Raw genomic sequence first — 230,686 nt, forward strand, 5'->3', positions numbered from 1 at the left:
AAGTATGAGCGTTCTGGCTAGTCAAAGTTCTTAAAGTTTACCGGCTCCTTCAACAAGTTCACCAAAGGTAAGAATAGAGGTTCTGGCAGTTCATCTAAATCGAACCATTGCCACTGCTTACACTGATGAGGCTCCATGACTTGAGGCTCACCACGAGAACTGGTCGCGACAACATACAAGGTGACGTAGTGCTTGCCTTCTTTTTCGAAGATATCGTTGGTAAAGCCGAGCTTCTTAAACGAGCCGACCTCTAAACCTGTCTCTTCAAGGGTTTCTCGCTGCGCGCACTCTTCAATGCTTTCACCCAGTTCAAGGTGCCCGCCAGGCGTCGCCCACGTATTCGCACCATGTGAGCCTATGCGCTCTCCAAGTAGAATGCGTCCTTCCCGGAAAATGACCGCTGCCACACCTACACGTACTTGATTATTCACTCTTTACTCCTTTAAAACACATTACTCGCTACTTGGTGAGGTATACCCTGTGGTTGTCGCGATCACTTCAAAACCACGTTTGGAAACAATGGGTTTACTCATATCAGAAGCATCGATAGTAAGGTATTTAACCCCTCTCGACTTGGCTTCCTCAATACGCTTGTTCAGTAGCAAACTGTAATAGCCATTACCTCGAAATGCTTCGATGGTGCTTCCGCCCCAAATACCTGCAAACGGGCTATTACCATTAAATATGATCCACGCTGAGGTCACAGGCTGGTCGTCGACATACACGACATAGATAGACACTGAATCGGGAGCGTGCTGTTTAAGGCTGACTAAATGGTTGTAATGCCATTCGAAATCGCCACCCCAAACTTGCTCTTGGACTTTGATTGCATCGCGAATGCCTTTGCTGCTCGTCACCTCGGTGATCTTACCTTCATCAAAGGGCTTGCAGGTGGCCTTAGACAAGTCCAACACCATGAATGACTCGCGCTCGTCCTGCTCAAAACCATTCTCGAGCAATACAGCACTGATGTTTGTTGGTGTGTCGGTACTGTACATCTTCCATTCAAAACATAGGTTACGCTGCTTAAAGTACGCGAGTTGCTCTTTGACGATAGAGTCTGTGAGGCTTTCATCGAAGTCGAAAAAGGAGATATAGCTACCATGACGATCGTTAGATACGAACTTAGTCAGGTTGTTCTCTGTTACCTTAATACCATTGAATGAGTTAAAACGTTTCCGCTCGAACTCGTTGTACTCTTGCATTACATCCGTTGTATTCATAATTTTCTCTTGTAGATAGCCCTATCTCTAATCTTTACACCATACACTTCGTACGCCAACCGAGCGAAAACCGATCGCTTTACAATTTTTGCTACTGGTGCTGTTTGGCATTACGTCGGTTAAAAGTACCTTTGCCCCTAAGGCGATGGCATCTTCGATTCGAGATCTTAACAGCGCCGTTTGGCATCCCTTTGAACGATAGCGCTCTTGTGTATACGCATTGGCAAGTATTGCGTGTTCGTTGTTGATGAAACTCGTCGCCCAAGCGCACGGTTTACCCTCTATTTTCGCAACGTAACAACGGAAAGTATCCGTGCAATAGAGCGCGCGTTTCTGCTGCCAAATTTGGTCTGAACACTCTAAACCGGATGTTTTGAGCAAAGCCAAAAACTCATCGGCATTATCTTGCGTCCATCGCTCAATCGTGACTTTACCTACATCGCTCAACGGTTCTACGCTGGATGTTTCTGCAATCAATGTTTCTGCACTTAGTTTTTCAGTACTCGGCTTTTCTACATAGCCTTCTGCGGGTAACTCAAGAAACTCATGCTCAAAAGCAGGCACAAACTGACGTTTCGATAACCATGATTTCAGCTCTGTCGTTAAAGCGTTAGGCGCAATAGAAATCTCAGGTGAGATACCATCTTTAAATAGTTTGAGGTCTGCCTCTAAGCTCGCGGAATTGCAAACGCCATCAATGAGGATCTGGTTGTCGTACTTACGTGTTTTATCGATAAAGACAGAGAAGCCATCATCTTCAATTGAAATCAGTTCACTGGCTAAATCGGTTGAAAGGGTTCGCTCATTATTAAAATAAAAGTATGCGTTATATGCGTCTTTAACTGCTTTAACTTGCATTGTTTTCCTTAACTTGATGGAAACAAAAAGCTCTGTAGAGCCAAAACAACACACGATTAAGTGCTGCTTGCTTTGAATGGTACAGAGCCGATAGGAATACTGCGATTGTTACAGGTTTACTTTTAGCGCACCTGATGAATCCGCGACTAACTTTATTGTTCTAATCACGGCTTGCTTAGAAAGTGGACTATATAAATGTGGGTAAAGTGCCCCATCATCTTTAGTCCCTACAGGAGGCTCATCTCTCAAATCTCTAGCAACCGCGCTTTTGTCGATTTCTAGAAGATATGCTTGCGTCACTCCCACAAAGAAACAATCAACAATTTTTTGCAGTTGCTCTTCATAAGCAAGGTGGATAAAGCCTTCGTCCTTCAAGGATGCGGGTTCATAGGTTTCTGTGCTTTGGTATTCTTTGTAATCACTTTCGGTCAGTAAGTGGTATAGCATTTTTATTTATCCTACTTTCTAAGACTTTGAGTCTACTTAAGAAGTTTAGCGACCACCAAAGTACCTTCAAAGATCGAACTCAGAGTTATAGATTTTGAAAACATTGACTAAAGGTTCCTCCCAGCCGAGGGACTCTCTAAGCTGATCAACAATTGGTTTCACTTGGCTCTTTGCCACGTTGATTTCAACTTTTAATAGCGGGTAATTTTCGACTTTTCCTTTGCTCCCAAACACAGGCGTAGATCCATCAAGCGCTCGGTGAGACCCGGTAACTGACCCGATAGCCCAACAGTGGTCATAGTTTCCAATCCTGTCGACACCGGACTCATGTAAAGTGCTAAGAACTCGCTCTTGTTGTTCAGGCGTACAGAAAATCTCAAGTTTGTACATCTAATTCAAACTCCTAAATGCCAAGTATTACGAATCATTTTAATTGCTTGTTATTGCGCTTATCCGTAGTTTTTCTTACACCAATTTTCCCAACTCTTTTCACCCAATTTTTTTCGTGCCTTGACGATTCTGAACACATTAACAAGTCCCATAAAGAAACCGAAAATAGCAGATGAAATAAGGTAAGTTTTCCAATGTTCGGGCTCTGAGTGCCAAGTAAACATCCACATCAAAGACCCCCAAATTACGGCCATCGATAATCCATAAATCAAGAATACTTTTTGAAGCGATTGAAACACCATAGGCGTTTGAGACACGTTAGTGTATTTTGACCAAATAAAGGCATTTGGCCTCGTTAAGTCTGCAGGGACGCCCTTTTCAATAAGGTGCTGCTGAATGAATTTCGCCTTGTCCATCTTTACCTCACTATGCCTATGTCACTTGAATTCTATGACTATGCGACGATTTACCGAGAAGTGTTACCCACTAAAGGACTAACCTGGTTCAATGTGTGTGAGCTGATTGATACACATTGTTTTCTATTAACGCTCCAGAAAACTCAAAAGTCAGTAAACCTATTCGACTAAAACCTAAATGTTCATAAAAGCCATTCGATTCATTTTCTACCCACGTGTACAGCCAGTATTTATTACCAAACTGATTCTCGATTCCATTCAAAAGCTTTCGGCCTATCCCTTTACCTTTGAAAATGTTATCTACATAAAGTTTTTCTACTTCAAAGCCATTGCCAGGCGTTTGGTAGTGCGATTCAAGGTTAACCATTACGTAGCCTTGAATAACCTCATTTTCTTCACTTACAAACACACGATATTTAGTAGTATTCAATATTTCAAAGAAGTAGGCTGCCGTGAAAGTAGACAAGACATACTCAGCGTATTCAGTTTTGACCCCTTCTCTCGCATATGTGTCTAGCCAGACTTTAATGGACAATGCCGCTAATTTTACACAATCGTCTTTTGTCGCTTCCCTGACCATTTCCTCTCCAAACACAGCAGTTAATAAACTGAATAATTATTAGTTTTATCATTAGAGCATTTCTGTCTAGTAATTAAACCATCTCATACTTAGTTAAATAACTCATTTAATAACAGTACCTTACCAAGATAATCGCATCATACATGACGAAAAGCAGAAGTATTCCGTATAGCTAAAATTGAATGCAGAAATTATGTGAATGTGTGTATTACTTATCATTTTATCCATACACCTCCTTGTTCAGACGGGATAGTTGATTTTAAGTTTGTTTGTGACGCGATGATGGATAGACGATGTGAGGTTCGATAGATGAAAGCTAGCGTTGCCGTGACGAATGGAAAAACGCCAACAGAGCTGTCGGCGTTTGATGATCGATCTGACTAGTCTTAAAAACAATGAATGAACTCACTCCAAGTTCTTCGGTTTTTCTCCGAGGTGTTGAGTGAACCTTAACAAATAACCATCCGGATCTTGGAGAAGAAGCTCACGCTCTCCAGACAACTTTTCACCAATGTCATACCAAGTTTCTTTCAGCTCACGAAACAGAGGCACTTTGTGGGCTTGGAGACGTTTTACTAGAGGTTCTAAGTCACTTAATTCAATCTGAAAGTTCACACCTCGCCCCAAGGGAGCCTCAAGCTCACCAGTAATCCATCCTTCATCATTGATTTGCTCTAACATCATCTGCACATGCTCTTGTTCGAGATACACAAAATCAGGATTTTCACGCTTTATGCGAATAGAAAAACCAAGTACATCAACGTAGAAGGCAAGCGACCGCTCAAAGTTGCTAACGGATAGTTCAGGAACCATCGGATTCCAATAGTTTTCCATACTTAATTCCTTATATTAGGGCTATTGCTGGCTGAGTTTTTTCAGAAAGCCTTGCTTAACTTCTGGCCACTCCGAGTCAATAATTGAATACACTACCGTATCTCTTACCGAGCCATCCTTTAAGATCTGATGATTACGCAAGATACCGTCGAGGTTTGCTCCAAGTCCTTCAATTGCTTTTCGAGAGACGGTATTCCCAGTATGAGTGCGAAACTCGACTGCAATAGCTTCATTGTGTTCAAACAGTTGCCTTAACAAAAGGTATTTACACTCTTTATTTATCAATGTTCCTCTAGCCGCATTTGAATACTTTGATATTATTATTTTTAGACGATAGCTCGAAGAAATTTAGTTAAGGCGGGGAGTCTACCTCACCTTTCTTGATTTATTTTTAAACCTAAAAACCTATATGGGTAATTAAAAATCAAACTTTTAAATTTAGGTTTAAGATTATCTCAAAAACCTAATTATTTAGGCTGTTTACCACCCTTGTTATGCCTCATTTCCTAGTGGAATTTCAGCAGCATCAACATTCGTAATGTAAACTCTAAAGTAGACAATAGAGCCGAATATCAATAAAACAGGGGATAAAATTGATGTTAGTATCCCTGTCGCTACTTGTAACGTCGGGTAAACCTCTCCAATATACCCAATCACGAAATTAAGGATAAAATTAAGCCCCCCAACAACAGAGATATTTTAATCAACTTCATAGTGATACCTTTGGTATCCCGCCAACTTTTTTCCAACGCAACCAGTGGAGATTTATTATTTAGTACAGCTTCGAACTCTACGAAACTGTATCGCGCAGCTAGATACAACCCCGGGATAACCAGTGCTATCGTTCCAACTAAAACAATTAAAGAATAAATAATATAAACGATCATTAATCTGGACCAAACTCTCCAAGATACGGAGCGTTCAATATCAAACCCATTAGTAGACGAAGCCATAAAATTGATAAAAATAGCGATTAGATAAGTGTAAATAGAAGAATATACACATAGGTACACCGCGTAGGCCCAGAGGTTTTCTGATACATAAAATGAATGTTCAAGCCACACGCCTAAACATGACATCGTGATGATGAAACCGCCGAAAATTTTAAATATGCTTTTAAAATTTGAGCAAGTGAAATGTAAGCATTCAGATAGAAGAGTTCTCATAAACTGGTCTTTATTTAATGTAATTTGAACAGGATTCATCACCCAATAAGCATTGGGTAGTTCCGAGGCACTTCGCAAAGCAATCTCACCACCGATTAAATTGACAAATAAATCATTTAATAACAGTACCTTACGAAAACCCTGACATCATACACCACTAATAAATAGAAATATTGTATATATTCACGAAAAAATAAAGAAACAGCATGAATATGTGTGTTACTTGTCATTTTTTATATGACTCTTCTGGCGAACCGAGGTATTCGTTCAGTTTTTCATTTGGCACGATGATTGGTAAATATGTTCAGAAATGTTCATCAGAAAACAAAACGCCGACGTAATTGTCGGCGCTTAACTCTATGTATTAATAGGTTAGAGGTAGTCAGCTACTTTGCCATAGTACTCAAAAACTCAGCTTCAAACTCTTCATCGGCTTCTCGGGTTAGACATTCTACCAGCCATTCGATGCTTTGATGGTCTAGCTTACTGTTCACCACAAAGGCTTGCTTTACACCAGACTGACCCAGCTTTGCAGAACCATAGTTCTTGAATGATTTGTTGCCGTGGTAATGGAGTGATTTGATCGCCTCCGCGTTGGGTTCTGGTAAAGCATCGAGTGTGTTGGCAAGCTGAATCACCAGCTCCATTGGGTTCTTAGATGATGAGATGCGATACAGAAAACCGCCCTCCACTCTTTGGCGAACCCAATAATCAAAGCCGCTGCAATCCATCACCTTATCACTGACCAGTGCGGCTTCACTGCGATAACCACACGGCTCTACCACAACAGGTGTGTGTTTGAATTCTGGCTGACCAGAGGCTGCATCGGTATGAGGCAAGATCAAGTCACACGGTTTGCTGTCTTTGGCGGTTGGGGCATTCCAATGAATAGGCATAAACACCTGTTCACGGCGCATCTCTTTGGTTACCACTAAGCGCGCTTGGCACTCGCCTTGTGCGCTGCGCACTTTCACTACAGGATTAATAGTGGCGTGGTTGAAGGCGTCTAGCCCGAACTCTTCTAAGCCAAGCTCTGCAACCGTATCTGGATGCATGGCGACAAAGGGTTCTGGTGTGTGTTCGCCTAAACCTGCGGCCAAGCCTGTGCGGCTCATGGTGTGCCATTGGTCTCGGATTCGCCCTGTGTTCATGATAAGTGGGAATTCAAGGCTGGTATCGGCAATCGGCTTGTCGTGCTCAACTGCAATAAACTGCGCTTTGCCAGATTCGGTAAAGAACTCGCCAGTGGTAAACATGCGCTGCTCAATGATCTCTGGTTGGTACTCTAGCACTGGCCATTGTTGCGGAGTAAGTTCGCCGTAGCCCTTCTCATCCAGTTGCGTGAGTCCAATTAAGCATAAGTCACGCGCTTTGCCTGTCTCATTGCCGAGCGCTGTCATCTCGCAATACTCTTTGAAGATCTCGCCTTCGTGACGGTAATCAAACTGGTCATTGAATCCCATTTTTTGCGCGACTTCTTTTAAGATCCACCAATCTGGTTTAGCTTCTCCTGGGCTTGGTAATATACGGCGCTGACGTGAAATTCGACGCTCCGAGTTGGTTACTGTGCCGGACTTTTCACTCCATCCTTGTGCGGGCAGCACCACATCAGCCAAGCGTGTGGTTTCCGTATCGGCAATACAGTCCGACACCACCACAAACGGGCACTTCTCTAATGCCGCTTTGATTTTTTCGCTGTCAGGCAGGCTCACGACTGGGTTAGTTGCCATGATCCACACCGCTTTTATTTTGCTGTCGTTCATGGCATCAAATAAGTCTATAGCTTTCAAGCCAGCGTGAGTCGCTAAGCTATCGGCTTGCCAAAACTCGCTCACCGTTTGGTGTGATTGCGGATCACAAAATTCAAAGTGCGCAGCTAAGGTATTGGCTAAACCTCCCACTTCTCGCCCACCCATCGCGTTTGGTTGGCCCGTTACAGAGAATGGCCCCATGCCCGGCTTACCTATTTTCCCAGCGGCTAAATGGCAGTTAATAATGGCATTCACCTTGTCACACCCTTGTGTAGATTGGTTCACGCCTTGGGAGTAAATGGTCAGCACCTTCTCGTTCGATGCAAACAAACTGTAGAATTGTTTTAACTGCTGCTCTGTTAATCCTGTTAGCTCAGGAACGCTTTTGTCGCCCCAGCCAGATTCGGTATAGTGATATTGAGTTGCAGATCGAATCGATTCGGTAAAGCCTTGGGTGTGATTTTCTATGTAGTCGGAATCAAGCTTATCGTTATCATCGAGGTAGCCTAATAAACCATTGAACAGCGCCACATCTGAGCCGGATTCCAATGCCAAGTGAATGTCTGCAATTTCACATGTGTCGGTATAACGCGGATCTATGACAATAACTTTCAATGCAGGGTTGGTTTGTTTCGCGGATCTTAATCTTTGGAAAAGTACCGGGTGACACCAAGCGAGGTTTGAGCCAGTGATAACGACGACTTCTGCTTGTTCTAAATCTTCATAACAGACAGGAACGGTATCGGTGCCGAACGCGCGTTTATGCCCAACCACACTCGATGCCATGCAAAGGCGAGAGTTACTGTCGATATTGCCACTGCCGATGAAGCCTTTCATCAGTTTATTGGCAACGTAATAGTCTTCGGTAAGCAGCTGACCAGATACATAGAAAGCAACCGAATCGGCCCCAAATTCTTCGATCGTTTGATTGAATTTATCTGCGACTAACTGCGTGGCACTGTTCCAATCCAGTGATTGTTTTTGCTCATTCTGAATATGAGCAGGTTGTGTAAGACGACCTAAAGGCGTGACGGTGTCACCGAGCGCAATCCCTTTAGTACACAGCTTTCCGTAATTAGATGGATGATCTTGATCACCACGTACTTCTAGTTTTCCTAGCGATGTCGGTCTCGCTTCTATTCCACATCCTACACCACAATAAGCACAGGTTGATTTTATCCAGCCGCTGTTTGAATCGGTCATCCGTTTCTCGCTCAATTATCCATAATTGTAATAATCCAAACCAAGCAAATAACACGCCACTTCATAGCAATCAACAAGCAAGAAATATTCACCAATAAAAACAAAAGCTTAACAAAGGCAAGCCTATCAAAAATGATCAAAATAGAAATTAACCAAGACAGAAACTTAATTTTTGCACCATCTTGCAGAAAGTTGCACCACAAATGCTCATTTATATAAATCTAACAAAAATTTTACATACCACTTTAGGGGTAATTGCGTGCCACTCGCATTTTTTAAGACATTGAAAAAAATGAATTAATTTTTATTTAAATGAACAAACCGTAATCTGGCACCCTCCTTGCTCAACTAAAAACCAAGAGTTAGAAAAAACATTTTTTGTTTTTCTTGATGATTATGAATTGAGTGGAATCTCAACCCGGTATTCATTTACTAACTACTAGAAATTAGATGCTAGTGATGATAACGCCGAGAATAAGGAATGGATTATGAGCAAGAAGAAAATCGTCGTTGTTGGTAACGGCATGGTTGGACACAAATTTATCGACAACATCCTGCAATCAGACAGTGATGAATTTGATGTGATTACTTTTAGTGAAGAGCCAAGGTTAGCGTACGACCGTGTTCAACTGACGGCTTACTTTAATGGTAAAAGTGCTGATGACCTGTCATTGACCAGTGAAGAGTATTACCAAAGTAACGGCGTGAACTACTTGTTGAACCAGAAGGTTGCCAAGCTAGACACTGCCAATCAACAAGTCATCACTGAAAGTGGCCACGTTGAAAGTTACGACAAGCTAATCTTGGCGACGGGCTCTTTCCCTTTTGTTCCCCCTATTCCCGGTAACGACCAAGAACACTGTCACGTTTATCGTACTATTGAAGACTTAGACGCAATTGAACTATCAAGCAAAGGTAGCAAGTCTGGCGTGGTGATTGGTGGTGGTCTGCTTGGCTTAGAGGCCGCAAACGCAGTCAAAAACCTTGGCTTAGAAACCCATGTGGTTGAATTTGCGCCTCGCCTGATGGCGGTTCAATTAGATGACGGTGGCGGTGCCCTATTACGCAGAAAAATTGAAGACCTTGGTGTGCAAGTTCATACCGAGAAAGCGACCTCTGAAATAGTCGATGGCGAAAATGCTCGCTACCGCATGAACTTCGCCGATGGCACCCATTTAGAAACCGATATGATCGTGTTCTCTGCGGGTATTCGCCCTCAAGATGCGCTAGCAAGAAGCTCTGATGTCGAAATTGGCGAGCGCGGCGGTATTGTCATCAACAACCACTGTCAAACCAATATAGAAAACGTCTACGCCATTGGCGAATGTGCCCTTTGGGATAACAAGATCTTTGGCCTAGTCGCCCCTGGCTATTCAATGGCGAAAATCGCGGCTTCGCATATTGTCTCCGGCGGTACTGACGATGCTGCATTCACTGGCGCAGACATGAGCACTAAACTCAAACTGCTTGGCGTCGATGTTGCCAGTATTGGTGAAGTACACGGCAAGACGGAAGGCGCTCAATCGTATACCTATAACGATGAAATCGAACAAGTGTATAAGCGCCTAATCATCTCAGCTGACGGCACAAAGATTGTCGGTGCGGTATTGGTCGGTGATGCAGAAGCTTATGGCTCGCTACTGCAAATCAAGCAAAACGATATGCCCCTTCCTGAAAACCCATCAGTGTTGATTTTGCCTAATGTGGCCGATGATTCAGGCTCTGCAATGGGTGTTGAAGCTCTGCCTGATAGCGCTGTTATTTGTTCATGTTTTGATGTGACTAAAGGCGACATTAAAGACGCGGTATCTGCTGGCTGCACCACTATGGCTGCACTGAAAGAAACCACCAATGCTTCAACAGGTTGTGGCGGCTGTTCTGCTCTTGCGAAACAAGTTCTCGATAGCGAACTGAGTAACTTGGGTGTTGAAGTCTCTAACGATATCTGTGAGCACTTTGCTTACTCTCGCCAAGAGCTGACTGACATCATCCGCGTCAACAAAATCAAGACCTTTGATGAGCTGTTAGATTCTCACGGAAACGGATTAGGCTGTACCGTGTGTAAACCAGCTGTCGGTTCGATTCTGGCTTCGTACTGGAACGATTACATCCTTGAAGATCAACACATCGAACTGCAAGACACCAACGACATCTACCTTGGCAACATGCAAAAAGACGGTACCTACTCAGTGGTTCCGCGTATTGCTGGCGGTGAAATCACACCGGATAAATTGATCGTACTTGGTGAAGTCGCTAAAGAGTTCGACCTGTACACCAAAATCACCGGTGGTCAGCGTGTCGACTTGTTTGGCGCACAACTTAACGAACTGCCTATCATCTGGAAAAAGCTGATTGATGCAGGTTTCGAAACGGGTCACGCCTACGGAAAATCGGTTCGTACCGTGAAATCGTGTGTGGGTAGCACTTGGTGTCGATACGGTGTCGACGACAGTGTTGGCTTAGCGATTCGACTAGAGAACCGCTACAAAGGTTTGCGCTCGCCACACAAGATCAAGTTTGCGGTTTCTGGCTGTACTCGTGAATGTGCAGAAGCACAATCGAAAGACATTGGTGTTATCGCAACAGACAAAGGTTGGAACCTCTACATCTGTGGTAACGGCGGCATGCGCCCTCGCCATGCAGACCTATTCGCCACTGATTTGGACGAAACCACACTCCTTAAATACATCGACCGCGTTTTGATGTTCTACACACGTACCGCAGACCGCCTACAACGCACATCGGTATGGATGGAGAACCTTGAAGGCGGCATTGAATACCTCAAGCAAGTCGTGATTGAAGACAAGCTCAACGTTGCTGAAGAACTCGAAGCGGACATCGCACTCAACATCGAGAAGTACCAGTGTGAATGGAAAACCACCATTGAAAGCCCTGAGAAGATGAAGCGCTTCCAGCACTACATCAACAGTGAAGAAATGGACACTAGCCTCTCCTTCATCAAAGAGCGAGAGCAACGCTTTCCTATGCCGAGCTTGAGTGATTCTTCGAATTCACAACGCGATGAAAAGCTTACTAAAGCCGACCAAATCGAAGTTACGGAAGTTTCGTAAACCGAATGAATGGTGAGTGAATCAGTAACAACTAAACCAATATCGATAGTCGACAGTGGCGCAGCCCAAGAAAACTGCTGTCGGCTATCACCCTAATTAAATTGATTATTAGCTTTATGTTTAGACTAGGAGAAAGTCATGAAAAATTGGACAACCGTATGCAGCACCCGCGACCTAACCCCAAACGGGGGAATTTGCGCCAAAGTAGACGATAACCAAGTGGCTATTTTTTACTGCAAGCGTAGCGACACACTTTATGGGCTCTCTAATTACGACCCCATCGGCAAGGCGAATGTGATATCACGTGGTATAATTGGTTCATTAAACGGTGAGCCTTACGTGGCCTCACCTTTATACAAGCAGCATTACCACTTAGAAACTGGCGAATGTCTTGAACAGCCTGATCTCAAGCTCGTGAAATTTGAAGTTCGCAAGCAAGGAGAACAAGTTCAAGTTCTCGCACCTCTTGCTATCGCCAGTTAACTCAAACGCCGACACCATCATGCAAACGCTTATCGGCGTGCGCAATTTCGGCACAGGGTTTATGCACATAAAAAGCGTTCGAAGTTCGGAAGTAACGCAGGTGCTAAAACCGGGTAATTTTCCAGATTTAAAGGATTTAAACCATGGATAACACAAAATTTTCGCTGCTTTCATTTACGGGTAAGATGAAGGTCTTACACCTAAGTTGGATGGCCTTTTTCATTACCTTTGTTGTGTGGTTCAACTTTGCCCCACTACTGCAAATGGTGAAAACCACACTTGGTCTTTCTACTGAAGAGATCAAAACACTCCTGATCCTCAACGTTGCATTGACCATTCCAGCGCGTGTCGCGATAGGTATGTTAACGGATAGATATGGCCCGAGGTTGGTCTACTCTTCACTTCTCGCTGTCTGTTCTATCCCTTGTTTCATGTTTGCTATGGCAGACTCTTTCATTCAAGCGGCAATCGCTCGTTTCCTACTCGGTTTCATTGGTGCAGGATTCGTTGTCGGTATTCGTCTTGTGTCTGAGTGGTTCCCACACAACGAACTGGGTACGGCAGAAGGTATTTACGGCGGCTGGGGTAACTTCGGCTCTGCAGCAGCAGCGTTTACACTTCCAACTCTTGCGTTAGCGTTTGGCGGCGAAGATGGCTGGCGTTATGCGGTCGGTATTACTGGCGTAATGAGCTTAGCGTTCTCGTTTATCTTCTACAAAAACGTGTCAGATACACCAAAAGGTTCAACTTACTTCAAGCCAGCTCAAGTAACGGCAATGGAAGTGACATCAAAGGGTGACTTTTTCTTCCTACTTATTATGAAGATCCCGATGTATGCCGCACTGGCGCTACTGACATGGAAGCTATCACCAAGCAACATCAACATGCTTTCTGACATGGCCGTCTACTCTGTATATGCAGGTTTAGCTGCACTTTACGTGTACGAAGTGTCGCAAGTTTGGAAAGTAAACAAGAACGTATTTAAAGAAGAAGTGCCAGAGATTCACCAGTACAAGTTCAAGCAAGTAGCGGTACTTAACGTATTGTACTTCGCGACATTTGGTTCTGAATTGGCTGTTGTTTCTATGCTGCCATTGTTCTTCTCTGAAACCTTTGAATTAACCCCAGTTCTTGCAGGTATGGTTGCATCGGCTTATGCCTTTATGAACCTAATGTCTCGCCCAGGTGGCGGTTGGATTTCAGATAAATTTGGTCGTAAACCAACACTGCTTATTCTAACGATTGGTCTTGCTGTGGGTTACTTCGCAATGGGTCAAGTAGATAGCACATGGCCTGTATGGCTAGCGGTTGTCGCGGCGATGGCGTGTTCTTTCTTCGTGCAAGCGGGTGAAGGTGCGGTATTTGCGACGGTTCCTCTAATTAAACGACGCATGACAGGTCAAATTGCTGGTATGACGGGCGCTTACGGTAACGTGGGTGCGGTAGTTTACCTAACTGTGTTGTCATTCGTGAGCTACCAAACATTCTTCTTAGTGATTGCTGCAACAGCGGTACTTGGCTTTGTAACTCTACTGTTCATGGAAGAGCCTAACGGTCAAATCGCCGAAGTAAACGACGATGGCAGTGTCACGCTGATTAATGTTTCAAGCTAGGAAGCATTGATATTATTGAATCGGGAGAAGCACCTTAGCGGATACATCAATGCTAGGTGCTTCGTTCAAAGGCTCTAAGTTCACTAGGGCTTTTGTTCTTCCTAGGATGTTCTGTCAAGGAAGCGGGAAGAAGAGCAGTTAAGAAGAAGACCAGTTATGACAATTTCATTCAGCCAAGGGCAAGTCATCACGCCAGAATCCAACAACCAGTTAACGCTTAAGTTTGGTGGTTATTCGAATCAAGGCATACGTGATGAAAACCAAGACGCCATCATCGTAAAACACCCCAAGACTCGTGCTGAGCAAGAGCTAAAAGGCAGTGTTGCATGTATAGCCGACGGCGCAAGTTGCAGTGAACACGGCCAGAAAGCCAGTCACACCAGTGTGATGCAATTCATTGATGACTACTACGCCACTCCAAAAAGCTGGAGCATTCAGCGTTCGGCGCAAAAAGTCCTAACGTCACTCAACTCTTGGCTGTTCAACACGTCTGTTTCGAATATTCATCCAGCGCAGCAAGTTAACCATAACGCGCTCGTATCCACCTTTAGCAGTGTGATTCTCAAGTCGAATACCGCACATATATTCCATGTGGGTGACAGTCGAATTTACCTATTAAGAAATGGTGAACTACGCCAACTGACACGCGACCACACCCGTAAAAATATGGGCCAGAAGCATTATCTAACACGCGCCTTAGGCATGGATAACCAACTCAACGTTGACTATCAAACGCTTCCTATTAAAAAAAACGACTGTTTTATCCTGACATCTGATGGTGTACACGAGTTTGTGTCTCCCAATACCTTTAAAGAACACATCGATAAGCCCGGAGTAGATTTCGAATACGCCGCTCAAACCATATGTAACACAGCGTTAAGCCACAATAGTTCGGACAACGTAAGCTGCTTGATTGTTCAAGTAAGCCATCTACCTAAACCTTCGCTCATTGAATTCCATGAGAAGCTGGCTAAACGTGCCATCCCACCCGCTTTAAAGCTTGGACAAAGTATCGACAACTTTATGGTGCTTGAGGTGCTGTATGCTGGATCTAGAAGTCACGTATACCGAGTCATGCAAAAAGAGACACAAACAGAGTTCGTACTCAAAGTACCGTCGGTTCAATATCATGACGACCCAGCACAGCTGAGAGCTTTCTTTAACGAGCAATGGGCAGGTATCTTGTTGAATAACAAGAAAGTAATGAAGGTTTACCCAACGCCTGAACACTCTCAATTCCTATATCAAATTTGTGAATGGGTTGAAGGAGTGACGCTAAGGCAATGGATGTACGACAACCCTAAGCCTTCGCTCGAACAGGTTCGCGAGATCCTAGAAAAAATCACACAAGGTATTCGTGTATTACAACGTGCCGACATGGTTCACAGAGACTTAAAGCCCGAGAACATCATGATCCAACGCGATGGCAACATCAAAATCATCGACCTTGGTGCGGTGTTAGTCAGGGGAATTGAGGAGGGAGAACAAGCAGACAAAGATCCCACGCCACTCGGCGCAGTGAATTACATCGCTCCAGAAAGTATTAAATACAACACGGCCACGACAAGCTCAGACTTGTTCTCTATCGCTGTGATTGGTTATGAGATGCTAACAGGCGAGTTGCCCTACTCTGAGATGAGCGCTCAATCTCTAAAACAAACTCGCCACCATCAATGGGAATACCAGCCGCTGACACAAAAGCGAACAGATTTACCAGCTTGGATTGATTTGGTGTTACAAAAGGCGTGTGCTGAATCACCTAACGAGCGATACCCGATTTTGGGTGATTTTGTCGCCGATCTCTACACCCCCAATCAAAACCTAATGAAACACAAAGCCAAGCAGCCATTGATAAACCGAAATCCAATCCAGTTTTGGAAGGTGTTGGCCCTGTTACTCGGCGTGGTCGCTATTGTAGAGTTAGGCTTATTGCTTAGTCCTAGTTAAAAACTTAGTCCTAGTTAACCGCTTTAGTTCTAGTTAGCTGTTTAGTCCTAGCTAACCGCTGAGCTCAAGCTAACCTCGCTTCACTAAGCTTCTCGGCACAAGTTCGATGCCCGACTGGTAACGTTTTGCTGAAGCGTTCAATGCCAAAGCAAACGCGCTGTCTGCGATGACTTCGAATTGCTGCGGCAGTGAGTGAACCTTAAAGGGTAAGAAATCCAATAATCGGTTATCACCAAAAGTCGCCAACTTTACTTGATTGATCAGCTCTGGCTTTTCAACCATCACATCCAGCACACCTTCTAACAAGGTGTAAGACATAGTCACAATCGCATCAGGGACTGTACCTTTAGCAATCCACTCTTCAAACACTTCTCGTCCAGATTCACGGTCAAAGTGCTCACCGTAACCAACAACCGTTGGCTTGTTATCTTTTAGCCCTGTTTGCAACGTATGCGCTTTGTTCGCGGCTTCAAAACCCAACTGACGTTCACGTGAAATGTTCAGGTCTGGCAATGCGCCTATCAAGCCGACACTGTGAATACTGTCATCAAGGATTGAATGCGTCAGTTCAAACGCGGCTTCAAAGTCCTCACTGATCACGCAAGCAAAATGTTCATCGTCTAACGGACGGTCAATCGCGATTACGGGTGTGCCAGAGTTTTGCAGCTTCAAGTAAAACTCGTTAGCGTCTGGCATAGAGCTCGCCACCAGCAAAGCATCAATACGACGGCTCACCAACGCTTCCGCTACTTTGCGTTCAGTTTCGGCGTCATCATCAGAACAACCAATCAGGATTTGATAGCCCACTTTACGTGAGTTCTGCTCTATCAATTTTGCTAAACGCGCGTAACTGCTGTTTTCCAGGTCAGGAATAATCAAACCAAATGAACGGCTATTCCCAGCACGCAGCGACGAAGCAGCATGGTCTGGACGGTAGTTATACTGGTCGACAACCGCCATTACTTTCTGCTGAGTCTTCTCACTGATTCTGTATTTCTGCGCCTTGCCATTAATCACATAGCTGGCCGTGGTTTTCGACACACCGGCTAGTTTGGCAATCTCATCTAGTGTCATATGGGTGACCTGTATTTTGTGCGTAGGATCATATAACCAATCTTCTGATCCTTGGATTAGTTGAATTATATGCTGAATCGATTCAGTATAAAAGCTGAAAGGATTCAGTAAAATCTGAAAAGTGACTTCAATCATCCTTTTGTATGGATTAAGCGTCATTTGTCGTGATTCAACTTCTCGTTATTAACGAAACTGAAATTACGACACGCAGCAAAACTATTTTGAAAACCAAAATCGGCTTTGCTGAATTTTTTCACACTGAATGCTGAACCGATTCAGCAAGCATAAAGCAAAGAGCAAGCAAAGAATTAAGCTCCATGAATCTTGCTCTAGACTGAATCGTAGCGATACACAAATTCTCAAGCGATACGCTAAAGAGGCACCATGCTTAAATTATCAAAATCTGACATCACTCTTGGTCAAACGGCCGATGACAAATTCAAAGCTATCCAGAACATTGCTGGCGACCTAACCGCGAAGGGCTTAGTGGACTCTGGCTACGTTGAAGGAATGCTGAACCGTGAAAACCAGAACTCTACTTTCCTAGGCAACGGCATCGCGATTCCTCACGGCACCACTGACACGCGTAGCCTAGTAAAAGAGACAGGCGTTGCAGTACACCACTTCCCTGAAGGTATTGATTGGGCAGACGGCAACCGTGTTTACGTAGCAATTGGTATTGCAGCGAAATCTGACGAGCACTTAGGCATTCTTAAGCAGCTAACTAAAGTTCTAGCGGCAGACGGTGTTGAAGAGAAACTAAAGCAAGCGAAATCAGAAGACGAAATCATCGCCCTACTTAATGGCGAAGTTCAGCTAGAAGCCGACCTAGACGCTTCTTTAGTTCAGCTCCTATTCCCTGCAAGCGACATGATTCAAATGTCTGCAGTTGCGGGCGGCCTGCTTAAGAACACAGGTTGCACAGACAACGCATTCGTTGCTGACCTAGTAACGAAAACACCGACTCACCTAGGCCAAGGCTTATGGTTGTTGGGCAGCGACAAGGGCGTAACTCGCACTGGCGTATCGTTTGTTTCAACGGCCAACCATTGTGAGTTTGAAGGCACACCAGTGAAAGCCTTAGTGGCATTCGCGGCTTGTAACAGCGCGCACCAATCAATTCTGGCAAACCTAAGCAAGATGGTTTTCGAAGGTAAACAGCAACAACTGTTAACCGCTGATGCAGCACAAGTGATTGGCCTTCTAAAAGGTGAAGCGGTTTCTACAGCTTCTCAAGACGATGACAACTGCGCAGTATTCAAAATCAAAAACGCACACGGCCTACACGCTCGTCCGGGCGCAATGCTGGTTGCTGAAGCGAAGAAATTCGAATCAACAATCCGCGTTTCAAACCTAGATGGTGACGGAAAAGAAGTGAACGCGAAGAGCTTGATGAAAGTGATCGCTCTTGGCGTTAAACACGGCCACCAGCTTCAGTTTGTTGCTGAAGGTGATGACGCAGCACAAGCACTTGAATCGATCGGCAAAGCTATCGCTTCAGGCCTTGGCGAAGGTTAAGGAATCGATATGTCTGATAAACAAATCAAAGCCGTTACCGTAACGCTAAACCCTGCTTTGGATCTAACAGGTGCTATCGACGCACTGAATGTTGGCTCGGTTAGCCTAGTAAACAAAGGCTCTCTGCATGCAGCAGGCAAAGGCGTAAACGTAGCAAAAGTGCTTTCAGAGCTTGGCGCTAAAGTGACCGTAACAGGTTTCCTTGGTCGCAATAACGAAGAAGCGTTCTGCCAACTGTTCGAACAGATGGGCGCAACTGACCGCTTTATCCGTGTTGATGGCGCAACTCGTATCAACGTGAAATTGGTAGAAAACTCAGGCCAAGTTAGCGACATCAACTTCCCAGGTGTTCCTGTTGACGCTGAAGCGATTAAAGCGTTTGAAGAAACCTTGCTAGAGCTGGCTGAAGACCACGAATACTTCGTGATTGCAGGCAGCTTGCCACAAGGCGTATCACCAGAGCTTTGCGCTTCTTGGGTTCAACGTTTACGCGATTTAGGTAAGAAGGTGCTATTTGATAGCAGCCGTGACGCACTTAAAGCCGGTATCAATGCACAACCTTGGTTAATTAAGCCAAACGATGAAGAGCTGTCTCAGCTGTTCAACGCAGAACTGACAACACGTGACCAATGCCAACACGCAGGCCAAGCCCTAAGTGAAAAAGGCATCGATAACATCGTGGTATCACTTGGCGCTGAAGGCGTGATGTGGCTTAACCAAGGTGAATGGCTACATGCTCAACCGCCACGTATGCAAGTGGTGAGCACAGTAGGCGCAGGCGACACCTTAGTTGCTGGCCTATGTTGGGGTCACATGCAACAGATGCCAAAACCAGAACTTATTAAATTCGCAACCGCCCTATCTGCTCTAGCAGTTTCGCAAGTAGGCGTGGGCATCACCAGCCAACAAGAGCTGGATTCAGTACTACAAAATATCCAATTACAGGCGCTTAGTGCTCCAACTAGCCAGTTAGACACAAGCAAATAGGACAAAAGGTTTATTATGAATATTACCATTATCACAGCTTGCCCAAGTGGCGTAGCAAACAGCATCATCGCCGCAGGCTTGTTAGAGCAAGCGACAAAAGCACTGGGTTGGAACGCTGCTATTGAATGTCAATCAAGCGTACTACCTGAATCTCCGGTATCACAAGACGCTATCGACAGCAGCGACGTTGTTGTTATCGCAGCTAACACAAACGTTGATAAAGCGCGCTTTGTTGGCAAGAAAGTGTACCAAGCGGCTATCTCTGAATGCACTGCAGATGCAAAAGCATTTCTAGAGAAAGCGGTAGCAGAAGCAACGGTGTTAGACGCTTCTCAAGTTGAAAGCACTGTTGAAGTGACGGGCACGTCAGTAAACTCTTCTACAACAGCAAGCACAGGCAGCAAAAAGATCGTTGCGATTACCGCTTGCCCAACGGGTGTTGCACACACCTTTATGGCAGCTGAAGCACTTGAAGCAGAAGGCAAACGCCTAGGTCACCAAATCAAAGTGGAAACTCGCGGCTCTGTAGGTGCTAAGAACCAACTGACAGACCAAGAAATCGCAGACGCTGATCTTGTTATCATCGCAGCCGACATCGACGTTCCACTGGATCGTTTTAACGGCAAAGCGCTATACAAAACGACAACGGGTCCTGCACTTAAGAAGACGAAGCAAGAAGTTGAAAAAGCCTTTGCTGAAGCTAAGCCATACCAGCACACAGCTTCTTCAAATTCAGCGCCTGCTGACGAGAAGAAAGGCGTGTATAAGCACCTTATGACAGGTGTATCTCACATGCTTCCTGTGGTTGTTGCGGGTGGTTTGATCATCGCTCTTTCTTTCGTATTCGGTATCGAAGCGTTTAAAGAAGAAGGCACACTGGCAGCAGCACTGATGACTATCGGTGGTGGTTCTGCATTCGCACTGATGATTCCTGTTCTTGCTGGTTTCATCGCATTCTCGATTGCTGACCGTCCGGGTCTGGCTCCAGGTCTAATCGGCGGTATGCTGGCTAGCTCAACGGGCGCAGGTTTCCTAGGTGGTATCGCGGCTGGTTTCATTGCGGGTTACTCTGCGAAGTTCATTGCTGACAAAGTTCAGCTTCCACAATCAATGGAAGCGCTTAAGCCTATCCTGATCATTCCTTTTATTGCGAGTTTGTTCACTGGCCTTGTGATGGTTTACATCGTAGGTGGTCCTGTTTCTGGCGTAATGAGCGCAATGACAGACTTCCTAAACAACATGGGTACGTCTAACGCGATTCTTCTGGGTGTGATTCTAGGCGCAATGATGTGTTTCGACCTTGGTGGTCCGGTAAACAAAGCCGCTTACACATTCGGTGTTGGTCTACTGGCTTCGCAAACTTACGCACCAATGGCGGCTATCATGGCAGCAGGTATGGTTCCTGCTCTAGGTATGGGTCTTGCGACTTTCCTAGTGAAAGACAAGTTTGAAGCAGGCGAGCGTGAAGCAGGTAAAGCATCATTCGTTCTTGGCCTATGTTTCATCTCTGAAGGTGCGATTCCATTCGCAGCGAAAGACCCAATGCGTGTTATCCCAGCATGTATGGCGGGTGGTGCACTAACGGGTGCTCTATCAATGATGTTTGGTGCACAGCTAATGGCTCCACACGGTGGTCTATTTGTACTATTGATTCCTGGCGCTATTTCTCCAGTTCTTATGTACCTAGTGGCGATTGCAGCAGGTACAGCAGTAACAGGCTTTGGTTACGCTGCTCTTAAAAAGATGAGCAGCGATAAAGTGACAGCAGAGGCTTAATCCCCCAACTCTGTTTAACGGCTAAGCCCGATGAACAGAGGCTCTTGATGACCGTTTTCTTAGTAAAACGGCTCCTTGAAACAGAACAAAGGCTCCTCAAATGAGGAGCCTTTTTATTGTTCACCGTATTACGGGATTAAAACGGGTAGCTGAAAAGAGAAGGTCACCCCTTCCACTTCGTCATCATCAATGTGGCGAATCATTTCTACCAAATACCCTTGTACATCCAGCTTTAAGCCTTGTTGTTCAACAGCCTTAAACAGCGCTTCTAACGCGGTGCTGTACGCCACATCCGAAACCAGGTAAACATCGCTGCAAAGGTAATACCCTTCAGGAATCACCTTATCGTAACGATCTTTAGCGACTTGCCAATTTCCGATTTCAGCGTCGATGTCATCCCACTTATTTTTCATCTGCTTAATCGGAGTGGTGCTCATCAACTTAATCGACTTTTGACCATACATCTCAAACACCGTATCCCAATCAGGATCGTCCAGTTTTAGCTTCTGCATACCGCGTTCTGGATACCAAACCAACTCGGTCGGCATCGACTTAACCAGTTCTTTTTCCATCGAAGACTGCACACCCGGATGCGCCAATCTCTGAATGAAATCCGCCGTCTCCTTTGGGGTCGCGTTGTAGCCCATTTCTCGAATGTGCTTTGCGGTAACACCTAATTCGCGTTTAAGCGCCTTACCTAAAGACTGCGACGATGAGAAGCCACAATACTGAGCTATTTCAATCACGCTCCACGGCTCATCATTGATCAGCAAGCCCACTGCGATTTGTAATCGAACGCGACTCAGATACTGACCCGGTGTTTCATTGAACTGCTCAGTAAATTGACGATGAAAGTGATAAGGAGAAATTGCACTTTCGGTTGCTATCTCTTCCCATGTACGACGCTCACCCCACTCTTCATGCATTAAAGTAAGCGCATGACTAAAGCGTTTTTGAAGATGCTCTGGCAAAGATTCAATCAATGCAATCTCAGGCACCAGTTTAAAACCGGGCACAAATTGATAATCAGGTTTGCTCTGTTGCGTCATACGGTCTTTGTTCTCAGGCATAGAAGCTCTTGTATCTGTCGACTTGATTGAATTCGATCGCTTGGCTTCACTATCGTCTTTGTCCTTTATAAAATCAATCACGAGCGCTCCAAACTGAGTTCTTCTAATGCATCTTGTTCACGTGGTGCTTGTGCAATTAGATTTTCAACCTGAGGCGGCTTGCAGCAAAACAGGCCAAGCAGCACGGGGATCAAAATCAGCGTTACTGCAGTGGCAAACAATTCTCCAAACACCAGTGAGACCGCAGCAGGCTTCAAGTATTGTGCTTGTTCCGCAGTTTCACTTAGTAATGGCAACAACCCACACACAGTGGTTATCGTGGTTAAGAAGATAGCTCTCAAACGGCTAGTACCGGCAATCACTAACGCTTGCTGTAATGGCACGCCTTGGCGATATTCAGCATTAAAGCGAGTGATCAGCACCAACGAGTCGTTGATCACGATCCCCGTCATGGCCATCATGCCGAACATTGAGAGAATGCTGATGGGCAAGTCCATCAAGTAATGACCAAAAATCGCACCTGCGAATCCAAACGGGATGACAGCCATAATGATCATTGGTTGCCAGTAGGATTTCAAAGGCACGGCCAACAAGATGTAGATCATCAGCAGCGTCAGAATCATTGCCGATTCAAAGCCATCCGACACCTCCCCTATCTCTTCAAACTCACCGCCCGCTTTAATGGTTACGCTTGGATATTGTAAGTGTAGAGACTCAATCGTATCTTCTAGCTGTTCTCGCGTTTTCTCTGGTGATTGTAGGTCACGATTCTGCTTCCAATACAGGTTAATCACTTGCTCTCGGTCACGGCGGTAAATCACTTGCGGTTCTTGCTCATGACGAAACTCAGCAATATCCCCCATCATCACACTTCCACCATTAGGTAACATGATAAGTGCCTGTTGTAGCTGAGCTAAGGTTCTGCGCTCATCTTTTGGGTATTGCAGCAGCACCTTGGTCTCTTGCTCGTTTTCTAGCAGGCGATGGACTTCTCTTTCGCCAAACGCCTCTCCGGCAAGTTGAGCCAGCGTGGCTTGAGTTAACCCTAGTTGCTGACCGTATGGATTCAACACCAAACGAACTTGCGGTAAACCGTCCTGACCATCATCGTAAACATCCGAAACACCTTTCAACGAAGCCAAACTATCCGCTAACTGTTCACTCACTCTTGATGCAAGCTCACGATCATTAGAAGAGATCGTTAAGAATGTGCCACCAGCAAGCTCTTCTGCCGCGCTGAATTTCACCGAGTAAGCGCCTTCGATTTGCCCAGCACTCTCTCGCCATCGCTTCAGTAGTAAGTTACCCGGCAATAAGCTTAAAGATTCATTGGTGAGCTCGGCGGTCACTTCAATTTCGCCGTAGCCATCAGACCACGCAAGCAGGTTCACGACGGGCTTTTCTTGTAATGGGTAATCTTCCATTAAGCCTTTTTCTACCTGTGTCATTGCTTGCTCTACTTGCAACAAAGCTTGGCGCTGGAGTGGTAACGGCGCGCCATCTTCCAGTTCAATGACCGCGGTGATGTAACGCCCCGGAATTTCAGGGAACAACGCACTGCGAATCGCACCATTCGACCACATGCCATAAGCCAGTGAGATAACCGCCACAAACCCAAGCAAAGACGCCACTTTATAGCCAAGCGCAAACTCCAATACTGGCTTATAGATGTTGAGATTGAACCACTGCAACCCGCTTTGAGCCGCATTCTGAACCTTGGCAAAAATACTTGTGGATGGCTTTTTCACAGAGAGCTGAGCCAAGTGCGACGGCAGAATAAATTTGCTTTCAATCAGAGAGAAGATCAAAGCGAAGATCACCACTGCCGAAAACCCAGCAAGCACCTTAGCTAATTCATTATTAATCCAAAGCATTGGAGAAAATGCAGCAATGGTCGTTAGCACACCAAATACAGTCGCCACCGACACGGAATGCACGCCCTGCCAAGCGGCTGTTTTGCCGTTTATATTAGAAGAATAGCCGGCGCTACGCGTCCGTTTTTCATGTATCGCTTCACCAACAACCACTGCGTCATCCACCAGCACACCGAGCACCAAGATAAAACCAAACAAGGTGATGTCGTTGATGCTGTAATTAAAAAGCTGCATTGCGGCGAGCGTACCTGTCAGCGCAATCGGAATCCCCATCGCGACCCAAAAGGCGAGCCTAATCTCAAGGAAGATCCCAAGCAAAATAAGCACGATTAACAAGCCTTGCCATGCATTTTCGCTCAAACGAAACAACTGCTCTTCAATGTAAGGCGCCATATCAGCCATGGTATTCAGCTCAATATCCGAAGGCAGAATCGCACGTTGGGCATCCAGAGTTTCACTAATCGCTTCACTGACTTTAAGCAGGTTGTCGGTTTGGCTCGTACTGACCAGTAAGGCGATGGCGTTAGAGCCGTTGTTACGCACGATAGAACCACTGTATTGGTAACCACGACTTAACTTGGCGATGTCACCCAGCAGTATTTTTCCGTTGCTTCCTGAAATCACAACAAGCTGGTTCAACTTCTGTAGATCATCGGCGTATCCGTCACCACGAATGACCATTCGACCTTTGTCACTGATCAGTTCACCGCTACGAGTCTCAAGCGAACGCTGCTCAACGAGCTCTGCGAGATCTTCTAAGCTCAACCCCAACGCTTTCAGTTGGTCAGGATCGGGCTCGATAACTAATTGAGATGTGCGAGTTCCCCAATTTGATACCTTCGATATACGCGGATTCTTCTTCAGTGCTTGTTCAAGTTGCTTGGCGATAGGTTGCAGTTCGTCATCGGTTCTTGGCCCGGATACCAACACAAACGCGGCTAAGTTAGTAAACTCGTTGCGCACAACTTGCGGCCGTTCTGCTTGCACGGGAAAGCCGTTAATAGCGTTAACTTGGTTACGAATATCATCCAACAACTTGTCTAAGTCTGTGCTGCTGGTTTTACGAACCACAACTCTAGACACGCCTGCACTCGACTGGCTGGTGATCTGTTTGATGCCAGCAATTCCGCTGATCGACTCTTCGATTCGTTGCGTCACGCTCTCATCAATCTGTTGTGCGGTACCGCCAGGATAAGCCACAGTAATACTGATTGATGATGGTGCAATTTGTGGGAACGACTCAACACGCAGTTGTCCAAATGCTAATACGCCACTGATCACAATCGCCATCATCAGCAGATTGGCAGCGACTGGGTTATTAATGAACCATTTTGTCATCCAACTCATTGGTTTGATTCCTTAATCTGAGCTGCATCAGATTTACCCGCGAGCATGGCTTCAGAATGGACTCCATTGAACCTAGGCGCGACTTGTTTACCGTTAAGCATGGAAGAAAGCGGATATTGCACCACACGGCGAGCCTCATCACTTCGATCATTGAAGCGAATATCAAGCTCTCGGCTGCCTTGCCCAATAAGCGTTACCGACTCTTTTCGTAAGCGATCTTCTGTATCCAATGTCCACACATACCCGTCTCGCGTCATCGCACTCAAAGGTACGCTTATGACGTCATCTTGTAGACCGAGGTTAACCACAGCTTGAACCTGCTGATTAGGGAATAGTCTAAGCTTGTCTTGGTAAGGGTTTTCAACCGATAGCACTACTTGCCTTTGACGAGTCACCGAATCGACTTCTGGCGACACATAGCGCACCTTCGCCGGCCATTGGTTCCCTGAACGACTCACGACACGAATACTCGGCTTAACCAAAGCCGCTTGCACTTGCTGCCAATGCAGTTCAGAGATTGGAAGCTCGACATCAATCGAGTCACTGGCGGCTAACTCAAAGGTCACTTGCCCCGCCTCTACCCACTCTCTTGGGCTAATGTGACGCTTCATGACCACCGCATCAAAAGGCGCGATGATCGCCGACTCTTCCACTAGCTTCTTCGCACTGACATAAGCTTGATTGGCTTGTTGTAAATTGGCTTTTGCGGCAAGCACGTGAGGCTCTCTGCGCGCAAAAGACGAGCTTGTTTTTGGGTTGAGCATTTTGAGCGCGACGGTCTGTTCATGCTGAGCTTGCTTCAATTCGAGCTCCGCTTGTTTTAACGCACCCAACGCTTGCGCCAAGTTCGCATCGACAGCGCTAGTATCTAGCCTTGCTAACACATCACCTTTTTTGACTAAATTTCCCGGTTCGATGTTTTCATTCAGCCATTTTAGTTGCGCACTACTCGACGCTTTAAGTTGAATTGGCCAACGAGCAGCGGTTAAGCCTAGTACCGTTAACGTCGATTCGTGTTGCGAAGGGGTCACCTCCAACACAGAAACGGATGCTAATATTGCTTGCTTCTTCACAGGTTCCGCTGCTTCGGGTTCCAATTCATCGACAACAATCAAGGCAACAAAGATAGCCGCACAACCGACTAATACCGAAAGTGGCTTTTTAAATTTCATAAGGCATCTCCTTGGTAGCCTGTTGGACGGAGGTATGATTGAGTCGCTGACTGATTTCAGTAAGGCGAGAAAGGGTTTGCAGCGTTATTGGTAGCATCACTGCGGTTTCAACAAACTCCAGCGAATAAGTAACGATTGAGAACACTTGCCCTGCAGTCGGCTCGATAAGCTGACTCACCATCCACAAATTGCCTACGACAGCGCCAAATAACACAGTAAAGATCAGTCCGTAGACAATCGCCTCAGTATCTGAAAGCTTGATTTCACACTGTTTTAAGCGTTCAAAGTGCCAACGAAGCGCTGATAAGCGAACGCCGCTCAGCAATTGAACCTGCTGTTCAACTTGGTCGTTAAATTGGCCATTGAGTCGGGCAAAGGTTCGGTGGAACACGCCATAAATCGCAAGCATCGACAGCCCAGCAAACAACATGCATAGCGCCAATGAGAAGTGGAATGTAGAGAGAATCACCACAGTCGCAACAAGCTGCACCACGGCCGTCATCAAAGCAGGTAAGTCGTCTTCTAAGAAATCAACCAGCTCACGCGACATGGTGAGCCGAGCGTCTTTGGTTGATACAGATAAACCACGCAGGTTGCGCTCCACGATATTCGCCAGTTTTACACGAATCGCGCCATATACACGGGTATCGTAAAAACGACGAACGACACTGATGATCACCAGTACAAAAAGGATCGCGGCCAGCATCATCAAAGGCTGAAAGCTTTGGTTTAACACGCCGTCGATGGCGTAACCAATAAACAGTGGCAACATAATAAGCATCACGTTTTCAGCAAGGACCATTAGCCAAGTCGCAGCGACCTTTAATGGACTAAGCCGAATAATCGTCAGCAGTGAGATGGGATATTTGAATAGCATTATTGAGCCCATAAATGAATATGGTGCCAGTATTACCAATCCCACATGGAAAAAAGTGTCCCAAATTGCTGTATTAGAAATAACACGCAACCCAAAGGGAAATGGCTCCAGTAAATGGAGTGTTTGATGTATTAGCTAACTGAGGAATCGCAGAGCGTAATTGAGGATCAGCAGGAAATATTTATAATTGAAGGAGGATATTTTATTTGGAGAAGAATCTGAGAGCTCCGCCCGACAGCAGTTACTTTTATTAGATACGTACTATCGGGCGCGAATTAAATTAGCTACTTAGTGTATCTTCAAATACACCGAGCTCGCGACCAAGCCAAGTCGCACGTACTGTGTGGTCTAGAGTTTCTTCGCCACCGGTTACTGGGTGAATAAGCACCGACATATCACCGCGCTCTTGCTCCAACCACTCAACAATGCCCGACTCTTTGTTCGAAAAGTGAATCTCAAACATCGGCATCTTATGTGGGCCAACCAAACGCTGTATTAATGGGAAAGTTTCTAACACATCTTTACGTTCTGAGAGGATTTTCTGACGCAGTGTTTCTGCTTGCTCTGCAAAGCGAAGAGGGAAATAGATATGACCGTGGTACATGGCACCATCCTTTAGAATTATGATGCGACCAGTTTAACCTGCTTTCTCTAGCAAGGACAGCCAACCAATGGCAGCCGAAGTATTAAACATCATGTAGAAGACTGATCTGACTGATAATTTCTAAAACATTGCTACAAAAACGCCACACGTAATTTATGTGTGGCGTTTGTATTTAGGCTATAAAATGCCTTAGCAAGAATTAGCGTTGGTAAATTGAATCAACATTCAAAGGGCTGTTCTTTGGTTTCTCTAATTTTAACTGTTCAACCGCGCTAAGACCTTTAGAGCTAATTCCGCCACTATAGGACTTAGAGCCATCAGCATTAGTCATTGAGGTTTCGCCCACGTTCCAAGCAACAAAGAAATCACTTAAGTCATAGCTCGAAACATAAGAAGCGCACACCATCATTAGGTCTCCACCAGAAAGCCCAGTCTCGCTAGCGCTACAATAGTTCGTATTCGAGTCACCCTCTCTATCGCCTCGCGCTTTACGATGCATAAGCTTGAACATATTCCAGCCTTCATCATCACCGTAAACCAAAGATTGGCTTGCTCCACGACCATACCAATCATCAATAGCAAAGTTTGATTTTGCCCAGATTTTCAGTTGCCCAAACATAACTAGACGCAAACCAGCATCACCATGCGACCAAGCATGTTTGTCGTTTTGCTCTAGCCATTTTGGTGCTTTCTTAATATCCGATTTAATACGATCCATTTCTGGATTTTCGTTACGCCCCTCAAGCTCCTGCATATAAAGTGCAAGCAGGTTGTTCGTTACCTCAGTACTACCCGCTGCTGAGAAAGGTGCTGATGCTAAGTTATGACCAACTTCATGCCACAATAGCCAATCATTTACAGGATTAGTTGGAATGTAGGTGCGGTTTGCATTGAAACTCGAATTCATCACTGGGTAGCCAGAGTGAGCAGCACCGATCGATATCTGTACATCATTTACAAAACGATGGCGGAACGCCTTCAGTTCTGGATAAGTGAACCTACGGTGTAAACCATCATTTTGTGTCTCATCACGTCCGTAGAAGTCACTTGCAGCGTCAGCGAATCGATTCATATCTGTTGCGAATTGGTTCAAATCAGTGGATTCTAGATTCCTGATTGGGGTCGTATAAATAAATGAACCCGTATCGATTTCCGCAATAGGCGCCTCTGCCGATTGAACTGGGTTAATCCACTCTCCCTCTTTCCACCAAGCCGCTTTTAAGGCGCCATCAATAGTGAATGAGACTTCACCAGCCTCTTTTACTTTCGGTTGAATGTAGATAAGGCCGCCATATGGAACCTTGAAGGTTAAGTTCGAACCGCCGTACGCATAGTTAGTTTGCATACGCGGAGGGCGCTTCAAACTGGTTTCATGATTCGGCTTACCTGTAAGGTCATCCGCCATCATCACAGTGATCGTTGCAGCTACACCATCACGAATAGTCACATCTTGAAGCTGAGGAGCCCATAAACCTGTCGATTGATTGTTCCCAGCCGAATACGTGACACCCTTGCCATCTGTTTGGATAAGAACCGAACTTGACGAAGATGCACCTGAAGTTCGACCCGGATACATTGTAGTATCAACAACGATTTCATGATCCCAGAAAGAGCGCCCCAACATGATGCGAGTCAGAGGTTTCTCCATGTAATTTAATGGATAGCTCGGATTCAACTGTCCCGATAACTCACCTTCGCCATAAATCATTCCATTAGCGACTAACGACGCTTTTAGGTCAACAGGACACTGTGCATCAATTGTGTCTGTTTGATGTAAGTCTTCGGTATAACAGTTTAGGAACTGAACAGCCTGCTTGAACCCCAACTCATCTTGTATGTCTGTTTCAAAACGGTATGCGTTGTCATTCCACATCCAAACAGACAGGTTATCAAACGCTTGATTCAATTCGCTGTTAGACAGACGCTTACCTTGAGTGCCCTTCGTGCGATAGTAAATCTCGTGCTCGTAAAGCGCTGTAAAGTTAGAACCCAAGTTCGCTGCTTTCACCATACTGTCGACAACGGTTTTACTCACTTCATAGCGGTCGAAATCGGCTCGATGATAAGCACCACGAACAGTGATGCCGTCTCCAGAACGAGTCTCTATACAGTTAAATTCGTATTCATACTCGTTCTTACAAAGCTGAGTGCCAACGAATGCCGACTGCAGTTCTTTGATCGCCGCTTCACGCTCTTCTGCCGATTCAACAAAAATACGTGCGGATTTGGTCTCCATGACTGGTACGCCAGACTCATCAAGCACTGGTTTCCCTTCAGGGCCTAACTTAGTAACCTCATAAGTCGGGATTTCAAACTTGATTTTGGACTCATCTTTGATCCACTCAACCGTACCATCTTGATTTACCGTGAATGGAGGCTCTCCTTGGTTATCTTGAAAACGCTCAAGAACCACCATTTCCTTTTCGCTCTTCACGTGAAGATTTGGATACGGCGCTTGGCAATAATAAGAGCTACCGCAGAAAGCTTGGTTTGTCGGCGTAACGTTTTCACCACCTAGTGAAACACCAGCGGCATCCGCCAAGCGTCCAATAGGTTCAGGGTTTGTCGTTTGAATCGCATCCATAAATAAGATATTGCCACCGTTATTAACATAGTTGATAAGAGCGGTAATATCGTCTTGGCTTAAGTTTGGGTTATCCAAGTCAGCAACAAACTGGTTCGTCATGCCATCTTGAACCAACTTAGGAGGATATGCCTGAAGGATCAAAATCGGCGTAGTACTCGCATCTAAACCATCAAAGTCACCTGAACCACGCTTTTCTACTGATGCAAAACCATACTGAGGACTAACAAAAAACGTGTACTGCTTACCCATTGTGGAGTGGTGATAAGCCGAATAAGCTTGGTCAATATTGGTGACTGCATTCATCCCAGCAATAGGCAGACCATTATTGAACCACTCAAACAAGTTCGAGAAAAACAACCTCATGCTGCCTTGGTCATCATGCAGTAGGTTTTCGAACGTCGAAACAGTGCACTGTTGTTTGTTGCTATCGATATGCAATGTTCGATTGGCCCAATAATTTTCTGGGCATGACAGAATACTTGGGTATAAGCCATTACCCATGAACACGACTTTACCTTTGCCTATCTCGCCTGCTGTAACGAATGGAAAACCATAAGTCGCGTTGTCTTCAGAGACTAAAGGAATCGGAGGCATCGAGATGCTTGGGTGTTGTGCGATGTAAGGTTTGCCTTCACGAGTCCAAGCCTGTTTCTCACCAAAATAAAGCTGACGGTTTGTATCAGTTCTTGGCATCATCACAGGGAATGCTCGATTCGATATGTTCAGAGCTCGCATACCACGGGTATACCCCGTCGCACCATAAAAACTACCATTGTCATTGAAAACATGGAATGTGGTGACGTTGTGGAAGATTTGCTGCAGAGACTCCGTAACATACTGACCAGAATTCATAGATAAAACGGCAGGTTGACGAACATAATCCATAAACTGAGGCGTTTGGCGCAGCTGCTCATCGATTACTGCCGTTAACCCTTGGCTAAACTGACCAACAAACTCATTAGGAAGTTCAAAGCCTGTACCCTCTATTAATCCCCCATTTGGCAGAGTTAGGTTGATCAGTTCATTTATAACGTTAGGATACTTTGAAAAGGTATCTTGAACTTCTTCAGATATCTCATAATGACTTAGATGATCAACCGCGTAGCGCTCTAGTAATGACTGGATATTCGCTTTCTCAACCACATTATTGGTCACATCAGACAATTTATAAACAATCTGATTACCCGTAATAGAACCAAACTCAAACGTATCAATACCAAAAACGATTCTGTCGCCCCACAGGTACTCAAAAATTCCCTCTTCATCCGTCACGCCCGTCGCGTTTGCCGAAAAGAAACTGATCCCAGAAATCGCTTTACCATTAGCGTCTGTAAGCTTACTGCGAGTTAACACCTTACCTTCAACACTTGGCTTATAAGCATAGGTAGACTCTGCGTCTGCAGAAACAAAACCAGCGTTAAGGTTATTGTCAGCATTAGGGTCAACCGCAGGAACAACAGTTGTGTCTACATGTGAACTAGGAGCCTTACCGACTTCATCTGTAGACTCTTCTTCTTTCGATGAAAAATACGCATCAACAGCATCTTGATCATCAAGTTGCGAAAACACATCCTCAATATCAAAAGCATCCAGTTCTTTTAAACAGATAGCACTTTCAGTCTCACAAACATCAATGGATTCGAGTACCTTAGTAACGTTGTCTCCATGTAATTCTGTCAACTCAAATGCCGCGTGAAGCGCATCATTTGAAATCGTGCTTTCTGTAATTTCAGGGAAAGGAGCAGTGAAATCACCTAAAGTGAGATGGCCCAGTGTACAACTAAAACTTACTCCTTGATTCACACTGAACGAGCCAGTTTCAAGGCGGATACCATCACAATACACATCGCCTGATACGATATTTCCACTCGACAGTAACGTACCTATATAAGTCGTTGGAGGAATAATATCCGTCGGTGGGATAATGTCAGTCGGAGGAAGAATATCCGTTGGTGGAACAATGTCTGTAGGCGGAAGGATATCTGTTGGTGGAATAATGTCTGTTGGAGGAACCGTATCAGGGCCACCACTATAGCTTAGTGAGTCGTGATTACACCCTGAAAGAGCCGTGGATATGATAGCCAACGCAATTAAGTTTTTTTTCATTGAGCGAAGTTAGTCGTAATTTAAAGTGGACCGTTATCTTATAGATTTACTCCACCTCGATGACTATTGTTTTTTGTCTTAACCACAAAGGTCATTGCTCATAAGAGGTTGAATAAGATAAATAAAATGATAATTGAGACTCTCATTCCAATAGCAATACCTCTCCCTACCTTAAACGAAAAGTGCCATACATCGATTGAGGCATGGCGTTTCTACTCAATAGTTCTTTGCCAATTTAGTATCACGTAAGTATCGACGGAGTTGCATCACAATATTAAACATCACACCCACCCAAAACAGCGTGATGACAATGCTGGCGCCACTCGGTAAATCATAATAAGCCGACACCGCTAAGCCCGATAAAATACCGACAGTGCCAATCCCAATACTCGCAATAAAGAAGAGAACGCCTTTATACGCAGCTGCACATAACGCAGGAATCACCAGTAACGCAAACTCCAAATATATCCCAGTCAGCTTTACGGTGATCGGCATCAATATAGCGAAGATAAGGTAAAAGCCACTACCCTGCATAAATTCAGGCTTTACACTAATTAACACCAACATCGCGGTCGTGATTATTGCCAATGGCCAGACATCATCCCAGGTAGACCACAACAGCTGCCCGTTGAGAATGCCTTGAATAAAATCGGCGCCATGAGGATCTTTGCTGACCAATAGAATCGCTAGTGAAGCCGATACCACAAACAAACTTCCTATCATTGGTTCTAAGTGTTGTTTGTAACGCTTTTCCATGAGTGCAATTAATCCACAAAGCAGTAATGACATAACCCACGGGCCAATCATCTCTGCAAACCAAGAGCCGCTAAACAGTGCATATCGGCTCAACCAATACTGACTCAAGGCAGCGCCAAGGGCAGCCACTTGCGCGACAGCTAGATCAATAAAGATGATCTGGCGCTTGAGGACTTGCTCCCCAAGCACGATGTTGCCAGCTAATGCAATCAATCCACACAATACCGCAGGTACCAGCCAGCCATATTCAATCAACATTACGATCTCGTTGATGTGTCTGGGTTAACGAGCGTTCTCAGCAACTCATCAATCACCTGATCGTACATTTGATCAAGGCTCTGACCTTCTGCAACCGTCAATGGTAGCTGTATAGTAGGCTTGTTGATTTGGTGGTTAAGCCAATTAGCAGGCCGCTGGTCTTGGTGTGATGAATACACAATCGCATCAAACGAAGCTGGATCCAATTTGGTCAATGACTGTAAATGTGAGGTAGTCGGTGATATCCCAGGCTTAGGTTCTAAATCAGCAATTTGCGCCATATCTAACCAGTCAAAGAGGTAACGATATGTAGCATGATACCCGACCACTTTTTTACCTTGTAACGGCTCTGCTTTCGTTTCCCACTCTGCCAATTTATTACGCCAGTTGGCACGAAACTTCATACCATTCCGCATGTAGATATGTGCATTGTCAGGATCAACCAGTTGTAAACGCTTGGTGACTTCTCTCGAGATAGGAATCATATACTCAGCAGCAAACTGAACATGTGGGTTTCCGTGAGCGTGGATATCTCCCATGCTTCGATCGACATGGTCATGGGTATCAAGCATACCTACCATATCGCTCGCGTATAACATGGTTGACGCACTATCTTGCACTGCAGGGTTACCGCTGCGTGCTTGCAGCATTGGCAGCCACCCTACTTCTAGTTCTGAGCCAGAACACATCGCCATATCAGCCTGTCGCATTTTGGCAATCAGTGAAGGTCGAGCTTGCACATAGTGAGGATCTTGCTTAGCCGTAGTCGCCGAGTAGATCTTAGCGTCAGGAGCATGGCTATGGATAAGTGCTTGCCACTCAGGCTCACACACGAAGATGTTCAACGCCATCGCAGGCGAAGATACAATTATCGATGAGGATACAATGGCAACACCCGTTGCCATTGTAAGTCGGAGTTTCCTAGAATGCATGAGCACCGTGCGCCCCAAAGGTCATCACATACTGAAGGGTAAATACGTTATCTGTCTCTTTACTTTGGTTTTCAACGCGAGAGTATTGCGCTCTAACTGTACCAAAATGAGATGAATCCCAAGCGATCATTGCATCTGCTTCTTTGTCGTTCATTGCAGTAAAGTGCATGTGGTCACCATGTGCGTGTCCATCATAGCTTTCCGCTTCACCATAGCGCAGGCCAGCAGACCAGCTTGGGCTGAATCGGTAAACACCCGATACATAATAGCCTGCTAGCGTATCTGGTGATTCCGCATCATTTTTGTACTTATCATCAACGATGCCATCCAACAGCATGTACTCAGCTGCAAGCGTGAAGTTTTGGTATTTGTAGTTACCGTTTGGAGCCCACTTCCATACAAAATCAGCACCGTATAAGTTTGAGCCCGTTACCGCTGCGCCGTGGCTATGATCGTGGTCATGGTCGTGCCCGTGATCATGGTCTCCAAACTCACGTACTTTACCGTTTTCATTTCGTAAGTAGCTCAAACCAAACTGCCAGCTTGATGACTCTGAAAAGTCGTCACCCAGCTTAAGAGTTGTAGTGTAAACACCAACATCAGAGCCATCATCAACAGACGACATCTTGCTACCACTTAGCGCTTCAATACCGAACTTCACATATAGGTCTGTAGGTAGAACGATGTTCGCACGAACACCATCATCGTAATAATGAGAGCCTAAGAATGTGCGGTAAGCAGCAGGACGCTCAACAAAACTATCAGTATGCATATGTTGGTTATTCAGGTAACCAAAGTCTGATAGGAAACGACCACCTCGAATACTTAAACCGTAAGGCATCGTCAGTGTTTCAATGAAAGCTTCTTCGAGCAGTAATTCAGTCTCATCATCGTGAGTTTCAATAACCGTAGTCAAAGAGCCATAAAACTTGTCATCGATATTCGCAGACATGTTGAGTTCGGTATGGCCAAGACCAAAGCCTTCATCACGCTCCGAGTTATTACGTTGACCGTCTTGATAATAACCATCAAGAACAACGCCAATTTGAGGGTTTGACAACGTGTCGGCAAAAACAGGGGAAACGAGAATGCTACCAACCGCTAGAGAAACCAATTTTTTATTCACAACTTTTTCCTTTTTAAAATACATCATCAATCAACTTATTGTTATGTTATAACATTTCAATAAATAATTAATCGTTGAGATGTAACAAAATATGAAATCACTTTAGTAACAAGGCATAAAGATGAATAAAAACCCCTAGTAATCAAAGATATAAGAAAAATTAGCAGTGCGAATGATAGTATGAAGGAGAGTCGTAACGGTATTTATCGAAAGGCTGATATAGAAAGGAAAGAAAAGGTTGATTAGATGAAACAAGAAATAGAGTTTGATTTAACGTTGACCGCTAAAACAAACTCTATGAATGTGGTGTCGACTATCGCTTTAAAGTACTACGGGCGTAGCTTCAAAACTCGGTCAATGTCTTCCGCAGAATGGCGCTCTGGTACTTGCTCCCACTCTTCACCAAATGAACGGTTTACCACTCGGCCTCGTTGGAAACCTTCGCGCGCTTCTAGTTGCTTCGCCCAGCGCACAACATTGGTGTAAGACTCAACCTGTAGGAACTCAGCAGCATCGTATATTTTGCCCAGCACAAGGTTGCCATACCAAGGCCAAATCGCTATATCAGCGATGCTTAGCTCCTCACCCGCCACAAATGTGTTATTTGCGAGTTGTTTGTCTAACACGTCTAGTTGACGCTTAGCTTCCATCGCAAAGCGGTTAATTGGGTACTCTTGCTTTTCATCAGCGTAAGCATAGAAATGGCCAAAGCCTCCGCCTAGGAATGGGGCAGAACCTTGTGCCCAAAACAACCAGTTAATAGTTTGTGTTCTTGAAGCCCCTTCTTTTGGTAAGAAGTGACCAAATTTTTCAGCTAAGTGCATCAAGATAGATGCCGATTCGAAAACATTGACGTCTTCATCACCAGACTTATCGACAAGTGCTGGTATTTTGGAATTTGGATTCACTCCAACAAAGCCAGAGGAGAACTGATCGGCCTCACCGATGTTGATCAAGTACGCATCATATTCAGCTTCTTTAACACCCGCCGCTAACAACTCTTCCAGCAAGATAGTGACTTTTTGACCGTTAGGTGTGCCAAGAGAATACAATTGAAAGGCATGGTCACCAACAGGCAGCTCTTTATCAAAGCGAGCTCCAGATTCAGGACTATTGATGTTTGCCCACTTGTTACCACCAGCAGTATCGTTAACCCAAACTTTTGGCGGAGTGTATTGTTCTGACATGATATTTCCTTATTAATATAGGGTCTCACAAACTGATATTAGGTCACATGCCTGTGGTTAAAACCCCTGAATACGATTTATTTTCAAACTGTTAAGCATGGCTTATTCCAGAAAGGCATAACCTGCTTTATGACGTAGCACACGTAAAAGATAAGTGCCCAATCAAACCTAAGCCACATAACGGTTAGTACGAAATATGATTTAGTCACGACATGCCTACAGGTTAAAGAAAGCTGTGATAAAATCGGGAGATTACAATTGATAAGGATTTGGCAATGTCTTCTGATTTCACAGGCTCGAGTGCAGCGTATGCTCGCCAAGAGAAAGGCTACCGCGAAAAAGCACTAAAACTGTACCCTTGGGTATGTGGTAAATGTGCGCGTGAATTTGTTTACTCAAACCTCCGAGAGCTTACCGTTCACCACGTGGATCACGACCATACAAACAACCCTGAAGATGGCAGTAACTGGGAGCTATTGTGCCTATACTGTCACGATCATGAGCATTCAAAATACACTGACCATGAACGTTATGGTGTGGATGCAAAAGCGAGTTTAGATGATCATCAGTCAGCGACACACAACCCGTTCGCCGATCTCGCTAAGATGATGAAGAAGTAACACGCCTTCAGAGTTGTCTTCGGTAGATGGTAACTGTTAGATAATAGATAAATAACAAGAAACCCCAGTATGTCACCATACTGGGGTTTCTTTTATCTGCCGTCACAACCAAATAATAGAGTTCAGTTAAGTAGGAGCAAAAAAGCCTTCCGAAGAAGGCTTTATAAGAATCAAATCGAATTATGCTGCCGCTTGTTTGCGAGACTCTTCTACCTGTTTAGCGCGCTTTTTCATCGTCAGTTTATCGCGGTATGCAAACCAAACATAAGACACAACCACTAAGAAGAACAGGTATGACAATGAGAAAATGAACGGCGATTGGATGATATCGTTCGAGATCCCCCAAGAAACACCAATAACAGTCACAGCGATCTTCGCAAAAAAGCCACACATCAATAGCACTAATGCCAACTGTGGGAAACGCGTGCTGCGGAATGCAAGCCAGTAACAACTGCCTACAGCCAATGCCGCGATGTAGAAGCCGAACAAGAAAGAATGAATATGATCAGCAGCTGCTACACCACCAGTAATCGACATCAATAGAATTAAAAATAGTTTCATAATACTCGCCTCGTAATAGACTAGAAACGCATCCTTTCATTTTTGGAATCTCAGTTTGCGTACTATTTTCCCACTTTTTCCCAACAACACAACCCCTCATATCGAACAAAATGCAAGCAAAACCACCTGAAAAAACCACCATTAACAATTGGTTAACACATTGTTTCTAATAGAACTCCGTTACTCCTTGTCTCATATGAAAAAAGCACTACTTCGATTTATTTTGTTACACAAATTTAACCTTGGAAATTAATTAAAATTTTTTGCAACTCTGTGATATCCGCACGGAATACGAGTCTACTAAAAATTTATCACCTCGAAATCCCAGGAATAATTGGGTAACAGGGCGAAAAAGAACAAAATAGAAAGGTGTTAAAAACATTTTGAAAACCAATGAAAAACAACCCATTAACAAACTGAAGTTAATTTACCAAAAATGGAAAAAGAGATTCCAATCACATTTTTATTGGTTATAATCCGCGCTCTTTTGCGCTATCTGTTGATAAACGCAAACTAATTTTGAAGAAACAATCACAATAACCCGTCTTTAGTTAAGTGGCTCTCCACTAACCGATGACAAAACTGAGAATAAAAATGAGCAAGATTGATAAAGCAACACGTATCCTGCTAGCAGGCTTCTGTATCAACCTTTGTCTTGGCATCCTGTATGCTTGGAGTGTATTTAACAAAGCGCTAGTAACTGAAGCTGGTTGGAGTGCTGCTGAAGCATCTTCACCTTACGCTATTGCAACTATCACATTCTCTGTTTGTCTTCTTGTTGCGGGCATCCTACAAGACCGTATGGGTCCACGTAAGATCCTTATCCTAGGTACAGCGCTTACTGGCCTAGGTATGATTGCTTCTGGTTTCGCAACAACACCTATGATGCTAAACCTAACGTTTGGCGTGATGACAGGTGCTGGTATCGGCTTCGGTTACGCATGTCTTTCTCCATCAGCAATGAAGTGGTTCCATTCTTCTAAGAAAGGTATGGTTAACGGTCTAATCGCTGCTGGCTTCGGTCTTGCTGCTATTTACCTAGCACCACTAACTTCTGCGCTAATCGATAGCATGGGTATCCAAACAAGCTTTATGATTCTTGGTGTTGGTGTACTTGCAATCGCAGTACCTCTAGCGGCAACGATCAACAACCCACCAGCGGATTACACGCCAGCTGAGCCTAAAGTAAAAGAAGGCCAAGCACCTAAAGCGGTTAAGAAGACTGAAGACCTAACGTGGAAAGTAATGCTGAAGACTCCTCAGTTCTACTCTCTATGGATCATGTACGCATTTGCTGCTTCTGTTGGTCTTATGATCATCGGTAACATCACTACGATTGCTAGCGTTCAAGCGAACCTACCAAACGCGGTTTACCTAGCGTCTATCCTTGCTGTATTCAACTCAGGCGGCCGTGTTGCTGCGGGTATGCTTGCAGATAAAATCGGTGGCGTACGTACTCTACTTCTAGCGTTCATCCTTCAAGGCGCGAACATGGCTCTATTCGCTACGTTCAACTCTGAATTCACGCTAATCATTGGTACAGCAATCGCAGCTGTTGGTTACGGTACGCTTCTAGCAGTATTCCCAACACTAACTGCTGAGTTCTACGGCCTGAAAAACTACGGTACTAACTACGGCGTGCTTTACACGGCATGGGGTATCGGCGGCGCTATCGGTGCAGCAGTTGTTGGTTTCTCAATGTCAAACGGCGAAGGTTACGGCCTAGCTTACACAATCTCTGCAGTTATGATGGCAGTGTGTATTGTTCTAGCAATCATCACTAAGCCAATCTCTGAAGCTAAAGTTGCTGAACTAAAAGCATCACAAGCTTAATCAACAGAAAAGATTGAATTTGTTACTGAAGAGCTTAACCTTAGGGTTAGGCTCTTTTTGTATCAAGCGACTTCTCCATTGACGACCGAAACTACTCCCCAACTCTCCCCTACTTATTATCTCGACAACTTCAATCGATTGGTTGAACACGCACAAACGCTCTACCCTGATCTTCTGAGTGACGATGAGTGCCGTTGGTTGTCTGAATACAAACGTCTCTCTGTTTCAAGCCAATGTTTAATGGTTCGTTTACTTTCTCGTAAAGGCTGTTGGTTTCGCAGCGATAAACTCAACTATCCAGAAATTCCTGACTTAAATAGCACACTACAAGAGCTGAGCAACTCAGGCTTTATTATGTTAAGTCATCCCACAAAGCAACATAACCTCGTAATTAATGAGGTCGAACTCGGATTGCACTTACTCACTAAACCAGAGCTGTTGAATGTATTCCCCGCCCTTAAGAGCAACAGATCTGCCAAGAAAGATAAGCTGTTGTTACTGCTTGATCAGCAGCCTTTCGACCAATTTCGAAACCTAACCTTCGACTGTATTTATGTCGTCCAATCTCAAGTGATTGATGTATTACTGTTGCTATTCTTTGCCAACACCTATCAAGACTTAAGCCAATTCGTGTTAAGCGACCTTGGGTTCAATACCTTTGAGAACTATCCATTAAGCAAACAGCGCCGCTTCTTCACTTCTAGAGATCAACTCAATCAATTGCTCCAGATACGCGATATTCAACGCTTGTATTCAGAAGGTGACCGCAAAGACGGTGAGTTTCTGGAGCTGCTTTTAAACTCGATTTCTGAAGAGTCAGAACACAAAAGCATTGCTAGAAAACGATCGCGATTGATCAATGACCTCGCACGTGACCTAGAAAGGCTTAACCAAAATGACCAAGCTACCTTTTGGTTCAGGCAATCTACACTTCCTCCGAGCAGAGAACGACTTGCGCGCATCTATGACAAACAAGGAGAGTTAGACTTAATGCATGACACTGTCACGCAAATGCAAGCTACACCATCGGATGTGTCAGAGCTAGAGGTCGCGGTCAAGCTTGAACAGAGGTTATTACGGAAGCAGGGCCACAAGGTCCCTCGCCCTTCAAAGCCAAGTTGCGCGCAGATAAAACTGGAATTGGATCTCAGTCAAACGCGAGTCGAGCTTGCGGTAAAGCAACATTTTGAAAGCCAAGGCTGGGATGTCTACTTTTCTGAAAACAGTTTTCTGTGTGGCTTGTTTGGTTTGGCTTTCTGGGATGTCATTTTCTCTGATGTCGAAGGTGCTTTTATCAATCATTACCAACATCGGCCACTGGACTTGTACCACTCAGACTTTATAGACAAACGAGCCGAGCAAATTGAAGCTGTGTTCCAAACCCTATCCGAACACGGGCTGAACCACTTACTTGAGAGCTACGATGAAAAGCAAGGCATGGCTAATCCCTTTGTTCATTGGAATCATTTCCCTAAAGCACTCATCGAACACAGCATGGAAGCTATTCCTAACGCCTTGATTATCGACCTCTTCAAAGTGTTATTGAGTGACTTAAAGCTATTTAGAACCGGGATGCCCGATTTGATTGCGTTCAAAGACGAACGGTTTCATTGGATTGAAGTCAAAGGCCCAGGAGATAAGCTGCAAGACAACCAGTGGCGCTGGCTCAAAGAGTTTGAGCGATTGTCTGTCCCTTTCTCTGTTTGTTACGTCAATCAATGAGTCTTACTCTTAGCTCATGGCTGTTAGCTCTTAGTGCTTAATCTGGCTAGGTCTAAGCCCTAATTTATGAGCAAAAGCGAGTGACTTGCATCGACAAGTTACTCGGTTCCATCAAGATCTTATCTATAAGATTGTTAGAACATGAGCATTTTCAATCATTTTCGATATAATTAGAGAAAATGCTTAATATATAAATACGTATGAATTTGAAAAAACTCTTCATTTTAGCTTTTGTTAGCGTCTTCTCAGGTTGTGCCGTCTACGCGGGTTTAAACTTCGACGAGTTGTTTGGTGAGCAACAAGTACGCGATCGCCAAGCCCCTATTCTTTCGGCTCAAGCACAGCACTTCATTAACGAAGTAAAACCCATCATTGATAACCGATGCGTGGTTTGTCACGCTTGTTATGATGCGCCCTGCCAGTTAAAGATGTCTTCAGTAGAAGGTATAGACCGAGGTGCAAGCAAAGCACTCGTTTATCAAGGTACCCGTTTAACTGCTTCTGCCCCTACTCGCTTGTTTGAAGATGCTATAACCACACAAGAGTGGCGTGATGCGGATTTTCATCCTGTCCTCAATGAGCGTATGCAGAACTCAACCGCTAACCTCGATGCAGGTCTTGTTTCTCGTATGTTGATCCAGAAAGAGAATCACCCTCTACCCGATCAAACCCAGCTAGAAGGTTTCGACTTCTCAACCGACCGAGACCAACAGTGCCCAACGATTGAAGAGTATGCCCAATATGAGAGAGATTACCCAACTTGGGGAATGCCGTATGGGATGCCGAATTTAGATAAAACAGAATACGCAACTTTAATGAGTTGGTTAGAAAATGGCGCGTTGATGAACGACCATATCCCGCTGAATGATGCGGAACAAGAGCTCGTTAATGTCTACGAAAGCTTTTTAAATAAAAGTGACAATAAGAGCCAACTTTCAGCTCGTTACATCTATGAGCACCTGTTTTTATCTCACGTCTATTTTTCTGATTTAGCTCAACCCACACGTTTCTTCACTGTTGTTCGCTCTGCAACACCACCAGGTGAAGCGGTAAAACGCATCACGACTCGTCGCCCTTATGACGATCCAAAAGTAGACCGTGTTTACTACCGCCTGATTCCAGAGCAAGGCAGCATCGTCGACAAAACGCACATGCCTTTCGCACTTAATAAAGAACGTCTACAAAAGTGGAATAACTGGTTTGTCGATGCGAATTACTCAGTAAAACAACTTCCTAGTTACAACATTGATGTTTCTGCTAACCCAATGACTTCGTTTGAAGCGCTGCCAGTAAACTCGCGATTCCACTTCATGTTGGACAATGCTCAAAACACCATCATGGCCTTTATCAAAGGGCCAGTGTGTCGAGGTCAACTTGCTCTAAACGTGATTAACGATCGTTTTTGGATTTTCTTCATTGACCCCGAGAAAGCCGACTTACCAGAAATAAACGCCTTCTACGCGAGCCAAAAGAAAAACTTAAAGCTACCTAGTGAGCTAGACAGCAATACGGTTCCTGTCACTAATTGGGTAAGATACGCGAAGCAACAAGCACGATACCTAAATGCCAAATCAGACTTCACCAACCAATGGTTTGAAAGTGGCGTAAACCTGGACACTGACATCATTTGGGATGGCGATGGCGTCAACCCAAATGCAGCCCTCACCATCTTTAGACATTTTGATAGCGCATCTGTTGTGCAAGGGTTAGTTGGCACGCAACCTAAGACGGCATGGATTCTTGATTATGCTCTTTTAGAACGCATTCATTATCTTCTCGTCGCAGGCTTCGATGTCTACGGTAACTTTGGCCACCAACTGATTACACGCATGTTCATGGACTTCTTACGCCTTGAAGGTGAGAGTAATTTCTTAACCCTTCTTCCTAAAGACGTGCGACATATTGAACACTCAAGTTGGTATAAAAACCAAAGCACACAATTGAGCGACTACTTGCAGCGTAATATTGCACCTTTTGAACAACCAACCAGTGTGGTTTACAAAACGGCCGATCCTAAGCGTGAACTGCTTAACATGATCAAAGATAAGCTCGCACCTGTCCTCGATAATCGCTTTGATATTGTTGAAACAGGTTTTGGTAAAAAGAATGAAGCACTGCTTAATCAAGTGAATTTGATTAAGGGAGAAGGCCTACATCATGTACCTCAATTAGTCATGATCATGATTGAAGGCGAAAACGGCGAAGAGCAGCTGTTCACCATGATTCACAATAACGCTCACAGCAACATTTCTAGCCTTTTTAATGAAGAAGGTAACCGCGATTATGCCAATGATGACCTTACGCTCATACGAGGCGTTGTCGGTAGCTACCCTGCGGCTTACCTGTCATTAACTGAGAATGAGATTCCGACTCTGGTTAAAGCGCTACAAAGCTTAAACACAGAAGAAGACTACGTGGCCTTGCTAGACAAGTTTGCGGTACGACGCAGTTCTAGCGAGTTCTGGCCATTCAGTGACCGAGTGCATCGTTGGTATCAACAAGACCAACCAATTGAGTTTGGTTTGTTGGATTACAACCGCTTTGAAAATAGATAATAAGTAATAAGCCTTGGTTTTAGTTCTAGCTCTTGGGAGAGATTAGTTTTAAGAGGCTAGTCGTTCTGAAAGAAGGCTCACTTGCTCGATATAAAAAATCCTCTGACGATATTCGTACAGAGGATTTTTTGTTGGTCTTGCTGATTGGGTATTGCTTAAAACAAACTTACACCATTAAGCAGAAACATAAGGGAGGAGAGCCTCTAACGAATCTTTAACCAATTCAGATAAAGCTTGGTCGTTATCTCTGTACTGCAGTAATGGGGCTTCACTTGCTTCAATGCTCTGACATAAACTGTACAGTGCTGATAAACCCAAGCTACCTGCAGATCCTTTAAGCTTGTGCGCCAAAGACTTCACTTCTCGTCCATTATCGGCTTCACTCGCCTCGACTAATTCATTCAAAGTAAGGTTGCTGCTCTCCTCGAAAAGCACAACGATTTGCTTCATTTTCTCTAAACCAAGAATCGATAGGTCACCCTCTATCACTTTGGAATCAATCAGTTTCACCGGAGCGTCTCCTTCATCTTGAGAGTCAGTTATAGTAGTGTGCTTAGCCAAAAGTTCAACCATCTGTGTCGAGTACAATTCATCACTGTTCCCCTTAATAACACGGTTACCATTTTGCTTACACACAGCATCATTTGGATCGGGCTGTGGCAACAATAGTTTTTTACCATCGAGTTGAGCAACGATGAGCTGAGAAAGTGCTTCCTTTTCTAGCGGTTTAGGCAAGAAACCATCAAACCCTGAGGCTAAATAACTCTCGACTTCCTCATTGAATACGTGAGCTGATACTGCAATCATAGGTGGTACTTTACGCGTGGCACTTTGCTCATGTTGGAGCGCATCTTCTTTGAGTTGTTGAATTAGCTCGACGCCATCACAGTCCGGTAAGTTAATGTCCACCAGCGCAATATCAAACTCTTGCTCACTGAATATGGCTCTCGCTTCTTGTCCAGTTGTCGCTATCACAACATCGTGCCCCAGGTTATTCAAAAAGCCTTCGGCAACAATACAGTTCACAGGGTTGTCTTCAATCAGAATGACCTTCGCTCGGATGCAAGCTTCAATGACCGTTGCTTTCGTTTCAATTTTCTCACCTACTTCAAGTGGCAATGAGAACCAAAACTGACTGCCCTCGCCTTCTTCCGAATGAACGCCAATATCCCCATTCATTGCCAACATGATGCTTTTACTGATCGCCAATCCAAGCCCTGTGCCACCGGTTTTGTTGCGACCGCTGTCGGTTTGAGTAAAGGCATCAAACAAACACACCTGTTCACTTGCATCAATACCGACACCGGTATCTGACACTTCAAACATGACGCGATTTTCATCTTCGACATCTAAGCTAATGAAGATATCGACCGAACCACTTTCAGTAAACTTAATCGCATTGCCGACCAAGTTATTTAAGATTTGGCTGATTCGTGTTACGTCGCCACGCCAATAGCGTTGAACATCACTTTCGATATGGAAATCAAAATTTAGCTTCTTCTCAGCAGCTCGCCCTTCCATTAATTGGTAGGTGTCTTGAACCATCTGATGGAGATCAAACGAAGCTGTACGTATTTCTAAATGTCCCGCTTCTATCTTGGAATAATCCAACACATCATTCAAAATCGCGAGTAGGTTCTTACCGCTGCGGTTAATGATGTCAGCGTAGCCTGATTGCAACGGATCTAGCCCGGTATCTTTGAGCAATCTTGCGGTACCTAACACACCGTTCATCGGTGTTCGTATTTCATGACTCATCGTCGCAAGAAAAGCGGATTTCGCTCGGCTTGCTTGTTCTGCGGCGTTGCGAGCTTTCGCGTGATTGCCCACCTCGACATTCAGCTTCTCATTGGTCTTCTGCAGCTGATAGGTTCGGTCTGTGACCAACTCTTCTAAGTGTTCTTTGTGCTCTTCAAGTTCGCGTTTCGCCTTTGCTTCACCCACCGCAACCACTTGCAGCGCCTGCGCGGTATTTCTGGCAGTGATGATCGCCTCGCCCATATGAGCCAACTCATCATTACCCTTAACCGAGATATCAATATTCAGGCGACCTTGTGCGATAGACATCAAAGCCGATGAGTATTCAGTAAGACGTTTCACAACCGAGATATACACCACACGCCACACGATAAATGCGACGATAACCAAACCAATCACCGAAATCACAGACAGTGACCATTGAGCAAGATTCAACGTGCTGGTCAGCTCATCAACCGCTTTTTTGGTGCTTCGGTTTGAATCATCAACCAGTTGGTTAACTGTTGTATTCAATTGAGAGAACAACTCTAAGGTATTTTGCATCAGAAACTCTGACTTTTTGGTGTTCTCATATTGTTCTAACGAAATATCGAACACGACTTGGCGTTTTCTGAGCTCTTCAAGAAGCTGAGACATCTGCGCTGAACGAGTAGGATCTTCGACCGCTTTAACGCGGCGTGCCATGATTCTTAGATTGGAATCAAACTCAGATTGGATTTGATGAATACGTTCTACGTTGGTAACGGTTTGCGTTTCTTCAATTTGGTTAAGCATTTTGAACGCCAGCAAATGCAATTCGTGTAGGCGCTCAGACAAATCAAGGTCAACCTCTACAAGCGCATCTAAGGCTTGGTAGGCTTTATCCGTCTCTTTGGTTTCTAGCAGGTCATAAATATGCGTGACGTTAGCAACCGCAATGGTGGCCGTGTTCAAAACTTGGGTTCGTGTCAGCTGCTCTAGCTCTTCGGCAAGTAAGCGCATCTCTTCGACACGAGACGACAGCTCTTTGTTTAACCAAAGCTTACGCTCAACCGACACACCCAACTCAGCCAGTGTGTTAATAACGCTTTGAACATTATTTTCGAGTTTATTAAGAAGTTGAGAATCGAAACTATCGACACCAAGATCTTTGATATGCTGAAGAAGTGACTCAAGTTGATCGAATAGTACTGTGCCAGCCTCTTTTCTTTCTGCTTCATTTCTCGCATTAGAAAGCGTTTGTACTGACGAAATAATACGGTTACTCAACTCAGAAACCTGACGAGCTTCGATCATGGCAGGAAGCGCCGAATCAACGACGTTTCTTTCGGTTTTTGCTACAAAGCTAAAACCAGAAACACCAATCAATGCAGACAATAGAACCAACAGTGCCATCACTAAGAATGAGGCCAGCAGCTTGCGTCCAATACTCGCTGAAGCTAACAACATAAACTCTAAACCTTAAAACGTTCTTCTTTACCCATGCAGAATACGCTATATTTTGCAGTGTTTCTTATCTAAAACCAATAAAACGGCAATTCATGCTATCTAGATCTTTCGCTTCAAAAATTCTTTTCTCACTATTGGCCTCAGTGACTACTGTCGCAAGTGCTAGCGAGCCTTTGAGCCCAATAAAACCCGCCGAAGCCACATCACACAAAGAGAAAATTTGTGCCATTTATCCGCACCTCAAAGACTCTTATTGGTTGTCGGTAAACTATGGAATGATCTCTGAAGCAGAAAAGCAGCAAGTGGAACTAAGAGTTTTGGAAGCTGGCGGTTACCCCAACGTGGCCAAACAAGCCTCACAACTGGTACTTTGCACACAATGGGGAGCCGATGCCATTATTCTTGGCACAGTTTCACCTGATGCTTACCATGACAACCTTACTGATTGGGTTGGCTCAACGCCTGTGTTTGCGACGGTCAATGAGTTAACCGTCAATGAAGAGCAACAAAAGGTATTGAAAGGCACCGTCGGTGTCGACTGGTATCAAATGGGGTTTCAAGTCGGCGAGTTTTTGTCAAAGAGACACCCAAAGGGATCCGGCGAAACGCCTATCGCCCTGCTACTTGGCCCTCAAGCAAGTGGCGGTACAAAGCCTGTTGCACTTGGCTTTTATGATGCGATCAAGTCGAGCGATATCAAAATTGCGATCAGCTATTGGGCAGATAACGATAAAGAACTACAGAGAAACCTAGTACAGCAAGTCATTGAGCAGCCGGGTATTAAATATATTGTGGGAAGTGCCGTCGCGATTGAAGCAGCGATCAGTGAGCTACGAGCGGCCGATAAAACAGAAGAGATTGGGTTAATTTCGAGTTACTTAAGTCACGGAACCTACCGTGGTTTACTTCGTAACAAGGTACTTTTTGCACCAACAGATAAAATGGTTGAGCAAGGTCGCTTGTCGGTAAAACAAGCCACCAGTTACTTACGCGGCCGATCTTACGAGCAACACAGCGCACCAATTATCGAAGCGCTGACACCAGCAACACTCAAAGATCAAATTATCGCCGACTCATTGTCACCTTCTGAGTTTCGTCCGGTATTCAGTGTGAATCCTTAGTGCTATATTGGCTGAAGAACTCAAAACAATAAAAACGAAACAACAATTTAGGGAACATTCATGCAAAAAACGACGCGCACTATGCCAACGCACAAGCATATCGCTTTGGTCGCTCATGACCACTTCAAACCTGAGCTACTAAGATGGGTTAAAGAGAACAAAGAAAAACTACAAAAGCACTTCCTTTACGCAACGGGCACAACAGGTTCTCTACTGAGTAAAGAGACGGGCTTGGCAATCAAGAGCATGATTAGTGGTCCTATGGGCGGTGACCAACAACTTGGCGCGCTTATCTCTGAAGGCAAGATCGATATGCTGATTTTCTTCTGGGATCCACTTAATGCTGTACCACACGACCCAGATGTAAAAGCACTGCTTCGTATCGCAAGTGTTTGGAACATTCCTGTGGCAACCAACCGCGCTACCGCTAACTTCCTATTTAACTCTTCACTGCTTGAAGAAGAAGTGATCATCGAAATCCCAGATTACGAAGCGTATCTTGCTGAACGTACTTAACGCTTAGTTTGACTGAATCATACGTTACATACTAAAAAGCCTGCACAATCGCAGGCTTTTTGTTCGTCTGAATATAGGGATATGGACTACTTGTCACTCCACACTGCCATTTCGTTGCCACTTGGCTCTCTAAAATGGAAGCGCCTACCACCAGAGAAACTGAATATCTCACGGTTTACCTGTCCACCAGCATCCATCACGTCACGTTCAGTTTGCTCAAGATCTTGGCTATAGAAAACCATCAGCGCTGCGCCGTTATCCGTATTCGACGCCAGATCCGCCAAATAGAAACCGCCCATTAAGCCTCTACCTTCAAAAGCAGAATACTCAGGGCCATAGTCTTCGAAGCGCCAACCAAACACTTGGCTGAAGAACGCCTTAGTTGCTGCGATGTCTTTCGCAGCAAATTCAATGTAGTTAATAGAGCCGTGTTCCATAGCAAACTCCTTCTGCTTTATGCGTCTGCCTTGTGATATTAAGGCAGGGCTTGAAGATCTAATATTAGACAATCACGTCAGGTAACATCACTTTTTACGAACAACGGGGTAATCAGAACCATGCAGCTCTTGCACAAAGCCAGAACCGTCACCGCTGTGCGTAATCCATACTTTCTCTTTTGCCCGCGTCATTGCTACATAGAACAAACGACGCTCTTCCGCATAAGGGAACGCGTCTGATGATTCAGTCAATGCGCCATCAATATGCAGCTGTTTCTTCTTGGTCGGGAACTGTCCTTCGTCAACACAAAGAATAATCACAAAGTCCGCTTCTTTACCCTTACTCGCGTGGCAAGTCATGAACTTGATATCAATGGAGGTGAAGATCTTCTTCCAGTCTTCCAACAACTCTGGTTTGTGGTAATGGTTACGTCCAAGTAGCAGTACAGACTTATTGGTTTTGCCTTTAGATTGGCGGTTCAATTGGTCGAGGATCTTCTCAACTTCTTTGCTTGGCGCACTGTACACCGCCTTCTGCTTCTGTTGCTTGAAGCTGTTCAGTTCTTTCGGAATCTGAATTGGGTTTTCTTGTACAAAGCGATTGGCAACTGCACCTAACTGATTGTTAAAGCGATAAGTGGTATCTAGGTGATGAATCGTCGAGCTCTCAAAGCGGTCTTTAAAGCCGGTCGTGAGATCCACATCGGCGCCTGCAAATTGGTAGATTGACTGCCAGTCATCACCTACAGCAAAAATAGAGGCTTGGTGCTCGGCTTTAGACTGATTGCAAAGCGCCTCAACCAAGGCAAGACGATCTGGCGAGATATCTTGATACTCATCGATCATGATGAACTTCCAAGGCGAGATAAACTTGCCCTTTTCAATATACTGAGTCGCTCGGCTGATCATGGTTGAGAAGTCGATATGATTCTGTTCTTTCAATTCTTTTTGCCACGCTGTCACACATGGCCAACACAGTGAAAGCTCACTGTTAAGACGTGTATAGTCTCGGTGATCAATCAGCTGTTGCTGTACTTCTTTTTTGGTTAAGCCCGACGCATTCAACTGTTCAAGCTGCTTTTCAAGCCAACCAATAAGTTTAAGGTTTGAAACATGACTACCAAGCTCGTCATCACCGGTTAAATAAGCAATTGGCCATTTAGATAAGTGCTTCTGCCAGCGTTTGAAGTTGGTCGGCGTCATCCAATGCTTTTTCAACCAATCAATGCACCATGCTTGGCGTTGATTGTCATCGAGTGCTAACGGAGAAATAACCACGCGTTCCGGCTCAACCTGATTAAGGATCTTTAAACCCAACTGGTGGAAAGTACTGACTTGTACCTTCTCTGCTGATAAACCAATTTTACTGTCGAGGCGCTGTTTCATCTCTTCAGCTGCTTCTCGGCCAAAGGCGAGCAATAACATCTCTTCTGCTTGAGCTTGATGGCTTTGCAGTAAATACGCGACGCGAGCAGTTAGAACACTGGTTTTACCCGAGCCTGCACCCGCTAAAATAAGGTTGTGATCATCATTCATCAACACCGCATATTGTTGCGATAAGTTCAGTGGGGACGATTCACATTGAGCGAACAATACTTCCCAGTTTTTTCGCTCGGTCTCTAGCCATTGCTGATTTCTTTCAGCTTGCTTGATTTCCGTTTCAGACAACCATGGCTGCATGCGAGCAATGCGATTTGGCATGCGTTGCGCCGCTTCCTCAAGGGTCATGGTCATGTTTTCTAGACCTGAGTTGACCATATCGACCCAAGTCTTAACTTTAGAATGCGCTAGAAAGGCTGGTAGCTGCTCAAGACGCGTTAATTCGGTTTCCCATTGAGGAACGTGCTCAGCTAGTTGTTCACATTGTGTGTCATGCCACTTCTGATAAGCAGCAACCGATGCGCGTGCAAATTGACGGCATTGATCCCAAGGTAGGCCTTGTACTAACCAACTGCGCTGTGTTCCGTCCTGTTGATTAGCAAAAAATTGTAGCGAGCCCCAAAACAATCCGCGTTTGATCGCGATCTTGCCACTCCAAATAGTAAACGGGATACGCTCTTCACTGCCTACTGAAGATAACAGCAAGCGTGGACCATCAAGTTCAACCTGATGATATTCATTTTGAATAAAAAACTGTGCAGTCTTGTTAGCGCTTAGCTGCATTGGAGTGTGCTCTTAATTGGGAATATTGAATTTATATCATGATGCAATGAGAATTAATAATATCTCATATCTTATCGACGCTTTCATGACCACCTACGGGCAATTATGGATAAGTATCAAATTCTTGTGCTTGATTTCTGTTAGGATTATGGTTTTTAGTGTGTCAAGTGAGCGACTGTGGACTTTTCAGCCAAATTACGCCTCTATTGGGCGAATAAAACCATAAATTACAGCGTATTAATTCTCATCACTCTGCTCGGTGTGGTGGTGCCTGCTTGGTATTATGGACAAAACACACTGATCACGCCTTTGATCTTAGGCGTTATTGCAGCGGCTCTTGCGGAAAGCGATGACAGCTTTACCGGACGCTTAAAAGCACTTACGCTGACCTTTATCTGTTTCGCGGTTGCGGCTTTCTCTATTGAGCTTCTCTTCAATACGCCTTGGCTGTTTGCGATAGGGCTTTTTGTTTCAACTTTCTCCTTTATCATTCTCGGGGCAATTGGCCCTAAATACGCGAGTATCGCGTTTGGTTCTCTCTTAGTTGCCATCTATACCATGCTCGGTGCCCATGAGAGCACCAACCTTTGGTTTCAACCGCTTCTACTGTTAACTGGTGCCGCTTGGTACTACTTCATGTCGATGATTTGGCAGATAGTGTGGCCAATGCAACCTGTGCAGCAAAACTTAGCCACGGTATTCGATCAAATCGGTAATTACATCGATTCAAAAGCGGAACTCTTCTACCCCGTTTCAGACTTGATTCCCCAACCACACCGAATCATTGAAGCCAAACTCAACGCGAGTACCGTTAATGCACTCAACATGTGTAAAGCGACACTGCTTAATCGCTCTAAACGCGGACACATTGATGGACCAAGTGACCGATTTCTTAATACCTACTTCATCGCACAAGATATTCATGAACGCGTAAGTTCAAGCCATTATCGTTATCAAGAACTGGCAAAGCACTTTGAACGTTCTGACGTGTTGTTCCGATTTAAGTATCTACTGGAAGCCCAAGCCACAGCTTGTAAAGAAGTGGCGAGCTCATTGAAAGTGGGCGCTGAATACCAGCATGGTGACAAATCTGTACTGGCACTTGATGAGCTGATGTCTTCACTTAACCATCTACACCAACAGAACAAGCCCGAGTGGAAATCGCTGTTAAACCAATTGGATTACTTATTCAATAACCTGGCAACGGTTGAAAAACAGCTATCGAATATCAGTAACCCAGACGCAGAGAAGATTGAAGAAGGTGTATTAGACGACACCAACCCACACACGTTGACGGCAATGTGGCACAAAATCAAAGCCAATCTGCATACCGACTCTATGCTGTTTCGTCATGCGATTCGTATGGCGATCACGCTGACACTCGGCTACGGAATCATCCAAGGGTTTAATATTGAGCGTGGTTACTGGATCCTGCTAACAACACTGTTTGTTTGCCAGCCAAACTACAGCGCAACCCGCCAGAAGCTGACCGCCCGTGTTATTGGTACTGTGGCAGGCCTATTGGTTGGCGTACCGCTACTGACTTTCTTTCCTTCCCAAGAAAGCCAATTGGTGTTCATTGTGATCAGTGGCGTGATGTTCTTTGCTTTCCGAATCAATAACTACGGCTTCGCGACCGGTTTTATCACACTGCTTGTGCTCTTCTGCTTTAACCAATTAGGAGAAGGCTACGCGGTGGTGTTACCAAGACTAGCGGATACCTTTATTGGTTGTGCCCTCGCCGTACTTGCGGTCATTTACGTATTACCGGATTGGCAATCGAAGCGACTGCACAAAGTGATGGCGGATGCGCTCGATTCCAATAAGAATTATCTCGCTCAGATCATTGGTCAATACCGTGTCGGTAAGAAAGACAGCCTCAATTATCGTATCGCTCGTCGTAGTGCCCATAATAATGATGCAAACCTAACTGCCGCTATCAGTAGCATGCTGGTTGAACCCGGTAAGTACCGTACTTCTGAAGATGAGAGCTTCCGATTCCTAACACTCAACCACGCTCTACTCAGCTATATTTCGGCTCTGGGGGCTCACAGAACACGTATTGATGATGAGGCGACACACAAACTGGTGTTAGATGCGCACAGAGTAATCCACGAGCATCTAGACGCTCTAAATGATCAACTCTATTCTCATCAAGAACAGTGTGAAGTGAAAAACGCTTATGACCCTGAACTGGATAAACGTCTGAGTGAGTGGCGAGAAGAAGATGAGAGTTCTGTCAGAATGGTTCTACAGCAGCTCCATTTGATTTATCGAATGCTTCCAGAACTGCATACCTTAGCGACCAAGTTTGCAGTCAAGGTTAAGATCGATAAACCGTTTGAAACAGAAGCTTCATGATTAACAAACAAAATACTGTAAAAACAAAAAGATAACGCCAATCGCTCACCTTTTGATCACCAGCCGTATTTATACATTGCTTTACCCATACCCCAAACTGGGTAGAGCAATTACTTGCCTACCCTTATGCCACAAGGGTTACAGGAGTTTTTACATTGTAGGAATTCTCTGACTTTGATTGACCAAGCCTTAACTTTGCCTAACATTTCTCGGACAAAAAACGACCACAGGAATTTATAGTTGTCTTAGTTTCAGGAAATTTCAAACACCATTTAATATTCGATTAATCTTGTTTGATTTCCTGTATCAGTAGGCTATGCTCTATAGAGCATATGGATTTGAACTAAGGTCACATTATGAACACACAGCAATTTGAAGCATTTAAGCAGCAAATACAGCTTCTTAGTCCACAGCAATTAAAAGAATCGACGGCAACCTTGAAACGGAGAAGCCTTGTTTGCTTACTGAAGAAGAGTTAAACGCGCTAAATGACCTGTTCAGTTAATAGACAGACATCACTATTTTAGCTTAAGTTCACATTTTCACCGTAAATTTCATCTGTTCACCATTGCGCTCAAAATATCGTCCGCCTAGACTCATTTCATACGTCAATAAAAGGTTCTGCTATGTCGATATCTGGTATTCAATCTGGTTACGCGATTATTCAGCAGTCAACTAACATGGCTGAAGAAGCTGCAATCGAGCTCAACCAAGCCTCCAAACACTCTTTAGAATCCGACGACACTTTCCAAGTTAGCGATCTCAGCTTTAATCAAATAGAGCCTGAACAATCCATTTCCTTTAAAGATAAAGAACCTGAACCCGCTTCATCCTCAACCGATTCCTTGATTAAACTGACACAAAGTGCAAGTTACAACCGCGTTGGTGCGAGTGTGGTTGATCGTCAAAACGAAGCCATCGGTAGCCTTCTCGACATTCATATCTAAATTACACTCAAATACAGCCTATATTTTGCGAAACTTTGCTGCTTTTTGCTTCAACAACCACACAAACTGTAACTCATTATATCAGGCGCTTGTTTCTGGTTTATTACTCGGTAGAATCAGCGCAAACCAATTTTCTGCACAAACTTTACTTCATACTATTTATGCCAAAACTAAATCTGCATCGCCGTGACTATGTTTCTATTTTAGGAGGCGACATCTCCGCAGACGAATTAGAAAAAAAGCTTCAACCTCATTTTGAAAAGCCAGTAAATAAACTGACACCTAGCCCCTACCTGACAGAAAAGAATCTCACACGCCGTTGGACTGCTCTCGATAACTCAGAATCACAAAAAGAGCTACTCGACTCCCATACCGAAAGTCAGATTCAAGCTTATGAAAAAAACATCGAACACTTCATTGGCACGGTTAAAGTGCCTGTCGGTGTCTCTGGCCCATTAAGAGTCAATGGCTTATTTGCTAAGGGCGATTACCTCGTACCACTCGCAACCACAGAGGCAGCGCTTGTCGCCTCTTACAATCGTGGTTCCAAACTGATTACGGCTTGTGGTGGCGCAAGTGCTATGTTGCTCAATGAAGGTGTAACGCGTACTCCTGGTTTCGCATTCCAAGGATTAGTTGAAGCTGGGCAGTTTGTGGCTTGGGCTGTGACTCAATATGACCAATTCAAGATCTTGGCAGAATCAACAACCTCACACGGCAAGCTTACCGACATCAACATCAACATCGAAGGCAACCATGTCTACTTGGTGTTTGAATTTCTAACTGGAGACGCTTCTGGTCAGAACATGGTAACCATCGCAACTAATGCTGTGTTTGAATACATCATTGAAAATACACCAGTTCAGCCTGACCATGCTTTTCTTGATGGCAACTTATCGGGCGACAAAAAAGCCAATACCCAAACCTTACGCAGCGTTCGTGGCAAAAAGGTAACAGCCGAAGTAAACATTTCTGCTGAGCTTGTTGCTAAGTACCTTCACACCACACCAGAGAAGATGGTTCAGTTTGGCCAGATGACCACTGTCGGCGGCGCTCTGAGCGGTACGATTGGTATCAATGCCCACTACGCGAATGCACTAGCAGCGCTCTACATTGCTTGTGGCCAAGACGCAGCGTGTGTTGCTGAGTCTGCGATTGGTATGACTCGTATGGAACTCAACAAAGAAGGCGGTTTATACACGAGCGTGACCCTACCTAACCTGATGTTAGGGACTGTCGGCGGCGGTACTGGGTTACCAAGCCAAAAAGCATGTCTCGATTTGTTAGGACTACACGGTAATGGTAAATCACAAGCCTTAGCCGAAGTGTGTGCTGCGCTGTGTTTGGCTGGCGAGTTATCGATTGTCGGTGCATTCTGTGCAGGCCACTTTTCACGAGCTCACCATAAGCTGGCTCGCAAATAACCTTAATCCGATTTGGCTTGATCGTTTTTGTCATTCATGCAAAATCACAAGCCAACCTGAATACGTGAGTCACACATGGATTACTTACACTTATCGAGAGTGAGCCTTAAGCACCTCACTGCGCTGCATATTATGCTGAACACCCACAGTGTTACTCAAACGTCTGAGCAGCTTTGTGTCAGCCCTTCGAGTGTGAGTAAAACTCTGTCTCAGCTACGTAGCATCTTAAATGACGAACTGTTCTACCGAGATGGGACCAAGCTCATCCCGACTCCCTTTGCGCTTCAAGTCGCACCAACGGTTCACGCGATTCTTTCTAGCATGAATGGATTGCTCCATCAGAAGAGTTTTAGCCCTCAAGAGTACCAAGGCAGTTTTTCTCTTTCGATGCGCGAAAGTACCTTCGAAGTCTTTGCCTCAAAGATAAGTCGAATCACCACCGAACTCGCACCAAACGCCAAACTCAACATCTATTCGAAACAACAGCTCGGCTTCGATGCTTTGCTTAGCGGCAAGGTGAACTTGATCCTGTTGCCCCATGATATATCTCAGCCGCCGACCGACAACAAAGAGCTGGTTTGGGAAACAATTCTTCCTGACGAGATGGTTTGTTTGATGGGCGCACACCACCCTCTTGCTCAGCAAGAACTGACCGTGGAAGGCTACCTAGATTACAAGCACATTGGGATTTTAGATAACGAACTGTCTCAACCTTACTTTGAGCAAAGCTTGGTACAACGTCACAAACCTAGAGAAATGGCCATATCGGTCGCGGACTTTGGGGCTGCGGCTGTACTTTGTCATCATACTCCCTTCCTGTTCACTTGTTCGAAGCAGTGGGTTAAGCATGCAAAGCAAGCTCAGGGCTTAGTGAGCAAACCCTTGCCTTTTGATTACGGCAAGGTGGCGTATAGCTTAGTGTGGAACAAGCCAAATATGAATGATCAGGCCATCAAATGGTTGCGCGACTTGTTCTTAGAAGCTTAATCCTTTTAATGATTTAACGTTGTTTTAAGCCTGGCTGAGCGTCTAAACAATTTAAAAGCTAGGTATAGACCTCAGGCGTTTGCATAGGTCTTTGAACTATCGTGTAGAGCTTATCGTGAAAGCTCTGCATCTGCTGTTCGGTGCATTTCGGCCAATCTAACGCTTCGCCAATCACACCATGATGTTGAAACGCATTCAGTCGAATTCGAACATCACTTGGTAGAATCTTCAAGTAACGCCCCACCTGTTCAATTTCATCTTCAAGGTCGCTTTTATTCGGAATATGCAGCAACCTAACTTCGTGCAGTTTTCCTTTATCTGCTAAGTAGTTAATGGTTTCAAACACCCTATGGTTGCCTCTGCCTACTAACCATTGATGTGTTTCCGATTGCCATGATTTTAGGTCAATCATCGCACCATCAAGATAAGGCAATATTCGCTCCCACCCTTGCAGTGACAGCGAACCATTACTATCAATAAAGCACGTGAGATGCGCTAACTGTGGATCACTTTTAATTGCTTCAAACAGTTCGATGATAAACGGCAGTTGCATGGTCGCTTCACCGCCAGAAACGGTGATGCCACTTAAGAAAAACTGATTATGCCTAACGAGTTCAAGTACTTCCGAGACCGTCATTGTGGTAATTTTCGGGCTCGACTTGTGATCGCAGATATCAATGCACTGATCGCAGTTGGTGCAGGCTGCTGGGTCCCACTTCACTTGGCCATCAACCATGCTTAGAGCATCGCTTGGACACCCGCTGATGCAGTCTCCACAGTGGTTGCAGTGATTAATGGTGTGTGGGTTGTGACAGGTTATACAATCGAAATTACACCCCTGTAAGAACAGTACTAAACGATTTCCCGGGCCATCAACACAAGAAAAGGTCAGCACACGGCTGACCTTCGTTTGTTTTTCTGTCTTATTATTTTTAACCCTAGCCATTTGAGTTGTTAGATCAGAAACTTTCATAATTTGTATTGTTTGGTTATGGGTATAGTTAGATTAAAGCGCTATTCGTACGTTGGCGACATCTCTAAGCTCGCGACGCGCGGTTTACGTTCTAAAATGCCCGTATTCTTCGCTGCTTCAGCTCCCAAGAAAGTCGTGTTAGTACGCGAATCTTGCTCGTCGTATTTAGCAATGTCTGACAGTTTAATCATATAGCCCGTCACACGAACTAAGTCGTTCGATGCAACGTTAGCGGTAAACTCACGGTAACCAGCTTGGATTGCGCCTTTGCACAAGTTAAACATCGCTTCTGGGTTAGATTTCACTGTTTCATCGATGGTCAGAATGTCGCTGATACCTGAGGTATAGAACTTGTGGTGACCCGCAGTAGCACGCACGTAAGAGACAGGATCAGGTTCTGTTCCATAAGGAATACGCACACCTGGAGTCACATCTTCATCTAGGCTAATACCGCCTTGAGCATGTAGTAAAGCCTTGCCTTCTAGCCCATATTTCACTTCTGAGTTCTCAACGACCTCAGCCAGTTTTTCAGAGATGCGATGCCCAAGTTGGTTAGCTTGTTCATCATGACCATAGCGCCCTGCTTTACCCTCTTTTTCCATCAAGATGTTGACGGCTTCAGCCATGCCGTAAATACCAAACATTGGCGCAAAGCGATCTTCTTCAATCAAACCTTCTTGAGTTAAGAAGCCTTCGAAGAAGTTAGACTCTTCATGTAAGAAGCGGCTACGAGCGTTCATCAACTCAACCATGATGCTACTGTAGTTCGGCAATACTTGTTGTAAGAAATCGACACTGTCCTCAGACTTTAACGCCACTTGTTTCAGGTTCATACGTACTAGCGTATTTGAACCACCCGCCAAAGGTAGAGAGTTGTAGCAACTCACGATTCCAAAACGCTTATCACCATACGCTGCGGCATGTGCTGGATAGTTGGCGATATGTGGCTTGCTGCATTCACAAATGTTGCTTGCTGCATGACGCAACAGATCATCAGGCGTCACTGCAGGGTCGTACATAAAGGTTAAGTTAGGTGCGATCTGCTTGAGCTCAGCATCGACACGTAAAATCGTACGGCAGATAATGTTGTCTGTCGGTCCGATATTCACATGCATGAAGGCATCTGGTAGTGTGCGATCCAACATAATCCAGAACAGCTTAAGCTTTTGATAAACCTGCTCTTCCGTTAAGTCGCCCACGAAAGGCATCAACACATCGTCCAGTTGACCTAAGTAAACCGGAATGGAAGTCACTGACGGAACGTGATGATAAAGGATGGTTAGCATGTTCAATGCTTCGTCGAAATTAGTTGCCGCGCTAAGCTCTAAATACTTTGAGCCTTGATGTAAGTATTTAGAATAATCGGGAAGCACATAGCGCGGCTTAAATGGGGCGTGACCTTCAAACATGTCACATAGCACACCTTGTTGTAAGGCTTGCTCTACTTCATTGCTTACCGGCATGTACGGTAGGCTAGCTTCAGCTTCTAAGGCAAGATAACTCGATTTCTGTTTTGGAGACAGATTGGCATCTGAAATGATATTGCTCAAGCGTTGTTGTTGCTCTGAAAGTGGTGAAGAAGTAGATGACGCAGATTGGTGGCTCATGATTAAACCCTTAAAATTGTTATGGACTTATTTTATATCTCACCGTTACATTTCCACTAATGAAATGTATGCAAGACTGTTTTTCCAAAATGGAAATTAGATACTTGAAGTTAGCCGGCATTAAGACACTAGGAATAGTCCGTTTAAAACACGAAGCCGTAAAAATAGAAAAACCCACATAACTGGCTTTAAGGCCGTTAATGTGGGTTTCGTTATTTAGGTTAGCGCTGTCAGAGTTAGCTAAAGGCAATACTCTTTACAGATAAAGGAAGCAATTACAGATGAGGAAGCACTTGTTTGCGTCCAACGCCCATCAGTACTTTTAACTCACCTTGTGGTGTATCAACCGAGAACGGTGTCGACACTTCAACAACAGAGAAACCTGCCGCACTCAAGACATTCTCTGAGCGCTGTTGGCTTACGCCATAGTCTTCACTGCCGTTTTCTAAGTACCAATCCCAGTGTACAAACGTGCCATCATTTTCAAGCAACGTGTAAATCAGACTGACTGTGTCTTGTAGGTTAGGGATAAAACCACACACCGAAGAAGCGACCACTAGGTCAAACTGGTTTCTGAATGCTGGATGCTGCGCTGCTAGTCCGCGCGATAAAATATCAACAACCGGTTCAACGTTAGGTAGCTCTTTCTTATCTAACTCTTCAATCATCCCTTCGGAGATGTCGAGTGCGATGATCTCTTTTGCTAAAGGAGATATTTTCTGGCTGAGTAGTCCTGTACCACAACCAAAATCAAGGACACGGGTTCCGTTTAAATCAACGAGCTGTGTCAACTGGTCAAATACGGACTGTGCGAATACTGCGGTCGCGGGATCTTTATCCCAATCAACGGCGTACTCGTCCCATTGTTTCGCCATCATGGCCTCCATCTTTACTTCTTGTAGGTTCGGAACCCCCCCAGAGTAAACCAAATTAGTCAATTCGTCATAGAGTTATCATGCAAAGATGGACTATTTCTAAGATAGTCAGCACAATATTCAGATAATATGCACCAGCCCCCCGCTTAATATGGAAATGAAATGAACCTTTCTCAAGTCCAAGCCTTTTGTTCCGTTGCTGATTTAGGATCAGTGTCTGAAGCTGCACGCCAGTTAGAATGCAACCGAACCAAACTTAGCATGTCGATTAAAGCCTTGGAAAAAGAGTTAGATGTCGAGTTGTTTGTACGTAGCGGAAACCACGTTGAACTTTCTGAAGCAGGCAAAGCGATTTACAAGGATTGCGAAGGCCTGTTAGTGACAGCTGCACGTATCAAACAAACCTGCTTGCATGTTTCGGGGGAATTTAACGCGGAGATTTGGATTGCACGAGATGACTCATTACCCGATGAGATGTGGCAGGATTTATCGCACGCTCTCAATAACAAGTACCCTTCGACCTCATTCAACTTCGTTCTCGCGTCGAGCGGCGATTTAGCTAACCTAGTTGAAACTCAGCAAGTCGACTTCGCATTTGGCGTCGATTACGAACGTGTCGATGACCCAAGAATTATCTACAACCCACTTGGTAAGATTCGAATGATGTCTGTTTGTAAGAAAGGGCATGATTTGAGCGCGATGCGACGAGTGTCTGATGAAGTACTGAGAAATTCGATGCAAGCGACCATGGTTTACCTTAATGAAAAGGATAACCCTGAACTTGAGCCCTTCTCGCGCCGTTACATCGGCTTCTCTAGCTTCGACTTTATGTTGGATACGATTTTACGTGAAGAGGCCTGGGGCGTAATGCCAGAACCATTGATTCGTCACTTGCTACGTGAACAAGAGTTAGCGGTGATCAAACACACATATGGCCTGACTCAAGAAGACTACTGTATGTTTACTGCGGCTGGCATGGCCGAACATCCAGGAATGAATTGGTTGGCTGATCAGCTGAGTGATTACTTGTTTGATTTCTAGTTTTAACTTCCCAATATCTAATTTTATCTTCCCAATATAAGATCGGCGCGAGCTATTGCCTGCGCCGCCTTTTGCGGTCTAAGACTGATGCAGCCTAATTCTGATATAACCAAAGACTAAACCGTTTAGAAAACCATTACGTGATCCACTAAGTAGCGTCCATCCTCTTCAACCAATACCATTTCGGCGACAAACTCGCCTTTTGCGATGGTGTAAGCTTGCTTCCAGACAAAGGCGATGGAATCAGAGCGTCTGAATAGCGCCACTGGCTCACGCTCAGCAAAAAAGCCATTACTGTGCTGATAATGGTGACACACCTTTTCTAAATATTCTGGCGTAACAATGTCTTTCATTCTTTGAGTAAAGTCTCGACAGTGCTGTTCATGATCAACCTTGGTTGAACCATCCATCAGGTTATCCATGATCGGGTTAGCAATCGCCCACAACTCGTTATCATTGATATCGTCAAACTTCATATCGATTCATTCCTTGTCCATCGCAGTCGCAGCCAAATCTAGAGGACTAATAAGACCTTAGCGACTAATGTGTTTTATTAATCATAAACGATCCTATTTCAGTTGCACATCATCCCCAAAAAACACTCAACGTCAGTTTTATTGACACCTGACTTTCAACTTAAACCACTGAATTTAATGGATTTATATGTATTGGTTAAATAAGACATATAAATATCATCAGATAAAGTTTGTAAAGTTAGCTCAATATTAGAACAATGAAGTTATCAAAAACATCTGGAAAATATTATGTGTGACAGGAAAAGCCAAAACGAAAATCGAGTACTATTGTTCTCAGCCCTTTTAGCATCAGGCTTCGCTATTGGCGGATTGGTGTTGGGTCTTATCGTTGGCTCTCTGGTCATAGTATTTGACGGTGTTTATTCTCTTATCAGCTTACTGTTAACTTTATTGTCACTAGCGGCCTCGAAATACATCAATCGCCCTTCGGACACTGAGTTCCCGTTTGGTCGAGCAATTATCGAACCGATTGTTATTGCCATTAAAGCCGTTGTGATTCTGCTTGTGGTTGGTTATTCACTTTACTCTGCGATTGGTGCCTTGATGACAGGCGGTCGTGAGGTGGATGCTTCTATCGCAACTTTGTTTGGTATTTTCAATGTGTTGGGTTGTGGTTACGCTTGGTGGTACATCGCTAACAAGAGCAAACGTATCTCTTCAGGGCTGGTTCAGGCCGAGTCTAAACAATGGCAGATGGATACACTATTGAGTGTAGCGGTAACCGCTGGTTTCTTAGTAGCATGGTCAATGACGTTTTCACCTCTTGCGGCTTACGCAGTGTATGCCGACCCTATGATGATGTTACTAATGTCTTTCTACTTCATCAAAGTACCTTTCGACATGTTACGTGAAGCAATGCGCGAACTACTTATGATGTCGGCGACCAAAGATATTTGTGATGCAGTGGATAAGAACGTTGTCGCGGTAGACAAAGAAGCGGATCAAGATTTGGAGCTGATGGGTGTGACTAAGGTTGGTCCTGAGCTAAGAATCAACGTTGATATTCATACCAACGACCAACAAGCCATTGCAGTCGATGATATTGAACGAACGCGCCGCCAACTTAAGCGACGCTTATCGAAGATGCCTTATGAACTTCAATTGAATCTCAATATCGCGAGTTAAAAGTCGAAAGTTAAGAACCAAGACTTAACCAATCAATTTCTCGCGAACTAAGACTCTGATTGAACCTTTTTAGAAGCCGACGCCGTAACCGTCGGCTTTTTTTCTCTTGTTACCCACCAGCAAGCCAGTGACCCCACAGTGACCATACACACGCCCTGCCAAAACGTCATGCTCAGTGACAAACCTAAAATCATGGAAGACAGTAAGGTCGCAAAAATAGGCGTGAAATAAGACATAGTCGCTAGGAAGACCATATTGCCGCCAAGTATCGCTGTATTCCAAAGCGCGTAACCTGCGCCCATACACACACCGGCCAGCACTAAGTCAATTGCAGCATTGGTTGTCATCACCATGCCGGTTTCGTTACTCAATGCGTATTTGATCCATAAGGTGATTGCAGTCGCGATAAAGAACAACACAATCGCATTCTGCCCTTTCGCCACTTTCTGAGTGTAATTACAGTAAACCGCCCAAATAATCGCGCCGAAAAACGCCATTGAATAGGTTTTAGGGTTAGTTGCAATATTGGCTGCGATTTGATCAACAGAAAGCCCCTGATCGCCGCTGATACTCCAAGCCACACCAAAGAAGGCTAAGAAGATACTTGGGTAAACCAACCAGTTAATCTTTTTATCGCTAAGCAGCACAGCGAACAACACCGTCAATGCAGGCCAAAGGTAGTTGATAACCGCCATTTCCAAGGCTTGATGTCGGTTGTTTGCCATCCCTAAAGCCAGAGCCAAGAAGATCTCATAACAAACGAATAGAGCACCACCAATCAGCAGATACGACTTAGAGAAGCGTGACAGCTTAGGTAAACCCATAACACAGACCAACAAAATTGAGCTCACCGTATAAAGACTGGCAGCGCCACCGATTGGGCCTAGTTGTTCTGATACGCTACGAGAAAGCGCAATTAAGCAGCTCCAAAGTAAAATGGCAGCAATGCCGTAGCAGCTATGGCGATGAGATTTCAGCACGCCTCTTCCTTTTCTTTATTGTAATGGTCTAATTAAAGCGAGCTTAAAGCAAAGATAGGCTTAAGCACCACTATCGATAACTTGCAGTAGGTAAAAATAAGTAGCCGAGCACATAACTGCACTCGGCTATCAATCATTCACTCAAAAATCTAAAAGCAATTAGCAATTAGCAATTAGCAATTATGCCAATAGAAGTGCTTGCAGGTCAGCTAAAGACTTAACTTGATAATGAGGGTTAATACCCGCTGGCGTTGCCTTTTCTTGACTGTTTAACCAACAAGTTTCAATGCCAAAATCTAGTCCGCCTAGAATATCTGAATGTGGGTTATCTCCGACCATCAATACGCGTTGTTTTGCTGGTAAGCCAACAAGCTTGTGTGCATGTTCAAAGATTTCAGCATCTGGTTTAGCAACACCCACTTCTTCAGAGATGATCACGTGGTCAAAATAGTCTGTCATTCCAGTGCGTTCTAAACGGATAGATTGCAGCTCGGTGAAACCATTGGTAATGATGCCCATGTTCACTTTGCCTTTTAAAGACTCCATCAACTCTTTTGCACCAGGAAGCAGCGAACAGATGTCTGCCATTGCGGTCAAAAATGCACTGTTTAGTTCTGCTGTTGTTGTCTCTAGCTTTGTTGCCCAGCTTTCAAAACGCGTGTGCTTCAGTTGAGCTGCCGTAATGCGCCCATCTTGGTAATCTACCCAAAGTGGTAAATTCACCTCTTGGTAAACCGAATAATCCTGTTCACTAAAGTCCACACCAAAACGGGAGAACATCAGCTTCATTCCTTGAAAAGCATCAAAGTGGAACAAGGTTTCATCCGCATCAAAGAATATCCAATCGTACTTCATTTTCTGTCCTGTTATTCGCGCTGTTGAGCAGTGCTGTGTCTGTTTTTATCGTAGTTTTGCTTAATTTTTCTTTTCGCCTTGTAGGCTGGCAATCGCTTTACTCGTAAATCTGTGAGCCTGTATATAAATCTAATAATTTATAGAAAACAAGCCACAAGTCATGATGTATCGCAAATTTTGCCACATATTAAACCAATACCATACAAGAAATACACATTAGGTACCGGGAGGTATTATGAAGCACTTTTTACCGTCATCTGTCATGCTCACCCCTTTTCTTGTCAAATACTATGATGAGGAACCAGAAGACACCCCTAACACTGAAGAGTCACAAGCTCCTCAAATTGAATGCAGTGATAACTCAGAGAAAAGCTCAATCCTGGCTGAAATTGAACCGACTTTCAGTGAATAAGCTTATTTTTCATTGTTATAGAGCGCAATTCTGTTTCTGATCGAGTCAATTTATCACTATCTACTACTGACAAAGAACACACCAGAAAACCATAAAAACGATTGCTATATGAGCCCTATCACAACGACTAACCAGAAAGTGTTAGTTCGAAATCAAAGTTGTTCCAGATCAATGGTCGACCACTTGAATGCCGACAACATGTAGGAAATTAAAAATCATAATTAACGGAGTTTTCCAATGTCTACTGCATTTTACATCCCTACAATCAACTTCATGGGCACTGGCTGTTTGAAAGATGCTGCTGATAGCATCCAGTCTCAAGGCTTTAAAAAAGGTCTGATCGTTACAGATAAGATCCTGAATCAAATTGGTGTAGTTAAGCAGGTACAAGACCTTCTTAGCCAGCGCAGCGTAGACGCAGTTGTATTCGATGGCACTCAACCAAACCCAACCATCACTAACGTGAACGATGGTCTAGAATTGCTGACTGACAACGATTGTGATTTTGTTGTTTCTCTAGGTGGTGGTTCTCCACACGACTGCGCAAAAGGTATCGCATTAGTTGCTTCTAACGGCGGTAAGATTGCTGATTACGAAGGCGTAGACCAGTCTGAAAAACCTATGATGCCTCTTATTGCTATCAACACAACAGCAGGTACAGCATCTGAAATGACACGTTTCTGCATCATCACCGATGAAGAGCGTCACATTAAGATGGCGATCGTTGATAAGCACACAACACCGCTTATCTCAGTAAACGACCCCGAGTTGATGCTCGCTAAACCTGCATCACTGACTGCAGCTACGGGTATGGACGCGCTAACACACGCAATCGAAGCTTACGTTTCTATCGCCGCAACGCCAATTACAGACGCGGTAGCAATTAAAGCAATCGAGCTTGTTCAAGCACACCTAAGAACAGCAGTAGCACACGGCGAAGACATTGAAGCGCGTGAGCAAATGGCTTACGCACAATTCATGGCTGGCATGGCTTTCAACAACGCGTCTCTTGGCTACGTTCACGCAATGGCGCACCAACTGGGTGGTTTCTACGACCTTCCACACGGTGTATGTAACGCTATCCTACTGCCACACGTTCAACGCTACAACGCGCAAGTTTGCCCTGAGCGTCTACGTGATGTTGCAAAAGCAATGGGCGTGAATGTTGAAGGCATGACACCAGAGCAAGGCGCAGAAGCGGCTATCAACGCGATTGTTCAACTAGCAAACGACGTGAACATCCCAACAGGTATCGCACAGCTTGGTGCGAAACTAGAAGACATCCCAACGCTGTCTGACAACGCACTGAAAGACGCATGCGGTTTTACTAACCCTAAACAAGCGACTCACGAAGAAATCTCAGCGATCTTCGAAGCGGCAATGTAATCTAGATACAAGTCACTTCTTATAGCTAAAGCAAACGGGCTCACCTTCTGAGCCCGTTTTCAATTGTCCGTCCAATCCCTTTCAAACCTTTACCTTCAACACTAGCTACCAGATATTAGCCATAAAAAGTCGCATTACCTAAATTGCTTGGTTATAGTTAAACCATTGATAAATAGAATAACCAATAGGTTCCATTGAGTCGTAGGATAGTTAGCACCTCATTATTGACGTCATTCCTTGCATACTCCGCTCAAGCAGAGGAAAAAAATGAGTGTCACAGTCAGCCGTTAGAAGACGCCCCTGTCGAAAAGGCTTACCATTTCCTGAACAGTAAATTTTGCCAACCTGCGTTGTGGTTTGACAGCTTCTTTGTGGATGACCGAATAACTGAAGATGCTCGTGCGGGCACCTCTGTGCGTTGGTACAACGACTTCATTTACTCGGAAGGCGGCGATGTCGACTACTCAACAAAACTCAAAGCGCGTTTACACCTTCCCTTTGTGAGCAAGCGGCTGAAATTAATCTACGAGTCTGTCAGCGATGAAGAGTTCTTGGATTTTTTTCCGAATGATTCAGATGAATTAGAAAGTGCGTTAGGTCTGCGTTACGACGCGTACGCCAAAGGCTATAGCAGCTTCAATATTAAGGCGACATTACGACCACGCATCGAAGCTCGTTACCGCTTTACCTACCCTCTTACAACCGATGTGGTATTTAGGTTAACTCAGCGTATTTATCAGGAAAAACAAGAAACTGGCGAGATCACTGATATTGATTTTGACCTATCGCTCAGTGATAAGTTCCTGGCCCGATCGTCAAGTTTTGCTGGGTATAACGACGATCTTAAAGGTTGGACCTATGGTACGGGATTAAGCTTGTATCATTACCTTTCTCAAGACCAAGCACTCCAATATAGCGCCACGATTAATGCAACGGATGAGCCTTATAATCACTACGAATACGCTCAGGTTTCGATTACTTACCGGCAGAACGTATGGAAAGAATGGCTGTTCTACGAACTCATTCCTCGTTATCAATGGGAACGAGAACCTTATGAGAAGCACACGGAAGAAGCGAATATCACGCTTCGAATTGAAGTCTTGTTCAATAACGTATAGCGGTTAGATAAGCTTGATAAAACAAACCGAGAACCAAGAGCCAAGAAAAAGCACATCAAATGATGTGCTTTTTGGTTTCAGATAAAGGTTAAACTAAATTCTTAACCTTTGTAATTTCTCACTCGTGCAGCTTCCGCTTCGCGCTTATCTACTACGGTTTTACCGATTGGCGCCAACGAGATAACCGCTAACTTAAGATGCTGAATTGCAAATGGAATACCAATGATGGTAATGAAACATGCCACCGCTGACATGATGTGACCAATCGCCAACCAGATTCCCGCAAATAAGAACCAAATGATGTTACCAATCAGACCTAGTGGGCTGGTACCGATGTCAGTTTCATTGGTCAATTCATCACGTGAAATCGCTTCTTGACCAAATGGGAAGAATGAGAAGTTACCCATTACAAAACACGCTCTACCCCATGGAATACCAACGATGGTGAGGAATGCGAGCAGTCCGAAGAACCACCATGCCAATCCCATAAATACGCCACCAAACAGAAACCAAATGATGTTTCCTATTGTTCTCATGTTGTCTTCTCCAAATCTTTGAATGCTGTTTATTTCATATGCCGAATAAGGCAATACTTGTTCTAATAGGTTCATTATTGTTGAACCTTTATGAACCGCTTATGAATCGCCTACATTTTCTGTGATTGATACACACCACGAAACGCCAAATCCGCATAGGGATCATCGATTTTATTTGATACCATGCTCGTAGATTTTTAGTATCACAAAGCTAAACAGCTACAACAACTAATTTAAGGCCGAATTTATGAACAACACTGAGCAACCTAAAAAGAAAATGAAGAACTGGGTGCCAATCGTCTTCTTTGGACTTCTCAGCACAGTGCCTGTATTCATGTTTTTAGTCGACGTGTACATCAACCAATACATGTAATCAATTCAACTCTTCGTTAATCAAATCAGCTCTTCGTTAATAAAATCAAGAATGTCGATCAGATCATGATCAGGCAGATTCAGTAAGTTATCACCAACATACCATTCAATCTTACATTGGTTTGGCAACTCGCTGATTGCTGGGTTTCCTATCCAAATCTTGTATTTCTTCGCTATGTTGTCTCTCACAATAATACCGTCTTCATAGCTCACTGGTAAATAGAGGTGAAGCATGTTTACTTGGGGTTCCTGCGGGTTCACTTTGAACTGCGGGTAATCTTGTAAGATTTGATAAACCTGTTTGGTGCGTTCGTATAAAGCAGGCATCAGTTCTAATCGCTCATCAAACTGCATTGCTGCCGAAACCACGTAAGGCGTGCGATGATAAACATTTCCGCCCTGACGCTTCATCCATGCCGACGCTTTTGCTACGAAAGCCTTGTCACCTAATAAGAGTGAACCTCCAAGACCGTTTAACCCTTTGTACAGCGAAACATAAGCCGTATCGAACCCCTTAGCAATCTCGCTGTATGGCTTTTGATAATACGCGCCGCACTCCCACAAACGCGCACCATCCATATGCAGATGAATCGATTGTTCTTTGCAGTACTGCTTTATCGCTTCAAGCTCTTCCCACTCAGGCAGCTGACCACCAATCTCTCGCATCGGTAGTTCATACAATGCCGCGGCAATCTCATCAGGCCAAGCCTTTAAGTCGTCGACATTCCAAGTGCGAAATACGTTGCCGACCGGAAGCACGTTGAATCGATTTTGGAGCTGATACCCTTGGCGTTCATGACGCATGATATGACTCGACTCATGCATCGCCACGACTGGGTTTCTTTTCTCTTGGCACGCAATTTCTAATGCTGTGGGTTGGTTCATAGTGCCGGTAATCACAAACACGGCCGCTTCATAACCAAGCAGTTCTGCGACCTTGTTTTCAAAGCTCTCGATAAACTCGCCATCACCGTAGGTGTCGTGCGACACATCATGTGTTTCGCACCATTCAGCCATTTGTGCGAAGGTTTGGGCTGGTGTTGGATCGAAGTGACCAGAAAGCAGCAAATTACATTGTTGACGCAAGTCCGTGCTCATACCTTTTCCTTTATTCATTGTCGTTCTATGTAGGGTGATTGAATTATTTACGTTAGCCTTCAACGGTGACATAAAGTACACCTATTCGCTTTTATTATTAGCGAATAATTAGTTTTACTCAGTCACCGGCTGCGTGTGCCGGAAATACTCAAATTGACGGGTGTTTTATATAATTAAGTCCCTAAAAACACGCGCTTCTAACTAGATAAGTATGGGCTAATTCGTTGTTGTTCAACCATTCTTCTATTATTGTATATCTATAATTCCAATAAATATTATTCGTTAATGGACAAAGAGGGCTATATGTCGAAAAATCGAGTCTTGGTGCTATTCGCCCACCCTTCTCAGCATCGCTCTGAAGCTAACAAACCCTTATTTGAGCAAGCCAAACGTATTGAAGGCGTCACCTGTGTCGACCTTTATGCTGAATACCCAACCTTCAAGATCAATATCGATCGCGAACAGAAACGCCTGTTGGACCATGACATCATCATTTTTCAGTTCCCACTATATTGGTACTCAACACCCGCAATTCTTAAAGAATGGCAAGACCTCGTCCTAGAATACGGATTTGCTTACGGCACCGATGGCAACGAACTACAAGGCAAGAACTTGTTATGTAGCATTACTGCAGGTGGCAAAAAAGACGCCTACCAAACTGATGGTTACAACCATTTCACGATTCGAGAACTGCTTCACCCAATCGAACAAACCGCTTCTCTGTGTGGGATGAACTACCTCGCGCCCTTTGCGTTATTTGGTTCGCGTACCGCGTTGGAAGAGAACCGCATTCAAGAGCATGTCGATAGCTATAAAGTACTGTTAGAGGCGTTGGTTGCTGGCGAGATCAATATCAAAAAAGCCAGTAAGGCAGAAAAGCTAAACCACTACGTAGAAGAACTAATGGCAGAGGTTAAATAATGACGGGATATTTTCTACAAGCGTTTATCTACTTAGTAGCAGCAGTTATTGCCGTGCCTATTGCCAAAAGACTTGGCCTCGGCTCTGTACTTGGGTACCTCATTGCTGGTGTTGTGATTGGTCCAATTATTGGTCTCGTAGGTGAAGAGACCACAACTATCCAACACTTTGCCGAGTTCGGTGTGGTTATGATGCTGTTCTTAGTCGGTCTTGAGCTTGAACCTAAGATGCTTTGGGCAATGAGGAACCGACTTATGGGGCTAGGTGGCCTGCAAGTTGGTGGCACGACCGCAATTGTAATGGGTATCGCCCTTTTCTTCGGACAGCCTTGGACCATTGCGCTGACTATCGGTTTGATCTTCGCACTGTCATCTACCGCGATTGTTCTCCAAACCTTTAACGAAAAAGGGCTATCCAAAACAGAAGGCGGCAAGAACGCTTTCTCAGTCCTACTGTTCCAAGATATAGCCGTCATCCCTATGTTGGCGTTTATCCCTCTATTGGCGTTGCCAGAATTAATCGAAGCTGCACAAAGCGCAGTCGCTTCGGCTTCTGATCACCATGAAGAGTTGAGTCTTGTTGCTGGCCTACCCGGCTGGGCTTATGGCCTTGTGATCACTGCATCTATTGCGATTGTTGTGGTCGGCGGACACTTCTTGAGTCGTCCACTGTTCCGCTTTGTAGCAAGCTCAGGTCTGCGTGAAATCTTTACTGCAACCGCACTGATGTTGGTGATTGGTATTGCTGCATTAATGAGCCTAGTCGGCCTATCACCGGCTTTGGGCACTTTCCTTGCAGGTGTGGTATTAGCGAACAGTGAATTCCGCCACGAACTTGAGTCTAATATCGACCCGTTTAAGGGACTGTTACTTGGCTTGTTCTTTATTACCGTCGGTGCGGGCATCAACTTTGATGTTCTATTCAACGACTTTGGTTTGATCATTGGCCTCACCCTTGGCGTCATGCTTCTTAAAGCCTTAGTGCTATTTACGTTGGCATTGATCTTCAAAATCAAAAACAGTGACCGTTGGCTGTTTACATTGAGCTTGGCGCAAGCCGGTGAGTTTGGATTTGTACTATTGAGCTTCTCGGCTCAAAACCACGTGTTACCTGCTGGCATCGTCCAAACATTGTCTCTGGTTGTGGCACTTTCAATGTTCCTAACACCAGGGTTATTCATTCTATTTGATAAAGTGATTCTGCCTCGTTACGAACAAAAATCTAACGACCGCGAAGAAGATACTATTGAAGAGAAAGGCACCGTTATCATTGCGGGCATTGGTCGATTCGGTCAAATCGTTAACCGCTTGTTGGTGTCGAACGATGTCAATACGGTGGTTCTGGATCACCAAGCGAACCAAGTAGACTTACTGCGCTCTATCAATATCAAATCTTACTTTGGTGATGCGACTCGTCACGACTTGTTGCATACCGCCGGAATCGAAGAAGCGGCAATGCTAGTAGTAGCAATCGATAACCAAGACTCAAGCGTTGAGTTAGTGAAGTACGTTAAACACACCTACCCTAAAGTGAAAATCTTAGCCCGCGCATTCGACCGTGGTCATAGTTATCGCTTACGAGAAGCAGGTGCAGACTTTGTGGAATCAGAGACCTACCATTCTGCTCTTGAAATGGGCGCACAAGCCTTGCGCTCTTTGGGTCATCATCCATTCTTCGTCGAACAGCAAAAATCGACGTATCAACGCGTAGAGAGCCGTAAGTCTGAAAAGCTTTACCAAGCTTGGTCTGAGGCTGAAGAGAATCCACGCTACGACAACAACTAACGACAAATCTTCATTCACCTTGAAGATGCGATGAAAGAAGACATGAAGAAAGACCGTTCAGACAAACACTCTCGATCTGAACGTGGTTGGACACCACCACCAAAAGGTTATGCAGATGGCTTTGAGGAAGAAGAGTCTTAAGCAGAAGTCTAAGCTACAGCTCTAGATGACCATGCAATGCAACCATCAAAAGCGGCTATTTAAGCCGCTTTTTCTTTCATTTAACCCCTACAAAACGTCAAATGAACATAAGTATCAGGTGCTGAAACTCATAATCCGAGATATTTGTGTGATCTAGCTAAAATTTTTAATTTCTGACCACATAGCAAAAGTGGATTCAATTTTTACATTATTGAAACATTCCAACCCTGCATAAACCACACCATAAACATGGCTATATATGCACTCATTCCTGCCATTCAAACATCCACCCAAATCATAGCGACCACTCTCTAAGGCTTGAATTACATTGCATATATCTAAATCCGCCGCAAAAGCCCCAACAAACCCATTCATCAATCAAATAAATAACGCACGACATTCACAAATTCAAACCATAAAAATTAACATAAACATTTCAAAGTATGTCTATCGTTACAATTTGTAACGAATGGCGGTTGTCGGTATAGTCCTGCAATTCAAAAAGTGAGACCTTTGCGCTCACCTTAAAGGAGATATAATAATGATTACTAATGATGCTGTAATAATGGGCATGTTAGCTGTTATTCTTGGCGGTGTTTTTATCACGGAAAGTAGCCAAAATAGCGCACTGAAAAAATTCTACTCGTTCGTTCCGGGTCTATTGCTCTGTTACTTTGTTCCTTCTCTATTGAACAGTTTCGGCATCATCGACGCATCAAACTCAAAGCTGTACTTTGTTGCCAGTCGTTACCTATTACCGAGTGCACTCGTTCTTCTGATCATCTCAGCAGACCTTCGTAAAATATTTGGCCTTGGTTCTAAAGCCGTCATCATGTTCCTAACTGGTACTGTCGGCATTATCATTGGCGGGCCTTTAGCGATTCTAATTATCGACCAAGTTAACCCTGACCTCGTATCTGGCGATGTATGGCGTGGCCTTACAACTGTTGCTGGTTCTTGGATCGGCGGCGGTGCAAACCAAGCAGCAATGAAAGAAGTATTTGAAGTTGATGACCAACTCTTCTCAGCAATGATTACGGTAGACGTTATCTGTGCAAACATTTGGATGGCTGTGTTGCTTATCATGGCAGGTCGTCAGAAGAAGATTGATGCATGGCTAAAAGCTGACACATCATCTATCGAAGAGCTAAAAGAGACGGTTTCTAAATACCAAGAAGAGAACGCTCGTCCAACAACCACAACCGATCTCATGAAGATCACGGCAATTGCCTTCGGTTTAACCGGCCTAGCTCACTTATTCAGTGACATGATTGCACCGTGGATCTCAACCAACGCACCAGAACTTGCGAAATACAGCCTAACATCTGGCTTCTTCTGGTTGATCGTAATGGTAACAACGTTCGCGTTGATCGCTTCATGCTTCAAATCGACACGCAGACTTGAGCACAGCGGCGCATCTAAAGTTGGTTCAGCGTTCATCTACATCCTAGTTGCTACTATTGGTATGCAAATGGATGTGACTGCTATCTTAGACAACCCAGGTTACTTCTTCATTGGTATCACATGGCTAACTATCCATGCCATTCTAATGATTGTGATGGCGAAGCTTATCCGCGCACCACTGTTCTTCATGGCTGTCGGTAGCCAAGCTAACGTTGGCGGCGCAGCATCAGCTCCTATCGTAGCTGCAGCATTCCACCCAGCATTAGCTCCGGTAGGTATCCTAATGGCGGTACTTGGTTACGCTCTAGGCACATACGGCGCTTACATCTGTGGCCTTATCATGCAGGTTGCTGCTGGTTAATCGAAGCGCTTCAATGAAGTAACACAAAAGGCTGAACGATCATCGTTCAGCCTTTTTCATTTCTACTCTTCCACTCTTAGATTAATCAAACAAAGACGCCAGCTTATTTTCTACTACAGGACTGATATTAAAACTCAACATAAAATCCGGACGTGTCTTTTCATCTTTCTCAATATAATAGTTCGCTTCAATGCCGAACTTCCAAGGACGTCCATTCAACACCGTTGTTTTAGTGACACTTATATTTAGTGGAACTTCTGCCTGATCCTTATTCCAGTCATATGAGAATGTCGGCGCAGAGCCAATCGTCCAACCTCCTCCTAAGATCTCAACCCAAAAAACTTGTGTCGATGTCTTGTTGATTCGAGTATCAGAATGGTCAGCCCCGTCTCCAGAAACACCATACAAGTGATTTGGGAACACACCGACAACTCGTTCACCACTCGCCTTCCCGACCATAAACTCTGGCCCAACAGCAAATTGATCCGCCGTTAAGTCACTACTGCCCGTTGGCAAAGAAGCAAAGAGACCGAAAGCGACAATTGTACCGCCCTCCATTTTAGGCGCATAAGCTAAATCAAATGAGATGTCTGTAATGCCAGACTGATCCATATGCCGCGAGTTTGCTGGTGTATCCACATGGAAATCGTTCTGTACATAAGAGATAGCCGGGCGGAAGATCACTTTGTCACCATTATTCATGGGGAATGGCAATGTCGGCTGTAATACAGTCGCGAAAGTGTCTCCTCCACCATCGTAACCACCTAAATACTGGAGTTTTAAATTGAGGCTAGCGTAAGCTGTGTTTGGGTTTGCAAGTTCCTTTGCTGCCTGCTCTGCTGCTTGATCGTTTTCGGCTTTCGAAATATCGACATCAGCGCTAGCAAAATTCGGCGTTAATAATATTCCAGTTATTATCAGTGCAAGTGGTTTACAAGCCATGAGCCCTCTCTTCAATAGTAAAACAATAAGGTGAAACTGCTTATTGAGTATTTTAGAGATTACTGCGCAGCAAAATGGCCTTAAGTGACAGAGAGGTGAGTTGATCGTAAGTAGAATTTAGATACAAAAATGCCCCAAATTTCTTTGAGGCATTTAGATTTTGGAAATAACTCAGGGTTTCCCCTATTTGCTTATTCCCAATCTAGGATTACTTTACCAGACATACCAGAGCGCATCATGTCGAAGCCTTTTTGGAAGTCGTCTACTTTGTAGTGGTGAGTAATGATTGGTGTTAGATCTAGGCCAGACTGGATTAGTGAAGCCATCTTGTACCAAGTTTCGAACATCTCACGACCGTAGATACCTTTAATAACCAAGCCTTTAAAGATTACTTGGTTCCAGTCTACTGCCATGTCTGATGGTGGAATACCTAGTAGAGAGATCTTACCGCCGTGGTTCATGTTAGTCAGCATGCTGTTGAACGCAGATGGGTTACCAGACATTTCTAGGCCAACATCGAAGCCTTCAGTCATGCCTAGATCAGCCATTACATCTTCAAGCTTCTCTTCCATCACGTTTACTGCGCGAGTCACACCCATTTTCTTAGCAAGATCTAGGCGGTATTCGTTTACGTCAGTAATTACAACGTGACGAGCACCAACGTGCTTAGCAACAGCAGCAGCCATGATACCGATTGGGCCAGCACCCGTGATTAGCACGTCTTCGCCTACTAGGTCGAAAGAAAGCGCTGTGTGTACTGCGTTACCAAACGGGTCAAAGATTGATGCTAGATCATCAGAGATTTCTGCAGGGATCTTAAATGCGTTGAACGCAGGGATCACAAGGAACTCAGAGAACGCACCAGTGCGGTTTACACCAACACCTGTTGTGTTACGACAAAGGTGAGTACGGCCGCCACGACAGTTACGACAGTGACCACATGTGATGTGACCTTCGCCAGATACACGGTCGCCGATTTCAAAACCACGAACTTCTTGGCCGATGCCAACAACTTCACCCACGTATTCGTGACCTACTACCATAGGTACTGGAATTGTGTTTTGTGACCATTCATCCCAGTTGTAGATATGTACGTCAGTACCACAAATTGCAGTTTTCTTAATACGGATAAGAAGATCATTATGACCCATTTCAGGTTTTTCAACCTCGGTCATCCAGATGCCTTCTTCAGGCTTAAGCTTAGAAAGTGCTTTAATTTTCATAATGTTATCCAGTTCATCTCGCCTAACTGTAAGGCGAGAATCAAAAATCTATATGTTCTATTGGGTGTTGTTCTATCTAATCAAAGGACGCAAAAGGCATCCCTTTAAAATTAGATGATAGCCATGTCTTTACCAACTTGGATGAACGCATCGATTGCGCGATCCAGTTGCTCACGAGAGTGTGCAGCAGACATTTGCGTACGGATACGAGCTTGGCCTTTTGGTACTACTGGGAAAGAGAAACCTACAACGTAGATGCCTTTCTCTAGTGCGCGCTCTGCGAACTCAGCCGCTACTTTTGCATCACCCAGCATGATTGGGATGATTGCGTGGTCAGCACCACCCATAGTGAAACCAGCTTCTTCCATTCGAGTACGGAAGTGAGCAGAGTTTTCCCATAGTTGAGTACGTAGGTCGCCAGATTCCGCTAGAAGATCTAGAACGCGGATAGACGCAGATACTATTGCAGGTGCAACAGAGTTAGAGAATAGGTATGGACGAGAACGCTGACGTAGCCAGTCGATCACTTCTTTCTTACCAGAAGTGTAACCGCCTGAAGCGCCACCCATTGCTTTACCAAGAGTACCAGTGATGATATCGATACGATCTACAACGTTGTGGAACTCGTGAGTACCTGCGCCGTTTTCGCCCATGAAGCCCACTGCGTGAGAGTCATCAACCATTACTAGTACATCGTACTTGTCTGCAAGGTCACAGATAGCAGGAAGGTTAGCCACTACGCCGTCCATTGAGAACACACCGTCAGTTACGATTAGTGTGTGACGAGCGCCAGCTTCTTTAGCAGCAATAAGTTGCTGCTCTAGCTCTTCCATGTTGTTGTTCGAGTAACGGAAACGCATTGCTTTACACAGACGAACGCCATCGATGATAGATGCGTGGTTTAGTGCGTCAGAGATGATTGCGTCCTCTTTACCTAGAATTGTTTCAAACAAACCAGCGTTTGCATCAAAACAAGACGTGTAAAGGATAGTGTCTTCTTTACCTAGGAAAGTAGAAAGCTTTTGCTCTAGTTCTTTGTGAGAATCTTGAGTACCACAGATGAAACGCACTGAAGCCATACCAAAACCGTGCTGATCCATACCATCTTTAGCTGCTTCGATAAGAGCTGGGTGGTTAGCAAGACCTAAGTAGTTGTTTGCACAGAAGTTTAGTACTTCTTCACCAGTCGAGATAGAAACCGCTGCTTTTTGTGCAGAAGTAATAATGCGCTCAGACTTGTAAAGACCTTCTTCTTTAACTTCTTCGATTTGAGTTTGAATCTGTTGGTAAAATGCAGAAGACATTGTTCATTCCTTCCTAATTATTATTCAGCAGCATCACGCGCCGCTTTATGTAGGGATATAAACGATCTCAAAACGATCATTTACACTGTAAAACTTATGCCTATATTCTAGTTGAACATCCCCGTTTCGATTATCCCTTTAGTTGGAAAAACATTAATGAATCACAGGCACTAATAATGGTTCATCCCAGTGACACAGGGCACATAAACGTGTCTTACTTGTTCTTTTTAACGACAAATCACCCTCCATTCCGGTCTAATTTCGCTTTCATATCAAATATCAATTTTTCATCTCAGAACGATATAGTGATGAATTTAGGTTTCTCTCAGAATGTTCGACCGTTACGCCGCTATGCAAATGAGAGACAAACACATGAACCTATCAGACCACATCATACAAGAAGCCTTTGAAAACGACTGGCACACCTGCTTTTATCAGCCAAAAGTAGAATCGAGTGTAGAGAAAGTGACTGGGGTTGAAGCTCTGTTTCGCCTAGATATCCCAGAGGAAGGCATTTTTTCTCCAGGTGTGTTTATCGATCGTGCGTTTGCATTAGGTTATGAAGAAGAGATCTTCTTTAGCGTGCTTGTGCAATCTCTCACTGAAGTGAAGTCACTGTTTATTCACCTCAACTTGGCAGAATAGAGAGTGATTCACGAAGTCGTTTTAACTCTATAGGGAAATTTTCTTTATTCATCTGTTACTTACCTAGCTTTTTTATCAGTGTAGTTCACTCAATATCGTCCGTACAAGATCAGTGTTAAACACTTAAGAAAAAAGCCACTTCGTGAGGAAGTGGCTCTAAGCGAAAGCTGCTTTTTTCTAGGTTCTAGGTTCTAGGTTCAGCAATGTTGCCCTTGGCGATCAGACAATACTTTACCGTCTTTGATCGTCACTATGCGCTTAGTTCGTTCAGCCAGCGAATTATCGTGCGTCACGATAATCAATGTTCGGCCCTCAGCATGAAGCTGATTAAACAAAGCCTCTATCTCAGCGCCAGACTTGGAATCCAGAGCCCCTGTTGGCTCATCAGCTAATATAATCTGAGGATCATTAACCAAAGCTCTAGCAATAGCGACACGCTGTTTCTGACCACCAGACAGCTGATTCGGTTTATGGTCAAGTCGATCGCCCAACCCTACTTGTTCAAGTAATGCCGCCGCACGCTTACGACGCTCTTTGGCTTTGATCCCTGAGTACACGAGAGGCAGAGCAACATTGTCCAATGCAGATGCATACTCAAGCAAATTAAAACTCTGGAATACAAAACCAATTTTTTGATTCCGAATACCAGCAAGATCATTAGCACTCAACGCAGCAACATTTTTTCCATCTAGCTGATACTCCCCTTCCGTCGGCTTATCAAGGCAACCCAGCATATTCATCAGCGTTGATTTACCGGATCCTGACGGGCCTAAAATAGACAAAAACTCTCCCTTCTCAATCGAGAGATCGACACCGTCTAATGCACGTATTTCAGTATCACCGTTTGAGTAGTGTTTACCGATATTTGAGAGTTCAACTAAGAATTTGTTAGACATGGTCTCTCCGCTGTCTTTGATTTCATCATTCACTTTGTAGTGCCTCCATCGGAGTCACTTTCGCCGCACGATTAGCCGGAAGCCAAGCCGCAGCGACACCAATAACCACCAACGTCAAAACAACAATGGTGACAACCAACCATGAAAGCTCAGGCACAGGTTTACCAAGACGCTCATAAAACATGTTGCCTTCAAGCTCTAACGAGCGAATTACAGCAATCAGTGTATAAGTGATTACTAAGCCCAATAAACCGCCCATCATCATAGTCATCAATGACTGAACCAGATAATGCATGCGAATCATCCCTGGAGTAGCACCGACCGCCATTCTCACGCCAATATCTCGTGTGGATCGTTTCACCGTTGCATACATCACGTTAGCAATACCTATGCCCGCCACTGCCAAAGTGATAAAACCAATCACACCAAGGAACCCCTGCAGACCAACTAAGAATTGTTGCATCGTTTTTTGTTTGAGGAACATATCCTCAACCTGAACGACCTGCTCATCACTGACACTAGCACCATGTTTGCGCGCAATAACCTGACGAATCGTATCTGCAAGTTTGACTCTGTCGACACCATCATGAGGTTGAACGTTGATACCACTGATATCTCCGTTGATATTAAAGCGCTGCCATGTAGAGAAAGGAACAAAGCTCGAATAATTGATGCTATCTCCCTGTTCAACCTTGGCACTGTTTTTCTCTAGTACACCAATCACCGTAAACTCTTGGCTGCCAATTTTTACTGTTTTCCCGACGGGATTGACCTCTAATTTGACAGTAGCAAACCAGCTAAAGCTTTCATTAGGGTTAAACAAATCGGCCGCTAAAAGGTAACCCAGCACGATGACTTTGCGTTGTTGCGTTTGATCTAGAGGATTAAACCAACGCCCTCCTGGACGTGTCTTGAGATTCGTCACCGACTGAAATTCAGTCGTTACCGCTAACGCTTTTTTCCAAGACCCTCGCTCCCCAACAGTAAGTGATTCATCCCACACAGCTGTCGGCACCGCAACTTTGATGTTAGGCAGAGCCTCTACAACTTTCGTATCTTCTACTGTTAGAGTCAGCGGCTTGCCCTGATGAAAAGATCCATAATCAACCGTAGCCATCCCCCCTGATAGATAAATCAAATTACCATTGCCATTTTGTGCCGTTTTAAGCACGCCTTGTCTAATGCCTTCTCCCACCGATAGCATCGCTGAAATACACAAGGTTGCCCACGCAACAGCCAGAATTGTGAGTCCAAGTCGTAGCTTTTCTGAAGACATTTCCTGAAAGACTTGTCTCATCGGTAATAGCATGATTAAGCCCTCGCACTAAGTGCATCAACAGGAGTGAGACGAGACGCCCGTTTTGCAGGAAAGTAAGAGGCTAAGAACGCCAGAATCAGTGTCACCGTTAACGCCATTCCAATCGAGCTTAACGTGATAACCGGTGATCCAATCCATTCTGGCAACGCCATCGAGCCAAGCAAATAAACCGTACTAAAGGACGCCATTAATCCCACGATGGATCCTAAGGTAACTAAAATAAGCCCCTCAATAATAAACTGAGACATGATGGAACCCTGTGTTGCACCAATCGCCAGCCGAACGCCAATTTCTCGAGTTCTTTCCGTAACAGAGAGAAACATGATATTAGCCACACCCAAAGCGCCAACCGCCATAGTCATAGCGCCACTGGTCGTCAGGAATATTTGAATACCACGAAAGATACCGGTAATCACGTCCCCACCCTCGCTAAAGTCGGGCAGATAGACCGCATCTTTATCCGTAGGGTCAAAGTGCATCTGTTTAGCAAAAAAATTAATAATATTACGTCTAAACGATGCGGAATCCATGGCTTCTACAGGCTTTAATAGCAGTTGCCATGGCTTATCGTTCCAGAGATCAAGATAAGTAGTTTGAGGCACAAAAACTCGTCGACTCTCACCGAAAGAGATCCCTCCTTCATTATCGACCATCACACCAATTACGTAGAATGGAATGCCGTTGATCTTAATATGGTCGCCAATGTCGACTCCGCCCATTTGAGCAATTCGATCACCCAATACAGCCACCCGTGTGTGGTTTGCCATATCCGTCACCGAAATATTTCGTGAACCAGGCTGCAACTTATTTTGTGAGATAGGAAAATAAGAGGGAGCAACACCACTCACCATACTGCCAATATTATGCCCTTGAGTATTCGTCACGCTGGTATCCCATTTAAGGTAAACAGCAGACGCCTCTTTAACAAAACCAGCCTGCTGGATCAGCTCAATTTTATCTTGTTCAAGGTTTATTTCGCGCCTTGAGGGCAAGCCCTGCCAAGGTTTACTCGTACTAGAGGGAAACACAACCTGAGTGTCATTGACCAAAAATGAGAAAGACTTCGTTTGATAACGATAGAAGCCTTCCCCTAGCGCCATTAAAACAACAACAGACAGTACGCCCCATGAAATTGCAATAATAGCCAAGGCACTTTTCATCCGATGCGCCAACAACGTTTGCCAAGTCTGAAGAAAAAGATTAACCATGGTGTAACGCCTGAGATATGAGCGCCATCGCTTCATCATCTAATTTACCAGTTGTCTGTAGCAGGCCTATTCTCTGACGCCAATAATCATATAAGTTGGTCTGTAGAAGGAACCTTGAATCAAATAAGCTGTTATGTGCATTGATAACATCTGAGGCTTCTAGGAAACCCGCGTCGTATAACTTTTCTTTGCTACTCAACACCTCTGCGCGAGACGCTACAACATCATGCGCCATTAACACTCGTTCCCAGTTGAGCTTCACTTGAGTAAAGTTCTGATCAATTCGCTTCTTGATGTCTATTTCAACCTTTCGTAAATCCTGCTTAGCCGTCAACAAGTTAAGCGAAGTTTGGTCCACTTTGGCGCGTGTTGAACCATTTAAATCAATAGGAACACTAAGAGTTAAACCCGCGTTAAATTCACCGTTGTCCAACCGATCACTGTCGTTATAGCCCACTTGCCCTTTAACTGTTGGGTAATAACCTCCTTGGGCGGATTTTTTGTCTAGCTTGCGCGCTTCAACGCCTTTTATGGCAACCAGTAATTCAGGGCTATTATTTCTCGCTAACTCAAGCCACTGCTGCTGAGAAGCCACCAGCATAGGAGGCTCAACCAAATTCTCAGTACGAATTTGATCCACCGAATCAGGAGCTTGGTTTATCAGCGCTTCCAGCTCTGACTTTTTACTTTCTAACTCTGCCTTTGCTCGCAGAATATTGGCTTTGTCAGACAACTGATTAGCACGCATCTCTTCCACATCAATCGATTTCACTTTGCCTGCTAGATAGCGTTTTTCGAAGATTTTTAGCAGCTTGCTGCCTTCCTCTAACTTACTGTTAGTTAGCTGTAAGTTACCTTGGGCGCTGCCTATATCGAGATAAACCAGAAGTAACTTAGCCGCCAAATCATTATGTGCTTGAGCCAATTCCAGCTGGGATTTCAGATAATCTGATTGTGCTTTATCTAATTCAGACCAAAGACTACTGTCCCAAATAACCTGAGACAGCTCTGCACCATACCGATTTGAACTACTGCGGTCTTCGCTCCAGTCTGCTGAAGCGCTCGCGCTTAAAGCGGGTAATAAAGAGCTGCGACTTAAATCCACCGAACTCTCGCCGAGTTGAACACCAATTCGGGCTTTCTCGTAATCAGGATCCGTCTGTTTGGCTCGCTGCCATGCTTGTTCAATAGAAAGGGCATATGAAGGACAACTAAGTACAGCTGCTAATAGCAAGCTGCCTATACTCAACAGGGTCGATTTACGAGGTGACAGAGGTTTGTCTAATCGCTGTGAACAACTAAACAGCGCTGGCTTAACCATGTGCTGCCCCCATCATACTGTTGTCGATGACGGTTTCGTCTAACTCCACACCTTCGATGACTTCAACATTGATACCATCTGATAGGCCCAGTTTTACCGCTTGCTTGTGGAAGCCTTGTTCTGAGCTATCTGGGATTAATACGTTAGGGCTGTCGCCTTCAAATTGCAGTGCGCGCTCTGGTAGAGTGAGTACATTTTCTGATTTAACTAGAATTATCTGAGCAGATGATGAGAACCCTGAACGTAACCGGACGTCTTGAGGTATTTTGAGCTCGCCAACTTCGACTTCAAAACCGTTATCAAAACTTTTGCCCGAACTACTATCAGCTGTAGAGTTAAGACTTTCAGACTGAATCGCAATCTTAGTCAGTACCCCTTCTATTTCGATACTTGGATAAGGTGCAACGGTCAGCGTTACTGGCATCCCCGGAGTAAGTTGTGCGGCATCATGCTCACTAACACTGCCCTTAAAAATCAGGCTGTTCATATCGGCCAATGACATCATTTCTGTTGCCGCTTGACTCGATTCAGTAGAAATAATCGGTTCTCCTACCTCGACTTTTCGATTCAACACCGTACCGTCTATCGGAGCATAAATGGTAGAGGTGAGGCGAGAGTTACCAATTGTCGACTCCCCGCTTTGAATCAATTCGAGGTTCTGACGTTTTTGCATAACGTCAGCCTGTGCTGATTTCACATTGGAACGTGCAGTCACATATTCGTCGTAGTTCTTAGGAATGATTTCTTGTTCAACCAAACTCTGCAGATTAGCGAGTTGTTGTTTTGCTGACTCAATGTTCGCCTCACTTCGCATCAACTCTGTCGAGGCATCGGTCAACGCTTTCGGGGTAGGGTTAGGGCGAACCTTAATAAGCGGCTGACCTTGCGTTACGTACTCACCAACACCAGCATAGATTTCACCAACGATCCCGTCGATTTGAGATTTGATAGACACAGAGTGAGCGGGAACGATATACCCCACCGCAACCGCCTGCTTTTCGATCGTCCCCGTGGAGACCGTTAGGGTTGGAAAGGCTTCTGGAGGCGTTGAAGTTTGAAAATAGAAATACGCACCTCCACCTATCAGCGTGGCACATGCCACAGACACTAACCCACGTTTAGTCATAATTTATCCAGCTCATTATTTTATATTTGTGAGCCCTATGACTACCGTGGATATGCGAAGTTCATAAATAGTATAAAATTTTATAATGCATAGCGTTAAAGCAAAATTAAACGACAAACTTTCTACGCCTCCTTTTAGCCTTATCATGACCATTTAAGTAGAAAGTTGTCTCCGTTTAACGCACTTTAAATCTCGTAGGCCCAGCACTCTTGTTGTATGTCGAGCAGCTCCGGCTTACCGCTCTCTAGCTGATAGAGGTGGAATTGGCTTAAAGGGGGCGAATACACATGTAACGTAATGAGCGGTTCATCTCCAGCCTGTAGATTCGATATCTGATGGATATCATTATCTTTACTGACGGTCACACTGCCCTCTTGGAAATGAGTCGACTGAGAAGCAAAAATATGGCCATTAGCCGCCGTTTCAAACAAGGTTTCCGTTGCTTGCCCGTGTAAAATTTTTACGCCACAAGACGTATTCAAATGATCGTGTATTTTACTTCTTTGCCCATTTAGCCAACTCAAAATTAAAACTTCGCAGTGGTCATTCTTGAAAAGTCTTTGTCGGCAGTATGTTTCTTTATCAAAACTCGCCAACGACTTGATCTCTTCTTTACTCAGCTCGATGTTATCCAATATGAACCGAATGGAAGCCAGAGACATAGGTTTATTCGCCAGCTGTATTTGGTCCATAAACTCTTGGAAATTAAGCTCATAATCGTTATTAATTAACGCGGCTAACGCAGGAGATTGCGTTGGGGTAATATCAGTACGTTGCAAAATACTTACCTCTAACTATGTTTTGCTCTTCCGAACTCGAAGTTAAAAGTTCTCTTCGAACGATGAAATATAGCTGATTCGATTCAGCACAAGTTTGGAGGATATTAACACCGTTTAAATGAAATTTAACAAGCAATCACAAGTATTTACATTGATATAACAAAAGCATCTAACAACCAATTGGAAGCAACGGAATTGCCATATTGACTTGAGATTTGAATAACTGAGTAATTTGAAATAGGAACAACAAAAGAACGGCTTCCATCACGGCTACTATTGCGCGTATCAATTGATGAAATTGATTCACAAGTCAGAAGAGATCAATCACAATCAAGGTTATGCTCACTGTTGAAATTAGTCTAACTGGATACTTATGATTAATCCCAAACTCATCGCCTTACTTCCTGATCTCGCCTCGTTCATCTTAGTGGTAAATGAAGGGAGTTTTACTGCGGCAGCAAAACAGCTAGGGGTGACACCTTCAGCGCTCAGTAAGCTGATTACACGTTTAGAGAAAGCACTGTCAGTCAAGCTATTCGAACGAACCACTCGTACGCTTATTATTACTCAGGCAGGCCAATTGGTTTACGACCAGAGCGTTGTCATGATTAACGCTGCACAGCAAGCGGTTGAGTTGTCGACCTCTGATCACACAGAACCAGCAGGCTCCATAACAGTAGCGGCGCCTGAAGCTTTCTTAAACTCAGTGCTACAGCCTTTTGTTGTTCCATTTTTAAATCAGTATCCAGAAATCCAACTCAAGTTGAGAGCGGCCGATGGCGACATCGATATTTTACGTCAGGGCATCGACATCGCTTTCCGCCTAACCGATAAGCCCGACGAAAGCTTGGTTTTGAAAGAGCTTGGAAAGACAAACCTCGTGCTATGTGCGAGCCCCGACTATCTGAAAGCCAAAGGAGTTCCTAGCCACCCAACAGACCTTTCTGAACACGATTGTTTGTATCTTGCAGAGACAGACAAAGACCACATTTGGGACTTCCTTAAAGATGATGAATTTCACACGGTGCCCGTCAGTGGGCGGTACGCAGTTAACCACTCGCAAATGCGACTCAAAGGTGTGAAAGAAGGTCTAGGCGTCGGTATTTTCCATGACTTCGTGATTCAAGACGCGCTGGCTGAAGGTTCTGTTGTACAGGTATTAGAAGATTGGACCATCAAGAGTAATTACCATGGCGCCATCGCTATGCAGTTTGCACAAACCAAGTACATGCCCGCCCGCCTGCGCGTTTTCATTGACTACGCGATGGAACACTTAGGTGACAAGCTGGCAGGAGAAATAAACTGATGCTTAAAGGAATACACCACGCGGCAATAATCTGTTCAGACTACGAATTGTCGAAACGCTTTTATACGGAAGTTTTAAAACTTGAGATAATTGCCGAAAACTATCGTGAGGCTCGTCAGTCGTACAAACTTGACCTAGCGCTACCTAATGGCGCTCAAATTGAGTTGTTTAGCTTCCCTGATGCACCAGAAAGACCTAGTTTTCCAGAAGCTCAAGGGCTGAGACATTTAGCCTTTTGTGTTGATGACGTTCAGCAGTTCAAAAGCTATTTGGAAGGACAAGGAATCGACGTCGAACCGATTCGAGTGGATGAGTTTACGGGGAAATCATTTACGTTTTTCGCAGACCCAGACGGCCTACCGCTAGAGCTTTATCAAATTTAAAGTCTTATTAATAAACAAACACCTTAATAACAAAACAGACCTTCTCAAGTCGAGAAGGTCTGTTTGTGATTCAATTAGCTCAACGCCGTTTTGAACTTCTCAACACGTGAGAACAGTAACCAGTCCAAGAGCATCGCAGCCACAATCGTTGCTCCCGCCAGTGGAAACAGTACCGAAATAACCACCACCGTCACCAAGCCAGCTTTCCATAAGCCTGCATCACCAAACTTAGGTGGTGTACCGAGCTTGCGTTGGCCTGACGGTCTGCGCATCCACCACATCACACCGCCAGTCACTGACACAACGATGAACGCCAAGCAAAACAAGGCATTTAGAAGCTTATTGATGATACTAATGTCACCTTGGTGCAGAGAAATACCAACAGCTAGCGTCTTGGCAATGAAGTTGTAATCTTGCCATGTCACTTCACCCAGAATACGGCCTGAGTATTGGTCTAGGTGTGTGGTGCGATCTTGAGTTGGATCGATGATATCACCGCCCATAGTATTGGCTGTCACCGTGTAAACACCCGTTTCTGAACGTGGGAAATTCACCTTGTAATGCGTGAAACCAAGAGATCGTGCTTTCTCAATAACATCATCAATCGCGAAACTGCTCGCCGCAATGACATGTTGAGAGTGGTCTTCTCCCATCTTAGAGTGATCATGAGGTTCAGACGCCTCTTCCACATGATGAACGTGTGCTGCTGGCTTATCTTGAGACAAAGGCAGTGGTGTTTGCTCCAAGTTCCACGGTAACTCTTCTTCCGAGCCATGGTTAAGTGATGCGTGCGTCTGATCTGACAATGGAATATCGTCCCACATTTGAGCAGGGAAAGTGCTCCATGCTTGAACAAGCTTACCGCCCCAGAAACCTGTCCACGCTAACCCTGATAGGATAAAGAGCAGCAGAATAAGAGATAACGTGCCACCTAAGTTCGCATGCAAGTCTCGCATCAGTACGCGCGGTCCGGATGACACTCTCAGCTTAAGAAAGCCAGCGCGGCTTGCATTGTCTCTTGGTAACCATAGGTAAATGCCACTAACTAACAATAGAATGGATAAACTTATCGCCACTTCAATCAGATAATCCCCCCAATCACCAATCAATAAAGTTCCGTGGATGTCATTTGCCAGTTGATACAGGCTGTCGCTGCGTGGCACCTCACCGACGACTTCACCAGTATATTGATTCACAGTTGCGAAAACCGATGTGCCGTCTTCCAGAGAGACTGAAAAACGGTTCGCCAAGTCAGGCGCTTTGCTTGGTACAAATTGTGTCACTGAACCTTGCGGATATTGATTCTGCACTGCTGCTAGCTGTTGTGACACTTTAATCGGGTCGCCCGATGCAACAATCTCGATCGCATCGTGATGGAAAGCTAACTCGATTTCATCGTCAAACAACATCATTAAACCAGTAATACTTAACATCAGCATGAAAGGGATAACGAATAGCCCAGCATAGAAGTGCCAGCGCCAGGTGAGAAAGTAGAGAGTTTTATTGCGGTCTTTGTTTTTTATATTGGTTCTCGAACCGGTTGTTGCACTGCTTGTAGACTGCGAAGTCGCTTGTGCTTTCGCAGAGCTTTGAGATTCATTTCTCAACATTATTATTTCCTTTGACACACGCAAACATACCTTCTGAAGAATCAGAAAGTAATCTGAGCATGTTTAACTTTACTTAATACTTTGTTTTTTAATTATTTTAGAAGGTTAGGTTTAAGCAATATCAAAGGGAGGGCCGCGCGGGGCTTGCCTCGTGTAGCGTTCGCTTAGAGCCAAAAAAGCGTAGCTGTCTGAGACAATAGAACTCAGTCGAGTTGTCAGTAGTGTAGTTGGAAGTTCATCTTGGTGAAATGTGGAAAAATGGCTAAACGGACACGGCTTACCTTTGTGAGTATTCGGTTCGCCTTCTTCAATTTGAACCAGTTCAAAGCCGTTGACCGTACACAACGACGCCCATACTCCCGCACTGTTACCATGAGCATTGATAACAGGCATTAATGTCACTAAAGCCCAACTTAACGCTGTGGCAAGTAACATGGAGAGATTGAACGAAGTTCGGCGCATTATTCCAAATCTTTATAAATTCCCCTTATTATGAGGCACTTGCTATATAGGTAAACGTAAAGATTAACATCAGGTTAAAAAATTGAAGCTAACGCACACTCTATTTAGTTAAAAACCGGTTAAAACAGAAGCGCTAAAAAAATATTACGCACCTCAGTGCATCAAACTGATTAGAAAAAAGACAATAAAAAACGCCGCCTACATTTTCCAACAAAGGGAAATATAAGCGGCGTTTTAGAAGTTGAACTTTGTTATCTACTAACTTGTTTTGGTCACTCTAGCGAACAAGGTGGCTATCGGCAGTGATAGCTAAACAAATATAATACTAGACAAACGGAACAAATAAGCGAATTAACCGAAGATCTTACTCCAAATGCTTGGGTTACGCTTCTCATGGTACTCTTCACGAAGGCCGTCAATAGTACGAAGTTCTTGCTGTGCCGATTCTAAGTCACCTTGGTCTAGCTTCTGCTCAATGCTATCCAGTGATGCACTGATCTTTTTGAAGCCTTCCATGAAATTGTCTTCTTTCTCGACAGGGTAAACACCCGTTTTCAGCTCTGCCACTAGCGTATCTAAACGAACGATAGGCTTTTGCATCTCTTCAATGCTCTGAGCTTCTGCCGCTTGTTTGAACGCAAGCTTCATTTCTTGCATGTTTTTCTTAAGGTCAACATTAGCAAATGCGTTGCCAGACAATACTGAAGCAGCGATTAAACCAGATAAAAGGATTGAGCGAGTTTTCATTGTTTCTCCAAGGGAAGCTGTGACTTTGAAGATAGCGCCATCATTACTGTGGCACTTCGACTTTATTATTTTCGGCTAGTGTATACAAAGATCTGTCAGGCACAAAAATTGATTGTATCGAAATGCAAACCCGCCGACATTCTCTTAAATAAGAGCTGAGTATTCTGGGATTTCATTACGACCGCGTAAGGCCAAAAAGGCCAGGAATTGCTTTGGCGAATGGGTAATCACTTTACTCGAATCGACACCCACTTCATCTAACAATGCGGCGACTAAATCCAAGCCACCGACATCTAAACAGAAATGCGCATCGCTCCCTGTTGTAATAAATGCCCCCTTCGCCTTCGCTATTCTTGCAATCTCATAGCAGCGGTCAACACTGCCAACTCGGCTATTGCCTTTGAGTGTGGTGTTGTTGATTTCAATCGCCACGTTGTTCTCAACCGCACATTGAATAACGGCTTCAAAATCGAAATCAAAATTAGGATTGCCCAAGTGGCCAAGCGCATCAATTCGACCGCCCTTAATCACATTCACGAGAGCCTCTGTATGGGTCGCGACATCCGAAGGGCTAAAAACAGGCTCGTGGAAGCTGGCAATCACCCAATCTAGGTTCTTATCAACGCTCGGATGAATGTCGATTTCTCCCTGAGTGTTCATAATGTTTGATTCAACGCCGCGGATAATTGCAACGTCTTCGATAAAGCGAGGAAGCACACGCTGATTACTGAAGAACCAGTAGTGTGGCGCACCTGGCATTGATTCTGAATGATCAGTAGTACAAAACATGTCTAAGCCATTTTGTTTTGCCGACTTGGCATTCTCGATAAGCGTGCTGTAAGCATGACCACTTGCGTATGTGTGGGTGTGAGTATCTACTTTGAGTTCCATGAATCAATGCTCTCTTCGCTTGGTCTAGTCAATCAATTTTGAGTTGGGTTGGTCTAATATAGCTTCTTCAAAAATGCCCAACAGACACCTGCTTAATGTGATGCTGAGCGATTTGAAATCATATACTGTTCATCATTCAGTATTGTTAAAATTAATTCAATCGACAATAACCTGATTTCTCCCGCTATTCTTTGCTTTGTAAAGGCGCTTATCAGCAAGCATAAACAGATCATTTGGCGATGTGCTTTTCGTCGGAACGCATTCCGCTACACCTAGGCTCATCGTTACATGAGAAGCAATGGGTGAGGAACGATGAGGAATCGATTGACTGTGCAAAACCGTTAAGAATGAATTAAGGCGAGCTCTGCTTTGTTCTATAGATGTGCTTGGCAATATAATGGCAAATTCCTCGCCTCCTATGCGAGCAGCAAGGTCTGAGGGACGATTAAAAATTTGCTTCCATAACTTTGCGACTTGTTTAAGGCAAACATCTCCTTGATGGTGGCCATACGCATCATTATATTGCTTGAAAAAATCAATATCACCGATCACTAAGGTTAAAGTTTGCCCTTCGCGTTCACATCTAGACCATTCAGACTCAAACTTTTGATTGAATTTACGTCTATTAGCAAGAGAGGTTAGCTCATCAAAAAGTGCAATCTTTGTGAGATCTTGTTTTTCTCTCTGCAATTGCTCATCACGCAACTCATATTGATACAATGTTGCCAGCAACTCTTTTCTAGGAGCTTTAGTCAAATCCTTTATGGATAGTGGCGAACTAACAAACTTGGCAAAATCTCCCCTAAACAAAAAGTAGAAGATCAGCATTGGGACACTATAGCAGGCCGCAATCAGCAACTTACCCTGTATATTTCCGAATATGATAGAAACGATTTGCGGGCTCAGGCCAAAAGCTAAAACAGGAAACAGTACTCCATCCAAACAAAGGATAAAAACAAAGGCTAGCGTATAGATGAATGCCAACGCTGGTAGGTTGGAAAGGAACTTACTCACTTGTGTAAAAATAAACATCAATAACAATATTTCGAGGAGAATCAAAACCCCTCCAAGAACAAGAACTTTCAACGATACGTCAAAGATGCTGAAAGGGATTGCAAAAGGGTTCAACGCATACTCCGATTCCAGTAACCAAGCCATAAAGTTGAAACCAACAAAGGCAATCAAATCCACAGCTACTACTAACAGAAACATGTGTTTAAAAGTGCTAAAATCCCGCTCAATAATAATGAGCATTATAGTGCTCATCATGAATGCACCATAAGCAATATTTCCGCCTGAAATACTTAAATCTTCGGATAAAGGAAAGGAATAAACTGCACCAGCAAGCCCTCCCACTAAAAGTACAATACTAAGATAGTTATAAAATGCAGCTGTACGCACACGATTTTTTAACGTAGCAAAATACAATGGGAAAATTGAGTATATTCCTACATTGAGAATATAGGCTTCTAACGTCATTACTGTTCCTTCTAGGCTCAACACATACAGCACCTAGATGTTTTATAGATGTGCAAAATAACTGATGATATTAACATAATAACGCTTAATTGATAAAACACTCGGAATGCTTGTTTTTCTAGTCAGGAATATTAATAACACTAGATATGTATTGCCCACATCGAGCCTGTACAGCATCTCGGAGCAACCCTACCAACCACAACTGACCATTAGCACTTAAAGATAAGGCTTTATTCTCATTTCACTTAGCTATCGGAAGCACGACTTTGTCGCAGCGCCGCCTTAATTGCACCAATTTTTTGCAACCTACCCAAGTTCGTCAATACTTAAACCAGTTCACACGCTGGAGTGTTAGATGAGACGAAGACGTTATCCGCTGAGTATCCACATCACTAGCCTTTTCCTAATTTTGACAACGTTTGTCGGTGCAGTTTTGATATCAATAAGCTATCGGCATTCTCAAGAGCTGCTATTGGGCACAGTTCGTGAGGTCAGTAATGAGCATCGTGATAAACTGGAATCAGTGTTCAAGCAAGCAGTAGCGCCTGTCATCACCACTTTGAACGTGATGGCGGTCAGTCCGTTTGTTAATCAACAAAGCTCCTCTACCGATAAGGAGTCTTGGCTAGCATCAGTCGATATCATCTTCAAACAGAATACTAATTTAGTTGCGCTCTTCTATGGCTCGGAGGATGGCAACTTTAGAATATTCCGGCCCTTGAGCACCAATAAACAAAGGGCCGAAAATAATGCCCCTGCCAAAGCGACCATGATGGTCAGTAGCACTAATTTGGATGGTGAGAACTTTATTACCTACCACGATGGTGTGCATCAGGTCATCAGCACGGTACAAAGCGAGAGTATATTTAACCCAACGACTCGTACTTGGTATCGCAATGCAAAGCCCGATGGTTCAATCCACCTATCCGAGCCCTATCTTTTTTATTTTCTTAAAACCAATGGCATTACACTGTCTAGGCGTTCAGCCGATGGCAAGCATGTGGTAGGCGCCGACTTCACGCTGAGTTCACTCTCTTCTCAGATCAGTGAGCTGGCCTACTCTCCGCAGACCAGACTGGCTCTATTTGACCAGCACTTTAATCTTCTGGGTCAGCATCAACTGGATTTAACGACCTCTAACCTCACCTTCCAAGCTAACCATGACGATACTAATAATGTAAATGGCGCTGGAAAACTCTCTGGTAGTGAGCAGGAGCAGAGCTTTTTCAACATCCCCAAACGAGAGCAAATGGAAGCGTTAAAATCTTCAGTATTGGGGCCGCTAATCTCAGATGAGGAAAAGTTTAACCTCAATCTCAAAAACGTCGAGTACAACCTGAATACATGGGCACTGACCTTAACTCCGGTTGAGCTCACCCAAAACGTGACCCTCTATTTGGCAGAGGCGACACCACACAATGAACTGCTTTCTGACCTCATTTCAATGCGTGACAAACAGGTCGCGGTCGCGATTGGGATGTTGTTTATCTGCTTTGGTATCGTGTGGCTAGTAGCTAATCGGCTGTCCCAGCCGCTTAATACTCTGATGCAGCTTACCGATAACATTGCACGATTCGATTTCCGTCGTACCCATTATCCGAAGAGCATGATCAAAGAGGTAGCTAACCTCGCCCATTCCATCGAATTAATGGAACACACGCTTCATGACCTCATCAACTTACTTCGGGACACGGCAGGGAATCAGGAGTTCTCGATACTTGCCAAGAACATCGCTCACCAAAGCTATCTGATAACCATGGCCGAAACCATTGTGCTGTTTACTCAATCAGAGAAGAAAGATGTATTTGATACCGCCGCCAACCTAGCGATCATTCCCTTCAAAGCAGACATCAATGACTTCATCAAACACACACCTTGGTTACTGTGCAAACTCAAGTCAGGAGAGACCATCCACCTAAATCGAGAAGACAATGTACTCAACTATTATCAAGACTCTATCTTCAACTCAGACCTGTACTTGTTCCCATTATTGAACCGCGAAAAACTGTTGGTTGGTATTGTGGCGATTGGCTATGAAAGGCCGATTACCAAAGCTCAAGCAGATAAACACGCCTTTTTAAGAGAGTTATTGAGCTTTGCGGAAATAGCCAAAGACAACATTGACCAAATGCAGCAACAGAAAGACATGCTTAATGCTTTTATTGAGCTGATCGCCTCTGCGATTGATACCAAATCCCCATACACTGGAGGTCACTGCCAACGAGTACCCGAGCTGACCAAATGGTTAACCCAAGCGACTATCGATGACGACCGTTATTACCCTCAGTTCTCTCTGGACAACAAGCAGTGGGAAGAGTTGATGTTAGCCGCGTGGTTACATGACTGTGGGAAAGTCACCACCCCAGAGTATGTGGTAGACAAAGCAACCAAACTTGAGACCATTTACGACCGAATCCACGAAGTTCGTATGCGATTTGAACTACTCAAACAACAAGCCGAAACTGACTACTGGAAAGCGATGGCGAATGGTGGACTTCAAGAAGAGCAGCTACAGATCCTAGAACAAACCCTTTCCGACCTCGATGAAGAGTTTACCTTTGTTGCTCAGTGCAACCTTGGCGGAGAATCAATGACACAAGAACAGTTGGAACGATTGGACCAAATAGCCAAGCGTCAATGGAAACGAACGTTAAATGATCAACTTGGAATATCTTGGGCTGAAAAAGAGAGGTACAACTCGTGGCAGAAATCGTCACAATCTGCCGACGCTAAACCAGATAACAGTGAACAGACATTACCAGTGATGGAACCACTCCTTGCGGACAAGCCAGAGCACAAGATCCCATGGGATAATGGCTTTAACCCAGCAGAATTGTGGCAAGAAGAGTTCGTCCTTAAGCCTGGAGAGGTCAAATACAACCAAGGCGAGCTGCACAATTTGAAAGTCAGTCGTGGCACTCTCAACGAAGAAGAACGCTTCATGATCAATGACCATATCATTCAGACCTTCACCATGTTAAACAAGCTCCCTTACCCACCTTACCTGCAAAATATTCCCGAAATTGCCAGTGGGCATCATGAACGTATTGATGGTAAGGGCTACCCTCGTGGGTTGAGTGAAGATCAATTACCTTTGCCGTCCCGAGCCATGGCGATTGCTGACGTGTTTGAAGCCCTGACTTCCAGCGACCGTCCGTATAAAAAAGGAAAACTGCTCAGTGAATCGCTCAATATCATGACCAACATGGCCACCAGCGGTCATATTGATCCTAAGCTCTATTTACTGTTCCTAGAAAACAGAATTTACAACAAATACGCAGAGCGATTCCTTGCTCCAAACCAACGATGCGAAGTTGATGAGACAAAACATATCAACAAAGTAAAAGAGTATATTCGCTCACTTTTTTGAACCGTTACTGACAAGGTTTAGCGCTTAACTATTGGCTGTAAACCCAACACCGAGCTCTCTTTGGAGTTGCTCGTTGGCTTGGCTGCTTGCCCATCTTTACTACGCTTTTTAGCTAACAAGGTATTGGTGATGCTCGCCACGACAATGAGGTTAATGCCAATCATCTGCTGAGTAGAAAACACATCATCAAAGAATAACCCCTGCCATAACGCGCTAAACAACATGTTTGTAAAAATTAGAGGTGCCAACTGGGAACCGCTATCTGCCAGCTTATACGCTTTGGAACGGAAGATTTGGGTATTGATGGTAAACAGTGCAAGGCCGAAAGCTACGAGAGCAATCCAGCGTAAATCATCAAAAGACAGTAACGCCGACAAGGTTCCTTTCTCTGCACTTTCAAGCACATCAGGCACCGCAGAAACTGAAGTAAACACCACCATTGGAATCACAATGATTGCCGCGACTAAGAAGGTCCACGCATTGAGCTCTGCTGGCGAAAGGCTGGTTTTAGACGCCCGGTACAAGCTCACTTGCGAGCCTGAATTAAACATGCCCGCCATTAAACCAAGCAGCAGTGCTGGTCTAAAGAACTCTGAGCCAAATTCAAACTGCGACCAATCCCCTGCCATCATCACTACACCAACAAAGGTGACAACTAAACACACTATCGTCGTTGTACGAATCTTGGTTCTAAATATTAACTTTTCTAACAATGGAATAAACAGAGGACCAGTGCTGAACAACACTACCCCTTCAACAAGCGTTAAGGTTTGCAGTGAAGTAAGGAAACACCACTGACACGCCACCATAAAGATCGCCCGCATCACCAAAGGTTTCCACATTTCTCGTGTCGGCTTGCTGATTTTGTAAAAGGTCAGAAAAAGAAATAAGAACAGACTGGGTAAAAAAAACCGCACAAAACTGAGTAACGAAGTGGGCATCACTTCAGATAGATATTTGGCCATTAAGCCACTTAAAGACAAACTGAACGTCGACAACAACATGAAAGTCGTTGCCTTGGTAATATCAGACATAATTATCACCTCCTATTACACCCATTTTAGTGGCGTGACGTGATGAAAAATAGCGAGTAATATTAACCATAACTGTAAGGAAAACTTACCAATGAAAAAACTCGTTCCGCTTAAATCCGTTTACGCTTTCATTGCCGTTGCTGAAACTGGCAGCATGACTGACGCCGCGCGGGTGTTGTATGTCAGTCACTCAGCGGTAAGCCAATCCATAAAGTCGTTAGAACAACTGGTCAACAAGCCTTTGTTTCAACGAGTCGGCCGTCGTGTTGTTCTTAATGCCGCAGGTAAGCGTTATTACCGCAAAGTCGCGCCCGCACTTGAGCAAGTGATAGAGGCGACCGAAGAGCTTGCCAGAACACCTAACGACCACCGCATTACCCTCAACATGGTCAATTCACTCGCGATGCATTGGTGGATTCCCCGCGTCCCCGATTTCCAAGCTTTTTCTCCCTCACTTGATATCCGTATTTCCACCTTAACTGGCCCTTTTGATCTAGAGCAGGAAGGTGTCGATATTGCCCTTGTGCACGGCAAACCGAATGAATGGGATCAGTATTACAGCGAAAAGCTTGGCGATGATGATCTGGTCTTGGTATGCAGTCCAACTCTGCTAAAAAACCAGAGTGAGTTAAGCGTTCAACAACTCGTCAAACAAAACCCGACCATTGGTGTTTTTAACCTAAGGCGACAACACGACTGGCAGGTATGGTGCGACAATTACCAAATCCCACTGCCCACATTCCATAGCAATCTAACATTCGATGTCTCCATTCAAGCCGTGCAAGCTGCAATTCGCTCATTAGGCGTATTAGTAACGCATCGCTTGTTTGTGAAAGATGATATTAGCCACGGCATGCTGGTAGAGCTTGGCGATCCAGTAGCTAACCCGCACCAAGATTTCTACTTTGTTTGCCCGAAAAACAAATTAAAACAAGAAAGTGTGCTAAAACTGAGAACATGGTTGAGACATGAATTCACACGCTCAGAGACAATAATCAGCGGTGATATTCAGGAATAAAACTGCTCCAGCCCAAATACAGCTAGCCGTTATTCAGCTAGTTACAACTCATCTAACTTACAGAGGCCATTATGATTATTACCACTACGCAATCTGTCGAAGGCAAACGCATTGTCGATTACAAAGGGGTTATTGCCGGAGAAGCTATCCTAGGGGTGAACGTGTTTAAAGATATGTTTTCGGGTATTCGTGACTTTGTGGGTGGGCGTTCTGGCACTTACGAAAAAGAGCTGGAGAAAGCACGTAACTACGCATTCAAAGAGCTAGAACAGAAAGCGATTGAAGCAGGTGCCAACGCGGTAGTTGGTGTCGATATTGATTACGAAGTGCTTGGCACAGGTAATGGCATGCTGATGGTTTCAGCAAGCGGCACAGCAGTGGTTGTGGCTTAGTTGAATCACTCGCTAAATCGTGTGATTACCTAAAAAAACGCCCCTTAGCTAAATCGTTAGCTAAGGGGCGTTATTGTATTCGTTGGACAACTTAGGCTTGAATAGCTCTAACTCGCACGACCTGCTGGCTCAGAGATCATGGCATCAAAAGAGGCCATTCGAGCCAAAAATTCTTTCCTATCTTTAGGCATAATTGAGCTTGCCATCGGTAAGTTAGCCTTCATCGCATCGACTGCTCGACCACGAACCAATACCTCAAAGTGCAAATGAGGACCTGTGATACGGCCAGTTGCACCTGATAACGCGATTTTCTGACCTCGCTTAATTTGCTGACCTTTCTTAACGAGGAAGCGGCTCAAGTGAAGATAACGTGTCGTGTATACGCTGTTATGTTCAATCACCAAGTATTTCCCGGCATAAGGGTGGTCACGAAGCGCCACAACACGGCCATCACCCGTTGAGTATACGGGTGCGCCCACAGGCGTCGCAAAGTCAGTACCATTGTGTGGCGAAATACGCCCTGTCACTGGGTGTCTTCGTTTAGGGTTGAACGATGAGGTAATTCTTCGGAATTTTCTGTCTACAGGGTATCTATCGAAAGCTTGCTCTAGACTATTACCCTCTCTGTCGTAGAAAAGACCGTCAGGCGCAAGAAACGCCGCCACTTCTCGGTTTCTTAATTGAATTGAGATACCTTGAACTTCTGTTTTGCCCGTTAAATGATCATTCGTGTACTGCTCTTTGACCAGTACATTAAAGCTGTCACCTGCTCTTAGTTCACGAGCGAAGTTAACTTTATCTTTCAACGTGCGAGTAATATTGGCTATCTGAGCTGTCGTAAGCCCCGCTTTGTATGCAGATGTTGAAAAGCTACCATGAACACTGCCCGCGTAGAGTTTTTCCTTCCATTCACCAGGCATTTCATGAAATTGGTAGTTAAAGCTTCCATCATCACTTTTCGTAAAGACAGCTTGTTCTACGAGACTTTCATGGAAAATGAGCTCTACGAGTTGTTTAGAGTCACTATCCAATAGCAACTCTAGATGGTCACCAGGCTTTATTGTGTCGAGTTTCAAAGATTCAAGATCCGCTTCCATGACCTTGTGAACCGTTTCATAGGGCAGATTCCACGATTCGAATATATTACTGAGGGTATCCCCAACCTTCACAAAGTAGTGAATTTTGATCATTGAGTTCGAATTGGTTTGTGGCGGCGCCTGTTCCTCACCGTCCGTGTGCAGTTCTTGATAAGGCGTGACTTTTATCGAGATTTCTTTTTCTGGTTCAGGATGAAAAGAGAGCAAAGCAGCAAGGGAAAATGCGCTGATAGCAATAACGATCAGGCCAATACGGAGGAACTTCATAAAATACTTAGCGGTTATAACGAGGAACTTAGAAAGTGTTATAACATAACAATTCATTCAAAGAAATAAATGAAATGTAAGAAACCGCAGCGCGATAGGCGTGAAAATATGGTGGGCATGCAAGGCCCACCATCTTAGTTAACACTACTCTTTATCTAGCATTATTCTTCACGAAGTGCTTCGAAGCGTTCTAAGCCACGCAGCATCTCAAAGTCAGGTTCATCAGCCAATAACTCTCGCATTGAACCACTGGCTTCGATAGAGCGCTCTAAGTCATCGATCGCTTGGCCTTCAGCACCTAACCTTGCGTAGGCACAAGCACGTTGATACAAGGCGTGAGCATTTTGATCGTCCACTTCCAACACGCGATTACATAAGCTCATCGCCCAGTGGTATTCCTGCATGTCCATTGCGGCATCGGCTTTGTAAGTTAGTGCTTCCAAATCACCCGGGCGAACTTTTAAGATCTCATCGTAGATTTCAATTTTCTGCTCGGCGGTTTGAGCATTCTGAGCCCTCAACCATAAATTATGAATTTCATTGATGATTTCGATTTCTCGGTTGTTCTCTGAGATGATTCGAGTCTTACGCTTAAGATCCCTTTCAAGAACGTTAAACTTCTTCTCATAATCTTGGGCTATGTCGTTGAGTCGTCGGTCAGCCATCTCTTTGGTGGTGTGTTTCAACTCTTTGAGTGATTGCCAACCCACCAATGCAATTAGGGAGGCAACACCGGCAATAATGTAGAAGAAGTAGGTTACGGTTACATTGGCGTAATTCAGAGACTTGTCTGCCACAGTCAGTTCCCGGTCAGTCATCTGAATGGTCAAGCGTCTTTCAAGATCTTGCTGTTCCATTCGTAGTTGCTTCAGCTCATCCAAGATATAGCGCTCCATCAGCGGTCTATCCAAATACTCTTGTTCAGAGTACTTAACCTCTTCGCTTGCAAAACTCATCGCGCTGAACACCGAGATAACTGCAATCAATAAGATTCGAAGCATTATACATTCCTTATATATTTATCTTTAGACTAACTGTATCTCGTAATAAGCATACAAGCTAGGAAGTCGACAATTTTGCCATGTCCATATTGGAATTAACACTCTAAAACATCATTGATAATTATAAAACACCTGAAGCAACATCATTAATTTCTAAATTATAAAAATACCGCGTAATACTGTTCTATATAATTAATTCGCGATGCGAATATACCAAAAATTGATTTATTGCATCGAGATGAATCTTATATTAATAACGATCAGAGCGAGGTTAATTTGAATAATCCACGATACGATTTATTAAGCCGTGTACTGCACTGGGTAATGGCTTCTGTAATCATCTACGCAACAATAGCAGGGGATGTGATGCACTATGTCACCAGCCATCCAGAGCTGTTTTCTTTTTTGTCAGTGCTCAACATGTCATTGGCGACCGTTGCGACACCGCTGCTCGTGGTGCGTTATATCTGGAGCCACTTTCGCTCATCGCCAAACATGCCAACCTCTGTGCCTGAAGGGCAAAAATGTGTAGCTAAGCTTGCACATTCTTTGATGTACCTTGTGATGTTTATGGTTTTCAGCACCGGTTACTTAATGCTAAAGGAGCCGTACTCTTTATTTTGGCTAGTGGGCGTAAATAACCTAATTACCAACTCTGCAATCAACGGCTTCTTTTTCTATCTACATCGTGCCAGTTGTATTGTCCTCGCCTGTTTAATTGTGCTGCATATCAGTGCCGCCCTTAAACACCACTTTGTCTCTAAGAACTATGTATTGAAGATGATGCTCTAGAATCAGAGAACTCAGGACGGTTTACACAAACAAAAAAGCCATAGCATGTTCGCTATGGCTTTCTTATTTCAATTCGCTTACTTGGTTTGGGTATCAAGCATCACTTGCCAGTATTCACATTTTGCCAAGAACTCTTTTAAATAAAGTTCTGGGTTAGCAAGCTTCTCGCCGCCTTTAACATCGGCGCCAGTCACTCGCCAAAAGCCTCGAGTTACCAAGTTTCGATGATAAATAAAATCGTTAAGTTCATTTGTCTTCAAAGGAAGCTGCTCACCAAACGTCTGTTCGTATAGGCTCAACGTAGAGGCTTGTTCACTTGAGGTCTCCCTTAAAAAGGTATCCAGATCCAAACCTAATGACTGTTGCTGCTCTTTTGATAATGCTTTAGTTAATTTAGAGATCACAGTAAACAGCGCCAGTTCTACTTTTTGTGATGCTAATAACGACGCACCCAAAAGTGCATGTTCATTGGATACGTGTTGCTCTGTTGATGAAACGGTAGCTGTTGTCACTGTGTTAACCTCAAATAGTCATAATGGATGTTAGGGAGCGATTCCAATTACGCGCTTTTGCTAAACTGGATTTGTTCAGCATCAACAATCATAAAGCCAGTTGCGTCTTCGCTCTTCTCTACTTTTACTAAACCTTTAAAGCCTATTTGCGACAACTTTTTCGCAAGGTGCTCTGGCGCTGTTTCAAAAACAACCGTCATAAAAGGTAAGTGCTCTGCGTCAACAAAGCCATGCTCGTTAAACAGTTCCATTGCTTGAGATAAATGGTCTGAGTCGGTTAATTCAATAATTTCTACAACTTCTTCCAACAACATTTTCGATTCCATATTCGCCAGAAAGTGACTGACACAAGCACTTACGTTTTGCTCGCATACATCCCGATGCCCGAAGACACCCCTTTAGTAGTAGGGGGATCATAACATATTAATAATCGAAAAATATGTTTAATTTCCCTAACCCATTGGGAATATTAGAAAACAATAGAAACTGGTGAAGCATAGACAAGACCAATTCGTCTTATTGAAAGCAACAGCCTGATTTTGGGCAATTAGGCTAACTGATCTGCACCAGAAGTTTTGGACACTGAGTTAAGTGAGTACAATCACTAACGAGGTGAACAATGACAACTAAGAAAACACGAATCAAACATGCTCCTGAATTTAAATCCGAAGCACTTAAGTTGGCAGAGAAAGTCGGTGTCGCTGCTGCGGCACGACAGCTATCGTTGTATGAATCTCAAATTTATGGATGGCGTAAAGCCGTCAAAAAAGATGCGAAAATCAGCGATAGAGAAAGGGAACTCGCCACTGAAAATGCCAAACTCAAACGGTTATTGGCTGAGCAAGCTGAAGAGCTAGATATCGTAAAAAAGGCCGCCACCTACTTCGCGAAAAATCTAAAGTAGATTGCTATGAGTTTATGCTCGAACACCTTATGCAATATAGGATTGTCCGTATGGCTAAGGTGTTTGGGGTTTCTCGAAGTGGGTTTTATTATTGGATTGATAATCGCCATAAAGTCACTCAACGCAACGAGCACCGAAAGCAGCTTGACAGCAAAGTTCGAGAAGTCTTTGATGATAAAAAGGAACGCGACGGTGCAAGGCGTATTCAAAAAGAACTTGAGGCAAATGGTAATAAGCACGATGTAAAAACCATTGCCACGAGCATGAAGCGCCAGAGCTTAGTCGCGAAGGCAGCCCGTAAGTTTAAATGTACGACAGACAGCAAGCATAGGCTTCCTGTTGCCCCGAACTTGCTAGAGCAAGATTTTAATGCGACAGCACCAAACCAAAAATGGGCTGGAGATATTACCTATCTAGCGACAAGCGAAGGTTGGATGTATTTGGCGGTTGTTATCGACTTGTACTCACGGCAAGTAGTTGGTTGGTCAATGAGCACCAGAATGACCGCGACTCTGGTCTGTGATGCGCTATCAATGGCATTGTTCCGTAGAGGCATGCCCGAAGGGGTAATTATCCATAGTGATAGAGGTAGCCAATATTGTTCAAAAGATTACAGAGACTTAATCTCAGCCCATAATCTAAAACAAAGTATGAGTAGGAAGGGAAATTGCTGGGATAACGCCTGTGTTGAAAGCTTTTTCCACTCAATGAAAGTAGAAGCCGTTCAATACGAGCCGATAATGACGCGAGAAGAGATGCGCCAAGCACTTTTTGAATATATCGAAGTTGATTATAATCGAACAAGAAGGCACAGTGCCCTTGGGTATCTAAGTCCAGTTAACTTTGAAAAACAATATGTCGCTTAATGCGGTGTCCAGTCTAACTGGAGCAGATCAAACGTAGCTTGAGAATCGCCCGTTTCTACAATCGATTCTTGTAACAAGCCAGCATAAATACCATTGTGCGCCACCAGTTGTTGATGATTACCTTGCTCAACAATTTCACCCTTTTCCAACACCAAAATGGTGTCTGAGTGACGAACAGTACTCAAACGGTGGGCAATCGCAATCACGGTTTTCTCTTTGAACAGACGCTGCATCGCTTTTTGAATGAGATCCTCGGTAATCGAATCTACCGAGCTGGTTGCCTCATCTAGCATCATCAGTTGTCCACCTTGGGCGACAGCTCTAGCGAACGAAATCAGCTGCGTCTGCCCTACCGATAAGTTTGTCGGGTGGACGACACTTGTTACCAAGTGCCGTCTCCCTTAGAACCCAGCGTGCAACTTTCACTGCACTAGGCTCAAGCCTCTACAAAGGCATCAAATGATACCCAGCAACTCATAAAGCAGATAGAGCAGGTTCAATCCAAGAATTCCGAGCTGGCCTTTTGTGTTTCCTCTTTCCCAAGTATTCTTGGTATTGAGGGTCGAAAGGTGTCGCTGCGCTTCGGATCTTCACATGTCTTTCTATTGGCACTTTAGCTATTTGGAAAAGATTAAACTGGCAATCCATATCCTTTATCTTCTGCCAACCGTGAAACTGCCATTGGCCTTTTCGGTTGATGAAGTATTTCAAGGCGATCCAAGTTCTAGATTTTGTTGGATGTCGCCTTTTAGCCCAATGCCATAACGCATGAAATAGTTTGTGACCGACATAACTGAATACCTGTTTAGCTACGCAGTGGCGATAATAGTTCGACCACCCTCTAAGCTTTGGGTTAATCAGTTTGATAAGGTCGTTAACCGGTAAGGTAACGTGCTTTTTGATGAGTCCGCGCAAGTTACTTAGGAACGTCAACGTGTTAGCCTTGCTCGGTTTGATGAGCAGCTTTCCTTTGTACTTCCTGTGGTTGAACCCAAGGAAGTCAAAACCGTCGTTGATGTGAGTAATGTGCGTTTTCTCTTCGGATAACGTTAAGCCTCGAACCGCTAAGAAGTCAGCAATCAGTGGTTTGATATCGTTCTCCAACACTTCCTTTGAAGCGCAGGTGACAACGAAATCGTCGGCATATCCAATAAAGTTAGCTCTTGCGCCTTTTTTAAGCGCGGTAGACTTAATGCGCTGCTCGAGACCCGATAACGTCATCAACATCAAGGTGGGGGATATAATCCCGCCTTGAGGAGTGCCTTCGTCGGTGTCGTAAAACAGCCCTTTGTCTACAAAGCCTGACTTTAGCCATTGCTCCAACATCCGTTTATCGATGGCGATGTTATCCATCAGCCACTGATGCCCGATTTTGTCAAAGCAAGCTTTGATATCTCCTTCAAGAACCCATTGTGCTGATCGTTTTTGACTCAAACATATAAAACACTGACTGACAGCGTCAGCTGTGCTGCGATTTGGTCTAAAACCATAGCTGTTAGGATCGGCAAGCGTTTCGGACACAGGTTCTAATGCTAGAAGATGAAGAGCTTGTTGGGCTCTATCAATCATGCATGGAATACCCAGTGGTCTGAGCTTACCGTTCTTTTTGGGGATGTAGATACGCTTGAGTGGTTTCGCTTGATAAGCTTTCCGACTCAGTTGATTTACTGCTTTCATCCGACGCGTGTCTGTGTTCCAGACAACGCCGTCTATTCCTGGCGTTTTACTGCCTTTATTCTGAGAGACTCGCTTGACAGCAAGAAGTTTTGCTGAGCGAGAGTGAGTCAGTATCCACTGCAATGCTTTTGCTTTGCCGTGTTTACCGTCTCTAGTTGCCTTTGCGATACGCATTTGAAGCTTTAAGACGTTCGCCTCTACGGCCTTCCAGTTAATGGATTGCCACTGTGCACTGTCAGAAGATGCACTAATTTCATTCGAAACCATCATTTGCTTTTCTTCCTTAATAAAGTTCTTCAAACTCTCTCGCAACGAGAGACCAGTTGGAAGTGGGCTCACTTTCGTGACCAGACACAAGTCTGTATCTGCATCGTTACAATGCAGCCTTTGCTTTTTCCAACCTCCTCTACCTGCATCACTATCGGCCACTTCGGCTTTCCCAGAGGGAGTGATACAGGCTTACCATGTTCCGTATGCAACGCAATGGTAGGTTAGGTGCCCGCTATGATGCGAAGAGCGTGTCGATCACGAAAGAGCATGGGGCAATCTCTTTCCTACTCTTAGTGCCTTTTGGCGACAGCGTAAAAACCACTTCCGCTGTTTCATAATATGACGCATCTTGAACGGATTCACGTGTGTTCACCATACTACCTGCCTAGCACTCACCCGATTTATGTGGTTATCAGGAGGAGCCTTCTCTCGCGATTTAGCTCCCGACAAGATAGTTTCTTGTCTTCGTTACATTGTCAGAGCCGCTACTTAATTCAGGCTCCTAGGCTCATCTGGTGATACAGATGGTCCATTCTTAACGCGATGGACAGCGCTGCATACGACCTCATGTCGCACGCCCCGTTCTTATCTAGTTGGAAGCCATAGCCTTGAGGCAGTTGTTCAATAAACTTATCGGCATAAACATAACGCGCCGCCTGCTCAATCTCGGTACTTGATAAATGTTCTTTACCTAGTGCGATATTGAACGCAATCGTCTCTTCGAATAAATGCACATCTTGCATCATCATCGAGAACAAATGTGTCGAGTCTTCACTAGAGATCTGCGACAGCTCAATGCCATTCAGCAGTATGCTGCCTTCATAGTCTTGGTAGGTTTTCGAGATCAAACGCAGAATCGTTGACTTACCTGAGCCTGTAGAGCCCACCAGTGCGATTTGATGCCCTTTCTCCAATACAAACGAGACATTCTTTAGAACGTACGGAGCATCATCTTTGTAGCGGAAGCTTACGTTCTTAAACTCAAGGCTTTCAAACTGCTCTAACGGTTTAGCAACCTTCTCTGATGGCAGCAGGTTGCGCCCCTCTTCTTCGGTCGGTTCAACAAACAGCTCTTCGATATGGTCGAACGCGGCAAATGAGCTCTGAATCGAAGTAATCTGTGAGGTGAAGTCTCGAATCGGTACGAACACTTTTTCTAAGGTGTTGATGAACGCAATCAGCACACCCAAGGTGAGCACCCCTTCTATCACTTGCTCAGAACCGTACCAAATCATTACCGCGATGGTGATGGATGTAATACCAGAAATGAATGAGAACAGAATAGCGTCGTATTTATTGATCTTTTTCTGCGCTCTCAAAAACTCGTCGGTATAGCCTTGATAACGTTGTTCGACTTGCTCTTCTGCTCGGTACATCTGTACGGTTTTCATACCAAACAGCACTTCTTGCAAGAAGCCAATACCTTGAGCCAGTGACGAACGAGTCACCTTATACAGAGCACGAAGTCGATTTCGAACATGTACAGTCAGATACATGACCGGAGGCATGATGATCAATACGATCAGCGTCAGCTTCCAATCAATTAAGAACATCATGACCAGCAGCGCAATGGTGTTAATGCTGTCTTTTACCAAACCGACAACCGACTGAACAAACGTCTCACCGATGGTTTCTAAATCACTGGTTAGACGCGAGAGCGTGACACCGATTGGTGTATTGTCAAAGTAACTGCGTGGCAATTTCAAAACACGAGCAAACAGAACTGAGCGCATGTCAGTAATCGTGTATTGACCTGTTTTACGTAGGTTATATGCGTAAGTGGTATCCACTACATAACTGACGATTAGTACAGCAACGAGGTAGAAAACGTATTCTAACAGCCCGTCCATATCACCATGACTCAACTGAACGTCGATCACTTGAATAATCAACCATGGGAACAACAAGCTTGTGATGACAGAAAGCGGAAGCATCGCAATGCCCAAAATCGCCGAGCCTTTGTATTTCTTAGCAAACTTAAAGAAATGCTTGAGGTACTTGAGGTCAACACCTTTTAACATGCTGCTGCCTCCGTTTCATTTTGCTGTAGTAGCCATGTCTCGTAGTAGTAATCGCAAGTTTTCAGTAGGGTTTTATGGTCGCCCTTAGCAATCACTTTTCCTTCATTCAACACGATAACTTCATCCATGTATTCAAGTGCATTAACACGATGTGAGACAACAAGAACCGACTGATTTTCCAATCGCTTAAATAGGCCTTCTAAGATTTTTCTCTCAGTCTCGTAGTCAACGGCAGACAGAACGTTATCCATAATGATGAGATCGGTTGGTTGTAATAGAGCACGAGCAATGCTCAAGCGCTGTTTTTGCCCCCCTGACAACATAATGCCCTTCTCACCGACTAAGGTTTGGTCACCTTGCTCAAAGCGCGTCACATCACCGGCTAATTGGCTAAGCTCTAACACTTCATCAACCTGGCTTTTTGCTAGCTCGGTATCGCCGCTACCAAAACGAATATTCGCTTCAACAGTTGCTGAAAACAAATACGGGTCTTGGGTGACGGTTTTAACGTAACGACGTAAATCGCTACGCGAGAAGCTAGTGATATCTCTATCACCAAGCAGTACTGAACCTTGTGGAGTGTCTAAGTGATGGTTCAAACAGTTCACCAACGTCGTTTTGCCCGCACCGATTCCGCCTAGCACACCCACTTTCTTACCTGCTGGAATATCAAAACTGATGTCGTCAAGGATCAAGCGTTCTTCACCCGCGTAACTAAAGCTAAGATTGCGAATAGAAAACGTTTCTCCCTTTAGCGATTCAACATCTAACTCAGAGAGCTTTTCTTCATCTAGCTCTGGTACTTTGGCGTTAAGAATGGTTTGCACGCTCTGAATGCCGACCATACCACGCTGATAGATCGTCGCGATTCGACCAAGTTGCATAAGCGGCATGGCGAGCAAAACTGAGTAAGTTAGGAATGCTGTGATTTCACCTAGGGTCAGTTCCTGTCTCATCAACATAAAACCACCTAGACCTATAATAATGATTTTCATTAGGTCATTGGCGTAATCGAGCACCGGCATGAAGAAGACTTGAATACGAGTGATCTTAAGACGACATTCAAGCAACAGTTGATTGAGCTTTTCGGTTTCTGCCTTCACCCAAGGTGACATCTGCTGGCTCTTAATCAAGTCAATCCCAGACAGGTAACTCATTAGCTGAGCAGACAGGTTTTGTAGACGCTTCATGTGCTCTAAATGCAGCGTTTTCATACGCTTGAAGCCCACACGGAAAATCACAAAAGCGATTGAGATAGGAATAATCGAATAAAGCGTTAATTCAGGTGAAATACGCCACATATACAGAGGCGTCAGCGAAAGGGCTAGCAACGCATTAAAGAACTGCAGGAAGCCGACACCAAACATTAAACGAATGCCGCTCAGGTCATTGTTGATTATTGAGATCAAGCGACCAGAAGCAAAGCGTTCGTGAAAGCTGCTTGGTAAGCGGTTCAGCTTTTGTAAAAGGGTACTTTTGAGCGCAGCCTCTGTAATCCGCCCAGGGTTAAGCGCATAGATACGAGACAATATACGCACCACAACCATGGCGACCGACATGCCAACCACAATCCAAACATAGGTTTGAAGCTGCTGATGGCCACTTGAGGAAGCATCATCAATCAGATCTATCGCCAATTGGATATAGCGTGGTATTTCAACTTGAAGCCAATTTACGAGAAAAATGAAAACTATCGCCAACAAATAAGAAGTGCGATTCATACGCAAATAGTGGGCAATAAACTGTCTTTTATTCATGGAGTTCTTTCTTTGAGGACGGGTTCGCGGCTGTACCATGGATTCATCAAGGAGCTTGGTACATTCTCAGGTTTAAAGGTACACCAAAAATACATAGTTGACAATGTCAACCACATTTGCTTATTCGTCAATACTATTCATTTTTTGCATTGCAGAAACAACTTTGCCGCCATATTGGCGGCAAAGATATTGTTGGTTCGAGTATAAAGCGTTAGCTAACACCCATACCACGGTTACAGAATGACGCTCACCCGGTCATTTTCTATGCTATATGAGCTTCTCACCTCACTACCTAATGCTGATGGGTACCACACTTCGATCCAGACTTTATCAACATGGTTTGGCAACAATAGCGTTGTTGAAAAGTCAGTGTCTTCATTAATAGGCATTCTTAACACTTGTGAGGTGTAGTCGACAACGTCGCCATCAAACTCAGTGTACAAGCTCATAAAGCCCCGCGAACTTTGTGAACTCGCGACATCGACCGTCACAGCCACTTCCCTCTCAGTTGAGAAATCAAAGCCTTCAGGTATGGTCAGCTCGACAGATCTCAACACTTGTGCCGCAGGCGTGACGCTAGACGTCACTGTGTTATTGCCAGCAGATGACGTGTTGCCTGATGAAGAATCATCCGCTGGTGGGACAGAGCTTGGAGCTGATGTAGTAGAGCCACCACCACCGCCTCCGCCGCCACAAGCTGCAAGGAAGGCAAGGGTCACACTACTTAGCATTAGTTTTGATAATTTCATAAATCCTCCTTGATTAATCTTCAGTAGACCAAGTTTTGTCTGAGTTAGGGTTTAGATACCAAGTCGGTTTAGAAGAACCGCCAGACGTCGCCCATTCTGCAAAGTCCGGGAACGCTTCACTGATATCAATGTACTCGGATGGGTGATTCCAAGGAGATGAAATTAAGATACCCCAAGGCATGTTTTGCGTAGTTCGGTAGTATTTTCCACTATCTGGATCTGAATCATCCTGTGCCACACCGTAAAAGTCGCTCACTAACGTACCACGTGACGTTGGTGGAAGATCCGCTGTGTGAATTTCAAGATCTTTACCCGGAGAGCCAGTAAAACTAGAGCCATGGTAATAGCCTTCACCTGGACCAAAGATGAACGGGTCGAAACCACTCAATGGTAGAAGTGAACTTACCGTTGGTTGATCGTCATCGTTAAACGGTAGTGAGATGCTGAACGTCATTTGGTCTGACTCAAGAGACGGATTACAAGATGGGTTGGTACGGTGGAACATACACTCATCGTTGATCGGGATATCATTTCTCAAGTTCAGTGAAGCGACCACAACAAGATCCCCTCCTGGTGATGCAACCGATTTATCTTCGCCAGTAAACGGTGAAATATTCACACGAGTTGCGCCGTTTTTCTGAACTCTGGCAGTCTGCAAATCAACATCCGACTCATCAAAGCCACTCAGTTTCCAACCCAAGCCATTACCGTAAGAGGCGCCGTAGGCCATGATGCTACCGCTAATATCCATACGTAACACAGCATCATCTTTACTTAGAATGGTGGTTCGGTAATAAACAACAACATCATTTAAATCGAAGTCACCCACTTCAGGCCAGTTATCTTCGAACGCTGCAGTGTAGTAGTTAGAGTATTGGATAGTGGTTCCCGGATCAGTGACGTTAAACACGTAATCCTCGACTTCCCCATCACCTACATAGCCATCACTTGGAATATTAGGACTGCTCGCTAAACGGAAACGTGTTTGTACAGTCCCCACACTCGCATCATCAGCCACTCGAATCGGAACCACTTGACCCCCTTCAACAACCGAATGGTTCTTCAAGATTTGTTCATCATCATCGAAAGTACCACTCAAGTCCCAGTCAGCCCAAGCTTGTAGATAACCATTACCTACAACGTTAACGTTGATGAGACTATCCAACCCAATTTCTAAGTTAGTTAGTAGCGTAATACCGTCGTCATCATTCCCGTCAACATCCAAGTCATCACCGTTTGATAAGGCGCCCGGCTGTCCGTCAGAATCAGCATCGATATTAGCCCCGAGATAGAGCGTTGAAGAAACAGCATGCTCCGCACCGTTGCTTGCTTGTAATGTTCCATATGTATCCGGCGCATCGCCGAAATCAGACTCGTCGGAACTCTCTATCGGATTAGTAAAACCACTTAAATCCCAGTTACCATCAAACGCTGAAAAGATTGGATTAGGGAAACCACTGCCACTCGTAGTAACAGTTTCAAACTGAAGCGTAACAATAGAGGTATTTTTGTAGGTAAACTTAACCGCACCTGACGTATCAGTTTCTGAGTAGTTAGTACCAGGCCCAGTAAATAGAACGGACGTTCCATCAGCACTCTCTTCGGCGGTCAAGCTGGCACTTGCACTCCCCAATTGATAGCTGAAAAAGCCTTCGCTTTTAAATACTCGTACTTGCTCTGACTGAACGGGCTCGCCATCAATGTCATAACCGATCATTTCAAATTCAGGAATAGTGTAAGGGACCGAGAAAGTACCTGACAGACCATCTGTTCCGTCAAAGAACTCAAAGGTATAAATCAAACCTGCAGAACCGGCAGAGTTAGTCTGATAGAGGAATCCAATATCACCTGACGGTTGCGTTGCGCCGACTTTGTAATTAGGTGCATGAAACACAAATGTCGCATCACCAAATACGCTACTGGATACCTTAGCATCAATGGTCTTTCCATTGTGTGTACCGACATTGAGGAAGTGCATGGAGGCGCCGTCGTAGGTCGGCCCTGCCCAACTGCTACTGCCGTTTGTTGATTCTATGTGATTTGAAAAATCCAAGTCCACTATGGATGCGTGGACCGGGACACTAACTATTGCTCCGATGAGATAAATAATTTGCTTGTATTTCATAGTTAACCTCGACTTCTTCTTCGCTTAGGCGATTTCCTTGAAAAGTACGTAAACTTTGAACGGCAAAGCTAAATAAATGTGTCCCTAAAATCTGATGCTACGAGACAAAGGATGTCTACTTTTTTATTTTGGCGCCGACAAAACGAGTTGCATAAGAGTTAAAAGCAAGAGGGAAGCCAAGTTTTTGAACACTTAGAAAATAAACATAACAACATGAAAGTATTAGTTTATTTTTCTAAACACTCCTTAGGCTCTGGACCAAATAAACACTATATTCAAAATAGGAATCAATTTGATGAATGAAGTGACTCAATTTGACAGCTTATCTTTAATTGGAGTGTGAGAAGTAGACTCCAAGTGAATAAACATGTCGTTTAAACAGAAGGAAGCGGCGTGAAACTAGAGAAATAATGGCTGTTGGCTTTAAGAAAAGTTAGATGGCTGAAAGCGATAACAATGAACTGTTTAAATACGGGGGAAATTAAACAGTTCAAAGGTCGTTGTCGGCTGCACTTCAGTTACAGCTGAACAATTAATTCTGTGCAATGACTGCAGTATGAGGTTTAGTGAGGTTAAAGCATTTCTTTGGCAATCAAATGCAGCAAAAAGGTTTCACGTTCAATACTCATGCCCTTTTTAGGGCTCTCAGCCATGGTCTTCTCGTTATGAGCGATCGCTTCATGAATATTCATCCACACCGGTTTCATCCCGTTTTTCACTTCATAATCTTCGTAAGCTGTTTCACCAAGATCACGATCAATCTTGCATGAATAGCAGTAAGAAATCATGTGCATCATGTCTGCATCGTCTTTGTACCAAGGACGAAACTCTTCAAAAATACCGAACGGCTTGATGCTATGGATATTCTTCGCGCCAGTCTCTTCTTCGAGCTCACGAACCATACCTGCGATCACATCTTCCCCTTCATCCAAACCACCACCAGGAATGGTGTAGTCGTGATAACGCTCTGTATACAGCATCAGAATGTCTTCACCATCTAACACAATGGCACGGGCAGCATTGCGCTTATAGACCGTTTTATTGTCTAGATGGTCGATATCAGGGTGAATGGTTGTTTTTAGGTGTCTCATGGCTCTAACTGCTCAACTGAATTTGGCGGCATCATATCATAATCATTCATAGATTCGAGGTTCATAGCGGTTCACATCAACACGCCTTCTAACTTTGTACCTCATAGCCGATAAAGCAAGAAAACATCACATAACCTCTGAAAAGCCTTCACTCAACAATTCATGCCCTTCTCTCGCCCGGCTAGCTTAGCTTGATCTAGCCCTCAAAAAGCAGCTAAACATGGCGAAATATCAACCTATTTCAATATCTTGACCAAATTAGGACAACCTTTTCTGAAATCTAAAATATACTCATTTCATAGAGCTTCTCATTTGGTTCTGTAGAACTTAACGCATTCAATTATAGAGTTATGACGTAGGAGATAAGCATGAAGAAAATTGGTTTGATGGCTGTATGTGCCGTTGTATTAGGCGGTTGTGCAAACGACTATGCAGAATATAGCGAAGGCCAACGTGTTTCAGTCGCTAACCCAGCAGCGGTTTATTGTGTTCAACAGGACGGTGAATTAGGTACGGTTACTGAAAACAATCAGCGTACAACTTACTGTGTATTCGATGACGGCGAGCGCATTGAACAGTGGGAGTACTACCGCAATAACCATGAGCAAGAAACTGAAAAGTAATCAATTCTATTACAAGTTTCCAATCTCAAAGCTGTAAAATCCTCCCCCTAAAAACTCAATTATGTTACGTAGACTGTCTGCCATAAGGCAGCGGTTTACCGTACACACACACCAATTGAACACTGTTTTATTCCTGGCACAGCTCTGACATTAGCCTAACCTACACCGATAGAATGCCCGCCTGTTACAAAATTTTACACATAGAATTATTATGAAAAGCCAATCAAAAACGAAAGAACAAACTCAAATGTCATTTGAACTGCCAGAGTTCACCCTTTCTCAGTCGACATCTCAAGTGATCTACAAACGCTGCCAAACCGCTCTCATTGTTTTAGCGATTGGTATTGTCGCAAACCTTGCGCTTCGAATTGATTTCGTATTGTTGAATGGCAATGTTGGTGAGATCTCGGTGACCGAGATGCTGCAGCAGTTACTGCTTATTATCTCGTCTGGGTCCTTTGCTTATCTAGCAAGAGAGAAGCGCGAAGTTAAGCATGCAGCTATGCTCATCAGTGCATTTTTCGGTGTGATGTTTATTCGTGAAATGGACTTTTGGTTCGACAAGATTGTACATGGCGCTTGGGTTGTTCCTGCCATATTGGTTGCTGGTAGCGCAATCTTCTATGCGATTAAAAATGGTAAACGAACCATTGATCAACTTGCGCTTATTCTTGCTTCCCCACACATGAATTTGCTAGTGACTGGCGTGATGCTTCTGTTGGTGTTCTCGCGCCTATTTGGCATGGGCAGCTTCTGGCACAATGTTATGGGCGATGATTACGTTCGAGCGGTTAAAAATATCGCTGAAGAAGGCACTGAGCTTCTAGCTTACTGTCTGATTGCCTTTGCTAGTTTAAAGACCGTTATTGGCATCACGAGAAAGAAATGATCACCTATCGCCACCAGCGATGTGTGTGATCGGATTCTGGATCTAAATAACGATTCAATAAAGTCAGGTTAGTATCTAGTAGAGCTAGGTATTCCCTGACTTTTTTTATGTCGGCATCCACTGAAGTCTGCTGGATACAGCGCCCCAATACGGGGAGTAAACCGGCCACAATGTCAAAGTGAGATGAACACCCAACGAGTTCCTTTACGGCTATCAGTGCTTCCAAAGACAGTCTTTCTGGCTCTCGTCTTACTGAATCCAAATCCCTCTTAAATGCACCCACAGAGACACCTTCAAGATAGACTCGGTAGGTCGTCAGGGCATCCATTAACAGAAACAATTGCCCTTGCTCTGTTTGATGAGGGTATGGCACTGCGACATGAGCCTCTCGCTGAGGATCTATTTTTAGTTCCACCCCAAGTGCAGAGCACTTCTCGACCAAAACCTTAAGCAAACCTTGCTCGTCCATCAGTGATTGAATCTCGAAGATACGTTGTAAGTGGTAGTCATTAGAAGCAAACGTCACCTGCACACTCTGCCCGTGAGTAAACAGACCGCTTTCAATCATTTCTGAGGCCAAGTTCTGAATGTTCTCGACAGTGTTAGTCGAATGCTGCTCGAGTAAAATCGCCCCTAAGGAAAAAGGATGTTCTCGCTGATTTTCAAGCTTCCTAAAATATTGGTGCATCGCATCGGCTTCAGACAGGGTCTGCCCTTTTGTTACTCCACCACAAAATGCTACCGCGGTTTGCTGATTCGAATCTTCTACCAAAGGCTCCGCCAGATACTCAACCAAAGCATCAACTCGACTGATTCCTTCATCAGTCAATTTATTCTCATTAAGTCGCTTACCCAGCACAATAAGGAGGTGATTAATGCTCATTTTATGTTCAAGTCTCGTTTTGGGGATTAGATAGAGTGAATTATGTATACAATACTTGTTAACAAAAGTATTTTGAAATTCTTATATGTTGCTCGCAATAATGCTCACGATTGATAGCGACATCTTAGGTAATACAAGAATAGACGTGTCGCTTTACAGCAAACATAGCACGCTCTTGTATTTCATCGCTCTATGCTTATTAGCACTAGTCGATAAAAGAGCCCTTTCAATCAATGAATACGCTCAATCACATAGCTGTTTCACCCAAAAGAACAGGTTCACTCAAAGAAGTGAAACTAACTAAATACAAATTTTACACAGAGTTCGTACATCGAACCGTCTTCACAGGAAGTTACTATGCTGTCTATTTTTGACATTTACAAAATCGGAGTCGGGCCTTCCAGCTCCCATACCAACGGACCAATGATCGCTGGGTTCAACTTTACCCAAAAGATTGAATCTGTACTTGGTCAAGTTACCCGTATTCAAATTGACTTATACGGCTCATTGTCACTGACAGGTATTGGTCACCACACAGACAGAGCGACCTTATTAGGTTTGCTAGGTAACCGCCCTGACACCATTAAAATTACCAGTGCTAACCAAGCAATGCGTAAGGCGATTGAAGACAAATCTCTACTGGTGAGCGGTAACCATGAAATTCATTTCGATGTAGAAAGCGACCTGCTCTTCCACAAAACCAACCTTCCGCTGCATGAAAATGGCATGACTATCTCCGCGTTTGACGCAAGCGGTAACCTTCTGGATATGGAAACCTACTACTCGATTGGTGGTGGCTTTATCGCAACCGCTGATGAGCTACAAAACGGCAAACAGGAAGCAGAAACACAAGTTGAGTTTCCTTTCTCTTCTGCTGACCAGTTGCTTGAACTCTCAGAACAACAAGGACTTAGCCTTGGTGGCTTAATCCTGCGCAATGAAGTTTCATTCCAAGATATGGATGTGATTGACCAGAAAGCCGACCAAATTTGGAAGGTAATGTCATTGTGCATGCAGCGTGGTTTTGACACCGAAGGCATTCTTGATGGCGGTCTAGAAGTCACGCGTCGAGCACCTGCTCTTTTGAAAAAGCTTGAAGCAAATGCCTCAATTGAAAACGATCCAATGGAAATCATGGATTGGATTAACCTGTTTGCCTTTGCCGTGAGTGAAGAAAACGCAGCGGGCGGTCAGGTTGTCACATCACCGACCAACGGTGCTGCTGGCGTTATTCCTGCAGTTTTGATGTACTACCATCGCTTCATCAAAGAGCTAGACACTAAGCAGCTTAAGGACTTCTTGGCAGTCTCTGGTGCTATCGGCATCTTATACAAAACCAACGCTTCGATTTCTGGTGCAGAAGTAGGTTGTCAGGGTGAAGTTGGCGTATCTTCATCAATGGCTGCTGCTGGCCTAACTGCCCTGCGTGGTGGTAGCAACGAGCAAATCTGTATTGCCGCTGAGATCGCGATGGAACACTCACTGGGCATGACATGCGATCCGATCGGCGGGCTTGTTCAGGTGCCATGTATCGAACGTAACGCAATGGGTGCAATGAAAGCAATTAATGCATCGCGCATGGCATTGAAACGTACCAGCAAGTGTCTTATCTCGTTAGACAAGGTTATCGAGACCATGTACCAAACAGGTAAAGACATGAACAAGAAGTACCGTGAAACTTCTCTAGGCGGCCTGGCCGTGATTCACATGGCACCCCCGTGTGAGTAACAGACAGGAACACGAGTGGAGAAAGCCTCTACAGAGACGGCATTCGTGTAAACTTAGTTTTCAATATCTCAACAAAGCCAGCCACCAAGCTGGCTTTTTTATTGGCTAAATCCCAGCAGCCAATTGAAAGTGATACTCACTCAAAACCTTTACAGAATGACCATCTCTAATTTTTCCTTTATTAGTTCATTACTTAGCCGCAAGTGATGATGGCTGCATTTCACACCGCTATGCATCCACTAGCAAAATCTAACATTGCAAATTTCATTCATAAGAAATATGAATGCACTCATAAGAAAAGATATATCGAGCAAAGTCCTGTTTGAGACAGATGTTTCAGTTTATGTATTACTAGTAATGGTATTATAATCGGGTAATTACACTACATATTAATACAAATGTGAGAATAAAATAATGTGGAATAGATTAAACAAATCAATGATGTTCTGCCAGATGATGTTTGGACTTTCGTTCTATGGCGTCATGGTGATCTTGACTCGTTTCTTCCTTGAAGATCTGAACTACAATGAAGCCGACACCATGATGGTTGTTGGTGCTTTCTCTGCAATCGGACCGCTATTTGCTATCGCAGGTGGCTTTATCGCCGACAAGTTTTTAGGCGCTTACCGATCTTTAACCATTGCCTTCCTAGGGTTCGCAAGTGGTTACGTTCTACTGGTACTTGGTGCAGCAGCAACCAATGTTCCGATGGCATTATGTGGTATTGCGTTAGCAAGTTATGCACGTGGTTTGATGTCTCCTTCTTACCCAAGTCTTTACAAACGCACGTTCAAAACTCAAGAAGATTTTGAGAACTGCTACCCAATCAACTACTCAGTAAACAACATTGGCGCTCTACTAGGTCAATACCTGTTCCCAATGCTAGTGCTTGTTGTTGGTTTCCACGGTGGTTTCCTTCTTTCTGCTGTTCTAGCAGGCGCTGCGCTTCTAATGATGATCTTTGTTCGCAAGGGCCTTGTTGAAGCAAGTGCTGAAATCGATCAACAACCAGTAAGCACTAAAAACTGGGCAGCCTTCCTTGGCCTTTCTGCAGCAATGATTGGCTTGGTATTCTTCATGTTCTCTAACATGGATATTGGCCAAAACATCGTATACGCAATTGGCGGTGCAGCGATCATCTACTTTGTCTCTTTGATGATGAAATCGAAGAAGTCAGACATGCTGAAAATGGGCACTATCTTAATCATCACATTCCTGACGACCTGTTTCTTCGTGTACTACGGCCAGATGATGACGTCGATGACTATGGTAGCAATCAACACCATGCGTGGTGACCTATTTGGCTTCATTCCTGTTGCACCAGAAGCGTCAATGGCGATGAACCCACTATGGTGTATGGTTGCGGGCCCTATCATCGCGGGTATCTTCTCTAACCTAGAAAAGAAAAACATTAACTTCTCTACGGCAACGAAAGTCGGTTTCTCATTCATTCTAACGGCTATCGCTTTCGGTATCCTAACAATGGCAGTGACCACAGTTGGTGATGACGTTCTGATTCGCCCTGAAGTATTCCTAGCGATTCACTTCTTCCTAGCATTTGGTGAAGTAATTGTTGGCTCTATGGTTGTAGCCTTCATCCTGTCAGTTGCACCTAAGCACATCGAGAACTTCTCAGTAAGCTTGTTCTCTGTTGCTATCGCACTATCGGGCATTGTTGGTGCCGTATTCTCAACGTCTATTGCACTAGAGAAAGGCCAAGAGATCACACAAGAGATCGTGCAAACGGTTTACGGTGATTACTTCCAAATGCTGACTGTTCTTGCAGTCGTGATGGTAGGTATCGCAATGGCAGCATCGTTCATTATTCGTAAGATGCTAGAAGCTGCGAAAGCCGCTGATGAAACAATTGAACTAGAGCAAGCTAACAGCTAATTACTCTCACGTTCAACCGCTCTAACACATCAAGCCCTTTAGTTTTCTAAAGGGCTTTTTTTGTCGATGAGTTTGACCCACACAGATCGAGGAGTTCTGGCTAGATTGCATTTATGTAAATTGTAGTAAATGATAATTATTAGTATTGAGAGTTTTCTGGTTCAGGATTATGATGTCGAAATCAAAATCCAAGAGAGCCTTATATGAGCAAGCCTAGCCCTATCACATTAACCGTTACTCAAACCTTAACCATTACTCCAAACATGCAGCGTATAACGCTTAGCGGTGAGGGATTAAGTAAATACCCGACAGAATGTGCCGGCGGCTACATCAAGCTTTTATTCTCGCCACTCGGCACCACAGATTTGAGCCAATTGAATGAAGGTGAGCGTCCTACCATGCGCACTTACACTATTCGTCAGTACAACCCAGTAGAGCAATTTATCGAAGTCGATTTCGTTCGCCACATCACTACAGATATGCAATGTGGTTTTGCTGCAAGATGGGCAATGAACGCACAAGTGGGTGATACTATTTCCGTGGCTGGTCCGGGTCTAATCCAAGGGCTAAACCTTGAGTCGGATTGGTTCTTCTTAGTCGCAGACATGACTTCACTCCCTGCGCTTTCCGCAAAAGTAAAATCACTTCCAGAGCACGCGAAAGGTCACGCTGTGGTTCAAATCAACTCAGCAGCAGACAAGCAAACTCTTGAAGCGTCTAAAGGCATCTTCAATCACTTGGTTGATTGAAGATGAAACTGAAGAAACACTATCACAAACCGTTCGCAGCATAGAATGGTTAGACGGTCAGGTTTCAGTATGGACAGCATGTGAATTTGAAAGCATGCGCGAGCTAAGACAATACTTCCGCAACGAAAAAGAAGTCGCAAAAGAGAACATCTACATCAGCAGTTACTGGAAACGTGGCGTAACTGAAGATGGCCATAAAGTGCTGAAACAACAAGATGCTCAAGCTTTAGCGAACTAAAGATCATTGCTACAAAAGCACTTAAGCTAAAAGCACAAAAACAAATTGAAAACGCCCTTAACACATCATATCGTTAAGGGCGTTTTAGTTTTAATCCGATAAAGAGCAAAACCGGACTAAAAATTAAATACTCTCGCCTACTTCAATCTCATAGCCAAGATCCAACTTCGCAATCCACTCTTTATTACCTTTTAAACGCGCCACAACTTGTTCTGCGGCGACTTTACCAATTTGCTCCCTAGGTGTTACCACTGTCGCCAAACGAGGCGTCATCGCCACTGTAATGTCATGTCCGTGGAAACCGGCAATCGCCATCTGCTCTGGTACTTGAATACCACGACGTACACATTCGTAGAAAGCACCGATTGCTAAATCATCGTTGGTACAGAAAATACCATTCACTTGAGGGTGCTTCTCAAGTAATTCGCCAATCAGTTTTGCACCAAGAGTAAACGAGGAAGCGTCTTCCGTTTGCAGTGTCACGGGCGACTTGTCGGCTTCTTGCATCGCATGTTCGTAGCCCGCCATTTTTAAGCGAGTTCGCTCGTCCATACGTGCTGCTAAATAAGCAATATTGGTACGCCCTCGTTCGAGCATGGTTTTAGTCATAGCCCTAGCCGCTTCGAAGTTATCAAAGCCAACAGCTTGTTCAATTCTTGGCGATACCGAGTCCATAATCTCAATCACAGGAATCGACGCGGTCTGTAGCATCTTACGCGCTCTATCGGTATGCACATTTTCAGACAGAATAATTGCATCCACATTGTATGAGAGCAGCGAAGCAATACTCTGTTCTTCCAGTTCTGCGCTATAGCCATAGTGGGCAATCATGGTTTGATAGCCTGCTGGTGCGGTGACTTGCTCGATACCACGAATAACTTCAGCAAAAACTTGGTTAGTTAGCGAGGGAACCAACACACCTATTGCATTACTCTTTGCATTGGAAAGAATGTCTGGTGCACGGTTAGGGATATAGCCCAGTTCATCGACTGCGGCATTGATCTTGTCTCGTAGCACTTCTGAGACTTGAGAAGAATCTCTCAGACAGCGACTCACGGTCATCTTGGTGACACCAACTAAGTTGGCAACATCTTGTAATGTTGGACGTTTTTTCTTATTCGACATCATTAATAATTGTTATTTTTTAGTTATGTTACTGGTAACAGTGTATCCAACTGACTTGGAATTTGAAGCCTAATTTACTAAAAGGTTGATATAGCATCACAATTACAAACGCCCTCATAGCGAGGGCGTTATACATTGTTTAAGCGTTAACTTCCGTTCTTGGAGACTGACTCCAAGTCACGTGAAACTTTTCAGCCTCATCTCTATCGACTCGCGAATAAGTGTGGGAACCAAAGTAATCCCGTTGCGCTTGAAGTAAGTTCGCTGGCAATACTTCACAGCGCAACGAATCAAAGTAACTTAATGCTGAACTGATCCCCGGCATCGGCACACCATATAAGGCCGAATTAGCCACAGCAATACGCCAAGCCAACTCACGCTCTTCCACTTGTTTGATGAAAATCTCGTCAAACAACAAGTTCGTCAACTCACTATTTTGTTGGTAAGCCGACGTGATACTTTGCAAGAAAGCAGCACGGATAATACAACCCGCTCGCCAGATCTTAGCTATTTGAGTGAAGTCTAGGTTCCAGCCTTCTTTGTCTGACGCTGTTTTCAACAAGTCAAAGCCTTGAGCATAAACAGATAGCTTGGCGCAGTAGAGAGCGTCATGAAGCTCAGAGACTACCTCCGCTTTGTCCAACTGGCTGGCATCCGCAATATTGCCTTTTAGAAGCTGACTCCCTTGAATACGTTGTGATTTTTGACCGCTCATTGCACGAGCATAGACCGCCTGTGCAATGGTTGGCGTTGGACAACCCTCTTGTAGACTATTCACCGCAGTCCACAATCCAGTGCCTTTCTGCCCAGCCTTATCCAGCACAACATCAACAAAAGGCTTCCCAGTAACAATATCGTCTTGCTGAAGAATATCGGCGCTGATTTCCATCAGGTAACTGTTTAGAACACCGTTATTCCACTGTTCGAAAACTTGGCCAATCTCTTGAGCTGGCATGTCCAGAACATCACGCATGAAATGATACACTTCGCAGATGAGCTGCATATCGGCGTATTCAATGCCGTTGTGCACCATCTTAACGTAATGACCGGTGCCAGAAGGGCCAACATACGCCGCGCACGTCTCACCCGCTTCAAATTGAGCAACAGGTAAACCGTTTACATCCACTTTAGCAGCAATCGCTTCCCACATTGGTTTTACATATTGCCAAGCAGACTGGTCACCACTCGCCATTAGCGCAGGGCCAACACGAGCCCCCTCTTCACCACCAGAAACCGCGGTACTGAAGAAACGTAGCTTGCCCTTATAGTTCAACTCACGAGTCTCGGTATCTGTCCATAAACTGTTACCTGTGTCGATAACAATATCGTCACTCTCCAAACCTGCATCAAGCAGATTATTTACGACGATATCGACAGGTTTTCCTGCAGGAACTGATAACGCAATAACACGCGGTTTTGCTAAGTTCTGAAGCACATGTTCAAGGCTAGTACCTTTGGTGAACTGACCTTTACCTTCAAAGGGTTCATTAAGCTGCTTCGCTTCTGAATTTGCGCGATCGACGTTGTCAGCGTTTAAATCAAAACCCGCGACGTTGAATCCATTGTCGAGTAGGTTGAGCGCTAAGCTTTTGCCCATCACACCTAAACCAATCATCGCGATGTCATTTTTTATCTGAGTCATGGTTTAGCCTATCTGCTTAATTTGTTTAAGTGCACTTTCTACGACTTGCTCAACATCTTGCGAGATATCGACAAATAACGCTTCATCTAGCTCCGGTTCAACCAAGGTTTCAAACTGGCTTTTCAACATCTCTTGACCATTAAAATAATGATTTTCACGAGCTTTGTGACGATTCCAAATCGTATCGAAACTACCCTGTAGATAAACAATCACCAAGTCTTCATTGTTGTTGCGCAGAATATCGCGGTATTGCGGCTTTAGTGCCGAACAAGCGATCACAGCGCTTGGTTGTTCGATATATTGTTTATTCAGTGTTTCCAGCCATCCTTGACGATCTTCGTCTGTCAGCGGAATACCTTGACGCATCTTTTCTACATTGCTTTGCGGATGGAAGTCATCTCCATCAAAAAACTGGAGCGTTAATGCTTCTGCGATACGGCTACCAATCAGGCTTTTTCCGCATCCAGATACGCCCATCACGAGTATTTTTTTGCTTTTCATAAGGCAAGCCTTCCCTAAGCCCCAACCAAAACTGGGGTTGACAATCGAATCTAATAGTTAAACTTGTGTTGTTGCGGTTCGGTTCCTGACGCTAAGTCTGGTCAGGAACCTTTGCTGTTATTGCCACCAAAGCGCGAGTTGTGGGAAGACGATAACCAAGCCTAAAACCAACACTTGAAGTGCAATGAACGGCAGTAGTGACGTGAATATCTCACCCAAGCTGATGTCTTTTGGCGCTACCGATTTCAGATAGAACGCCGCAGGGCCAAATGGTGGTGATAAGAAGGACACCTGCATGTTTAGACAGAACACAACACCAAACCAAACTGGGTCGAAGCCAAGGCCAGTAATGATTGGAACGAAGATTGGCATTGTCAAAAGTGCTACACCGACCCAGTCAAGGAACATACCGAGTACCAGCAAGATAGCCATCATGATTGCCAACGTTACTGTCGCGTTGCCGCCACTTAGCGCAAGGATGGTTTCTTCAACAAAATCAATACCGCCCATCAGGTTGTAGATACCAACCAGAGCACTTGCACCGATACCAATCCACATGATCATGCCGCAAGTACGCATTGTTGCCATGGCACTCTCTTTCAGCATGTTGTAGTTCAGCTCACCACGGATTAGTGCACTGATCATAATACCAACCACACCCAAAGCAGAAGCTTCGGTTACTGAAGCGATACCTGTGTAAATACTGCCTAGAACGGTTGCTACTGAAAGCAGCGGGAAGAACAGAGCCTTGAAGTAGCTAGGTTGACTAGCGATGTCTTCTTCTGTCTCATCATCACTCGGAATCGGCGCAAGAGAAGGGTTTAGCTTACAACGAATCAATACGTAGCCGATGTAACAACCCGCGAGGATAAAGGCCGGTAAGAAAGACGCTTTAAACAAATCGCCAATTGATACACTGGCTGTCATGCCATAGATGATCAGTACGATACTTGGCGGAAGCATGGTGCCTAGCGCGCCACCCGCACAGGTTGTACCAATAGCAAGCTTACGGTCGTAACCCAAGCGAAGCATTTGAGGCAGAGCAAGAATACCAAGTAGTACGGTTTCACCACCGATAACACCTGACATTGACGCCAATAACACGGCTACCAATAAAGTTTGTACCGCAACACCACCGCGAACCTTACGGCCAACCGATTTCATGGCATCAAACAGGTCTCGTGCGATACCAGAACGGTCTAAGAGCGCTGCCATCAATACGAACATTGGGACGGCGAGGAATACGTAACCAGAAGCAAAGCTGTAAGTGCGGCTCGCAATCAAAGGCAAGGCATCAGGGCCAAACCAACACAGGGTGAAGAAAATCGCGACAAAGCCTGTTACGAAGGCTAGCTGCATACCAGTGAGTAGCAAGCCAATCATCATAACCAGCATGAGCAAACTGCCCCATGCGATACCAATAGAAGATAAATCAAACATCGTCATTCTTCCTTAGACCCATCAACTCTTGGATTAGGTGCAATACAAACTGGACAACAAGAACACACAAAACGACAAAGATCAGACCTTTAAGCAGCGCAGGATAAGGCGCGTTTAACACTGAGCCTGATGTCTCAAGACGAAATTCACCCCAAGGTGCAAACCACGCTTCTTCTGCAGTGAAGTAAGCCGCGTAAGCAAGCATGCCCGCAAAGGCTAAACCAACAATGTGGTGAACAAGATTAAGATACTTACGTGTTTGGTTAGACACTGAATCGTAGATAAGAACAACACGTACATGTTTATCAGCCGCGAAAGCGTAGATGCCGCCGATAATGAATAATGAACCACCGATAAATGAAGCCGTCTCGTGAACCCAAGTGGTTGGGGCGTCAAATGCATAGCGCATCACAACTTCGTAAAATGAAATCAATACAGTGAAGATAAACAACCAGCTAACTAAGTTGCTGAATTTTATGATAAGACGATCAAGCCCGTTTCTTGGCTTTTCATCGTTTTCAGCTGGTGCGTGAGGGATTTTGTCTGTCATGGCCAAATTTCCTGGGAGAAAACGGGAGAGCAATGCCCTCCCCCATCAGTAAGCTAAGTTTGAATTACAGTAAGCCGTTTTCTTCTAGGAACACGGTAACTGAGGTGTAAACTTTCTGTGCGTTATCAGAGCGCTCTGCAAATACTTTCCATTGACCTTTTGCGATCTCACGGAACTTCTTACGCTCTTCTTGAGACCAGTCATGAATAGTGATTTCTGGGTTCGCTTGCGCTTCTTTAACTGCTGCTTGGTCAGCCATTTTTAGCTGAGTCGTCATGTCGTAAGAAAAGTCACGCACCGATGTTTGTAAGATTGTTTGTAGGTCAGCAGGCATCTTGTCCCATTTCTTCTGAGAAACAGAGATATCGATAAGTGGCAACGAGTGGAAACCCGGTTGAACTGGGTGTGTCGCAATGTCGTTCATGCCCGCTTTTTGGTTTGTCGAGAATACTGTGTAGTCCGCAGCATCAATTACGCCCTTGCTTAGACCGGTAAATACTTCAGAGCCCGGAAGGTTTACTGGAGTCGCACCCGCTGCTGCGAACACTTGTTGTACTAGACCTTCAGGTGCACGTAATTTAAGACCTTTAAGATCCGCGACACCGTCAATTGGCTTTTTAGAAATGAAAGACTCAACACCTGTTGTTGAAGCACCAACGAACTGAACACCGTAAGGCTTGTAAAGCTCAGTCATTAGCTCGTTACCGCCACCGTAGTTCATGTACTGAAGCAGTTGTGTTGTGTCTGACCATGCACCAACCATGTTACCGATAAGACCAAATGCTGGATCTTTACCAGAGAAGTAACCTGTTGCTGTGATATGACCATCAAGGATGCCCATCTTGATCGCGCCTAGCGTTTCAGTGTGTTTAACCACAGCACCTACAGGCAGAAGGTCGATGTCGATACGTCCGTTAGACATCGCCTCTACACGCTCAGCCCACTTCTGCTGAACCTTGAAGTTCAAATCACCAGATGGATCTGAAGATTGAATCTTAAGTTTAAAGTCTGCAGCCATTGCTGAAGTAGCAAATAGGCCAGTGAGGGAAGCAGCAATCAGCGTTTTAGTCAGAGCTTTCATTTGGGTATCCTTATGAGTTTCACAGAGTCCGGTTTGTTGTTATATGTTACCGGTAACGTTGGGGTGGATGTTACCGGTAACTTTACTGCCTTATCTATGAGAAGGATCACATCTTTAACATTAGTAAAACGTTTGCTATCAATAAGGATAATGTGCCTAAAAAGTCACATTATAGGTTGGAGGTATAAATTAATTTCTTTTTAAGTCAGTGAGATAACTAAACCAGCAATAATAAAAACGACGCCTACACCGCGGGTCATGTGCCACTTTTCCTTTAAAAAATAGATCCCCATCACCACACCGAAGATGATACTCACCTGTCTAAGAGCAACGACCAAGCTAACGTTCTCTGTCATGGTCATTGCAAACAGCACCAACCCATAAGTCGATGCCATCATAATGCCTGCAACCGTGGCTTTCTTACGTAGTATCCATGCGTTGGTAAATTCGATTCTTTGATTGGACACCAACAACCAAATACTCAGCGGAATCACGATCGCCCAAAATTGAATGCCTAGGTAGAAAATCGCCGTGTGTTTATTAGTAATGGTAGGCGTGCTTAACGGCTCCAATAACAGGAGCGCTTCTTTATCTATAATGGAGTAGCCCGTGGTACCAATGGCGGCGATTAATGCCCACAGCACACCGAGGTTCAGGTAGGCCTTGAACCTCAGCTCAGAGAATTGTTTCAGTGGAACGAACAAACAGCCTAATGTGATCAGTGCAAAACCCATCCACTGATTCGCCGACAATTCATAGCCGAGCAACACCGTGCCTAACCCCACCATCAACACCGGAAGTGCTCGTGCCATCGGATAGATCACACCAATATCAGCTTGTTTATAGGCAGCGCCTAACCCAATCAAATAGACGATTTGACAGATCCCACTCAAGAAAACCAACTGCCAGAATGGAAGTGATATATTTGACAGGCCAACACTGTAGGCATACCAAACCAGATAGGGAGTCAATATCGCGGCAGCGGCAAAGCCAGAGGCTAGGAAGAAAGACGAACCCGATCCTTGATTAGATTTACCTAGAACGTTCCAACCCGCATGCAGCAGAGCCGAGATAATCACGATGATGATGGCAGAGAATTCCATTTAATTCCTAACTTATTGACTGATAAGAGCAACCGCTTAAAACAGGGGATAAAAAAGGCCTCCAGATAAGAGACCTTTGATCGTTTCAATTGAGCAAGCTCAGAGAATTTAAGGTGTGCCAGCGTTCTAACGTATGACTAGCGTTCTAACTGTGCGATCGACTCTATACTGATCGCGTCATGACGCCAATACTCAATATCACAGTCAATCAAATCGCCATTTTGATTGTAGTTAACACGCTCTACCACCATTGCAGGAGAGCCAGAAGTCGCACGCAATGCTTGCGCGGTTTCACCCAGCAAAGACGTTGTACTCACACGGTAACGAATCTTCTGATACACCACGCCAAAGTGCTCACGGTAGATGTCGGTCAGTGATTTAGACAGGTCATAATCGAGTAAGTTAGGAAACAACTCTGGTCGAATGTAGTTCGTCACATACACAACCGGTCTGTCTTCAAGGTAGCGAACTCTATCGACTCGATAAACATCGGAGAACGGTTGTAACTCAAGAAGCTTAGTCGCCTCCTTGGTTGCCAACATCCCTTTTGCTGCCACTAACTCAGTTTTCGGTTGACGATTTTGCGCCAGAGCCATATTAGTGAAGTTCAGTGTTTGGGTTGGATCGTAACGAAGCGGCGCTGGTGAGATAAACCAACCGCGGCGATCTTCTCGGTAAATACGCCCTTCAGCTTCAAGCGAAGACAAAGCTTCACGTAAGGTAACTCGTGTTGTATCAAACGATTCAGCCAGCTTACGTTCTGCAGGCAACTTCTGTCGTGGCGTTAACATCCCCGACTCTATCTGCTCTACAATGACATCTTTGATTTTTACGTACTGCACTTAATTTCCTTTCATTCTTGTTCTTGTCGTCAGCCACTCATTGGCCAACTGCAATATAAAATGGTTCGCTAGCGTTTGCGCCAAGCTTGGGTGCGCTTCTCGAAAAACTTGTTGATTAGCATATGAATCAACTTCGCACTCGCTGCAGATATCATGATCATTACCGCCATGGCTGCTGCTGCACCGGTTTGCCCCGCATCGTCCATATTCAACACTGAAACTGACGCAGGTATCGTATCGGTAGAATACAAGAATACTACCGCAGATGTCGTGGTAAGTGCATTAATAAACAGGTATGTCGCAATATCTAAAATCGCAGGCAAACAAACGGGCACCGTCACCTTAAAAAACAGCTTGTATTGCGGTAGGTTAACCGAGGCCGCCGTGGCTTCAATTTCCGAAGGTAGCTGTTTCAATGCCGTTAACGCCGTCATGTGCCCTACTGTGTAGTAGTGAACCACCGTATTAATCACCAAGAACGCCATCGTGCCATACAGGAAGTTAAGTGGGTTACTCAAGTCATTGAAGTAGAAGATATACCCCAAACCCAGAACCATACCCGGAACGGCCATCGGCACAACACTGAGCATCTGCATCGCCTGACGAACGGGACCAAATGCTCTGCCCTTCTCAATACAATACGCACCTAAGAAAATCAATACGGTACCGATAATGGCAGTCCATGCACCAAGCGTCAGAGAGTTGAAGAACGGTGTCCAACCATAGGTACTCATCTCAGCAAAGTTGTAGTTATTCAGGGTGAGCGCTTTGTTCCAAGGCCAGAAGGTGACCATAGAACCGTATATCGCCATGCCCAACACGATAACGACAGCAGCCGAAATGACCGTGCAGTAAAGGAAACACAATCCATCACGCATGGTATTTGGCTCTGGTTGGTACGCGACAGAACGAGTATCAAACAAGCTCTTCTGTTTCTTTTGAACCCAGCGGTCAACGGTAAACGCAAGCAACGCAGGCAATAGCAGCAAGATACTGGTTACCGCACCCATAGAGAAGTTCTGTTGACCAACCACCTGCTTAAAGATGTCAGTCGATAGCACATTGTAGCTACCACCTATCACCTTTGGCACACCAAAGTCACAAACCACCAGCGTAAACACAACGATCAGAGTGCTGATCAAGCCGTATTTTGCCGCAGGTAACGTCACCATAAAGAAAGTTTTTAACGATGAAGTATTGAGTGCTCGTGCTGCCTCATAAAGGCGAGCGTCAGAGGTTCTTAATGAGGTGGTCAGAATCATCAAAGCGTGTGGAAACGTCCAGAATATCAAACCCAGTGAGATACCAATCAAGCCATAAACCGAGTTGCCACCCAAGACTTCTTTAGCGATACCTTGGTTACCAAATAAGAAGATAAGACTGATTGCTGGAAGCAGCGACGGAGCAAGAATAGGCGCAGAACCCAGTACTTTAAAAAGCCCCTTAAAAGGCATGCATGAACGAGTTAGCGCATAGGCATAACCAAACGCCAAGACACCCACGACAACGGTCACTAACAACCCGAGCGTGAAGGTATTGCCCACCGACTGCCACAGGCTTTGAGACGCAAAATACGTAGCGAAATTCTGTAAGCCTACAAATTCACCATCTGCGTTCTGAACACTCTTTTTCAACATTGCCCACAGTGGCATCAGGATAAACAACGTCATGACCACAGACAAAAAGGCCAACAGCCCAAACAGAATTACGTTGTCTTTGCTTAACCGAGCCAGAAAAGGTTGTACTCGTCGTTGAATTAGCAGCTTAGATTGCATCATTTGAGTCGATTCCATGATTGTTTACGCCGCCTCGTCTTTCATCACTTGCAAGCTTTTCGATGGGTAAGCTCTCAGGCCTTCTTGATCGAATGCAACGTAACGAATATCACTGCGACGCAGCTTCAATCGGTTGAACTCTTTGACGGGTACATCCACGATGATCTCTTTCGCCGTTGAGTCATGTTGCAACTCGCACTCCACGCGATAAAACGCCCCTAAGAATTCGCTTGATACGATTCTCACTGGCAAGGATTCACTAAAACGATCAACAAACTGGATTTGCTCAGGACGAACCGCGATATCAAACATATCACCCTGCTTTGGTGTCAGGTTGTCTAACCCAGGCAATGGCAACATAGACTCAGCAATACGCATCTTGCCTTGAGCTGCTACAGAAGCTTGAATAAAGTTCATACTGCCGACAAACTCAGCCACGAAACGACTGACGGGTTTTTGGTAGATCTCTTGTGGAGCGCCCACTTGCTCGATAATACCGTGATTCATTACCACAATGCGGTCAGCCATGGTCAAAGCTTCATCTTGATCGTGCGTCACCATAATCGTGGTGATGCCCAATTTACGCTGCAATTGACAGATCTCGTCGCGCAGGTGTGTTCTTACCTTCGCATCAAGTGCAGAGAGCGGTTCATCGAGGAGTAGCAAACCTGGAGACAAGGCCAATGCACGAGCGAGAGCCACGCGTTGCTGTTGTCCACCAGACAGTTGATTCGGGTATTTCTGGCTAGATGTTGGTAAACCAATGGTTTCTAACCAAGATTCTACCGCTTCCAGAGCTTCTTTGGTCGACATTCCTTGGTTCTTCAAACCAATTGCGATGTTCTCTTCCACAGTCAGGTTGGGAAATAGAGCATAAGATTGGAATACGATGCCAAAGTCGCGCTTTTCTGGTGGCAAGAAGGTCGTATCATTACCGTTCTGCTCAATAGAACCGGAAGTTGGCAAGTCTAGGCCTGCAATCGCACGTAATAAGGTGGTTTTTCCACAGCCAGATGGGCCAAGGAAGCAGACGAACTCGCCTTTATCTATCGATAGGGAGATGTCTTTTAACGCTGTAAATTGGCCAAATTGCTTTACAACGTTTTCGATATTCAAATAAGTTTGGTTGCTCATACTACAGCACTCTCTAAATGGTATATACCAAATTTAAACTGAGAATATTGCAGTTGAGTGACAAATTTATAGAAGCTAAATGACAGTTATATTGCAGATATAATAAGCATTAAAGATTGCTATCTGTTCGGCATTAAAAGTTAGTTCAACGTTGGAAGCCCTCAGTGACTTGCCCATAAATCACTGAGAGCCCAAATGTAAACTTCTAATTTAAACGCTAGATTAATCTATGATTCAACCTTGTCGGCTTTGCCCGCCGCACCTGCAAGTTTGGATAACTGTTTATCTAGCCACAATGGAGGGTTACCCGAATCTTCCGCGTTCTCTTTTCTTCGTACCGCATCACGCACCATCATCGCACCGACCCAACGGAATGGCTCTGGCGGGAAGTGTCCTAACGGGCCTTTGGTTAAACCGCTTCGTGTCCAAGCGTTGTCGATATCGAGTACCATTGCTGACAAAATTTTCCCGCCCATACGGGTTTGAGCAACGCCATTACCAGAATAACCAAGCCCATAATAGATGTTGCTTTGGCCTTTTAGATTACCGAAAAATGGTAAACCTGTGACCGAACGATCTGAGCCGCCAGACCAGTTGTAATCGAATTCACTTTGCTCCAGTTTAGGGAACAATTTTTGGAACGATTGATTGAGAATCGGCAAGTAGTTAGTGGTTTGGTTAAACATGCTTTCAACTTGATTGGCAAACGAGAATTTATTACCGCCTTTGCCCAACATGAGTCGTCCATCTTGAGTGTCTCGGTAGTAGTGGACAAAGATTCGAGAATCCACCACTGCCGCCCCTTTCTCTGGGCCAAACTGCTTGAGCTTTTCAGGAATAGGCTTGGTCACTACCATATCTGAAGAAACAACCACTATACTGCGTTTGAACTCTTTAAAGTGATCGAGCATCCACGCGTTGAGCGCCAAAATCATTTTATCGGCATAGATCGTCCCGCTTTTGGTTTGAATTCGAGCTGGAGTTCCATAGTAGAGTGACGTCATCTCTGTGTTTTCGTGAATTTCGACACCCAGTTCGAGAGCGACTCGACGTAAACCTCTAGCCAATAAAGCTGGCTGCACACTGCCCGCAGCTTCTGAGTAGAAACCCTCAATGTGGCGATCAGATCCCACTTTATCAGCCAAAGAGTTATCGCACTTCTTCCAGCTATTAATACCCAGCTTAATCAGTTCGTTAACGACAGGATCCATTCCACCCTTTTGAGCTTCATTGGTCGCCGTATAGTAAGTTCCACTTCGATATAGATGCGCGTCAATATTGTGTTCGTTACAGAAGGCTTCGATCTCGTATATCACTTTTTCCGATTCCTTAACCAACCATTTCGCTTGCTCTTTTCCGTAGAGCTTTTTCAGCGTCGGATACTTAGTCGACCAAGTCAGCATGCAACCGCCGTTCGCACCAGAAGCACCGCTACCACATAGGCCTTTTTCAATCACGACAACATGTTTTTCGGGTTGCTGTTGTTTGATTAAAATCGCCGTCCATAAACCCGTATAGCCACCGCCTACAATGGCGATATCACAGTTGACATCTTTTTGAAGTGGCTTCGCGGATTCTAAACCTGCATCTATGCTGCCAAATTCCTGTTCCAATGCTTGTTTGAACCAATATGAGTAGTGCTTTGTCATTTGTTGTACCTTACTTAAAACCTAAAGGCGTAAAACTAAAAAAGGAAGACCGAAGCCTTCCTTTACTGATTTCTAACTTCTAATGAACTAAATAGTTAATTAACTGAATAGATCGGCAGGTTAAGATTTTGGCTCTGATTTAGCGTCAAACTTTTCAGACCATGTTTTAAGAACGTCGGCACGTTCGCTGCCCATGCGAGCGAAGTCCATTTTTGCCATGTTCTTTTCTACATTAGGGAAGTTCTCTGCTTTGCCTGTCACATCTTGGTGGCCAACAACTGGGTACATTTCGATGTAAAGCTCGTTTGCCGCTTTAGAAATAGACCAATCAACAACGCGTTGCGCTGCATCAGACGGCTTCACAAGACCTACCGCTTCAGATTCCCAACCGATTCCTTCAGGCGTGATCACTGAAAGTGGAGCGCCTTGAGTTTTCAGCTTAGCGCCACGGCTCGCCATAGAAATACCGATAGCGACTTCACCCATACCCGCTTGAACACATGGCTTAGAACCAGAGTGCGTGTAGTGAGCAATGTTTTGGTCTAGCTTCTGCATGTAGTTCCAACCTTGATCTTCACCCATGTTTTGTAGCCAAGCCGACACTTGCATGTAGCCCGTACCAGAAGACGCTGGGTTTGGCATCGCAATGTGGCCTTTGTAGATAGGCTTGGTTAGGTCATCCCAAGACTTAGGTGCCGGTAGATTCAATTGCTTAGCCACCACTTCGTTAAAACAAACTGCATTGAAGAATGCGTCATTGCCATACCAAGCTTGAGTAGACTGTGGGTCGTTGAGGTTAGCGCGTAATGCTTCTACACCTTGAGGCGTATAAGGTTTCAGGATGCCCTCTTCTTTAAGCAATGCCATTGAAGAACCAGCAAGTCCCCAAACTACCTCTGCGCGAGGGTTGTTTTTCTCGGCCAATAATTTTGCCGTCATGATCCCAGTTGAATCACGTACCCACTTGATGTTGATGTCTGGGTTTTCACTTTCGAAAGCATTTTTGTATTTAGCTAAAATGTCAGTTTCAAAAGCAGTGTAAACCGTCACTTCCTGTGCTGCATAAGCATTACCAGCGAGTAGAGTGACTAACGCTGCAAGTGATCCTTTCATAAAACGGTTTTTCATCATTTTCTCCAGTCAGGCTCAACTCTAAAGTGAGAAGTTGCCAAAATTAAAAGTTATCGAGGTTTAAAGCCGCCTAGGTTTGCAAGCAACCAAGGTTTAACGTTTCTTAAGTTAGAAGCCTCATCAAGAGGCACCTATACCCATAAATTCATTTAGGTTACTAGTACACGCCTTTTTACTGGTATGTACCAGATGGCGAGTATTAACCTAGTCGACTTTTATGACGGTTAAATGAACAAAAAATGGCAATTTAAAGATCGGGAAATTTCTCAACACAAGTGACAGATTTGAATATGAAGCTTTTGTGAAAATAACGTTTGAGCTATTTACGACCGTTTAAATTGGTTGTTAAAGTAATCGTAAATATTGGTATAGTCCAAGCGCAAATCACGAGAATTAAACATGAGAAACGAATACCTTCTACTGACACCGGGTCCTCTATCTACTTCTGAAACCGTTCGCCAAGCGATGCTAAAAGACTGGTGCACTTGGGATGATGAATACAACAAAGACGTTGTTGAAGTGATTCGTAGCAAGCTAGTGACTTTAGCGACTAAGCAAGCGGGTTATACGAGCGTATTAATGCAAGGTAGCGGCACCGCTTCAGTTGAAGCAACAATCGGTAGCGTTATCTCTAAAAGCGGCAAGCTTCTTGTTGTTGACAACGGTGCGTATGGTGCTCGTATTGCCCAAATCGCAGAATACTTAAATATTCCATGCCATGTCGTTTCCCCAGGTGAAACATCACAGCCTGACTTGAACGAAATGGAGACGGCATTGGCCATGGATTCAGACATTACTCACGTTGCGATTGTGCACTGCGAGACCACTACTGGTATGTTGAATCCAATTGAAGACATCGCCAAATTGGCAAAGCAGCACAACAAAACAGTCATTCTTGATGCAATGTCGAGCTTTGGTGGCATCCCTATGGATATCGCTGACTTAGGTATCGATTACATGATCAGCTCAGCAAACAAATGCATCCAAGGTGTACCGGGGTTCGGATTTGTTATTGCTAAGCAATCGGAACTTGAGAAATGCAAAGGCCAAGCTCGTTCATTAAGCCTAGACCTGTTTGACCAATGGCACTGCATGGAAAGCAACCATGGTAAATGGCGTTTCACCTCTCCGACTCATACAGTGCGCGCTTTTTACCAAGCTCTACTTGAATTGGAGCAAGAAGGTGGCATCGAAGCTCGTCATAATCGCTACCAAACCAACCAAACCACATTGGTTTCAGGAATGCGCTCTCTTGGCTTTGAGCCACTGCTTAATGATGACCTGCATTCACCTATCATTACCTCTTTCTATTCTCCAACTCATAGCGATTACCAATTCAAGGAATTCTATGGCCGTTTGAAAGAACAAGGTTTTGTGATTTACCCGGGCAAGGTTTCAAACGCAGACTGCTTCCGAATCGGTAACATCGGTGAAGTGTATCCGTCAGACATTGAAGCTCTCATTGGCGCAGTGAAAAACGCTATGTACTGGGACATCAAATAATGACGACGACCAATCAAGAGCCGATTCTAAAGGCCACACACTTTCGAAGCGAAGGCGATGTGAACACCACGCCAGCACGCGAAAAATGGAACGAATCGCTAAACGATGACGCGACTCAAGCGATGTTAAAACGTGATTCTGACGTATTTCTTCATCAAGCCATGTCAACGCCTTGTCTAGATACACTTGAAGCCGCAGAAGGCATCTACATACAAGATACGACGGGCAAAAAGTACATGGACTTTCACGGTAACAATGTTCATCAGCTTGGTTATGGCCACCCACATCTTATTAATAAAGTGACTCAGCAAATGGCGTCATTGCCATTTTCACCACGTCGCTTCACCAATGAAACTGCCGTTCAGTGTGCTGAGAAACTCACACAGATCTGCGGTGGTGATTTGAATCGCGTGTTGTTTGCGCCAGGTGGTACATCGGTTATCGGTATGGCACTGAAACTGGCTCGACATGTCACTAACAACTTCAAAGTCGTTTCATTGTGGGATTCCTTCCATGGTGCGTCGCTGGATGCAATTTCAGTGGGTGGTGAAGCCTGTTTCCGCGAAGGTATGGGGCCGTTAATGGCTGGCGTAGAACGTATCCCACCAGCAGTCTCTTATCGTGGTGCTTTCCCCCTTAATGGCTCTTTATCGCTTCACGGGCAAAGCGCAGGCGATAACAATGAGACTGCATGTGATGTGCACTATGCCGATTACCTTGAGTACGTGATTGAAAAAGAAGGTGGCATTGGTGCCTTCATTGCTGAAGCAGTTCGCAACACCGATGTTCAAGTGCCAAGCAAGGCTTATTGGAAACGAATCCGTGAGATCTGCGACAAGCACAATGTCATGTTGATCATTGATGATATCCCAAATGGCATGGGTCGTAGCGGTGAATGGTTCACACACCAAGCGTTTGATATCGAGCCTGACATCCTATGTATCGGTAAAGGCTTTGGCGGCGGCTTGGTTCCAATTGCAGCCATGGTCACTAAAGACAAATACAACACAGCAGCGCAAGTCTCACTTGGTCATTACACACATGAGAAAAGCCCTATCGGTTGCGCGGCGGCACTGGCTACGATGGAAGTGATTGAGCAAGAAAATCTACTTGAAAAAGTGCAAGCAGACAGCGTATTCGTGCGTGAACAGCTGCTTCAAATGAAAGAGAAATACCCAGTCATTGGTGACGTTCGCGGCATCGGGCTGCTATGGGGCGTTGAGTTGGTCACTGACCATATCACCAAAAACCGAGCGTTCGATGAAGCAGAAGCAGTACTTTACCAATGTCTGAACGATAGCCTGAGCTTTAAGGTGTCACAAGGTAACGTGATTCAATTGAGTCCACCATTGATCATCAGCCGTAGCGAGCTAGAAGCCGCTCTGTCTGTATTTGAAAACGCGATAGCCAAAGTCTGCAAAGATTTTGAATACCTTTAATTCATTCTCTAAATCAACATTTAAACCAATAACCTAAAACAATCATTCGTCCTTCCAGTACTTTGCGCTGGGAGTGACACAAAAATAGGACACTATTATGAACACAACATCACCTATCCAAGCGGTTATCTTTGACTGGGCTGGCACTATCGTTGATTTTGGATCATTTGCTCCAACCAGTATTTTCGTTGAAGCATTCAGACAAGGTTTCGACTTTGACATCGACTTAGCAGAAGCTCGTGAACCTATGGGTATCGGTAAATGGGATCACATCCAAGCGGTGGGTCGAATCCCTGCAGTTGATGCTCGTTGGACTGCTCAGTTTGGACGTTCGATGACAAGTGAAGACGTTGACGCGATCTACGCGGCATTCATGCCTCTTCAAAAAGCGAAAGTAGCCGATCACGCAGCACCAATTTTAAACGCGATTGAAGTAGTGAATAACCTAAAAGAGAAAAACGTAAAAATCGGTTCTTGTTCCGGTTACCCACGTGAAGTGATGGATGTTCTAATTCCTGCTGCTGCAGATTACGGTTACCGGCCAGATAACGTGGTAGCGACCGATGACTTACCTCAAGGTGGTCGCCCTGCTCCATTTATGGCACTGAAAAACGTAATCGACCTAGGCGTAACAAATGTTGCAGCCTGTGTGAAAGTGGATGATGCAGCCCCGGGCATTGATGAGGGTCACAACGCAGGCATGTGGACGGTAGGTCTTGTGTTATCAGGCAACGAAGCAGGATTAACTTACCAAGAATACTTAGATGCAGACGAAACAACACTGGCAGCAGCACGTGAAAAAGCGAGCCTTAAGCTAAACAAATCAAACCCGCACTACCTGATCGATACGATTGCAGACTTACCTAGCGTGATCGCAGATATCGAGAAACGTTTACTAGCGGGTGAGCGTCCGTAAACAAGGTCGAGCTATTCACGTGATGCAAAACGTGAAAATACCGCTATAGCTTCAATTCAAATCCCTATCTAATCATGTACTCAACCGAGTTAAACATGTTGGATGGGGATTTTGCGTTTATAAGCATGATAAAGCGCAAGTTTTTTATTTGTTCCCCTCAAAATCACTGGCAAATGCACGAGGCTAGGCTATAGCTTTAAATATAGGCATTCCAATAAATGATAAAACCAATAATAAAAGTCATCTAAATATATAATATCTAACAATTTCATTGACTCCAATACGCAATCAGATTAACAATATAAGTACTGAGAAAGAAATAGGTTCAGCTGAACCAACACCTTGATTTACTTATTATAAGCAGTGTCGTAACCCAATAAGTGATCGTTTTACTGGTAAGTTCAGATAACAATAAGAGTTAATCCAAGGATAAGATTATGAAAAAATTGTCGAAAATCATGTGTGCTGTTGTTGCCGCTTCAGGCCTAGCAGCAGCGCCTTCTATCGCTGCTACAACTTATGTTGGTGCTAAAGTGGGCGTGGGCTGGTTAGATAGCGCATGCGTAAGCGGTGAAAAATGTGATGATGATGCAATCGGTGCTGGCATCTACTCTGGCTACAATTTTAATGACAAATTTGGTATTGAGCTAAGCTCAGACTTCCTTGGTGATTACAAGACAAGCTTTTCAAAGAACGGTACAACCGCTGCGTTCAGCGATCCACTGATCGCGATCTCACTAACGCCAATGTACCGCCTACCAGTACAGCAAGAGTTTGACGTATTCTTCAAAGCAGGTCCTGCTTACATCTCTCACGGTGGCGAAGATGACGTTGTACTTTCTGCTGGTATCGGTGTAGAGAAACAGCTTTCTTCTGATTGGGCACTACGTGTTGAATACCAATACTTTGATGACTTCGACGACAACTTCGTTCAAGACCTAAACTCGAACCTACTGTCTGTTGGTGTTAGCTACAACTTCGGTACCGGTAACACAACTGCATCAGCGGCTGCAGCTTCTGCGGCGGCGGTTACTCAAGCACCTTCTGAGCCAATCGCAGAGCCTGCAGTTGTTGTTGAAGAGAAAAGTACTGTTGTTGTGACTAAAGCACAAACAGAGAGCTACTCTCAAGAAATGTTCGCAACTAACAGCACAGAACTTTCTACAGACGGTAAGATTGCACTACAACCTCTAGTTGAAGTTCTAAAAGCTCACCCTCAATCGACTGTTGTTATAGTTGGTCATACTGACTCAACAGGCGCTGCTGAATACAACATGATGATCTCTAAGAAACGTGCTGCTGCAGTTGCTGCACACATCGAAGAGCAAGGCATTGAAGCTGAACGTATCACTGCTACAGGTGAAGGTGAAGAGAACCCAGTTGCATCAAATGATACCGCTGAAGGTCGTGCTCAAAACCGTCGTGTTGACGCAACGATCCCTGGTTTTGAATACCAAGAAGAAGTACAAGTTGAAGAAGTTATCGTAGAAACTGCTGAATAATAGCACTCTACCTTAGCCGAAATAATAAGGGCGGAGCACTCAAAGTGCTCCGCCCTTTTCTTTATCTATCTTTACTAATAAGCCGTAAGCCGAAAAGTACCGGCCCCAAGCTAAGCTGTACAAACCGAAAACTAAACAATTTCCCAGCTGTGCGTCATTTCTACGCCTGCACCTAGCATTAGGCACACTGAACAGTATTTTTCTAATGAATCAGCGCATACTTTTGCAACCAACTCAGGATCAAGGTTGTCACCTGATACTTCAAAGTGAATGTTAATCGCGGTAAAGATTTTTGGCGCGGTTTCACGACGAGTAGTTTCAAGTTTTGCGTTACAGTCTGTAATGCTTTGACCAGCAGATTTCAATCCATCCACCACATCAACGGAGCTACAACCACCAGCGGCCATAAGCACCATTTCCATCGGGCTTGGCGCCGTCGCACCACCGCTGCCATCCATAACAATAGAGTGGCCTGATTGAGATTGACCCAAGAATTTAAAACCTTCGACCCATTTAACTTCTGCTTGCATGCTGTTCCTTAGATGACCGATAACCGCCATCACTGTCTGTTATTTATTGTTAGTACCGACACCCTACTACTGGCAGCATTCATGAGCAAGATTTTCTCTGACACATATTTTTTTCATGAATGGTGCAATTTTTTCCATCTAAAACCTGTCTCTATTCGTACATTCAAAATCGAATGAAAAAGAACGTCAAGATGAGGTATCTATGAATAAATTATCTAAAATATTGGTATCACTCGTGGTTGCACTACCACTGATTTCGTTGTTTGTCAGCCAAACTGGCACTGCCAATACAATGGATAAAACGGCTAATTCAGGGAAAAGTGAAATCGCGACACTCGCGGGTGGTTGTTTTTGGTGTACAGAATCCGACCTAGAAAAGCTGACAGGCGTCACTGACGTTATCTCTGGGTACTCTGGTGGTAAACTAGAAAACCCAACCTACAAACAAGTTTCTTCAGGTAAGTCTGGTCACATCGAAGTGATCAACGTGACCTATAACCCTGATGTTGTTAGCTATGAACAGGTTCTTGACCAATTCTTCAGACACATCGACCCAACCGATGACAAAGGTTCATTTGTAGACCGAGGTCCTCAATATCGACCAGCTATTTTCTATCATAACCAAGCACAAAAAGATGTTGCTCAGAACTTCATGATGGAGATCGACAAAGCTAATATCTTTGGTGAACCACTAAAAACAGAACTGATTGAATTTGAAAAATTCTGGCCAGCGGAAGACTATCACCAAGACTATTACAAGAAGAGTAAAGTTCGTTATAACTACTACCGCTACGCATCAGGTCGTGACCAGTACTTAGATAAAATCTTCGGGGACGATAGAAAGGACAACCCACAAACACTCCGTCAGATCATCGATGGTAAGAATGCGACAGCCAATGCTAAAACCTACGTTAAGCCGTCTGACGCGGAGATCAAAGCCAAGCTAACGGCACTTCAGTACGATGTAACGCAAGATGACGCGACAGAACGCCCGTTTGATAACAAATACTGGGATAACAAACAGGAAGGTATCTACGTCGACATCGTTACTGGTGAGCCGTTGTTCTCTTCAAGAGACAAATACAAATCAGGTACAGGTTGGCCGAGCTTCACGCAACCAATCAGTGAGGCTTATGTCGTAACCACTACCGACTACAAGTTGCTTTACCCAAGAACCGAGGTCCGCAGTAAATTTGGTGATTCTCATCTAGGTCATGTATTTAAAGATGGCCCTAAACCTACAGGTTTACGTTACTGCATGAACTCAGCCGCAATGCGCTTTATCCCTGCGGATAAATTAGCGGAAGAAGGCTACGAAGAATACGTTGAGATGTTTGAGGGCTAAGCATTCAGCAATTAACGGTCAGCCTACGACAACAAAGCCAGCATATCGCTGGCTTTGTTTTTTCTAGTTCACAAACAAGAGCACTACTCCCTAGCCAGTTAGAACTGTATCTTCTGGATACTTGAGTAATGAAGGTTCAGGGCGAGCCAACATGTACGCCAAAGTCAAAGGACCGATACGTCCAATAACCATCACAACAATCATGATGTATTTGCCCGGCTCAGTTAGGTTCGCAGTTAACCCTGCCGTCAACCCTACCGTTGCAAAGGCTGAAATCACCTCAAACATGACTCGATCAAACGCTGCCTTTTCAGTAAGCATTAACAGAAACATCGCAGTGGTTAATAACGCCCCACTTACCACAATAATGGCCAATGACTTTGTTACTGCTTGCCAAGTTACGGTTCGCTTAAACATCACTACATGTTTTTTCTGACGTAAGAACGTCCAAGTCGCTACAAATGCAACCGCAAATGTTGATACCTTAATACCGCCACCTGTTGAGGTAGAGCCAGCACCAATCAACATCAACACGATCATCACCAATAAAGCAGGCTGTGTGTATTGAGATAAATCCACACTGTTAAAGCCAGCAGTACGAGCACTTGCCGATTGGAAAAATGCCGCTAGCCACTGACCTTGTGTCGATAGCCCTTCCATGGTCGCGGAGTTGTTTCGCTCCAACAGCCAGAACAATACCGTACCCACTAATAATAGAGTCGGTGTTGCGGTCAGCATTATCTTGGTGTGTAAATGTAGATGTCTGAAACCTTTACGCCAATTGCTTGATAGGTCACCTACTACCGTGAAGCCTAAACCACCAAAAATGAACAGAGCCGCGAGCGTAAAGATCACTAATGGGTCGTCAACAAAGCTCATCATACTGTCTGAAAACAGAGCAAAGCCTGCGTTATTGAAGGCTGATATCGCATGAAAAAGTGCGTAAAAACTTCCGGTTGACCATCCCATCTCAGGAACCCATCGGAAACAGAGTAATACAAAACCAATAAATTCAGCCACTAGCGCAAAGATAATGATCTTCTTGACCAGTTTTCGAAGATTGATCTTACGATCTTGACCCAATGCTTCCTTGGCTAATGCTTGTTGCTTCAGGCTTAAGCGAACACCAAACATGTAGAGCAGTACCGCAGATAGGGTCATCTGCCCTAACCCGCCCACTTGCATCAAGAACATCAGCAAGATTTTTCCAGCCAAAGTGAAGTGCTCACCCGTATCGACTACACCCAAACCTGTCACACTGATCGCGGAAGTCGCGGTAAACAACGCATCTGTAAAGCTAAGTCCTGTAACAGAAAAAACAGGCATCGTCAGAAGTATGGCCGAAGGGATAAGAACACCTAAGAAACTAGTCAGAATAATCTTAGGTTCAGAGCCTTTACGTGGCTTTTCATCTCTCTTAAGCGTGTAGAAAGTACCTTTTCGTTCTAACGAATTCATACTATTACCTTATAACCCATTGCCGGTTACCAATTACGTAATTTTCTAGACAAGGTCTCTTTCGGCCCTGCAATGATCACTACATCACCGATTTCTAAACTCACATCCAGTTCCGGTGCTTTGGTTAAGTTTGGGCCACGCTTGAAGCCAAGAACTTCAACGCCAATCTCTTTGCACAGCTTGAGTTCGCTAAGTTGTTTACCCAACAACTTGGCACCGATAACAATTTCGGTCATCGCTAAACCACTGCCTAGGTCGATAAACTCAAGAACGCGTCTATCTAACATCTTGCGCGCAACACGAATACCCATATCGCGCTCTGGCATGATGATATGGTCAGCACCAATCTTAGAGAGGATCTTACCGTGGAACTTATCGTTCGCCTTCACCCAGACGGCTTTTGCGCCTGACTCTTTCACCACCAAAGTGGTTAGAATGCTCGAGTTAACATCAGAGCCAATCGACACCATCACCATGTCATAATCGTCTAGCCTTAACTCTTTTACCGTTTCTTCGCTCGTACAGTTAGCAACAATCGCTTGTGAAACAAAAGCCGCGGCTTCTTTCACTCGCTCTTCATCAATATCGACGGCTAGTACCTGCGCCCCTGAACTTTGCAGCTCTTTGCATACAGATAACCCAAAACGCCCTAAACCGATAACTGCATATTGTTTGTCGCTCATTTGAAATCCTGTTGAGAAATTTTAATTACACGGGATAGCCAAACCTACATTAGTTTCTATCTCAAAAAAAGTTAGTTTTTCAATAATAAGGTTATACTAGTGTCATAATCGCTTGATTTATAAAGGTAGAGAACAACTCCAGTTTCTGCTAATTTCCAATTCATAATTTCTGCGGCAGCACACACAATGAATGAATTCTTAACCCAAGTACAAACCTACATTAACCAGAGCCATAGTGATTGGGCGAACAGTGTCTTATTCATCACTATTGCGAGTTTTCTTGCTTGGGTAGCTTGGCGAATTGTCCACAATCGCTTAGAAATTCTGGTTCAGAAAACCCCTTTCCACTGGGATGATCTGCTACTAGAAGCACTGAAAACCCCAGTCAGTACGTTACTTTGGTGTTGGCCAGCCACGGTCTCTATCGGGCTGATCCTCCAAGACCAGTTTGGTAACGAAATCAACTGGTTAAAAACGTTAAAACACATTTTGATCATATGTACCTTCGTTTGGTTTACCTTACGAATGATCACCAACACTGAAGCATATGTCTTAGAGCAAAAAACCAGAGACGAAACCACAGTACAAGCTATCGCGAAAGTCGCTCGCCTGTTCTTTATGGTCATGGGCGGCCTGACAGTCATGCAAGCGTTTGGACTCAGCCTGTCTGGCCTTCTGACCTTTGGTGGTGTGGGTGGTTTGATTGTCGGTTTGGCAGCAAAAGATCTACTCTCGAACTTCTTTGGTGGCATGATGATCTACTTCGACCGACCTTTTAAAGTCGGTGATTGGATTCGCTCTCCCGATCGTCAAATCGAAGGTACTGTCGAACGTATTGGTTGGCGCATGACCATCATCCGCACCTTCGATAAACGCCCTTTGTACGTGCCAAACTCGGTTTTCAGTAACATTGTGGTCGAGAACCCATCAAGAATGCTGAACCGCCGAATCAATGAAACCTTTGGGCTTCGTTACCAAGACGCGAGCAAGTTAGCTGCTATTGTGGATGACGTAAAAGCCATGCTTGAAACGCACCCTGATATCGATGCCAAACAGACGTTGATGGTTAACTTTGACAAGTTTGGGCCATCAACACTTAATTTCTTTATCTACACCTTCACTAAGACCGTCAACTGGGTGAGATACCATGAAGTTAAGCAGGATGTGCTACTGCAGGTGCTAGCAATTATTCACAAACATAATGCGGATATCGCCTTCCCAACGCAAACACTTAAAATCGACCCGCAAGGTTTTAGCGAAGCTCAAGACATAGTCATTTCCAATCCAGGGGGTCATCGATAAGTAAATTTTTTATCGATCAATAATAACGGTGAAGCGTGGTAACATGACGCCAGTATTTTAAGGCACCCAATTACCACGATATGATTTTACCTGTCATTTTAGCCGGCGGCTCTGGTAGCCGCCTCTGGCCACTGTCTCGCGAGCTTTACCCTAAGCAGTTCCTCAACATCGCAGATGAGCAATCTATGCTTCAGCAAACCCTTTTGCGTTTGCAAGGCCTTGAAGCGCACTTAAGTGATACCGAGTGTGCCGCTCCCTTCATCATCTGTAACGAAGAACACCGCTTTATCGCTGCAGAGCAAGCTCGATCGGCTAATAACCAACACGGTGGTATTCTGTTAGAGCCTGTAGGTCGAAACACAGCGCCCGCCATCGCACTTGCAGCCTTACAGGCCTTAAGTCACTCGAACAGCAACCAACAGAACAAGTCAGACCCAATATTATTGGTACTGGCAGCCGATCATCACATCGCCAAAACGACCGAATTTCAGCAAACGGTAGCGAGGGGTGTCGAATACGCGAAACAAGGCAAACTGGTCACATTTGGTATTACTCCCAACGCTCCAGAAACTGGCTATGGTTATATCAAACAAGGAAAGCCACTCTCCCACCATGCTTTTGCCATTGAATGTTTCGTTGAAAAACCTGACCTAGCCACCGCAGAGAAATACATTAGTTCAGGACAGCACCTCTGGAACAGCGGCATGTTCATGTTTAGAGCATCACGCTACCTTGAAGAACTTGCTGAACATCGTCCAGAGATCTTAGCGGCCTGTAAACTCGCTCTCGCGACACAAAACACCGACCTCGACTTTATCCGTATTGACGCCGAAGCATTCAAAAGCAGTCCGAGTGACTCTATCGACTATGCCGTGATGGAAAAAACGTCACACGCTGCAGTAATTCCTATGGATGTTGGTTGGAATGATATTGGTTCATGGTCTGCCATCTGGGATGTCAGTGATAAGGACGAGCACAACAACGTGATTGAAGGCGATGTGTTAACTGTCGATTCTCAGCACAACTATATTCATGCCGAAAATAAATTGGTTGCGACTGTGGGTGTCGAAAACCTGATTATTGTCGAAACCAAAGACGCTATATTGGTTGCGAATAAAGACAAAGTTCAAGGCATAAAATCGATTGTTAGTCAGCTGAACCAAGCTGGTCGCACAGAACATGTTCATCACCGTGAGGTGTTTAGACCTTGGGGTAAATACGATGTAATCGACCTAGGTAAACGCGACAAAGTAAAACGTATCACCGTAAAACCCGGTCATAAGTTATCGCTACAAATGCATCACCATAGAGCGGAACACTGGGTTGTCGTAGCGGGCATCGCGAAGGTGACTAATGATGAGAAAACTTACCTAGTCGAAGAAGACCAATCCACCTACATTCCATTGGGACATGTTCATAGCTTAGAAAACCCAGGCGAACTGCCACTCGAAATGATCGAGGTACAAACCGGCAGCCATTTGAGCGAAGGCGACATCATTCGATATCAAGACAGTTATGGGCGAGACGTGAAATGCGAACAACCTGACTCATCTCAAATCATCAAATCGAACTAAAGCAGCGACAAATCGATGAAATCGATGAAATCACCATTAGACTTGAGCTGCTTTAAGAATAACGATATCCGCGGCATCATTGGTCAACAAATCAATGAACATTTCGCCTTTCTGTTTGGAAAAGCATTTGGCGAACACGTACTTTGTGCTTCAACTGAAACGTCACTCTACGACTCAGCTCAGGTAGTGATTGGCCGTGATAACCGCGAAACGTCCCTTTCATTACAAAAAGCTATCACCAAAGGCTTAAACGAGTCTGGCATAAGCGTGATCGATCTCGGTATGACAGGCACTGAAGAGATTTACTTTGCGACTCGCCACCTACAAGCAATAGGCGGAATTCAAATTACAGCAAGCCACAATCCAATCAATTACAACGGAATGAAATTAGTCGGTGCAGATGCGAGTCCGATTAGTAAAAACAGTGGTTTAGATACAATCAAACAGCGTATTGAAGTTCTGGGTCAAGAGCTGAAAAACGGTATAACTATCAGTAGAGTGCTACCTTCTGATTCTTGCAGAAAGGCCAATATTCTTGCTCCGTACGTCGAGCACCTACTCTCGTATATAACCCCATCAAAGCTGTCACCGATGAAGATTGTGGTTAATGCTGGGAACGGTGTTGCAGGGCATGTCATTGACGCGTTAGAGGAGAGGTTTAACGAACTGAATGTTCCTATCTCTTTCATCAAGGTTCATCACACTCCTGATGGGAAATTCCCTAATGGTATTCCAAACCCCTTAATCAAAGAAAACCAGATTGCGACACGAGATGCTGTGCTAGCTCATTCCGCCGACCTTGGTATCGCATGGGATGGAGATTTTGATCGTTGTTTTTTCTTCGATGAAAAAGGCAATTACATTGAGGGTTACTACATCGTCGGCCTGCTAACCGAAGCCTTCTTGCTGAAAGACTCCAATGCGACTGTACTACACGACATGCGCATGACATGGAATACAATAGAGGTTGCAGAAAGACTAGGTGGAAACGCTGTTGGCGTAAAAGCTGGGCATGCTTTGATCAAAGAGAAAATGCGAAAGCTCAACGCAGTGTACGGTGGTGAAATGAGCGCACACCATTATTTCCGTGATTTTGGATATTGTGATTCAGGGATGATTCCTTGGCTACTGGTTATCGAACTAATTTCGAAGACTCAACAATCTCTTCACCAATTGACGTGTACCAGTATGCTTAAATTCCCCTCTTCCGGAGAGATAAATCGCAGAGTTTCAGATCCCAACCGAGTTATAGCTTCTGTTTTAGAACACTATAAAAAGGGCGCCGTTGCGGTAGACTTCATCGATGGTATCAGTGTGAATATGGGAACATGGCGCTTCAATCTGAGAAAATCGAATACAGAACCATTGATACGCCTCAATGTTGAAACCCAAAAAGATAAAGCTTTGTTGTCACATAAAGTCGAAGAGCTACTGTCTTTTCTCATTTAAGAGTACAAAGTGCTTCCAATTTGCTCCTAAGAGCAACAAAAAAGCCCTTACTAGCGATTGCTAATAAGGGCTTTGAATTTTCAGTAGCTTAGTTGCTGACTGTAATTAGTCTATTTGTTGCGACGAGCTTCAACAGCATCTGCCAGTTGACGAAGTACTGTCTCTGTGTCTTCCCAACCAATACATGCATCAGTAACAGATTGACCGTAAGTTGCAGCTTTGCCATCAACCAAGTCTTGACGACCTTCAACAAGGTGAGATTCGATCATCACACCAAAGATAGCTTTATCACCACCAGAGATCTGTGTGCTTACGTCATCAGATACGTTCATTTGACGTTTGAACTGCTTAGAGCTGTTTGCGTGGCTGAAATCGATCATCACTTTTTGTGGAAGACCTGAAGCTGCTAGCTCTTCTTTAATCTTACCAACGTGTTCTGCACTGTAGTTTGGCTCTTTACCACCGCGTAGGATGATATGACAATCAGGGTTACCTGCTGTCTCTACGATAGCTGAGTGGCCGTATTTAGTTACAGACAAGAAGTGGTGAGAAGCGCTAGCAGAACGGATTGCGTCCGTTGCGATCTTAATGTTGCCATCTGTGCCATTCTTAAAGCCAACAGGGCAAGACAGACCAGAAGCCAATTCACGGTGAACTTGAGATTCAGTAGTACGCGCGCCGATTGCACCCCAGCTGATTAGGTCAGCAACGTATTGAGGTGTGATCATATCTAAGAATTCACTTGCTGTCGGCATGCCCATGTCAGTTAGGTCAAGCAGTAGCTTGCGTCCTAGACGAAGGCCATCATTTAGTTTGAACGTATCGTTCATGTACGGGTCGTTGATTAGACCTTTCCAACCTACCGTTGTGCGTGGCTTTTCAAAGTAAACGCGCATTACGATTTCAAGCTTGTCACCGAGTTCGTCGCGTAACACTTTCAAACGCTTGCCGTACTCAAGAGCAGCTTCAGTATCATGAATAGAACATGGACCTACAATAACGAGTAAGCGATCATCGGTTTCTTCTAAAATATTATGAATCGCTTTACGGCTTTCAAAGGTTGTAGAAGAAGCAACTTCTGTCGCTGGAAACTTTTCTAAAACAGCAACAGGTGGTAATAACTCTTTTACTTTGTTAATTCTTACATCATCAGTCTGGAACATTGCTTACTTCTTCCTTTTTTCTATCCTTGAGCTGAATGTACGTTGTCTCACGTCACTTTCTTTCAGCACTAATCTTCTTGTTCCTTGTAACTTAACTAGTAAAAACTACAGTTTCAATCACTAATTGAAAATAAACGCAATTTTTTTTGTGTTTTATATTTAAAACACCCTGTAAACCATTGTTTACACACTATCGATTGCGCAATTTAAGGCCGAATAGGATTCTATGTTATTCGAATTGTCCTACGCCCCTAATCCACGACTGAAGCTGAAAACAAAAAAAGCTCACGAGATCAGCGTGAGCTTTTATTTAATTACATTTTTTTCAATGGCTTGACGACACTATCAAGTCCTTCAATTTTCAGAGCAAGGCACAGCTTTAATAGGTCACCCAGTTCACCAGACGGAAAGCCTTTTTTATCGAACCACAGTAAATATTCTTCAGGTAAATCGATCAATGTACGACCAGCGTATTTGCCAAAAGGCATCTGTATTCTGGCAAGTTTGATCAGGTTCTCTTTTTCTAGCATTACAGGCTCTTTCTATGCGTCATCGGTTCTCTGTAGAGTATCACCTAAACGTTCAACCCAATAGTTGATCGCATCTTTGGCATCGTCTAGAGAATCGATCATGGTCGAAAAGTCTTTGTTCCCGGCTTCGCGATCGATTGCAGCGAACAATGGCGTCCCCTCTTGAGCATTACTCACTAATAGCTCAACACTGGCGCTCCCAACGTTTGTGTATTCGCCTATTGCCACCTTAGAAATGGTGGACATCGCAAGACCAAATGGCAGAACGCTGCTCGTCACGGCTAAGATAGGGTTTGGAGTTTCAACGTTGCTCAACGCGATACTCAGGCGCAACGTCTTACCCGTGGGTGCATCGACAATTGTTTTATGAGGCGATATTTTCTCTTCCAAGCGTGAAACCATGTGATCAGTAAGCTCTTGAACCTCTTCTTGATCGAGCGAACCTTCTTCTACAAGCACAAAGATCTGATCAATGACCACAGAATCATAGTCGTCTAACTTAGATTTCAAACGTTGTGCGTCACGCAGGCCGACTCTAGCCCAAACTAAGTCAACACCACCGTCAGGACCTGGCTGAAAATCTTCATAGCTGGTGAACTTGGTTGCTGTTTTAATTGGACCGCCTGCACAACCAAACAAAAAAATGCTGGTTGCAACAAGCAAGAGAAGTTTTAAAGGTTTCATAGCGCACTTACATTAAATAGAATAATCTAGATAAGTATGCCATACCCTATGTGGAAAGATTGTAGAAAAAGGGGTTAAAGCTCAGAGCTAGCTCTAAAATTAGTCATGTTGCACGGTGTGAGCATACTCTACAATCACCTGATTTCCTTCGATATAAGCGTTTTGAATCTCGCCATCAACACTCATTCTACTTTTCAAATACACCACTTTAGGTCCAGATTCATTGCCTTCTTTAAGTGAAGGGAACACATTTCTAGGTTCTAAATGAAGTAAACGGCAAAAGTGACTAATGAAAGACATGGTCAATGGCGTCTCCCCTCGCAGTACATTTGAGAAATCAAGCTGGTTCATTCCTAGCTTTTTTGAAAACTCCATCTGCGTAATTCGCATTCGCGATTTTTGTGACATCCACGTTTGATACAACGCATCTCTGTCTTGTTCTGTGAATTCCATACCGACTCCTTTATATAATTCATACCAATCAATTGTCCGCTTTTTCATACATGACATGTCAGAGTTCGGTTAGTGGAAACCAAAGGTTTGGTTTTGATATGAGCACAATTGTTCTATAGAAGGAAACACAAAGACTCAAAACATTCACAAAAACGATTAGAGCAAATACTTTCTTTATTTATATCAATAATTTATAGGTTAACTAACGAAACATATAGCAAGTTAATTTGTATTAAGAATTAAAAGTTCGAGATTAGCATTCCACATTTCAATCTATTGATTCGCATTTATAAAACTGGTTGGCTACATTCCGTTTGCTTAAACGCACTTCTGGCAAACTATTTGAAAGAATAGGACGCAAAGCCACCGGTCTGTCGACAAATATTCTGTCTATGATAGCGGGGCCGCCACTTAATAGGATTTAAGTGCACATGCATGCCGGAGTGTTCTCTTTTTTGTCGGCCAAATACAGTAAGGACAAATAATGAAACAACTCCCAAAAAAATCACTCATCGCTCTGTCGCTACTAAGTGTTAGCGGTGCAAGCTTCGGCCACGGTTATGTTTCGGCATACGATAATGGCGTTGCTGAGAGCCGTGTTGCCCTATGTAAGTTCCCTGCGAGTGACACACAACAGAAAAACACCGACTGTGGTGGTATCCAATACGAACCACAAAGTGTGGAAGGCCCTGAAGGTTTCCCTGAAGTCGGCCCTGTCGATGGAAAAATCGCCAGTGCAGAATCTTCTTTAGCGGCAGCGCTAGACGAGCAAACAGCCGATCGCTGGGTTAAACGCCCTATCAAGTCAGGTTCTCAATATTTTGAGTGGACGTTTACAGCCAACCACAAAACCCGCGATTGGAAATACTACATTACGCAACCTGACTGGAATCCAAACCAACCTTTGGCACGCAGCTCTTTTGATTTAACACCATTCTGTGTTGTTGAAGGCAATATGGAACAACCACCGATACAAGTAAGCCACTTGTGTAATGTTCCAGAACGCGAAGGTTATCAAGTGATCCTTGCAGTATGGGACGTGGGTGACACTGCTGCAGCTTTCTACAATGTTATCGATGTGAAATTTGATGGCGACGGCCCTATTATTCCGGATTGGGATCAAGGCGGTCAGATCAACCCAACTCAAGATCTGAACGTTGGTGACGCTGTCTACACTCGTGTCTTCGATCAATCTGGTGAGAACGCTTCCTACAGCACAGAGCTAGTGATTGAAAGCAACGAGCAAGGCAAAGCAAACAACTGGTCTTACGCTCTTGCCTCTAAGATCAACCAAGAGCAGGCGCAAATCAAAGCAGGTCAATTAAACGGCCAAGGCGATTTCGCTCCTGTATACGGTTCGAACCCTATTTACTTAAAGGCAGGTTCAGGCTTTAACAGCGTCGAGATCGGTTACAAGATTGATACTCCAGAACCAGACCATGAGCTAGAAGTGACTGGCTTAGAGTCTGAGTACATTATCGATGAAAACCAGCCAACACAGCTTGACCTTACTCTAGCGGCAACAGGCGATATTCAAGCTGAATTGACTGTGTACAATCATCATCGTGAAGCGCTTGCCTCTCAAAAATCTGAATTAGCAGACGGACAAGTGGAAGATGTTCAACTGACTCTGTCTAAATCAGAAGCTGGCCACCACATGCTTGTGGTTGTGACGAAAGATGACCAAGGTAACTTAGTGGATCAGAACACGCTTGATTTCCACCTGATGGATGAGCAAACACCTCCACCAGCAGGCGACTACGACTTCGTGTTCCCAGGAAGCATTGAGTCTTACACTGCCGGTACTAAAGTACTAAGTAGCGATGGTGGCGTTTATCAGTGTAAAGAGTTCCCATACTCTGGCTACTGTGTTCAATGGGCTCCAACAGCAACTCAGTACGAACCAGGTGTAGGTTCACACTGGCAAGATGCTTGGAACAAAGTGGACTAATTGATCACTAGAGACTCACTATTAATAGATGAGTGTTGGTAATCAACCAAACAAAAACGGATGCCTAGCGCATCCGTTTTCTTGCTCTAAAACACCTGAAAGGTCAGTTATCAAAGTAGATAGTGGTCGGCCAACAGAGCTACGAACAAGAGCATAAGATGATAGATAGAAAACTTGAAGGTCTTCATCGCCATGTTGGGCTCATCACGATACTTAAGTACCCATGCGTGATAAACAAAGCCACCGTTTAGTACCAAAGAGGCGCTCAAGTATATCCAGCTACTCATACCAACCAACACGGGCAATACGCATACAATGCTAAGCAGCAAGGTATACAGCAGAATTGACGTCTTGGTATAGGCTATCCCGTGAGTCACAGGCAGCATCGGAATATCTACCTTGGCGTACTCGTCACGACGATGAATCGCAAGTGCCCAAAAGTGAGGAGGCGTCCAGATAAAGATGATCATCACCAGCAACCATGCACTTGAATGCAGCTCATTAGTAACTGCCGTCCAACCCAACAGCGGAGGCATTGCGCCTGCAACCCCTGCAATTACAATATTTTGTGGAGTCGCTCGCTTCAGATACATGGTGTAAATCACTGCGTAACCCAACAAGCTCGCAAAGGTTAACCAAGCGGTGAGTTGATTGACCCACACCACAAGCGTGACGAATCCAAGTAAGCCGATACCCGTGGCAAAGCTGAATACACGCACACTACTCAGCTCACCCGATGGTAAAGGACGTCGATTAGTTCGAGTCATCTGGCCGTCGATCTTTTTGTCGATCAAATGATTAAACGCAGCGGCCGATCCCGCCATTAGCCCTATCCCAATCATCCCGAACAGAGTTTGCTGTAAAGGCAATCCATTAGGCACAGCCAAACACATCCCGACTAGTGCGGTCAGCAACATTAACGCCACCACTTTAGGCTTGGTCAGTGTTAAATAGACCTTCCAAACAGCTTTGTTTTTTCCAGCCATTTCACTGTTTGAAGCTTCGTCTTGAACCACCACTTGATGCTGTGTTGACGTTCTACTGACCATGATTACCTCCTTGTAATGCACTATTTTTCACCAAGCTCTCACTTGGTTTGCGTTGCCACACGACAAAATTGGTTACAACCATGCTGAGAAGCAACATCGCTGCGACTAGGTTATGCAAAACCGCGACTGAGATTGGCAGGTGAAACCATACATTGCTGATTCCAAGGCTGATTTGAGTAAGCAAGACTATTACGACAATCACGCTCAGCTGTTGGTGAGGCGCTTGGCCAGACCTCCATAGCTGATACACAACCATCAGCACCGTTAATGTCGCCACAATAGCCCCCAATCGATGCATGACATGTATGGTAAGCCTTGCGGGATATTCCAACACACCAAACTCATAGTTATCATGGCCGTGTTGAGCAAAGTCGAAAGCGTTCTTAAAGTCTAGATAGCTTGTCCAGTTCCCCTCACAAATGGGTAGCTGTGTACACACCAATGCGGCGTAATTTGATGATGTCCACCCACCAAGCAGTATCTGCCCGACCACAATGACTAATCCAAAGAGCGACCAAACTCTAAGTTGTGGAGAATAGGAAGCCTCACCAAAACAGCTTTGGAATTGAGACAAACGACAGTAGAGCAGGCACAGCAGTGACAGCAGCGTGAAGCCCCCCATCAAATGCGCCATCACCACAACAGGCATCAATTTGAGAGTCACAGTCCACATACCCAACAAAGCCTGAAAAATGACAGTGGCGGAAATAAGCAAAGGAAGCCCAATCGAAGTAACATTCTTTTTAATACACCAAGCTACTACAACAAAGATAAGCAGCCCTAATGTCCCTGCAAAGTAGCGATGTATCATCTCAATCCAAGCTTTATCTGCTTCGAGAGCTCGCTCTGGAAATTGCAGGTTGGCTTGATTAACCGCTTGGGCATCTGAGGGCACGGTGATCTTTCCGTAACAACCCGGCCAATCAGGACAGCCAAGGCCAGCATCCGACAAACGTGTATAAGCTCCGAGAACAATCACGGTAAGGGTCAATAAGATAGTTAATCTCATCATGTGGATGAGTAAATCAGGGGCTTTATTCTGCATCGTCTATCTCCCTATACTTATTCCCTTTTCGTTAACAACACTCAGCATTAACGCCATCTGCTAAAACTTATCAAGTTAAGCTTATGAACTACCCAACTCGTGACAGCTTGAGTAGCTTTCTTAAATCATGAATCATGCCTTTGGATTGCCCCACTAACTGCGACGGGTCAGAAACGCTTTTATACTCCATAACTAGCTGCCCTAGTGGGTCAATAATGACAATGGAAGCCGGCGCAAACTCGGTACTTAACTGATCGCCACCAGTTAACAAAGACAAACCGGGCTTATCGAGCGAACCCGATAACGAGTTACCTTCTGAAACAAAAACAACGGCAGTCACACGCTCTTTGTTTTTCCCTAACGCCAAGTAGCTTTGATTCAAATAATGGAGTTGTTGTTCGCACAAGCTTTCGCACTCCACCGGCGCGATATAACCCACTAACCACCCCTCTCCAGCCATGGGTACCGTTACACCGAAATCCGCTAGTGTGGTTCTTGGTTCTACCAATTCCCCCGAGTTAGTGACACCTGAGGTGTACCAATTCTGGTCCAACACGGTTTTAGCGATAATGGCAGGTAAGGCGAAGATCAGAATCAGTCCGATTAATACAAGACGACCACGAGATCGACGCTGTTTAAACGCAGCGAGATTGGCCTCGGTACTTTCCTTGTTCATTTGTACTTGAGATTTATTCATCTTTCTTCCTTGTGGCAGACACTGCCTTTAAAGTCACTATTTCAATTTCAAGTGCCTACTTCTGATTCATATGGCTATTTTTCTTCAAATATCGGAACCCAATCAACAACATCAAAAACAAAAGTACCGCAGCCATTACAAACCATTGAAACGAGTAACCAAAGTGCTTCTCAGACTTCATCGCCGTAGGTCGCCACAACATCTCATAAGGCCATGAATCTAAGCTCTGAGGTTGAAAGATAAACGGCAGCACGTCTTGCCCGGTGTACTCTGATAACGCTGCTATGTTTAAGTTTTGGATTCTATTCGGTGTCGTATTTTCCAAACCCAACTCATGACTTAAAGGATTAACTGAACGTGTATACAAGCGCCCTGACATGTTGGTTGGTAAAGTGACATGTCCAACTTGTGGAAGCTCTCTTCTGTCATTACTTGCTGCAACGAACCCAAGATCGATCAACAGTTGTTTGCTTCCATCTTGTGTTGGAACCTCGCCCAACATGTAAATTACATACCCTACCGTTCCTTGGTTTATCTGGTTGTCTAACAAAACGACCAAACCACTTGGCGTTTCCAGTTCGACATCAACCTTTAAACCATTTAAAAACGGCTGTTCAGATGAATCTTGCGCTTGTGTGCGCGAGTCCTTCCATTCAGAGATAACAATGTCTAAAGATTGCGGCGATTGCTTCGCTCTCTCTATTAATTGTTGCTCATAACGTAATTTCTCGTTACCTCGCTCTAGTTGCCATAAACCCAACTTGATTAAAGCGCCGACTGAAACCACAGTTAAAACAACCGCTATCCAAAAACCTTTACTGCGGAACTTGTGTTCATCATCAATCAATCGGTTTGGAGTTATCACTATGGCGTCATCTACCTTTGTGTTGTTATTTAAAATTGTATTGGTCGCTTTGCTGTTTTTTATCGCTTTCAATTTGATGAAAGGTCTAATCCAAATCGCCTCAGGCAAACAAAATGGCAAAAGACTGAGTCACTTCTTAGGTCGTCGTGTGGTGCTGTCTGCCATCGTTGTGCTATTGCTGTTACTTGCCCTAGCCTCAGGCACCATTACTCCAAATCCAAGGCCTTACTAAGGCTTTCAAGTTGATTAACGTTTTCAAACATATTTATTCTTCCAAGCATGGCTTAAAGCAGCTCAATATGTCGTTAAAGAACATAGACGAACACAAACAACCCTAACCAAACCACATCAACAAAGTGCCAATACCAACTGCCGGCTTGGAAAGCAAAGTGGTCTTTTGGCGTAAAGTGGTCTTTCGCAACCCTTGCCAGTAATACAATCAAAAAGATCGTCCCTAAGCAGACATGCAAACCATGGAAACCAGTCAATAAGAAGAAAGTGTTGCCGTAGATGCCTGATTGAAGGGTCAGCCCCATCTCTTGATAGGCATGGACGTACTCTTCGACTTGGAAAAACAGGAAGAAACCGGCCAGAACAATGGTTATCTCCAACCAGACGATCAAAGCCATACGCTTATTTTGTTCAAGACTGATATGTGCCATATGCAGCGTCACAGAGGAAAGCAGCAGAATTATGGTGTTTTTTAGAGGGATACCTTGCCAAGGCATAGCTTGTGTCGTTACGCCATCAGGTGTCGTGGTCAGTGGCCACATAGATTGGAACATCGGCCACAAGACTTCATGGGTCATTTCATTGTTGCCCGAACCACCAATCCAAGGAACAGAAATCATACGAGCATAGAAAAGCGCACCAAAGAAAGCGCCGAAGAACATGATTTCAGAAAAGATGAACCAGCTCATGCCTTGCCTAAAGGAGCGAGATATCTGCTCGGAATAAACACCACTCAATGATTCCGTAATTACGTTGCTAAACCAACCCGCAAGCATATACAGAAGAACAGCAAATCCGACTAACAACACCGCTTTGCCGAACACGCCACCAGCAGCATCAGTCCCCATGTTTTGCACGGTTAACCCTGCTCCAACAGCAACAAGAAACAGCGCAACGGCACCGACTAATGGCCAGTGGCTTTGATGTGGAACGAAATAAACTTCCTTTTTAGAACTCATCGCTCAACTCCTTTTGTTGATTCTGGTTCCTAGTTACTCGCGATTACATTAGGCTCGGGACTGCTTGATTCCCCGACCACCTCACTCGTGATATTAAACAGCGTATAAGAGAGCGTCAGCGTGTGTATCGAGTCTGGAATGTCTGGCTCTATGTAAAATATCAAACCCATTTCAGCGCTCTTGAACCCGTCAAGTGGCTGCTGATTAAAGCAAAAGCATTCCATCTTGTTGAAGTAGGTCGCTCCCATTCCTGGAGAAACCGATGGTACGGCTTGGCCAACCAATGAGGCTCCAGATAGGTTTTTGGCAATGTAGTTAGTTTGAACCACCTCACCAGGGTGAACCTCTAGCACACGCTCTTCAGGAACAAACTGCCAGGGCATATCAGGTTTGATGTGCGACATAAACTCCACACGAACAGTACGAGAGTAGTCCGGTTGCATCCCCTGAGGTTGAACAGCAGAAACAGTATTAGTTTTACCGTTGATTCCCAACGCCTCACACATCACATCGTAAAGCGGAACCAAAGCGAAACCGAAGCCAAACATCGCCACGACACTCAATACCAAGTAGCCCGTCAGCTTCTTGGTAGATCGCTTAGGTTGTTTTTTATCTATCTCGCTTTGCTTATCATTCATTGTGCATCCCTCTAATCGATTTTAGGTGGATGAGTAAAGGTGTGATGAGGTGCTGGGCTTGGTACTGTCCACTCAAGTCCTTCAGCTCTATCCCAAGGCTTGCTTGATGCAGGCTCACCGCCTTTTACGCACTTGATGACTAACCATAAGAAAATCAATTGAGACAAACCAAAAGCAAAGCCACCAATCGACACTACTTGGTTAACGTCAGCGAACTGAATAGCGTAGTCTGGAATACGACGTGGCATCCCCGCCAAGCCTAAGAAATGCATCGGGAAGAAAAGGACATTCACTGAGACTACTGACGTCCAGAAATGCCACAGGCTGAGTTTGTGATCGTACATATGCCCGGTCCACTTAGGTAACCAATAATAGGCTGCGGCCATTATCGAGAACACCGCACCGGTAACCAGAACATAGTGGAAGTGAGCCACTACAAAATAGGTGTCATGGTATTGGAAATCAGCAGGAACAATAGCGAGCATCAATCCTGACAAGCCGCCTATCGTGAATAGAACAATAAAGGCGATGGTGAACAGCATTGGTGTTTCGAAGGTCAACGCGCCTCGCCACATGGTTGCTACCCAGTTAAAGACTTTCACTCCCGTCGGAACCGCAATCAACATGGTGCAATACATGAAGAACAGTTCAGCAAAAACCGGCATCCCCGTAGTGAACATATGATGTGCCCACACTAAGAAAGACAAGATCGCGATACTACAGGTCGCATACACCATTGAATGATAACCAAACAAACGCTTACCACTAAAGGCTGGGATGATGGCAGAGACAATACCAAACGACGGTAAGATCATGATGTATACTTCGGGGTGCCCAAAGAACCAGAATATATGTTGGAACATGACGGGGTCACCACCACCAGCCGCATCGAAGAAGCTCGTCCCAAAGTATTTATCGGTCAACACCATGGTCACCGCCCCAGCGAGAACGGGCATTACGGCTATCAGCAAGAAAGCGGTGATTAACCAAGTCCAAACGAACATTGGCAATTTAAACCAAGTCATACCCGGGGCTCTCATGTTCACGATGGTCACAATGACGTTGATCGCCCCCATGATCGAACTGATCCCCATAATATGAACAGAGAAGACAAACAGCGCCGTGCTATCAGGGCCGTAAGTCGTTGACAGCGGCGCGTAGAATGTCCAACCAAAACTCGGGCCACCTCCCTCTGTAAACAGAGAGCCAATTAAGATTAAGAAGGCAAAAGGCAGAATCCAGAAACTGAGGTTGTTCATTCTAGGCAACGCCATATCTGGCGCCCCGATCATCATAGGGATCATCCAGTTAGCGAGTCCCGTGAATGCAGGCATTACCGCACCAAACACCATGATCAAGCCGTGCACTGTGGTCATTTGGTTGAAGAAGTCTGGTTCAACAAGCTGCAAGCCCGGTTGAAATAGCTCAGCGCGGATCACCATTGCCATCGCGCCGCCAGTTAAGAACATCGAAAAGCTGAACCACAGGTATAATGTGCCTATGTCTTTATGATTGGTTGAATACAACCAACGTGCCCACCCTTTTGGAGCGGCGTGAGAATCGTGATCATCCAGAGACAAGTCATTGCTGTCCAATGTGCCTTCCACAGAATGGCTTAAGGCCTGATCTTCTGCAGGCGCCGATTTCACCGGCTTATTGATTGGTGAACTCATAGCTGCTCCTTAGCATCACTTTGTGCTTCATCCGTTGAGCCCTGTTCGTCAGGTGCTTGGGCTCCGCCTTCTTGTTTAACCTTGTAAGCGTTAATATCTGAAGCCTGAACAATATCGCCCGTGTCATTACCCCATGCATTTCTTTGATAAGTGACTACCGCAGCGATCTCTTTCTCGGTTAACTGGTTATCGAAGGCTTGCATTGCCGTGCCTCCACGACCATAAACAATGGTGTCGATATGCACATCGACATCTCCTAGAGCAACTGGGCTACCTTTAATAGCGGGGAATGCACCAGGAATACCCTCACCGTTCGCTTGGTGGCAGACCGCGCATCGAGTTTTGTAAACCTCTTCACCGATGGTGTTCAGCTCTTCCAAAGAAAGTGACGCGTCTAATGCATCTTGAGCCGCCTGTTGTGCGGCTATCGCCAATTCTTTTTGTTCCGCCAACCATGCATCAAACTCGTCTTCTTCCATGGCATGCACCACTATCGGCATAAAGCCATGTGCTCGGCCACACAGTTCAGCACACTGGCCACGATATACACCGGGTTCATCTATTTTTGTCCACGCTTCGTTAATGAACCCCGGGATAGTGTCTTTCTTAACGGCAAAGGCAGGAACCCACCACGAGTGAATCACATCGTCAGAGGTCATCAAGAAGCGAACTTTTCTATCAATAGGAAGAACTAATGGCTTATCAACCTCTAGCAGGTAATGAGCCCCTTTCACTTCAATGCCTTCGATTTCTTTGTCACTGGTCGCTAGAAGGCTGAAAAATTCGACGTCTTCACCAAAATAGCTGTAATGCCATTTCCATTGTGATCCAGTGATTTTAACGGTCAGATCTGATTGAGAGGTGTCTTCCATAGCAATCAAGGTTTTGGTCGCGGGTATCGCCATAGCAATAAGAATAATAATTGGAATGATGGTCCAGAGGATTTCAACTTTGGTGCTTTCGTGAAAGTGAGCCGCCACCGCTCCCTTCGACTTTCGGTGTCTCAAAATCGAATAGAACATCACCCCAAAAACAACGAAGGCAATTGCGCAGCAGATGTAGAAGATAAGCATATGAAGTTCATAAACCTCACTGCTGATCTCAGTCACGCCTCTTGTCATGTTGTATTCACTACTTGCATGCACTAAAGGCGACACTAAAACCACAACAAAACTCTTCAAAAGCCACGCTAGCCTAACCAGTAATCTTTTCAAAAGATCTCTCCTTATCCTTCCTAATTGGATACTTGCGACCTAAATGTCGTTACGAGCTATGTTTCATTACGAACTACATGTCATTACGAGCCAGGCAACATTCATTGTTATCCCGACTACACATGAAAAGGCTGAATCTCAATCTACAACTCGCATGGAGACAGCTTTAAGACACTATCAACCTCATATCTCCCCATGAGCCAATACGGCTCAGAAACGTGAGAGGTTTTCATGAAAGATTCAAAAACGGCGAATTTGTTAAATTTTGTTATATTTATGTAAAAGGCTAGTTAGTGATATCCAATAGTTCAAGGTAAGTTTACTTACTAAACAGTCAATTATTTGAAGTAACTAAGCTACATGCCCTCTTGACGTTGGAATTTATTTTATATCGAGTTTTACGATTGCTTTCATAGAAATGATAATCAATATCACTTAAGTTAACTCAACAGTAAGTCATACAGACATTAAAAGGTTTAGTGATTATGCAAGATGCAATGAATTGGTTAGCGAGAGACCCAGACCCAAGAACTCGTGAAGAGCTTCAACACCTCATCGATGAAGGAATGCATGACGAACTTGAAGACCGCTTTACTCAACGATTAGAGTTCGGAACAGCAGGTCTTCGAGGCAAAGTTGGATGTGGTCCAAATAGAATGAATCGCTTAGTGATACAAGAAACCGCGACAGGGCTTGGTCACTATTTAATAGAGCACGTTGCAAATGCCAAGATTCGTGGTGTGGTTGTGGGCTATGACGGCCGTTTAGATTCAAAGCAGTTCGCTGTTGATACTGCTTCCGTACTCACGGCTTTAGGCATTAAGGTTTACTTAACCTCGAATGTCGCTGCAACCCCTATCGTTGCTTTTGGTATTGAGCATTTCAACGCCGCAGCGGCTGTTGTGGTGACGGCCAGCCATAACCCGCCAGAATACAATGGCTTCAAAGTATACTGGGAGAATGGCGCGCAAATCATTCCTCCGCATGATGCTGGCATTGCCGCTGAAATCGATATCGCATCAACCAAGCCTATCCCTTTGATGAGCCTTAATGATGCTGAAACACAAGGTAAGTTGGTATGGTTAACTGAAGGTTATTATCAGACCTACCGAGCTGCTATCAATCAGAGCCCATACGTGAGTAAAGATATTGAATCGGCGAACACCACCATCACCTACACTGCAATGCATGGTGTGGGCGCGCAAATGGCTGAGGATCTTCTTCATGATTCTGGTTTCCATAAGGTGTTCAGCGTCGCCGAGCAAAGAGAGCCCGATGGTAACTTCCCGACCGTGAACTTCCCGAATCCGGAAGAAAAAGGCGCGATGGATCTGGTGGTTAACTTAGCAAAAAGTGTCGATGCCGACATTGCTTGTGCCAATGACCCAGATGCAGACCGATTTGCCGTTGCAGTGAGAACAGATGATGGCTCATACAAAATGCTCACGGGTGACCAAGTCGGCGTGCTATTCGCTCATTATCTACTCTCAAAGCCGCATACCAAAAACCAGTTAGTTGGCAACAGTATTGTCTCTTCAACCTTACTTGAAAAAGTGGCTCAATCTCATGGTGCGACTTATTTCCAAACGCTGACCGGGTTTAAATGGTTAGCTAATATTGGCATGCAGTTAGAAGATAAGCAGAACGAGTTCTTGTTCGCCTATGAAGAAGCGTTAGGCTACACCATTGGTACTCAGGTACGAGACAAGGATGGGCTATCGGCAATCGTCGTGTTTGCTCAATTGGTTGAAGAGTTAAAATCTCGAGGCCGAACGGTTTGGGATCTCCTTGCTCAGATTTCATTTGAACATGGGGTTCACACCAACGCGCAACGAAGTATTGCCCTCGACCCAGATTCACCGTCGATTGGCTCTAAACTCCGATCGGCACAACCTAATACAATAAACGGAGTCGCTATCTCTGTGATTGAAGATCTACAGTCTTCTTTGCGCTTCGTCATTGGGGGCAATACTGAAGCCATTAACCTGCCTTCCAGTGATGTGCTCATCTATCATCTCGAGGACGGCTCACGCATTATCGTAAGACCTTCCGGCACAGAACCGAAAGTGAAAGTCTATTATGAGACTGTGACAAAGTTCGAAGGGACAGAAACATACGAAGACACTCGCTTTCGCGGCGAACAGTACATGGAAAAACTGATTGAACAGCACCAAAAAGAGTTAAACTCATAGCGATTTAGCGTGTTCACCATGTAACGGTTATAAATAAAAAATGGACGCTCGAAGCGTCCATTTTTGTCTCAGCGGCTAACCGCAAAAAGATGTCTGGTTTGATTCGTCTACGAAGTAAAGAAAGAAGACAACATCCAGATAGCCAATACGATGAAGACTCCGCCCATCACTTTCTGTTGATAGGTGCGGAACTTAGCATTTTCTACCAGTGACTTACCGATAGTACCTACCAATGCCACCAGCAAGAAATTGAACGTTAAACCTAAGACATTCAGTAGCAGACCAAGCACTAACATTTGCTCGCCCGAAGTCGCTTCAATATTCGTCGATACAAACTGAGGCAAGAACATCACAAAGAATACCAAGGCTTTAGGGTTAAGCAGATTACTGATTAGCGCTCTTTGATAATAAGCTTTCGCAGCAAAATTATCCGTTAACTCAGGCGTATTACCCTGTTCTGTTCGCAGGCAGTCCCATCCCATCTTCAACAGGTACGCGCCACCTAACAAATGTAGAGCTTTCAACGCAATAGGACTCATCGCAATCAATGTTGAAACACCCATTGCTGCCAATACTGTCAGGATAATTCCGGAAGTCGCGTTACCCAAACTTGCAAACACACCAACCTTGCGGCCATAGCTCATACTTGAGCTCGCGATGAGTAACATATCAGGACCAGGCAAAAGGAGAAGTGCGACAACGGCAGTCAGGTAAACAGGTAGAATGGCTAAGTCGATCATGGGTTTCAGTATTGATAAAAACGGAGGCGGATTTTATATCAATTACTAACACCCTTCCAGATGCAATTAGTTGTAAGATGGTAAATCGTACGAATTAAAAACCAACTTAAACCATTCAAACCAACTTATTAACTAAACATAGAGTATTAATTAACTCGCTACCCACTCGATCTCAATCAATGTCGTATCGCCACACTTTAGGCGACCAAGGAAGATATCGCCTTTGTGTACAGCACCAACACCTTTTGGAGTACCCGTCATCACAACATCACCGTCTAGCAAGGTGGTATAAGAAGACAGCTCTTCTAGGATAGTTTGTGGGGAGTAAAGCATCTGCTCAACATGTCCTTTCTGAACGCGAACACAGTTGATGAACAGCTCTAGATTCAAGTCCGTGAGCTCCAAGCCAGTAGTAGGAACAAAGCGACTGAGAACAGCAGAACCATCAAACGCTTTAGCACGCTCCCAAGGCAAGCCTTTCGCCTTTAAGCTACTTTGTAGCTCGCGCTTGGTAAGATCTAGTCCTAAGCCCACAGCTGAATATTGGCCATTTTCGACGATGAAACAGATTTCGGCTTCGTAGTGCAGTGCTTCTTGATGAAAAGAAGACAGAGATGACGTAACACTGGTACTCGGTTTATTGAAAACCACCATAGCATCAGGGATTGCATTGTTAAGTTCTTCAATGTGATCGACATAGTTACGCCCAACACACAGCACCTTGGTTGGTGTTGCGGTTCGTTTCGAATTCATCAATTGTTCCTGATCTACAACGCTGCTCATAGTTTGTCCCTGAACTATTTTTGGAACGCAGAGTTTACCGCATCATAAAGAGAGAATCTTCGACAAGATGGTTACCAATATCTAAATTCTGATCTTTAGCTCAATTAAATGATTTAAATACTTTTATCCGAAGATCGCGACATATAAGAACTGATAACAAGAGCCATAGCTACGTAGATAAAATGAATGGCTCGGTAACATGAAGGAAAAGCTCAAACAGGTGCGTATAGAACGAAAGAAGCCCTCTCAAACCCAAAAGGCTTGAGAGGGCTTAGCATGGTGTCTAGGACAGTATCCTAAAAGGTAAACTTAAGGAGTAAACACTATGCTAAATAAGTCTGCGACTTATAGGTAGTAACGAGCACCAAGTAGCCACTGGTCGTCAGCATCTTTCTTGTAAAGGCCTGAACCTTGAAGATCAAACTGGTAACCTGCAAAACCTACGAACTGAGATGTGAAGTTGTATTCAGCTTGTAGAGCAGTCGTGCTGTATACAGTTTCGCTGTTCTTGTCGTCTTCTACCGCTTCGTAGTTAACGCTTAGGTTAAGGCTGTTAGATAGAGCGTAAGAAGCTAGTAATTCAATTGCTACAGACTCTTCTAGTACACCAGTGAAGCTACCTACAGTCGCAGAGTTCATGTAGTTGTTCATTGCGTATACACCTGCAAGGTATAGACCTTCCGCGCCGTATGAACCGTAAGTTGCACTTAATACGTGAGAATCAGCAGTTTTTGAGCCAACAAAACCTGCGTAATCAACGTCACCTGTGTTGTAAGCGTAGTTTGCAGTGAAGTCAGCAATAGCGTAGTTCAAAGCGATCTGACCACGGTTTCCGTAATCGTTGCCATTGTCTTTATCTGCCTTACGGCCTTGCCATGCAACAGCTGCACTTAGAGAGCCTGCGTTTCCGAAGTCTAGTGCATTAGCGTAGCTCACCATCTCTTCACCACGGCCAGTACCTAGATTACCGTGATCATCGTAAATAAAGTCGTTTGCGAAAGCGATTGGCATATCAGCAACGCCAGCAACGTTGTAGTAAGGTGCCCATTGAGTACCTACTGCTGCACGACCTAGGTCATCATGAGTTAGACCAACGTAACCTAAACGAGTTGTGAATGCTTCATCACCGCCGTCAAGCATGTTTAGCGCCCATTCACCTTTAGCATCAGCAGTAAAGCCGTTACCTAGTTCATGAGTAGCGTTGAAGTTAATACGTGGAGAAACAGACTCTACACCGATATCATCTTCGTTGATACGGTCACCACTGTTTACGTCACCAACTGCAACTGAAACGTGGCCGCCAACTGAGAATGTTGTGCCGTCTTCGTTGTAAAGTTCTACTGCAACTGCCTGTGTACCAAATACTGCACCAGAAATTGCTAGCGCTAAAAGTTTCTTATTCATTGTCATATCCATTTGTAACTGGGTGAGTTTTTCACTAACAACCTCGTGCTTACGGAGAAGTTGTTACCTGCATTTAACAAGTAGGAAAACACTAATATACGAATGACAAAAAAGTTGCATTAAAATATATAAAATAAAACAAATCACACTATAAAAAACAAAAAAATCAATATTAAACAAAAAGATAGAACACAAACCTGTCGTGACCTTTTTTATATTTTGAGACTGATGGCTCATCAATTTTTGATTTTTCAATCGCAAAAGTAGCATTAAAATTCAAAGCAACATATTACTCATTAGACCATTGAGTGACATATCTTTAACCTTGAAACATTTTGTAACACACAGAACTCAGCTGAAATATTTTTCTTTGTGAAACAATTCCCAATTTGAGCTAGGAAAAATCACTCAATTGAAAGTTCACTAAAAAAATACAAAAAAAGGGCAACCAATCAGCGACCGGTTGCCCTTAATAACACATCATTAAACTCTTATTTGAAGCAAACTTCAGCCCAGCGAGCTAAACCTGCAGTTACCGAACCGAAATAGTTGCCACTCACAATAGGTACGTTAGGCACAGCTTGTTGTACAGCTTCACGAAGTATCGGTGAACGAGCTGAACCACCCGTCATGTAGATTACGTCTGGCAGTTTCTGACCTTGTTGAATCGCTTCTTTAACCAACTCAATCATCTTAGACTTTGGTGTTTCAATCGCTTCAACCATCTGTTCGATTGAGATGTCCACCTCGACCAATTCAGAGGCAACATTAATCGCAGCACGATATTGAGAGGATTCTGCCAGCGCGATCTTAGCTTCTTCCGCTCTGCGCACAATGCCGTAACCTAAAGTATCATGATAAACCTTCATCAAACGTTCTAGCTTTTGAGGCTCTGACGCTTCTTTACGAAGTAATTTCAATGCTGCTAGGTTTTCTCTTGAATAGAAATTCTTTTGAGCTTCAACATTATTAATCGCAATTGGATTCCAGAATTGAGTCAGTGGCATATCGATACCCGAAATGCCTTTGCTGCCCATACCAAAAGGTGACATCAGTTGTTTGAACGCAAGATAGATATCGAGGTCATTGCCCCCTACCCTTTGTCCACTGTGTGCGAGCAAACTCTGGGTACGATCCGCTTTACCAGACCAAGTTGGTCCCATTTCTAACAATGAACAATCGGTGGTACCACCGCCAATATCCACAACCAATACCGTTTGGTTTTCAGTTAAGGTGCTTTCGTAATCAAGACCTGCAGCTACTGGCTCAAATTGAAAAGCGATATCAAAGAAACCGGCACGCTTAGCTGCGCGAGACAGTATATCTTCAGCTTGTCTGTTCGCCTCTTCTCCACCTCGACCATGAAAGTTAATTGGTCGGCCGATGACGGCTTGTTTGATCTGCTCTTGAGTCGTAAGCTCAGCTTGGTGTTTAATATTTGCCATCATGGCGCACACTAAATCTTCGAAAAAGCTCACCTGAACATCATGCAGTCCACTCGCACCAAGGAAAGACTTAGGGGACTTAACATAATAAACGTCACGAGGGTCTTCTAAATAGAGATCCAACGCAGCCTGACCAAATGCCATATCTTCCGGTACTAGGTCGATACTCTCTTCTCGGTTCAATGCAATCGCACGTCGTAACACTTGCTCACCAACCGCATCACTTGGCTTGATGTTTAAATGGCGAAATAGATGCTCAGAAACACTCTCGCGAGTAGGAGCAAACACAGTTGAGGGAATATAGTGGTTGTCACCTTCTAGTGGTAACAGGCTAGGTTCTCCATTAACCATCGCCGCGACAGAACAGTTCGCTGTTCCATAATCAAATCCAATAAACATAATATCCCCCACGCAACAAAAGGGGCGAGATGCTACATGAAAAGCCTTGAAATTACGAGGTCATTTACTTCTTTCGCTTGGTCATTTTTATTTTTCTGACTCTTAATAGCCAAACAAATATGCTACATTTCAGCCCAAATGAATCACAGGTTAGATAAATGAAAACACCTTGCCGAGCGGCTTGTAAAAATAATGGCGGAATGTGTAGCGGCTGCTTTCGCACAATGGATGAAATTATAGGTTGGAAAGGCTTATCTGAAAGCGAAAGGGATTCTGTTATGGATAACGTCAGTGGCGCGAGTTCAACTCACCAATGTCCCCAATGTAATGAACCCGCTCAATGCGATATCAGCGCTGGTAAAGACACGTGTTGGTGTTTTGAATTAGAGAAGCGCGATACAAGCGGTATTCCAAAGGCTGGAGTTTGTATGTGCCGTAAGTGCTTGTCTGCCCTGCCTGTTCAGTAGTTTATAACCTATTCAGCAAGTTACGAGCAGGTTCAACATATACAAAAAAGCGAGAGATTGCTTTCTCGCTTCAAAATACTGAGATTAAATTTCGACCTAATCGTTACCTGGTTAGTGTCTACTTCGCTTTTTCAAGAAGCGCAGGCTGAGAAAACTGGATACCATTCCAGCCATAAACCATGAAGTTGCGAATATTTTGATGGTCGGTATTCTCTGGAAAACCTAACACGTCGTTACGATAAAATTGACCAAAACAAGCCAATGTTTGCTCTGCTGATAGGCCTTGCTCTAAACCAAAAGCAAAAATCTTACACGAACCGTTATTCTGACCGGCTGCATTCACAACATCACCGTTGCGAAATTCACACTCTGAAAAGTCATAGCGTGCTTCTATCACTTGCATCGTATCTTCAAATTGCACGCTTTCCGGGGTTTCAGCTAACGTGCTTAATAAGGTTTCCAGTTCCATTTACTATTTCTCCATCAAGTAAGTAATGTACAGCAGTGTATCTTTTTTTTCGACAAGAGTAAGCCGTTGTTTACTTAGGATAGCTCGTCATTTTTTTTGTTGTACACGGCTAATTACCTTAATGAAACTAATGACATAGTTTTATCAGGACGTTATATTATTTTATCAGATGGTTAACATTGTTCAGTAACGAATATGCATAAAGATAAAAACTTAGAACTGTTCAGATACCTAAAACCAGGTACAAAAACAGCAGGTGTATTGGAATTTGGCCCAGACGATTCAATCCAGATCAGTACGCTCTATATCGGACACAAACAAGATCAGTACCTTATCCTTGAACTGTCACAAAAAGCGACCGAAGCACTGACACTCAGAAAGCTCATCAATGTCGATACTATAGTTCGCGCCATTACCGATACTGAGCTTGGTCACATCGTCGCATTTAAGACCAATGTATTGGCTCATATCACCTCACCCGCGCATCTTATCTTCCTGCGCCCACCTTCAAGCTTTGCCACTAAACCAATCAGAGAACACGAAAGATACAAGGTACGCCTCAACTGTGAAGTGACCTTTGACACCTTGTCATTGGATGCAACTCTGGTTGATTTTTCAGTGTCAGGTTGCGGGATCTATCTTACTCAGCAATCAGATATCGACGTAGGCTGGAAAATAAAGGTCAACTCTCTCTTGAATGAACACTTAGATAGCGACTTGGTTTACAAAGTAGTGAGTAAGAAAAGACAGGGACAGGGTTGGCTATTCGGCATCCAATTCCCCGAGCACTTAGATATGAGTGACGAGCTAAAAACGCTGCTTTTAGAGCAAGCTTTTGTAGCAGGCTCTATTTAGGCTTTAAATTTCCGCTTCGAAACACTACCTCTTTAAAGCGCGACTTAAGTAAACCGCAGCTTGAGCAAACCAGTGTTTCAGCATGCAACTGTTTAGCTAAGCCTCATTCCAATATGAGTTTTTGAAGTGCACAAAGGCCTGATGTAGTGATTGTTCTTTAATGGGTTTTACAATCACGTAATTCGCCCCAGCGGCCATAAAACTGTCTCTTGTTGACTCTTGAGCATCTGCGGTACATGCATAAATTGGGGCTGACACACCCATCTCATCTCTTAGTTGCTGAGTGGTTTCAACACCACCGAGATTAGGAAGTTGGTTATCCATCAAGATCAGATCATAACTTATCATCTTAGCCATCTCTATTGCTTCTAAGCCATCTTTTGCCCAAGTCACGACCATGCCATATTTTTTACAAAAAGCCTGCGCAATAAACGCGTTGGTGTGATTGTCTTCCACCAACAACACATCCAAAGGTCGACTAAACAATGCCTGCGGTTCAACTTCTGCTTGTTGTTTGGCCTCAGCCAATAGCGGTTTGGCGAGCACGATCACAGGGATTTCTATAATGAACTCCGAGCCTTGATCTATCTCGCTGCGAACTTGAATGTCCCCTTCCAACATATCGACCAAACTTTTTACAATCGTTAAGCCTAACCCTGTCCCACCATACTCACGTGTCGTAGTCTCTTCTGCTTGAACAAAGGGTTCAAACACAGCATCAATCTTACTTTCATCAATACCAATACCGGTATCTTTCACTCGAACGATTAAACTGGCGTGCTCTGAGTTAAAGATACTTTCAAGTTCAAAGCTAACAGAAATACCGCCTTGATGAGTAAATTTAAGAGCGTTACTCACGAGATTAAACATAATCTGATTAAGGCGCACTTGGTCGGTGTTGATTTCAATATCATCAGCCAAGTGGTTCACAATAGTGAACGCGACCGATTTATCCTCGCAAAGCGGGCGATAGATACTTTCTAAGGTATTAACTAACTCCCCTAAGCGGAAATTTTTCTTTTGAATATTGAACTGCCCTTGCTCAATCTTTGAAAAATCCAAGATATCGTTAAGTACCGCTAGTAAATGTTCCGCACTATTACACAGTACATCCACCTGATCGCGGTTGTCTTCACTGTGCATAGAGCGTTTCAACAACTGCGACACACCGAGAATACCATTAAGTGGCGTGCGAATTTCATGACTCATCTTAGCTAAAAAGTCTGCACGTACATTGGCAAGGTGCTCTGCTTCTTCTCTTGCTCGATCGGCTTGTCGTTCAGCCTCGATAAGCTTAGTAATATCTTGTCCTTGCACTACCACACCTGTGATGCCGTGTTCTACGCGAATAGCAGACATATTCCAGCGAAACACCTTTTCACCAATGGGGACATTAATACCCGTTAGCTTAGAACCTTGAACCACCATTTGAATGTTAGGCAACATACGATGCTCAAATTCTTGAGCGATTGGGCCATAGTTATCATCGGCGTCAAATAGCGCCATACGAGCCGCGGGGTTCATCTGAATCAAGTCACCTTTATCAGACCAAACCAAGATAGGAGAATGAGCAAAGTTAAAGAGGTCTTGAAACTTTTGATTCTGTTCTGATAAGCGCTCAAAGGTGTCTTCAAGGGTACAACCAATATGATGAAATTCGAAAATATTAGAACCATCGAACTTGTTGTACTCTTCACCATCACTTGCTGAACGAGTGAAATCCATCAGCTTATCTAACTCAGCGGCAACCCTTCTTTGAATCCAAGTTCGCGCAAAGAATGACATCAATATAATCACCACAATCACCACGATGATCGCACGCTGATAATTCTCTTCTAACGCAATGAAATTATTATTTTTTTGAACAGCTCGAATGATTAAAGGAGTTTCAACAGCATTGATCTTAATGGTTGCGATGGTGACAAAATGACGAGGCAACTGCTCGTATATGTGATAATTGAGTATGTCTGTAATGGTATAGCTTTCATCACCACTGAATGTCGATGTAACAGGTGTTCCGTGCGCTTCAATCACGATATTTTCGCTATTACTGCCCTGTTGGATTGACTCAGCCAAAGAGAAGTTGTTATCAAGCACAATGGCGATATAGAGCTGACCAAGGACTTCCCCAGTAGCGTTATCAACAATAGGGGTACGGCGAGCCAACAAGTGACGCTTACCTATATTTGTCCTCAGTTTAATAAAATGCCAATTACTGCTGAACGAAACCTCATCAGAAATATGCTTTAAGCTGGACTCATCTAAACCATAAAATTGACTGTTACCATCTTCCCAAGCCAAACCATCATGGGTAGCCACAAAGCGTAAATCTGGCGCATGATCAGGCTCACGTTGGTCAACACCAAAGAAAAAGTAGCTCAGCACCTCTTCATCGCTCGTATCAAAATACTCTCTGAGAGTGTCACTGTGTGAACTACTGTCTTGGTGGATTTGCAGCACCGACAAACGATAATCAAACATGTTTTGGATCAGGCTTGAGGTTTGCTGAACCGTTCGATTCGTCTCTTGCTTTACGATGTTACTGCTGGTTTCATAATTATGAATAAGCACGCCAAGTGCCATCACGCCTATCACTAAAATAACGATACGCGTAATGAGTCTAGCTAAAGTGTTCCTAGGTGTACTGGCGTAGCTTTTCTTCATTATTGACCTGAGTACCTAAATGCTCGCTGTTTAAGTTCTGAAATACGTTCTGGGGAATCTTCCTTGGTCACAATTTCAAATTCACCAGAGTAAACGGTAGGCACTTCCAAACCGACTAGATCCCATTTGATCGCCTCTGCCATCGCAATGCCCGTATCGTCGTTCATACGCATGATAGTTACATCTAGGTCGCCCCTCGCAATGGCTTCAAGTTCAGCAGAGCCACCTCCCCAACCATTCACTAAGATGTCTCGACCAGATTCGCGAATAGCTTCCGCTGCACCTAGGGCAACATCCGTTGAGCATGCATAGATAAAGTCTAGATCCTTATCGTTCTCTATGCTGATTTTAGCCGCTTGGTAGCCACTGTCTTTGTTTGATTTGGTGTAAAACGAAGACTTAAGGGTAAAGTTAGTATCAGTATTCACTTCATGGATAAAAGTATCTCCACGCGCATCACTGATATAGCCTTGTGAGTAATACAAAACAGAATACTTACTGTCTGGTGGGCTTACTTGTTTAAAATAGTCCGCCAGTTTTAAGCTGCCTGTAGCATGGTCAAAGCCCACATACATAAATGGCTGTCTATCCGCCCAAGCTCGCACTGGCGTCGTAATATTTTGCAGAATCAACTTAGTATCTGTGGAGGTCAACACGTGCTCAATAAACTTGCGGTGACGCGTGGTATCTAGCGTGAAAATCAAATAGTCCGTTTTGTTTTCAATCGCTTCTTGCAATGAAATGCTCTGCTGTGCGAGATCAGCATTAATACGGGTAAATACTTGATTTAGTTGGTAGCGAATCTTCAGCCTATCGAGACGCTTCTCAAAAGCTTGAATATTACGAACCCAGTAATCCGAGATCTGTTGACCCGGATACACCACAGAAATCGTAATTGGCTCGTCTTGAATTCTTCTCAGTGGCACAGGGTGATTTTGTACAGCCTCGACCATTTTATCGGTCAATGCTTTTTGTTCTGGAAAATTGGAAAGATAATCTTGGTATTCCCAATATCCATTGAGGACATGAGTACCGTGGGAGAGAGCGGACGCAGAAAATACGGCAAGTCCAAACAACATAAGTAAACGTTTCATATTTTTCTCGTTTTATATGAGCTACTTTGACTCATTTTTTAACCTAGCATGACACCATCTCTTTGTATGGCTAATGGATATTATGTAGGACAACGATGATAAATGATAGCGTCTAACACTAATTAGAACGACATTCTAAATGAGTAATATGTTAATTTTGAATAGAGATTAAGAGCAGCGAGTTGAATCATGATTTCAGACCATTAACAGCAAGAACAATTAACCTTTAAATTCATGCATTTAAATATAATTATTGTAGGCTTTTACATTATTAACATTTTATCAGTAATAAATATTTTGGCTATGAATTATGAGACTTCGATATATTGAATTTTGTCTTGTTGCCACTCAATAATCAGTTTGAGTGATACCAGTTTTTCTTTGCGGGATTTGGGCAATTGCTTGATCGCGTATTCGGTTTTCAACGCCTCACTTTTTGAGCCAACATCAAAACTCCAAACCAGCCTAAGTGGGCCTTTACCTTTTAAAGCTTTGGCGCCTTTACCGGTTTGATGTTGTTCAAATCGACGTTCAAGATTGTTCGTCACGCCACAATAAAGGGCATTGTGACGATTGCGGATCAAGTACACGACCCAATCCGCATTTTTATCAGCGCCTGACATTTAAAGCAGCGATTCAACCAGAGCCTTAAGCTCTGCCACTTCTGCTCGTAGGCTTGCTACTTCAGACTCAAGCTCTTCAAACTTTTCACTCGTCGCAGAGGGTGCAGCCGCGCTTACTGATGCCGTCGCAAACGCTTCAACATCCACTTCACCGCTCAATAAGTGCTGGTAGCGTGATTCACGTTTACCCGCTTCGCGTGGTAGCTTGACCACTAGCGCACCAGCTTCTCTTGCAGCTAGCTTATCTAATGTTGCTTCGACTTCTTTCACATCACTAAAGTTTGCAAGGCGCCCTGTTCGAGTACGGAGTTCACCGGGCGTTTGTGCGCCGCGAAGCAGCATGCAACAGATGATTGCACGCTCTTGCTCTGTAAATTGCAGATCACCGAACTCAGTGTTACAGAAACGGTGCTGATACTTATTAACACGGCTGTTGAAGCTACTTTCATCGCTCACCATACGACGTCCGATCAAACCATCAACCGCATCTAAAACGTCTGACTCAGAAAGAGAGAGAACAGGTTCACGGTTACTCTTTTGATTACATGCCGTGGTTAAGCTGTTCAGTGTCAGTGGGTAATGATCGGGAGTAGTGACTTCTTTCTCGATCAAGCAACCGATAATTCTCGCTTCAATTGGGGAAAGTACTGTGTTCATCGTTTTTCCTTTTTATTATTTTGATAATTCCATCTCAACACTTAACAATGCAGCCAATACTGGCTAGTGCTCAGACAAAATCGGTACTCGTTTCTTTCTGCCTTGTTCATCAATCATTATGATCTTAGAACGGTTTAGCTCTATTTCCACGACTTCCAAATAAGTACGCTCTTGTACATACGCATCACGAAGCTTGTTCTGCTCTGCCGAAGATTCAGTAACATCGTCACCCAAATCTTCTGTTTCCAATTGTTGTTGATTCATTTCACATATCGTATCAATGCAGTATCTACATAGGATACTAACTTGATCGGTAAGATAAAAACAATCGCACATCGGCGAGAGTGACGAATAATTAAACAACCTTACTTTTGCTTTGATCTAAAGACTGTTACATCATCAATTGATGTGCTTTAATCAGAACCAGACAACGTATTTGACGAATAGGAAAAGGAATCTATGAGCAGCGTATTTGAAATTGTTAACCAAGCACGACGTAAGAACAAACTTAAGCGTGAACTTCTAGACAACGAAAAGAAAGTTCGTGACAACCGCAAGCGTGTTGACCTTCTTGATAACCTACTTGATTACATCAAGCCAGAGATGACTCACGACGAGATCCTAGGCATTATCAAGAATATGAAAGCTGACTACGAAGACCGTGTTGATGACCACATCATCAAGAGCGCAGAGATTTCTAAAGCTCGCCGTGACATCAGCCGCCGCATTCGTGAACTAACAGAAGAAGACAAGCAAACGCAAGGTAAGAAGTAATCTAACCTCGCTGATTAACTTGTAATAATGTTAGTAACCCACTCTTTATAGTGGGTTTTTTTGTACATAAATTCCAGTGTCTATACTTAAGCTTACGTATTTACTGATTCAAATATTACTAGCAAAGCCAACGTAAGTAATGGAGCCACCTTATGTACTCAAGCATCCTGATTACCTTAGCGCTATCAACGACTCAACCCTACCCAGAAGAATTTGAAAGGCTGTATACCGAAGAGACTGAAATCACCTACGAGGATCTCGTGGTGGATGTTCATGGCTACAAGGTACCGACTCGCTCGGCATTTCGTGGCTGGATGCTTCTAAATCACGCAGAAGACCAAGTAAGAGAGATCGGACAACAGCTCAAAGATGCGGGAATCACACAAAGCATGCCTTTACATCTGGTGTTGTTGCAAGGAACAGACTGGGCAATGAGTAACACCACCTTGTTTACCCTCCCCAACAAAAAACATGTACCCAACATGATCAACACCTTGAAGTACATTCAAGAATACATCGAGCCTGAAATCGGTGTGGTTATTCCTGTTTCTGGTGAACGTTCAAAACTCTACAATCAACAAGCTGGCGGTGCCCTGCAAAGTAAACACTTAGAGTTCTGCGCCTTAGATCTTGTCCCAGCCAACGGTATTTCTCGAGCAGATTTGCACGTTAAACTCAAAAAAATTCACGCTGAATACGGGCAGAAGAATAACGTAGGGTTAGGCCTGTACGCCGGCGTTCGATTCCATATCGACACTTGCGGCTTCAGAAACTGGTAACTTAAAAAGACACCAAAAAGTCAAATGGACACATCAATTGACCATGTCTTTTTGACACTACCCATATCTGGATTTTTATTAAACCATTGATATTTAATTAAAGTTAAATATGGAACGCTAATTGCTATTACTAAGTATCAAAAGAAAATAATAGCAATTAGGAATTCAATATGAAGACGATGACTCAACGCTTTCAAACTCTGCTTTCTGTTTCAAACTTCAGTCTAGCTATCACAACCTTGCTTATGCTTCTCAGTATTATAGTTGCTTATCCAATGGCCAATCACTTCTCACTGCCGATTCAAATTGTCGCCCACATCAGCACCATCTTAGTCGCAGCCTTGTTGAAAATCAGTTATGTAGGTCGCTGTCTTGCACAATACAACCTTGGCTTAGAAGTCCGCTAGACGATATCAAGGCTACTGAAAAGATCGTACAACTGGTGAGATTTATAAGGTTTGGGCAAGTAGGCGTTCATGCCCGCTTCAAAACAATCTTTAATGTCTTCTTCCAGGACACTAGCGGTCAAAGCAATAATGGGTAATGGCGCAGCTTGTTGAGTGGTTTCCCACTGTCGAATCGCACGAGTCGCCGTTATACCATCCATAACAGGCATCATGCAGTCCATTAAGATGGCATCAAACTGAGCACCTTGAGTGATGACGTCCACCGCTTCTTGGCCATTACTGGCAATCAAATACTCATAACCCGCTTGCTCAAGGAAGAAGCTCGCTATTTTTTGATTCATCAGATTGTCTTCAACGATCAAAATGCGTCGATTCAGAGAGCGAACCTCTTCATCTTTTGGTTCCACCGCTGATGCTTGCTCTTCACCGACATCAAGCGATTGTAAGCTGTTTAAGAATCGTCGGCCCAAGAATGGCAAGGTATGAGTCGAGTGGACAGTTTCTGTGATTAGGTTGGTTTTGAATAGGTGATGCTGACACACGATGACGCGGGCAAGAGGATATATCGCCTTCAACGTCGCAAGATCTTTCTCCATCGAGTGATGCAAGGTATGACAATAAAGTATCAAGTCGCTTTCTTTTACACTTTCACTAAGGGCAGCAATGGATGACACCACATTGGCTCGAACATTCAAACGCTCACACTCTTTAACAAGCTGATCAAGGTAATTGAAAGAGTTCGAGATGATCGTCGCTCGGCTCAGGTTATCGAAAGTTTGAACAGGCGCTTCTACAACATCGACATACAAACAAAACGTGAATGTAGAGCCCTCTCCTTTCACTGAACGTGCGGTAATGTAGCCCCCCATCAAATCAACAAGCTGTCGACAAATCGCAAGCCCTAGCCCCGTACCACCAAATTGGCGGGTAATGCTGCCATCTTCTTGAGTGAAAGGTTCAAATATGGATTCTAACTTCTCTGGTTCAATCCCAATCCCGGTATCAGACACGCTGCATTCCAGCTTACCCCTGCCCATAGACATAGGGGTATAAGCAATGTCCGTGGTAATTGTGCCCTTGGACGTAAACTTAATGGCATTCGAAAGCAGATTGGTCAGCACCTGTCTCACGCGGTACTCATCGAAAAACAGTTGTTGCGGCGTTTGATAGTCGATATTGATGTCGAGCTCGATATCCTTACTTATCGCTTTCGACAGAATCACACTTACAGAGTCATAGACCGCCTCTCGTAAATCAGCATTGTGTGGTGACAACATCAAGTTAGCCGACTCGATTTTAGATAGGTCGAGGATGTCATTAAGTAGGACTAGCAAAGAGTGAGAAGACGATTCAATATCCCCTAATACTTCTTGCTGATTTGCGCTAAGTTGGCTTTGAGATAAGATCTCAGCCATGCCAATAATACCGTTAAGTGGCGTGCGTATTTCATGTGACATATTGGCTAAAAATGCGCTTTTGGCTTTATTGGCCGAAATCGCGTCTTCTTTTGCTGTTATCAACTCTTTATTGTGAAAGTAGTTACGCTCCATCACTCGATTTAGAGTTTCAGTGAACTCGGTGAGTTCATCGTTCCCTTGAATCTGAATCACCTTGGGTTCACCGTAGCTATCTGCGCATTCAGATACCCCTCTTAGGATAATCGATAAGTTTCGATTTAAGCGAAGAGACGTTGCTACACCGAGCCACAACAACACACCTGAAATGGCAAGAATAAGCAAGGTCATGATCAGGGTTTGCTTTTTTTGTAGCGCTATATTGTTGGTCAGATCAAACTGTAATTGCTTGGTATAAGCACCCACTGCCTTTGAAATCGCCAACTTCTTTCGTTCTAAACCTTCCACATGTTCATATATTTCAGGTGAAGAGAAGTCACCTTTGAGGATTCGATCGGTAAATCGGTTTTGAAATTCATCTTTAGAAAACGTACTTAGTAGCTTTCTAATTTCAGGCGAGCGACTACCTGATCGGAAAAACGTATCTAATAACTGCTGCTGCCTTTCTAAAGCACCAACATAACTCAATAAATATTGATCAATCAGCTCTGGAGAGCGATACAAACGGTAACTCAGCCACGCTTCTCGCTGAGTCCAGAACACGTAATGAGTAAGGTTGATAAACATCGCGTTAGCTTGACTGACTTTTTCATCCACAATGTTAATACGATATTCAGATAGCTCCATTAACACGCCTTTTAACAAGTCGAAGGCACGCTCTGTCAATTGCGTTTTGTTATCAGTAACCTGTGATGCGTCCCTGTTAATACTGGAGGTTACACGGGCGAGTCTCTCTAATACACTCTTAAGCTCAACCAGCTGTGGTTCAACAGTCCAATTACTGTCGAACTGTTGAAGCTGTTTCTCGTATTGAGCTAGCCTAGTCAAATCAGTTTTCAGTTTTAAAAGCAGCAGACCTTTCTCTGAAGAGTCATTAGACAGAACCAACCATCGATAAGCATCACTTGAAATCGTATTAAAAGATTGAAGCGCTTCAACCTTAATACGGGTTGTTTCAAGGTGATTCATCTTCTTTTCGTTCTTAAGCACTTCATTCACTGTAAACCCAAACATAATGAGTACAGAAACCGTAGAAAGAAAAATAAGACGCCATCTAATTGACATATTTATCATTTTTATAACTACTCCCTTCCCGAAAGTAATTTACCTAGCCCAGATTAAGGATAGGACATTAACAGGGGTTATTGATCAAATTGGATATGAACAAACGTTACTCTGAGCCCAGAACGAAAAATTAGAACCAACTGATATCCAGAACGGAGCTTTAAAGCGAAGGAGCATACTTGGAATAAGTGAGCTTTACGCGCGGGAGATTTCTACAAATGAGCTCTAAACGAGAAAGGTTTAAGCAAGCACGATGTAAACAAAAGACACTTTCTCCAGTTGTTATCACCCACATAACAAGTGAACATCCACTTACTACGACTCAACTAAACTGAGAATGATGACTTGCCATAACAAATAATTAGATGATTCAGGTAAAATTGTGACATCCAATCGTTTGCGTGATGGACTTTTTGCACTCGAACTCCGCTTATTCAAAAGTCGAACAAGAAAGGACGTTGATTACCTTATTTATCGTTTACTCTTTACGTGTAACCTGAGTCAATGATCACACATTTAATGATCACCATGACCTTTATTACATACTACATTTTGATTTGAGTATTTTTTGACGAAAAATAAGTGCTACAGATTGTTAAAGTCAATAGTCTTTATCGACGTTGAAACCTTGATTTTTGGCTAATATAAAGTCAATTTACAGATATTTTGTCTACATTTATTTTTCCTAGCAGAATAACCCGTCGTACCTTACAATCCTGCCACATAAAAATTACAAGTTACACACAAGGCATATCAAGCACATTTAAGTGGCAATATAGACCACAGCCTGATGCCTCAAATCCCCTATGCTGATTGGCTTCCCTACAACCGCCATGAATGCAGAAACTTAACGTGAAAGGTCCCGAGTAAAGATGAGTCCCGAAAAGCACCTCCTAGATTGGCAAACTAGTCAAACCATTGCTGAATCCATCGCTCCAACTTTAGGTCAGTTATACCGTCAAAAAGGCGTAGAAGTTATCCTCTTCGGTAAGACCCTAGTTAACGCGACAACTATCGACATCATCAAAGCTCATCGCATCGCAAAACGTTACACTGGCTCACCGCTAACCGCAGAACAAACTCAACCAATAATCCAGCATCTACTATCAATGCGCTTGTCTCCATGCCGCGTTGATGTTGGTCGTCTGGCAGCTCAGTACTGGGAAAACCACGAAGACCTTAGCGCGATGGATGATTTCCTTCAAACAGCTCTAATGGGTTCGCTTGAAGGCGACGCGATGACGAAACCTCGTGACGTCGTGTTGTACGGTTTCGGTCGTATCGGTCGTTTGCTAACTCGTATTCTTGTAGAGAAAAGCGGCCCAGGTTACCCACTTCGTTTACGCGCAATCGTTGTACGTGGCGGCAAAGATGGCGACCTAGAAAAACGTGCTAGCTTACTCCGTCGTGACTCTGTTCACGGCCAGTTCAACGGCAGCATCGTGGTAGACCAAGAACGTAAAGCAATCATCGTAAACGGCAACTTCATCCAAGTTATCTACGCAAACAAACCAGAAGAAGTGGATTACACGGCTTACGGTATTGAAAACGCACTTGTGGTTGATAACACAGGTGTATGGCGTGACGCGGAAGGCCTAAGCCAACACGTAGCGTGTAACGGTGCGAAGAAGGTTCTACTGACTGCGCCAGGTAAAGGCGACATCAAGAATGTTGTATTTGGTGTGAATGAAAATGTTATTCAACCAGAAGACACCATCATCTCTGCAGCAAGTTGTACCACCAACGCAATCACGCCAGTATTGAAAGCAGTTCACGACAAGTTTGGCGTACTGTCTGGTCACATCGAAACGGTTCACTCATTTACCAATGACCAAAACCTAATCGATAACTTCCACTCAGGTGATCGTCGTGGCCGTGCTGCGTCATTGAACATGGTACTGACATCGACAGGTGCTGCTAAAGCGGTATCAAAAGCAATGCCAGAAATGGAAGGCAAGCTAACAGGCAATGCGATTCGCGTACCTACGCCAAACGTATCAATGGCAGTAGCAAACCTAAACCTTGAGAAAGGCACAAACAAAGAAGAGTTGAACGAGTACCTACGTGAAATGGCGCTGTCTTCTGCTTTGTCTGCACAAATCGATTACACAGATTCAACTGAGATTGTATCTACAGACTTGGTTGGCTCTCGTCACCCAGGTGTGGTTGACGGTGTGGCGACTATCGCACAAGACAACCGTGCCGTGCTGTACATTTGGTACGATAACGAGTTTGGCTACAGCTGCCAAGTTGTTCACTGTATGGAACAGATGATGGGTGTTCGCTACAAGACATACCCTGAAGTTTAATCAACTTCGCTCTTGTAGATACGTCCATCGCAACAAGCTCCACAACATAATAACTATATCTGCGAAGTCTGTATGGGCTTCGCAACCCCTTTTGTTTTACTCCCCCGTATAAACAAGAGGGTTGCCACTTAGATCTGCTCTCTCTAACTGATCTAGGTGGCCTTTTTACATCTAGCGCCCTAACTTTATCGCTATGACAAGACCTTGTCTTCATCACCCTGCACAGCTTCACGTCTGTTATAACTCAACCTCAACATCTGACTGAATCGAGCTTGAACATGCGAGCACGTACCCCTGCTCAATCTGTTCTGGCGTCAATGTCTCTTGGCTGCTTGATTCCACAGACCCTTTGGTCACTTTGCATTTACACGAACCACAAATACCGCTGCGACAAGCGATAATAATTGGAACGCCTGCTTTTTCTAATGAATCCGCCAATGGTGTACCAGTTTCCGCTTCAACTTCAGCTCCGAACGCTGGCACAAATACCTTAACAGCACTATTCGTATCGTCAGCAACTTCGGCTTTTGACGCTTCTGATTGAGCATTCTGAGTAGCAGGAGTGAAGCTTTCTTGATAGAAGTTATCCATGTTGAACTCAAGTTCTTTCAGATAACTTTCAATGTCTTGCATGAAGCCTACAGGCCCACACAGGTAAACCGTTCTCTCTAAGATATCTGGGCTCAGTTTCACTAACCAGTTTTTATCTAAACGACCTTGAGGAGCCGTTGTTCCTTCGTTGTCTTTTAGCAGCAGTTTTAAGTTGAAATTCGCATGTAATTCATCGAGCTGATGAAGTTCTTGAAAGTAGATAGTCTCAAGCTTGTTGCGTGCCATGTGGACGAAATCAATCTCGATGTCACAGCCTTGAGACAGCCAATACTTGACCATCGCCATTACTGGTGTGATACCACAGCCTGCACTAACTAGCGTTACTTTCTTTGTCGCCGTTGGCATACAATCAATACAGTTAAACGCGCCTGCCGGCTTCAACACAGAAACCTCATCACCTTCATCAAGCTCATCAACAATAAAGTTCGAAACCAAACCACCTTCCACACGCTTGACCGTCAACTTCAGACAGTTATCTTCCGGGCAAGAAGCCACTGAATAAGCACGGTAATCCGTTTTCGTCGGCATATCTAAACCCAGAGTAATAAATTGCCCTGGCTTAAAATTAAAATGTAAGTCTTGTGGAATGCTGCCAAGCTCAAAGCTGACCGTATCTGGCGTCTCATGCCATTTCTTTAAACACACTAAATTGATTGAATCGCTATCCGACCATGCATACATAGTTCGCGTACCTTGCTAATGACTAGATGATTAAATGACTAAGGATTTAAATCGAAAAAGCCCCGCCGTTGTCTGTTTTTGAAAAACGTCACAACAACGGGGCTTAGGAGTTGGCTTAGATTAAGCCGCTAAGATTGTTTTAAGATCTTGCTCTGGCGTTGAGATAGAACGCATATCGAACTCGTCTTGAATAATCTTTAGTAGGTTTTCTGTTAGGAACGCTGGCGCTGTTGGGCCTGTGTAGATGCCTTTAACACCAAGAGCAAACAGAGTAAGCAGGATAACGATCGCTTTTTGCTCGAACCAAGAAAGAACAAGTGTTAGAGGCAGTTCGTTGATGCCGCAGTCAAACTCTTTAGACAGTGCTAAAGCAAGCTGAATAGCAGAGTAAGCATCGTTACATTGACCAACATCTAACAGACGTGGGATACCGTTAATATCGCCAAATTGGTTCTTATTAAAACGGAATTTACCACATGCCAAGGTCAGGATTACTGAATCTTCTGGTGCTTGAGCTGTGAAATCTGTGTAGTAACTACGCTCAGATTTGTCGCCGTCACAACCACCGACTAAGAAGAAGTGCTTAATGTTGCCTTCTTTCACTTGCTCAACAACCGCAGGCGCTGCTTCCATCAATGCGTTACGACCAAAGCCAACAGTGATCATTTGCTCGATCTCGTCATGCTTGAAGCCTTCTTGTGCAAGAGCACAATCGATCACAGCGCTGAAATCGTCACCTTCAAGGTGAGCAACACCCGGCCAGCCAACGATGCTACGCGTAAATAGACGGTCAGCGTATGAGCCTACATCAGGGTTAAGCAAACAGTTAGATGTCATTACGATCGCACCAGGGAAGTTCGCAAATTCTTTTTGCTGGTTCTGCCAAGCGCTGCCGTAGTTACCCGCAAGGTGTGGGTACTTGTTCAGTTCAGGGTAACCGTGTGCAGGTAGCATCTCACCGTTGGTGTAAACGTTAATGCCCCTACCTTCTGTTTGTTGAAGGATCTTTTCTAGATCATGCAGGTCGTGACCGGAAACAAGGATACAGTGACCTTTCTTCGTCTTCACATTCACGGTTGTTGGTTGAGGGTGACCAAATGTATCTGTCTCGCCCTTATCCAGCATTTCCATTACTTTGTAGTTCATCAAGCCAATCTGCATAGACGTATCTAACAGTTGTTTTAGGTCTGATGGGTCTGTACCTAGGAACGCCATGATTTCGTGGTATTCAGCAAAAATAGCATTGTCAGTTTGACCAAGAACACGTGCGTGCTCCATGTACGCTGCCGCACCTTTTAAGCCGTATAGGCAAAGAAGGCGAAGACCAATCACATCTTCGTGTTGAGAGTCGTGACCGCGGTTTACCGCTGCTTGAGGGGCAAGCGCCAATAACTCTGACGAATCCGTTGGAAGATCGAATTGAGCAGCAGCAGAAAGCGCTGGGATCTCAAAACCGGTCAACGTAGCTGCCGCTCGAACTTGTTGTTCTAAACGCTGCTTAAACTCGTGAGATTGCTGAGCAAATTCGATGATGCGAGCAGGATCGAAGTTAACGTTCGTTAATGTTGCGAAAAATGCTTTTGGTGCCCATTCATCAATTTCAGTATCAATAACATCAAAAGCACGGCCTAAATTAGCCCAGAAAGAAACACCTTGAAGAGAATGCACCAACACGTCTTGAAGGTCGGATACTTCCGAAGTTTTACCACACATACCTTGTGCGAAAGAACAGCCTTTTACGGTTGGGGTTTGAATTGTTTGCTCACATTGAATACAGAACATATAAGGGGCTCCAGTAATTTTTATTAGCTGTAAGTGCTTTGCTTACAGTGACTTATTCCAACCCCTATAGAGCACCAACCGTGCCAACTTTTAACTCATTGATTTTATTAAACTTAAATATATTCCATATTTTTAGTGCGTGATTATGACTACATATAAACTCCCCAAGAGCACACATCCGTGTCATAGTGACTCTCCGAGATTAATTAACGGCGTTCATGTTTCGTTCAGAATAGAAGCGATAAAGTAACAACATAGAAAAAGAGGAATGAATATGAAAAATATATTAGTTACGATTGTTGCATTATTTACTGGCCTTTTGGCGCTATTCACAAGCTTGATCCTTGCTATTCCTTTGGCTATTGCAGCTTTAATCACTGGCAAGCGCATTCAGAATCAAATGAAGAAACAAGGTTTCGCAGCTCATATGAACACTCGTCAGTCATCAACCCATGATGCCGGTGTTATTGAAGGTGAGTACGAAGACCTTTCAAGCCGAAAATAATCTAAACTTCAGTTTCAGACATAGTGAAAGCACAACAGAGACAAGATTACATAATGCAAAGAAAGCCCCTCCTAGCACTGCTGGCCTTAACGACTTTAAGTCTCGTTGGTTGCTCCAACGAGACATCAATACCCGCTTACGAAACTTCTCCAGATTTGCCTAGCTATCAGCAAGACAGCTTTGATGCCTACGTCAATGACACACAAGATTGGTTATTGAAAAACCGTGTGTTCATGACGGAAGACAAACAACTCGAGATCCAACTCAATTCACCAACCGAGTATCAACCAACCTCGCCAAACGGCAAGGCAGTGTTACTGGTTCATGGATTAGGTGACTCACCCTACTCATTTAAAGACATCGCTACCCATTTGGCTGAGCAAGGTTACTTAGTGAGAACCGTGTTACTGCCGGGTCACGGTAGTCGCGTGGGTGACTTAATGCAGCCGAGCCTAGAAGATTGGCAAGGTGTGGTAGCTCATCATACGAAATTACTTGAGCAAGAGTATGATTCTGTTTGGCTAGGCGGCTATTCAACCGGCGCGAATCTCGTGACTTCACAGGCGATGCATGATCCAAAGATCTCTGGGTTACTGCTGTTCTCTCCTGCGTTTCAACCGAGCTCGTCAGCCGTTCAATATGCAGAGCTAGCGAGCTACTTTGTTACTTGGGCCGATCAAGATCCTGAAGATAATGTGCTGCGTTACAACTCACTGCCAATGAACGGTGCTTCAGTTTACTACGAGACATCAGAAGTCGTTCGCAATGACTTGGAAGATAAGCACTTTGATAAGCCGGTGTTTATTATGATGAGTGAAGGCGACAGCGTGATTGACACCAACTACGTTCAGCAAGCATTTACTGAATCGATGCCGAATCCAAACAATGTGTTGGTTTGGCAAGGAGAAACGACACTCGAGGATCCTCGCGCTGTTCAGTACAGCATGAAAATTCCAGATCAGCGTATCTCGAACGGCTCTCACATGGGCTTACTGTTCTCACCAAGCAACCCTTACTACGGAATCAATGGTAGCGAGAAGATCTGCTCTAATGGTCAGGCTGAAGGCTTTGAAGAACAATGTAATGCAACCAGTGAAGTTTGGTACTCAGCATGGGGCTATCGCGAAGAAGGGAAGAACCATGCGCGTTTGACCTACAACCCCTACTTCTCAGATTCTATGGCGAAGTTAGATGCCGTGCTGAATTCTGAAGGCTAACAAGCTCAAACCTGTCGAAGCCAATCCATAGAAATCAAAAAGGCTCACTAGATAACGTCTAGTGAGCCTTTTTTAATGAGTATCGTTTCTCGTAACTTACTCTTATCGCTTACTGCTATATCGTCCACACCACACGAACAGCAAGCAGGATCAACACCAAACCTGATAGTCGGTCAATCAGCTGCGCCTTTGAGCGAATACGTTCAACAATCAACGGGCTAGACAGCACCAAGGTGATAAAAGTGTACCAAAGGCCGTCGACAATCAACGGCGTTGAGACAATGATCACTTGATTGCTCAGTTCATTACCTAATGCAACAAATTGGCTGAACAGAGCGATGAAGAACAGCGCAATCTTTGGGCTTAAGATAGAGATCAAGAAAGCCTCGCGAGCAGACTGCATGTAACTCATCTTTTCCCCCGCTTCCAATTTCGCGGCAACACCACCTTTCGAACGCAACGCATTCACGCCGAGATAAAGCAGATACGCAGCACCCGCTAAACTAATACCTTTGAACAACATGGGTGATTGCTCAAGCACAACGGCTAAACCAACAATGGTTGCGAACGCATAAATACCGATACCAGCAGCATGCGACCAAGCTGCGATAAGTCCGTTCATGCGGCCACCAGCCAAGCTGTGCTTAGCGATCATCGCCAAACTCGGGCCCGGAGACATTGCACCCAACAAGCAAATCGCTAATAAAGAAAACCAAATTGTTACTGTCATCATTCCATTCCTAGTAAAATAAAGCGTTCCAGCTGAACACTCTACGCTTAATACTCAATACTTGGCACTTACCATAATCCGCAGAACGTATCATTTGAAATCAAAGGTTATCATTACACTTATGATTTCAAATCATACTGATATTGTAACTCGACTTTTTCATGGCTTGGAATGCCTTTTCTCTCGCCCATTTGTGGGCAGAGTCGTTGTCATATTTAGGGTGCCACATTAACCAATAGGTATGCATTTCCGTATCAAACGGCAAAGAAAAGTAGGTAGTATCGAGGTGTCGACCTAGGTTATAGGCGATATGTTCCGGCACAATCATCAGGTAATCGTCTTGCATCAATACAGTACCAGCCGACGAAAAGAACGGAACCTGTAGCGCGACTCTTCGCTTAAGTCCTTGCTTCTTCAATGCTATGTCCGCGTAGCTGTCTTTATCTCCGCCCCCCGTCACCTTTATGTGAGAGTAGTTAACAATGTCTTCTGCACTCAAAACCACTTGTTGAGCTAATGGGTGAGACTTGCGCATCAAACACACCGACTTGTCTTCACCAAGTTTGATGCTTGAAACATGCTCTGGCTTTGTGGGAAACATACTAGAAGCTAAGTGGATCCCCGACTCGTTCAGTGCTTCAAGGTAGTTTGGCTGCCACAGGCGATAAGCCAAATTGATATTCGGCGCTTCAGCGGACACCTCTGCAACAATCACAGGAAGAATATACTGAGCCACATAATCACTCGAAGACAACACCAACTCACCTTGCCAGTCTCGTGGCTCAAAGGGTTTATCGTCTAACAGGTGATCAAACTCTCCAAGCAAGTCATCGAGCTTATCTTTAAGCTGAAGAGCACGATTAGTAGGAACCAGTTTGTTACCATCACGAACCAACAAAGGATCGCCACACAAATCTCTTAGCTGGCTAAGTTGGCGGCTAACCGCTGACTGTGTAATATGCAAGCGTTGAGCTGCGCGGCTTACATGACACTCTTCTAGAAGTACATGCAGCGAACGCAGTAGGTTTAAGTTGATATTGCCTAACATGGATGTACCGTCGGATTCAGTTTGTTAAAAAACTCGGTAAGCACAGTATGAGTCATTAGGTGACGCAGATCTGGATAGCTTTGCAGTTGGTCGCGAACTTGATTTAAACGCTCCATGCTTTCCACTTCAACGTACAGCATCATGTCCGTCTCACCGCTGATCGAGTGACACCACTGCACACCATCAATACTCTGGATTCGTTGCGCGTAGGACTCACAACTATGGTCGCTGCTCGACATGTCGAACTTCAACAAAATATAAGCACACACATTCTTCGTTTGATTGGGTTCTGTCACTTGAGCGCAGTAGCCCGTAATCACTTTATCGCTTTCCAGTTTCTTGATTCTGGCGTTCACAGCTGAGCGCGAGAGACTGACATCTCGTGCGATATCACTCACTGAGCATCGAGCGTTGGTTTTGAGAATATCCAAAATCTGGCGATCAAATTTATCCATGCTTCTGATTCTTTCCACTTATTGTTCTATTTATAACGCCTAATTTGACACAACTTTCCTACTTATAACAGCCATTATGACAGCCGACACTTTCACGCTTAATCGGATTAATACCGTTAAAATGACGGTGTCTTACGACGTTTCGCTAGCTGTATTATTGATGGCGACAATGTATGCTCTCATTCATAGCATCACCCAAACATCAGAAGACAGGCAAAAGAAGGCCGATATAATAAGCCAATAGCTAGGAGAGCGAATGACACAACTCAAACAAGAGATCACGCTGATCTCAGGAATAGGACAACTCTCTACGACCTTGCTAGGCACTGGATTATTTATGATTCCCGCTATCGCTGCAGGTATCGCAGGTCAGTTGTCGCTACTGGCATGGTTAATCTTGTTTATCGCCATTTGCCCGATCGCCCTCACCTTTGCTGCCTTAGGAAAACACTACCCGAATGCAGGTGGTACAGCTTACTTTGTACGTCAGGCGTTTAGCGAGCGATTAGAAACAAGCGTGGCGTGGTTGTTTGTGAGTGTTATTCCTGTCGGTATTCCAGCGGCCATTGCACTGGCAGGAGGTTTTGCTCAACAGTTATTACACTCACCTCTCGACACACCACTTGGGGCTCAATCCTTTACCGTCGCTCTGCTGATTGCCGTCAATTTGATGGGCAGTAAGTCTTCAGGCCGCTTGCAAACGGTGATTGCCTTATCGATTTTTGCCTTGGTTAGCGCTTTTGTTTGGAAAGCCGACATCACGGTAACCGATGTGGCTCTCCCTACCATCTCGTCCGATTCTATGTGGTCCATCGGCGCTGCTTTAGCCGTCATGTTTTGGTGCTTTGTCGGAATAGAAGCTTTTGCTCACATGGGAGAGGAGTTCAAAAATCCACAACGTGACTTCCCAATCGCCATCATTGCAGGCTGTTTTGTTGCGGGGTTAGTGTACTGGGCTTGTTCAGTGGTGATTCTTAAACTGGGGGCTTACGGTTCACCTGAATTCGATGCCGCATCCATCCCTTGGGTAACAGAACAATTGTTTGGTAATGGCTTCAAAACCGTCATCAGTGTACTTGGCTTCTTTGCTTGTTTTGCCAGCCTAAACCTTTATACCCAAAGCTTGTCTCGCATGATCTGGGCTCAAGCTCGCCAACACACTCCTACAAGTAGAATGGCTCAACTGAACAGCCGTGGCGTACCACTTTACCCAACATTAGCAATTGGATTTATCGCGCTTATCTCGTGTGTGATTGGTGAACTGTCTAATTTGGACCTTGAATTCTTTCTTAAACTCGCCAATGGTATTTTTGTTTTGGTTTATTTGCTCGCTATGTTAGCGGCTTGCCGATTACTGACAGGTGCATCTAGATACACAGCCATGCTCTCATTGGTCATATGTACCTTAGTGTTTATCTGTTTAAGTTGGTCGATGCTCTATGCCGTGACTATTTTTGTGACATTGTCACTCCCTTGGCGAAAATGGTTGGGTAAGCCCACTGTTTCTATCGACAAGTTGTAACTCGATTAGTGATGAATCAGAAAATTGTAAACAAGCCCTACCAATATTACTGATAAAAAAGCCGAGCGATCTGTTTGATCTTCGGCTTTATCTCAGCCAAACGTATATTTCCAAAACCCAGCACCGCCCCACTCCAATCACGAGCATCACTCGAACCGTATTCATAAAAATCAAACGGACGAATGATGATATTTTCAAGCTCTGCTCTGCGGCTCCACTCATGTTCAGATATTCCGTTGTACCACTTCACCGTTACATGTAGTCCTGCCGCCTGACTGATCACTTCAAGATCACCGTTAAACTCACTTTTAATCGCTTCTATCATCGCTTCATGTTTGAGTTTGTAGGAACGACGCATCTTTCTGATATGACGCAATAAATCACCTTCTCGAACAAAATCCGACAAAGCTTCTTGTGTATGAGACGCCGTGTCTCCAGTGAGTGCATCTTTAATCTCAAGACACTTCGCCACCAGACTTTCTGGCACCACTAAGTAGCCTAAGCGGAGTCCGTTGAACATGACTTTACTCAGCGAACCAACATAAATGATTCGGTCATCAAACCCGAGTTTACCCGCTAAGCCTTGCATACTGGTGTAAGGGCGATGTGCAAACTGAAACTCACTGTCGTAGTCATCTTCAATGATCCATGACTGATGTTTGTTGGCCCAATCGATGAGCTTGAGGCGTTGCTCAGTATTTAAAGTCGTGCCCATTGGGTATTGGTTACTCGGCGTGACATACAGAGCCTTAGCATTACTGAACAACACTTTTTCAATATCTAATCCAACCTTTTCACGGACACTTACGCCATCTAACTCTAACCTCAACAGATCGATAATTTTATGCACTTGTCGATAACCGGGCTCTTCCACCAGGATTTTGTCGCCCATCGCCAACGTCGCCATCAAACCAATTGAGATAGCTTGCTGAGCACCTGCGGTTATGATGATTCTGTCAGCACTACAATGAACTGAACGGCTGCTTGCAAGATACCCGGTCAACGCTTCCCTCAAGGCCAAGCTTCCCTGAACCTCTTGATTGCCCGCAATGTTCTGACGTGCAGAGTGGCGTTGCAACAGCCTCTGCCACTTAGCATAAGGGAACGCATCTAAGTCAGGGACTCCTGGGGCAAAGCTGCGGTTAATGTCGTTAGGTGTCGCTATATTTGCACTCGGCTTACTTATTACGTGCCTAACCTGTACATCCTGAACACTGTTTGGCTGAGACAAACTGAGAAAATGCTCCGGCTGTTCAACCGACACGTAAAAACCCGAGCCTTGCTTACTCTCGATATAGCCTTCAGTGACCAGTTGTTCGTACGCGTAAATCACTGTATTTCGACTCACCGATAACTCGACGGCCAACTTACGTGTTGAAGGTAACTTACTGCCCTTGCTCCATAAATCTTGAACGATCTTCTCTCTTATCGCGTGGAACAAGGCGGTTTGACGCGTGTCGTGTTGTTCGTCTAACTGTAGATCACCGACATCGATAGGCTGCATAACTGGATCCAAATAGTGTTTAAAAGTGGCTCTATTTAATAGACCAGTTAATCGCTACATTAATCAAAAGGCAATGATTAAGGAGCGATTATGTTATCTAACACGAAAAGAACCACGATTAAAAAAGGGGCTCACAAAGCCGTATTTGAACAAGAGAAACTGCACCAAATCATTGATGAGAGCTTAATCGCACACATTGCATTGCAAGGCGAACAAGGCCCAATGGTTATCCCGATGCTCGCGTGGCGAGTGGATGACATGGTCTACATTCATGGGGCTAAAAACAGTCGCTTACTGAAAGGGCTAAAGAAAGGAGAACCAACCTGCTTAACGTTCACTCTGTTCGATGGTTGGGTATTGGCTCGTTCGGCATTTCATCACAGTGCGCACTATCGTTCTGCAGTGGTACTGGGGTCTTTTTCAGTTATTGATGACAACCAAGAAAAGGATCGCTTGCTGAATATCTTTATTGAGCAAATCGCACCGGGAAGAACCGATGAAGTCAGGCTAAGTAATGATAAAGAGCTCACCGCAACCGAGCTATTGGCGATTCCTTTAACAGAAGCCTCCGTAAAAATTGGTAAACATGGCGTGAATGATGATAAGACTGATATGGATATCCCAGTCTGGGCTGGCGTATTACCTTATCGAACGGTAGTAGGGCCACTAGAAACAGTGCCAGAGCAAGAAGGTATTATTGAAACACCTGATTACCAACAAGCCTATGGTGAACGTTGGTATCAGAATTAACACACGAAGATGGTCAACCAAGAATAATTGTATACAATCTGGCGTATCAAAAATTTAGCATAATGAAATTCTGTCGCCAGATGATGAACAGGAATAAGGACACTCTTCCACTTCAAGGCTTGCTCAATGGTATTGGGCAAGTCTATTTCACACCATCTGCTGTAACATCCCTTTTGTTATTGCTAGCTATCTCTATTGAATCAATTCCACTGGCTTGTTTAACTATACTCGGTGTCAGCTGCAGCTACATATTAGCTCGCTATACCCATAACAGCATTAACACCAACAACAAACCAACTCATGATCTTAACAGTGGTATGTATGCGTTAAATGGCGCACTGATCGGTTTGTTCATTGGTAACTTCTTTGGGGTCACCCCAATACTAGCGGCTGTGACAGTCTTCGGTGCCCTACTCACCGTACCAATCGCTAAAATAGTGTTTAGCTTTAAAAAGTACCGCGGTTACACCAGCGCCTTTGTTATCACCTCTTGGGGAATTTATGTTGTCCAATCAACCTTCGAGCTTTCTGCATTTTCAACATCAAGCATTGCGTTGATGCCACTCATTGATATCGGTACAGATGTGAAAAACTACTTACCAACGTTTGTGGTGACCATGCTAAAAGGGATCAGCCAAGTCAGTTTTATCAATAATGAGTTTTCCGGATTGGTTATCTTGGTCGCAATCGCACTGAACAGCTTCATGCACGCTGTTTGGATACTGCTTGCGGTGTTTATTAGTACCCTATTTAGCTCTTTGGTTGGTGCTGACAACGAACTGATCAAGCAAGGTCTTTATGGCTACAACGCCATTCTTGCAACTCTAGCACTTGTGCTCTATCCACGAATTCCTTGGCCGCTAATCCTATTAGGCATGCTGTTGAGTTGCCTTATTACCCTAGGCTTTCACACCTTGGCACTGCTGCCATTAACAGCGCCTTTCATTTTGAGTACTTGGGCTGTGGTTTACTTATCAGGCTTGTTACAGAAACGAAGTCTAGCCTAAAAACATAAACTATAGATCCGTCCAAAACCTCTCGACATATTGCTTTGGCGTTAAACCTCGATGTTTCTTAAACATTCGATTGAAGCTGGCAGTATTGGTATAGCCTAAGCGTTTAGCGACATCTTCAATGGGCAATTTATAACTCAACAATTCCACCGCAACATTACTCAATGCATAACCCATTATGGTAGAAAAATTGACACCCCGTTTGTGTAAACGTCGCTGAAACTGCTGCTCAGATAACCCCAGAAGGCTAGAAACTTTATGCAGAGTCGGCAAACCGAAATGGCGGCTGTAGTTGATCATCTCATAAGTCACCTTATGTTCATCACCGGCATCTGGCATATTGAGGTAGTTGTCTAGGTCGTGAAAATTCATCGCCAGCCCCATTTTACCTACACTTGGCGATTGATTAATAGACAACCTCAACTCACTCCGTATCCAAACCTCTGTACGAGGTTGCCCCCATTGAATCGTACAACCGAAATACTCATGGTAGAGATCAACGTTATCTCGATGGCCGGCAATTGATACCGCCATGGGTTTAAAACCATCCCCTAAATAACGGCGCAAAATCTTCATAATGAAAATGGCCACTCTTATCGAGTCATGTACTTTGCCCGTTTCCGTGTAAGCGGGATTGTCGTAGCACCATTTAATCATGGTTCCGACTTGAGCACCGTATAAGAAAGCACCCGACTGTAAACAATGCAGTCCGATGTTGACTCTGCGGATCGTCGACGCAAGATCGTGACCAGAAAAAAACCAATTGGTTAACGGGCCTAATCTTTCAATATCTACACGATCAGCCAATTTCAATATGATATCCGGATCATTAGTTTGCTCTTCAAGTAGACCATACCATTTGTCCACTTCACTAACGGGAATAAGGTTCATCGGGTTATTAAACACCGATTTAGGAATACCTAATTGCTCGGTATTCACGGCCTTATTGGTCATTGCGTATTGGTAAATACCCAAAATACCCAATGCTCTTAAGAAGTTACAGTTGTTCATTAGCCCCCTACCTAGAAGTCACTATTACAGATCAAATCATATTGACACCATTATTAAAGTAATTGGTAAATTTTCAACCTCTAAATCTGATATCAATCACACTCGGCGCTCAATTTAACCTAGGGTTTATCAATGAGTTTACTTAGTGTCCCATTTGTCGGAACAGGTGCAGATACTGCACTACACGTCGTGGCTGGCGTAGTATTGGTCGCAACCATCGCGGCAGCATGTTACGGGTTCTGGCGTGTTCATGAATTACCAATCAATAAAGCTCACAGTAAAGATCATCATCAGCTGGGTTTGATTACCGCATTAACATGGATTGGTTTCGTATGGCACTGGGTATGGGTACTCGCTGTAATCTTGGCATTTGTTGATATGGAAAAAGCCATCATCAACCTAAGAGATACATGGAAATCTCCGGCAGCACCGAAGGAACAGGCAACGACCGACAAGCAAGATGAGGAGAGCCAAGTATGTTAGAAGGCTTAGCAATTTGGGCACTGTTCATTTATTTACTCAGACTTATTGGTATGCCTTGGAACAAAGGCACCAAAGCATTCGCGTACCTAGGTGGTACATCTTGGCTATTGTTTGTGTGGGTCGGCCTACTCAACTTTACTCCGATGGATTTATCGGGCGGTTCGGTTGTTCAGTCTCCGCACATTCAATTGCGTCCAGACTCAACCAATGTGTCGGGTAAAACAACGAAAGTCCATATCCATCCCAACCAAGATGTGACAGAAGGACAACTGATCTATGAGATTGACGACACCAAATATGTGATTGCAAGAGACAAAGCAAGTGTTCAACTTGAGTCAGCAAAGGTCGCTTTAGACACGGCTCGCCAAGAAGTGAGCATTGCTAAAGTTAGCTATCGCTCAGCGCTAGAAGACATCAAAGCTTCAATTGCACAAATTGAGTCAGCGAAAACAGATTTAGTACTGCAATCAAAAACGCTTGATCGTTACCAGAAGCAAAACAGTGTCGTACAACACACAATCACTGAAACTGACATCGACCAACAAACGGCAAAGGTAGATTTGGCGACTCACAATGTGACTACGTTAGAATCTCAACTGAGCAAGAAAGAAGTCGATGCAGAAAACGCGAAACTCGACATTCACAAAGCCGAAACTAACGTTAGCAAACAACAAACAGAAGTGGATTCAGCGAAAGCAACCTTGGCTCAAGCACAATGGGATCTTAACAGCACCAAAGTCACGGCACCGACTGACGGCTTTGTAACGAACTTTATTCTTCGTGAAGGTCAGCGCGTTTCAATGATGCCTCGTATTCAAATGTACACCGAAGAGAAGTACGTGCTAATGCGAGTTAACCACCAAGCGATTCGTAATATTAAGGTCGGCCAACCAGCAGAATTTGCGACGGCGGTTTACCCTGGCAAGATATTCTCGGCAACCGTAGAAGGTATTGTTGAGGCGACGGGTGAAGCACAGGCGAGCTTGCTCGGTATCGATGAACAGGTGCGTGTCACCACAGGTCGGAACCTTCAGAACAAGCACCACTTTGTACGTTTAAAGATCGATGAAACAGAAGGCTACGATATTCCTGTTGGTTCTGTCGGGTTAGCGTGGGTAAGTGGTGAGAAACCGATTAGCTTCATGGCGTTCCTAGATGTAATACGCGGGATCATCATTAGAATGAAGTCTCAGCTGTACTTCTTCTACTCTATCTAATATGCCTGATAAGCAAAACAAGACAAAGCCCGTGCGATCTCAAATCGCACGGGCTTTTTTGGTTGCTTGCTTGCACAAAATTCCATATTTTTAGGCATAGGAAGAGTCCATAGAAGGCAAAGAACTCAGAGACACGCTGTGCTCGCCTTTCTTCTTATCTCATCTCATCTCATCTCATCTCATCTCATCTCATCTCATCTCATCTCATCGCGACACTAGATCATCAACACCTAGATCACCCAACACTATCATTAAATTGCAAATCGCAATTGCATAATGCGATAGGATAATTCTAAAACGCGAATAAAACACCCAAATACGCACCAAATTGCTATTAAACAGCCTATATTCGAGGTTTTAAAAGTTGGCACGCTACCTGCAATGTATAAATCGACCCTTCTTAAGCCGAGGGTCACCTAGCCAACTGACGTTGTTAGTGAACCTTATTCTTGTTCACAAAATATATAAGCCAATTGCGGTTATTGCGATTGGCTATTTTTTTGGCTGCCGTTTGACTAACCGCCCACCTCTCGATACAGACACCCATTCAATCGCATAACAATCAACATTCATAGCCAACTATCGATAGCAGATACCCAACACGCTATGGAAAACGTTTTCTATTTATTTTCATGAAATAAATGGAGAAGATAACCCTATGTTTTACAAGGCATTTAAGATGATAACTGATTCTCAAGCGCCTTTATTGACAAAATTAGCATTGACTATGTGATTTATATCACCATAATGCGCACGTTTGCCTGCAATACGGCGACCGTTAATTTTAATTTTGATCATTTGCGGAGGTAAAAAATGGCTGCTGATAATAACTACAGTCTAGGGCCGGTTCCTACATCGGCTAGGAAAGGAGTCGCTTCACTCACCATGGTAATGCTTGGACTCACTTTCTTCTCTGCAAGTATGTGGACAGGTGGTTCACTCGGGACAGGCCTCTCATTCAATGATTTCTTCCTCGCCGTTCTCATCGGTAACCTAATTCTTGGTATTTACACTTCTTTTCTTGGCTACATCGGCTCATCTACTGGCCTCTCCACTCACCTCCTAGCTCGTTTCTCTTTCGGTACAAAAGGCTCATGGCTTCCTTCTGCTCTACTTGGTGGTACACAAGTAGGTTGGTTTGGCGTCGGCGTAGCAATGTTCGCAATTCCGGTACAGAAAGCCACAGGCATTGATACCAACACTTTGATTATTGTGTCAGGTCTTTTGATGACGGGTACGGTGTACTTCGGTATTAAAGCGCTAATGGTGCTTTCAGCGATTGCTGTTCCAGCGATTGCTATTCTAGGTGGTTACTCAGTGTTGACTGCGGTAGACAGCGTTGGCGGACTAGAACAGCTACAACTGATTGAGCCAGAAACTCCAATGGACTTTTCAATGGCCTTAGCAATGGTTGTAGGTTCATTTGTTAGTGCGGGTACGCTAACGGCCGATTTTGTTCGCTTTGGTAAAAAGCCAGCAAGCGCAGTATTGATTACTATGGTTGCATTCTTCATCGGTAACTCGCTGATGTTTATCTTCGGCGCAGCCGGCGCAGCAGCAACAGGCCAATCAGACATTTCAGATGTGATGATTGCACAAGGACTACTGCTTCCAGCGATCATCGTGCTTGGCTTGAACATCTGGACAACCAATGAAAACGCACTTTATGCATCTGGCCTTGGTTTATCTAACATTACTGGTCGCTCAAGTACTACAATGTCTATCATTAACGGCATCATCGGTACGATTTTCGCGCTTTGGTTGTACAACCACTTCGTAGGTTGGTTAACCTTCCTATCGTTGGCGATTCCACCAATTGGTGGCGTAATCATCGCTGACTTCTTCGCAAACCGTAAACGTTACAAAGATTTTGCAAATGCAGAGTTCCAAACCGTTAATTGGGCTGGCATTATCGCGGTAGCAACAGGCGTAGCCGCTGGTCACTTCCTTCCTGGCGTTGTTCCTTTGAACGCAGTGTTAGGTGGTGCAATCAGTTACCTCGTGCTTAATCCTCTATTGAACAAAAAAGCTCTGAAATCTCAGGCCGCTTAAGGACACACTATGACAACCTTATTAATCAAGAACGCGAAACTTCAAGACCAAGAGGGCTTGAAACAGATTCTGATTGAAAATGGTCAATTTTCTCGCATTCTCGATAATGACGCACAAATCAATCATCAAGGTGACATCCTTGATGCTGAAGGTGGCATTGCAGTTACACCGTTCTGTGAACCGCACATTCACCTAGATACCACTCAAACCGCTGGTGAGCCTAACTGGAATATCTCTGGCACTTTGTTTGAAGGTATTGAGCGTTGGGCTGAGCGTAAAGAACTGCTATCAATTGAAGACGTAAAATCGCGTGCGAAGCAAACACTGAAATGGCAGATCGCTAACGGTGTTCAACACGTGCGCACTCACGTTGATGTATCTGATCCAACGTTAGTTGCGTTAAGAGCGATGGTTGAAGTTCGTGAAGAGATGAAAGAGTGGGTCGACATTCAGATCGTCGCATTCCCTCAAGAAGGCATTCTTTCATACCCGAACGGCAAAGAGTTGCTTGAAGAAGCAGTGAAGATCGGCGCTGACGTTATCGGTGCTATCCCACACTTTGAGTTCACCCGTGAATACGGTGTTGAATCTCTGCATTACGTGTTCGAACTTGCAAGCAAGTACGACTGCCTAATCGACGTTCACTGTGATGAAATCGACGACGAACAGTCTCGCTTTGTTGAAACACTGGCAGCCCTTGCTCATAAATTTGAGATGGGTGAAAAGGTAACAGCAAGCCACACGACTGCGATGGGTTCTTACAACGGTGCTTACGCTTCTCGCTTGTTCCGTCTATTGAAGATGTCTGGTATCAACTTCGTAGCAAACCCGTTAGTGAACATTCACTTACAGGGCCGTTTTGACGATTACCCGAAACGCCGTGGCGTGACTCGTGTGAAAGAGATGTTAGCAGCAAACATCAACGTTTGTTTTGGCCACGATGATGTGTTTGATCCGTGGTACCCACTGGGTACAGCGAACATGCTTCAAGTTCTGCACATGGGACTGCACGTAACACAGGTTATGGGCTACGACCAAATCAACAACTCGCTTGATCTGATCAGCAAAAACTCTGCTCGCACATTGAACATCCAAGACAACTTCGGTATCGAAGAAGGTAAGCCAGGTAGCCTACTGATTCTTCCTGCTGACAATGGCTTTGATGCAGTGCGTCGCCAAGTACCCGTGCAGTATTCAGTGCGCCACGGTAAGGTGATTGCAGAGACTCAGCCAGCGAAAACAAAAATTAACTTAGATCAGACTGAAGATATCAACTTCAAGCGTTAATATCGTCTATACTAATCATGAAAAGGAAGCTTAGGCTTCCTTTTCATTTTGTCACAGCGTGTAATTTTATAAAACTATCAGCTGTTCTAGGTGATTTTTGTTAACAAGCACAACATGACAAAAAAACTCGCTGATTTCTCAATCAATGAGTGTACAACCGGAAAGACTGTGTTAACATGCACTCGCTCTGTTAGCCGGAGTTATTTAAGTTAGATGAATAGTAAAAAATGACATGTAAAATCGTTACCCGTTTTTGTAAGTAGTTTTTCCTTATTTCTTAGCAATATTAAATAATTCAATTATCAGCGCATTGCAGTAATGCAATCAACAATTTAGAAAATTTATGAATAAGGGACAAATTATGTCTAACACAAATACTGGCACTGTAAAATGGTTTAACGAAGAGAAAGGTTTCGGTTTCATTTCTCAAGACAACGGCGGTGCTGACGTATTCGTACACTTCCGTGCAATCGCTTCTGAAGGCTTCAAAACTCTGAAAGAAGGCCAAAAGGTTTCTTTCGAAGTTGAAAACGGTCAAAAAGGCCTACAAGCAGCAAACGTTGTTGCTCAATAATTAGCTTTTAGCTAAAAAGAATTTTAAAGCGCTGATTTTTATCGGCGCTTTTTTGTATCTGCTTATAAATATTTCCACCTCCCTTCTGTATACAAAGCTTCACTCGTTTTACTCTTATCAGCGCAAGTCCTCTAAATCAAAGTTCTCCCAATTCAAGCTATGCCGTCAATTTACTTCGCTACATAAAAAACCACTTTAAGGTCACTGAGTCCACCTTTTGCCAAAAGCTTTGATACAAAATTCAGCCTATGTTCTACGGTGAATAACTAAAAATATGATTAAAGAACAATCTATTAGATTCAATTTATGATTGCGCAATCGATATTCATAATAAAAACGAGTTATTTATCCAATCCTCATCCATTAATCATATAATTTTTAAAGCAAAGACCTGCGAAATCCGCTAACCTTGTCGACAAGTGGCTTGAGTTAGTTTGGTATCTGCAGTAACAATAATGAAAAAAGACGAATTCCAGAAATCTACCGCTAATCTAAAAAAAGCGGTACCTCTTATGATGAAGAACAGGGTGTCCACCACACCTGCAAATTACGCACTTTGGTACACCTATGTCGATAATGCTATCCCGCAGCTAACTAAAGACATGGATGGTGTTTTAGAACACTACGGCATTTGCCCTCCAGCTGTTGGTGAACAGCTTTACAACAATTATGTTGCGAGTAAATCCGAAACCAATATCAACGACCTTCGCGCTAATTTGGAGTTGTTAGTTTCTGAAGTTTCTAACTCGATGAACGACACACTGACCGACACCTCTGCTTTTTCAGAAATGATAGATAAAAGCTTCGAAGATTTAGCTCGTGTTGATAATGAAAGTTTATCGATCGACGAAGTCATGTCTTTGGTTCGTCAGCTAGTTTCTGAGTCTCGTCATATTCGTCACTCTACTCAGTTTCTAAACTCTCAGCTGAACTCTGCTACATCAGAAATTACCAAGCTTAAAACCCAGTTGGTGGAAGTTCAGAAAGATGCGCTCTTTGACAGCACAACGACACTCTATAACCGTCGCTCTTTTGACCGTGATATAGAAACCTTGTGTGAAGCGAAACAATCTCTATGTTTGATCCTTCTTGATATCGATCACTTTAAAAACTTCAACGACACCTATGGCCACTTGTTTGGCGATATGGTTCTTAAAGGGATTGCTCGCAAGCTGAAGCTAAGTTGTCGAGAAGGTATTTCTGCCTATCGATTTGGCGGTGAAGAGTTCGCACTCATTGTACCTAATAAGTCTTTACGTATTGCTCGCCAACTCGCGGATACTAATAGACGCTCTCTAGAGAAGCTGTCGATTAAAGACCGTCGCAGTGGTGAACAAGTCGGTAGTATCACCGCATCGTTTGGTGTCGCTGAACTTGAACCCGGAGAGTCAGCGCAATCGCTGATCGAAAGAGCCGATAAGCTGCTTTACGAAGCAAAATCACTGGGGCGTAACCGAGTAATGCCTTTGTAAGACACACCATCACTGCTCGTATCGACATATTAGTCGGCTCGTATTGAAACTAGAAAGCCCCAAAGACATTATCTTCGGGGCTTTTTCTTTAGCTGTATAAATTGATTTAGCTACCTAGGGTTCACCGTTAGATCTGGAAGCAGTAATTCAGGCAGTAATCTTCACCACTCTTTGCTCTGAACTCTTTATCTTCGCTGCATGCCTTTGGTTTGCCCTTTGCATCACCTTGAATCAAACTGATCCAGTGGCGCATCGCTGCAATGGTCTCTTCTCGCATTGTGGTTGTTACTTCCATTGGTGATTGGCCAAACGTGGTGCATGACTCCAACTGAATATCATCGATTTCTACCAGTTCAATACAACCTGTCCCTTTATGGCAACCAAACATCACCTCTAGGTGGCTTCCACTACCATCTCTGAACAAGATAGAGTCTGGGTCACTCTTCTCACCCATGTACGCTACAAACTGTTTAGGATGCTTTAGACCGCTGTGCTGACCATCTTTAAAGTAAGCCATGATATGACGGTAATCTACTACGTAGCTGGTTACGTCTTGATGTGAGCCATTCTCTAGTGGGAATAGTCGATCAAGCAGCTGCTTTGCTTTCACTTGCTTTTCAGTTTGCTGGTTTGCACTGATTGTCTCCACGGCAAAGACAGCTTCAGCGATAAATGGCTTTGATTGTTTTTGGATTTCTGTTTTATCGAATGTAAGCATATTCATAGTCTTTCCCTCTTGACCAGTCCGGTGATAACCACCGATTTCTACAACAAAAATGTGTCCTAGAGCAATTATTCCAAACTAACGTTTAATTTATTTGTCATTTTGTGAATTGCTTAGTTTGTAGATTAGCGCTTTTTTACATACAATTTCACAACAAAAATTTTACAATGTGAATTTTACAAATATGGCCTTGTCAAAAAGTTTAGTTCGTCAGTCACACTTCCTAGGTACTAAAATACGTAACCTAAGAAAACGTAACCATTTAACGATGGAAGATCTGTCTGCGCGTTGTATTAGAATCAACCCAGAATACGCACCTTCCGTTTCTTACCTTTCAATGATTGAACGCGGAAAGCGGGTTCCAAGCATCGATATGCTGGAAGTGATTGCGCAGGTCTTTCAGAAGAACCCAACCTGGTTCCTCGACGATGAATCTGAACAACAAGCCATTGCCCCTGATAAAGGGAATCGTGGTGGAATAAGTGGCATGGCACTCGAGCCTAGCTTTCTTTTCTCCAACGACATCCTGCAAATTGCGATTCCTGAGATGCTGTCACAAACGGGGATTTCAGGCCGTCAGTTTGCACACCTCTTGATTAGGGCACACCAAGAGAGCAACCAGAACCACTTCCCTGACCTTGAACGCGCTGCAGAGGAAGTTGGCCTAAAACGTCTCAACCTCAGCGTAGAAGACCTTATAGACATCGCTAGAACCCTTGGAATCAACATCCGTTGGGTAACGCGAACGCCGCAAGACGTAGTTGATGAGCTCGGTATTAATGCCAAGCAACTGGTTACATCATTCTTTGAGCCTCCGGGTACAATCTTCTTAAACGAGATTCTTAAAGAATACCCAACTCGCCTGAAATACGACCTCTCGGTTTATATTGGCCATTGCATTTTGCATAGCAAAGAAGGATTAAAGAGTGTGTTGTCGGTCGGTAACAACAATACATGGGATGACAATCAAGTCTCAGGCTCTTCCCAGCTCAACTCTCAAGACATTCTTCAAGCATGGCGTGACTTTGAATCCAGCTTCTTTGCTGGCGCTCTGTTATGCCCGAAAGTCCCGTTCAGACAGCTGCTCGACCGTACTGGTTACGAAATCGACGTTCACCAAAGAGCAGGGGTTTCCCCCTCTGTTGCGATGCGTCGAATGACGGTAGTATCGCCCTACCCTCACTGGCACTATTTTGATGCTTATGGGCCGGGGAAACTCAAGGCGGTGTACCGCGGGAACGGGATTCCATTGCCTTGGGGAAATATGAGAACAGTCGCTGACCCATGTCAACATTGGGCTGTGTTCCGTCGATTATCTGAACCCCGAGCGGGTAGCTCTGCTCAAATCTCCATTTTAAATGTGGGTGATGAGCCAAGAATCTACTGTTGTGAATCCATCAATATGACGGATCCTGCGGGTAACAATCGCGTTTTGTGTGCTGGTATAGATCTCAATCCAGCGATTGATGCTCAAGGTGGTAATTCGAGAGAAATAGCAGAGCAACTTAAGGCGTCATGCGTCAACAATGGCGGCTCTGTAGCAATACCGCGTAACATCAAGAAAGATCTCACGACAATAGCCAAGATTCTAAATATAAATTGGATTGAACGTGGGATAGAGACAGAGGCGAGGCTTATCTGCTCCAGAGGTGGAGAATGCCCACGCCAACCAAGCTGTTATTCTAAGTGTGGTGGGTAAAAAGTAATAACAAAAATAGAACCTAAAATTCAGGCAAAAAAAAACCAATCACAAAAGGGTGATTGGTCATATATTTTGTGTGAACAATAAAGGTTCACTAACAACGTCAGTTGGCTAGGTGACCCTCGGCTTAAGAAGGGTCACCGTTACTAATGCAGCATGCGTGCCAACTTTTAAAATACGTATTTACTACGCATCTGGACACGTATTAGCCTTAAATTCTTGTTTGTTTTGCAAACTGGAATTGCAAATTGCAAGAATCCACAAAAATGCTAGTGATTATGTTGTTATTAATAAATTATTAATGATTCATTACCCTTCCCAAAATTGCCGTATTTCCCATAGGTTCAATCACTTTAAACAGCGATTAACCTCTCCTAGGTTATTCAACATAAACGGTTACTAAACATAAACAACGCCCATAAAAAAACGCGAACATTGAAATTCAATATTCGCGCTTATTTGAGTTAGATAGTCACTAATTAACGAGAACTCTCCTAAAAAGCATTCTCGTCATTGGACCTCTATAGTCTATCTAGAGACTCTATTTCTGAGGAGCTGGCTTAGAGCGGCTTCTCGATGGTGAAGGTTTGTTGCCCGCCGGCTTATTTGACGACTTGCTTGGACCATAGCTACCGCCGTAGCCGGACTTCTTAGGCTTGCCTGCAGGTTTACCCGCGTTGTTTGACTTACCAGTACCGTTAGATTTACCCGCACCGCTTGGTTTGCTCAGCGTGTTCTGAGAACCCGCGTTATTTGCAGCAGGTTTATTGCCCGCATTGCCGCGTTTAAAGTTACTGCCATTGTTTCTTACTGATTTATCTTCACCAGTCGCGGTTGAATTGTTTTCAGTTGGCTTCTTTCCAGACGTTGGCTTACGCTTTGGCGCAGACCCTGTACCCGGTACGTGACGCTTATTCTTACCTGCTGGCTTGTGACCACGAGCGTTGTCACCAGAACGTTGACCGTCTGCGTGTTCACGTGGTTGTTTCGCTTTCTTCGGCTTCTTAGGCTTGATTGGACGTGTATCCAAACGAGACTCAGGCAGCTTGTTTACTGGCGAGAAGCCTTCAAGCTCACGACGCTCTAGCACTTGTTGAATAAGACGTTCAATACCGAACAGCTCACCCACTTCATCAGCACAAACCAATGAAATCGCTTTGCCTACTTCACCAGCACGGCCAGTACGACCAATACGGTGTACATAGTCTTCTGATACATGTGGAAGATCGAAGTTAACCACTTGAGGCAGTTGTGGGATATCGATACCACGTGCTGCGATGTCTGTCGCTACAAGTACTCGAACCTTACCCGTTTTGAAATTCTCTAGGGCTTTGGTACGTGCGCCTTGGCTCTTATTACCGTGAATAGGCGCCGCTGTGATGTCTTGCTCTTCAAGGAAACGAGCAAGCTTATTTGCACCGTGTTTTGTTTTACTGAACACCAGCACTTGTCGCCAATCATTATCTTTGATCAGCTTCGCTAGCATTGCGCTCTTTTTCTTTTTATCTACTGGGTAGATGCTTTGCTCAACGGTTTTAGCCGTAGAGTTTGCAGGACTGACCGAGATCTCTACTGGGTTATTCACCAAGCCTTTTGCCAAGCTACGGATATCGTCAGAGAAGGTTGCAGAGAACAATAGGTTCTGACGCTTCTTAGGTAAGAAAGCCAAGATCTTACGGATGTCACGGATGAAACCCATGTCTAGCATGCGGTCCGCTTCATCTAACACTAGGATTTCTAGTTGGTCAAAACGCACGGCATTTTGGTTATATAGGTCAAGTAGACGACCCGGCGTCGCCACCAACACATCACTACCTTTACGCAGTTTTTGCATCTGAGGGTTAATCTTCACACCACCAAACACAACCGTAGAAGTAAGTGGTAAGTTAATACCGTACTTCACTACGCTGCCATTTACTTGCGCAGCAAGCTCACGAGTTGGCGTTAACACGAGCGCACGAACTTGGTTCTGACGTACGCGAGAGCCTTTTGATAACATTTCAAGAATAGGTAGCGTGAAGCCTGCAGTTTTACCGGTACCTGTTTGAGCAGCGGCCATAACATCTTTGCCCGTTAGGACAGCTGGTACGGCTTTCTCTTGTATTGGTGATGGCTTATCGTAACCTTGTGCTTCAATAGCTTTAAGGATAGGTTCAGAAAGGCCAAGGGAGGTAAAACTCATAGATTATTTTCTCAGTTGAATAACATTTAGTATGAGCAACGCGTTAAAAAGTGCGTTGCTTCAGCTTTTGCTCGCTAAATACATTGATATGGAGCAAAGCGCGGTATTCTGAGGCTTTTCCCCACATTCAGCAACTAAATTCTAATCGCAGCTCAAATTCAACCTAGATAACTTGTCGCTTCTGTTCGTACATTTTTTCATCAGCCGCTTTCAAGAGCGCATCGACATCATTGTAGTTGTTATTATGAATAACCCAACCAACACTAATTCGAAGATAGATAGAGTGCGCCTCGTAAACAACTGGTGCCGCGCATATCGTCTTTCTTAGTTTAGTGACGATCGAAGATACGTGTTGATCATCGATGATGCGTGGCAATAAAACTAAGAACTCATCACCGCCTATCCTTGCGACGATATCTGAAACTCGTAGTTCACTCCTAATTCGGTTTGCACACTCGATCAATACCTGATCGCCAGCTGCATGACCATAAGTGTCATTGATCGCTTTAAACCCATCGAGGTCGATATTTACAACGGCAAACGTTCTCGCTCGCTGTTTTTGAGTAGTTTTAAAGGCCTGCTTGAGGCTATACATAAAGTATCGACGATTCGGTAACATCGTTAGCTCATCATGCATTGAGCGGCTATCTGCAATGCGGTACAGACGATAGATAGTAAAGAAGGCAAACGCCAGCACTAACATTATTGAGTAGCCCACCAGCCTTACCGCTTGGATTCGGTACCAAGGCTCATCCATCAATACATGTTCGTTACCGGAGAGAGCAAGATACCAACCACCGTATGGGAAGCTTACCTGTTCGGTGGCAAACGCATTATCGAACACATTCTGAGTGCCATAAAAGATAGCGCCATCTTTACCTGAACTGTTTGCGCCGCGAATCGCGAGTTGGTACTTGTTCTCGATCTTCCCGATTCCGACATCTTCAAACAGTTCATCTAAGCCAATAGCAGCACTGGATACACCCCAGTAATCTTGATTGAAAGGCGGGTCTCGAAAGATCGGGGTGCGCGTAATGAGGGCTTGCCCACCTTGAAACAATTCAAAAGGACCAGCAATAAAGGTGTTGCCAAGGTTACGGGCTATCTCAACGGACTCCCATTGGTCTGGATAATCACGATAATTAATACCGAGAATCTGCTCATTGCCTTCCATAGGGTAAACGAAGTTTAGAATGTCGTCTTTGGCGAGCCCAATAAGTCGAATATGGAAACCATCTTTAATAATATTTTCAGCAATCTTATCCCAATTTTTTACCTCACCATCAGGATTGATGGTCACTAAGGTAGAGAAATTATTGAGGATATACATATCTGACACGATCGCGGCTTCGATCCGAGAACGAATGATGGATAATCGTTTTTTTCCCTCAGAATACGATTCATTCTTAAGAAAAGTTAATTGCTTGGCGTGAAAGAACTCAATCGCGCTTACTATCGCAAGGAAAAAAAGAAAAGATACTACTTTGGCAGACCACTGCTTGCTAGAACCACTTGGCATTTACGAACCTCTAACACTATTGTTCTATATACTGCCTTATAACGGCTCATTTCTGGCTTATAGGTCCAGTATGCCGCTAAGTCATTAAAAATCCATACTAACGTCGACTATGTATCAAATATTGTGCCATTCATCACTTCAGGCTTGTGAGCTAAACTCATTGTTTAATCAAAAAGGGTTAGTGAACCTTATAAAGCTTACATTGTATTGACTCAAGGCTTACATTAAAGGATTCATCAATGTTATTTTACATAGACTAACAATCAGCTTGGTACCTCACAACATGAAGCTAAAAACTCTCACACTGTGCACATTGCTATCTGCCTCAGTTGCGGTTGCCGTTCACGCACAAGATACGCTCAACATACAAGAGAATAAGCAAGCAACAAGCGTACCGAATGGTCAATCCCAAGCCGATTCGCTCAATTCTCAAGAACAATCTTTCAAGCAATCTGCTGACCTCATTCGCACCACCTACGAAAACCAGCTTTACACTCTGCCAGCATTCAAAGAAGGCCACTACGGGCTGCGCATGTATCGCCAGACATTAGATGATAAGTATTCGGCTGCAGTGTGGAGTGACATGGCGCGAGTGGCAAGCAAGCTCAGCACCCTGTCGAATGACGTTCAAACCATGGAACAAATCGTACTCTACTCAGAAAAGCGCGTTGCATCTTATGTTGGCGATAACGATGAGCGCAGTGTTCGACGCTACAACATCACCAAGCACATGCCTGAATACCTGTACCTTGGCGTTGACCTTCTTGGCTCTATGGCGCGCGCCAATGAGTACGGTTTAGAGCACAAAAACGATGCCAAGCTGCGTGAAATCATTCGTCGCTATGACTTCTCACGATACGTGACCAATCAAGACATGGTGAAAGCATGGGCGGCTCAATTAGCGAATCAGGTTTACTGGCTGCGCCAGCTGGGTGAACAGGATGTCGTTGATGAGTTCGTCGCTACCTTCAAGAAAGCATATCCAGACGACAAAGACAAAAAGCTTTCGAGCCAGCAATTTGGCAACAAGATCTATGGTATGACACACGTGATCTTTGGCGATTCCGAATACTATCAGCATCAAGTAAGCGAACAAGATCATCAATGGATCTACGATTACTTCAGAGAAAATATCGATACGATTCTGCTTCGAGCGAAAGAGGATGTGATTGCCGAGGTTGGATTAACCTTCTTATTGGCAGGTTTAGAAGATGATCCAGTAGTAGAGAAAACTCGACTCGCGATTCAAGCTTCAATCGATGAGAAACAGGGCATGATCCCTTCAATTACTGGCGATTTTGACCTGGAGTATGGTGAGCACCGCAACGTGTTAGCCATCATGCTACTCGATTGGCAGCAAGTAAATGAAGCGCCGACTTATGAAGGCAACCCTAAGGTGTTTACTAATGTCCCTTACGGACTCATTAAAAACCAACCGAAGAAGAACTAGCAGCGATACCTAGCCGAGGTTGGTCTTAGAACCCAAAAAGCCGCATACCTTTCGAGGCCTGCGGCTTTTTTAATTCTTACCATACCATCATTTCGCTCTGGCTTAAGTTTGAGTTTAAGTTTGAGTTCAGAGGCAGACTTTGTTCATCACTATAGTAAAATCCCCTTCTGCGTAGCCTTCTACTAAAGAGACATCCTCACAAAGTGATTTACAGAAGCGATATACGCCCTGAGGGTGATAACTCATCAAGGTATTACGTGAAGGATATTGGCTTGAGTTGAGAAGATTAAAAATCACCGTCTGATTCGCCAATTCATACATGCGAGTAATCATGTTTGTCAGGTAGTCGGAATCACGAGAGGTATAATTCAGTGAACCACTAGCGATAACAATATCGTGGGCCTCAAGGTTCATTTTGCTCATATCACCAGACAAAAACCGACAACGATCTTCTGTGTAGTTTTGCTTCGCCTTCTTTAGAAAGCCTGCGTGTTGGTCAACACCGGTGTAAGATTGAATGCGGTAGATGCAGTCGAGCAATTCAAACAACTCGCCATAACCACAGCCCAAATCTAAAACGCTCTTCTTATTAAAGTCAGCCGCACGAGCGATCACTTCAAAGCGACACAATTGGCTCTCTTCGCTAGTCCAACCTAAAGCTTTAGCCTTGTCGCCATTCGAGCGGTTAGTCTGTTTCCGATGATAGCGATACACCTTCCAACGATCGAGCCAGTGCATTCAAATCTGCCCCACTTCAATGAACATCAGCACACCTTAATGAGATTAAGCTTTAGAACTTGAAGAAAAGAGTCCACCGATTTTATAACCAATCGCATAACAAACCACGGCAATAGTCACAAACACCAATGCTGAGAAGAAGTATGCCACCGATGCCGCTACGCCTGTGCCCCACACGACGCTGAACACCAAACCGAGATAAGCCTCTTGCGGCCACTGAGAAATAGGAAACTGAGTACCACCAGCAATAAGATAAACCATCGCAAACAAGCCGATAAAGGCGGTGATAAGACCAATGAGAACGCGCATGTTCATGGGAAGACCTTTGAATAATTGGACTTGGTTGCTTTTGTTCTGGTCAAAACCGAATGTTCTCAGCTGAAACCGAACGTTATTAATCGCAACCTAATGATATTCAAGTATATCGGATAAAACAGGCTTGCTCTATTACTCTTCCGAGTGAGCGTAAAACGATATAGAAGTAATAAGATAAGTCGTTAAGTCCGAATGAACTTAACGAGCAGGCATAAAAAACGGACACCCTTCTTACATAAACTTCGTAAGTAAGGTGCCCGCTTTTAGTGAATCTAGCTGTTTTTGCTAAACCTAGCTTAAAGAAGGATGAAGATACCCGCTAAACATGCACTCATTAGGTTTGCTAGCGTACCAGCAGCTACAGCTTTCAAACCTAGGTTAGCAACTTCAGCGCGACGCTCTGGCGCCATGACACCGATTGAACCTAACTGAATCGCGATAGAACCAATGTTAGCAAAGCCACACAGAGCAAAAGTCACGATTACTTGGCTGTGTTCAGATAGCAGAGCTTTGTTCTCAACGAAGTCAATGAAAGCAACAAATTCGTTCATAACGATCTTCTGACCGATGTAAGAACCCGCCATCAACACTTCATCACTTGGGATACCGATTAGCCATGCAAGAGGCGAGAACAGGTAACCGAAGATAGCTTGCAGTGTAATACCCGCAAAACCGAACGTTTCACCTAGGCTTTCTAGGCCAGTGTTGACCATCGCAATCACACTCACGAAGGCAATCAACATAGTACCAACCGCTACCGCAACCTTCATACCGTTCATCGCGCCACTTGCCAATGCATCAATCACGTTGCTTTGGTCAGCTTTATCGAGCTCGATGTGGTCGTAGTCACTCGGTGTGCTGCGCTCAGGAACAATGATCTTCGCCATTAACAGGCTACCCGGAGCCGCCATAAAGCTTGCTGCGATAAGGTATTTAAGCTCAACGCCAAGGCCCGCATAACCACCAAGTACACTACCCGCTACCGACGCCATACCGCCTGCCATTACAGCAAACAGTTCCGAACGAGTCATAGACTTTAAAAAAGGACGAATAAGAAGAGGAGACTCACCCTGAGAAAGGAAGATATTACCTGTAGCAACTAGAGATTCAGCTTTACTTGTACCCAACAGTTTTTGCACCGCTCCGCCCAAGATTTGAATCACTTTTTGCATGACGCCTAAGTAATAAAGCGCAGAAATCAAAGCACTGAAGAAGATAATGATTGGAAGTACGCGAACCGCAAAAATGAAGCCTTCAGTAGCAAGGTCACCGAAAAGGAAGGCAATACCAGCGTCTGCGAAACCAAGCAGGCTAGAAACACCATTACTTAGGCTTGTTAGCGCCAATTGTCCCCATGGGAAATACAAAACCAAGGCCGCAAAGCCGATTTGAAGTAATAGAGCACGAGAGACCGTTTTCCAGTTAATCGAAGAACGACTTTCAGATAGCAGGTACGCGCAAGCAATCAGTGCAAGAACACCGACAAAACCAAATAGAATATTCATAATGTGTCCTAGTAATCCTTAAAGAGTGAACATGAGCCAAGCAAATGACATCAAAGGAACAGGACAAAGAACCGCAAGCAAAACGCTACGCGATGAAGGAGCTAACAGGGTTAGCGAATGTAACAACGAGTTGTTCATGTAAAAAATCACCTTATACAAGCAGTGGAACGTAGCTGGTCCGGTCCGTGGGGTCATTCACATATCCATGTGACGGCTTGTATTGGCTAAGCACCGGCTTAAAACCGGAAAAGAAGTATAAACAGTTAAGTGAGACTTTCATCACATTTTTTGACGCAAACGATCGCGCGGTCATAAAGCGTACAAATCGAACTACTTCTCGTAATAATTAATTTTTTCAGCAAGAAATAATGCAAAAAAAACCATCATTAAAACAAAAAGCCACAGAGTGTGGCTTTTTCAAAATATGAGATCAAAGTGGGAATAACTAGTTTAGCAGGGCACTTTTCACTTCAGCATCTCGGAATATCTCTTCAAAACGCTGTTTGTAGATCAGTTGCATCTCATTGATGATTGCACCACCATCAGGTACATCATTCTCGCCTTGGAAATTTTTGCTGAGTAGCTTATTACCAGCTTCATCATAGATAATCACATTAACGTTGTACCAAGAGTTATCCGTAAATGCGTGGAAGTCATACTTCCACTCATTCAAGACAAACATCATCGATTTGTTGTCGAATGCTTTCATCTGCTCAGCAACCTTGGTGATATCCTCTTCAGGCGTCGTCTCAACCGACTCAACAGCTACTTGCTGTTTTTTCAAGCCTGCGACCAATCTGTCAGTCAAAAATTGAGACATTGGCTGCTGTGTCGCCGTGTTGTAGGTATAAGGAATACCTAACGAACTGCGAATAATTCCCTCAAATTTTGGCTCTTTATCATGATCGAGAACGTATGGTCTCTTATCGATTACAGCGACGGTCAACGCTTTTTCCTGTGGAACTTCATTGAGTTGAGGCGCACTTTGTTCTGCTGTTAATACCGTTGCACAACCAGAAAGCCCTAACGATACTGCAGCGAGCAGTAAACTGACGAGTTTTTTCATAGATTTACCTATCTTATTGTTTTGAATAGGCTGTTCTAACAAAAATCGACTTAATGAGTAAACATTCATCAGATCAATATTTTACATAATTGTTATTTATATAAATTCGCTCACACATCGGGTTAAATTTATTGAGTCATCAGCCAATAACAGGGGCTTGTAACGGAACGTTATGAAATGAACAGATTATGTTCAAGCTATCAAGCAAAAGCACAAGGACATCGGCGCGTACTATGTTCTAGCACCAAAAATTGCGATGCCTCATGCTCGTCCTGAAGATGGTGTGAACGAAGCATCACTGCAAGTGACAGTATTCAAGAAGGGTGTTGATTTAGAGTCGGAAGACAACGGTGACGTTTATCTTTCAATTACTCTGGCGGCAATGGACTCAGACAGCCACATCCACACGATTATGGCGCTATCAGAGTTGTTCCAAAATGATGATGACATTGATGCCATTATCGCAGCGGAAACTGAGCAAGCGATCATCGAGATCTTAAAGCGCTACTAATCTCGCTCTAACGATCCTGATATTGATCTGATAAGCCCCCCATTAAAAAAGCGATAGCCTCGGCTATCGCTTTTCTGTTTTTGGTATTAAGTCATTTTTCATCGAGCGTGATTTAGGAAGTCACGCATCTAAAAGACTCACTGGCGCTAAAACGCGTACATTCTTTTATCTGTCGATAATTCAAAACAGTATTGCGCATGTTTTTTAAGACACTCAAACACTTCTCTATCCAGCTTAAAGTTATCAACGTGGTCCGTCAAAATAGCCATCGTCTGTTCTAGCGTCATGCCTGCGCGATAAGGGCGAGATTGAGTTAATGCCTGGAACACATCCACCACAGCAACAATTCTACTCGGTTGATCCAACTCTTCAGCCGTTTTGCCCATAGGGTAGCCCGAACCATCTAACCTTTCATGGTGATTAGATGCCCACTGACAAACCTGAGGTGAACTGAACAACTCCTGCAATGCAAATCGAGTATCCGTAGCATGGCGCTTAATACAGCAATACTCTTCTTCAGTAAGTAAATCCGGCTTATGCAGAATATCGTTAGGGGTTTGCAGTTTACCGATATCATGAACCAAACCTGCTAAATAGAGTTTGCGCTGAGTGGTGTAGGAATAACCCAGTTGTTTGGCGAGGTATTCTGAAAGCTGCCCAACTTTCAAAGAGTGCTTAAAGGTAAACGAGCTCTTGGTATCCACAACATTGGCAATAAATTCGGCAAAGGCCACCGTCTCGTCCAGCGACATTTGTTGAGAGAAGAATGGCACAGGTTCAAAGTTATCCCTCATGTTTTCAATGTAAGGGATCTCCATCGAGAACCAAAAATCATCCAAATCAACCAACTCACACATGTGTTGCACAAGGTTGGTTTCGAACATCTCATCCGCTTGTTCTGTTAAACATTCAATGATGCTCGCTTTGCCATCGGGTGTGAGATTTCCATAACGATCTGAAGAGGTAATGCCATACAAGTAGTCAACCCTATCGGCAAGCATCACGATAGCAGCTAGCTCTTTTTCTAACTCACTGATATGAATAGTCTTTAAGTCAGTCCAAGGGGTATGATGATAAAGCACCGGCTTAGCGAATATAGAAAGAACCGGGCACTCTTTTAGAATTTGGTACCCCTTTTGACAATGGTGGTAACTCGAGTCAGGAATGAACCCTGAAACCAAACTACGCTGCTCGTCAATTTGCGATACTCCGCAGTCGTGAATTAACCCCAATGAGAACGCAAGTTGTGCTTGCTCTTCTTCCCACCCCACACTCAGAGCACACCGATACGCGATGTAACCCACCCTCTGTCCATGATTTTTGCTTTCGAAACCGACGTTATCAAGCGCCTTAGCAATACCGAATAGAGCCTTCCTTAGGTCTACGGTCACGTCCTGGCAATGTTGATTCATTATTTAAGCCTAGCATTTTTATAGTTTTTATATATTTAGGCCGCCAATACTAATGCATAGCTAATGATTATATACACAACTATTGTAAGGTTTAATGAGTTTCGTGATAGATCTAACGTATCACGAAAATTCCGTGCTACAAGTGGTTGCATATTAAAAATCATGCGACATTATATCCTGCCGACTAAGATCCAGTAAATCAGCAGCCCTAAGAAAAGGAAAGACATGTTTAAAACAGTTATTGATGACGAACTATCCATCGCATTGGTTGAAGAGAGCTTCGCTTCTCACTACGCGGAAATCTCACAAAGCCAGAATGAGTACCTGAGCCAATGGCTCGTGTGGCCGCCACATTGTAAAACCGAGCAAGACTTTAGGATCTTCATCCAACGCTCGCTGCACGATTATGCAGAGGGCCAAAGCATGACCTGTGCGATTGTATATAAAGATAATATCGTCGGTAACTGTAGCTTCAACACCATTGACCACAATAAGCAGAAAGTCACGATAGGCTATTGGCTGTCTGAAACGTATCAAGGAAAGGGGATTGTTACCCGCGTGGTCGCAAAGCTGATTGATATTGCTTTCAATGAGTTAGATATGGAAAAGGTCGAGATATCAGCCGCAACGGGCAACCAAAGCAGTCGCAAGGTTTGTGAACGCTTACATTTCACCTTAGAAGGCATCATCACGCGCAATGAGAACTTAAATGGTCGCATCGTTGACCATGCTATTTACGGCCTTCACCGTTGTTAGCATTACGTCCCAAGCGCTCACCTCTTGGTAAATGAGCATACTAAAAAGCCACGGTATTCGACCGTGGCTTTGTTGTCTCCGAAACTAGACCTAGAACCGAGACCTAGAGCTTAGGGAACTCTCAAAGCGCCCAGTTATAAGGTCTTAGGAATCACAATACTGAACTTTGCTCCACCATGGCTACTGTCATCAATTTTGATGTCCCAAGAGAGCTTTTTAGCGGCCGATAGAGCAATCGCAAGACCCAACCCCAATCCTCCCGTTGCCGATGTACGACTTGAATCTAAACGAGAAAAAGGAAGAAACACTTCATCGCGTCGCTCTGCTGGGATTCCAGAACCATTATCTTCAATCACCACCAGCCAGTTTTCTGAGTTCTCATCCAGTGTCATCCACACTTTGTCTTGTGTGTAGTTGCCTGCGTTCTTAAGAATGTTATCAAACACCAAGCGCGCCATCGAGCAGTCACATTTTATCGTGCTTTCTTGCTGAACTTTAGAATCGAAGGTCACGTTATCCAACTGAGAATAGCGAATCCTATCTAGACAATACTCAAGCAGGCTAGCTCTCACTTTTACCAGTTCAAAGAAGGAGTTATCCATAACGTTCAGTTTCGACAGCATGATAATTTCGGATGTAAGGTCGTTGATATCCTCAATGTAAGTATCAATGTCATCGAAAAGAACTTGATGATTATCTGGTGCTCCCCTTCTTAGGATATCGGTTGCCAATTGAATACGACTCAACGGCGTACGCACTTCATGTGGGATAGCTTGAGCGAAGATATGACTTTGTTTTACTTTGCTTTCAATCTCTTCAGCCATGAAGTTAAAGCTGCTCGCCAAATCAGACACAGGGTGAATTTCGTCCAATTCAGAGCGAGTACTGAGCTTTCCTTTACCAAACTGTTTCTGCTTCTCGACTAACTGCTCTATTCTTTCTTGAAAACGCCTCACAGGTAAGTAAACACTTGCTCCAATCGCCACAATCACAGCCAGTAACAGCCCTAACAAAAAGTGACGTTCTGAATCCTCATACCATTCAATGTCTGGCGAGAAGAAATCTCCTACCTCACTGAATGCAAAGCTAAATCGAGAATTAGGCAACTGAAAAACGGCTGAATAGAGATTGTTGTCACTCAGATAAATCGGCACGCCATTCAATGTGGTGTATAACTCACATCGTTGGCAAGGCGCTTCGCCCGACCAATTTTCCAACAGGCGTAAATTGAAGATATAAAATTGTTGGTAGCCTATTCTATCGAGTTCTTTATAGAGTGAGTTTTCTTGATTGTGTTGGCGAGTGTACTGCTCAGCAAAGTAGATACCGTCGTTGAGGAAGGTTTCAATCTCGGTTCTTCGCATGTGCCCTTCACCAAGGTTCCAAAACAAAAATATCGTTGCCGACATTCCCGTCACAATCCCAAGGTACAAACGAGCAAACATTGAAACCGAGCGAAGTTTCGCAGTAATGAACTTAAGCAACCAGCATGTACCCCTTGCTGCGAACCGTGCGGATCAGCTGTTTGTCTTTCGCATGAATGCGCAGCTTGCGGCGTAAACCAGAAACGCGCATGTCAATCGAACGATCGTTAAACGCGTAATCGATCCCTCGAAATAGCTGACAGCACTGATCTCGCGTCACTACCTGACAGATATTATTCACAAGGAGGTTTAAGATTTCAAACTCAGCAGAGGTAAGCTTGAGGTTTTGTCCATACAAGGTGGCACTTTGAGCCGCACTGTTGATGACAATATCGCACTGCTTCTCAGCCGCAGTTTCTGGCGCTTTTGCAGCAGGCGCAGCTCTACGCAATAACGCTTCAATTCGGGCTAATAAAGCATGGCCACGAATCGGCTTGGCAACATAATCATCCGCACCAAACTTGAATAAGCTGACCTCACTCATTTCATCGGCAGAAGCTGTTAGCACTAAGATCATGCCATTGTAAAACTCACGAGCCTGACGGCAGATCTGTGCGCCGCTCATGCCTGGGAGCATCAAGTCCAACAGCACTAAATCAGGTTCAATACTTCGGATCGCTTCAAGTGCCAAATTCCCTTCATGAACAACGCTAACACTGTAGCCTTCAGCTTCGAGGTAAAGCGTAGTTAAACGAGCAATCTCTTGGTCATCTTCAACAATGAGCACTTTGGTTTTTGACATTCCTATCACCAGTATTTATTAAAAGCGAGGGCAGTATATATACTGGTCATATATCATCAATATTGTTATTAGAGCCTTAACTTTACCGTACGCAAAACATAGTAATCACTTTTGTACATGCACGTTTACAAAATACGGAATTTAGCAACCACTGAGCCTTTCTTTACAAAGGCTGTAGCATAAAGGCTATAGCAGATGAGGGAAGAGTTGACGTGTTTTATGCGCTTATCGCTCACTTACATTTGCTTTATTTTCTTACGCGCACTTACATTTAAGGCGTTTACAAATTCCGATCAAATCAACTATCCGCACACTCAGCTCATATCAGTGAATAACACTATAAAACAACAACGAATCAGTCTAATAAACCTATAGCTCGAGTCTTAAATCAAAAGAAATCGATTACTTATTTAATAAGCCAGTGTTTTCCATTATTGAGCACGCGACAGATCCTGTTAAGCGATAAGTTCCTAACGTAATATTCACTCAACTAATGAATTAACTCATTATTAGACAATTACCACTTGGACACTGGGCCCTCTTTAAGATGAATAAATCGCTTTCACTGTTACTTACAACCACTGCTTTAGTTTCAACACCGCTTATTGCTGACACCAATAAACATGACACAGTGAACAAGATTCAAGAACAAGTCAGTGCTTGGATAGACATTCAGGTGACACCACAAAACAGCATTATTCAGAAGATGGTTTTTAACTGTGAATTCTACAGCGCAACGCCTTCAATCAAGTCGCCAGAAGGCAACGAGAGCAGCAGTGGTTCATACCTATTTTACTCGCACAACGGTGTATTGGGTACGGTGACAGAACCTTACACAACCCAACCATTGCCAGAGTTAACCATGTGCCTTAAGGAAAACTTCGTGGTCACTAACCAAGATGAAGCTCAGCTGTTGTTCGAAGCCATCGAAACCGTCTATCCAAATTATTCGATATTCGATAAGGACTTCCCTAAAGAGATCACAAAGCAACCAAATGGATGGCAGTTGATTGATGGTGAGATATTTGATGACAAAAAAGGCTATGTCATAGAGACCACGCCGCTAGGTAAAGTGACGAAAATCATCCGCTCACTGAACCTGTAAAAGTTGAAATTAAAAATAAAGACAAACAGCCTACTGACGGCATGAGTTCAGTGGGCTTCGTTCAACCCAAATATCCGTGTGCCGAGTTCAATATGATGACAAGTTATCAGCCTTTCGAGTATCTCCAGTGTCCTATTTGGATATATGACATTGATAATAAGAGAATAACTTGGGCAAACAGCAGTGCCCTACCTCTCTGGGAGTCTGAATCTCTGTTTGAGCTGACGTCACGTGATTTCAGCGTCGAGATGTCTAAGGCAATAGAAGCAACGCTCGAAGAATACCAAAGGCAATTTCTACGCAACGAAAGCATCAAGACATGGTGGAACTTCACTCCCAACTACATTTCGAAGCGTGCATTGTGTCTGTTTTCTGGGATCCCACTACCAGACGGCCGAACCGGCATGTTGGTATAAGTCGTCGCGGAAGAAGGTAGTCTAAAGCACGATCTCGCTTGCTCGGATGGTTCAAACCTCTCTCTTCTATTTGATAGATCGGGAGCGGTAGTGAGTGCTAACTCTGCATTTTCCCAGAACTATGGCATGCCGTTTTCCACCCTCTCCGACTTTGTTTCAAGTGAAGAAATTGCAGCCCACTGGTTGTTCTCGGCACGTAAAGGGCGAGAAATTTTAGAAGAAGTCAGCTGCCATATTGGTGATAAGGCCCACCACTTTGATGTGCAAGGAAAATGGCTATTTGATAAGAGTGAACTGCTGTTAAATCTGACTTGTACCACCAAACAGAAAGAGAAGCTGATCAAGGCCAGATACAATGCAGAGCACGACTGTTTAACCGAACTATACAATCGCCGTGGAATCACTAACCTCTTAGAAACCAGTATTGCCTATCGCTCTCCCTTTGAGCTAATCTTCGTTGATCTTGATGGCTTCAAACTGGTCAATGACACCTACGGACACAGTGTGGGTGACCAACTACTCAAACAAGTAGGTGAACGTCTCAAGCAGCTCGTTGACGAAACCTGCATGATTGGTCGATTCGGTGGTGACGAATTCATAGTGATCGCCCACACCTGCCGAAATCAAAACATCCCGCTGCTTTGCACCCGAATTATTGATGCCTTGAACCGAAGCTTCCACATAACCGGCATTGGCACTCTCTCTATCGGTTGTAGCATTGGTACTGCACATTTCCCTGATAACGCCATGGATCAGGAGTCATTGCTTAAACAAGCGGGGATGGCGATGCACATTGCTAAAGCCAATGGTCGAAACCGATTCCAAACCTTCACTCCAGACTTGGCACAAACGCTTCACCGAAAAGTAGAAATTCGCCATCGATTGACTCAAGCCCTAGAAAACGAAGACCTCAATCTGCATTATCAACCGATCATGAATACCAACAGTAACAAGGTTAAGGGCTTTGAAGCGCTACTTCGATGGTCAGACAAAGAGCTAGGTAACATTGGCCCTGATGAATTCATCACCTTGGCGGAAGATACTGGGCAGATAGTGCCACTCGGAAAGTGGGTTCTCAATTCAGCACTTAAACAGCTATCAATATGGCATCGGGAGTTTGATGGCGAGCTAATGATGAGCATCAACATCTCGAGTATTCAGATGCACGCAACCTTTGCCGAGCAGCTATTAGCAATGCTGAACTTCTACAATATCCAACCTCAAAACATCGCACTTGAGATCACTGAGTCTTCGATGATTTTCAAACACGGTGAAGTAAGACAAGCATTAAGCGACATCTCCAAATTAGGCGTTGAACTCCACCTTGATGATTTTGGCACTGGCTACTCTTCCCTCTCTATGCTGCACGACTTACCGATTAGCACCGTAAAGCTTGATAAAAGCTTTGTTCACGGCTCACACAAAGGAAGCAAAGCGATTGTCCAAGCGACCCACGCAATTTGCGACAAGTTGGGGCTCAAAGTGGTGGCTGAAGGCGTCGAGACCGAAACACAAAAAGACTTTTTAATCGACTGTGGATACCAATACCTTCAAGGGTATTTGTTTAGCAAACCAATCCCGTCAAACGAAGTCGAAAGCCAATTTTTATTCGTTCGATAAGTCGGTTAATAAAGTTACCTTTATCAACAAGTTAGAACTTTGAATGATTAATAAACAAGGTAACAGCACCAATGTGAACGCTTACGTATGCTTACATAGCGCTCAACAGTAAGGAATGAAGATTAAACTGTTGTTTATATAGAGAATTCCTTATAAATCAACCCAATAAAACACCAAACCATTATACCTACTAACTGTAATGACTTTGGTATTTAGATTACTCTCATTCCGTCCCTTTAGCAGAGCAAATCATCGGTAAACATGAACAGACAAAACGGCTTCACTCTCTTAGAACTGATCATCTCTGTATTAATCTTAGCGATCGTTTCGGCTACAGCTATGGTCAAGTTCTTAGACGTTCAAGGTAATGCTCGCGCGAGCAAAATACACGATGTGGCTGGCAACCTTCGCACGGGTATCGACATGATTTATGCGAAGTCTGCGATTGCTGGTGTGGAGGGAGAATGTGACTACATTGAAAAAACCGAGATTGAGACCTACTACGTCTGCCACGGCTATCCAATCGCCTATGTTGACTCACTAAGAAGACTGCTCAATATCGACGCAACAGAGCTTCATGTAATCAACAAAGAAGTAGACTCTGGCAGCAATGCAGAAAGAGTTGCCGCTATCTCTTTTGATACGGAGAGTTACACCTATTCACCTGTCGGCGATTTTTGCCAGGTACTCTATCAACCGGAAAAAGAACCGCAAATCGTCGTTCTTGACGGTGCATGTTAAATACTCAACGATTGCACGCTTTCTATAGTTAACACAAATCCACCACAGCAGATCTTTGAATATCATGTGGTTACGCTAACATTTGCTCAAAAATAATACTAATTGATCTAACTTGTTGCTGCTTACACTTTTAGGCAGTGCTCATGGTATAACACCAACCTCATTCATATCTTATTTTCATCACTAGCCGATGAATATTTACATGCACACACATTTGATACATATGTCAATAATAATCCCATTAAAATCCTTTAATCAACACCTTATGATAAACGTCACCCTTTCCCTATTTTAAATATCCCATCTTAAATTTTCACTATTTAAAATTCGTAATAGAATAAATTAAAATCAATTATTAAACAAATATAATTAATTCTATCATTGAATACTTTAATTAAATCACCAAAACAATAAGCCGTTTAAATTATATTAATATCACATAAACTGACATAATTTAATTTTATCCTGAAAAATTCTGATAAATCTGACACATCGATAAGCTGAATGAATACCACCAGAAGCTACATTGGAAACCTCTAAATCCAGTCGCTAAACCTGCCGCATAGAAGCTGTGAAATGGATAAATACCAAAACAAATGGATAAATCCCCTTTACCCCTTGTAAATCATTGGCTTTCATTTATAAATTCAACTTTTGGGTGAACATCTCCATAACCTTTCATTCAAGCCCAAATTCTGCGATTAGTATCAACATCTTAAGAGAAAATGGTGACATTTTGGTTATATTATTTAGATCGAACTCTTGTGTTGAATGACAATCCCACCATCACATATCCATCACGCCAATATAATAACTATCGCTTAGGAGTTGAGCTATGCACTGTTCTTTCAATATAAATAACAATAATGAGAGCTTGCAACCAGGGCGTCCGCATGAATGGTTAAGATTTAGCCATCGATGTAAATCCAGCCATAAGAACTTGTTCCAAGTAGGCAGGCTTCATCATACACCGCTTCTGTTTCATCGGTACGCTAATCTTGGTTGACTCAGCTCTGAGCATGTTCAGTGCCATATGTCTTAATCCCGCCATGTTTTCAGCAGCATTTTCTCTATAAATCTGACAAGCATCTTCACCCATACTGACATCTAAAATCCAATGCATGGATTCAATGCCCCAGTGGGCACGGATAGCCTCTCTTGCCTGCTCTGAGGTCAGTTCTGCTGAACTAATGTAGTAACGATACTCCAACTCTGGAGCCTTGCCTTTTGTTGCTCGGTAGTTTTCGACCATCACAATACTGGTTAACCTATCCCAAGTGGAGAAGTCACCCTCCAACTCACGAGCACTCAGGATATGACAAGTACGCGCTTCAATCCGGCCCTTCTGCTTCTCAACTTGATACCTATCCCAGTCAATCGGATCTCGCCGGCGTGAGGAGAAGGCGGACTGAATCGAGGCCGCTAACTTGCCTTGATTACCCTTAACCGATAATAAGTAATCACCGCCTTTGCTCGTGATAGCCTTTGCTATCTTAGTCTGGCAGGCCATCGCATCAATCGTCACGATAGCACCTCGTAAGTCGAGCATCTGGAGGAGTGCAGGTATCGCTGTGATTTCATTACTCTTAGCATCGGTTTTTAGCTGACCTAATACGAGTTGATTAGCACAGGAATAAGCACTCACCATGTGAATGGTGCTTTGCCTGTCGTTTCTGTCATAGGAACCCCGTAAAGTTTTGCCGTCAATGGCTACCACTTCACCACCAGTTAACTTGTGCACTGCTTTCATCCAGGCTAGAAAGCAATCTCGGAACTCTGCCGGGTCGATGTTTGAAATCAGACGAGCAAAGGTATCATCAACCGGCACACCTTTTTCGAATAAACCATGTTTAAGAAACCATTCATGGTGTCCGAGAAACATACTCGCGAATATCAGTCCAGCCTTGACCTCCGGCTATTACGGCACAAATTGAACCAAATAAAATGTCGAACAGAGGATAGTCTACTTTTGCGCTTTGTCGTTCGTCTCGAATGATGCTGAAATACGTTTTGATGGTATCTAAATTCATGGGTGCTCCTCAAAAGAGGAGAATAAGATCACAACCAACCCATCAGGTCAACGTTAGTCAACCATTGGGCGAAAAATGTTCATGATCTTGCCCTGAGCTTGCAACTGATCTATAATAAAGAAAAAATATATATAAAAAGAGACAGTAATAAGATATCAGAGGTAACTCTTAATAGTAAAGAGAGTTTTGTTTTCAAATATCTTATTGAACACTCATCAATATCAAACCCTCAATCTGCACGAGATGTTGAAGAATCTTTTAAATTACACTTTGACGAAGAGTTTAGCTTATACGCGTTAAAAAACATTATTGCTTCTATAAGAAAGAAATATCGAAGCTTATGCAAAAAAGCGAAGGTTGATAATAATAGTGAACTTATCTCTAACCTTTATAAGGTAGGTTACTTTATCGACCTCGATAAAAGCTCAACCAACCGTATCGCACCAAAGTACGACATCAACCAATTCAAGCCCAGCCAGGTCGAGATGTTGAAACTGATGTTCAACACCTATCATCGAGAGCTGATCAAGGCTCTGATAACCGTGTTCACCATCTCTTCTTTTTTCCTGTTCGTTGTCTACTTTTTCCAAATCCTTTATACAACGAAGATTGCGAATGAATACAGTGAAAACACCAAACATATTGCAGCAGAGGTCATGGACTACGGTTGTGATAGCCAAGGTGCAGTGCACTCGCTAAGGCACTCGCTCAACCTTGATTCTGTCGTCATGGCAACACCTCATGGCTCATGCTATATCTCTAAAACACGTTCAAAAATGATAGAGCTCGATCAAGCAGACGACTTCTACGATAGTGCTGACTTTGCCTATTCACGCTTCATAGATACCGAACACGACATAGAGATGGTTGCTCGAATATCTAAACGCTCTATCGAAGCTCGATACAAGAACTCACTATTGCCTCTATTAGTCGATTCTATCTCCATCCAGAAGAATGGTTACTACATCTTAAATCTTGGCGAAGAGAGTAAAGTTATTTATCAAACATCCCTGCCAACTGGCGCAACCATCACCTTCTTCAGTGACGATATTGTTGCGTTGTGGATTGCGCTTTCTCTGATAACCGCCACGCTGCTTTATCGCTCTTATATTCTGGGCTTTGTGATCTATCTGTGTCGTTGGCAACACATCTCCTTTGAAGAAGAGCCCATCATCAACACTGAAGACAACAGCGTTTTATATTACGAATTGCTATCTCGTGTACGTAACGTCGGCGTTTTAAGCTTCATCAACACGATGAGACGCACCAACCTACTGACATTTCATACGATTTTACTTATCGAAACGGTCAGAAACGCCAAGTTGAACAACAGCCATGAGGTTTACGGTGTCAACGTCTGCCCAAGTGCTTTAGTCGGGAATAACTTTTCAAAGCTCAAAGTGCATTTGGATGCGATGGAAGCGAATGAATTTGTGGTTGAGATAACTGAATACTCAAACATTGGATATGGATGTGAAGTGATAGACAACATCAAGGCGATCAAAAAGCTAGGGATCACCATCGCATTGGATGACTTTGGTACGGGCAATAACAACATCGAAATCATCAATGTCATCTCTCCTACCTATCTAAAACTGGATCGCTGTTTTGTTAAGGATATCGAGTCAGGAGAGCACCATCAAGGCGTGTTGCTTAATATATCGGAGATTGGACGCCTATCAAATATCACAATGATTTATGAAGGTGTCGAGACGCGCAGGCAGCAATATATCCTGTGTCAGTTGGGCTACAACCTGCATCAAGGTTACCTATATAGCCGGCCTAATGAGTCAAAGGAACAATAGCCCCACCCTAATAAGAATCTTGATGAACAACTATTCCCTATTCAAATAATAATCGCTCATACAGCTGCTTGAGAGCCCACAAGGATGTAGGCTTCAAGTACCCTCTCCGCCAAACATGCTTTATCCAACCATAAAAGTTAACATTCAGCTAATTTATAGAAAAAGCTTGTCTATCTTGGGAATTAGGTTAGTGTTATACACATGTATATCACCATGCAGTTTTAATTATGACCGAATGGAAAGACGACCAACCGATCTTTAGGCAGCTTGCTACGAAGATCAGTGACCAAATTCTTCAAGGTGTTTGGTTAGAGCAACAAGCATTGCCTTCGGTGCGTGCCGTTGCTGCTGATCTCAAGATCAACCACCTTACTGTCATGAAAAGCTACCAGTTACTGGTGGATGAAGGCTTGGTAGAGAAAAAACGCGGCCAAGGCATGTATGTGGCCGAAGGGGCACTTCAAAAATTGAAAGAGTCTGCACACCAATCATTCATCAATACACAGATCCCAGCCATCGCTGAGACGCTAAGCATCATTGATATGAGTGTCGAAGAACTTGTGAAACAGCTAGCACAACATATAAAGGACAAGTCATGAGTACTTTACTTTCCGTGAAAAACGTAACCAAAACCTATTCAAATCAAGTGGGTGTCGAGAACATCAGCTTTGAGTTAAAGCCGGGGCAAGTGCTTGGCCTTCTAGGCCACAATGGCGCGGGTAAATCAACTCTCATCAAGTCTCTGCTTGGCGGACACAGCTATCAAGGTGAGATTGAGGTTAACGGTTACCACCCTATCCACCAGCATGCAGAACTCATGCTGCACTTGTCGTACATCTCAGACGTTAACGTATTACCCGAGTGGATGACCGTTAAACAACTGCTTCGTTACACCCAAGGTGTCCACCCAAGCTTCAACAAGCAAAAAGCAGAACAGACATTAAGCAGCACCAACATCAAGCTATCTTCCACTATCAAACAGCTTTCTAAAGGAATGAAGGTACAACTTCACCTTGCGATCATCATCGCAACCGATACTCAAGTATTGATCTTAGATGAGCCAACGTTGGGTCTCGATTTGCTGTACCGCGATACTTTTTATCGCCACCTACTAGAGTGGTTCCACGACGGCGAACGCGCCATGATCATTGCAAGCCATGAGGTTTCAGAGATTGAACACTTATTAACGGATGTGCTGATTTTAAAGCAAGGCCATTGTGTGCTGCAAAAGAGCATGGAAGACATCGAGAACGACTATTTCATTATCGAACTTGCAAACAACCATTCAAGCGAGATCCAGAAGCTCAATCCGCTAACCTCACAGCCAGGGCTAGGAACTACTAAGTGGTTATTGGAAGGTCAATACAAAGCGCAGGTTGAGCCGATGGGCACTATCTACAATGTTGGCCTCGCAGATCTATTCCTTGCAACACAAACGGAGAAGGCATAATGCATCCAAGTTTTTATATGCTAGAAAAAGAACTCATCGAGCACAAAATTAATACTCGATTACCTCTATTTGTCGCGTTATGTGGTTTCTTGCTGTTCGTTAGTCTGTTTTTTAATGGCGCTGCGCAGCATGAGTTTTTCTTCGAAATGCAAGTGAACGGTGACGTGAGCGACATCCATAGAGAGTTCGCGCAAGATCTCAACTCGGTGATCTACTTTGGCGCGGGTCTGATTTCACTGATCCTGTCGACACTTTACATCCCTAAAACGCTGCGTAAAGAGCGCCAAGAAGGCAGTTCGATGTTTTGGAGAAGTATGCCAGTATCTAATGCAATGACTCACGGCGTGAAGTTAGGTTTCGGTTTAGTGGTTATTCCGGCTATCTGTGCGTTGCTCGTGCTGTTCGCCGATTTCCTATTCTGGATATTGAACATCTCAAGCGAACAACAATTGGCGCTACTGGTTGAACAGCAATCTCTATTTTATGTGCTGAGTAACTGGGTGGTGTTCTTTGGGCGAATGCTGTTAGTTGCACTGGTTTTATTACCACTGGCAACCGTTACCCTAGCGATTTCGCAGTTGGTAAACTCTCCATTACTTGTCATTTTCATCTCAAGCTATGCGATTAAGTTCCTCTCTGTCGCCGTGTTTGGGTTCTATGGCATCAATGACTTCCTATCTCTCATCGCATCACTGCCAATGAATGTGCTCATAGCAAGTAACCCATTAAGCGCGATTGCAGAAGCGCCTATTTTATCTTTAAGTATTTACGCACTGATTGGTGTTGGCGGTTATCTGCTGAGCCTAAAGCTAAATAGAACGGATGATGTGAGCTTGAAGACGCTGTTCCAACGCTAGAGTCAGACCCTAAGCACGAGCCTTTATCGGGCAGTCACATCAGATATCAAAATCTAAATCAAAGCTTCTGAGAAATCGGGAGCTTTTTTTGATCACGACTTTGCTAATACAGGGATGGGTAACAAGGACAAAGGGATTTAATTGGGAGTAACCGAGTGAAGAAACAAGAGAGTCTAAGAGGAGGTATTAATGAGCTGACATTAAATTGCATTGTTGTTAATGCCTGCCAGCTCTTTAGGGATGATTTCTTTAGTCGCCGACCAGATGAAGGTCCTTAAGAGTGCTAATGAAATCGGTTTGTTGCGTTTTACACTTGATTAAGCTTTTCAGCTTTTAAAGCTTTACGATTTAAAGCTTATTTCTTTGATGCTTCTTTTGACGTGTCTTTCCAGTATTGGATACGAACGCGATGAAGCTGTGCTCTTCTCATTTTTTTCATAAGGGATATTTCCTTTTCTTTAACTGCTCTTCATGAGCTATTTTTATTGCCAACCATTCGAATCTAACGGTGTTTGATGCCCAGATCAATGATACAAATCACAAAATATATAGAGTTTTGAGTACCATTTACATCAAAGTATGACCTAGATATCAACTATGGCTCAATTCAATCCTATGAGCCGCTGTGCAAAATTAAGGTTAGTTCTCTCAGGTGACAAATTCATTTCAGTATCAATACAGTTCAATGATACTAATTTAATAGACCGGACCAACGCGAATTTAGTTCCAGTGTCTTATCTTTTATTAATCATACCGCCCTGAAAGTTACAGCGTAACCAAGCCTACATTCAATGTGAACAAATAATCGCCACATTAGCCTATACGTCACAACATCAAAATGGGATTATGTTTGTAACGGATAGAGCTTTTGATAGAAAAAAACCGTAGTGAATAAAATTAAATGGACGTAATTATGAGTAAAGTAATTCTGCAAGGGCATATTCTAGTGCCAGACAACGACCTAGAAGCCGTCACACAAGCCTTGGTTGCGCACAAAGAACTGACACTGGAAGAAGCTGGTTGTATCGTGTTTCGAGTCAGTCAAAGCACCCTTCAACCTAATCGCTTTGAAGTGTATGAAGAATTCACTAGCCAAGAAGCATTCGAAGCGCATCAACAGCGAGTAAAAGCCTCGGAATGGGGTGAAATCTCCCAGAACGTGACGCGTCATTACCAAGTCACCGATGTTCCGACATCATAATGATACATCCGCTAGCCAACCACATCGTCACATTGTTCAAACAAGATCCCTTGCGAATGCAGGTTTTAGACTGTGTATCTCAGTTGGATTTGCCGCAGTGTTATGTCGCTGCGGGCTTTGTGAGAAACCTCGTTTGGGATCACCTACATGGTTATACCTCCCCGACCCCACTCAATGATATTGATGTGATCTACTTTGATCCCATTGATACCTCCTACGAGTCGGATCTTAGATACGAGGCTCTGCTTAAACAACGGTTACCCGAACTGAATTGGCAAGTTCGCAATCAAGCCTGCATGCACATCAGAAATGGGGATGAACCTTACCAAGGCTCATTGGATGCGATGAGTTACTGGCCAGAGAAAGAAACCGCAGTCGCCATAAAACAGAGCCTCACTGGGGATATCGAGTGTAATTCGGCGTTTGGCTTAGAGAGCTTGTTTGATTTAAAAGTCACACCCAACCCAAAGCGTAACCGAGATATCTTTGATCAAAGAGTGCAATCCAAAGGTTGGCTAACCCAGTGGCCTAAGTTAACGATTAGTCACCGTTAACTAGCTTTCAAATTCAAGCGCTAAAACCATTGACTAAAAGTCCAATCAGATCGACCATGCCCCACTTGTTAGCTGACTAACTTAGTAGCTTAGTAAGTCAGTCACTAATCAACTCATCAACCGCGCGTGGCAACTAACTGCTGCGCTATCTCGTCATATTGAGTAACGACCATGAACCAACAATACATGCTGCAAGCACTCGAAGCTTCGCGCCAAGCCTTACCTGATTGCCAACCAAACCCACCAGTAGGCTGCGTTTTGGTGAAGAACGATAAGGTGGTGTCTGTTGGGTACACTCAAAAAGTCGGCGGAAACCACGCCGAGGTTGAAGCACTGAATAGCTATGATGGAATAATGGAAGGGGTTACCGCTTACGTGACATTAGAGCCATGTTCATTTGTCGGCAGAACACCCGCTTGCGCCAATACATTGGTTAAAGCCGGTGTAAAACACGTAATAGTGGCGATGCTAGACCCAGATCCTCGTAATAATGGTCGTGGTGTTGCAATCCTTGAATCACACGGCGTGAAGGTGGATGTGGGGTTATGCCAAACACAAGTGAGCGCTTTTTTAACCCCTTACCTTGGTAAGTCCTAGATCTTAAACAGCCAGTATTAATTCAATTTTACTCGGTAAAGCGGAT

General features: G+C 44.2%; 195 protein-coding genes, 6 pseudogenes and 1 riboswitch (1 of these 202 running past the window's edge). Of the genes and pseudogenes, 83 read left to right on the forward strand and 118 right to left on the reverse strand.

Annotated features, from left to right (window positions below; translation table 11 throughout):
- Positions 1–17: 17 nt before the first annotated feature.
- From BCU34_RS13425 to BCU34_RS13470, 10 genes are all read right to left on the reverse strand, one after another.
- Positions 18–431, reverse strand: coding sequence for a nucleotide triphosphate diphosphatase NUDT15 (locus BCU34_RS13425; protein WP_102479339.1), 414 nt, complete (start codon positions 429–431; stop codon positions 18–20).
- 21 nt (positions 432–452) lie between these two features.
- Complete coding sequence (locus BCU34_RS13430) at positions 453–1,223, reverse strand: GNAT family N-acetyltransferase (protein ID WP_102479341.1); 771 nt, start codon at positions 1,221–1,223, stop codon at positions 453–455.
- 27 nt (positions 1,224–1,250) lie between these two features.
- Entirely contained in the window at positions 1,251–2,081 is an 831-nt protein-coding gene (locus tag BCU34_RS13435) for a GNAT family N-acetyltransferase (RefSeq protein ID WP_102479343.1), read from the reverse strand.
- Between the two features lie 108 nt (positions 2,082–2,189).
- Entirely contained in the window at positions 2,190–2,528 is a 339-nt protein-coding gene (locus tag BCU34_RS13440; RefSeq protein ID WP_102479344.1) for a DUF952 domain-containing protein, read from the reverse strand.
- Positions 2,529–2,594: 66 nt separating this feature from the next.
- Entirely contained in the window at positions 2,595–2,918 is a 324-nt protein-coding gene (locus BCU34_RS13445; RefSeq protein WP_102479346.1) for a hypothetical protein, read from the reverse strand.
- 59 nt (positions 2,919–2,977) lie between these two features.
- Positions 2,978–3,334, reverse strand: coding sequence for a DUF6404 family protein (locus tag BCU34_RS13450; RefSeq protein ID WP_102413573.1), 357 nt, complete (start codon positions 3,332–3,334; stop codon positions 2,978–2,980).
- 88 nt (positions 3,335–3,422) lie between these two features.
- Entirely contained in the window at positions 3,423–3,914 is a 492-nt protein-coding gene (locus tag BCU34_RS13455; protein WP_017106677.1) for a GNAT family N-acetyltransferase, read from the reverse strand.
- A 405-nt stretch (positions 3,915–4,319) separates the two neighbouring features.
- Positions 4,320–4,748: a bleomycin resistance protein gene (locus tag BCU34_RS13460; RefSeq protein ID WP_102479347.1), complete on the reverse strand. Its 429-nt coding sequence runs from the start codon at positions 4,746–4,748 to the stop codon at positions 4,320–4,322.
- 21 nt (positions 4,749–4,769) lie between these two features.
- Complete coding sequence (locus BCU34_RS13465) at positions 4,770–5,006, reverse strand: GNAT family N-acetyltransferase (RefSeq protein ID WP_240698063.1); 237 nt, start codon at positions 5,004–5,006, stop codon at positions 4,770–4,772.
- A gap of 1,294 nt (positions 5,007–6,300) precedes the next feature.
- The gene (locus BCU34_RS13470) at positions 6,301–8,883 is read right to left on the reverse strand and encodes a molybdopterin oxidoreductase family protein (protein ID WP_102480684.1); all 2,583 of its coding nucleotides are present in this window, start codon (positions 8,881–8,883) and stop codon (positions 6,301–6,303) included.
- 473 nt (positions 8,884–9,356) lie between these two features.
- Between BCU34_RS13470 and nirB the strand changes: the two genes are divergently transcribed.
- From nirB to BCU34_RS13490, 4 genes are all read left to right on the forward strand, one after another.
- Positions 9,357–11,939 carry a nitrite reductase large subunit NirB gene (gene nirB / locus BCU34_RS13475; RefSeq protein WP_102479075.1) on the forward strand — a complete coding sequence of 861 codons (2,583 nt, stop codon included), beginning with the start codon at positions 9,357–9,359 and terminating at the stop codon, positions 11,937–11,939.
- Positions 11,940–12,077: 138 nt separating this feature from the next.
- Positions 12,078–12,422 (forward strand): nitrite reductase small subunit NirD, encoded by a 345-nt coding sequence (nirD, locus tag BCU34_RS13480; RefSeq protein WP_102479074.1) that lies wholly within the window; start codon positions 12,078–12,080, stop codon positions 12,420–12,422.
- Between the two features lie 143 nt (positions 12,423–12,565).
- A complete protein-coding gene (locus BCU34_RS13485) occupies positions 12,566–14,035 on the forward strand; it encodes a NarK family nitrate/nitrite MFS transporter (RefSeq protein ID WP_102479073.1) in 1,470 nt (489 codons plus the stop codon).
- Positions 14,036–14,191: 156 nt separating this feature from the next.
- Positions 14,192–15,982 (forward strand): bifunctional protein-serine/threonine kinase/phosphatase, encoded by a 1,791-nt coding sequence (locus BCU34_RS13490; RefSeq protein ID WP_102479072.1) that lies wholly within the window; start codon positions 14,192–14,194, stop codon positions 15,980–15,982.
- Between the two features lie 69 nt (positions 15,983–16,051).
- On the opposite strand, the gene cra is transcribed toward BCU34_RS13490, so the two are convergent.
- Entirely contained in the window at positions 16,052–17,056 is a 1,005-nt protein-coding gene (gene cra, locus BCU34_RS13495) for a catabolite repressor/activator (RefSeq protein WP_102479071.1), read from the reverse strand.
- 384 nt (positions 17,057–17,440) lie between these two features.
- On the opposite strand from cra, the gene fruB reads away from it, so the two are divergent.
- The 3 genes from fruB to fruA are packed head-to-tail and all read left to right on the forward strand — an operon-like array spanning position 17,441 to position 21,337.
- On the forward strand, positions 17,441–18,574 hold the full coding sequence (gene fruB, locus BCU34_RS13500; RefSeq protein ID WP_102431520.1) for a fused PTS fructose transporter subunit IIA/HPr protein: 1,134 nt from the start codon (positions 17,441–17,443) through the stop codon (positions 18,572–18,574).
- Positions 18,575–18,583: 9 nt separating this feature from the next.
- On the forward strand, positions 18,584–19,561 hold the full coding sequence (pfkB, locus tag BCU34_RS13505; protein WP_102479070.1) for a 1-phosphofructokinase: 978 nt from the start codon (positions 18,584–18,586) through the stop codon (positions 19,559–19,561).
- A 15-nt stretch (positions 19,562–19,576) separates the two neighbouring features.
- Positions 19,577–21,337, forward strand: a complete 1,761-nt coding sequence (gene fruA / locus BCU34_RS13510) for a PTS fructose transporter subunit IIBC (protein ID WP_102479069.1) — start codon at positions 19,577–19,579, stop codon at positions 21,335–21,337.
- Between the two features lie 128 nt (positions 21,338–21,465).
- On the opposite strand, the gene BCU34_RS13515 is transcribed toward fruA, so the two are convergent.
- The 10 genes from BCU34_RS13515 to yghU form a co-directional block, all read right to left on the reverse strand.
- The gene (locus BCU34_RS13515; protein ID WP_102479068.1) at positions 21,466–22,488 is read right to left on the reverse strand and encodes a helix-turn-helix transcriptional regulator; all 1,023 of its coding nucleotides are present in this window, start codon (positions 22,486–22,488) and stop codon (positions 21,466–21,468) included.
- Complete coding sequence (locus BCU34_RS13520) at positions 22,485–25,628, reverse strand: efflux RND transporter permease subunit (RefSeq protein ID WP_102479067.1); 3,144 nt, start codon at positions 25,626–25,628, stop codon at positions 22,485–22,487. Before BCU34_RS13520 ends, BCU34_RS13515 begins: the two co-directional genes overlap by 4 nt.
- Positions 25,625–26,800, reverse strand: a complete 1,176-nt coding sequence (locus BCU34_RS13525) for an efflux RND transporter periplasmic adaptor subunit (RefSeq protein WP_102479066.1) — start codon at positions 26,798–26,800, stop codon at positions 25,625–25,627. The genes BCU34_RS13520 and BCU34_RS13525 overlap by 4 nt, the downstream gene beginning before the upstream one ends.
- The gene (locus BCU34_RS13530; protein ID WP_102479065.1) at positions 26,790–27,677 is read right to left on the reverse strand and encodes an ABC transporter six-transmembrane domain-containing protein; all 888 of its coding nucleotides are present in this window, start codon (positions 27,675–27,677) and stop codon (positions 26,790–26,792) included. The genes BCU34_RS13525 and BCU34_RS13530 overlap by 11 nt, the downstream gene beginning before the upstream one ends.
- 280 nt (positions 27,678–27,957) lie before the next feature.
- The gene (locus BCU34_RS13535; protein ID WP_048663396.1) at positions 27,958–28,281 is read right to left on the reverse strand and encodes a DOPA 4,5-dioxygenase family protein; all 324 of its coding nucleotides are present in this window, start codon (positions 28,279–28,281) and stop codon (positions 27,958–27,960) included.
- Positions 28,282–28,480: 199 nt separating this feature from the next.
- Complete coding sequence (locus tag BCU34_RS13540; protein WP_102479064.1) at positions 28,481–32,974, reverse strand: SslE/AcfD family lipoprotein zinc metalloprotease; 4,494 nt, start codon at positions 32,972–32,974, stop codon at positions 28,481–28,483.
- 216 nt (positions 32,975–33,190) lie between these two features.
- A complete protein-coding gene (locus BCU34_RS13545) occupies positions 33,191–33,985 on the reverse strand; it encodes a metal ABC transporter permease (protein ID WP_198592780.1) in 795 nt (264 codons plus the stop codon).
- 2 nt (positions 33,986–33,987) lie between these two features.
- Positions 33,988–34,893 carry a metal ABC transporter solute-binding protein, Zn/Mn family gene (locus tag BCU34_RS13550; protein WP_102479062.1) on the reverse strand — a complete coding sequence of 302 codons (906 nt, stop codon included), beginning with the start codon at positions 34,891–34,893 and terminating at the stop codon, positions 33,988–33,990.
- 16 nt (positions 34,894–34,909) lie between these two features.
- Entirely contained in the window at positions 34,910–36,046 is a 1,137-nt protein-coding gene (locus BCU34_RS13555) for a hypothetical protein (RefSeq protein ID WP_102479061.1), read from the reverse strand.
- 329 nt (positions 36,047–36,375) lie between these two features.
- Complete coding sequence (gene yghU, locus BCU34_RS13560; RefSeq protein WP_102478865.1) at positions 36,376–37,233, reverse strand: glutathione-dependent disulfide-bond oxidoreductase; 858 nt, start codon at positions 37,231–37,233, stop codon at positions 36,376–36,378.
- A gap of 275 nt (positions 37,234–37,508) precedes the next feature.
- On the opposite strand from yghU, the gene BCU34_RS13565 reads away from it, so the two are divergent.
- Positions 37,509–37,853 carry a YajD family HNH nuclease gene (locus BCU34_RS13565; RefSeq protein ID WP_017060876.1) on the forward strand — a complete coding sequence of 115 codons (345 nt, stop codon included), beginning with the start codon at positions 37,509–37,511 and terminating at the stop codon, positions 37,851–37,853.
- A 180-nt stretch (positions 37,854–38,033) separates the two neighbouring features.
- Here BCU34_RS13565 and BCU34_RS13570 read toward each other — a convergent pair whose 3' ends face one another.
- Positions 38,034–38,414, reverse strand: coding sequence for a hypothetical protein (locus tag BCU34_RS13570; RefSeq protein ID WP_048660371.1), 381 nt, complete (start codon positions 38,412–38,414; stop codon positions 38,034–38,036).
- Positions 38,415–39,008: 594 nt separating this feature from the next.
- Here BCU34_RS13570 and BCU34_RS13575 point away from each other — a divergent pair.
- The 3 genes from BCU34_RS13575 (at position 39,009) to BCU34_RS13585 (ending at position 44,524) form a co-directional block, all read left to right on the forward strand.
- On the forward strand, positions 39,009–40,247 hold the full coding sequence (locus BCU34_RS13575; RefSeq protein ID WP_102431516.1) for an OFA family MFS transporter: 1,239 nt from the start codon (positions 39,009–39,011) through the stop codon (positions 40,245–40,247).
- Positions 40,248–40,304: 57 nt separating this feature from the next.
- Positions 40,305–41,969 carry a VRR-NUC domain-containing protein gene (locus BCU34_RS13580; RefSeq protein ID WP_102478866.1) on the forward strand — a complete coding sequence of 555 codons (1,665 nt, stop codon included), beginning with the start codon at positions 40,305–40,307 and terminating at the stop codon, positions 41,967–41,969.
- A gap of 200 nt (positions 41,970–42,169) precedes the next feature.
- A complete protein-coding gene (locus tag BCU34_RS13585) occupies positions 42,170–44,524 on the forward strand; it encodes a fatty acid cis/trans isomerase (protein WP_102478867.1) in 2,355 nt (784 codons plus the stop codon).
- Positions 44,525–44,698: 174 nt separating this feature from the next.
- On the opposite strand, the gene torS is transcribed toward BCU34_RS13585, so the two are convergent.
- Positions 44,699–47,710, reverse strand: coding sequence for a TMAO reductase system sensor histidine kinase/response regulator TorS (torS, locus tag BCU34_RS13590; RefSeq protein ID WP_102478868.1), 3,012 nt, complete (start codon positions 47,708–47,710; stop codon positions 44,699–44,701).
- 92 nt (positions 47,711–47,802) lie between these two features.
- Between torS and torT the strand changes: the two genes are divergently transcribed.
- Both torT and BCU34_RS13600 read left to right on the forward strand, forming a co-directional pair.
- Entirely contained in the window at positions 47,803–48,831 is a 1,029-nt protein-coding gene (torT, locus tag BCU34_RS13595) for a TMAO reductase system periplasmic protein TorT (protein ID WP_102478869.1), read from the forward strand.
- A 60-nt stretch (positions 48,832–48,891) separates the two neighbouring features.
- The gene (locus BCU34_RS13600) at positions 48,892–49,347 is read left to right on the forward strand and encodes a methylglyoxal synthase (RefSeq protein WP_017064778.1); all 456 of its coding nucleotides are present in this window, start codon (positions 48,892–48,894) and stop codon (positions 49,345–49,347) included.
- Between the two features lie 86 nt (positions 49,348–49,433).
- On the opposite strand, the gene BCU34_RS13605 is transcribed toward BCU34_RS13600, so the two are convergent.
- Both BCU34_RS13605 and helD read right to left on the reverse strand, forming a co-directional pair.
- On the reverse strand, positions 49,434–49,784 hold the full coding sequence (locus BCU34_RS13605; RefSeq protein ID WP_102478870.1) for a VOC family protein: 351 nt from the start codon (positions 49,782–49,784) through the stop codon (positions 49,434–49,436).
- Positions 49,785–49,871: 87 nt separating this feature from the next.
- On the reverse strand, positions 49,872–51,947 hold the full coding sequence (helD, locus tag BCU34_RS13610) for a DNA helicase IV (RefSeq protein ID WP_102478871.1): 2,076 nt from the start codon (positions 51,945–51,947) through the stop codon (positions 49,872–49,874).
- A 177-nt stretch (positions 51,948–52,124) separates the two neighbouring features.
- On the opposite strand from helD, the gene yccS reads away from it, so the two are divergent.
- The 4 genes from yccS to BCU34_RS13630 all read left to right on the forward strand — a co-directional run bounded on the left by yccS (position 52,125) and on the right by BCU34_RS13630 (position 57,666).
- A complete protein-coding gene (yccS, locus tag BCU34_RS13615) occupies positions 52,125–54,308 on the forward strand; it encodes a YccS family putative transporter (protein ID WP_048660380.1) in 2,184 nt (727 codons plus the stop codon).
- 626 nt (positions 54,309–54,934) lie between these two features.
- Positions 54,935–55,255, forward strand: a complete 321-nt coding sequence (locus BCU34_RS13620) for a hypothetical protein (protein ID WP_048660381.1) — start codon at positions 54,935–54,937, stop codon at positions 55,253–55,255.
- A 161-nt stretch (positions 55,256–55,416) separates the two neighbouring features.
- Positions 55,417–56,679 carry a hydroxymethylglutaryl-CoA reductase gene (locus BCU34_RS13625; protein WP_102478879.1) on the forward strand — a complete coding sequence of 421 codons (1,263 nt, stop codon included), beginning with the start codon at positions 55,417–55,419 and terminating at the stop codon, positions 56,677–56,679.
- A gap of 75 nt (positions 56,680–56,754) precedes the next feature.
- Positions 56,755–57,666: a LysR family transcriptional regulator gene (locus tag BCU34_RS13630; RefSeq protein ID WP_102478872.1), complete on the forward strand. Its 912-nt coding sequence runs from the start codon at positions 56,755–56,757 to the stop codon at positions 57,664–57,666.
- Positions 57,667–57,724: 58 nt separating this feature from the next.
- On the opposite strand, the gene BCU34_RS13635 is transcribed toward BCU34_RS13630, so the two are convergent.
- The 3 genes from BCU34_RS13635 to BCU34_RS13645 all read right to left on the reverse strand — a co-directional run bounded on the left by BCU34_RS13635 (position 57,725) and on the right by BCU34_RS13645 (position 61,121).
- A complete protein-coding gene (locus tag BCU34_RS13635; RefSeq protein ID WP_102478873.1) occupies positions 57,725–58,639 on the reverse strand; it encodes a YjjW family glycine radical enzyme activase in 915 nt (304 codons plus the stop codon).
- 41 nt (positions 58,640–58,680) lie between these two features.
- On the reverse strand, positions 58,681–60,246 hold the full coding sequence (locus tag BCU34_RS13640; RefSeq protein WP_102478874.1) for a YjjI family glycine radical enzyme: 1,566 nt from the start codon (positions 60,244–60,246) through the stop codon (positions 58,681–58,683).
- A gap of 275 nt (positions 60,247–60,521) precedes the next feature.
- Positions 60,522–61,121 (reverse strand): class I SAM-dependent DNA methyltransferase, encoded by a 600-nt coding sequence (locus tag BCU34_RS13645; protein WP_048660386.1) that lies wholly within the window; start codon positions 61,119–61,121, stop codon positions 60,522–60,524.
- A gap of 162 nt (positions 61,122–61,283) precedes the next feature.
- Between BCU34_RS13645 and BCU34_RS13650 the strand changes: the two genes are divergently transcribed.
- A complete protein-coding gene (locus tag BCU34_RS13650; protein WP_019825766.1) occupies positions 61,284–62,162 on the forward strand; it encodes a LysR family transcriptional regulator in 879 nt (292 codons plus the stop codon).
- Between the two features lie 125 nt (positions 62,163–62,287).
- Here the strand turns inward: BCU34_RS13650 and BCU34_RS13655 are convergent, their stop codons facing one another.
- Positions 62,288–62,638 (reverse strand): hypothetical protein, encoded by a 351-nt coding sequence (locus BCU34_RS13655; RefSeq protein ID WP_048663383.1) that lies wholly within the window; start codon positions 62,636–62,638, stop codon positions 62,288–62,290.
- A gap of 288 nt (positions 62,639–62,926) precedes the next feature.
- On the opposite strand from BCU34_RS13655, the gene BCU34_RS13660 reads away from it, so the two are divergent.
- Positions 62,927–63,823, forward strand: a complete 897-nt coding sequence (locus BCU34_RS13660) for a cation diffusion facilitator family transporter (RefSeq protein WP_055319427.1) — start codon at positions 62,927–62,929, stop codon at positions 63,821–63,823.
- A gap of 47 nt (positions 63,824–63,870) precedes the next feature.
- On the opposite strand, the gene yddG is transcribed toward BCU34_RS13660, so the two are convergent.
- The gene (yddG, locus tag BCU34_RS13665) at positions 63,871–64,803 is read right to left on the reverse strand and encodes an aromatic amino acid DMT transporter YddG (protein WP_102431506.1); all 933 of its coding nucleotides are present in this window, start codon (positions 64,801–64,803) and stop codon (positions 63,871–63,873) included.
- Between the two features lie 180 nt (positions 64,804–64,983).
- Positions 64,984–65,658 (reverse strand): pyrimidine 5'-nucleotidase, encoded by a 675-nt coding sequence (gene yjjG, locus BCU34_RS13670; RefSeq protein ID WP_102478875.1) that lies wholly within the window; start codon positions 65,656–65,658, stop codon positions 64,984–64,986.
- A 235-nt stretch (positions 65,659–65,893) separates the two neighbouring features.
- Between yjjG and BCU34_RS13675 the strand changes: the two genes are divergently transcribed.
- From BCU34_RS13675 to BCU34_RS13685, 3 genes are all read left to right on the forward strand, one after another.
- Positions 65,894–66,070: a hypothetical protein gene (locus tag BCU34_RS13675; protein ID WP_165905187.1), complete on the forward strand. Its 177-nt coding sequence runs from the start codon at positions 65,894–65,896 to the stop codon at positions 66,068–66,070.
- 237 nt (positions 66,071–66,307) lie between these two features.
- Positions 66,308–67,456, forward strand: a complete 1,149-nt coding sequence (yiaY, locus tag BCU34_RS13680; RefSeq protein WP_102478876.1) for an L-threonine dehydrogenase — start codon at positions 66,308–66,310, stop codon at positions 67,454–67,456.
- A gap of 194 nt (positions 67,457–67,650) precedes the next feature.
- Entirely contained in the window at positions 67,651–68,574 is a 924-nt protein-coding gene (locus tag BCU34_RS13685; RefSeq protein WP_102478877.1) for a hypothetical protein, read from the forward strand.
- Positions 68,575–68,675: 101 nt separating this feature from the next.
- On the opposite strand, the gene BCU34_RS13690 is transcribed toward BCU34_RS13685, so the two are convergent.
- Positions 68,676–69,110, reverse strand: a complete 435-nt coding sequence (locus BCU34_RS13690) for a YccF domain-containing protein (RefSeq protein WP_017111843.1) — start codon at positions 69,108–69,110, stop codon at positions 68,676–68,678.
- 247 nt (positions 69,111–69,357) lie between these two features.
- On the opposite strand from BCU34_RS13690, the gene BCU34_RS13695 reads away from it, so the two are divergent.
- On the forward strand, positions 69,358–69,483 hold the full coding sequence (locus BCU34_RS13695; RefSeq protein ID WP_017060906.1) for a hypothetical protein: 126 nt from the start codon (positions 69,358–69,360) through the stop codon (positions 69,481–69,483).
- Positions 69,484–69,503: 20 nt separating this feature from the next.
- On the opposite strand, the gene BCU34_RS13700 is transcribed toward BCU34_RS13695, so the two are convergent.
- Positions 69,504–70,580, reverse strand: a complete 1,077-nt coding sequence (locus BCU34_RS13700; RefSeq protein WP_102478878.1) for a threonine aldolase family protein — start codon at positions 70,578–70,580, stop codon at positions 69,504–69,506.
- Positions 70,581–70,883: 303 nt separating this feature from the next.
- Between BCU34_RS13700 and BCU34_RS13705 the strand changes: the two genes are divergently transcribed.
- The 3 genes and pseudogenes from BCU34_RS13705 to BCU34_RS13715 all read left to right on the forward strand — a co-directional run bounded on the left by BCU34_RS13705 (position 70,884) and on the right by BCU34_RS13715 (position 75,191).
- Positions 70,884–71,501 carry an NAD(P)H-dependent oxidoreductase gene (locus BCU34_RS13705; protein WP_048660394.1) on the forward strand — a complete coding sequence of 206 codons (618 nt, stop codon included), beginning with the start codon at positions 70,884–70,886 and terminating at the stop codon, positions 71,499–71,501.
- Positions 71,501–73,426, forward strand: a pseudogene (locus tag BCU34_RS13710) (monovalent cation:proton antiporter-2 (CPA2) family protein). The gene BCU34_RS13705 and the pseudogene BCU34_RS13710 overlap by 1 nt, the downstream one beginning before the upstream one ends.
- Positions 73,427–73,967: 541 nt before the next feature.
- On the forward strand, positions 73,968–75,191 hold the full coding sequence (locus BCU34_RS13715) for a DUF819 domain-containing protein (RefSeq protein WP_102478893.1): 1,224 nt from the start codon (positions 73,968–73,970) through the stop codon (positions 75,189–75,191).
- 81 nt (positions 75,192–75,272) lie between these two features.
- Here the strand turns inward: BCU34_RS13715 and BCU34_RS13720 are convergent, their stop codons facing one another.
- From BCU34_RS13720 to BCU34_RS13730, 3 genes are all read right to left on the reverse strand, one after another.
- Entirely contained in the window at positions 75,273–76,133 is an 861-nt protein-coding gene (locus BCU34_RS13720; protein WP_102478894.1) for a hypothetical protein, read from the reverse strand.
- Between the two features lie 191 nt (positions 76,134–76,324).
- Positions 76,325–77,356 carry an L-threonine 3-dehydrogenase gene (gene tdh, locus BCU34_RS13725; RefSeq protein WP_017058545.1) on the reverse strand — a complete coding sequence of 344 codons (1,032 nt, stop codon included), beginning with the start codon at positions 77,354–77,356 and terminating at the stop codon, positions 76,325–76,327.
- 110 nt (positions 77,357–77,466) lie between these two features.
- Complete coding sequence (locus tag BCU34_RS13730) at positions 77,467–78,660, reverse strand: glycine C-acetyltransferase (RefSeq protein WP_102478895.1); 1,194 nt, start codon at positions 78,658–78,660, stop codon at positions 77,467–77,469.
- A gap of 351 nt (positions 78,661–79,011) precedes the next feature.
- On the opposite strand from BCU34_RS13730, the pseudogene BCU34_RS13735 reads away from it, so the two are divergent.
- Positions 79,012–79,299, forward strand: a pseudogene (locus BCU34_RS13735) (EAL domain-containing protein); the annotation flags it as partial.
- A gap of 203 nt (positions 79,300–79,502) precedes the next feature.
- Here BCU34_RS13735 and BCU34_RS13740 read toward each other — a convergent pair.
- From BCU34_RS13740 to BCU34_RS13765, 6 genes are all read right to left on the reverse strand, one after another.
- Positions 79,503–80,201 (reverse strand): ABC transporter ATP-binding protein, encoded by a 699-nt coding sequence (locus BCU34_RS13740; RefSeq protein ID WP_102478898.1) that lies wholly within the window; start codon positions 80,199–80,201, stop codon positions 79,503–79,505.
- Between the two features lie 25 nt (positions 80,202–80,226).
- Positions 80,227–81,510 (reverse strand): ABC transporter permease, encoded by a 1,284-nt coding sequence (locus BCU34_RS13745; RefSeq protein WP_055319412.1) that lies wholly within the window; start codon positions 81,508–81,510, stop codon positions 80,227–80,229.
- Between the two features lie 2 nt (positions 81,511–81,512).
- Positions 81,513–82,727 carry an ABC transporter permease gene (locus BCU34_RS13750; protein WP_055319411.1) on the reverse strand — a complete coding sequence of 405 codons (1,215 nt, stop codon included), beginning with the start codon at positions 82,725–82,727 and terminating at the stop codon, positions 81,513–81,515.
- The gene (locus BCU34_RS13755; protein WP_102478896.1) at positions 82,720–84,048 is read right to left on the reverse strand and encodes a TolC family protein; all 1,329 of its coding nucleotides are present in this window, start codon (positions 84,046–84,048) and stop codon (positions 82,720–82,722) included. Before BCU34_RS13755 ends, BCU34_RS13750 begins: the two co-directional genes overlap by 8 nt.
- The gene (locus BCU34_RS13760; protein WP_055319410.1) at positions 84,041–85,174 is read right to left on the reverse strand and encodes an efflux RND transporter periplasmic adaptor subunit; all 1,134 of its coding nucleotides are present in this window, start codon (positions 85,172–85,174) and stop codon (positions 84,041–84,043) included. The genes BCU34_RS13755 and BCU34_RS13760 overlap by 8 nt, the downstream gene beginning before the upstream one ends.
- Positions 85,175–85,359: 185 nt before the next feature.
- Entirely contained in the window at positions 85,360–85,953 is a 594-nt protein-coding gene (locus BCU34_RS13765) for a cysteine dioxygenase (RefSeq protein WP_102431495.1), read from the reverse strand.
- A 373-nt stretch (positions 85,954–86,326) separates the two neighbouring features.
- Between BCU34_RS13765 and BCU34_RS13770 the strand changes: the two genes are divergently transcribed.
- Both BCU34_RS13770 and BCU34_RS13775 read left to right on the forward strand, forming a co-directional pair.
- Positions 86,327–87,259, forward strand: coding sequence for a LysR family transcriptional regulator (locus BCU34_RS13770; protein ID WP_102431494.1), 933 nt, complete (start codon positions 86,327–86,329; stop codon positions 87,257–87,259).
- Complete coding sequence (locus BCU34_RS13775) at positions 87,259–87,642, forward strand: VOC family protein (protein WP_048608779.1); 384 nt, start codon at positions 87,259–87,261, stop codon at positions 87,640–87,642. Before BCU34_RS13770 ends, BCU34_RS13775 begins: the two co-directional genes overlap by 1 nt.
- A gap of 74 nt (positions 87,643–87,716) precedes the next feature.
- Here the strand turns inward: BCU34_RS13775 and BCU34_RS13780 are convergent, their stop codons facing one another.
- The 5 genes from BCU34_RS13780 to BCU34_RS13800 all read right to left on the reverse strand — a co-directional run bounded on the left by BCU34_RS13780 (position 87,717) and on the right by BCU34_RS13800 (position 92,831).
- The gene (locus BCU34_RS13780; protein WP_102478897.1) at positions 87,717–89,252 is read right to left on the reverse strand and encodes a PepSY-associated TM helix domain-containing protein; all 1,536 of its coding nucleotides are present in this window, start codon (positions 89,250–89,252) and stop codon (positions 87,717–87,719) included.
- Between the two features lie 111 nt (positions 89,253–89,363).
- A complete protein-coding gene (locus BCU34_RS13785; RefSeq protein ID WP_048663368.1) occupies positions 89,364–89,714 on the reverse strand; it encodes a hypothetical protein in 351 nt (116 codons plus the stop codon).
- 351 nt (positions 89,715–90,065) lie between these two features.
- Entirely contained in the window at positions 90,066–90,461 is a 396-nt protein-coding gene (locus BCU34_RS13790) for a cytochrome b562 (protein ID WP_017100642.1), read from the reverse strand.
- 144 nt (positions 90,462–90,605) lie between these two features.
- On the reverse strand, positions 90,606–91,352 hold the full coding sequence (locus BCU34_RS13795) for a phosphatase (protein ID WP_055319406.1): 747 nt from the start codon (positions 91,350–91,352) through the stop codon (positions 90,606–90,608).
- A gap of 156 nt (positions 91,353–91,508) precedes the next feature.
- A complete protein-coding gene (locus BCU34_RS13800; RefSeq protein WP_055319405.1) occupies positions 91,509–92,831 on the reverse strand; it encodes a GGDEF domain-containing protein in 1,323 nt (440 codons plus the stop codon).
- Between the two features lie 355 nt (positions 92,832–93,186).
- On the opposite strand from BCU34_RS13800, the gene BCU34_RS13805 reads away from it, so the two are divergent.
- Positions 93,187–96,201, forward strand: a complete 3,015-nt coding sequence (locus tag BCU34_RS13805; protein WP_102479186.1) for an HD domain-containing phosphohydrolase — start codon at positions 93,187–93,189, stop codon at positions 96,199–96,201.
- A 17-nt stretch (positions 96,202–96,218) separates the two neighbouring features.
- On the opposite strand, the gene BCU34_RS13810 is transcribed toward BCU34_RS13805, so the two are convergent.
- Positions 96,219–97,235, reverse strand: coding sequence for a DMT family transporter (locus BCU34_RS13810; protein ID WP_102479185.1), 1,017 nt, complete (start codon positions 97,233–97,235; stop codon positions 96,219–96,221).
- A gap of 91 nt (positions 97,236–97,326) precedes the next feature.
- Between BCU34_RS13810 and BCU34_RS13815 the strand changes: the two genes are divergently transcribed.
- A complete protein-coding gene (locus tag BCU34_RS13815) occupies positions 97,327–98,253 on the forward strand; it encodes a LysR substrate-binding domain-containing protein (protein WP_102479184.1) in 927 nt (308 codons plus the stop codon).
- Between the two features lie 71 nt (positions 98,254–98,324).
- Positions 98,325–98,645: a heavy metal-binding domain-containing protein gene (locus BCU34_RS13820; RefSeq protein WP_004730185.1), complete on the forward strand. Its 321-nt coding sequence runs from the start codon at positions 98,325–98,327 to the stop codon at positions 98,643–98,645.
- Positions 98,646–98,752: 107 nt separating this feature from the next.
- On the opposite strand, the gene BCU34_RS13825 is transcribed toward BCU34_RS13820, so the two are convergent.
- Both BCU34_RS13825 and BCU34_RS13830 read right to left on the reverse strand, forming a co-directional pair.
- Positions 98,753–100,009: a peptidoglycan DD-metalloendopeptidase family protein gene (locus BCU34_RS13825; RefSeq protein WP_102479183.1), complete on the reverse strand. Its 1,257-nt coding sequence runs from the start codon at positions 100,007–100,009 to the stop codon at positions 98,753–98,755.
- A 161-nt stretch (positions 100,010–100,170) separates the two neighbouring features.
- A complete protein-coding gene (locus BCU34_RS13830) occupies positions 100,171–101,010 on the reverse strand; it encodes a tetratricopeptide repeat protein (RefSeq protein ID WP_065677759.1) in 840 nt (279 codons plus the stop codon).
- A gap of 276 nt (positions 101,011–101,286) precedes the next feature.
- Between BCU34_RS13830 and BCU34_RS13835 the strand changes: the two genes are divergently transcribed.
- Complete coding sequence (locus BCU34_RS13835) at positions 101,287–101,802, forward strand: cytochrome b (RefSeq protein WP_102479187.1); 516 nt, start codon at positions 101,287–101,289, stop codon at positions 101,800–101,802.
- A gap of 77 nt (positions 101,803–101,879) precedes the next feature.
- On the opposite strand, the gene BCU34_RS13840 is transcribed toward BCU34_RS13835, so the two are convergent.
- A complete protein-coding gene (locus tag BCU34_RS13840; RefSeq protein WP_048659122.1) occupies positions 101,880–102,314 on the reverse strand; it encodes a hypothetical protein in 435 nt (144 codons plus the stop codon).
- A gap of 47 nt (positions 102,315–102,361) precedes the next feature.
- Positions 102,362–102,628 (reverse strand): hypothetical protein, encoded by a 267-nt coding sequence (locus tag BCU34_RS13845; protein ID WP_048659121.1) that lies wholly within the window; start codon positions 102,626–102,628, stop codon positions 102,362–102,364.
- Between the two features lie 305 nt (positions 102,629–102,933).
- Between BCU34_RS13845 and BCU34_RS13850 the strand changes: the two genes are divergently transcribed.
- Positions 102,934–104,084 (forward strand): IS3 family transposase gene (locus tag BCU34_RS13850; protein ID WP_102480628.1). Its coding sequence is split into 2 segments (ribosomal slippage): positions 102,934–103,177 and positions 103,177–104,084, totalling 1,152 coding nucleotides; the frame shifts between segments, so codons are not numbered across the junction.
- Here BCU34_RS13850 and BCU34_RS13855 read toward each other — a convergent pair.
- The 8 genes and pseudogenes from BCU34_RS13855 to BCU34_RS13890 form a co-directional block, all read right to left on the reverse strand.
- Positions 104,081–104,449: pseudogene (locus BCU34_RS13855) on the reverse strand (ABC transporter ATP-binding protein); the annotation flags it as partial. The gene BCU34_RS13850 and the pseudogene BCU34_RS13855 overlap by 4 nt on opposite strands.
- Before the next feature lie 109 nt (positions 104,450–104,558).
- Entirely contained in the window at positions 104,559–106,031 is a 1,473-nt protein-coding gene (ltrA, locus tag BCU34_RS13860) for a group II intron reverse transcriptase/maturase (protein ID WP_102479304.1), read from the reverse strand.
- A 232-nt stretch (positions 106,032–106,263) separates the two neighbouring features.
- Positions 106,264–106,407, reverse strand: coding sequence for a hypothetical protein (locus BCU34_RS13865; protein ID WP_157934939.1), 144 nt, complete (start codon positions 106,405–106,407; stop codon positions 106,264–106,266).
- Positions 106,408–106,606: 199 nt separating this feature from the next.
- A pseudogene (locus BCU34_RS13870) lies at positions 106,607–108,052 on the reverse strand (ABC transporter ATP-binding protein); the annotation flags it as partial.
- Positions 108,046–109,809 (reverse strand): ABC transporter ATP-binding protein, encoded by a 1,764-nt coding sequence (locus BCU34_RS13875; protein WP_102479303.1) that lies wholly within the window; start codon positions 109,807–109,809, stop codon positions 108,046–108,048. The gene BCU34_RS13875 and the pseudogene BCU34_RS13870, both read right to left, overlap by 7 nt.
- 233 nt (positions 109,810–110,042) lie before the next feature.
- Positions 110,043–110,558 carry a hypothetical protein gene (locus BCU34_RS13880; RefSeq protein WP_102479302.1) on the reverse strand — a complete coding sequence of 172 codons (516 nt, stop codon included), beginning with the start codon at positions 110,556–110,558 and terminating at the stop codon, positions 110,043–110,045.
- A 13-nt stretch (positions 110,559–110,571) separates the two neighbouring features.
- Entirely contained in the window at positions 110,572–112,683 is a 2,112-nt protein-coding gene (locus BCU34_RS13885) for an LruC domain-containing protein (RefSeq protein WP_102479300.1), read from the reverse strand.
- 572 nt (positions 112,684–113,255) lie between these two features.
- The gene (locus BCU34_RS13890) at positions 113,256–113,774 is read right to left on the reverse strand and encodes an NUDIX hydrolase (protein ID WP_048659118.1); all 519 of its coding nucleotides are present in this window, start codon (positions 113,772–113,774) and stop codon (positions 113,256–113,258) included.
- 368 nt (positions 113,775–114,142) lie between these two features.
- Between BCU34_RS13890 and BCU34_RS13895 the strand changes: the two genes are divergently transcribed.
- Positions 114,143–114,397, forward strand: coding sequence for a DUF333 domain-containing protein (locus BCU34_RS13895; protein WP_102478588.1), 255 nt, complete (start codon positions 114,143–114,145; stop codon positions 114,395–114,397).
- A gap of 211 nt (positions 114,398–114,608) precedes the next feature.
- The gene (locus BCU34_RS13900; RefSeq protein WP_102478587.1) at positions 114,609–115,286 is read left to right on the forward strand and encodes a hypothetical protein; all 678 of its coding nucleotides are present in this window, start codon (positions 114,609–114,611) and stop codon (positions 115,284–115,286) included.
- Positions 115,287–115,290: 4 nt separating this feature from the next.
- Here BCU34_RS13900 and BCU34_RS13905 read toward each other — a convergent pair whose 3' ends face one another.
- Entirely contained in the window at positions 115,291–116,169 is an 879-nt protein-coding gene (locus tag BCU34_RS13905) for a YdcF family protein (protein WP_102478586.1), read from the reverse strand.
- 357 nt (positions 116,170–116,526) lie between these two features.
- Between BCU34_RS13905 and BCU34_RS13910 the strand changes: the two genes are divergently transcribed.
- The 4 genes from BCU34_RS13910 to BCU34_RS13925 all read left to right on the forward strand — a co-directional run bounded on the left by BCU34_RS13910 (position 116,527) and on the right by BCU34_RS13925 (position 120,777).
- Positions 116,527–117,897, forward strand: coding sequence for an L-serine ammonia-lyase (locus BCU34_RS13910; RefSeq protein ID WP_102431481.1), 1,371 nt, complete (start codon positions 116,527–116,529; stop codon positions 117,895–117,897).
- 414 nt (positions 117,898–118,311) lie between these two features.
- Entirely contained in the window at positions 118,312–119,790 is a 1,479-nt protein-coding gene (locus BCU34_RS13915) for a peptide MFS transporter (RefSeq protein WP_048669525.1), read from the forward strand.
- Between the two features lie 203 nt (positions 119,791–119,993).
- Positions 119,994–120,539 (forward strand): siderophore-interacting protein, encoded by a 546-nt coding sequence (locus tag BCU34_RS13920; protein WP_240699187.1) that lies wholly within the window; start codon positions 119,994–119,996, stop codon positions 120,537–120,539.
- Positions 120,499–120,777, forward strand: a complete 279-nt coding sequence (locus BCU34_RS13925) for a siderophore-interacting protein (protein ID WP_240699186.1) — start codon at positions 120,499–120,501, stop codon at positions 120,775–120,777. The genes BCU34_RS13920 and BCU34_RS13925 overlap by 41 nt, the downstream gene beginning before the upstream one ends.
- Positions 120,778–120,900: 123 nt before the next feature.
- Here BCU34_RS13925 and gntR read toward each other — a convergent pair whose 3' ends face one another.
- The 12 genes from gntR to BCU34_RS13985 form a co-directional block, all read right to left on the reverse strand.
- Complete coding sequence (gene gntR, locus BCU34_RS13930; RefSeq protein ID WP_102478589.1) at positions 120,901–121,902, reverse strand: gluconate operon transcriptional repressor GntR; 1,002 nt, start codon at positions 121,900–121,902, stop codon at positions 120,901–120,903.
- Positions 121,903–122,041: 139 nt separating this feature from the next.
- Positions 122,042–123,544 carry an NADP-dependent phosphogluconate dehydrogenase gene (gndA, locus tag BCU34_RS13935; RefSeq protein ID WP_102478585.1) on the reverse strand — a complete coding sequence of 501 codons (1,503 nt, stop codon included), beginning with the start codon at positions 123,542–123,544 and terminating at the stop codon, positions 122,042–122,044.
- Positions 123,545–123,547: 3 nt separating this feature from the next.
- Positions 123,548–124,045, reverse strand: coding sequence for a gluconokinase (locus tag BCU34_RS13940; RefSeq protein WP_019820437.1), 498 nt, complete (start codon positions 124,043–124,045; stop codon positions 123,548–123,550).
- A gap of 117 nt (positions 124,046–124,162) precedes the next feature.
- Positions 124,163–125,485 (reverse strand): TRAP transporter large permease, encoded by a 1,323-nt coding sequence (locus BCU34_RS13945; RefSeq protein ID WP_102478584.1) that lies wholly within the window; start codon positions 125,483–125,485, stop codon positions 124,163–124,165.
- Positions 125,478–126,035 carry a TRAP transporter small permease subunit gene (locus BCU34_RS13950; protein WP_017058622.1) on the reverse strand — a complete coding sequence of 186 codons (558 nt, stop codon included), beginning with the start codon at positions 126,033–126,035 and terminating at the stop codon, positions 125,478–125,480. The genes BCU34_RS13945 and BCU34_RS13950 overlap by 8 nt, the downstream gene beginning before the upstream one ends.
- Before the next feature lie 64 nt (positions 126,036–126,099).
- Entirely contained in the window at positions 126,100–127,116 is a 1,017-nt protein-coding gene (locus tag BCU34_RS13955; RefSeq protein WP_102478583.1) for a TRAP transporter substrate-binding protein, read from the reverse strand.
- 200 nt (positions 127,117–127,316) lie between these two features.
- Positions 127,317–128,219 (reverse strand): EamA family transporter, encoded by a 903-nt coding sequence (locus BCU34_RS13960; RefSeq protein ID WP_102478582.1) that lies wholly within the window; start codon positions 128,217–128,219, stop codon positions 127,317–127,319.
- A gap of 137 nt (positions 128,220–128,356) precedes the next feature.
- Positions 128,357–129,061 (reverse strand): phosphonate utilization transcriptional regulator PhnR, encoded by a 705-nt coding sequence (gene phnR / locus BCU34_RS13965; RefSeq protein ID WP_048669555.1) that lies wholly within the window; start codon positions 129,059–129,061, stop codon positions 128,357–128,359.
- Between the two features lie 68 nt (positions 129,062–129,129).
- On the reverse strand, positions 129,130–130,839 hold the full coding sequence (locus BCU34_RS13970; RefSeq protein WP_375071408.1) for a putative 2-aminoethylphosphonate ABC transporter permease subunit: 1,710 nt from the start codon (positions 130,837–130,839) through the stop codon (positions 129,130–129,132).
- Between the two features lie 21 nt (positions 130,840–130,860).
- Complete coding sequence (locus tag BCU34_RS13975) at positions 130,861–131,970, reverse strand: putative 2-aminoethylphosphonate ABC transporter ATP-binding protein (protein WP_102530216.1); 1,110 nt, start codon at positions 131,968–131,970, stop codon at positions 130,861–130,863.
- Between the two features lie 227 nt (positions 131,971–132,197).
- Positions 132,198–133,619: an FAD-dependent oxidoreductase gene (locus tag BCU34_RS13980; protein WP_102479744.1), complete on the reverse strand. Its 1,422-nt coding sequence runs from the start codon at positions 133,617–133,619 to the stop codon at positions 132,198–132,200.
- Positions 133,620–133,739: 120 nt separating this feature from the next.
- The gene (locus BCU34_RS13985) at positions 133,740–134,750 is read right to left on the reverse strand and encodes a putative 2-aminoethylphosphonate ABC transporter substrate-binding protein (protein ID WP_060981582.1); all 1,011 of its coding nucleotides are present in this window, start codon (positions 134,748–134,750) and stop codon (positions 133,740–133,742) included.
- Positions 134,751–135,149: 399 nt separating this feature from the next.
- Here BCU34_RS13985 and phnW point away from each other — a divergent pair, with 399 nt between their 5' ends.
- The 4 genes from phnW (at position 135,150) to BCU34_RS14005 (ending at position 140,110) form a co-directional block, all read left to right on the forward strand.
- Positions 135,150–136,253, forward strand: a complete 1,104-nt coding sequence (gene phnW / locus BCU34_RS13990; protein WP_102479745.1) for a 2-aminoethylphosphonate--pyruvate transaminase — start codon at positions 135,150–135,152, stop codon at positions 136,251–136,253.
- Positions 136,253–137,692, forward strand: coding sequence for an aspartate aminotransferase family protein (locus BCU34_RS13995; protein ID WP_102530215.1), 1,440 nt, complete (start codon positions 136,253–136,255; stop codon positions 137,690–137,692). The genes phnW and BCU34_RS13995 overlap by 1 nt, the downstream gene beginning before the upstream one ends.
- 97 nt (positions 137,693–137,789) lie before the next feature.
- Positions 137,790–138,608 (forward strand): phosphonoacetaldehyde hydrolase, encoded by an 819-nt coding sequence (phnX, locus tag BCU34_RS14000; RefSeq protein ID WP_108145137.1) that lies wholly within the window; start codon positions 137,790–137,792, stop codon positions 138,606–138,608.
- A 437-nt stretch (positions 138,609–139,045) separates the two neighbouring features.
- Positions 139,046–140,110, forward strand: a complete 1,065-nt coding sequence (locus tag BCU34_RS14005) for an OmpA family protein (RefSeq protein WP_102480560.1) — start codon at positions 139,046–139,048, stop codon at positions 140,108–140,110.
- A gap of 131 nt (positions 140,111–140,241) precedes the next feature.
- On the opposite strand, the gene BCU34_RS14010 is transcribed toward BCU34_RS14005, so the two are convergent.
- Positions 140,242–140,640, reverse strand: a complete 399-nt coding sequence (locus BCU34_RS14010) for an OsmC family protein (RefSeq protein ID WP_102478776.1) — start codon at positions 140,638–140,640, stop codon at positions 140,242–140,244.
- Between the two features lie 202 nt (positions 140,641–140,842).
- Here BCU34_RS14010 and msrB point away from each other — a divergent pair, with 202 nt between their 5' ends.
- Entirely contained in the window at positions 140,843–141,985 is a 1,143-nt protein-coding gene (msrB, locus tag BCU34_RS14015; RefSeq protein WP_102478777.1) for a peptide-methionine (R)-S-oxide reductase MsrB, read from the forward strand.
- Between the two features lie 90 nt (positions 141,986–142,075).
- Here msrB and BCU34_RS14020 read toward each other — a convergent pair whose 3' ends face one another.
- On the reverse strand, positions 142,076–143,443 hold the full coding sequence (locus BCU34_RS14020) for a TrkH family potassium uptake protein (RefSeq protein ID WP_102478778.1): 1,368 nt from the start codon (positions 143,441–143,443) through the stop codon (positions 142,076–142,078).
- 26 nt (positions 143,444–143,469) lie between these two features.
- Entirely contained in the window at positions 143,470–144,126 is a 657-nt protein-coding gene (locus BCU34_RS14025) for a potassium channel family protein (RefSeq protein ID WP_102431467.1), read from the reverse strand.
- Positions 144,127–144,312: 186 nt separating this feature from the next.
- Here BCU34_RS14025 and BCU34_RS14030 point away from each other — a divergent pair, with 186 nt between their 5' ends.
- The 3 genes from BCU34_RS14030 to BCU34_RS14040 all read left to right on the forward strand — a co-directional run bounded on the left by BCU34_RS14030 (position 144,313) and on the right by BCU34_RS14040 (position 148,451).
- Positions 144,313–145,428 (forward strand): mechanosensitive ion channel family protein, encoded by a 1,116-nt coding sequence (locus BCU34_RS14030; RefSeq protein WP_102431466.1) that lies wholly within the window; start codon positions 144,313–144,315, stop codon positions 145,426–145,428.
- Between the two features lie 80 nt (positions 145,429–145,508).
- Positions 145,509–147,002, forward strand: coding sequence for a mannose-1-phosphate guanylyltransferase/mannose-6-phosphate isomerase (locus BCU34_RS14035; RefSeq protein ID WP_102431465.1), 1,494 nt, complete (start codon positions 145,509–145,511; stop codon positions 147,000–147,002).
- Positions 147,003–147,026: 24 nt separating this feature from the next.
- The gene (locus BCU34_RS14040; RefSeq protein WP_102530218.1) at positions 147,027–148,451 is read left to right on the forward strand and encodes a phosphomannomutase CpsG; all 1,425 of its coding nucleotides are present in this window, start codon (positions 147,027–147,029) and stop codon (positions 148,449–148,451) included.
- Positions 148,452–148,561: 110 nt separating this feature from the next.
- On the opposite strand, the gene aroG is transcribed toward BCU34_RS14040, so the two are convergent.
- The 4 genes from aroG to BCU34_RS14060 all read right to left on the reverse strand — a co-directional run bounded on the left by aroG (position 148,562) and on the right by BCU34_RS14060 (position 151,281).
- On the reverse strand, positions 148,562–149,614 hold the full coding sequence (gene aroG / locus BCU34_RS14045) for a 3-deoxy-7-phosphoheptulonate synthase AroG (protein WP_048663341.1): 1,053 nt from the start codon (positions 149,612–149,614) through the stop codon (positions 148,562–148,564).
- A gap of 314 nt (positions 149,615–149,928) precedes the next feature.
- Positions 149,929–150,144 (reverse strand): DUF3820 family protein, encoded by a 216-nt coding sequence (locus BCU34_RS14050; RefSeq protein ID WP_102479167.1) that lies wholly within the window; start codon positions 150,142–150,144, stop codon positions 149,929–149,931.
- A 12-nt stretch (positions 150,145–150,156) separates the two neighbouring features.
- The gene (locus BCU34_RS14055; RefSeq protein ID WP_102479168.1) at positions 150,157–150,828 is read right to left on the reverse strand and encodes a DUF3313 domain-containing protein; all 672 of its coding nucleotides are present in this window, start codon (positions 150,826–150,828) and stop codon (positions 150,157–150,159) included.
- Between the two features lie 99 nt (positions 150,829–150,927).
- Positions 150,928–151,281, reverse strand: a complete 354-nt coding sequence (locus BCU34_RS14060) for a hypothetical protein (protein ID WP_048659090.1) — start codon at positions 151,279–151,281, stop codon at positions 150,928–150,930.
- Positions 151,282–151,603: 322 nt separating this feature from the next.
- Positions 151,604–151,693, forward strand: a riboswitch (cyclic di-GMP riboswitch).
- Positions 151,694–151,765: 72 nt separating this feature from the next.
- Between BCU34_RS14060 and gbpA the strand changes: the two genes are divergently transcribed.
- Positions 151,766–153,232 (forward strand): N-acetylglucosamine-binding protein GbpA, encoded by a 1,467-nt coding sequence (gbpA, locus tag BCU34_RS14065; protein ID WP_102479029.1) that lies wholly within the window; start codon positions 151,766–151,768, stop codon positions 153,230–153,232.
- 110 nt (positions 153,233–153,342) lie between these two features.
- Here gbpA and cyoE read toward each other — a convergent pair whose 3' ends face one another.
- The 4 genes from cyoE to BCU34_RS14085 form a co-directional block, all read right to left on the reverse strand.
- Positions 153,343–154,281, reverse strand: coding sequence for a heme o synthase (cyoE, locus tag BCU34_RS14070; RefSeq protein WP_102431460.1), 939 nt, complete (start codon positions 154,279–154,281; stop codon positions 153,343–153,345).
- The gene (locus BCU34_RS14075; protein ID WP_102431459.1) at positions 154,271–155,326 is read right to left on the reverse strand and encodes a COX15/CtaA family protein; all 1,056 of its coding nucleotides are present in this window, start codon (positions 155,324–155,326) and stop codon (positions 154,271–154,273) included. Before BCU34_RS14075 ends, cyoE begins: the two co-directional genes overlap by 11 nt.
- A gap of 88 nt (positions 155,327–155,414) precedes the next feature.
- Positions 155,415–156,023 (reverse strand): hypothetical protein, encoded by a 609-nt coding sequence (locus BCU34_RS14080; RefSeq protein ID WP_102431458.1) that lies wholly within the window; start codon positions 156,021–156,023, stop codon positions 155,415–155,417.
- A 55-nt stretch (positions 156,024–156,078) separates the two neighbouring features.
- Positions 156,079–156,996: an SURF1 family protein gene (locus BCU34_RS14085; RefSeq protein ID WP_102431457.1), complete on the reverse strand. Its 918-nt coding sequence runs from the start codon at positions 156,994–156,996 to the stop codon at positions 156,079–156,081.
- Between BCU34_RS14085 and BCU34_RS14090 the strand changes: the two genes are divergently transcribed.
- Positions 156,890–157,120, forward strand: coding sequence for a DUF2909 family protein (locus BCU34_RS14090; RefSeq protein ID WP_048659084.1), 231 nt, complete (start codon positions 156,890–156,892; stop codon positions 157,118–157,120). The two genes, BCU34_RS14085 and BCU34_RS14090, sit on opposite strands and share 107 nt — an antisense overlap.
- A 73-nt stretch (positions 157,121–157,193) precedes the next feature.
- Here the strand turns inward: BCU34_RS14090 and BCU34_RS14095 are convergent, their stop codons facing one another.
- Genes BCU34_RS14095 through coxB form a run of 4 tightly spaced genes read right to left on the reverse strand, consistent with a single transcriptional unit; the run spans position 157,194 to position 161,603 of the window.
- Positions 157,194–158,078: a cytochrome c oxidase subunit 3 gene (locus BCU34_RS14095; RefSeq protein WP_102321408.1), complete on the reverse strand. Its 885-nt coding sequence runs from the start codon at positions 158,076–158,078 to the stop codon at positions 157,194–157,196.
- Between the two features lie 29 nt (positions 158,079–158,107).
- Positions 158,108–158,716: a cytochrome c oxidase assembly protein gene (locus tag BCU34_RS14100; RefSeq protein WP_102321409.1), complete on the reverse strand. Its 609-nt coding sequence runs from the start codon at positions 158,714–158,716 to the stop codon at positions 158,108–158,110.
- 11 nt (positions 158,717–158,727) lie between these two features.
- Complete coding sequence (gene ctaD, locus BCU34_RS14105) at positions 158,728–160,389, reverse strand: cytochrome c oxidase subunit I (protein ID WP_102479028.1); 1,662 nt, start codon at positions 160,387–160,389, stop codon at positions 158,728–158,730.
- Complete coding sequence (coxB, locus tag BCU34_RS14110; RefSeq protein WP_102321411.1) at positions 160,386–161,603, reverse strand: cytochrome c oxidase subunit II; 1,218 nt, start codon at positions 161,601–161,603, stop codon at positions 160,386–160,388. Before coxB ends, ctaD begins: the two co-directional genes overlap by 4 nt.
- A gap of 485 nt (positions 161,604–162,088) precedes the next feature.
- Between coxB and BCU34_RS14115 the strand changes: the two genes are divergently transcribed.
- Positions 162,089–163,795 carry a phospho-sugar mutase gene (locus BCU34_RS14115; protein ID WP_102530213.1) on the forward strand — a complete coding sequence of 569 codons (1,707 nt, stop codon included), beginning with the start codon at positions 162,089–162,091 and terminating at the stop codon, positions 163,793–163,795.
- Positions 163,796–163,902: 107 nt separating this feature from the next.
- On the opposite strand, the gene BCU34_RS14120 is transcribed toward BCU34_RS14115, so the two are convergent.
- The 4 genes from BCU34_RS14120 to yegD form a co-directional block, all read right to left on the reverse strand.
- Positions 163,903–164,535, reverse strand: a complete 633-nt coding sequence (locus tag BCU34_RS14120) for a LysE family translocator (RefSeq protein WP_102479720.1) — start codon at positions 164,533–164,535, stop codon at positions 163,903–163,905.
- A 150-nt stretch (positions 164,536–164,685) separates the two neighbouring features.
- Positions 164,686–165,318: a fumarylacetoacetate hydrolase family protein gene (locus BCU34_RS14125; protein ID WP_102431453.1), complete on the reverse strand. Its 633-nt coding sequence runs from the start codon at positions 165,316–165,318 to the stop codon at positions 164,686–164,688.
- 345 nt (positions 165,319–165,663) lie between these two features.
- A complete protein-coding gene (locus BCU34_RS14130; protein WP_102479721.1) occupies positions 165,664–166,722 on the reverse strand; it encodes a porin in 1,059 nt (352 codons plus the stop codon).
- A 491-nt stretch (positions 166,723–167,213) separates the two neighbouring features.
- Positions 167,214–168,566 carry a molecular chaperone gene (gene yegD / locus BCU34_RS14135; RefSeq protein WP_102530212.1) on the reverse strand — a complete coding sequence of 451 codons (1,353 nt, stop codon included), beginning with the start codon at positions 168,564–168,566 and terminating at the stop codon, positions 167,214–167,216.
- Positions 168,567–168,724: 158 nt separating this feature from the next.
- Here yegD and BCU34_RS14140 point away from each other — a divergent pair, with 158 nt between their 5' ends.
- Positions 168,725–169,033 (forward strand): DUF1289 domain-containing protein, encoded by a 309-nt coding sequence (locus BCU34_RS14140; protein ID WP_102480769.1) that lies wholly within the window; start codon positions 168,725–168,727, stop codon positions 169,031–169,033.
- Positions 169,034–169,151: 118 nt separating this feature from the next.
- Here the strand turns inward: BCU34_RS14140 and BCU34_RS14145 are convergent, their stop codons facing one another.
- Positions 169,152–169,502 carry a HopJ type III effector protein gene (locus BCU34_RS14145; protein WP_048663329.1) on the reverse strand — a complete coding sequence of 117 codons (351 nt, stop codon included), beginning with the start codon at positions 169,500–169,502 and terminating at the stop codon, positions 169,152–169,154.
- A 195-nt stretch (positions 169,503–169,697) separates the two neighbouring features.
- Here BCU34_RS14145 and BCU34_RS14150 point away from each other — a divergent pair, with 195 nt between their 5' ends.
- The gene (locus BCU34_RS14150) at positions 169,698–170,357 is read left to right on the forward strand and encodes a PilZ domain-containing protein (RefSeq protein WP_102480768.1); all 660 of its coding nucleotides are present in this window, start codon (positions 169,698–169,700) and stop codon (positions 170,355–170,357) included.
- A gap of 96 nt (positions 170,358–170,453) precedes the next feature.
- On the opposite strand, the gene luxQ is transcribed toward BCU34_RS14150, so the two are convergent.
- The 5 genes from luxQ to BCU34_RS14175 form a co-directional block, all read right to left on the reverse strand.
- Positions 170,454–173,021 (reverse strand): quorum-sensing autoinducer 2 sensor kinase/phosphatase LuxQ, encoded by a 2,568-nt coding sequence (gene luxQ / locus BCU34_RS14155; RefSeq protein WP_102480767.1) that lies wholly within the window; start codon positions 173,019–173,021, stop codon positions 170,454–170,456.
- Complete coding sequence (locus BCU34_RS14160) at positions 173,021–174,115, reverse strand: autoinducer 2-binding periplasmic protein LuxP (RefSeq protein WP_102480766.1); 1,095 nt, start codon at positions 174,113–174,115, stop codon at positions 173,021–173,023. The genes luxQ and BCU34_RS14160 overlap by 1 nt, the downstream gene beginning before the upstream one ends.
- Before the next feature lie 308 nt (positions 174,116–174,423).
- Complete coding sequence (locus BCU34_RS14165; protein WP_102480519.1) at positions 174,424–174,738, reverse strand: GIY-YIG nuclease family protein; 315 nt, start codon at positions 174,736–174,738, stop codon at positions 174,424–174,426.
- The gene (locus BCU34_RS14170) at positions 174,739–175,395 is read right to left on the reverse strand and encodes a YceH family protein (protein WP_019823422.1); all 657 of its coding nucleotides are present in this window, start codon (positions 175,393–175,395) and stop codon (positions 174,739–174,741) included.
- Between the two features lie 63 nt (positions 175,396–175,458).
- Complete coding sequence (locus BCU34_RS14175; RefSeq protein WP_048659067.1) at positions 175,459–175,659, reverse strand: hypothetical protein; 201 nt, start codon at positions 175,657–175,659, stop codon at positions 175,459–175,461.
- A 195-nt stretch (positions 175,660–175,854) separates the two neighbouring features.
- Here BCU34_RS14175 and BCU34_RS14180 point away from each other — a divergent pair, with 195 nt between their 5' ends.
- The 3 genes from BCU34_RS14180 to BCU34_RS14190 all read left to right on the forward strand — a co-directional run bounded on the left by BCU34_RS14180 (position 175,855) and on the right by BCU34_RS14190 (position 177,355).
- Entirely contained in the window at positions 175,855–176,169 is a 315-nt protein-coding gene (locus BCU34_RS14180; protein WP_004730049.1) for a DUF496 family protein, read from the forward strand.
- A 152-nt stretch (positions 176,170–176,321) separates the two neighbouring features.
- Positions 176,322–176,948, forward strand: coding sequence for a D-Ala-D-Ala carboxypeptidase family metallohydrolase (locus tag BCU34_RS14185; RefSeq protein WP_048659066.1), 627 nt, complete (start codon positions 176,322–176,324; stop codon positions 176,946–176,948).
- A gap of 170 nt (positions 176,949–177,118) precedes the next feature.
- Complete coding sequence (locus BCU34_RS14190) at positions 177,119–177,355, forward strand: hypothetical protein (RefSeq protein WP_048659065.1); 237 nt, start codon at positions 177,119–177,121, stop codon at positions 177,353–177,355.
- Here BCU34_RS14190 and BCU34_RS14195 read toward each other — a convergent pair.
- Positions 177,352–179,943: an ATP-binding protein gene (locus tag BCU34_RS14195; RefSeq protein ID WP_102480518.1), complete on the reverse strand. Its 2,592-nt coding sequence runs from the start codon at positions 179,941–179,943 to the stop codon at positions 177,352–177,354. The genes BCU34_RS14190 and BCU34_RS14195 overlap by 4 nt on opposite strands.
- Positions 179,944–180,866: 923 nt before the next feature.
- On the opposite strand from BCU34_RS14195, the gene BCU34_RS14200 reads away from it, so the two are divergent.
- A complete protein-coding gene (locus BCU34_RS14200; protein ID WP_048608907.1) occupies positions 180,867–182,303 on the forward strand; it encodes a glyceraldehyde-3-phosphate dehydrogenase in 1,437 nt (478 codons plus the stop codon).
- A 237-nt stretch (positions 182,304–182,540) separates the two neighbouring features.
- Here BCU34_RS14200 and BCU34_RS14205 read toward each other — a convergent pair whose 3' ends face one another.
- Together BCU34_RS14205 and hcp are read right to left on the reverse strand one after the other, a co-directional pair.
- Entirely contained in the window at positions 182,541–183,596 is a 1,056-nt protein-coding gene (locus BCU34_RS14205; protein WP_102480517.1) for a hybrid-cluster NAD(P)-dependent oxidoreductase, read from the reverse strand.
- A 120-nt stretch (positions 183,597–183,716) separates the two neighbouring features.
- A complete protein-coding gene (hcp, locus tag BCU34_RS14210; RefSeq protein WP_102480516.1) occupies positions 183,717–185,378 on the reverse strand; it encodes a hydroxylamine reductase in 1,662 nt (553 codons plus the stop codon).
- 274 nt (positions 185,379–185,652) lie between these two features.
- Here hcp and BCU34_RS14215 point away from each other — a divergent pair, with 274 nt between their 5' ends.
- Positions 185,653–185,883, forward strand: a complete 231-nt coding sequence (locus BCU34_RS14215; RefSeq protein WP_048659061.1) for a hypothetical protein — start codon at positions 185,653–185,655, stop codon at positions 185,881–185,883.
- A 53-nt stretch (positions 185,884–185,936) separates the two neighbouring features.
- Positions 185,937–187,100, forward strand: a complete 1,164-nt coding sequence (locus BCU34_RS14220) for an alpha/beta hydrolase (RefSeq protein ID WP_048659059.1) — start codon at positions 185,937–185,939, stop codon at positions 187,098–187,100.
- A gap of 115 nt (positions 187,101–187,215) precedes the next feature.
- On the opposite strand, the gene BCU34_RS14225 is transcribed toward BCU34_RS14220, so the two are convergent.
- The 3 genes from BCU34_RS14225 to BCU34_RS14235 all read right to left on the reverse strand — a co-directional run bounded on the left by BCU34_RS14225 (position 187,216) and on the right by BCU34_RS14235 (position 189,333).
- The gene (locus BCU34_RS14225; protein WP_102432680.1) at positions 187,216–187,830 is read right to left on the reverse strand and encodes a LysE family translocator; all 615 of its coding nucleotides are present in this window, start codon (positions 187,828–187,830) and stop codon (positions 187,216–187,218) included.
- A gap of 127 nt (positions 187,831–187,957) precedes the next feature.
- Positions 187,958–188,878 carry a LysR family transcriptional regulator gene (locus tag BCU34_RS14230; protein WP_102432679.1) on the reverse strand — a complete coding sequence of 307 codons (921 nt, stop codon included), beginning with the start codon at positions 188,876–188,878 and terminating at the stop codon, positions 187,958–187,960.
- Positions 188,872–189,333 carry an Lrp/AsnC family transcriptional regulator gene (locus tag BCU34_RS14235; protein ID WP_065675842.1) on the reverse strand — a complete coding sequence of 154 codons (462 nt, stop codon included), beginning with the start codon at positions 189,331–189,333 and terminating at the stop codon, positions 188,872–188,874. Before BCU34_RS14235 ends, BCU34_RS14230 begins: the two co-directional genes overlap by 7 nt.
- 256 nt (positions 189,334–189,589) lie before the next feature.
- On the opposite strand from BCU34_RS14235, the gene yjeH reads away from it, so the two are divergent.
- Positions 189,590–190,855 (forward strand): L-methionine/branched-chain amino acid transporter, encoded by a 1,266-nt coding sequence (yjeH, locus tag BCU34_RS14240; RefSeq protein ID WP_102480515.1) that lies wholly within the window; start codon positions 189,590–189,592, stop codon positions 190,853–190,855.
- 46 nt (positions 190,856–190,901) lie between these two features.
- On the opposite strand, the gene BCU34_RS14245 is transcribed toward yjeH, so the two are convergent.
- Positions 190,902–192,359 carry a PLP-dependent aminotransferase family protein gene (locus tag BCU34_RS14245; protein ID WP_102432677.1) on the reverse strand — a complete coding sequence of 486 codons (1,458 nt, stop codon included), beginning with the start codon at positions 192,357–192,359 and terminating at the stop codon, positions 190,902–190,904.
- A gap of 90 nt (positions 192,360–192,449) precedes the next feature.
- On the opposite strand from BCU34_RS14245, the gene BCU34_RS14250 reads away from it, so the two are divergent.
- Positions 192,450–193,109, forward strand: coding sequence for a pyridoxamine 5'-phosphate oxidase family protein (locus BCU34_RS14250; RefSeq protein ID WP_048659053.1), 660 nt, complete (start codon positions 192,450–192,452; stop codon positions 193,107–193,109).
- 80 nt (positions 193,110–193,189) lie between these two features.
- Positions 193,190–194,116 (forward strand): urea transporter, encoded by a 927-nt coding sequence (locus BCU34_RS14255; protein WP_102480514.1) that lies wholly within the window; start codon positions 193,190–193,192, stop codon positions 194,114–194,116.
- A gap of 9 nt (positions 194,117–194,125) precedes the next feature.
- Here BCU34_RS14255 and BCU34_RS14260 read toward each other — a convergent pair whose 3' ends face one another.
- A complete protein-coding gene (locus BCU34_RS14260) occupies positions 194,126–195,133 on the reverse strand; it encodes an AraC family transcriptional regulator (RefSeq protein ID WP_048659051.1) in 1,008 nt (335 codons plus the stop codon).
- A 132-nt stretch (positions 195,134–195,265) separates the two neighbouring features.
- On the opposite strand from BCU34_RS14260, the gene BCU34_RS14265 reads away from it, so the two are divergent.
- The 6 genes from BCU34_RS14265 (at position 195,266) to BCU34_RS14290 (ending at position 202,218) form a co-directional block, all read left to right on the forward strand.
- Entirely contained in the window at positions 195,266–195,616 is a 351-nt protein-coding gene (locus BCU34_RS14265) for a hypothetical protein (protein ID WP_048659050.1), read from the forward strand.
- Positions 195,610–196,833, forward strand: coding sequence for an HlyD family secretion protein (locus tag BCU34_RS14270; protein ID WP_102432675.1), 1,224 nt, complete (start codon positions 195,610–195,612; stop codon positions 196,831–196,833). The genes BCU34_RS14265 and BCU34_RS14270 overlap by 7 nt, the downstream gene beginning before the upstream one ends.
- Before the next feature lie 813 nt (positions 196,834–197,646).
- The gene (gene codB, locus BCU34_RS14275) at positions 197,647–198,885 is read left to right on the forward strand and encodes a cytosine permease (protein ID WP_102432673.1); all 1,239 of its coding nucleotides are present in this window, start codon (positions 197,647–197,649) and stop codon (positions 198,883–198,885) included.
- Positions 198,886–198,894: 9 nt separating this feature from the next.
- Positions 198,895–200,172 carry a cytosine deaminase gene (locus BCU34_RS14280; protein WP_102480512.1) on the forward strand — a complete coding sequence of 426 codons (1,278 nt, stop codon included), beginning with the start codon at positions 198,895–198,897 and terminating at the stop codon, positions 200,170–200,172.
- 361 nt (positions 200,173–200,533) lie between these two features.
- Entirely contained in the window at positions 200,534–200,746 is a 213-nt protein-coding gene (locus BCU34_RS14285) for a cold-shock protein (RefSeq protein WP_004730009.1), read from the forward strand.
- A 455-nt stretch (positions 200,747–201,201) separates the two neighbouring features.
- The gene (locus BCU34_RS14290; RefSeq protein ID WP_048659046.1) at positions 201,202–202,218 is read left to right on the forward strand and encodes a GGDEF domain-containing protein; all 1,017 of its coding nucleotides are present in this window, start codon (positions 201,202–201,204) and stop codon (positions 202,216–202,218) included.
- Between the two features lie 127 nt (positions 202,219–202,345).
- Here BCU34_RS14290 and BCU34_RS14295 read toward each other — a convergent pair whose 3' ends face one another.
- Entirely contained in the window at positions 202,346–202,942 is a 597-nt protein-coding gene (locus tag BCU34_RS14295; RefSeq protein ID WP_102479372.1) for a malate synthase, read from the reverse strand.
- A gap of 169 nt (positions 202,943–203,111) precedes the next feature.
- On the opposite strand from BCU34_RS14295, the gene BCU34_RS14300 reads away from it, so the two are divergent.
- Positions 203,112–204,641, forward strand: a complete 1,530-nt coding sequence (locus BCU34_RS14300) for a DUF3612 domain-containing protein (RefSeq protein ID WP_080967367.1) — start codon at positions 203,112–203,114, stop codon at positions 204,639–204,641.
- A gap of 544 nt (positions 204,642–205,185) precedes the next feature.
- Here BCU34_RS14300 and BCU34_RS14305 read toward each other — a convergent pair.
- Together BCU34_RS14305 and BCU34_RS14310 are read right to left on the reverse strand one after the other, a co-directional pair.
- Positions 205,186–206,826, reverse strand: coding sequence for a DEAD/DEAH box helicase (locus tag BCU34_RS14305; RefSeq protein ID WP_048659043.1), 1,641 nt, complete (start codon positions 206,824–206,826; stop codon positions 205,186–205,188).
- Between the two features lie 163 nt (positions 206,827–206,989).
- On the reverse strand, positions 206,990–208,345 hold the full coding sequence (locus BCU34_RS14310) for a diguanylate cyclase domain-containing protein (protein WP_102432670.1): 1,356 nt from the start codon (positions 208,343–208,345) through the stop codon (positions 206,990–206,992).
- A 283-nt stretch (positions 208,346–208,628) separates the two neighbouring features.
- Here BCU34_RS14310 and BCU34_RS14315 point away from each other — a divergent pair, with 283 nt between their 5' ends.
- A complete protein-coding gene (locus tag BCU34_RS14315) occupies positions 208,629–209,795 on the forward strand; it encodes a DUF3541 domain-containing protein (protein WP_102479374.1) in 1,167 nt (388 codons plus the stop codon).
- Positions 209,796–209,921: 126 nt separating this feature from the next.
- On the opposite strand, the gene BCU34_RS14320 is transcribed toward BCU34_RS14315, so the two are convergent.
- From BCU34_RS14320 to BCU34_RS14335, 4 genes are all read right to left on the reverse strand, one after another.
- The gene (locus tag BCU34_RS14320; protein ID WP_102479375.1) at positions 209,922–210,533 is read right to left on the reverse strand and encodes a class I SAM-dependent methyltransferase; all 612 of its coding nucleotides are present in this window, start codon (positions 210,531–210,533) and stop codon (positions 209,922–209,924) included.
- Positions 210,534–210,578: 45 nt separating this feature from the next.
- Positions 210,579–210,848 (reverse strand): hypothetical protein, encoded by a 270-nt coding sequence (locus tag BCU34_RS14325; protein ID WP_102432667.1) that lies wholly within the window; start codon positions 210,846–210,848, stop codon positions 210,579–210,581.
- A 296-nt stretch (positions 210,849–211,144) separates the two neighbouring features.
- The gene (locus tag BCU34_RS14330) at positions 211,145–212,353 is read right to left on the reverse strand and encodes a NupC/NupG family nucleoside CNT transporter (protein WP_102432666.1); all 1,209 of its coding nucleotides are present in this window, start codon (positions 212,351–212,353) and stop codon (positions 211,145–211,147) included.
- A gap of 445 nt (positions 212,354–212,798) precedes the next feature.
- Positions 212,799–213,419, reverse strand: coding sequence for a hypothetical protein (locus BCU34_RS14335; RefSeq protein ID WP_017060596.1), 621 nt, complete (start codon positions 213,417–213,419; stop codon positions 212,799–212,801).
- 187 nt (positions 213,420–213,606) lie between these two features.
- On the opposite strand from BCU34_RS14335, the pseudogene BCU34_RS14340 reads away from it, so the two are divergent.
- Positions 213,607–213,930: pseudogene (locus BCU34_RS14340) on the forward strand (PTS sugar transporter subunit IIA); the annotation flags it as partial.
- A gap of 146 nt (positions 213,931–214,076) precedes the next feature.
- On the opposite strand, the gene BCU34_RS14345 reads toward BCU34_RS14340, so the two are convergent.
- A complete protein-coding gene (locus BCU34_RS14345) occupies positions 214,077–215,342 on the reverse strand; it encodes an HD-GYP domain-containing protein (protein ID WP_102432664.1) in 1,266 nt (421 codons plus the stop codon).
- A gap of 225 nt (positions 215,343–215,567) precedes the next feature.
- On the opposite strand from BCU34_RS14345, the gene BCU34_RS14350 reads away from it, so the two are divergent.
- Positions 215,568–216,098 carry a GNAT family N-acetyltransferase gene (locus BCU34_RS14350; protein WP_102432663.1) on the forward strand — a complete coding sequence of 177 codons (531 nt, stop codon included), beginning with the start codon at positions 215,568–215,570 and terminating at the stop codon, positions 216,096–216,098.
- 134 nt (positions 216,099–216,232) lie between these two features.
- On the opposite strand, the gene BCU34_RS14355 is transcribed toward BCU34_RS14350, so the two are convergent.
- Positions 216,233–217,582, reverse strand: coding sequence for a sensor histidine kinase (locus tag BCU34_RS14355; protein WP_102479321.1), 1,350 nt, complete (start codon positions 217,580–217,582; stop codon positions 216,233–216,235).
- On the reverse strand, positions 217,575–218,264 hold the full coding sequence (locus BCU34_RS14360; RefSeq protein ID WP_102479322.1) for a response regulator transcription factor: 690 nt from the start codon (positions 218,262–218,264) through the stop codon (positions 217,575–217,577). The genes BCU34_RS14355 and BCU34_RS14360 overlap by 8 nt, the downstream gene beginning before the upstream one ends.
- Positions 218,265–218,811: 547 nt before the next feature.
- On the opposite strand from BCU34_RS14360, the gene BCU34_RS14365 reads away from it, so the two are divergent.
- From BCU34_RS14365 to BCU34_RS14380, 4 genes are all read left to right on the forward strand, one after another.
- Positions 218,812–219,369 carry a hypothetical protein gene (locus BCU34_RS14365; RefSeq protein WP_102432660.1) on the forward strand — a complete coding sequence of 186 codons (558 nt, stop codon included), beginning with the start codon at positions 218,812–218,814 and terminating at the stop codon, positions 219,367–219,369.
- Between the two features lie 92 nt (positions 219,370–219,461).
- On the forward strand, positions 219,462–219,785 hold the full coding sequence (locus BCU34_RS14370) for a hypothetical protein (RefSeq protein WP_240698031.1): 324 nt from the start codon (positions 219,462–219,464) through the stop codon (positions 219,783–219,785).
- Positions 219,786–219,911: 126 nt separating this feature from the next.
- Positions 219,912–221,405, forward strand: coding sequence for a putative bifunctional diguanylate cyclase/phosphodiesterase (locus BCU34_RS14375; RefSeq protein ID WP_240698032.1), 1,494 nt, complete (start codon positions 219,912–219,914; stop codon positions 221,403–221,405).
- Between the two features lie 261 nt (positions 221,406–221,666).
- Positions 221,667–222,146 (forward strand): type II secretion system protein, encoded by a 480-nt coding sequence (locus tag BCU34_RS14380; protein WP_102432658.1) that lies wholly within the window; start codon positions 221,667–221,669, stop codon positions 222,144–222,146.
- 901 nt (positions 222,147–223,047) lie between these two features.
- On the opposite strand, the pseudogene BCU34_RS14385 reads toward BCU34_RS14380, so the two are convergent.
- A pseudogene (locus BCU34_RS14385) lies at positions 223,048–224,176 on the reverse strand (ISAs1 family transposase).
- Between the two features lie 92 nt (positions 224,177–224,268).
- Between BCU34_RS14385 and BCU34_RS14390 the strand changes: the two are divergent.
- The 7 genes from BCU34_RS14390 (at position 224,269) to BCU34_RS14420 (ending at position 230,640) form a co-directional block, all read left to right on the forward strand.
- Positions 224,269–225,981 carry an EAL domain-containing protein gene (locus BCU34_RS14390; protein WP_108145189.1) on the forward strand — a complete coding sequence of 571 codons (1,713 nt, stop codon included), beginning with the start codon at positions 224,269–224,271 and terminating at the stop codon, positions 225,979–225,981.
- A 227-nt stretch (positions 225,982–226,208) separates the two neighbouring features.
- Positions 226,209–226,580 (forward strand): GntR family transcriptional regulator, encoded by a 372-nt coding sequence (locus tag BCU34_RS14395; RefSeq protein WP_048661561.1) that lies wholly within the window; start codon positions 226,209–226,211, stop codon positions 226,578–226,580.
- On the forward strand, positions 226,577–227,431 hold the full coding sequence (locus tag BCU34_RS14400; RefSeq protein ID WP_048661560.1) for an ABC transporter ATP-binding protein: 855 nt from the start codon (positions 226,577–226,579) through the stop codon (positions 227,429–227,431). The genes BCU34_RS14395 and BCU34_RS14400 overlap by 4 nt, the downstream gene beginning before the upstream one ends.
- Positions 227,431–228,288, forward strand: a complete 858-nt coding sequence (locus BCU34_RS14405) for a hypothetical protein (protein WP_102431349.1) — start codon at positions 227,431–227,433, stop codon at positions 228,286–228,288. The genes BCU34_RS14400 and BCU34_RS14405 overlap by 1 nt, the downstream gene beginning before the upstream one ends.
- Positions 228,289–229,201: 913 nt before the next feature.
- Positions 229,202–229,489: a putative quinol monooxygenase gene (locus tag BCU34_RS14410; protein WP_048661558.1), complete on the forward strand. Its 288-nt coding sequence runs from the start codon at positions 229,202–229,204 to the stop codon at positions 229,487–229,489.
- A complete protein-coding gene (locus tag BCU34_RS14415) occupies positions 229,489–230,043 on the forward strand; it encodes a nucleotidyltransferase family protein (RefSeq protein WP_102478943.1) in 555 nt (184 codons plus the stop codon). Before BCU34_RS14410 ends, BCU34_RS14415 begins: the two co-directional genes overlap by 1 nt.
- Before the next feature lie 171 nt (positions 230,044–230,214).
- Positions 230,215–230,640: a bifunctional diaminohydroxyphosphoribosylaminopyrimidine deaminase/5-amino-6-(5-phosphoribosylamino)uracil reductase RibD gene (locus BCU34_RS14420; protein WP_102478942.1), complete on the forward strand. Its 426-nt coding sequence runs from the start codon at positions 230,215–230,217 to the stop codon at positions 230,638–230,640.
- A gap of 17 nt (positions 230,641–230,657) precedes the next feature.
- Here BCU34_RS14420 and BCU34_RS14425 read toward each other — a convergent pair whose 3' ends face one another.
- Positions 230,658–230,686: the final stretch of an NUDIX hydrolase gene (locus BCU34_RS14425; protein WP_102431345.1), read on the reverse strand. Its footprint extends 424 nt past the window's final position; 29 of the gene's 453 nt are visible here — the last part of the coding sequence; its start codon lies beyond the right edge, outside the window; its stop codon occupies positions 230,658–230,660.

This window comes from Vibrio sp. 10N.286.45.E10 (genome assembly GCF_002874195.2).
GTDB lineage: Bacteria > Pseudomonadota > Gammaproteobacteria > Enterobacterales > Vibrionaceae > Vibrio > Vibrio crassostreae.

Coding starts and splice junctions, on each gene's coding strand:
- BCU34_RS13845 (WP_048659121.1), bottom strand. CDS start 102,628: ATGTTGTTGGAAGAAGTTGTAGAAATTATTGAATTAACCGACTCAGAC.
- BCU34_RS14120 (WP_102479720.1), bottom strand. CDS start 164,535: ATGATCGACTTAGCCATTCTACCTGTTTACCTGACTGCCGTTGTCGCA.
- BCU34_RS14380 (WP_102432658.1), top strand. CDS start 221,667: ATGAACAGACAAAACGGCTTCACTCTCTTAGAACTGATCATCTCTGTA.
- BCU34_RS14420 (WP_102478942.1), top strand. CDS start 230,215: ATGAACCAACAATACATGCTGCAAGCACTCGAAGCTTCGCGCCAAGCC.
- phnX (WP_108145137.1), top strand. CDS start 137,790: ATGAACACAACATCACCTATCCAAGCGGTTATCTTTGACTGGGCTGGC.
- BCU34_RS13460 (WP_102479347.1), bottom strand. CDS start 4,748: ATGGAAAACTATTGGAATCCGATGGTTCCTGAACTATCCGTTAGCAAC.
- BCU34_RS13650 (WP_019825766.1), top strand. CDS start 61,284: ATGAACCTTTCTCAAGTCCAAGCCTTTTGTTCCGTTGCTGATTTAGGA.
- cra (WP_102479071.1), bottom strand. CDS start 17,056: ATGACACTAGATGAGATTGCCAAACTAGCCGGTGTGTCGAAAACCACG.
- BCU34_RS14140 (WP_102480769.1), top strand. CDS start 168,725: ATGAAAACACCTTGCCGAGCGGCTTGTAAAAATAATGGCGGAATGTGT.
- BCU34_RS13940 (WP_019820437.1), bottom strand. CDS start 124,045: ATGAAAAGCAAAAAAATACTCGTGATGGGCGTATCTGGATGCGGAAAA.
- BCU34_RS13985 (WP_060981582.1), bottom strand. CDS start 134,750: ATGATGAAAAACCGTTTTATGAAAGGATCACTTGCAGCGTTAGTCACT.
- BCU34_RS14180 (WP_004730049.1), top strand. CDS start 175,855: ATGAGCAGCGTATTTGAAATTGTTAACCAAGCACGACGTAAGAACAAA.
- BCU34_RS13635 (WP_102478873.1), bottom strand. CDS start 58,639: ATGAAAGTTTCTGATCTAACAACTCAAATGGCTAGGGTTAAAAATAAT.
- BCU34_RS14265 (WP_048659050.1), top strand. CDS start 195,266: ATGAGTTTACTTAGTGTCCCATTTGTCGGAACAGGTGCAGATACTGCA.
- BCU34_RS13760 (WP_055319410.1), bottom strand. CDS start 85,174: ATGACTAAACGTGGGTTAGTGTCTGTGGCATGTGCCACGCTGATAGGT.
- BCU34_RS14365 (WP_102432660.1), top strand. CDS start 218,812: ATGAATAAATCGCTTTCACTGTTACTTACAACCACTGCTTTAGTTTCA.
- BCU34_RS13520 (WP_102479067.1), bottom strand. CDS start 25,628: ATGAGTTGGATGACAAAATGGTTCATTAATAACCCAGTCGCTGCCAAT.
- BCU34_RS14395 (WP_048661561.1), top strand. CDS start 226,209: ATGACCGAATGGAAAGACGACCAACCGATCTTTAGGCAGCTTGCTACG.
- BCU34_RS14305 (WP_048659043.1), bottom strand. CDS start 206,826: ATGAGTTTTACCTCCCTTGGCCTTTCTGAACCTATCCTTAAAGCTATT.
- BCU34_RS14145 (WP_048663329.1), bottom strand. CDS start 169,502: ATGGAACTGGAAACCTTATTAAGCACGTTAGCTGAAACCCCGGAAAGC.
- BCU34_RS14345 (WP_102432664.1), bottom strand. CDS start 215,342: ATGAATCAACATTGCCAGGACGTGACCGTAGACCTAAGGAAGGCTCTA.
- BCU34_RS14225 (WP_102432680.1), bottom strand. CDS start 187,830: ATGACAGTAACAATTTGGTTTTCTTTATTAGCGATTTGCTTGTTGGGT.
- BCU34_RS14080 (WP_102431458.1), bottom strand. CDS start 156,023: ATGAATAAATCTCAAGTACAAATGAACAAGGAAAGTACCGAGGCCAAT.
- BCU34_RS13550 (WP_102479062.1), bottom strand. CDS start 34,893: ATGGCAACGGGTGTTGCCATTGTATCCTCATCGATAATTGTATCTTCG.
- BCU34_RS14235 (WP_065675842.1), bottom strand. CDS start 189,333: ATGGATAAATTTGATCGCCAGATTTTGGATATTCTCAAAACCAACGCT.
- BCU34_RS14325 (WP_102432667.1), bottom strand. CDS start 210,848: ATGAACATGCGCGTTCTCATTGGTCTTATCACCGCCTTTATCGGCTTG.
- BCU34_RS13895 (WP_102478588.1), top strand. CDS start 114,143: ATGAAGAAAATTGGTTTGATGGCTGTATGTGCCGTTGTATTAGGCGGT.
- msrB (WP_102478777.1), top strand. CDS start 140,843: ATGAATAAATTATCTAAAATATTGGTATCACTCGTGGTTGCACTACCA.
- tdh (WP_017058545.1), bottom strand. CDS start 77,356: ATGAAAATTAAAGCACTTTCTAAGCTTAAGCCTGAAGAAGGCATCTGG.
- cyoE (WP_102431460.1), bottom strand. CDS start 154,281: ATGGTCAGTAGAACGTCAACACAGCATCAAGTGGTGGTTCAAGACGAA.
- helD (WP_102478871.1), bottom strand. CDS start 51,947: ATGCAGCTAAGCGCTAACAAGACTGCACAGTTTTTTATTCAAAATGAA.
- BCU34_RS13715 (WP_102478893.1), top strand. CDS start 73,968: ATGATTACTAATGATGCTGTAATAATGGGCATGTTAGCTGTTATTCTT.
- aroG (WP_048663341.1), bottom strand. CDS start 149,614: ATGTTCCAGACTGATGATGTAAGAATTAACAAAGTAAAAGAGTTATTA.
- nirD (WP_102479074.1), top strand. CDS start 12,078: ATGAAAAATTGGACAACCGTATGCAGCACCCGCGACCTAACCCCAAAC.
- BCU34_RS14050 (WP_102479167.1), bottom strand. CDS start 150,144: ATGCTAGAAAAAGAGAACCTGATCAAACTTGCCAGAATACAGATGCCT.
- BCU34_RS14165 (WP_102480519.1), bottom strand. CDS start 174,738: ATGTCAGGCGCTGATAAAAATGCGGATTGGGTCGTGTACTTGATCCGC.
- BCU34_RS14400 (WP_048661560.1), top strand. CDS start 226,577: ATGAGTACTTTACTTTCCGTGAAAAACGTAACCAAAACCTATTCAAAT.
- luxQ (WP_102480767.1), bottom strand. CDS start 173,021: ATGAAGAAAAGCTACGCCAGTACACCTAGGAACACTTTAGCTAGACTC.
- BCU34_RS14005 (WP_102480560.1), top strand. CDS start 139,046: ATGAAAAAATTGTCGAAAATCATGTGTGCTGTTGTTGCCGCTTCAGGC.
- BCU34_RS14310 (WP_102432670.1), bottom strand. CDS start 208,345: ATGCCAAGTGGTTCTAGCAAGCAGTGGTCTGCCAAAGTAGTATCTTTT.
- torT (WP_102478869.1), top strand. CDS start 47,803: ATGCTATCTAGATCTTTCGCTTCAAAAATTCTTTTCTCACTATTGGCC.
- BCU34_RS13970 (WP_375071408.1), bottom strand. CDS start 130,839: ATGATGCAATCTAAGCTGCTAATTCAACGACGAGTACAACCTTTTCTG.
- hcp (WP_102480516.1), bottom strand. CDS start 185,378: ATGTTCTGTATTCAATGTGAGCAAACAATTCAAACCCCAACCGTAAAA.
- BCU34_RS13730 (WP_102478895.1), bottom strand. CDS start 78,660: ATGTCTTCTGCATTTTACCAACAGATTCAAACTCAAATCGAAGAAGTT.
- BCU34_RS13790 (WP_017100642.1), bottom strand. CDS start 90,461: ATGAAAACTCGCTCAATCCTTTTATCTGGTTTAATCGCTGCTTCAGTA.
- BCU34_RS14190 (WP_048659065.1), top strand. CDS start 177,119: ATGAAGACGATGACTCAACGCTTTCAAACTCTGCTTTCTGTTTCAAAC.
- BCU34_RS13815 (WP_102479184.1), top strand. CDS start 97,327: ATGAAAAAACTCGTTCCGCTTAAATCCGTTTACGCTTTCATTGCCGTT.
- BCU34_RS13950 (WP_017058622.1), bottom strand. CDS start 126,035: ATGACAGACAAAATCCCTCACGCACCAGCTGAAAACGATGAAAAGCCA.
- BCU34_RS14205 (WP_102480517.1), bottom strand. CDS start 183,596: ATGTATGCATGGTCGGATAGCGATTCAATCAATTTAGTGTGTTTAAAG.
- BCU34_RS13700 (WP_102478878.1), bottom strand. CDS start 70,580: ATGAGCACGGACTTGCGTCAACAATGTAATTTGCTGCTTTCTGGTCAC.
- BCU34_RS13655 (WP_048663383.1), bottom strand. CDS start 62,638: ATGAAGTTTGACGATATCAATGATAACGAGTTGTGGGCGATTGCTAAC.
- BCU34_RS14250 (WP_048659053.1), top strand. CDS start 192,450: ATGTTATCTAACACGAAAAGAACCACGATTAAAAAAGGGGCTCACAAA.
- BCU34_RS13955 (WP_102478583.1), bottom strand. CDS start 127,116: ATGAAAGCTCTGACTAAAACGCTGATTGCTGCTTCCCTCACTGGCCTA.
- BCU34_RS14115 (WP_102530213.1), top strand. CDS start 162,089: ATGCAAGATGCAATGAATTGGTTAGCGAGAGACCCAGACCCAAGAACT.
- BCU34_RS14095 (WP_102321408.1), bottom strand. CDS start 158,078: ATGAGTTCTAAAAAGGAAGTTTATTTCGTTCCACATCAAAGCCACTGG.
- BCU34_RS13890 (WP_048659118.1), bottom strand. CDS start 113,774: ATGAGACACCTAAAAACAACCATTCACCCTGATATCGACCATCTAGAC.
- BCU34_RS14030 (WP_102431466.1), top strand. CDS start 144,313: ATGAATGAATTCTTAACCCAAGTACAAACCTACATTAACCAGAGCCAT.
- BCU34_RS14100 (WP_102321409.1), bottom strand. CDS start 158,716: ATGAATGATAAGCAAAGCGAGATAGATAAAAAACAACCTAAGCGATCT.
- BCU34_RS13605 (WP_102478870.1), bottom strand. CDS start 49,784: ATGGAACACGGCTCTATTAACTACATTGAATTTGCTGCGAAAGACATC.
- BCU34_RS14200 (WP_048608907.1), top strand. CDS start 180,867: ATGAGTCCCGAAAAGCACCTCCTAGATTGGCAAACTAGTCAAACCATT.
- BCU34_RS14320 (WP_102479375.1), bottom strand. CDS start 210,533: ATGCACTGGCTCGATCGTTGGAAGGTGTATCGCTATCATCGGAAACAG.
- BCU34_RS14245 (WP_102432677.1), bottom strand. CDS start 192,359: ATGCAGCCTATCGATGTCGGTGATCTACAGTTAGACGAACAACACGAC.
- BCU34_RS13755 (WP_102478896.1), bottom strand. CDS start 84,048: ATGGTTAAGCCAGCGCTGTTTAGTTGTTCACAGCGATTAGACAAACCT.
- BCU34_RS13455 (WP_017106677.1), bottom strand. CDS start 3,914: ATGGTCAGGGAAGCGACAAAAGACGATTGTGTAAAATTAGCGGCATTG.
- BCU34_RS14295 (WP_102479372.1), bottom strand. CDS start 202,942: ATGAATATGCTTACATTCGATAAAACAGAAATCCAAAAACAATCAAAG.
- BCU34_RS14060 (WP_048659090.1), bottom strand. CDS start 151,281: ATGGAATTCACAGAACAAGACAGAGATGCGTTGTATCAAACGTGGATG.
- BCU34_RS13905 (WP_102478586.1), bottom strand. CDS start 116,169: ATGAGCATTAATCACCTCCTTATTGTGCTGGGTAAGCGACTTAATGAG.
- BCU34_RS14150 (WP_102480768.1), top strand. CDS start 169,698: ATGCATAAAGATAAAAACTTAGAACTGTTCAGATACCTAAAACCAGGT.
- BCU34_RS14025 (WP_102431467.1), bottom strand. CDS start 144,126: ATGAGCGACAAACAATATGCAGTTATCGGTTTAGGGCGTTTTGGGTTA.
- BCU34_RS14075 (WP_102431459.1), bottom strand. CDS start 155,326: ATGCAGAATAAAGCCCCTGATTTACTCATCCACATGATGAGATTAACT.
- torS (WP_102478868.1), bottom strand. CDS start 47,710: ATGTTGTTAGCTTCAGCGAGTATTGGACGCAAGCTGCTGGCCTCATTC.
- BCU34_RS14125 (WP_102431453.1), bottom strand. CDS start 165,318: ATGAGCAGCGTTGTAGATCAGGAACAATTGATGAATTCGAAACGAACC.
- codB (WP_102432673.1), top strand. CDS start 197,647: ATGGCTGCTGATAATAACTACAGTCTAGGGCCGGTTCCTACATCGGCT.
- ctaD (WP_102479028.1), bottom strand. CDS start 160,389: ATGAGTTCACCAATCAATAAGCCGGTGAAATCGGCGCCTGCAGAAGAT.
- BCU34_RS14285 (WP_004730009.1), top strand. CDS start 200,534: ATGTCTAACACAAATACTGGCACTGTAAAATGGTTTAACGAAGAGAAA.
- BCU34_RS13435 (WP_102479343.1), bottom strand. CDS start 2,081: ATGCAAGTTAAAGCAGTTAAAGACGCATATAACGCATACTTTTATTTT.
- phnW (WP_102479745.1), top strand. CDS start 135,150: ATGAGAAACGAATACCTTCTACTGACACCGGGTCCTCTATCTACTTCT.
- BCU34_RS13900 (WP_102478587.1), top strand. CDS start 114,609: ATGAAAAGCCAATCAAAAACGAAAGAACAAACTCAAATGTCATTTGAA.
- fruA (WP_102479069.1), top strand. CDS start 19,577: ATGAATATTACCATTATCACAGCTTGCCCAAGTGGCGTAGCAAACAGC.
- BCU34_RS13525 (WP_102479066.1), bottom strand. CDS start 26,800: ATGAAATTTAAAAAGCCACTTTCGGTATTAGTCGGTTGTGCGGCTATC.
- BCU34_RS13980 (WP_102479744.1), bottom strand. CDS start 133,619: ATGACAAAGCACTACTCATATTGGTTCAAACAAGCATTGGAACAGGAA.
- BCU34_RS13620 (WP_048660381.1), top strand. CDS start 54,935: ATGTCGATATCTGGTATTCAATCTGGTTACGCGATTATTCAGCAGTCA.
- BCU34_RS14010 (WP_102478776.1), bottom strand. CDS start 140,640: ATGCAAGCAGAAGTTAAATGGGTCGAAGGTTTTAAATTCTTGGGTCAA.
- BCU34_RS14035 (WP_102431465.1), top strand. CDS start 145,509: ATGATTTTACCTGTCATTTTAGCCGGCGGCTCTGGTAGCCGCCTCTGG.
- BCU34_RS13690 (WP_017111843.1), bottom strand. CDS start 69,110: ATGAGAACAATAGGAAACATCATTTGGTTTCTGTTTGGTGGCGTATTT.
- BCU34_RS13785 (WP_048663368.1), bottom strand. CDS start 89,714: ATGCGCCGAACTTCGTTCAATCTCTCCATGTTACTTGCCACAGCGTTA.
- BCU34_RS13720 (WP_102478894.1), bottom strand. CDS start 76,133: ATGGCTTGTAAACCACTTGCACTGATAATAACTGGAATATTATTAACG.
- BCU34_RS13440 (WP_102479344.1), bottom strand. CDS start 2,528: ATGCTATACCACTTACTGACCGAAAGTGATTACAAAGAATACCAAAGC.
- gbpA (WP_102479029.1), top strand. CDS start 151,766: ATGAAACAACTCCCAAAAAAATCACTCATCGCTCTGTCGCTACTAAGT.
- gntR (WP_102478589.1), bottom strand. CDS start 121,902: ATGTCGAATAAGAAAAAACGTCCAACATTACAAGATGTTGCCAACTTA.
- BCU34_RS13945 (WP_102478584.1), bottom strand. CDS start 125,485: ATGTTTGATTTATCTTCTATTGGTATCGCATGGGGCAGTTTGCTCATG.
- BCU34_RS13490 (WP_102479072.1), top strand. CDS start 14,192: ATGACAATTTCATTCAGCCAAGGGCAAGTCATCACGCCAGAATCCAAC.
- BCU34_RS13645 (WP_048660386.1), bottom strand. CDS start 61,121: ATGGCGAAACAATGGGACGAGTACGCCGTTGATTGGGATAAAGATCCC.
- BCU34_RS13745 (WP_055319412.1), bottom strand. CDS start 81,510: ATGCTATTACCGATGAGACAAGTCTTTCAGGAAATGTCTTCAGAAAAG.
- BCU34_RS13430 (WP_102479341.1), bottom strand. CDS start 1,223: ATGAATACAACGGATGTAATGCAAGAGTACAACGAGTTCGAGCGGAAA.
- BCU34_RS13540 (WP_102479064.1), bottom strand. CDS start 32,974: ATGAAAAAAAACTTAATTGCGTTGGCTATCATATCCACGGCTCTTTCA.
- BCU34_RS13810 (WP_102479185.1), bottom strand. CDS start 97,235: ATGTCTGATATTACCAAGGCAACGACTTTCATGTTGTTGTCGACGTTC.
- BCU34_RS14370 (WP_240698031.1), top strand. CDS start 219,462: ATGATGACAAGTTATCAGCCTTTCGAGTATCTCCAGTGTCCTATTTGG.
- BCU34_RS14055 (WP_102479168.1), bottom strand. CDS start 150,828: ATGAAACCTTTAAAACTTCTCTTGCTTGTTGCAACCAGCATTTTTTTG.
- BCU34_RS13535 (WP_048663396.1), bottom strand. CDS start 28,281: ATGTACCACGGTCATATCTATTTCCCTCTTCGCTTTGCAGAGCAAGCA.
- BCU34_RS13805 (WP_102479186.1), top strand. CDS start 93,187: ATGAGACGAAGACGTTATCCGCTGAGTATCCACATCACTAGCCTTTTC.
- BCU34_RS13600 (WP_017064778.1), top strand. CDS start 48,892: ATGCAAAAAACGACGCGCACTATGCCAACGCACAAGCATATCGCTTTG.
- BCU34_RS13920 (WP_240699187.1), top strand. CDS start 119,994: ATGAGCAAGCCTAGCCCTATCACATTAACCGTTACTCAAACCTTAACC.
- BCU34_RS13875 (WP_102479303.1), bottom strand. CDS start 109,809: ATGAATAAAAGACAGTTTATTGCCCACTATTTGCGTATGAATCGCACT.
- BCU34_RS13910 (WP_102431481.1), top strand. CDS start 116,527: ATGCTGTCTATTTTTGACATTTACAAAATCGGAGTCGGGCCTTCCAGC.
- BCU34_RS14405 (WP_102431349.1), top strand. CDS start 227,431: ATGCATCCAAGTTTTTATATGCTAGAAAAAGAACTCATCGAGCACAAA.
- BCU34_RS13445 (WP_102479346.1), bottom strand. CDS start 2,918: ATGTACAAACTTGAGATTTTCTGTACGCCTGAACAACAAGAGCGAGTT.
- BCU34_RS14330 (WP_102432666.1), bottom strand. CDS start 212,353: ATGAATATTCTATTTGGTTTTGTCGGTGTTCTTGCACTGATTGCTTGC.
- BCU34_RS14175 (WP_048659067.1), bottom strand. CDS start 175,659: ATGAATCAACAACAATTGGAAACAGAAGATTTGGGTGACGATGTTACT.
- yjeH (WP_102480515.1), top strand. CDS start 189,590: ATGACACAACTCAAACAAGAGATCACGCTGATCTCAGGAATAGGACAA.
- BCU34_RS13975 (WP_102530216.1), bottom strand. CDS start 131,970: ATGAGCAACCAAACTTATTTGAATATCGAAAACGTTGTAAAGCAATTT.
- BCU34_RS13485 (WP_102479073.1), top strand. CDS start 12,566: ATGGATAACACAAAATTTTCGCTGCTTTCATTTACGGGTAAGATGAAG.
- BCU34_RS13960 (WP_102478582.1), bottom strand. CDS start 128,219: ATGGAATTCTCTGCCATCATCATCGTGATTATCTCGGCTCTGCTGCAT.
- BCU34_RS13780 (WP_102478897.1), bottom strand. CDS start 89,252: ATGTTGAGAAATGAATCTCAAAGCTCTGCGAAAGCACAAGCGACTTCG.
- BCU34_RS13825 (WP_102479183.1), bottom strand. CDS start 100,009: ATGAAGTTCCTCCGTATTGGCCTGATCGTTATTGCTATCAGCGCATTT.
- BCU34_RS14040 (WP_102530218.1), top strand. CDS start 147,027: ATGAAATCACCATTAGACTTGAGCTGCTTTAAGAATAACGATATCCGC.
- BCU34_RS14350 (WP_102432663.1), top strand. CDS start 215,568: ATGTTTAAAACAGTTATTGATGACGAACTATCCATCGCATTGGTTGAA.
- fruB (WP_102431520.1), top strand. CDS start 17,441: ATGCTTAAATTATCAAAATCTGACATCACTCTTGGTCAAACGGCCGAT.
- BCU34_RS13575 (WP_102431516.1), top strand. CDS start 39,009: ATGAGCAAGATTGATAAAGCAACACGTATCCTGCTAGCAGGCTTCTGT.
- BCU34_RS13820 (WP_004730185.1), top strand. CDS start 98,325: ATGATTATTACCACTACGCAATCTGTCGAAGGCAAACGCATTGTCGAT.
- BCU34_RS13565 (WP_017060876.1), top strand. CDS start 37,509: ATGTCTTCTGATTTCACAGGCTCGAGTGCAGCGTATGCTCGCCAAGAG.
- yjjG (WP_102478875.1), bottom strand. CDS start 65,658: ATGAAGTACGATTGGATATTCTTTGATGCGGATGAAACCTTGTTCCAC.
- BCU34_RS14375 (WP_240698032.1), top strand. CDS start 219,912: ATGCCGTTTTCCACCCTCTCCGACTTTGTTTCAAGTGAAGAAATTGCA.
- BCU34_RS14215 (WP_048659061.1), top strand. CDS start 185,653: ATGAAAAATATATTAGTTACGATTGTTGCATTATTTACTGGCCTTTTG.
- BCU34_RS13530 (WP_102479065.1), bottom strand. CDS start 27,677: ATGCTATTCAAATATCCCATCTCACTGCTGACGATTATTCGGCTTAGT.
- BCU34_RS13660 (WP_055319427.1), top strand. CDS start 62,927: ATGTGTGACAGGAAAAGCCAAAACGAAAATCGAGTACTATTGTTCTCA.
- BCU34_RS13800 (WP_055319405.1), bottom strand. CDS start 92,831: ATGACGTTAGAAGCCTATATTCTCAATGTAGGAATATACTCAATTTTC.
- BCU34_RS13640 (WP_102478874.1), bottom strand. CDS start 60,246: ATGAGCCACCAATCTGCGTCATCTACTTCTTCACCACTTTCAGAGCAA.
- BCU34_RS13630 (WP_102478872.1), top strand. CDS start 56,755: ATGGATTACTTACACTTATCGAGAGTGAGCCTTAAGCACCTCACTGCG.
- BCU34_RS14230 (WP_102432679.1), bottom strand. CDS start 188,878: ATGTTAGGCAATATCAACTTAAACCTACTGCGTTCGCTGCATGTACTT.
- BCU34_RS14270 (WP_102432675.1), top strand. CDS start 195,610: ATGTTAGAAGGCTTAGCAATTTGGGCACTGTTCATTTATTTACTCAGA.
- BCU34_RS13830 (WP_065677759.1), bottom strand. CDS start 101,010: ATGCTTCGAATCTTATTGATTGCAGTTATCTCGGTGTTCAGCGCGATG.
- gndA (WP_102478585.1), bottom strand. CDS start 123,544: ATGACTCAGATAAAAAATGACATCGCGATGATTGGTTTAGGTGTGATG.
- BCU34_RS14130 (WP_102479721.1), bottom strand. CDS start 166,722: ATGAATAAGAAACTTTTAGCGCTAGCAATTTCTGGTGCAGTATTTGGT.
- BCU34_RS13865 (WP_157934939.1), bottom strand. CDS start 106,407: ATGGTGAACACACGTGAATCCGTTCAAGATGCGTCATATTATGAAACA.
- ltrA (WP_102479304.1), bottom strand. CDS start 106,031: ATGATGGTTTCGAATGAAATTAGTGCATCTTCTGACAGTGCACAGTGG.
- BCU34_RS14160 (WP_102480766.1), bottom strand. CDS start 174,115: ATGAAACGTTTACTTATGTTGTTTGGACTTGCCGTATTTTCTGCGTCC.
- BCU34_RS13795 (WP_055319406.1), bottom strand. CDS start 91,352: ATGGAACTCAAAGTAGATACTCACACCCACACATACGCAAGTGGTCAT.
- BCU34_RS13675 (WP_165905187.1), top strand. CDS start 65,894: ATGAAGCACTTTTTACCGTCATCTGTCATGCTCACCCCTTTTCTTGTC.
- BCU34_RS14415 (WP_102478943.1), top strand. CDS start 229,489: ATGATACATCCGCTAGCCAACCACATCGTCACATTGTTCAAACAAGAT.
- BCU34_RS14315 (WP_102479374.1), top strand. CDS start 208,629: ATGAAGCTAAAAACTCTCACACTGTGCACATTGCTATCTGCCTCAGTT.
- BCU34_RS14280 (WP_102480512.1), top strand. CDS start 198,895: ATGACAACCTTATTAATCAAGAACGCGAAACTTCAAGACCAAGAGGGC.
- BCU34_RS13775 (WP_048608779.1), top strand. CDS start 87,259: ATGCTTAAAGGAATACACCACGCGGCAATAATCTGTTCAGACTACGAA.
- yghU (WP_102478865.1), bottom strand. CDS start 37,233: ATGTCAGAACAATACACTCCGCCAAAAGTTTGGGTTAACGATACTGCT.
- BCU34_RS14185 (WP_048659066.1), top strand. CDS start 176,322: ATGTACTCAAGCATCCTGATTACCTTAGCGCTATCAACGACTCAACCC.
- BCU34_RS14290 (WP_048659046.1), top strand. CDS start 201,202: ATGAAAAAAGACGAATTCCAGAAATCTACCGCTAATCTAAAAAAAGCG.
- BCU34_RS13880 (WP_102479302.1), bottom strand. CDS start 110,558: ATGAAATTATCAAAACTAATGCTAAGTAGTGTGACCCTTGCCTTCCTT.
- yiaY (WP_102478876.1), top strand. CDS start 66,308: ATGTCTACTGCATTTTACATCCCTACAATCAACTTCATGGGCACTGGC.
- BCU34_RS13450 (WP_102413573.1), bottom strand. CDS start 3,334: ATGGACAAGGCGAAATTCATTCAGCAGCACCTTATTGAAAAGGGCGTC.
- BCU34_RS14335 (WP_017060596.1), bottom strand. CDS start 213,419: ATGAAAAAACTCGTCAGTTTACTGCTCGCTGCAGTATCGTTAGGGCTT.
- BCU34_RS13585 (WP_102478867.1), top strand. CDS start 42,170: ATGAATTTGAAAAAACTCTTCATTTTAGCTTTTGTTAGCGTCTTCTCA.
- BCU34_RS13750 (WP_055319411.1), bottom strand. CDS start 82,727: ATGGTTAATCTTTTTCTTCAGACTTGGCAAACGTTGTTGGCGCATCGG.
- BCU34_RS14090 (WP_048659084.1), top strand. CDS start 156,890: ATGGCGTCATCTACCTTTGTGTTGTTATTTAAAATTGTATTGGTCGCT.
- BCU34_RS13740 (WP_102478898.1), bottom strand. CDS start 80,201: ATGTCTAACAAATTCTTAGTTGAACTCTCAAATATCGGTAAACACTAC.
- BCU34_RS13570 (WP_048660371.1), bottom strand. CDS start 38,414: ATGAAACTATTTTTAATTCTATTGATGTCGATTACTGGTGGTGTAGCA.
- BCU34_RS14410 (WP_048661558.1), top strand. CDS start 229,202: ATGAGTAAAGTAATTCTGCAAGGGCATATTCTAGTGCCAGACAACGAC.
- pfkB (WP_102479070.1), top strand. CDS start 18,584: ATGTCTGATAAACAAATCAAAGCCGTTACCGTAACGCTAAACCCTGCT.
- BCU34_RS13625 (WP_102478879.1), top strand. CDS start 55,417: ATGCCAAAACTAAATCTGCATCGCCGTGACTATGTTTCTATTTTAGGA.
- BCU34_RS14170 (WP_019823422.1), bottom strand. CDS start 175,395: ATGAACACAGTACTTTCCCCAATTGAAGCGAGAATTATCGGTTGCTTG.
- BCU34_RS14220 (WP_048659059.1), top strand. CDS start 185,937: ATGCAAAGAAAGCCCCTCCTAGCACTGCTGGCCTTAACGACTTTAAGT.
- yegD (WP_102530212.1), bottom strand. CDS start 168,566: ATGTTTATTGGATTTGATTATGGAACAGCGAACTGTTCTGTCGCGGCG.
- BCU34_RS14360 (WP_102479322.1), bottom strand. CDS start 218,264: ATGTCAAAAACCAAAGTGCTCATTGTTGAAGATGACCAAGAGATTGCT.
- BCU34_RS13995 (WP_102530215.1), top strand. CDS start 136,253: ATGACGACGACCAATCAAGAGCCGATTCTAAAGGCCACACACTTTCGA.
- BCU34_RS13695 (WP_017060906.1), top strand. CDS start 69,358: ATGAACAACACTGAGCAACCTAAAAAGAAAATGAAGAACTGGGTGCCA.
- BCU34_RS14020 (WP_102478778.1), bottom strand. CDS start 143,443: ATGAATTCGTTAGAACGAAAAGGTACTTTCTACACGCTTAAGAGAGAT.
- BCU34_RS13885 (WP_102479300.1), bottom strand. CDS start 112,683: ATGAAATACAAGCAAATTATTTATCTCATCGGAGCAATAGTTAGTGTC.
- BCU34_RS14195 (WP_102480518.1), bottom strand. CDS start 179,943: ATGTTTGGGTTTACAGTGAATGAAGTGCTTAAGAACGAAAAGAAGATG.
- BCU34_RS13770 (WP_102431494.1), top strand. CDS start 86,327: ATGATTAATCCCAAACTCATCGCCTTACTTCCTGATCTCGCCTCGTTC.
- BCU34_RS14255 (WP_102480514.1), top strand. CDS start 193,190: ATGATGAACAGGAATAAGGACACTCTTCCACTTCAAGGCTTGCTCAAT.
- BCU34_RS13705 (WP_048660394.1), top strand. CDS start 70,884: ATGTCGAAAAATCGAGTCTTGGTGCTATTCGCCCACCCTTCTCAGCAT.
- BCU34_RS14260 (WP_048659051.1), bottom strand. CDS start 195,133: ATGAACAACTGTAACTTCTTAAGAGCATTGGGTATTTTGGGTATTTAC.
- BCU34_RS13915 (WP_048669525.1), top strand. CDS start 118,312: ATGTGGAATAGATTAAACAAATCAATGATGTTCTGCCAGATGATGTTT.
- nirB (WP_102479075.1), top strand. CDS start 9,357: ATGAGCAAGAAGAAAATCGTCGTTGTTGGTAACGGCATGGTTGGACAC.